This is a genomic window from Mangrovimonas sp. TPBH4 (genome assembly GCF_001280505.1).
Lineage (GTDB): Bacteria > Bacteroidota > Bacteroidia > Flavobacteriales > Flavobacteriaceae > Mangrovimonas_A.
This window is the reverse complement of sequence record NZ_LBIO01000049.1, coordinates 173,015-364,630: the sequence shown is the minus strand read 5'-3', so window position 1 is coordinate 364,630 and position 191,616 is coordinate 173,015. Positions and strand designations below refer to the sequence as shown.

Here is a 191,616-nt window from a genome sequence, read left to right as displayed (position 1 = left end):
TGTGGCAGTATGCAACAAACTGCTCAAACAAGCATTTGCAATCGCAAAATCAGGGGTACGGTATAATGAGAATTTTGTGTCGAAATTGGTCTAAAAGAACTTGTTTTTTAACTCAGTTCTTTGTTGTAGCCAGTTTTTTTATCTGTCCCAACCATCAATTAAATACTTTTTTTCGGCTAATTTCTTTTCAATTCCTGTTTCTTTTAACTTAAACCACATTTCAAATCGAACAGGATAAAATTGTTCAAAAGTTCCTTCGTAAATAAGACTTTCTCCTTCGTAAAGTTTATAGTCATTTGATAAATCAGATATTTTGTTTTTTGAACTGTTGATTTGTTTTGAAAACCCCTTTAAAATGGCTAAAATTGACTATCAATGTTCAAAATTGAACAATTGCAATGGTTCGATTTTTTGTGATACAAAATGAATGAATTATAGTGTATGTAACAAGGTTCTGTGTGACTTAAATTCTTAATCCATGTTATGTCTGTCCTTTTTTTGTGTAAAAGCTGAGCCTATAGTTTCATTAAAATCTTCTGTAATTCATTTGCGGATTCTAAATGGATATTGTAGGCATTTTTAAAAACTATTTCAATGTCTTCAAGATTATTTGTTTTGATTTTATTTTCTATTAAAATTAAAAGATCTTTTAGGTCATTTAGCCCCATAAATTCAGCTTGAGGTTTTAAGGAATGGGCATTTATGCGAAGTTGATTCCAATTGCCTGAGACTAAACTTTCCTTCATTAGCCGAAAGGTATCAGGGGCCATATCTATGTATAATTGGATATAGCCCTTCATTTTGTTGACATCTCCTTTTGTGAATTTTTTTAAAAATGTTAAATCAATCATTTATACATTGGCTTTAAGGAGTTCATAAATTTCATTGTATGCTGCTTGCCCCTTCATAACATAGTGAGTTGCCCCATACATAATGGTTTGCGATGCCGTTCCATAGCTTTTTTGGCTTGAAAGCATAATTACGGGTAAATTTTTGTCCTGTTTTTTGATTTCCCGTAAAATATTAATACCGTTGGCTGCATTTTTTTCTTTTGAATTCAAATAGTAATCCAAAACAATGGCATCGGGATTTTTATGTATGTTTTTTAGGCAAGCTTCTCCCGTTGTGAAAGATTTGATATTAAAGCCGCCATATTGAGCTGCTAAATAATCGGATAACGATTCTGTAATAAAGGGGTTGTCATCCACAATGAAAACTGTTGGATTTTGATTCTTCATGATTGTTTGTTTTTAATGAGTTTAGAAATTTTTTGAATTAATAATTCTGTATTGAATGGTTTTCCTATAAAATCATCCATGCCAACTTCATAACATTTGTCTATTTCTTCTTTAAGAACATTGGCGGTCATAGCTAAAATGGGAGTATTTGATTTACCGTTGTCAAGTCTTCTTATATGTTTAGTAGTTTCGTAACCGTTCATGATAGGCATTTGAACATCCATAAGAATGATGTCGAAACTTTCTGATTTTAATTTCTCTAGGGCTATTACGCCATTTTCTGCTGTATCCACTCGAATGTCTTCAATGGTATCTTCCAACTCTTCCTGAGCTACAACAGCATTAAATTGGTTGTCCTCAACAAGAAGTATTTTGGACCCTTTTAATAGTTCTAAAAGTTTTTCACTGGATGGACTTTCTAATTTTTCGTTTGAAGCTATTTTGGAAATTGAATATGGAATGGTAAAATGAAATTCACTTCCCTGGCCTATTCTGCTTTCTACCCATATTTTACCACCTTGTATCTCTATTAATTTTTTGGAAATGCTCAACCCTAATCCAGTGCCTCCAAATTTTCTGCTGGTATCATTGAAGGCCTGTTGAAATGTTTTGAAGATTTTGTCAATTTGTCCTTTGTCAATGCCAATGCCAGTATCTGATACGGTAAAGTGTGCGTTCAATTTATTGTCAAATTGTCGAAACGTAACTGTAGTAGTAACAATTCCCTTTTCGGTAAATTTTATGGCATTGCCTATTAAATTTATAAGGATTTGATTTAATCTTGAGGAATCCCCTTTTACTGTAATTGGTTCTTGAGGAACATTTCTTTTTAGTTGCAACCCTTTTTCTTCGGCCTTAAACTGCATGATAGTATGTGCATTGTCAATTACCTGGCTTATTGAAAAGGGAAGGTGTTCCAATTCAACCTTTCCTGCTTCAATTTTTGAAATATCCAAAACATCGTTAATAATAGCCAATAAGGAGTCTGAGGACTGCTTAATGGCATTTAAATAATTTGTTTGGTCTTTCCGAGGTTTGCGGCGCAATAATATATCGGTCATTCCTTTTACCGCATTCATAGGGGTGCGTATTTCGTGGCTCATATTGGCCAAAAATTGGTGTTTTGCACGTTCGCTTGCCTGAGCTTTTTGTTTTTCGGACTCTATAATTTCGTTTTTATGTTTTAGTTGGGCTTCTGTTTTTTTTATAAAACGTAAGCGGGAATAAAGTGCAACTACAAATAGTAGGAGACCTAGTCCTAGGGCTATTAGAAGTTTTTTTGCGGATTTCTGTTTGTTGAGCTCTGTTTGGTGGTTTAGTTCGTTTTTCAGGTTTTGTTGAGCGATTTTTAAACTGTCCGTTAACCTTTCCTGGGCAAACTGATTTTCCAGTTCTAAACGTGTTACTTCTTCACTGTTTCTCAAGATGGCTAAGGAATCTTGAAGTTGAACATACTCTTGGTAGTTTTTCAGGGAATTTTTATAATCCCTCTGTTGTTCGGATGCTTGGTATAAAATATTATGGAGCTCTGAACTGTTGCTTAGGCTTTTCATATCCATAGCAAGACCAAGTTTTGCAGTAGCTATAGCTTTGTCATATTGTTTCAGACCTAAATAGGTCTGACTAAGAACTGTAAAAAATGGATTTTTATTAAAATTTTTTTTGTCTTGATAAAAGGGGTTTATCTCCAATAGCTCCTCTAGTGATTCTTTATAGTTTCCTGAAAGATTGTTGAGTTTTGCCCTGGTTCTTCTAGCTATCATATAACAGGGTTCACACTCTTTTTTGTTTTTCATGATTTGGAGTGCTGAATCAAGATGTTCTTTTGCTTTATAGGGTTCTTTGTTTTGGATGTATAGATTGGTTAACTCAATATGGGTGCCACCTATATAATTTGAATCATCAATTCTTTTTGCTCTTTTTAGGGCTTCAAATAAACCCCTTTCTGCTTCCATGTAGTTTCCTATTTCGGTATGGATTTTCCCCTTGTTTTGAAGTGTTTTTATTATGGCATATTCCTCTAATTTTTTGTATTCATTTTTCAATTCAACATATTTAAATACTTGGTTAGCATATCTTAATGCTTGGGGGTACTGATACGAAGTTGTGTAAAATGAACATAGGCTTGAATAGAGCTTCAGGAAATCTTTAGTCGTTTTTAAATTTTGTTCAATTTCAGGGATTATTGTCTCTAATAGCTCTTCGATTTTTTGAATTGAAGTATTCGGGCAGTCTAATTCAATTAAATGATTTAGCGAGTCAAATAAATTGTAACCTCTATTATAGGTGTCGTTAAATCTAAATGTCTCTATAGATTTTAGAAAGTACCCACAGGCCTTTTCATTGTCATTTAACTGGGTTAAATGAAAATAGGCCTTGGCAGAATAAAAAGAGGATACATTTTCTTTTTGAAGTCTACCCTCTAAAACTTTAAAGATATTAGTAATGCGTTCGATTGAGAATTTAGGGCAGTTTAATTCTTTAAGGACTGTTAAGGCCATTATGGTATAGAAGTCGTTATTTTGTTGCGTCAACAATTGGGTAACACTCAAATCCAAATATTCACAGGTCTTATCTTCACTATCCTCATTATTTGCATGAGTAATAGCGGCCACTAAATAAAATAATCCAAGATATTCTGTTGCGTTGTTTTGTTTGGTGATTTGAAGAGCTTCCTCTATTTCTAGTACGGCTTTGTTGACATATTCAGAATGTTCATCAGAATCCTCCATTGTATTTATTAAGGTGTAATAAGCTTTCACGCGTTCTAGGTCATCCATAGTTCTGTCGTTCCAGATGTTATAGAGAGAATCGCTATTTATGTTTTGAGATGTTGCCAATGCAGGCATCATCACAATAAGGATCATAATGGTTCTTGTAATGGAGTAAAGCATAGACTTTTTTTATTTACCTAAGGTAGCACAGGCTGGTGTCTAGATCTAAAAGAGAATTATCTAACGGTCTTTTTAATTATCCAACGGTTAAAATAATATTGTATATTAATGCTGAATTATGGATTCTATAAAGGCATTAATAGTTGAAGATAATAGCTTCATGGCCACAGTGCTAACCGATTTGCTTGAGCAGAGGCATAGGAATGTTGTTATTGCAGGAGTGGCTAATAATGGTTGTAATGCCTTGAAATTTATTACTAAACAGGAACCAGATATTGTTTTTCTTGATATTGAATTGCCCGATATGACTGGATTTGAAATGCTTAGTCAATTACAATCCATTCCTTTTAAAATCATTTTTACCACTGCGCATAGTCAATATGCTATTAAGGCATTTCGGTTTAATGCCTTGGATTATTTGGTCAAACCTATTGATGAAAACGAATTGGATGAAGCTCTAAATAGATTCAAAGCTTCTTCAAAAAAATCAAGTCAAGAGGAGGTAAAGGGGGCTTTACAAAATATTAATTCCAATTCAATCGAGAATCAGCGTTTAATTTTACAAACGCAAAAGGGGTATTTGAAATTCTTTTTAAAGCAGATTGCCTATATAGAGAGCGAGCGTAATTATAGCTGCATATATTTAAATGATGGGTCAAGAGAGTTGTCTTCCAAAACCTTGGCGTATTTTGAAAATGTACTAGATGACAAAGGTTTTTTTAGATCCCATAGATCATTTTTGGTTAACAAATCTAATATCGGCTTTATGAATGAAAATAGTTTTGTTATGAAGAATGGAGTAGAGGTTCCCATTTCCAAAAGAAAGAAAACGGACGCAAAAATTTGGTTTGCATGAGGATGGGGATTATCGATTCCGTTTCTTTAATATTTCAATATCTCTGTGATAATTCCCGTGATAAAAAAAAATATCACAAAAAGAATTTTTGTTTTTTGAACTGTTGATTTGCTCTCAAAAGCCGTGTGAAATGGCGGTTATTGACTGTTTTTGTTCGAAATAGAACTGTTGCAATGGTTCAATGTTTTGTGATACAAAAATGAAATTGTAATTCATTTTATTATGGATCAGGGACTTACATGTTGATTTTAGATGGTTTAATTTCTGGTGAATGATTGATAAGAGGTTTTGAAATTAATAATGTGCTATACATAGACGAAATAATAGTTTCTTTTTGGGGCTAGAACATGGTTGCTGATAGCAATAACGGTAATGAATGTGGTAAACCAACTAAAAATAGTGAGGAATTATTACATCAAACTAGTCTTGAAAAGCGAGTATTTGAATATGGAAAATCAATACCCATCGCGAAAGTAGTGAAAAGACCACCTATAGTTGCGGATAAAATTGTCTGCCATCCAAAATGGGAGGGAATACTTACTATTTCAATGTGAATAAAAGTCATAAAGATACCTACAAGTACTGATAAAATTGCCGTCCATTGATACAGTCTAAGGCCTTTTATAATAGGTGTTTGGACTTCTCCTCTATAGGCTTCTTCTACAAAGCGACCAATTCCAGTTAAAATTAGATAAAGTCCAAAAATGAAGGGTGATGAAAAATCATTAAACCAAAGTGATATTAAAAGGAATCCAACTAAAAAGAGCCAAATCATAGCATAAAGAGGAGTTGGGTGTAGCAATTCACCTTTTAAATGTGAAATTCCACAAACTCTTGAACGATGATGGAAATATTTAATGCCAATATTAGCATCGGGCACTTTACTTCCATGACAACAGCCATTTACTAAGCATCGCAAACGGCCAATTGCCTGTACCCATGGCATGGCTACTGATATAGCTCCTATTATAATCCAAACATTATATCCTAGAAGCCAAACAATAAGGCTCGCAAAAATAATTCCTACTAAAGCTCCATAATATCCATAAGGCCTTTTTAATTTTTCAGATCCTTCAATAATTTGTGCCCATAATGCTGAAAAAACTATAACAACAAACGAAAATATAAGGATGCCCCATGTATATGAATCGCCAATTAATACACCTGCAAGCAAAATGCCAACAAAAGAACCAAAGCCAACATAAAAACCATGATTAATAACTCTTACCTTGCCAAACACCCACTCTTGCCATGAATTAGCAATTTTTTCGGCGCTTTTTCTTAAGAAGTTCCATATTAAATTGTAATTACCGGCGATAAAGAAAATGCCAACGGAACTTGCTGTATAAAGTACTCCAGAACGGGCAAAGGTTATTTGTGAAACAATTATGGCAGAACCTATTACACCACTTATTACACCCATTAGCTTTGATTGCTTAAAAAAGGATTTAATCGAAAGTAATATTATAAAGGCAGGAACAAAGCAAACAATACCTTGTCGTAATGAGACATTTGGCTCTCCGATGCCAAGGCAAAGTAAGCTTGAGTAAGTGGAAATGAATAAAGCAAATGTGCACGTAATCACCCAATAACGTAAAAGTGAATTTCTCTTAATGAAAAAAGGTGTTAGGATGACAAAAAGTAAATATACTATTGGTAAATATCCATTCTTGTTATTCATTGGAGACATTAAAAGCTTGCTTGAAATGGAGTGTTGATTGTCATTAAATAAGTTAATAATGTAATTGCTTAAAAATAAAAGTCCAATTACCCAAAACAGAGAAACAAGGCTTTCTCTAATACCTGCTGGGAGGTCTGTTTTTCCGGGAACGTCTAAAACCGTTTTAATGCGTTCTTTTGGGAATCTATCTTTGAGGTCTATGGTTTCATACCCCATTACAAGAGCAATCATGGATAATATGGTTGTTGGAGCTACTAACCACAAACCACTTGCAGATTTGATCAATATAAAATATCCTATCATTAAAATTCCAAAACCCCAATAAATGGGATGTCTAAATAGTTTATATGGGCCACTTGTTACAAATTTTGACGGAGGGAAGGCATTCATGGGTAGTCCCTTTCCGTGTTTTTTTAAATGATACATGGCCCATAACATCAAAAGGGCACCCAATATAATCATTGCGTAGCCTGTAGCTGTCGAGTTGATTACGGGGGCTTTTATTGCGTCTTCAGTATATTTCGCCCAGACCATAAGCATCACAGGTAATATTATCAGAAATAGGGTAGCATATAAAGTTTTGTTGATTTGTGTGGTTCTCTTGTTCATTTGGTCCTCATTTTATAGAAAAAAATTAGCATGGAAAAAACTAAAAATACCAATCCATATAATATGCCATTAAAAGTAGCTGCTGCTGCAGAATAATCAGTTACGGCGGTAATGATGGCGGTTTGTGAAGGAAAATAAGCGGGCAGGAATTTTATGATCATTTGATTTTGAGCTTCTGCGTAGAACAAGGGGTTTTGCAACCATCCAACATCAATGTTTACAAGCAATACCACCATTAAAATCCCTTCTAATTCAGCTTTTATGAGACTTCCTATTACCAAACCATAACTACCATAAACAAATCCAATCAATATTAGCCCCATAATAAATCTGATAAGATGGTCAATGGAATAAAAAAAATTGGTGAGTAAGCCTACATAAATAGCAATGAGTACAATTATAAATAGTAAAGTGAGTAAAAAAGAAGTCAGCAGTTCAATGGGGTTGTAGCCACAAATAACGAGTCTTCGGTTTACAGCATTATTTTTTTGAATAAGGTTTAACGCCAGAAAAGAGACCAAAAAACCAGTTGATGCGACCGCGAAAAAAATGATAGAAATTCCTTTTTCACTAATATTAATAAACACATCATCTTTCAATGATGCCAATTGGAATGGAAGTAATCTATCGGAAGTGGTTAGCTCAACAATACTTAGAAAAAACGCTGGAATGACTAAAATTAAAACCATAACAATCTTTTGACGAAAAAGCATCTTTAGCGTCATCAATAATCCTGTTATGATTTTATGAGAGTTCATTCCAAAATCCCGTTTTCTAGATTATAGATATGGTCAAGTTTCTCTTTATCACTTAGTAGATGAGAAACAATTAAAATGGCACACCCCTGATTCCTTAGTTTTGCGGAGTAGTTCCAAAATTTTTGATAGGTATCCCAGTCAAATCCATTGTATGGCTCGTCAAGTATCAATAAATCAGGCTTCTTAATAAGCGCTATCGATAGGTTAAGCTTTTGTTGAGTGCCCCCGCTCAAATTCTTGATTTTTTCATGTTCATATTTCTTGAAATTGAAGTGCTTCAACAGCTCTTCAGATAGCTCATAAGCTAGTTCGTTGTTAATACCGTATGCAATAGAAAAGTATCTGAAATGTTCTTGAACAGTTAAATGAGGAAAGAGTAATGCTCTTTGCGGACAATATCCAATTCTACCGTTTCTATTTACATTCCCATTGTTTGGTTTTCGGATGCCAACAATTATTTCCATTAAGATAGATTTTCCAGAGCCATTTTCACCAACAATACCCGTAATTGTACTGGTATCCAGTTGAAAAGAGATATCCTTCAACACTTTGTTGCTACCAAAAGATTTCGAAATATGTTCTGCTTTTAAAATCATTAATCTTGAGTATTAAAATTTACCCATTCATGTATAGCCTTTCCTTTGGCTATAGTGCCATCCTTTTTTTTTAGTTCACCATTGCTCAGCCATTTATAGCTTTTGGCCATTAAAAATTGATGGGGCATTAACGCTTTAAATCCAGGTAGGTATTTCAAAAGCTTTTGAACAAGGTTGAATATTATTTTTTCAGATTCCAATTCTATTTTGCGATCTAATTTGAGTGTGAATGATTTTTCAGTCGATGAAATGCTATCATCTTCAATACAACAATCGGTTATTTTTTCACCATTAAGCCACAGCCATTGCTGTCTGTTTTCTTTTCTGAGTTCAATCCAAACTAAAGTATCTTCAAAAGATTGGAACCTTCCCCAGCGTAGATCATTCATAGGAATATGCCACGGAAGCGTAGTAAGAATCAATTGTTCTACATAACCTTTCCCTTCTAAAATAATGTTATTCATGTTTAGTTTCACCGAAGATGCAGGCTGAAAACAATTCCAGTCAAGATAACCATCTTCATCTTCAAATATTCTGGTATGAAGTGGTTTGCCTATTGGGCTCCAACTTCCAAAAACTTTAAACTTATCGTCTTTCCAAGTAATTAAATGGTCTTTTATTTCAGGTGTTTGTACATTAAAAAAATGTGATTTTACCTTTACGTTATTTTTTGTAGAGTAATGAATACAACTGGCATAATGAGCAGTAAAACCTTTCCAGGACAATATTGCACAATAAAAAATCATAGTTTCATCATTGTTTCCAATAAAATCTAGAAACCATTTATTTAGATGAAAATTAGACATTATCTTGTAAGTTTATATAGTTTCCGTTTCTGAGATAATTTTTTTAAACACCTTTTTAGCAGGTAGTTCATATACGAGCAAAAAGGTCCACCTTTCCAGTAAAGAAAATTCAGTGTCTTGCAATATGCTATGATGCTCTTCAAGTAGTTTCATACCATCAAAAGCACGTTGACGAGTCCATTTTTTTATTTTTAGAGAAGAAGAATCATAAAGGTCCTTCTTCTCGATATCAAATTTCAGGCAATCTTCTTGAGAGATATTCACATATCCAGCAGCTAAATCCGCTTCAATGTCTTCTATGTCATATTGGTACCTACATGCTACACCAAGAGGTTCCAATAATCTGTACTTGTCAGGGTCATCCTTAAATACTTTCAAGGTAGCCCTAATAGTCCCTCTTATGTCTAATATGTGGAAATGATGCATTAATTGCTTGTTAGAAAAAATAATCATTTTATCTCGCCTCTTGGCGTCAAACAGCAATGAATTGAGAATGTCCTCCGTTTCAGAATGGAAATCTTCCCCAAACTTTTCGGCAAGTTCAAAGCAATAGAGCATCAGGTAATCTACTTCATCTTCAGGGTTTGCCATATTTTTCGAAAATTGTATTTTCTCTAAAATATAATCGGTCTCATTTTGATATCCTTTAGGTAGAGGCGCATCTCCATCTACAATATCATCCAAAAAACGCATTAGGACATAATAGGATTCAAGAAATTCACCTCTTGTAGGGGAAAAGGCTGCGTATTTAAAAAAGCGTAGATAACGTAAAAAGACACGGTATTTCCAACCTCTTGTTTGAAGCATATGCTTAAAAACGCGATTACGCATTAATGCATGTGTTTTTTTTTCTACATTTTTCATTAACAATCGGGATAAGCTTTATAGAATAGATTAAATCAATCTTATTTTAGATAAATTAGATTAGACTATAATTTCGAAGCTAAAAATCATGATGTTATACTTTTGAAATAAGTCTTATTTAAAGTTAATCATTTTTTGTAAGGTAATTTTGCAAATGACAGAATTGTAAGGCAAACCTTTCATGTTTTTATTCCAATTAATAGAGTGCCCTGTCCTCTTTAATGGCTACAGATTTAACTTGAATTTAAGTGGTTATTTTTAGTAAATTTAAGTCATGTGTTTCCATATTAGTACATATCAAGAGCCAGAAAATTTAGAAAGAAATTTTAAGGTGAAATTGGCTGATGAAAGCTTACGGCCTTATTTTAAACAACCGCATTACCATCACAATGGCTTTTCCCATCCCAATATGTTGGTCATTCCCCAAGAAAACTCGGCTGTCTTGGCTCCTGGGGTTTGGGGCATCGTTCCAAATGATAGAACAGTAGAGGAAATTAAACCCTATTATAAAGAATCCGTAGCCTATGGGGCTGGCTTAAATGCCCGTTCCGAAAAAGTATTCCAACACTTTCTCTACAGGGAATCCATTATGGGAAAAAGGTGCATTATTCCCGTATCTGGCTTTTTCGAACCTCACGACCACAAAGGCAAAAAATACCCTTTTTACTTTAGGGAAAAAGAAAACAAGCCCTTGGCATTGGCAGGCCTGTATACCCTTATCGGTACCTATATTACCTTCACAATCCTAACTAGGGAAGCCTCTCCCTTGTTTGCCAAAATCCATAATAAGAAAAAACGGCAGCCACTGATACTCGATGCCGATTATGCTCATAACTGGCTGTCCATGGACCTTACTCAATCCGACATCAAGGATATCATTAACTATACCTTCCCTGAAGAACGCCTCGATACCTATTCGGTGAGCAAAGACTTATTTAGTCCAAAAGTGGATAGCGATTTGCCTGTTATTGTTGAGAAGGTCGAATACCAAGAACTGGTAATTTAATTGAAAGGGGTTTTAGCGGTTTTTTGTTGCCCCTCTTTATGCTAGTGCTGTAGCCTTATTTCTGTTGTTTGAAATGATGCTTTCAATCATGGGTTTAAGGGGGTGATCGATGCTTGGGAGTGGTTATTTGCGCTTTTTGCTGGATGTGGCTTCGGGGTTATAATCCAAACATAATTGCACCCAATATTCGAGATCTTTTTCCATATCCAGCCCTTCAGGTTCTACAAATACAAATCCTTTCATGCTGCGGCCTGTGAAATCCATCTCCCGGCATCCCTTCTTGCTTAGGGCCTCGTCATAAATTTCAGGACCAATCCGTGCCATAAGCTTGTCCTTTGAAACACCTAGACACATTTTTCCGTCTACCATATAGCAAAGCCCTCCCATCATTTTCTTTTCCTCAAAGGGCACCTGCTTTTCCATCAATAGAGTTTTGATACGTTCTGCTAAAAAGTCATCATATGCCATGTTGCTTAGGTTTGGTTTGCTTAGGGTAGTAGGCATATAAAATTAAGCATTGTAATTTGCCTACGCAATAAATGGTTACGAAGTAACCTAAGCTAAACAACCAATTGAATGTCATCAAACTGGCAAGGGGTTTAGTTGATGTTGTGCTTAGTTGTTCTGTTTATAAATATTCATGATAAATCATTGTCATGACAATTGAATTATAGACACCATGGCAAATAATTGAATACCACAAATTTCTTTTTAAAAACAGGAATAAAAGAAGGTAAACAGTCCCTATAATTAATGCATTTATAAGTCCCAAAATACCTAGTTGGAAATGATATGCGCCAAAAATACAGGCAGTTAGAACAAAACTAATATACGTGGAATACCTCCCTTGGATCATCTTTTCTAAACGAGTGTAGATGAATCCATGAAAAACAATTTCTTCATAAAACCCACCTATTAACCACCCCATGATTAGTGTGAAGAAATATTGCCATTTATTGTCTCTTATAAAGTCGTAAAGTCCAATATCTGGCTCTTCAAAGGTTACAAAATATTCTAGAATAGGAAAAAAGACTAATTGCATAAAACTTAATGAGACAACTGCAACAAGGCTTCCGATTAAAATTGAGTTTGTTTTAAATCGCTTAAAGCTGAAGCCAATATCAGAAAAAGTCTCATTAGAATATTTCAAAACAATCCAAACAAAAAGTAAAATGGGGATGCTATATCCGAATAATGGAATGAGCCCAGTATGTGGCAAAATGACAATAGCACATATGGCTATAATATTGATTATAAACTCTTTTGTTCTCATAAATACACACAAGCGTTTGGCTAAGATTATTTGCGTGGGGTAGCACTAAACTTTGCAAGTTCACACAGCACTGAAAATTCGTGAGACACGAGCACAAAGGGCGAACTGTGCGTTAGCAAATTTTTAGAACAGGGAGAAAACAAGCAACTACTTATAGCCAATGTAGGTGCCAGGTTTTATTTTGATTCTTTGTCCAGATTTAAGTTTTTCCACTTTATTAGATAAATTAACCCAAACGGTTAGGTTTTCTGTTGGATTATAGATTTCTCCATTGTCAAATTCAATTTTATCTAGGGCTTTCAGATATTCACAATATTCACCTGTTCCCACAGACCAAATATCTTCTTTCTTTCCAATTCTGTTACAGAACTCAGTCATTGAATTCCACCGTTTTTTGTCTTTAAATTCCCAAGAATGTCCCCAAACATAAAAAAGCGATAATTTTTGGTCGTTAAGTTTCAGATATTTATCGGCATATTCAAGAACCTTGCTGTCATGACACGTTGGGTTCCAAATTAGAAACTCATTAGGTAAGTCAAAACTATAAGTGTCTGCTACGGTTCTCGCATTCGTAATGTTAGTGCTTGAAATGAACTTAGCAATTGTATCATTGGTATTTCCAAAAGGATATGCCATGCTTATTATATTTCTTCCGGTCAATTCCTTTAGTACTTTTAGGTCTGTCTGGACTTCCTCAATAATTTCGGCTTTAGATATTTTAATGAAGTCTTTATGATATGCACCATGAACTGCAATTTCATGGTTTGCGTAAATTTGATTTAATGAGTCTCTTGGAACGTATTTCTGAAAAATAGTGTCGCCATTTTGTTGTGGCCAACCACGAATTGCTCCTAAATAAGCAGAATTTAGATTAAATGTTCCTTTCAGATTATTTTTGTTTAATAACTCGACTAATTCAAGGTCCTCAATTGTTCCATCATCATAGCTGAGTATAAGTGCTTTATATTTGCCTTCAGGATAAGTAAATCCATTGAATTCTTTACTATTCTCACAAGATGAAAAAATTAAACTAAGTATGATTACTGCTAAATTATATCTCATTTTTCTTTCAAATTGTTGTCAACTGTTTAAGTTACTCCACCGTAGCGCCGTAGTATGGATTAAAGATAGGAAAAGGAAACTAACATTAGCATGTTCGAGGGATTTTCCGCGAGGAAAATCGGAAGCAATGAATTCTGCACGGTGTTAGCCACTTTTATTGGTCTCAATTTAGGGTTCAAAACTCTAGACTTTAAGTGCAGAGTAGTTTAGTTAGTCCAAAAGTGGATAGTGATGTGCCTGGTATTGTTGAAAAAGTGGAGTATAAAGAGTTGGCTTAAAAATAATATCGCTTGTTGTTGAACAAATGTGGTAAATCATGATAATTATCGTAATGCGTATTTGTGTTTTTTTGATTCAGGGGCTTGAAAAACTAAACCCCGATATTTTATCGGGGCTACACCAGAGAACGTATAATGACATTTCTAAACTAATTCTAATCTCGGTGTGATGTTTTTAGTTTTATAGAGGATGCTTGCAAGCTGTCTGAGGATACTTTTAAATTTATGCTTCCCTCGGTTTTAGTACTTTTTATAACTATCAAAGCCCTTCCGTGAAACGCTTTTCTGGAACTAGAGATGTAAGGATCCGTATCTTTAAAATCGCCATTGGAAACCCCAATAATGGAACCTGGCCCCTCAATTTCAAAGTAAAGACGGTTATTGGCATTTGGAGATTTGATACCTGCGTCATCGGTAATTTCAACAACTACATAGGATAAATCTTCTCCGTTAGCCCTGATATCAGTTCTATCCGCGGATAATGTAATTTTTGATGCTTTTCCAGAGGTTTTTAAGTAAACAGATTCCTTAGCAACATTATTGTCAATTCCAACAGCTTTTAAAGTGCCAGTTTGATAAGGAAGTTTGAATGTTGCCTTAAACTCCGTCTCTTTACCAACGGCTTTTTCTTCAATCAACTTATCGTTAAGATAAAGTTGTACTTTTGGGTATTTTGAATAGACTTCAACCTCAATGTCTTTCCCTTCATGACCTGGCCAAGTCCAGCTTTCCCAAGTAGGCCAAACGCTCCAAAGGGTAACATGGGTTTTTATAGGTAATTGTTCAGGTTCCTTAACAGCCATGTATAGTTTTTCAGTTTCGTTGTACAGCATGCTTCTGTAATGGGAAATAGGCTTTCTCCATCCGGTAAGATCAATATCTCCACAGTAGGCGCCATGCCAAGGAAAGAGGTCACGGTCATAGTGCTCTCCCGGAACATCTCCTGAATAATACCATCTTCCAATGCCAGATTCTCCTAAATAGTCCATGGCGGTCCATACAAAATCCCCAATAATGTAAGGATTGTCTTCAACCAAATTCCAACAGAAAAAGGCATCTTTTGGATAAGATTCTGTTTGAAGAATTATGCGGGACGGTACTCTTTCATGATCGGATGTGGCTTCATGTAATTGATAGTTGTATCCGCATACATCATGTTCTGCCATTAATGGATCAAAGACATCCCATCCTTGTCCCCATGTGGTCATTGCTGAGGTTACTGGTCTTGTCTGGTCTATGTCTTTTATGGCATTGACTAGCATTCTAGCTGTTTCAACAGCTTCTGGTTTGGTTCGTTCAATAATTTCGTTACCAATGCTCCACATAATAATAGACGGATGATTACGGTCTCTAAGAACCATGGCTTCAAGATCTTTTTGCCACCAATCATCAAATAAGGTTGCATAGTCATGTGGCGTTTTACTCTCTCTCCAACCATCAAAGGCTTCGTCTATAACCAAGAGCCCCAATCTATCACAGGCATTTAAAAAGGCTTCCGAAGGAATGTTATGTGCTGCTCGTACAGCATTAAAACCACTTTCTTTCAATAGTTCTACCTTTTTCTCTTCTGCGCGGTCATAGGCTGCGGCTCCAAGACAGCCGTTGTCATGGTGAACACAACCGCCATTTATCAAAACTTCTGTTCCGTTTAGCAAAAAGCCTTTTTCACTACTAAATTCAATGTGTCTGATTCCGAAATCAAGAGTAAATCTGTCGATAGGTTTTCCTCGTTCCAAAAGGGTAAGTTCAGCAGTATAAAGTTTTGGAGATTGTGGACTCCAAAGCTCTGGTCTTTTTATGGAAATCAGTTGTGAGATTTCACTTTTGCTTTCTGCCTCAACTTCTACCCAAGATTCATTGGTGCCTACTTTTTTTGAATTGTCATCAAAAATTGAAGTTTGTACTAGAATCTTTCTTTTTGATTTGGAAGTATTGTTGATAGCAGTTTGTATTTGTGCCTTTGCCTTTTTTGAAGTGATTTCTGGTGTTGTGATATGAACTCCCCAAAGGTCAATGTGGATTGGCTCAGTTACAGTTAGCCATACATTGCGATAAATACCAGATCCTGTATACCAACGACTATTTTTTTGTTGGGAGTTGTCTACTTTAACGGCAATGGTGTTTTCTTGTCCAGCTTTAATATAAGGAGTTAAATTGTAGTGAAAAGGTGTATAGCCGTACGGTTGAATACCAATGGATTTACCATTAATAAACACCTCGGAATTCATATAGACGCCTTCAAAGTAAATTCCTATTTTTTTTCCGTTCCAATTCTCTGGAACTTTAAAACTTTTGCGGTACCATCCTGTTCCGTTAGGGTAGTATCCGCCATCGTTGCCGGCGGGGTTGGAAGAATCGACAGTGCCTTCTATACTCCAATCGTGAGGTACATTTAAGGTTCGCCAATTGGCATCATCAAAATTGATTTTGGATGCCTCTGGTGTGTCTCCTAAATTGAATTTCCAATCAAAATTAAAATTCTGTTTGCGTAAGGAATCGATACTCTGTGCGAAGGCATTAGTAGTAACAACAATTAAAATAAATAGGAATGAGAATAATTTCATTATTTAATTAATGGATTTTGAAATCAAATTTTATGATGGCAATTTCCTTTAAATTAAATAAAAACACGGCCTCATTTTAGGCGAAAAAAGTCACTAATTCGTCTTTAGGATAGCCTAATGATTGTAATGGTTTGGTTTTATGTTGTTGTATATCAGGTGTTTATGTGTCTTAGTTTTCTTTTAGTTTTTGAAGGTAATCACTTGGGTTTACGCCAAATTCTTCTTTGAAACATTGCCTGAAATAACTGCTGCTGTTAATGCCTACTTGGTACATGATTTCAGAAATATTGTATTGACCTGTAATCAAAAGCTGTTCTGCATAATTGATACGGACTTTCCTAATGAATTCATTAGCAGTTAGATTAGTCAAAGCTTTAATTTTTCTGTAAAGGGTAGAGTGGCTCATGTTCAATTGGGCAGCCACATAGGAGATGTTCATTTTCTCATCTTCCAAATTCTCCTCAATGACATCCGTTAGTTTTTTTAAAAATTCTTTATCAAGTTCCCCTATTGATTCATTTAAAAGCTCCTGTTTTTGTTTGAATTCCGATGAATTGGACAGAGAATGTTTTTGTCGTATATCAAGGATGTTTTTAAGTCGACTTTTTAAAAGATTGCTGCTAAAAGGTTTTGTTAAATAGGAATCAATTCCCATATCATACCCTACCTTTTGGTCATGGAGGGAGCCTTTTGCCGTTAAAAGGACAATTGGAATATGGCTGGTCCTTACATCCTGTTTAAGTTGCTTGCACATTTCCAAGCCATTCATAATTGGCATCATGATATCACTGATAATAATGTCTGGAATTTCCTCAGAAGCTATATCAAACCCAACTTTTCCATTTTCGGCAGAGATGATATTGTAAATGTCGCTCAAGGAATCTGAAATATACTCAACAATTTCAGGGTCGTCATCTACTACCAAAATGACATTTTTAGAATTTTCTTCCATTTCTTCGATTTGGTTCTCTTCAGGGTAGTAATGAACAGCTTCAGGGTAGCTATTGTTGGTAAGAAATTTGACTTTAAATTCTGTGCCTTTGTTCAGCTCACTGTCCACCGTAATTTCGGCTTCATGTAACTCCACCATATTTTTAGCAAGAGCCAGACCAATTCCTGTTCCTTTTACAGGGTGGGAGGTGTTTTTTGCTTGGAAATAACGATCGAATATATAAGGTAAATTCTCGTCTGAAATACCATATCCTGTATCGGAAACTACAATTTTGGTATACTCAATATTGTCTTCAAGACATTGTTTCAATTCCAGGGTGATAGAGCCCTCACGTGTATATTTGAAAGCATTAGACAATAGGTTATCGGTGATAATCGTGACAACATCAGGATCGAAAAAGATTTCTGCCTTGGCATCCGGAATTATGATTTTGTAATCAATGCCGTTGCTTTTAGCGCGTTCTTTATATTTATCACCTATTTCATAAACATATTTGGCAAGGTCGTCTTTTATAACACTCAGTTTACGGCTTTTGTTTTCAGATTTTCTAAACTCCAATATTTGATTTACAATGCGTAACAACCTACTCGAAATGCGTTGGATCATGTGTAGTTTCTTGGATTGTTCTGGTGTAAACGATCCTTCGGAAATGAGGTCTTCCAAAGGCCCCAAAATTAAGGTCATAGGGCTACGAAGTTCGTGAGTAATGTTGGTGAAAAACCTCAATTTTTCTTCATTTAAGTCCTGTTCCTGCTGACGACTCTTTTTTTCTAAAAGAAGATCGTTTTCAATCTTAAGTTTCTTTTTGTAAAATTTAAGAGCGAAATAGAACATAGTCAAAATTATGATGAAGTAGATCAATTTCATCCACCAAGTCAGCCAAATTGGAGGTGCAATCCTTATGGTTAAAGGTTTTATGTCTTCGGACCATGCGTTGTTTTGAATTCTCGCTTTTAGATTGAAGGTGTAATTTCCAGGTTTTAGGTTACGGAAGGTCACATCTTTGTCATCATCCAAAAACCAATTGTTATCGAGTCCTTTCATTTGGTAGGCAAATTCAACTTTGTTTGAAAGTGAATAATCCAAAACATTATAGTTGATTTGAATGGAATTTTGATTGTGGTTTAATTCAATACCATTGTAAAAAGGAATATCGGAGAACTCATTCAAATAGTTTTTGTTGCTAGAGACCGAAAATTTGGTAATGGAAGCATTGGCAGATGGCGTGGTTAATTGTTGCATATTCTGGTCAAACCAGGTAATCCCGTCCTGAGATCCAAAATATATTTTCCCGTCAGAGGTCTTAGCTACGGATGCATTTAGATAGTCGCCAGGGACAATTCCATCACTAATATCAAAGTTACTTATATGCATTGTGTTGAGGTCAATCTTGCTAATGCCATTAATGGTGCTCAGCCAAATATCCTGATCAGTAGCCCCTTTTGAAATTGCGCGAATGTTGGATTCTTGCAGACCAGACATTTCTCCAACTCTTAGTACAGAATCCCTAGCCTTGTCTTTAATCAGGAAAAGATCATTTTCACTTCCTATCCATATTCTATTTTTAGGATCTCTATATATGTGGTTGATCCGGTCAAAATTATAGGTTTGGCCATAGTTTTTTATAAGATTGAAATCTGGATCAAAAACCGAAAGTCCGCCTATATAGGTTCCCACCCATAAGTTCCCTTCTTCATCTTCCGTAATAGCTCTAATAATGTCATCGGGTAGGTTTGAGTTGTGAATTGTATAAGCTAGACATTCTTTTGTAACAGGATTGTACATTCGTAGCCCAACATCCGTAGCAATCCATAAATTCCCTTTGGAATCTTCAAATAGATTGTAGATCGCATTGTTTTTGAGATCCGGAAAAGCATCCAAAACGGAAAAGGTTTCTTTTCCTGTATCAAAATAAAAAATATCGCCTTTGGAGGTTCCTATCCAAATACCATTTTGTTTTGAGGTGGAGAGACTTCGGAAACTTTGTTGGTATGGGATATTTGGAATGTTGTCAATTTGTTTGATTTTTGTGCCGTTTTCATAAACGGCAATGCCTCCAACACCGTTGGCCACCCATACTAGGTTATTTTTGTCCACACATATACTATGTGCAGGTTTGTCGTTAAGGCTATTGGTGTTATTTATATAGGGCAGGTACTTAATTTTATTAAAATTGCTTGGAGTGTTTGGAATAAAGTTCACACCGCCACCAAGTCCAGCTGCCCAAATATTTCCAAAGGAGTCTTGGAATACGGCATGCACAGAAGGGCTAGAAAGTCCACTAGGTGTTTCATTTGAGGAAATATGTTGAAAATTGACAGAGGTTAAATCTTTGTTGGTGTTAAAATCAGTTAAGTCCAAAATGTTCAATCCACCTTCTTCAGTACCTATATAGAGCTTATGGTCTGTGGATTCAAACATTTTTTGAATAAAGTTGTTTGATAGGGAATTGGGATCTTTTGGATCATTCCTATAGGTCACCATACGTTCACTAATCGGGTTGAAAAGCGTTAAACCATTATGTGTGCCCAGCCATATTCTTCCTTTGGAATCTTTTAAAATACTGGTTACCGTATTATCCGCTAAGGAAGAAGGATCTCCCATTTTATGCCTGTAATTGACGGCAGTATTGGTTTTTGAATTAATAATACTAAAGCCTTCTCGTACATGTCCTGCATAAATTTTTTCGTCAGTATCATATAAAACACTCCAATTATAATTGGAGCCTAAGCCCGGAGTATTTGAAGTGTTGAAATTTATAAACTTATCGGATGCTCTATCAAAAAGATCAATCCCTGCGTCATAATTTGCAAACCATAAGTTGCCATTTTCATCACCATCAATATCTGTAATTCCATTAGAGCTTAAATCGTTGATATTTGGGTTTAAATAATCATGTTCATAATGAGTGAAAACATGCGTTTTGTAATTGTAGGCATCTACGCCGTTTTTTTCGGAAGCAATCCAAAGTACATCATCAAATTTATCGGCATAGACATAGTTTAGAACATTACTGCAAATGGTATTTGGATCCGTTTCACTCGATTTAAAGACCTTAAAAGAGTTGGCATCAAATCGGTTTAGGCCATCCTTGGTACATATCCATATAAAGCCTTCCTTGTCCTGAGTAATGCCAACGACATTACTGTTTGATAGGCCATCTTCAATTCCAATTTTTTTAATTTCGTTGACTTGGGCAATTGCAATAAATCCTGATAAAGAAAGTATGATTAAGAGTAGTTGCCTTTTGAATAGTGTCATAAAATTTTATGTTGTTTGCTCCCCTGTAAAAATAATTAAAATCTCATAAGCTCCTTCCGCAATTCCTTATAGATTCTCGGGTTGACCGATTTCTGACACTAGAATGACGAGTCTCTATAGCATGTCATCAGGACTATCTGTCTAGCTTTATCCAAGGAATTTTTTCCAATTATTATTGAGTTTCTATGATAACATTTACTATTGGTTTTATTCATTGATTTTTCTTCTCAACATGTTACGTAAAGTAGTTTTTAAAATATCAATTATGCTATTTTTTGTGGTCTGTGTTAACTGTAATAACAGTCATGAAACAGTTGGGAAAAAGCAACTTTTTGATCTCAATTGGAAGTTTAGTTACGGCGAGAGCAAGTTTGCTTCTGAGATTGATTTTAGTGATCATGGGTGGCAAAATATAGACTTGCCTCATGATTGGTCCACCGAAGCTGATTTCTCAATTCAAAAACCTAGTGCTTCTGGTGAGATTGTAGGATGGTATAGAAAACATTTTAATATACCTGAAAATTGGATTGAAAAGGATGTGATTATTGAATTTGAAGGTATCGGTAAAGGTGCCGAGATTTTTATTAATGGGCTCCAGATAACTGAATCCATCGGAAAATCCAATTCATTTCAATTGAATTTAAAATCATATCTGAACTATGAGGAGGAAAATGTGATTGCTATTAAGGTGTCACAATCCAAAGAAGAATTTGAGTCAAGGGATATTAAAAATGGAATTTTTAACCATGTATGGCTTATAGTAAAGTAGCTGTAATAGAGTGGCTTGAAGGGGAGGTGGTGAGAATGAGATGCATTTTGATGAATTATAGATTCTTTGATTGATTCATAAAAAATACATTAGCAAAATGATAAATACACATTTTTTAAGTTGTAAATGTGTTCATATTTAAATAAATAACAATTTACTAATTCTAAGACTTACTAACATTATGAATGAAAAACGTTGTTTTAATGGTTTGAGCCCTTGTTTTGAAACGAAATTAAAAACAAGCAAAACAAAAATGATTTTGGTGTTGATGCTCTTTTGTGGACTATTGGCATCGGCTCAACAAAAAACTATCACGGGTAATGTGGTAGATGAACAAAGTATGCCTTTGCCAGGGGTAAATATTATTGTGAAAGGTACTACCAATGGAGTAACTACTGATTTTAATGGAGATTATACCATTTCCGATATTTCTGATGGAGATATTCTTCAGTTTTCCTATATTGGTATGAAAACTCAGGAGGTTTTGGTAGGTTCCAAAACAAAAATTGACGTGGTCATGCTAACTGATGTCGCGTCTCTTAGCGAAATCGTTGTAGTTGGTTATGGTACTCAGAAAAAGGAAAATTTAACTGGAGCTGTTGGGGTGGTTGATTCGGAAAAATTGGAATCTAGACCAGTTCAAAATGCTACGCAAATGCTTCAAGGAACAGCAGCTGGGTTAAATATTGCCCAAACAGGAGGGGCCTTGAATGAAAGTCCAACTATAAATATTCGTGGTACGGCTACCATTGGGCAAGGTTCTACAGGAGCACCGTTGGTTTTAATAGACGGTATGGAGGGAGATCTTAACGCTTTAAACCCTCAGGATATTGAAAATATTTCAGTGTTGAAGGATGCTGCTGCCTCATCCATTTACGGGTCTAGAGCACCTTTTGGTGTAATTTTGGTAACTACCAAAAAAGGTAAAGAAGGCAAAATAAGAGTGACTTACAATAATAATTTCCGATGGAATACGCCTATCAATGTTCCAGAAATGATGGATTCCTACACATTTGCACTCTATTTTAACGATGCCAATATTAATGGAGGACAGTCCCCATTTTTTTCTGATGAGAGATTACAGGCAATTCTTGATTATCAAAATGGGTTGACCAATGACGAAATTGTTCAAAACCCTAGCAACCCTCAATATTGGGCAGATGGTTATGGTTATGGTCAAGCCAATAATGACTGGTATGATGTGATTTATAAAGATCATTCTTTTTCGGAAGAACACAATTTTAGTGTGAGTGGAGGAACGGATGCTCTTCAATATTACGGTTCTGGAAACTATTTGGGGCAAGATGGTCTTATGGAGTTTAATACAGATACCTTTAAAAGGTATACTACAACGGCCAATATTAAAGCAAAGCTATCAGAATGGGCAGAAGTAAGTGTGAGCAATCGTTTTATTCGTGAAGATTTTAAAAGACCAGCGGCTTTGACTGATGGCTTGTTTGAAACACTTGCAAGACAGGGGTGGCCAATGCTTCCGGTTTATGATCCAAATGGAAATTTATTTTCTTCGCCATCGCCAGCATTAGGTTTAAGAGATGGTGGACAGGATAAAACCCAGAATGATTGGTTGTATCAACAAGGACAATTGATTTTGGAGCCTGTTAAGGATTGGACCATTACAGGAACCTTAAATTACCGTACCAGAAATGAGTTTCGTCATTGGGATACTCAAAAAACGTATAATTATGATGTAGATGGTAATCCTGTCCCTTATGGCAACTTTAGCCAAGTGCACGAACAGGGCTTTAAGGAAAACTACTTAAATACCAGTCTTATTACTGAGTATCAAAGAGAAGTAGGTGAGGGGCATAATTTTAAGGTGTTGTTTGGGTATCAGTCAGAGTTGAACAAAACACGCTTTTTATCAGCTGAAAGAGATGGGATAATAGTTGCTTCTCTACCAACCATCAATACAACTTCAGGAACCGATTTTAATGGGGAAATTGTTCCTCCAGGGGTTGCAGGCGACTATAACCACTGGGCAACCGAAGGTGTCTTTGGTCGTTTAAATTATAACTATAAGGAGCGGTATTTAATAGAGGGGAATCTACGTTATGATGGAACCTCTAGATTTAGATCAGACAAACGTTGGAACTGGTTCCCTTCAGTTTCCGCAGGATGGAATGTGGCAAAAGAACCATTTTGGGAGCCCTTAACAGATGTAGTGGGAACCTTCAAATTTAGAGGGTCCTATGGTGAATTAGGAAATCAAAACACTAGTAATTTGTATCCTACCTACCAAACAATGCCAGTGGGGACATCCAATGGAGGGTGGTTGATAAATGGCGCGCAACCAAATACAAGTTCAGCGCCTGGATTGGTGAGTCAAAGCTTGACTTGGGAGCGTATCAAAAGCTGGAACGTAGGTTTGGATTTGGCCTTGTTTAACAATAGGCTTTCTGCAAATTTCGATTACTATAACCGTTATACTTTGGATATGGTGGGGCCAGCGCCAGAGTTACCAGTTATTTTAGGAGCTTATGTGCCAAGTGTTAATAATACCGATTTAAAGACCTATGGTTTTGAATTAGCCTTAAGTTGGAGAGATCGCCTAGATAATGGCTTAGGTTATAGTGTTAATTTCTTGCTGTCTGATTCTCAAACAAAAATTACTCGCTATCCAAACCCTTCAGGAAATTTAGATACCTATGTAGAAGGTCGTATGTTGGGTGAAATTTGGGGTTATGAAACCGTTGGGATTGCTAGAGATGAGGAAGCAATGGAATCGCACTTAGCTTCTTTGCCAAATGGAGGCCAAGATGCCTTGGGGAACCAATGGGCCGCAGGAGACATCATGTACCGTGACTTAAATGGTGATGGAAGAATTGATTCTGGAGCTTATACAGAAGGAGATCATGGAGATCTTAAGGTTATTGGTAATAATACAGCACGCTTCCCTATGTCTGTAGATATCAATTTGGACTATAAAGGGTTTGATTTTAGAGCCTTTTTCCAAGGAGTACTAAAACGTGACTATTACGTAAACAGCTACTACTTTTGGGGTGCCTGGGACTGGGGTGTTTGGTGGTCTACCGGGTTGGAGCAGCATAAAGATTACTATCGTGCAGATCCAGACCATCCATTAGGTCAAAATTTGGATTCCTATTATCCGCGTCCTCTATTTGGAAATAACAAAAACCATCATGCCCAAACAGGCTATTTACAAGATGCTTCTTATGTGCGCCTAAAAAACCTTCAGTTTGGATATAGTTTGCCAGATGAGGTAATTGACAAGCTTGGATTGCAAAAAATGCGTTTTTACATTTCAGGAGAAAACCTTTTGACTTGGACCAAAATGACCGATATATTCGATCCAGAAACTATTGGCTCGAAATGGACAGGGAACAATTACCCGCTGTATAGAACCATTTCTTATGGTTTAAGCATTAATTTTTAAAATTGAAAAGGAATGAAAACACACTATAAATTAACAGTAGTATTTGCGTTGGTTGGTATGATTTTCTTCACTTCCTGTGAAGACGATTTCTTGGATAGAGAGCCTCTTTCAAGTATTACGCCAGATCAATATTTGTGGGATGAGGCAGAGCTTGCAGCCTATGCAATTGAACGATATGGAACATTGCCTACACATGGACAATGGTCTTTTGGAACCTTCGGTATAGATGCGAATACCGATAATATGGCTTCCATTGGATATGATAATAAATACGCACCAGGACAATGGCGTGTGGGACAATCTGGTGGGGATTGGGATTTTTGGAATATACGTCAATGTAACTATTTCCTAGAGACGGTAATCCCTCGTTGGGAAGCTGGTGAAATTACTGGAAGCCCTCAAAATGTTGACCATTACATAGGAGAGATTTATTTTTTTAGAGCTTATGAATACTTTAAAAGAGTACAGACACTGGGTGATTTTCCTATTGTAGAAACAACCCTTCCGGATGAATGGGAAACCTTGACCGAGGCTAGTAAAAGAGCACCAAGAACAGAAGTGGTAAGATTTATTCTTTCAGATCTTGATGAGGCCATCAATTTGTTGGCTGCCGGCTCACCGGATGGGGCCAAAAACAGAATCAACAAAGCCTGTGCTCAATTGCTGAAATCAAGAGTAGCATTGTATGAGGCAACATGGTTGAAATATTTTAACAATACGGCCTTTGTACCAAACGGACCTGGATGGCCTGGTGCTGATTACAATCCAGGGTACCAATTCCAGGCAGGAAGTCTTGAAGGAGAAATCGACTGGTTGTTTGACCAATCTATGGAAGCCGCGGCAGCCGTGGCAAATACGTATGGTTTGACACCAAATAATGGGGTGCTTCAACAATCGCTTAGCGATGCCAATAATCCATATTTCGACATGTTTAGTTCTGTAGACATGTCTGGATATAATGAGGTGTTGTTATGGAGACGTTACGATGGAGGACTGGGAATAACCCATAATGTGCCTGTATATGCGCAATTAGGGAACCATGGTGTTGGGTTAACCAGAGGAATGGTAGAAAGTTTCGTAATGGAAGATGGGCTGCCTATTTATGCGGCATCCAATTATCAAGGCGATGATTTAATTTCTGATGTAAGACAAAATAGAGATGGTAGACTTTGGTTGTTTTTAAAGGAGCCAGATCAAGTAAATGTTTTGTATGAATCTACAATTGGCACCCATGCCACACCAATAGAGCCAATTCCTAACATTACCAATTCCAATCCAGAACAGGGATATAGTACTGGTTATGCTATCCGAAAAGGTCTGAATTACGATGCGGCACAATGTGCTAATGGTGGTGGATATACTGGAGCTATTGTATTTAGAGCGACAGAGGCTTACCTAAATTACATTGAAGCGTGTTACGAAAAGAACGGTAGCTTAGATGGTACGGCTAGTTCTTATTGGATGGCGATAAGAAATCGAGCAGGTGTTAATACCGATTACCAAGTAACTATTTCAAATACACAGATGAGCTTGGAGGCCCAAAACGATTGGGGAGCCTATTCTGCTGGACAATTTGTGGATCCAACTCTTTATAATATCAGACGTGAAAGACGTTGTGAGTTGATGGCGGAAGGACTTCGTTGGATGGACTTGAAACGTTGGAGAGCCATGGATCAATTGATTGATGAGCCTTATCATATTGAAGGATTTAAGCTTTGGGGTCCAATGCAGGATTGGTACAATGCTTCTAACTTAACTTATGGAACACCTTCAGCAAGTGTGTCTTCTCCATCCTTGAGTGACTACTTGAGACCTTATGAAAAAACAGGAAATGAATTGGTGTTTGATGGGTATAGATGGACCATGGCGCATTATTTAAACCCTATTGCGGCATCACACTTTCTAATAACAGGAGGTTCTAGCTCTCCGATTTATCAAAATCCGGGATGGTCTACCTCAGCCAATACTGCTCCAAGCGATATTTAAGATTAGGTCATTAATAATTAAAATACAAATGATGAAAAATTATATAAAATATGGATTCTTCTTGGCAAGTTTGGCTTTCATGCTTTTTTCTTCATGCGATGAAGATGATACCATGGAACACGTGGTGGATCCAAAAGCCGAATTTACTTATGCAATAAGTGAATTGAATCCTTTTGAAGTGCAATTTACCAGTAATGTAAGGGATCGAAAATCTATCATATGGGATTTTGGAGATGGTACTACAGAAACGGTGTATCATCCAAACCATGTGTATGCAGAGGAAGGCGTTTACACGGTTACTTTAACTGCCTACGGAGAGGAAGGTTCTACGCCTGCCGTGGTGGAACAAATTATTACTATTGAATTATTTGACCCAACGGCCACTTTTACCTATAGTACAAGTACAAGTAATCCTTTGCAGCTGAATTTCACTAGCAATACTACTTATGCAACTTCTTTTGCTTGGGATTTTGGTGATGGTACTATCTCTACCGAAGAAAATCCAACACACGTTTATGAAGCTTCAGGGCAATATGAAGTAACCTTAACTGTGAACGGATTCCCAGATACTACATCAGCCGTGGTTACCCAAACAGTAAATGCCGGTGAAGTTCAGAATTTGCTGCAAGGGACAATCATTGGGCATCCAGGTTCATGGGATGGTGTTAATGGATTGATTGGAGATGCTTTTGATGGGGACTTGTCAACTTTTGTGGATGCTCCAAGTGAATATGCTTCTTCAGGATATGTGGGCTATGATTATGGAGAGGGCAATAAGGTTAGATTGTCCTTGATTAAATATGCGCCAAGAGATGGTTTTGGAAGTAGAATGGTAAACGCGGAAATAAGAGGTTCCAATGATCCTACTTTAACAGATTATGATGTACTGTATACCATTACGGAAGAACCTACATCAGGAAGCTTGACTGAAGCTGGAATTACAGAAACTGGAACTTACAGATATGTATATTACGTAACACCTCCAGACGGTTATTGCAATGTGGCGGAATTGGAATTTTACGGGGAATTGAATCCTTTTGATTCTGGATTGATAGATATGTCCGCTTGGATTGAACACGTGGCTAGCCCTGGCGTAACCGTAGATATTTCATCTAATACCATTAATTTTTCAGGTATTGGTGGTTGGTCAGGATCCCATATTTATCAAGAAGTATCGGTTGAGGCTGGTACTTACCAATTGAGCGGTACAATTACGGTGAATTCTGTAATTGATGAAACTTGGGCGGAGCTAATATTTAGTGACATTGAACCTCAAAATGGTCAAGATTATACACCTGGGGTTCCATATCAGGTAATTTATAGTACTTGGAATGGAAGTCCTACAGATGCTGGAACTTATAGTTTAGGGGATGCCAATGCAGGTGGAGAATATCCTGTAGATGGAATCTATACCTTCGATGCTCCTGAGACCTTTTATATCGTCATTAAGAGTGGTTCCAACCAACCTTATGATTTAACATATAATAATTTGGCTTTTGTACAACTATAATAAGTTGTTGTTGAACAGGAGATGTATAATTGTTAGAAATAGAAATTTTTGAATAACAAAAAAAATGCGCTTACTGAATAATATCTGGTTTGCGCATTTTTTTCAAATTTTAGAACCGTTTTCAAAATGAAAATGAATTACAAGGCTATTGTTGGGAAGCTATTTTCATCCCGTTTAAATAGTTATAAGAGGGTTTATTTGGCAATCCTTGTTTTGGGGTCTTTGAATCCGAAGGTCAATGGGCAGTCAGTTATTATGACAACCAGTACCGAAAATCAAACTTGGAACCAATCCAAGTTGAAATTGGAACGAAACCCCTTGGTGGAGCCTTTGCTCTCGGTGGATAAAACAGATAGTATCACAACTTTTAAAGCATGGGGAACTTGTTTTAACGAACGAGGGTGGGATGCATTGAATTTGTTGACAGAACAAAAACAGAAAACCATTTTGAGCCAATTGTTTGGTCCAAATGATGATTTGCAATTTACCATGGGGCGCTTTTCCATGAATGCCAATGACTATGCCAGGGATTGGTATAGCTGTGATGAGGTGAGTGGAGATTTTCAACTGCAGTATTTCAATATAGATAGGGATAAAACAACTTTGATTCCGTTTATCAAGGCTGCTCAAGAATTCAATCCAGACCTTACATTTTGGATATCTCCTTGGTCACCGCCTTCATGGATGAAAATTAACCATTACTATTCGGTGGTGAGCAATTCAGAATTTAATGAATTGGATCCCAAATTGGACGCATTGCTTTTTGAAGGTCAGGAAACTACCTATGATAACCTGTTTCCAAAGAAATTGGCCGTCAACGATTATTTCATTCAGGATCCAAGGTACCTAAGCACCTACGCCAATTACTTCTGCAAATTTATTTCGGCTTATCAGGGAGAAGGTATTCCAATTAATATGGTCATGTTTCAAAATGAGGCTTGGAGTTACACGCCTTATCCCGGATGTGCTTGGACCCCCGAGGGAATCATTCGCTTTAATACAGAATACTTGGCTCCTGCACTTAAAGAGCAACATCCAGAGATTGAGATTTATTTGGGAACTATTAATACAAACCATTTTGAGGTAATTGATGAGGTGCTTTCAGACCCTCGTATGCCAGAAACTATTAAAGGTTTGGGCTTTCAATGGGAAGGTGGGCAAATAATGCCGAAGCTTAGAGAGAAATACCCAAATTATAAATATGTACAGACAGAAAGTGAATGTGGTTGGGGATCTTTCGATTGGGGGGCTGCTGAACACACCTTTAATTTAATCAATCATTATTTGGGAAATGGATGTGAAGAATACACCTTTTGGAATGCCATTTTAGCCGATGATGGGGTTAGTGGTTGGGGATGGAAGCAAAATGCCTTGATTCGTGTAGATTCAAACACCAGAACGGCTACCTACACACCAGAATATTATGCCGTAAAACATTATTCCCATTATGTAACTCCGGGAAGTAAAATCATTTCGGCTAAAGAAGGTAAGGAGGATAAGTTACCAATAATGATTATTGAAACTCCAGAGCAAGATAAAGTTGTTTTTGCAGGGAACTTTAATGATGAAAGCAAGGAAGTTACTGTAAAAATAGGAAAGCGTTTTTTGAACACGGTATTAGCACCACATTCCTTAAATACTTTTCAGGTAACGAAATAAGATAAAAATATAAAAACTAAAAAGTAGTGAAAAAGAATTATATCATCATATCATTATTGTTTTTGGGGATGATGTTGTCCTGTTCAAAAGAAAACAAGAAAACAGAATTTACCAAGGGGGAATTCAAGATGTGGTCACAAACCCCTCCTATGGGATGGAATAGCTGGGACTGTTATGGGCCAACTGTGGAAGAGCATGAAGTGATAGCCAATGCCGATTATATGGCAGAAAACCTTAAAGATTATGGTTGGGAATATATCGTGGTTGATATCCGTTGGTTTGTGGAAAATGATAAAGCAGGCGGTTACAATCAAACAGATCCAAGATATGTAATTGATGAGTATGGAAGATATCAACCTGCCGAGAACCGATTTCCTTCGGCAAAGGATGGAAAAGGCTTTAAGGATTTAGCAGAATATGTCCATAATAAAGGTTTGAAGTTTGGAATCCATATTATGCGAGGGATTCCAAAAGTAGCTGTAGAGCAAAAGTTGCCAATACTTGGCACAAACGGAATTACTGCAGATCAAATTTATTCTACAGAATTGCAATGTCAATGGTTAAGGGATAATTACACCATTTTGGCAGATAAACCCGGGGCGCAGGAATATTATAATTCCATTTTTGATATGTATGCAGAATGGGGTGTTGATTTTGTGAAGGTAGATGACTTATCGCGTCCATATCATGATGGGGAAATAGAACTTATAAGAAACGCCATAGACCAATGTGGACGCCCCATGGTATTAAGCACATCTCCGGGAGAAACACCTGTAGAGGCTGCTCAACATGTTCAAAACCATGCTAACATGTGGCGTATGGTGGATGATGTTTGGGATACTTGGGGGCATCTTACCCATTTAATGGAGGTAGCTCAAAAGTGGTACCCCTATATAGGGAATGGTACTTGGCCAGATTGTGATATGATACCCCTTGGAAGGATTTCCATTAGAGGAGAACGAGGCGAAGATCGCATGACGCGGCTTAGCAAAGAGGAACAATATTCTCTAATGACCCTGTTTTCTATCTTTAAATCGCCCTTAATGTTTGGTGGTGATTTGCCAAGTAATGACGAGTTCACCTTATCACTATTAACCAATAAAGAGGTGCTGAAAATGCATCGTGAGAGTGTAGATGTAAAAGAGGTTTTTCAGCAAGATGGTACAGTAGCTATTACTTCAAAGAACCCTAAAACGGGAGAGGCTTATTTGGCGCTTTTTAATATCTCTGATGACGAAAACCCAAGGGAACTTAAGGTTGGTTTGGAAGATTTGGGGTTGGTAGATGAATGTGTAGTAACAAATATGTGGACAGGTGAGAATCTTGGAAGTTTCAAAGGCGAATTCAGTCAAAATTTAAAGGCTCATGCCTGTGGGTTGTTCAGTATTAAAAGTAATTAATGATGATTTTAAATGTTATGAAAAGTAAACTTAGCTTTTGGAGATTCATGTCATTGATTTTCTTGGCCAGCGTTTTAGCTTGTAATGAGAAGGCTCCTGAAAATGAAGCTTACCTATTCACCTATTTCACAGGAAATGGTCCGGGAGAAGAGGCCATTCGCTATGCGGTGAGCTTGGATGGATATCATTATCGTGCCTTAAACAATAACGAACCTATTGTAGATTCCAAAAAAATCAGTTCTACAGGTGGTGTTCGGGATCCACACATTTTAAGGGGTGAAGATGGCAAAACCTTTTATATGGTGGTAACCGATTTGTATGTGCCAGAAATGGGGTGGAACAATTATGCTTTGATTTTAATGAAATCAACAGACTTGATTCATTGGGAAAGTTCCATTATTAACATCCCTGAGACATATCCAACTGAATTTGGAAATGTAGATCGCGTATGGGCACCTCAAACGATTTATGACGAAACCAATGGAAAATACATGGTGTATTTCTCCATGAAGGAGAAAGGAAATCATCTAGACATCATTTATTATGCCTATGCCAATCAAGATTTTTCAGGTTTTGAATCGGCTCCAAAACAATTGCTTTTTAACCCAGATGGGAATGCTTGTATCGACGGTGATATCATAAAAAAGGATAATAAATTCTATCTGTTCCATAAGTCGGAAAGCGGTGCCCCTGGTATTAAATTGGCAGTTTCCGATAAGCTAACAGAGGGGTATTCCTATCCAAACATGGATCGTGTAGATAAAGAGACTGACAGGGTAGAAGGTTCTGGAGTTTTTAAGCTTAATGATTCCGATGAATGGATCTTGATGTATGATGTATATGGTTCGGGAAGGTATCAATTTACCAAAAGCAAAGACCTGGAGCATTTTGAGGTGATTGATGAAGATATCACTATGAACTTCCATCCTCGTCATGGTACCGTGATGCCTATTACTATGCATGAGTATCACAGTTTGATAAAAAAAATGGGGAGACAAGATGATCCTTTGATAGATCTGACTTCATCTGACTTAAAACCTCTAAATGTGGATATAAATGGTAAAAAAGCGAGCATTCATTTGCCTGTGAAAAGAGGTGTTAATCTTACTGCTTTTGATCCAGGATTTAAAATGTGGCCAGGATTTTCGGTAAGTCCACAAGGTCCTCAGGATTTTTCAAATGGAGCTGTAGATTATAACATTTCCATTGAGGGGCATGATGATATAACGTATAAAGTGACGGCTTCAGAAGATCATAACCCTGTGTTGGAAGGCTATTATGCCGATCCAGATGTGCTGTATTCAGAAAAAACTGGAAAATATTATATCTATCCAACAACCGATGGGTTTGATGGATGGTCGGGTTGGTATTTCAAAACCTTTTCCTCAGATAATTTGGTGGATTGGAAAGATGAGGGAACCATTCTGGATTTAAAGGAAGATGTGAGCTGGGCGGACCGTAATGCATGGGCACCTTGTATTGTTGAAAAGAAAATAGATGGTGAATACAAATATTTCTACTACTTCACGGCAGCACAAAAAATAGGTGTGGCGGTTGCAGATAATCCTACCGGTCCTTTTGTAGATAGCGGAAAACCATTGATTGATTTCAAGCCAGAGGGTGTGGAGCACGGGCAGGAAATAGATCCTGATGTATTTACAGATCCAAAAACTGGAAAGAGCTATTTGTATTGGGGCAATGGCTATATGGCAGGAGTGGAATTGAATGAGGATATGGTGTCCATTAAAAAAGAGACGCATAAAACCTTTAAAGTCGATAATACTTATAGAGAAGGAACATATGTCATCTATCGAAATGGCACCTATTATTTTATGTGGTCTGAAGATGATACCCGTAGCCCTAATTACAAAGTTCGCTACGGCATAAGTGACTCACCTTTAGGTGAACTTCAAATTCCTGAAAATAACATTGTGATTCAGCGCGATGCTGAAACCAACATTTTTGCGACTGGACATAATTCGGCCATTCAAATTCCAGGAAAAGATGAATGGTACTTGGTGTATCACCGTTTTACCTACCCAAAAGGAGTGGCTATGGGAGGAAAAGGAGGCTTTCATCGTGAAGTATGTATCGACAAAATGGTGTTTGATGAGGACGGACATATTGTTGAAGTGAAGCCAACGTTTAATGGAATTGATCCTATTAATTAATTTGAAATGAACAAGCCTACTGAAATAAGTTTTTATAAAAGCCAATTAGTTATTTTGGTGATGGTATTCTCTGTTTTTAAAAGTTTTGGTCAAGGAACAGAGAGGACTACCCGCCATGATATCCCATTGGATAGTATTCGTTTAAGTGACCCTGCTATTCTAGCCGATCAAAAAGCTCAAACCTATTACATGACTGGAACAGGGGGGGAGTTATGGAAGAGTAAAGATCTGAACATTTGGTCGGGGCCTTATGACCTAGCCGAAACAGATCCGGAGTCTTGGATGGGGCCAAACCCCATGATTTGGGCAGCTGAGTTGCATGAATATAAAAACAAATATTACTACTTCGCCACGTTTACAAACAGAGAAGTGAAGATTGATACTTTTCGGAATAATGTTATTGAACGTCGGGCTTGCCATGTTTTAGTAAGCGACAAACCTGATGGTCCATACAAACCTATGAAGGATGATGTTTACTTGCCAGCCAATATGCCAACTTTGGATGGAACGCTTTGGGTTGATAATGGGAAGCCATATCTAGTGTATTGCCATGAATGGCTTCAGAATTGGGATGGAACCATTGAAAAAAAACAATTGAAATCTGATTTAAGCGGAACCAAAGGGAAGGCTAAAATCTTATTTAAGGCGAGTGATAGTCCTTGGAGTAAAGAGCTCGATGAGAAAGGGAATCTAGTGCCTAATAAAGTAACGGATGGCCCTTGGTTGTTTAGAACACAAACAGGGAAATTAGGCATGTTATGGACTAGTTGGGTTTTTGGTGACTATACCCAAGGAGTGGCCTATTCCGAAAGTGGAACTCTAGATGGCCCATGGGTGCAGGAACCTAAACCAATTACGCCTCCAAACTATGGACACGGTATGTTGTTCAGAACTTTTGAAGGAAAGTTGCTAATGTCTGTACACAGTCACTGGGTAGATAAAGACGGACAATACGTTCGGATTCCTCGCTTGTTTGAAGTAGATGATTCAGGAGATAAGCTAATTGTAGTAAAACCTTTTAAATGAAACGAGAAATGATAGATGAAAGAGTCAATGTAATTGGAAAGAGGTTCCAAGCATTCAAAAATATAATGGTCCTATTAATGGTCTTTTGTCAAGCTGCAGTCATGGTGGCTCAAGTGTCTTTTGGGCAATCGGAAAAATTAAAAGAGGGCTGGAAATTTACTTTAAAGGATGCTACTGAAAATGCCATAAATGATTTTGATGATAGTCATTGGCAAACGATATCTGTACCGCACGACTGGAGTGTAAACGGACAGTTAAGTCCAACGTTGGCCAGTGCAACGGGGTATTTGCCTGGTGGTGTGGGATGGTACAGAAAGCATTTGGAAATTCCATTAGATAAAAAAGGCGAAAAAGTCTATCTATATTTTGAAGGGGTTTATAATCGTAGTGAAGTATTTATAAATGGCCACTCATTGGGGAAACGTCCTAATGGTTATGTGTCTTTTATGTACGATGCCACACCTTTTATTAAATATGGGGGAGATAATGTTATTGCCGTTAGGGTTGATCACAGTCAATCTGCCGATTCCCGCTGGTACACGGGGTCTGGGATTTACAGGGATGCCTGGTTGGTATATGCCAATCCAGTTCATGTTGCACAATGGGGGGTGTATGCCTATCCTGAAAAATTAAATTCAGGCTATCGTTTAAATGTCGAAGTAGACTTGGAAAATGGATTGGGAACATCTCAAAGTTTGATAGTAGAAAATCAACTATTCGATTCTAAGAATAATCTAGTAGCGAAAAGTACTGGAAAATTAAAGGTCCTGCCAAATCAAACCGAAAAGCTTACAACTTCCTTAAAGGTAAAGCGGCCAAATCTTTGGTCGGTAGATACCCCAAATTTATATACCTTAAAAACTATTGTTTACAGTAATGGAAAGGTGGTCGATGAGAGTCTTACAAAAACAGGCTTTCGCGATTTTACCTTTGATTCCAATAAAGGATTTGCTCTAAATGGGAACTGGATGAAGGTGAAAGGTGTTTGTTTACATCATGATGGAGGTGTGCTTGGGGCTGCAGTCCCTAGGGCGGTTTGGAAACGAAGATTGTTGACCCTAAAGGAAATAGGTGTCAATGCCATTAGAACCAGTCATAACCCACAGGCCCCAGACCTGTATAACTTATGTGATGAGTTGGGACTTTTGGTCTTAAACGAAGCATTTGATGAATGGGAATTCCCTAAACGTAAATGGTTAAAGGGGTGGAATAAAGGAGAGCCAGGTTTTCAAGGTTCCTATGATTTTTTCAAGGAATGGGGAGAGCGGGATTTGGCAGATATGGTGAAGCGCGATCGTAATCATGTGTCTGTTTTTGCTTGGAGTATTGGCAACGAGGTAGATTATCCTAACGATCCTTACTCGCACCCTGTTTTGGATGGCGGAAGGGATACAGGTTTTACCCAGCCTATTTTTGGAGGTTATAAAAAGGACGCGCCAGATGCCAAGCGTTTAGGAGCCATAGCCCAACAATTGGTAAAGGTTGTAAAAGAATATGATCCTTCAAGACCAACCACAGCCGGTTTGGCCGGTGTAGCCATGTCCAATCAAACAGAATATCCTTTTGCTTTGGATATTGCAGGGTATAATTATACCGAAAGCTTATATGACCATGACCATGCCGAATACCCAAACAGAGTTTTGTATGGTAGTGAAAACCGTCATGATTTTTTGGCTTGGAAGGAAGTTACTTCAAGGGATTTTGTGTTTGGGCAATTTTTGTGGACGGGAATTGATTATTTAGGGGAATCTGGCGCTTGGCCTTCCCGAGGGTTTTATTCTGGTCTTTTGGATTTTGGAGGTTTCATCAAGCCAAGAGGTTATTTTAGACAGTCGTTGTGGTCTGATAGACCAATGGCTTATTTGGGCACTTATCCTTCTCCAGGGAATAGAGAAAGAAGCCCATCCATGGATGCCTGGTCTGAATGGAATTATGAAGAGGGCCAAATGATACGTGTGGTTTGCTATACCAATGCTGCTCAGGCAGAACTTCATTTGAATGGCAAAATCGTAGGAGAAAGAAAAACATACAACAACGAGACGGGTATTATATTTTGGGATGTTCCTTTTCAAAAAGGAACCCTTGAAGTATTAGGATTGGATAACAATGGAAATCAAGTAAGCCAGTATAGAGTTCAGTCTTCTAGTCGACCTGATGCTATCAAGTTAATTTCTGGTGAAGGAAACTATAAAAAGGGAGAGCTTGCCCAATTGGTAGTGCAGGTAGTGGATAAAAATGGAATTCCTGTAATGTTATCAGACGAGGAACTTACATGTCAAATTACTGGAGATGCTAAGTTGTTAGGACTTGAAGCCAGTAATAATTCCGATATGTCTGATTATACCGATAATAAACATAGGGTTTACCACGGAAGATTGATAGCTTATGTGCAGTTGGGAAATACCAACGGCGATGTAGTAGTGAAATTTTCTTCACCGTGGCTACAATCCGGAGAGGCTAGAATTAGTGTCCAATAAATAAAAGACCGTTTTTTGTAAAACGGTCTTCAAAGCGGAAATAGAATAGAAATAAAGAATTCAATTAATACAGTTATTATACTCAAACTATGACAAGAAAACATTTTATATGGGGTTTATTCTGTTTTGTGCAGTTCGCATTTGCACAGCAGCAAAACGAATGGGAAAACCCTAATGTGATAGACCGAAACAAGGAAGAGGGGAGAGCACATTTTGTGGTTACTGATGCGAAAGATTCCAATAGTTCTTCCTATGTGAAAAGTTTAAATGGGAATTGGAAATTCAATGTGGTTAAAAACCCAGAGCAACGGCCTATTGATTTTTTCGAACCTAATTTAAATGATACTGATTGGGGGGCTATTGAAGTGCCTTCCAATTGGGAATTACAAGGGTATGACATTCCTATTTATACCAATGTTGCTTATCCGTTTCCAAAGAATCCGCCTTTTATTGATGGCGATTACAATCCCGTAGGATCCTACCGAAAGACCTTTACCATTCCAAAGGATTGGAAGGGGAAAGAGATCATGTTGAATTTTGAATCTATTTCGGGGTATGCAAGAATTTACTTGAACGGAGAGGAAGTTGGGATGACCAAAGCTTCAAAAACTTCAGCAGAGTTTAATATTACTCCGTATGTAAAGTCTGGAGATAATTTGCTGGCGGTGCAAGTAATTCGTTGGCATGATGGTAGCTATTTGGAAGATCAGGACTTTTGGCGTTTGAGTGGTATTGAACGAGATGTGTATTTACAGGCATTACCGGAAGTGACGGTTTGGGACTACTTTATCAAGGCAGGTTTAAATGACACTTACACTGATGGGATTTTGGATGCTGAATTAGATTTTAGGGCTTTTGGTGATAAAAAAATAAAGAAGGGAGAGGTCTCCTTCATTTTGATTGACCAAGAAGGACAAGAAGTTTTCAGGCAGACAGAAAACCTAAAGGGTGCTAACAAGGAAATCCACTTTAAAACGGTTTTAAAAGATGTGCATCTGTGGAGTGACGAAACTCCTTATTTGTATAAGTATGATATAGTTTGGAAGCTTGGGAAGAAAGAAGAATATCGTATTTCTGGTAAAACAGGTTTTAGAAGTGTGGAGATAAAAAATGCTCAGCTTTTGGTTAACGGAAATGCCATTACAGTTCATGGAGTCAACCTTCACGAGCACCACGGAACAAAGGGGCATACACCAGATGAAGCTACCATGAGACAGGATTTGGAATTGATGAAGCAACACAATGTCAATGCTATTAGAATGAGCCACTATCCTCATGATACCAGACTTTACGAGTTGTGCGATGAATATGGTTTATACGTAGTTGACGAAGCCAATATTGAAACCCATGGTATGGGGGCCACCTTACAGGGGTATTTTGATAAATCGGTGCATCCCGCTTATTTGCCAGAATGGGCTCCAGCTCATTTGGATAGAATAAAAAGAATGGCCGAGCGTGATAAAAATTATCCGAGTATCATTTTATGGTCATTGGGGAATGAATGTGGCAATGGCCCAGTGTTCCATGAGGGCTATAAGTGGTTGAAGGCATTTGATGATACCCGTTTTGTTCAGTTTGAACAGGCAGGGGAAGAAGACAACACAGATATTGTTTGCCCAATGTATCCGGGGATAGGTTATATGAAATCCTATGCCGCGGATACAACTAAAAAACGTCCATTTATTATGTGTGAGTACAGTCACGCAATGGGGAACAGCAATGGAAATTTCCAAGAGTATTTTGATATTATAGACAATAGTCCGCACATGCAAGGCGGCTTCATTTGGGATTGGGTTGACCAAGGTTTGAAAGCGGAAGAAAACGGACAGGAATATTGGGCTTATGGAGGAGATTTGGGAGGTAAAAATCTTCAGAATGATGAAAATTTCTGTGCTAATGGTTTGGTGTCGGCTGATAGGGTTGTGCATCCAGCCATTTATGAGGTGAAAAAAGTATACCAGCCCATCAAATTTGGTTTTCAGAATGGAAAAGTCACAATCTCAAATGGTTATTTCTACACCAACCTGGATCAATTTGATTTTAAGTGGGAAGTATTGAGAAATGGAGACATTGTAAAGACAGGGACTTTTAAAATAGATGGTAAGCCCCAAGGTAAATTCAACCAAGAAATTCAATTGCCACAGGTAGACAATGTTGCAGAATATTTTCTGAATGTTTATGCTTTAACGAGTAAGGCTTCTAGTTTGGTGCCTTCTAATTTTGAATTGGCAAGAGAGCAATTTCAGTTAGGTGCTAATGATTTCTTTGCGAACCTATCTCAAAAAAATGCACCCAAAAAGGAATTGACTTATGCCAAAAATGGGGATGTATTGACTTTTGAAACGGGAGCAGTAGAAGGTGCTTTTGATCTTAAAAAAGGAACCTTGACTTCCTATCGCGAAAAAGGAGAAAAAGAAGTAATGCTAGCTTTTCCTGAACCTTATTTTTGGAGAGCTCCAACAGATAACGATTTTGGAAATGATATGCCTGAGCATTTGGGAGTCTGGAAGGAAGCGCATAAAATGTCTAAAGTGCTGTCTGTTGAAGTTGGAAAGCAAAACGAATTAGGATTGCCAATAACAGCAACCTATGAATTAGCGGGTGTTGTGGTGCCCTACGTTGTTGCATATGTGATTTTGAATAGTGGAGATATCCAGGTATGGGCTTCCATCGATATGAACGGTAAAGAACTTCCTGAATTACCAAGATTTGGAATGCGTATGCAGCTTCCTGAAGAGTACTCCCAATTGGAGTATTATGGCCGCGGACCATGGGAAAACTATTCCGATAGAAAAACTGCGACATTTTTAGGGAAATACAAAAGTACGCCGGAGGATGAGTTTGTGTGGGAATATATTCGTCCTCAAGAAAATGGATATAAAACTGATGTACGCTGGTTAACATTGGCTAATACCAATGGTGTGGGATTGAAAATTCAAGGGATGCAGCCACTTGGATTTAGTGCTCTGCCAGTGTCTACAGAGTCCTTGGATCCAGGGAAAACCAAAGCGCAGCGTCACACCACGGATGTTCATTTTGAGGACAAGGTATATCTACACGTTGACCTAAACCAAAGAGGAGTTGGAGGCGACAATAGTTGGGGAGCCTTACCTCATGATGTATATAGATTGCTAGGTAAAACATATAGTTATTCTTTTGTGATTTCTTTGAAAACAGAGAAATAAAATAAGAAGAATTAAATGTGGTAAGGGAGGATGAAATTTGTATATTCGAGTATTAAATTTTGTTTAACAAACAACTTCAAACTATATATAAATATGCATAAGATTATGCATATGTTTTTGGAAAATGTAGTTTTTTAAACTGTTGAAAATCAATGGTTGTTAAAATGAGGGTTGGACTCATAACCCGAAGGTCACTGGTTCGAGTCCAGTTCCCGCTACTAATAAAAAGTCAAGTATAATCAACGGTTTGGTGTCCCCAAACCGTTTTTTTATGTTCAAAATTTCAGATATCTTGCGCGGTGAATACGAAAGTGAATACGCTAACGCATACGATTTGTCAAACCAAAAACAATTTTCCAAGCCCAAAATATACACAGCAAATGGCGATCTGAGCAAGCGCTGGTATGTATACTTTTCCTTTAGAGACCCCAAGAACAATAAACTCACCAGGCAGTCTCCAATTTACGCTAGTGCCAACCGTTACAAGACCAAGGAGGAGCGAATGGCAATCCTCACGGTTTATAGCCAGACGTTGCACAAACTTCTCAAACGGGGCTACGATCCGTATGCAGATAATGTGGATCTGTTCAAAAAGGAGCAGAATAAAAAAGCCAAAAAAAAGATAACTTCTGTTGAAGGGGAAGTATCTGAGCAACCATTAAAATTGGATTTGGGGCATCCCGCTATAAAAGAAGAGGATAAAGGGAAGACTTTGACAGAGGCTTTTGACTTTGATATGTCCATAAAACAACGATCATTGCGTGAGAGCAGTATGCGTTCCTATAAAAGCCATATAAAAGTGTTTAGGGAATGGCTCGAAAAATCGCATAAGGAAATCACCCATGTCCAACAGGTGGATAGGCCAGTGGTCATGGAGTTTTTGAAACATATCATGGATAACAGTTCCCCAAGGAACAGGAACAATTACAGGGCAAGTTTGAGCAGTATGTTCCAAACTTTGGAAGATAATGATATTGTTAGCTCCAACTTTGTAAAGAAGATTGTTGTATTAAAGAGCAGTCCCAAACGGAACAAGACCTATACCAAAGGGGAGCAACAGGAAATTTTTGAGTATTTGGAAAAGAACGACCCCATGCTGTTGCTGTTCATCAAGTTTGTATCCTATAATTTTATCCGTCCCATTGAGGTATGTCGCCTAAAAGTTGGGGATATAGATATAGAGCACAAAACCGTTACATTCAGGGCGAAGAACAGTCCATTGAAAACCAAACTGATTCCAGAAATACTTTTGGAGGAACTTCCCGATATGAGCAAAATGAAGAAAGGGGACTTTTTGTTTACTCCTGAAGGCTTGGGCGGAAAATGGGAACTGAGCGATGACAATAAGCGAAACTACTTTTCCAAGCGCTTTAAAAAGGTTGTGAAGGATGAATTTGGACTCGATGAGGATTACGGTCTCTATAGTTTCAGGCATACCTTTATAACGAAGCTTTACAGGGAAATGATTAAAGATTCGTCCCCTCACTCTGTGAAGAGCAAATTGATGCTCATTACGGGGCATACTTCTATGGAAGCCTTGGAGAAATATTTGAGGGACATTGATGCAGAATTGCCAGAAGATTATTCAGAGTTGTTAAAAGCCTAGGGAATGGAAATGAATTTAGACGATTTACAAATGGAGATTATGGGCAACCTGTTTGCTGCAGGGGTGTATTACTTTCCAAGACTTTTGTTGGAAATGAGCGAAGCAGAGGCGCAAAGGGATTTCTCCATGTTTGGCAATAGGGTATTGCTCATTGAGGAAAATGGGAGCAATTATTTTGTGGAGCCAGGTGAGATCCATTTGAAGGTGATGCACAAGCAAAGGTTGCTTGACAAAAATCTGTTGAAACTTTTGGGGCTTTGCGATGACCAGAAAAGGAGGGATGTGGATTTTCTGTTGGAACGGTATAAAACCTATGTAGAGGGCGTTTCGATGCTTTACAATTGGTTTGCGGAAAATATGGAAGTAGAAGTGAAGGGAATCTCCAAAGACCAAAAGCGTGCTTTCATATCCCAACGGGACACTTTGGCCCGACATAAAGAGGAGGTGGAGCAGCGCTTCTTTGATAAACCTGCGCAGATTGAGAAAAGGGATAAAACGGAACAGGATCAAAAAGAGGTCTTGAACAAAACAATAGCCGAACTAAAGAAGATGATAGCCCCAAATGCAGATATTTCATTGCCCGCCTTGGAACTGTATGAACAAGAGTCTACAGAGCCAAAATTGGATGAAAGGAAGCAACATCTTCAGAATTTAAAGGACAGGGCGAAACAGGAAGCTGAACACCTCCTACTGACACAGGTTTTTAATCTTAAATTGAAACCTATTGAAGTCCAAGAATAGGTGTTTTTGGTAGGCTGAAAATTGTAATACAATTTGTAAGACAATTGTAAGGCAAATGTCTTACAAATTTAATTTTTGGTTTTTGAACTGTTGATTTGACCACATTTGTGGTCTAAAACAGCCTATTTTCAGGTTTTTTTGGTGTGCGTGGTTGTAAAAAGCAGTGGAAAGCGTTATTGTTTGTGTGTTATTATTTGTAATACAAATATTAGTTTTTTGGCTTTTATGTTTCGTAGAGAAGTGTACTGATTGTTTAATTTTTAGTCAAGCTTGGTGTGTCTTTTCAGGTTAATAGGGTACCACTTAACTTTATTCCAAACTGGTAGACATTTTGCTGAAGTTTTATAAACAATAAAGGACCATTCAGAAATTTGTTTGGATGATCCTTTACTGTTATTAATTCTACTAGGGTGTTTACTTTTTCCGATTATTTTTTATCCTTCTGTAGATTAGATTAATCAACAAAGGGAATATGAAACAAAATATTGACATAAAAAGAGAGAATTCTGTACTCTTCTTAAGAAGAAGATACAATATCAAGAACATAATTATTGCACTTGCTAAATAAGAATAAATAGTTACTTTGATTGGAATCTTACCCATCATAATTTATTTTTTTATTAATTGTTAGTTTGAGCCTTATTTTTTTTCTAATAATTCGGCCTTAAGCAAACAAGATATTACCTCCTTTGAATCTAGTTTAGTTCCATCGCCTTTTTTAATATTTATATCATACACAGCAAAGGGAACCTTAATAAATACACTGCTATTTAAAGAATCAGTAAAAACTCCATATTTAAAAAATGAATTCAAAGTAGTATTATTTGCGTTAACACCAGATTCACTCCAATCAACACTTGACCTTGTATTTTCAAGCAAAGGTACTTGTCTCCATTCCATCTTTACATTATCAACGACTAATTCCTTAGGTGCTGTATCAATAAATTGTAGGCTAAAAACAACTGTAGCTGCTATAATCCCATTGTATAACATATGTGCCCCAATAGACAGAAGGAGTCCATAATTAAGCATAACCCAGGAAAAAAATAACCCCAATGACAAATGAAGAGATAAAGTAAATACTATTGTATATAATTTGAAATCGCTGAAATTATAATGCATAGTTGCAAACAATAAAGACGTTGCCAGTACATTAAAAGTAATCTTTTTTTCTAAATCCCAATTTACTTTTGCGGTTGCTATCAATACAATACAGCAGGCTAGAACAGCAAATAGTGATACAATATAAAAAGGATAACTCCCAAATCCCATTGCAAATGTTACAGGCACTATCAATATTAAGGATAATATTCTCGGTGTTTTTTTAGTTCCCAATATTCCCCTAAAAGTGATTTCTTCATATATGGGGGCAATACAAATTGAGCTTAGCAAAAACACATAAATGCTAATGTTGTCAAAGTTAGCTCTACTAGTATTCAAAAAAAGGCTATCCCCAAAAAAGATGTAGCCTATTACAAATAGGCAACCCAACAGGGTCGCCCATTTTAAAATCCAATTAAATTTTGTTCTTTTTAAAAACATTCTTTAGAATAAATTAATTTGGTTGAGCACAATTTACACTACAACTGTCCCCAAACCAACCTGATTCTATTGTAGTACTCGGAAACCCTCCTGCGTCAACACATGCGCTTATAGCTGCTTGACAATCATTTTCTTCAAAATAGGCTGTTAATACAGTTACTGCTCCCGCAACTAAAACACCTACACAGGGAGGGCACCATTGCACGGTATAGCCTGGGTTATATTGAACTCCTGGAAAAGTAATACCGTTGGAATCTATAATATCGAATTGACTTCCCGTCTCAGTCGGTCTTATATTCTCAACTCTGTAATATTGATTACTATTATTTGGATTTGAAATAGTATAGGTGCCATCCCCATGGTCTCTAACATCATAGGTTTGTTGAAATGTACTTAAAACTTTGGAATGTAACTTCCCTTTAAAATTAACATCATAACCGTCATCTACGATATTTACTGAATAGTCTCCAAAATCAACAGTCTCAACACCTCTTGCAAAGGATTGATTATTTTGTTCTAATTGTTGCTCTTCAGTATTAATATCATTATCACTGCAAGCAAAAGCTAATAAACCAAAAAAGGTCAGAAATATTTTTTTCATTTTTTGTTTAAATATTATAAGTTTTTTTAACAATAGGAGGCCAACCCGCAAAACTATTAATAGTAAAGACAAAAGTAATTCTTCGTAATGATACTCAATTAAGGATTTCCCTTGAAATTTTAAAGGGAAATCCTTAACCCTCTTAAATTGACATAGGATATATTTCGGCACGGATATTTTTTATGAAATCGTATTGCATTTTAGAAAAGGATGGTGTTGTTGTAAAAGAGTTGGAAGGTGTTATTAGTACTATTCCAGGTCTTTGTGCATTGGGGGTTAGGTCTGACCTAGATAGTGGCTTTAATTTAATACTAAGTAAAAAGCCAGGCTTGGTTTTTATAAATCTTGATAATTTCTCTGATAATCCCTTTCTACTCGTTAATGAACTTCACCAGTATTTAAACGAAATTCCAAAGGTAATTGGGCTTTCAAAAGGAAAGCATTTGGCCTATGAGGCCATTAAGCATGGCTTTATAGATTATTTGATCTTGCCCTTGAGGGAGTTGGATGTTAGGAAGGCTGCACTAAAATATCTTAAACAATTTTCCATGGATAAAGGTCATTCTATTTGTTTGAAATCATATAATGACTATCAGTTTTTAAATACAAGCGATATTCTTTTTCTAAAGGCTGATAACAATACTACAGACTTCTATATGAAGAATGGGGAAGAGATTACCGCTTTTAAAACGTTAAAAACATTCCATAAATCATTACCCAAAAACTTTTTAAGGGTTCATAAAAGTTATATCATAAATCAAGATTTTATTTCGCGAATCAACTTTGGCAAGCAAAGATGTTATTTAAAACATTGTATTGAAGGCATTCCTTTTTCAAAGAGTTATGCTGAAGACTTGAAACTCCTCAATCATCAGTTTGAACAAAAAGCGATATAGTGAAAACTAGGTGTTTCACCATCTAAACTTAAGCGTTCACTCATAGAATTGGCATATTCACTATGCTAAGGGCAAATTGCTCGCAAAATGACATATACGCCACTACTTTTGTCGCCGAAAGAAGCTTCTTCATAAGGATTAATGGGCAGCAAACCCCATTGTTCAGCGTCCAATTTAGGCCAGAATTGGACCCCAAATTATTTGACAATAACCTTAAAATTTCAAAAAATGAAGAATGCTAAATATTTTTTTATAGCCATTTTATTGGCGACTATAACTTTTTCTTGTACTGAACAATCGATTCATGATGATGATCAAACCACACTTGAGCTCTATGCAACTGGAGAGGGGGAAGATGGTACTGGTAAAAATGGAGATTCGGAACCAGTACCTACCATTCCTTAAAATATAGAATTTTTATTCACAATTAAAAAAAAAGCCATTAGTAGTATATATTAATGGCTTTTTTTAATTTCAGCGCAATAATCGCTTCTAAAATTGAAAACAAACATTAGAGTCATTTTAGTACTTTGTTCAATAGTCATACTTACTTGCGCTAAAGAAAAGGGTATAGAAGGAAAAGGAGATCAAATTATTCGTAATGATATTTTGAGTCTTTTCAGTACTTATAAAGCTTCCAAACAGGATAAGGAGCAAAAGCTTGAGCTACTTAATTTAGCCTTTGAAAAAACTAAACAATTGGAGGATGATCTTACCAAGGAATATTACTTTAGAAAACTCTCATACTTCTCACGGAATGAAAATGACTCTTTATTGTTTTATTCAGTCAATAAGGAGGCTGTAAATTTAGCGGAAAAGTTGAAAGATACGGGAAGCCTTGCTTGGGTTCACCTATCAAAAGGTTTGTATTTTGATGATCGGGAAATTTATGATTCTGCTTACTACCATTATTATCAGGCAAAAAAAACGTATAAGCAATTAAATGATAATTTTAACGCTGGATCTATGTTGTATAATATGGCCTATATCCAAGGACGATTAAAGGATTATGCTGGCGCGGAAAACAATTTGTTTCAATCTTTAAATTTAGTTAAAAACAATTCTGATCCATTGCCAGAATTTAGATGCTACAATCTTCTGGGAATAATTTATGAGAATATTGGTGAATATGAACTGGCAGAAGAATATTTAAAAAAAGCCCTTAAAGTATTGGATAATTTGTCTCCAGATGAAGTAATAAATCTCAAAAAAGGAGTATTCAATAATTTTGGAAGTACTTATTTAAAGTCGAAAGATTACCAAAAAGCTCTGCAGTATTTTAATAAATCATTAGAATATTTAGATGATCATGACCTACGGTCATATGCAAGATTGATTGACAATGTTGCGTATACAAGACTTTTGGCAAAAGATACTGTAAATGTTTTTGATGATTTGACAAGAGCTTTATCAATAAGAGATAGTTTGAAAATTAGGTCTGGCATTATTTTAAGCAAGTTACATTTGGGGGAATATTATGCATTAAAAAAAGATACTTTAACAGCTTTTCGATTGGCAGAAGAAGCTTATCTATTGGCAGACGAAATTAAAAATAACAGAGATTTACTTGACGCACTTAAGCAGCTGTCCCAATATAACCCTGCAAGTGCCAATGTATATATGTCGAAATATTTGAAATTAGATAATGAAATTGAGCTTAATGGTAGGAGGTTGCAAAATAAAATTAGCCGTATCCAGTTTGAAACTGATGAATATATTGCAGAAGCGAACACTTTATCTTCTCAACGAACTTTCATAATAGTTGGTAGTACACTTTTATTGTTGTTGCTTTCGGCGTTGTATTACATTCAACTCCAGGATTCAAAGTATAAAAACCTGAAACTAAAATCGAAAAACCTGGAGGCCGAAGAAGAAATATATAAGCTTATGCTGGATCAACACACCAAAATGGAAGAAGGGCGTTTAAATGAACGTGAGAGAATTTCAAGGGAGTTACATGATGGCATATTGGGGAAACTGTATGGAGCCCGTTTAAGCTTAGGATTTCTAGATATAGAAGGGCAAAAGGATACACTCAAAAAATATGATCATTTAATTGGGGAATTACATCAAATAGAGAAGGAGATAAGGGTTGTTTCCCATGAATTGAAAAATGATCTATTTAGTTCAGAAAACAATTTTAGGGCACTAATAGAATCGCTTATAGAGAAGCAAAGTGCAATTGGAAAGTATAGCTATGAATTACAATATGGCCAAAACATTAATTTGGATGAATTGAGCTATGCTACAAAATTTAATTGTTATAGAATTTTGCAGGAAGTGTTATTGAATATAAATAAGCATGCAAATGCAAATCATGTTAATATTATGTTTAATTTGCTTAATGTTAGCAGCTTAAGTGTTGTTGTTGAAGATGATGGCGTAGGTTTTGAGGTTGGAATGAATCCTAAAGGAATAGGGCTGCAAAATATTTCTCAAAGGGTGAGCCAACAGGGAGGTGAATTGATGATTGAATCAAAAGTCAATCAAGGAACTAGAATTGAAATTCATTTACCTAGATAGATGTATTATTATTATTATTATTATGAACCAACTAAATGTTCTTATTGTAGATGATCATCCATTGATTGCAGATGCCTATAAAATGGCTTTTTATAAAGTAGAACAGGCATCCTCGAACTATACATTTAACATAGATTATGCCCAAGATATTGATATAGCCTATCAAAAATTTACAGATAGCCTACAATCAAATAAATTTGACTTGGTGTTTTTGGATATTAATTTGCCGTCATCTTCCGATGGGAAACTGATTTCAGGTGAGGATTTCGGAATTGAAATTAAAGACCTGGACCCAACAGTGAAGATTATTGTATCTACGATGTATAATAATAATTTCAGGATTCAAAATATTATTAAAACTGTTAACCCTGAAGGTTTTTTGATAAAGTCGGATGTGGATCCCAAAACACTTGTTGCGGCTATTGAAACAGTTTTGTCTGGTTCGCCCTATTACGATAAAACAGTTCTTAAGCTTTTTAGGTTGCAAATTTCCAGTGATATAGTGGTTGATTCCGTGGATAGGCAGATATTGCATGAACTTTCAAAAGGCACTAAAATGATAGAGTTGCCAAAAATAATTCCGTTGAGTGCTAGTGCAATTGAATACAGAAAGCGTAGGCTTAAGGAGGCGTTTAATGTTGAGGATAAGGACGATAGGGCACTGATTAACGAAGCAAAGGATAAAGGGTTTATATAAAGAGAAACCATCATGACTAGAAAAATCATGATGGTTTTTTAAATGCAATTAATTGACTTATAATGTGGCCCTAAGCAAACTTTGGGGGTTGGTTTGCTAACAATAATAATTGCTTTGTAACTAACATTGCCAAATGTAGTACAGTTCAATAGATTTCATTAAAGGATTTCCCTTTAAAAGTTAAAGGGAAATCCTTTAATCTTTTTCAGCCTATTTATATAGTTTGGTCCAAAAAATAACATTGGGCTGTTTTTGGGTTGCCCCACCCAAAGTCAAAATATGTGCAACCTGTTGAAGACTTTAAAATACTATCGGGCGAGGCTAGGTGAAAATCGAGAGAGTAGCCAATCAACTAAAAATTAAAACAGAAAAAAGTAAAATGAAAAATTTTAAAAAAATAGCACTTCTTATATTAATTATGGTTTCAATGTTTAATTGTAGTCATGATACGCAAATTGGTAATGAAGACGATAAATTTGAAAACAGTCAGATGTTGAGGGTTACATCATTAGCTTCTGATCAAGATTTTATTTTATATTTGAATAATACTAATATGCATTTAGAAGGTATTAAAGATATTGTGAAAGCAGAAGAACTATTGGAAAAAGGAGAAAATATTAGTGAACAGGAAAAAGAGGAGTTAGCTATTGCATTTGGATATAATTCTTATATTAGTTGGGCAACTTACCATGTAGACCAAAGTAGGTTACTAAAAAAAATGGATGATAAGTATGCTTTAACAGAGATGCCTATTTTGGATTTGGAAGACAACATTGCAGATGCTTTGGGGTATACAACCCAAGGTTCTTTTTGTGAGGATAGGTATAGCAATTGTTTAGCAGGAGCAATGGCCCAAGCAATAATTGCGCATGTTGGTTGTGGTTGGGCTGATCTTACAGTAGCAGCAGGAATTCTTTGTCATGGTGCTGTTTATGCATGGCATACTTCGATGAATAATGACTGTGGTTATGCTTATCATGATTGTTTAGGCTAATTATAAAATGATCCATATTCAATTATGTTAAACAGAGAAACTTTAAGTTTAATAAAAAGTTATAAGGTATTAAGGCTTATGCCTTGGTTATTATTGATATTTTATAACTTGATTGTAGAAAGATTATCTTTCTTAGGAGAGCAATCCAAATTAATTATATTGGTGATTTTCATGGTAACATCAATATGCTGTTATTTGGTTTTTAGAAATGTGTCCAGCAGTAGTAAAAATACAAAGGTTAGAGGGGGGATTTTAATTCTAGCAATTTTGATTAGTTTTCTAACAACATTGTTTATTTATATGAAGTTGTAAATATTTTTAGAGAATATAATTCTGAAACCTAACTTGTGGTAACATAGATGTTTGGCAGTCATTCATACTTTAAGGGTGTGAGTGGCTTCCTTTTTTTTGATTTTCTGAAGATCGTTGACTTCAGTTGCAGTCAATTCAATGGTTCAAACCCAAAATCAACTGTTCAATCAACTGTTCAGTCAACTGTTCAAATGGAAAATCAACTGTTCGATTGGTGATGACAATTGTAGTCAAAAAGTAGTTTTAGCTAAAAATGGTTACAAACGTACCCAAATTTGGGGTCGTTGCAACGGTCGAACAACAATCGTTGCAACGTTTATAGCAATAATCATTGTGTTATAAACTGCTTTCCCGAATTTATATACTTAGGGTGATTGCTACCTTGCCTTAATTTTCTGTTGATTATTGAGTTCAATTGTTGTCAAATCAATGGATCAAATAATTTCAATACACAAAATATGGTAATATTTATTAAGGATTTCCCTTTAACTTTTAAAGGGAAATCCTTAATATGAAGCTTTTGTTTTTGACTATTATTGGAGTTGTAAACCAATAAAATTTTATAATGAAAGCAAATTTTAATTTTTTCACAATGCTCTTTCTTGGAGCTTTGTTTTTTGCTTCTTGTGAGGAAGATAATTTTTCAAAAGAAGAGGAAGGTAAAGTAGATACTTCTGTTGAAACTATGCAGAAAGTAAGTAGTTATTTTGGCAGTATTGAGTCATTGTCAATTAATAATGGTACAAATTGTACCAATAATATTCTAATGTTTCCTAGTTGGGATGTATATTGGCAAACGGTAGATCAGCTTGATGATATGATTGATTCGTATTGTGATGCATTTGATGCAACTGTTCCAAGTGGTATCTCAGATGATCAGTATGATGCACTGGCTGATGCAGCAGGTTTTGATGAAGACGATAAGCTTGTACAATTTGAATCAGATTTGGAATTTTGCTCGCTCCGTGCTAATATTGTCGCCTTGGAGGAGATATGGTTAGATCAACAAGGTGATGGTTTGTGGGATCCTACTACTGATCCAGATAATCATTTTATTGATGATGAAACTGAAAGAGCCTTATTGAGTGTTAATGCAGAAGTTTTGATTGGAGATAAGTCTAATTTTGTTTATTACAAATTTTTGGATGACAATGGTAATTATATAGAAGTTCATAATAATGATCAACAGGCTATGGCCCAGGTGGGTAGTGGTAACGTTCCTTCAGGGAATCCAAATGTAGTAGTTGTTGAAGAGCAAAGAATAGATCCCCCAAGTGGATGTAAATACAAAGTGAAGGAAGTTGGCTATCATTATGATGATGCAAATGGAAAAAGACTTAAACAAATTAGCAAAATTAGAAGAGAATTTGGAAATGTATATGGAACATCCGTAATTTCCAAAAGTAGAATAAAGGCTAAAACCAAGGGGTATAGGAAGAAGAATGGAAAGTGGAAAAATAGAAGAACATGGATTACGGCAGGAATTGATGGAGCGATAGTTGAATCAGATGGTATTGGATATAATGCCTGTCAGTCTATTGTTGACCCAATAAAAAAGATTAAGGAAAAGAGAAGAAGGAGAGTGAAAGCGAAAATGACTATTGAACCCTTTGATGGAACTCTTCCTGACTTACAGTATCTGAGTGTTAAGGATAATAAGTTGTATAGCCTTCATAAACAGGGGCAAATTTTAATAATAAACAAGGATTTTTATGATATGCCAATTGATTAAGGCTAAAGTTGCAAGCATATTGCTTGCAACTTTTTTTTGTGTTTTTACTTATGCACAGGAGGCGGAGTTTCTTTACCAAAGGGACTTTTCTAAAGTAAGTATAGTACTTCAGCCAGCACTCCAAACAGGTAATTTGTCTCAAAACTATGATCATAGCACTTATCCTTCATTGGATTTTAAGGATTCGTTTTCGTTTCAATTTGGGTTTTACTTTAATTTTGCACAAGCAGGCAATTTCAATTTTAAAACAGGAGTAATTGCAAAGCCTTTTAAATCGTATTTTGATATTAATATTAAAAATGAAGATTTAGGTGTGTCTGAGCAAATGGATTTTTCATCGGTTCTTAAAGGCGTAGATCCATTAAATACTTATATGTTTTCTATTCCATTCAAGCCTGAATACTTTTTAAAGCTGAATGAAAAGTTGAATGCCGTGTTTGGCCTTGGAGTTAATTTGAATCTAACATTGGGAGAAGAGGATGTCTATGTGTCATTTGATTTGCCAAATGAAGGAGGAACTGAGGTTAATCGAATTTTTAATTCAGTAATAGAAACAACAAGTATAACCATTTCGGGAGAAATGTCGATAGGGGTTAATTATGACTTTGATTTTGCATTGGTTCAAGTCGCTCTTTTTTACAATGATAATTTATTTAGGACAGCGGAAGGACGGTATGTCATTGGGAATTTGGATGAAGCCGAAAATTTGCAAGGAATAGAAAATAAAGAAGGTTTTTTTGATGTTCAAGGAGATTATTATGGAGTGTCCTTTTTGTTAACTCCTAAAAAAAGTTGGTTTAAAAGAAAGAAGGATGATTAAGCTGTTTTGTAGTTGTCTTTGACAACAGCTGTAGTCAATTCAATGGTTCAAACCCAAAATCAACAGTTCAATCAACAGTTCAAATGGAAAATCAACTGTTCGATTGGTGATGACAATTGCGGTCAAAAAATGCTTTTTGGCTAAAAATGGTTGCAAACGTACCCAAATTTTGGGTCGTTGCAACGGTCGAACAACAATCGTTGCAACGCTTCAGCAACGATCGTTGCAGTGTAAACATGTTCCTGACTATATATTATTGGGTTAGATTTTCTCTAAATTTATAGAGCAAAACTTTACCAAAGTGTAATTCCTGTTGGACTGTATCCCCCAAGGCGATGGCTTTGGTAATTGTTTTGTAATACATTTTTAGGGAAGGCTACAAGATTACTGCCTCAATTTTAGATTTTTCCAATGATTATTGACTTCACTTGTTGTCAATTCTGTTCTTCGGTCAATGTATTGCCCTCTATTTTCAGTGAAGAGGGAATAGTCTTGATTTTATTCTGTTTCCTTAGTTTGGAGATGGTCTATTTAGAAAGTTGGCATTGACCTCTCCAATCTTTTCGGAAATTGAAGCTATCAACTTTAGGATTTTAGTGGTTATTTCGTAAGGAGGCTTCATTTTGATAGTATCATTTGATAGTATGAAAGATATGTTGATTAATTAAGCTGTAGCAGTCTAGTGAGAATTTTTATTGGTGAATGGGAATGAAGCTTAAGTTTGAAACCTACTTTTTTATAGAAGATTTTTTGGCAGGATTGTTTTTTTTGTCTTTCATAGGATATGGTACTAAAAGGATGAATTTTTAGGTAACGTATTTTGTGAAAATTCACTCATCATATGGCGCTACAAATGGCAATTCACACACAGAATGAGGTTCTCTGGTGTGTCCAATGCACAATCTAATAAAGATCAATGCGAAAAAAAACTGATTGTTATTTCAATCAAAAATTATACATTTGTATGAAATAACAATCATTTCATTATGAGTAAAAAGAAGCAAATACTGTTTCCTAAACACAAAGAAGTGCTCAAACAGATGGGGGAGAACATAAAATTGGCACGGAAGCGAAGGAAATTAACTCAGGAGCAAGTTGCTGAAAGAGCAGATATTGTAAGGAGTACTTTGTATCTAATAGAAACGGGAAGCCCAAGTGTAACAATAGGCGCTTATTTCAATGTACTGCGGGTGCTGGGGCTTCAAGACGATTTTTTGAAGATAGCAGCCGACGATGAATTTGGTAGAAAGCTTCAAGATCTCGATTTAATATAAAGTCATTTTCTAACTCTCACCTAGAACTTGGTTTGTGTTGAGCTTGTCCAAACATCGAAGGGTAGTGAAGTAATCTGTTAAAAACAAGAGAAATAAAATATGGCAACTGGTAAACAAGACATATACATTTATGCCCACTGGAAAGGATTGGGGGAACCCCAATTAATAGGGGTGTTATCCGCTCTATTGGCGAAGGGTAAAAAGGCTTTTAGTTTCGAGTATGACAAAGTTTGGTTGAAGTCCAAACAGCAAATGTTATTAGACCCCGATATCCAATTCTTTAGTGGCCCGCAATATCCAAACAATAAAGAAAACTTTGGAGTATTTCTGGACAGTATGCCAGATACTTGGGGTAAAACCTTAATGAAAAGACGAGAAGCCCAACGTGCTAAAGAGGCTAACGAAACACCTAATACGCTTTACGAAATTGATTTTCTTTTAGGCGTGTATGATGAAAGCCGAATGGGAGCTTTACGTTTTAAGACAGATAAAGAAGGTGCTTTTTTGGACAATAGTGAACACAGTCCTACACCGCCTTGGTCTTCCATAAGGGAATTGCAGGAAGCGGCAAGAAATCTGGAGAACGATGATGCTAACGAAGAAATTAAAAAGTGGATTGCCATTTTGATGGCACCAGGGTCTTCTTTAGGGGGAGCAAGACCAAAAGCAAATGTTTTGGACGAAAGTGGAGAGCTCTGGATAGCTAAGTTCCCTGCTAAAAATGATATAATTGATAAAGCAGCGTGGGAGTTCTTGGCTTATCGACTCGCACTAAAAGCAGGCATTGAAATGGCTCCTTCAAAAATTGAAAAAATTATAGGGCCCTACAAAACCTTTTTTACCAAAAGGTTTGATAGAGAGCATGGCCAGCGTATTCATTTTGCTTCGGCTATGACCATGACAGGAAATAATGAAGACACAATCAGGGATAATCCTGCCAGCTACTTGGAGTTGGCAGAATTCATCCAAAATAACGGAGCTATGGTAAGTGACAATTTAGAACAGCTATGGCGAAGGATAGTATTTAACATAGCCATTTCAAACACCGATGACCATTTGCGGAACCATGGTTTTATACTTACCGATCAAGGGTGGATATTATCTCCTGCTTACGACTTAAACCCGTCCATAGACAAATACGGTTTAGCGCTCAACATAGATATGGATAACAATGCTTTGGATTATGATCTAGCGAAAAGCGTAGGGGAATTTTTTCGTTTAGACAACCAAAAAATGGATGAAATTATTAAAGAAGTGCTGTCGGTAGTATCTACTTGGCAAAAGGTTGCTGAAGAAATTGGAATTTCTAATAAAGAACGGGATTTAATGTCAAAAGCGTTTAATCTAAACATTGGTAATTAGAAGATTTGCCAGTTTTAAACAGAATAAAAAAGATGGTGCACTCCATAAATTTTGAGCGCAAAAGGAATGGATAAGATATATTATTGTAGGCATTAATTTTAAGGATATTGAATTTTAAATCTTAAGCAGTGTTGTCATTGCAAAATAAAAGCTGCAATATTCCTGAATTTTGTTGTCAATATTGGGGGCAAGTTTGCAAATCTCTTTAGTTTTTGTCTGTTTTTGGGTACGGTTGAAAAGTCGGCAGACGGATGTTATTGATTTGAACCATAAAAAGGGCATTAAGGTTTCTTGAGAAATTATACGTAAAATAAACGTTTGTTTTACGTATAATTGAGTTGTTTTAATTAGAATGTTGTTATGATGACTACAAAAGAGGTCGTAAACAAGCTAGAATCGATGGGCTAATTCGTTTTATTACAATTACTATAAAAAGGTGGAAAGTAGTAGAAAGAAAATAAAAATACCAAGCGAAACAAACAAGATATAGATAATGTATTTCATGGGTGGATTTGAAGTTGTAAAACATGAATTTCGATGCTGAAATTTTTATTTGTTTCAGTGGGGAGTAGGTATAAAAAATCTTTTATATTTGAGTAAGAAAAATTAAGTCTAATCAGACATCAAACTGAATACGTTTCGAATACGAAAACGAATACGATTTTATAAATTAGGAGGCTTGAAACCCTTGTGAAATGGGGTTTTGAATTTTTGGTTTCGAACTCATAACCCGAAGGTCACTGGTTCGAGTCCAGTTCCCTCTACTAATTGGAAATCATCCAGATAAGCAGTTTAGTTCACTCTAAACTGCTTTTTTTATGTCGAATTTGAATGAATTGGTTACATTAGAACACGAAAGTGAGCACGTTTTAGAACACGATTTGCCTACCGAAAAATTATTTTCCACCCCCAAAATCCACACCGCCAATGGAGATTTGAGCAAGCGCTGGTATGTATACTTTTCCTTTAGAGACCCTAAGACGAATAAACTCACTGGGCAGTCTCCAATTTACGCCAGTGCCAACCGTTACAAGACCAAGGAGGAGCTATATGGCCTTTTGGTATAATTGTTCCTGTAAGGTGCAATAGCCCTAATACAACCGTCTAGAGGGAGTCCGGTGTCAGAAATGATGACTCTTGGGGCAATATCTATCCGTCTTAAGTTATAAGTGTTTATGATTACAATGAATGGAAAGGGTATTTGATGCTTAAACTTCTAGATCAACTGCTATTTCTTCGCCCGAATTGTTTGGGTTGACTTTTATGATGGGATCTTCAGTATCTACGTAGTATAAATTGGAATAGGCTAAATCCTGAGAATAAATCGAGCTTATTGGATTGTTTTCAAATTGGGTGCCGTTTTGGGGTGTTCGTTTTATTTTTCCATGAGTGCTGTAATATAATTCTCCTTTTAAAGGAAATATTCCTAGGGGTCTTACATTGTTTATTTCGAAAGGACAATACCATTTTCAGGATTTAATTTATATATCTTTTCGGGCCTGTAGCCGACAAGCCATAGAGATTATTCGTCAAAATCCCTACCCCTGTCCCTTCGAGCAATACTGATGCAGGAAACATTGTATCCAAAATCACTACTCATTATTAGTGACTTGTTTATAACTTGTTAATAATTTGTAGTATTTTTCTTAAACTGCATAAAGCTGAATAACTAGTTTTAGTCCAACTAAAAACCACTAAATTTTAAATAAAAACCAGATGAAAAAAACAATCAACCTTCTTACTGTAATAGGGATATTACTTATTTCCTCTTGTTCTAATAACGACTCTAATAATGAGGATTTTAATGTTTGTAATTCAGTAATAGAGGACACCTCTCAATCCCAAGAAAGTTTTGCAAATGCAGATTCAGATGACTATACTGAACTATGTGAAGATTACAAAGCTGATTTACAAATTCAAATAGAGTTATGTGGTGATGAGGATGGAACTTTACAAGCTGCTATAGATGCTTTAGGAAGCTGTGAACAAAATAGTAGTGTTGCATTAATGACAGCAAATTTAGATGGCGTACAATATAATGACATGAAACCTAATGGGTTTAATCAATTTGAAGATGCAATTGATATGGCTACTTTTTCGGGTTTTAATGATTATGACTATATCAAATTACAAGGTAATAGCACATACGCACAAATCATACCCGATAATACAAGCAAAGAAATTAATATATATATACCTGAGAATGCTTGGCAAGAAGGTACTTATAATTTAGCACCCTACCCAACCAGTGATGAATACAGTTATGGAATTGTACCTCACATAGATATCATATTCTTTTACGAAAATAATATACAAGGCTATGAAGGTGAGTTAGGAGGAACAATAACTATAACCAATTTCGATCTTGTAAGTAGAATAATTACTGGAACATTTGAATTTCAATACATAAAGGTAAACAATAATACAGAAGAAGTGTCTGGCCCATTCAACTGTATTAATGGTACATTTAATTACTCATTGGATGAAGACTATTTTGATTAAGTCTTGGGGAAGCAAATAAAAGCGCGAACCCATGGAGCTATATGCAAACAGTTAGTTTCTTTGGTGTTTAATTTTTGAGTTTTTATGCATACCTTTTATTAAATTTGATATAAACCAGAGTACACGATGGCGTACATGGTTTAGCAAAAAATAGCATCAATAGTGGTAAAATTCGGGGTAGTTTTCAAACTACTCATAACCCGAAGGTCACTGGTTCGAGTCCAGTTCCCGCTACTAATTGGAAATCATCCAGATAAGCAGTTTAGTTCATACTAAACTGCTTTTTTTATGTCGAATTTGAATGAATTGGTTACATTAGAACACGAAAGTGAGCTCGTTTTAGAACACGATTTGCCTACCAAAAGACTTTTTTTAACCAAAGGTCAATCGCATAAATAGTAAACTTTCTTTAGGCTCCGCAAGTCATAATCAGGAACCATTCTCACCCAAATTTTCAAGCATTTCTAGGAATTTTGTTTTTCCAATCTTACCAACTGCGTAGTTAAGTACGTTTCCTTGAGAATCGGTAAAAATTGTTATTGGTGTACCTCCAATTTTATAATGCTTTACCAGTTCTTTTGCATTGGGGTCATCAATATTGATCATTACTGGTACAACTTGTGAATTAATGGCCTTCATGACTTCCTTATCTGCAAACACTTCACGCTTCATAATTCGGCATGGCACACACCAATCCCCTGTAAAAAATAGCAGCATGTTCTTGTTGGAATCGGTGGCGAGTTTCTTGGCCGAAACCATATTGTCTGCCCAGGCCACATCATTGGATGGTACATAAAATGAATACCATGCATAGCCAAGAGAAACCACAAGAAAGGTGAGCCAAAACCATCTCCAAAATGGATGGGACTTCGTTTTTTTAACTTCAGGGGAACTGCTCGATGACTTGGCGGGATGATTGTCTGTTTTTTTCATAACGCATATAATTGTTTAAAGATAGCTAAGAAAATTGACTTATTCTTTTAGGAATGGTTTTTTGAGAGAGAGTGAATATGGACTGTGAAACAGAATAAGAACAGTTCCTAATTTGGAGCTGTTTTTTGTGGGCGTTCAAATTTGATTAACTTTAATCGATATGTACTCGGTGAATTAGTGAATTGATAGGATGTTTAAATTTTCTATGTCGTTGATGATATAATAGACAAGTGAAACCAACCAAAAGTATCATGAAAAATAACAAGCTATTGTTGCGGGCCTCCGGAATCTACCTTCTTATTGGGTTGCTTTTGGCCTGGTCTCTGATAGGAGTTTATACAGACGTGCCACTAGCACGATCCATATTTCCTGGTGATCCGCAACGAGTATTACAAGGGCATATAGATTTTTTATTAATGACTGCCTTGATATTGGGGGTGTCAGCAGCAAGACTGTCTCTAGCTTGGCACGTGCAATGGGCTATGGTAATTGGAGCCTTTACCAATTCAAGTATTTTTCTTGCATTTGCCATGATGCCAACTATAGACCCTCGTTCTGAGGTGTTTTTGCCAGAATCCACGGCAAACTTAATTTCGCACTATAGCATAAGGCTTAGTTTTATTATAACCACTTATGGCTTTGGTGGTGCAGGAATAGGTTTGATTAGGTCAACGTTTTTGAAAAAGGAACTTTAGTCGTAGCTTGGCCTTTAAAAAGACTCTATTATTTAGTTGGCTTAAATATCATTTCTCTATTTAACTTTCTCATAAAACTATCGAGTTCTGTGTGCTTAAGTGTAACCGAACATGCTCAAAAGCATAGAAATAACCTACCGACAAAATTTTACCTATTTTATATATGTCAGGAGTAGATCAATTGTTTAAAGAAAACTAAAGGATATCTCTTTTTTATTTTGGAATTTTGCAGTCCGATAATTTTGACTTTTAACAACATGAAAATTTTTCAGCTAATAAGCATATTCTTCTTTGTTGTTTCAGGAATTCAAGCCCAACAGATTAAGGTTGTGGGTAGTATACTTGAAGCCAATACACAGCAACCCATTCCATATGCCACTGTTGTTGTAAAGTCCTTGGAGTCGCAAAGCTTAATTTCGGGAACTACAAGTGACGAAAATGGTTTGTTTGAAATGAGAATAGATGCGCCAAATGTAGCATTTGAAGTCTCGTTTATGGGGTATCTTCCGGTTACAATCACCGAATTTAAAGTAATAAAGCATCAAATAGATTTGGGCGTTATTTTAATGGAAGAGGATGCCGAACAATTGGATGAAGTCGTGGTTAAAGGTGAGGTGTCCAAAACCGTTTTTAAATTGGACAAGCGAATTTTCAATGTGGGTTCAGATATAAGCAGCACGGGCGTAAGTGCTCTAGAGGTATTGAACAATGTCCCTTCTGTAAATGTAAATATAGAAGGGGAAGTAAGCCTACGCGGTAGCAGTGGGGTGCAAATATTAATCAATGGAAAACCATCGGTACTTGCAGACCAATCTGGGAACGCCTTGGGAACTATAACTGCAGACATGATAGAGAGCATAGAGGTGATAACCAATCCATCGGCAAAATACGAGGCTTCGGGAACCACCGGTATTTTGAATATTATTCTGAAAAAAGAGGAAAAAAAGGGATGGAATGGCTCTATTTCAGCCAATACAGGCGTGCCGGACAACCATAGTATTGGCGGAAGTATAAACCGCAGGACAGAGAAATTCAACTTGTTTTCTCAGTTTGGAGTTGGCTACCGTTCCTTACCAAGGGATACGGAAGCCGACAATAGAAACCTGGCCACTAATGAAACCATTTATAGCTTTGGTGAGGATTTTAGAAATGAAGCGTTTTTCAATATTACCCTTGGCACAGACTATCATTTAAACGAATTGAACGTACTTACCCTTTCGGGGAATTTTGCCTATGAAATTGAAGACCAGCCCTCCCAAACAAATTATAGTCATTTTATCGAAGATGACTTAATTTCAAAGTGGGTAAGAAATGAAACCACCGACGCAACAAACCCAAAATGGCAGTACGAGTTCAATTGGAAAAAAACCTTCGAAAACAATGAAGACCATACCTTTCAGTTGAGCGCTTTAGGAAGTTTTTTTGGCAAGGATCAATCTTCAAAATTTACGGATACAACCCTTGAAGGCGATAATGTTGATAGCAACCAACGTACTGCCACCAATTTCCAACAGGCAGATTATACTTTTAAAGCAGATTATGTAAATCCTATCACCAAAGTTATTACCATAGAAACCGGAGCTCAATATGTTATTAATGATGTGGGCAATGATTTTGAAGTGCAGGATTTTGTAAATGATGCCTATGTAACAAATGAGGACCTGACCAATAATTTTGAATGGAACCAAAAGGTGTTGGGCGTATATGCTACTGGCGCCTATGAGAATGATACTTGGGGTGTAAAGGCTGGTTTGAGGGTTGAGAATACAGACCTTAATACCTTGTTGACGACTACCAATGAGGGGAATTCCAAAAATTTCACCAATTTATTTCCAACATTCCACAGCTCATACAAATTCAGTGAAGACTTTTCCTTGCAAGGGGGCTATTCAAGACGGATTTTTAGGCCTCGTTTATGGGATTTAAATCCCTTTTTCAACATTAGGAACAACTTTAATATTTTCACAGGAAACCCAGATCTGCAACCAGAATTTACAGGTTCTTACGAGCTTACAAGTATTTATAAAATAGGAAAGGCTTCGTTAAGCTCCAGCCTTTACCACCGCTATACAACAGATGTGGTAGAGCGTGTATCTACTTTTGAGGATAACGTTACCTTCACAACACCACAAAATATAGGTACCAACTCAACTGTTGGCTTTGAAACCAATGGGAAATATAGCCCAGCCAAATGGCTTACCCTTACGGGTGATTTCAATTTTAACTACTTTGAGCGTAAAGGGGATTTCGAAGATCAGGTTTTTGATTTTACAGGCAATCAATGGTCAACCCGTTTGGGGACTAAAATTGGCTTGCCTGCTGATTTTGATCTGGAAATTACGGGAAACTACCAATCGGGGTTTAAAACCGTTCAAGGAGAACAAAGCGGTTTTGCTTTTATGGATTTGGGACTTCGCAAAAAGATATTCAAGGGGAAGATTGTTGCAAATTTAGGAATCCGGGATGTGTTTGCTTCAAGAATCCAGGAGCGGTATGTTTATCAAACCGCATTTGAATCTTACAATTTTGGTTTGCGTGGTCGCTTTGTTACGTTTGGGATCAGTTATGGTTTTGGTAAAGGTGAAGCCATGACCTATTCGGGGAGAAGAAGATAACAAGGAAAAGCATTTTTTTTATTGCTTTTCCTCTCGTAAAATTTTCTCCATTTTACGACCTTTTGCCAATTCATCAACTAACTTATCTAGGTACCTTGCCTGTCTATACAGGTCAAAGTCGATTTCTTCTATGCGGTAACCACAAATCACACCTTTGATGAGGTGGGCATTTGGATGTAATTTTGCTCTTTGAAAAAACGTTTCAAATGTGACCTTTTCTTGGATGAGCTCCTGCAATTTGGCTTCATTGAATCCGGTGAGCCATTCTATTACTTTGTGGAGTTCATCTTTTGTTCTGCCTTTTTTCTCCACCTTGGTGACATAATGGGGGTAGACGGAGGCAAATATCATTTTGGCAACTTTTTCATTTTTCTCGGCGGTAACCTTCATAGTTTATATGGTTTTAGTTTTGAATAACTTGTTGTTGGTTAAAGATAATGTTTTTAGCTTTTTAAGGGACCTAGCTATAGGTTTAGCTCTTGTTGAGGTTAGTTCATTTACCCAATTTCAATATTCTGAAAGCTCCCTGAACAACCAAAACAAAAACTATCGTTCCTATGATCAAATCAGGTTTGCTTGAATTCAACCAATTTACAAGAAGTCCAGCAATGATTACGCCTAAGTTGATAATCACATCATTTGAAGTGAAAATCATGCTCGCTCTCATATGGGCTTCTTCTTTACTTTTTGACTTTTGTAAAATATATAGACAGATCCCGTTTGCGATTAGGGCGAAAAAAGAAACGATGATCATGGTTGAAAACTCTGGAAGTTTTTCTGCTCCAAAGAATCTCCTCAACACCTCTATAAATCCTATAATTGCAAGGGTAATTTGAAAATATCCAGCAAGTTTAGCAATTCGTTTTTTCTTAATTAATGTGCCGCCAACGGCAAATAGGCTTATGCCATACACAAAACTGTCCGCAAGCATATCCAAACTGTCCGCAACCAATCCCATCGACTTGGAGAAGATTCCTGTTGTCATTTCGATTAGAAAAAAAGCAAAGTTTATTCCCAGTACGGTCCAGAGTAGCTTTTTCTGGTTTGCGTGTTCCTTAAATTCTGTTTGGTCGGTTTGTTCAGTTGAAATTTTCTTTCCGCCTAACTTTAAGTCGAGAACCGATTTTTCGATTTGGTCGGTTTCTCCGCTGTGAAAAACTGTCAATTTCCGATTTGGTATGTCAAAGTCCAAATTCGCTATGCTTGAAATTGCGTCTAATTTCATTCGGATTAGATTTTCCTCAGAAGGGCAATCCATTTTTGTAATTTCAAATATTGTTTTAAACATTTAATTGTTTTTCGATCTTAAACATTAAGTACAAAAGCCCTTGTAGGATTTTCTAGTTAAGAAACCAAGATAGTAAAAGTGTTGGATTATTCTTTAGTTAAAATCTGAAGCAGTTGGTTCTACAAGCTATTGCGTTGTGTTTCTAAATCTCATGTTATCTGTATTCGGATTTTATTTTTTAATTTTTATGGAGTCCCATATATTTCAATGACATCACCTGGCTTTGTTTCTATATCGTATTCAAAAGTTGTTTTCAAAGCTTCCTGCTCAAACATCTCATTGGAATGATCCAAATGTTCTTTATTACGTCGTGTAAGAAAATATGGATTGGGATTTTCTCCTTGAGCTATTGTGGCTCCTTCAATTTTTAGGGGAACATAAGAGCGAATGCGACAGGTTCCGCCAAGTGAAGATTTTAATTTGGCAGATTTCAAACTTCCTTTTTCCCAGCTAATGTTTACTTCAAATCCACCTCTTGCTTTTAAGCCGTTTATATCACCATTCAACCAACTATCTGGAAGTGCCGGAAGGAGATGGATGGCTCCATCATGACTTTGCAGCAACATTTCTGTAATTCCAGAGGTGCAGCCAAAATTACCATCTATTTGGAAAGGCGGATGTGCATCAAATAAGTTGGGGTAAGTGCCTCCTTTTTGACTGCCATCTTCTTGGATGGAAGGGGTAAGTTGATCTGTAATTAATTTTAGGGCATGGTTGCCATCAAGTAATCGCGCCCAGAGGTTTACTTTCCATCCCATAGACCATCCCGTAGATTCATCTCCACGTGCTAGTAAGGAAGTTCTTGCCGCAGCAAATAGCTCTGGAGTTCTATATGGGGAAATTTGATTGGAAGGATAGAGTCCATACAGATGTGAAACATGCCTGTGCTTGTCATCTTCTTTGTCCCAATCCTGCATCCACTCTTGTAGCTGTCCCCAATTGCCAATTTGCATTGGAGCTAATCTGTGAACTAAAGTTTGGAGACTATCCGCATAGGGTTTGTCAATATCAAGAATGTTTGAAGCTTCTATAACATTTTGAAAAGCATCAAAGACCAGTTGATTGTCCATTGTGGTGCCACCCGCAATACTTGTACTTGGGTGGTGGGCGTTCTCAGGAGACATGGAGGGGCATACAATCATCCAGTTGGTTTTTGGTTCTTCAACCAGAATGTCCTTATAGAACAAAGAGGCACCTTTTAAAGTCTTATAGTTTTCTTTTAGAAAAGTTTCATCTCCAGTATATAAGTAGTGGTACCAAAGATGTTGGCTAAGCCAAGCGCCACCCATAGGCCAAAGTCCGTAGTAGCCACCGTCTACAACGCCGGAAATTCGCCAAATGTCTGTATTGTGGTGAATGTTCCAGCCTCTGGCTCCGTACATTTTTGAGGCCGATTCCTTTCCGGTATTCGAAATATCACCGATAAGACTGAACAATGGCTGGTGCAATTCAGAAAGGTTGGTGGGTTCTGCCGGCCAGTAATTCATTTCGGTATTAATGTTTACGGTATACTTGCTGTCCCAAGGAGGATCAATTCTGTTGTTCCAAAGGCCTTGTAGGTTTGCAGCTTGGGTGCCTGGCTGTGAGCTTGAGATTAGCAGGTAGCGTCCAAATTGATAATATAGGGCTATCAGCTGTGGGTCATTCCCCGTTTTAAATTCTTTTAAACGTACATCCGTTGGATTATTTATAGAATCGGTGCTTCCTAAGTTGATGGAAACCCTATCAAAATAGTTTTTGTATGCATTGGTATGAGCTTGTTGAAGTAGGGGAAAGTCTTTTGAAAATGCCGATTCCAAAATGCTTTCTGCTTTTTCACTGGCATCAATGGATATATCCTTATAGGTTTTGAAATTGGTGGCAATAGACACATAAATTAGAAGTTTGTCTGCATTGGAAACTTCAAGCGTGCTGTCTGTGGAGGATACTTTGCCACCAGTTACTTTGGGTTTTACAATAGAGGTAAATTTTACTTTGCCTTGTTTGTTTTCAACATCACTTCCTGTGCCGAATAGCCAAAGAGCGTCATTTTCAACTTTTATGAATTGTTTTTCATGAGGACTGTTGATGGCTATGGAACACGAGATAGAAGCGGGGGTATTTGAGGTGATTTCAACGGCTATGATATCGTCTGTGAGCGATGAAATCACCTTTCTTTGATAGGTGACCCCATTGGAGGTATAGCTAACACTGGCAATAGCTTCGGAGATATCTAGGGACCTTTTGTAATTGGAGATATCTTCATGGTCGGGGAATTTGATCTGCAGATTCCCTACTGGCTGGTAGCGCATGCCGTAATTATTGCTTTTGCCTGCACGGCGAGGAAGCTGGGTATTGGCAAGCTCTTGAGCCTCCTTATACTTGCCTTCAAAAATTAGTTGACGAATTTTTGGCAATTGCTCTTTAAATTCAGGTTGGATATTGTTGCCCGGTTCTCCAGACCATAGTGTTTCTTCGTTAAGCTGGATGTTTTCAGTTTCTGTTCCTCCAAATACCATGGCGCCTAATCGGCCATTGCCAATGGGAAGGGCTTCTTCCCAAATTTTGGCAGGTTGATTATACCATAGGGTCATTGGGTTTGAGTTGCTCTTTGTTTTAGGGCTTGTACTTGGGGTACACGCTATTGAAGATATAGCTAGAGAAGCAAGAATCAGTAAATATAAAGGGATGGTATAAAATGAATTTTTCATGGGGATTTTCTATAAATAGTAGGTAACTGTTTGTATATGGTTGCGTTGCATGAGAATCCATTAGGATTTTCGAGTTAAGCAACCAAGATAGCAAAATTGTAAGGATTTTCCGTGAGGAAAATGAGGAGAAATATGTGTTATAAATTCTTTTATATACTGTTTATTGCCAATACTTCATTAGTTCAATAACACCACTTTTTACCCCATCATAAAATTCCCCCTTTTTAAATTTTGGAATTATGATTTCTCTGATAACGGTAGTACAAATTTCATTAGTAAGCACTTTTTCTGTTCCCGTTCCAGTAGCAATTCCAATTTTTCTACAGGGATTACACAAAACAATTGTAAGTCCGTTATCTTTTCCTGCTTCTCCAACTCCCCAATAATTGCTTAAATCTGTGGCATACTTTACGATATCAGAATAAGGTGAGATACTGTCTATTGTTACTACAACAATTTGCCGGGTTGTCTCTATGTTATAATCGTAAATTAATTTGGATAGTTCTTGTCGCTGAGTTGGACTAAATATACTATCGTAATCATTGACAATAAGCCCTCGGAGTTTAGTAGTTCGGAACTTTTCAACAGTGGAAAAGTCAAATTCAGGTTTTGGCTTTTGAGTTCCCGATTCTTGTGCTGAACCTTTGTAAGATAGCAAGTTTAAAGCTAGAAATAAGAATAGTATTTTGGTTCCAATTTTCATAATAGGTATCGTGTCCCGTTGTTTGTATATGGTCTAGTTACATGAAAATCCGCTAGGATTTTCTAGTAAAGAAACCAAGATAATAAAATTGTAAGGATTTTCCGTGAGGAAAATGGGTTGACTATGATGTATGCATAGCATACGTTTTTAAGCTAATGAAAGTAGTGGAATAACTAGAAATATCAAAAGAGAAAGACGAGTATGATTAGACCATATTTTAGTTATTGAGTTTGGTTTCTAATATGTAGTTCTTTTTGGGTTAGTGACCTAGTTCGTTCAAATTACTTTCAACCTTGTTGGAAACTGTAGGTATCCAATTATTAATTGTTGCCAAATAATCAGGATGCAATTTAGACCAGTACGAAAAATCACTCTCTCCAACATAATACATGGAATGTGAGGCGCCGTCTAATAAAAGGGTTTTATAATTTTCATTGTTTGATTTTATAAGTGCTTTTGAAATCATCTCATAGCTGTTTTCTGGTATTATTTCATCCTTTGTTCCTTGTAGAATCAAGACCGGTTGCTTGGTTGTTTCAAAGTAAGGGATTGGACTATATAACAGTTTTTTGTCTGTTTGGATTTCATCGAAATTTGGCACCCAAACATGGGGAAACCACGATTTTGAGTTTTCATTTTTTAAAGCCGCTTCCAAATCGGTACGAGATAGCTCTCCTGCAATAAATTCAAATACTTTTCGCTGCAATTTTGTGGCATCCTGAATTTCATTTCCGATTGCTTCTGTATTTCTGTTTTTCCAATAATTCAAATCGCTTTCTAGCAAGGATACTCCTGGGCAACTCACAACAATTCCATAGTTTAGATTTTGCAATTCACTTAAAATGTAAGGGATTTTTGCAGCTCCTTGGCTACTGCCTTTTATTCCTATAGTTGCAAGAGGAATTCCTGTACTTTTAGAAAAATATTTGATGGCATTGATGTCGTCTTGCAGAAGTTCTTCCATAGTGGCGGTTTGCCAATCTCCTTCAGAATTTCCCGTACCTCTTTTGTCATAATGAAATGTGGTAAATCCTCTTTGCGCAAATAGTATGGACTCTGCACGTGAAGCACTTCGGTCTGAACTGCCTGAGGAAGCTACGATTATAAGGGCTTTTTGGTTATGATCATTATTAGGATACCAAATCGTTCCTTTTAAGTTTAGGCCATCAGATTGAAAACTAATTTCCTCACTTTTGAGGGTATTGTTATTTTTTAAAGGTTCCTTATCCAGTGTGTAGTGCACTGTAACAGTGTCAACCGTGAGTGATCCTTGAAGTTTAGTATTGTTTTCTGTCCAAGAATTTCTGAAGGAGTAGGTGTAAAAATCACTTTGTAATTGAAAATTTATGGAATCGCCGTTTGCTTTTACATTTTGTAATGGAATTCGGTTGGCATTTTGTTCCAAACTTGTGAAAAACACACTGAAACTGGCAGAATCTTGTTCTATTTCAAAACGTATTTCATCGGAAAAGTTACCGTATTTAAATACGCCGACAAAATTCCCTGTTTTTACTCCCTTATCAATTTTCTTATTTGAATTACAAGAAAATATTCCAATTACAATGAGTATTATGATCCTTCTTTTCATATACCAATTTTTAAAACCTTGGAAATGTGGATTGCACAGCATTTTGGAACGTCAATTGCTGCCCAATATTTCCTTAAAAATATGACCGTGAAATTCATTTGAAAGTAACGGTTCTTGATTTGTAAACATATCAAAAGCAAGTCTTAGTTTTACTTTAGTATCCCCTTTAAAAATTCTGCAACCAGTAACTAAAATTTCTTTTGGACCTAAATAATAATGAGGAGATCCAAAGCTGCAAGGGAGAAATTCTTGTCTTTGAATTCTTTTCCATTCACCGTCTTCTTGTTTAGCCTCAAGGTAAAAGGGAAGATTGTCTATTGAGACAAGAGTAGTGTCATTTGAAATATTAGAAACAAAAACAGGGAAGGATTTAAGTTTCTCGGTAGGTTTTGATAGAAAAAAGTTCTCATATGACATTGAAATTGTCTTTGAGGTGTCTACATAAATTTCTATCTGAGAATACAAACTATCATTAAATTTATTAAATCCTGAACTATAAAATCTTTCGTCAGTATCGATTGAATCTGATAAAGTTATCTCCCGTTTTATTTTACCAATATACAGTGGTTTATACTTGGAAATTGTTTTCACTTTATCCTTAGAGTACTTAGCTTCGGTCAAGTCATTATTAATGATTCTAATTTCATCTAATTTAGTCGCTTCTGAACAAGATGTCAAGACCATTAGTGGAAAAATAAAGGAGTATATGTTTAAACTCATTCTTGTTTTTTTATTTCAATCTAAGTTATTCAAGATTTAGAATAAATTACGGGCATTTGCCCTTTCCATGTATTCCAAAGCGTATCGTTATTGATCAATTCGGACATAAAATGCCCTACATTTATTCTACTAACCTTACCTGCATCAAAGAAGGCGCTTCTTATTGGTGAAGGAAAGGCCTCATATGCAGAAACTTCCTCTTCATTTATTAAGCCATCCGGTCTAACAGCAACCCATTCAATGTACTTATTTTTCTGAGCAATTTGTGTCCTTAAATAATCGGCTGCTTTCTCATTGTCCACATGGGGCGGCAATAACAATCTAAGAAGTCCAATAACACATTTTTGAGCAAATGAAATGGGTTCGTCTAAATCGCGATTACTGTTTCCAGAACTGTTCATTAAAACAAACTTAACAGGGCCTTGAGGTTGATTGGAGTTGATAGCATTGCAAAGTCGTTCCGTGGTATCTCTTACAAGTTGTCTCGGTTGGCCATACATCCCTTTGAAAGTCATATTGTGTCCTAGGCAAGATGCAACCGCATTACAATCTTTGGTGTACTCACTCATTTCATGGTCACTTAAATCTAAGATGCTTGCAGTAATCATCTGTAAATTCTCATTATCGTACCATGATTCAGGTAAACCCTCTTTGGAGCGCACAACAACTTTAACTTTATTTCCCTGTAATAAAAGCTGATTTACCAGCTGTCTTCCTGTGGCACCACTTGCACCGACTACCAATACTGTCATTTTATTTCTGTTTCTTTAATATTTTATATATTCTATTATTAATGATTTCTGATAAGTTCCAATTGTACAGTTTGGAGTCGGTTGTATTGTAGAATTCAACAATAACAGCATCAATATCTTTATGGTATTTTGCAAAACTCTGGTAACCTGGGACCCAACCGGAATGTTCAAATTTATAAATGGAAGCATATATTTCCTGTTCTCCCGGTTCAAATAATGATACATCATTCAATGCTCTTAGGAAAGTACCCACGTCTTCTGCGGTGGCTAGCATACCATGTTCGTCTGCCTTTAAATCATGGGGATGGCCCACATGGTAACCACTCATTACGTTGTCCATATCTACTTCACTTAAAGAACCAAAAGTGCTGTTTAGATGCAAGGGGGATAAAATTTCTTCCTGTATGAACTGAAAGTTGCTATAGCCAAGTGCATCATCCATAATCTTATTGATTAAAAGATAATTTGTGTTACAATATTCATAGTCTTCACCAGGTTCAAAATTTGCAGGTTTGTCTAGAATCAGAGCAAGGCTTTCTTCGTAGGATTGAGTAGGAGCTGCCCAGAAGTTTGGGGCGTCTGTAAAATTTGGGATGCCACTTCTATGCTGTATCATTAGTCTAAGAGTAATGTTCTCGGCATTTTCAATTCTTCCTACAAGTTCAGGTAAATAATCAGCGATGGTTTTATCCAAAGAAAGACGTCCATCTTTAACCAGTTTGGTGACTGCCACAGCATCATATAGCTTACTGATGCTGGCAATTTTAAATAAGGCTTGAGGTTTGGCAGGTATCTTGGATTCTCGATTATGCCAGCCTGCAGTATAATATTGGGGTGGTTTGCCTGCTTGGTCAATATACACAATCATTCCGTCAAATCCATGATCGATGGCTTCCTCTGCTTGTTCCTGAATTGTATCGGGTAGCGGCAGTATCCATGCTTTTACTAATAGCCATGGAACAAAATAAAGTGAAATTAAAGTTCCAACTAGCAGCAAAGTGCGCACCGTCCATTTGGCTTTTTTGTTTTTTATCATTTTTCTTATTTAGAAGCTTTAATTACTTTCATTATGGTATTCAATTGGATTTTGAATAGTTTTTTTTTCGATTGAGAGAAAGCCTCAGGGGATACCATAAGAGTTGAAATGAAAATACCAATAATGAATATTGAGTAAGTTTTTATTTTGAACATTTTTATATATTGTTTTTAATGTCCCATTTAACAGTTAGTTGCGGTTATATAGTATTGGCACTTGTTTTATTTCTTCTCACAAATTTAATTCCAAGTATAATTAGCATTGTTATTAGTACAATAAAGAAAACACTTGTCAAACTACTTTTTATTAGAGAGAAGGAACTAGTTGTTTTTACGGCAACCTCTGTTAATTCTGGATAGTTTTTAAGCATTGCAATAATTCCGAAATTTTCAAAATAATCTGCTATTCCAGCAATTATTGGTATAAAGCATATATAAATAAATGGGGTGTTGAGTTTGTTTATTTTTTTTAGGAAAAATGCTAAAAGCAAACAATAGGTAAGCCCGAAAAGTAGAGGGTAAATCATATCCACAGGTATCTGATTAGTTAGATAAAACTTCTGTCCATTTTCCCCGAGCGATTTGAATAATTCATTAACATAATTCAAATCATATCCCATTGGCATCATATCCAATAATTTCATTCCATTTGAGAATTCCATTGTTTTAGGTATCGTAACAGTGAGCATAAAAACGTATACCGCATTGGTTAATATGAAAAGTCCTAAAACTTTTTTGCCCGAATTTTTTCCGTTTATGAATTTAGTTAAGCTGTTCATTTTTTTCTAATACTTAAATCCCCATATAAGCTCTATAAATGTAGTCTATAAAATTTATACAATGTTGGCTTAGTTTTTAATTACTAGCGTATTTGATAGTCTATCATGAAGCCCCTTTTTTGAAAATAGATAGTAAAAAATGTCGATTGGGATTAATCTTGATATTGTTCTTTTAAAGATTGTTAAGCATGTAATCTCGCCTCCATCTCTATCAGTAACTTTGGTTCTCGTTAAAAACTTTCCTAAGGTTCTATGAAAATAAAACTCTAGTGCGCCATAGTAGACCAAATAGAGAATTAAGCCTAAAGAAATACTGTAGATATAATTGACTACATAAGAATTAAACCTAACAAAATAACGGTCAAAAATATAAGCGATCGAAAAATATAGAATTAACCAGACAACGGTATCAACAATATAATTAATTAGTCGAATAATTGAATGCACTGAACTTTTTGATAAATCATTTTCATTCTGTAGATTAGTGATGTGTTTGTTCATTTTATATCATTTTTTTTACAAATTTTCTTTAATTGCTTTTCTCCAAAAGTAAATGCCAAAAGCACAGGTAACCATTGCGAACATAATCCCGTTTTCGCCAAGCCAATGTTCCGTTCCTTCAATTTTCATTGTTAGAGGAGGCAATATCTTTTGAATATACACATTGCTTACTGCGTGAAAAATTACTGCCGGCCATAAACTTTTAGATTTAAAAGTATAGTAGGTCATCATAAATGACATTGATATAATTACAACATAAAATGTTATCAATTCCAGGATTACATTGTTGCCATAATATACTATTACGGGCCAATGCCAAGTTGCCCAGATCATGCCACTAAACAGTGACACTCCAGTGAATGAAAGGACTTTTCTTAATTCATAAATGAAAAAACCTCGCCATCCAATCTCTTCTCCTAAAGTTGTTGCCGCAGACCTGATGACTTCAACAGTTCCCAATAAGATGATAGCTATAAATATTATGGGTGTTGGGCTCAATGTCCCTATGCCAACCAAGCCAAGTTCTTTACCCCATTCTGTTATTGTTTCCTCATTTGCTAAACTTCCAAAACCTAAAACCCAGATGAGTAAATAAGTGATGATGCTATATAAGGCAGGAATAAAATAGGAAAGTCGAATATATTTCCAATCGCCCCAATTCCAGTTTAGGGAAGAAATGGGGCGTTTCTTTATTTTTAATGTAATGATTGCAGCTATAGCAGGACACCACATTATAGCTCCAACATATATCCGTGAAGGATATAAATTTACTATAGCATAATGGAAAGGTGAAGTAAGTGCAACGACAAGAACAAGAAATAGAAAGATTGTTTTCCAAGCTTCTCTGCGTTCCGATAAATTTTTAAGCATTTGGTTTTTGAGGTTGGTCTCTGTTATTAAGACGAAGTGGTATGTGTTTTGTTACATTGCCTTAGGTTGGCGGTACAATTTTTAGGGAATTTAGGAGCTTCTTCGTCTTCAACGTGTAATACTTTTTAATACGGAAACCGAGGCTAAAAGTACTTTGATATAGGTGTTTTATGATTAGTTTATGGGATATGTTCTCTTAAAATGAACATCTTGCTTTTTCTTTAGGGAGTCCAGTAATTGAATGAAGATCTCATTTCCGGGATTATAATCCACGTAATCACAAAAGCCATTTCCGTTTTCAAAGTCCAGACTATCAATTTTTAAAACCTTCATATTGGGTCTTACACCATTTTTATAGGCATTTGATTCTTCTATTACAGACAATATATAAATGCCCTTTTCCTCTGAAGTACCTAATCTAAACCCAAGTAAACCATTTCTTTCTATCTCTTTTTCGGGTTTCGTCAAGTACAGATTTTTATTGGTCCAATCAATGGTGACCTTAAATCTTGATAATAATTGATTCCCAATAGAGGTTGTTTCTCCAGTATTGATCAACACATTTTTAAGCTCCAGTTCATTTATTTTAACAGCATCCGAATAGGTTAGCTCTCTTCTGAGGTCAACAGGGCTTCCAATCATTCCACTTTGTTTGGTGCCTGTTTCCAAAAATTCAGCTTCAAAAACATTTCTGTTTTTCAGTGTTGTAAATATGTCATTGCTTAGAGCGACAGAACCATTAGAGCCGTAATCTACCAAGATATTCTTCACTTTAGATGGGCCAAAATCTATATCAATGAACATATTGTATTGGTAATCAGTTTTAAACGGAAGGGTAATGCACTCTTCAAAATCTTCTTTTTTTATGGAGCTGAACAAGGATAAAGTCCTTTGTTCTTGATCAATTGTCCAGTTACTATGCCTTATTAAATTGGAACCTATAATACCGTCAATATTCAAACATGTAATGATAGGGTTGGCATCAAAGTCGCCAACAAAAGCAGTTTGCCCCTGAAAGGTAACGTTGGCAAAAAGAATGGAATCCACTTGAGCCCAATTAACTTTTGTTCTGTTATGATCGCTATCGACAATATTTCCCTTGCTGATAATTTTGAAATTATGTTCCTTAAGAAGTTTATGGGATATACTGAAGGGTGCCCCCGTATCGAATAAGAAACGATATTCTTTTCCATCTATAGTAACCGGGACGATGATAAGTTTGCTATGAATTTCAATGTCAACAATCTCATTGAATTCTTTAGTAACAACATTTCCATAGCTTATGGCATCGGTCCATTTAATAGAGCAACCAAAGGTGACCGAAATTAAAATGCCAGCAAGAAGTAATAGTTTAAAATTGATTCTCATTTATTTCTTTTAATAACGCCAGAGGTGTTGTTTTGCACTGCATTTAAGGGAAATTGTCCTGGATCTGGTAGTATGGATTGTAGCAGATTAAAGATAATATTTTGAAATAGGGCAGAGTGATGAAATGGACTATAGCTCTTATTTTTTAGTTTTTTTCAATAATTTATTTAATACGTTGTAGTCATATCGCTATCCACACAAATAATGAAATCAGCTTTGCCATAATTTGTTTTAAGTAATTTATCTACTTCATCCTGTGAAACAGTGGAGATGGTAGCATATTTAACATCCTCTTTTTCTTTTTTGAGGTACCACAAAATTCCCTCATAGTAATCAGAATGATAAGCACCGTTGTAATGTAAAAACAAGGAGCCTTTTTTGTAATTGTTCAAAATAAAATGTGCCATTGTTGCATCTTTCATGGCCTGTGCCTTAACCAATTCAGGACTGCCATGAGCTCCCATTTCCTCAAGTATTTTCTTGTAAGTTGGTAATTCACTATCAAAAGAAATTGGCAAAGGAGCTATCCATTCTTTTTCTTTTATAGAAAGAGAGTCCAATGAATTAAAGCCCTTTTTGTAAACCAAGTTGGCATATCTTCTGGGAATATTAGTCGCTATAAATTGAAGTTGATGTTCTTTTGCAAAATCAACCAAAGGGGCGTAATCTGTTTTGTAATTAGACCATAATCTTGCCAATGAATCCAATTCTGGATAGGAAATATTTTTAGTGACGTAATCATTTAAAAATTCTTGATTGTCGGCCTCAATCATTTCAGCTCCCAAAATAAGCTTACGGGTTTTGTGTAAATCTGATGTAACTTCATATTGAAGCCAATGGGAAATAGGGTTATTATGTAATTCGCCAAATAAGATTATGTCTTGCTTTACTAGGGTTTTCTTCATTTTCTCATAACTAACCTTTTTGCCTTTGGAGTTATAAATAACATATGGCTTTTTTTGACTAAAGGCAGCACCAGCAATTAGTAAAAGACTTAAAAGTAAAATTGTTTTTTTCATCAGTTAGTTTTTATTCAGCATAACGGTCATTATAGCCTTCAATTCTCGGATTAAATATACTGTAATTTTGGTTCCGAAATTCTGTTTAATTCCTATTGTTTATTGTGGGTGTTGGCTTTTACTACTAGTGTATTTGACAATCTATCGTGAAGCCCCTTTTTGGAAAATAAATAGTAAAAAACATCTATCGGGATGAATCTTGCTATTGATCTTTTAAAGATCATTGAGAAGGTAATCTCCTCTCCCAAATTACTAACGACTTTAGTTCTGGTTAAAAACTTTCCTAAGGTTCTATGTAAAAAAAACTCCAGGACAGAATAATAGACCAAAAAGAGCATCAAGCCTAAAGATATACTGTATATATAATTGATTAAATAGGAATTAAACCTGACAAAATAAAGATCCAAAATATAAGCGACTGAAAAATATAGGATTAACCAAACAAGGGAGTCCACAATAAAATTAACCAGTCGAATAATTGAATTTGCCGGACTGCCCGAAAAGTCATTTTCATTTTCATTTTTTGAAATATTGATCTGTTTATTCATTTTATATCAATTGATTACTACCCTAATTGAATGGCTTTTAATTGTGGTAATGGTGTGTTATGCTTTCGTTTCATGAAAATCCGAAGCAGTGATTGATACATTGTAATAGTTGGTTATGTATTACGATTCCTCTACCTCCAAGGGGGAAAGATGTTCGTGTGTAATTCTCCAAACGCCGTTATTCTTTACAAATACAAGGGTTCCTTGTCTCCACAATTGTACCACATTTTCTCCAATAGTTGGTCTAAAATTAGCGTTGAAAGTAACAATTGCAACCCTATCAAAAACGTCAATTTTTAGGTTTTCAAGGTCATAGTCAAACGCAGAAATATTTTTGATTAAGCCTCTCTCATATTCCTCGTTTTCCACAGGCCCCGTTCTTTTAAGTTGATCCCGAAATTCTGTAAACTTATCAGAATACATATGATAGGAAAGTAGTTCATCAATATCTCTATTCTGAATGCTCACAAATAAACTATCCAAAACAGCCTTCACTTCCTGTTGAGCCTTTGGAAATGATTCCGCAATTAGGTCAACCTCTTTGATATCAGGAGTTGATTCTTTTTCCTTTTCCTTACAACCTGATAAAAAAAACAGAGCTAAAAGAGTAACTTTTAAAAATACGATTTTGTTCATGATTAATATGGTTTTATGGATTGTTATTAATGTGGTACAATGGTACTTCTGAAGCCATTGTTAATGGTGTTGGTTGGTTTAAATATAAGTAAAGAAAAACTTACTTTTGTGCCTGGGGGTGATTTTTCGATAAAATAATGGGATGAATTGGAGGTTACATGCTGCTGTGAAATGTATAATCTTAGGGCAATTGGACTATTTCTTCATCTATTGTCTTAAGTATATGGTTCAAGTCCTCAATTACCGAATGATAAACGTCACGTTTAATCTTCATAAGGTTGATGAATTCAAAGAACAGATTTTGAATTTCAATGGAATAAAGTTTTTCAGGCTTTACTATTTTAAATGTGGTGTAGTTTAGCACGCCTTTAATTTCGGGTGAGAGTTCTGTGGTAATTAGCTCCCAATGGATGTCTTCTAGCCGGTTTATGAAGTTATATGAGATTTCCAGTTTCTGAAGTTTGTTCACGATGCTGTCATTTCTCATGATCTTAATATCCCCACTATTTACCAATATTTCATAGATATTGGAACTTCGCTGAAAATCTGAAAACTGGGAAAGCGCCATGGTATAGAAAGCCAAGGTGTCTATGGCCCGTCTGTTGTTGGTTAAAATATACCTGTTGGCTTTTTCGAACTTTTCAAGAAAATTAGCGTTGATTTCCTCCACTTTTTCCAGTTCATTCAAATCCTCTTTAACCTGGCTTTTTATATTTTGGTAAATTTTCAACTCCTGTTTTCGGCTTTGCTTGTTGGAGTTCCAGTTGTTGATTTGAAGCGCAATGAGAATTCCAATCACAATTAAAAGGATTTCACCAATAGCATAAACCAAATAGCGGCTTAACTTACTTTTGAAAATTAGTTTATATCTATTTTTTTTGAATAGGGAAATCATTGTTTCGTATCATTCGTATTTCCATGCCGTTGTTGATAAACATAAAACAACCAATAGCTTACAAAGCCAATAAGCGGGACTCCTAAACCCGCAAAAATCCCATTGATGTCAATAATTACAATATGCTGACTTTTAGCTAAGCTTCTTCTTTTCTGTTGTGCAACAGTTGGTCATACTGCTCATTGCGGTGTTTTGTGTATTAAAGATAGCTAAAGAAAAACGGATTTCAGCATCAAGGAGTGATTTTGCGGTGCCGAAATGAAATTCCGAAGCAAAGAAAGTTGTACGGTTTCAGTAAACTTTTTTCTAACTATTTGGGGAAGGGGATGAATGCTTTAACCTAAATAAGGTTCTTTAGTTGTCATTCCAATGGGGATTTCCAAATTCAAACCAATCCGTAGGAGGGATGGAGGTGCCGTCTGTATTCATTGGAGTAAACCTAACCTTATATTTACTGAATCTATCGAACTCGAATGCGCCTCCGCACATGCCATGGCCCACCAGTAGTTTGTTATTTCTGTTTGTAATGTAGTAGGTGTTAGTTCTATGTGTGGTTAGATTGACAACTTCCGTTTTAAACCATATTTCGGAACTTGAATTAAGCTGCAGACTGAAAATTGCATATACCGAAGGGCCGCAACCAAGTTGTTTGACTTCTGTGTTTTCAAATGCAATATTGAGATTTATATCTAAGGGGGCATTTGCTTTAATCTCACTAGTTATCCAATGTACTTTTTCTGTCCTTTCTGTATCGGGATACCATTGTGTGAAAAACTCATCTTCGCCAGTATTGTTGGGTTTTTTTAGGTAGTAAATGGTGTTGGGGCTTAGTTGCTTTTCTGGTATAAAGAGGGCTTGGGTGAGGTCTTTCTGCCCTTCTAGGATTTTTTGAAGTTTTAACTCTACTAAATCTCCGTTTTCACTTAGCAAGAAGACTTTTTGTTCTTTAAACTCAAGAATTTGCTTTTGACTTTTAGCATAGCCTTCTATGATAAACATGGAGCTCATGCTAATTTCCTTTTGCGACGGGAAAAATTGAAATCCTCCACCTTTACATTTTGCAAAAGCCGTTTGTGCCATTAAAAGGGAAAGTAAAATAATTAGGTGCTTTTGCATTGTAGAGGTTTATTTTAATTCAAAAAAAATACTTCTTAAGAGATTAAGTGCTGCTTATTATTGTGATTTCTATAATATAAAAAAGACTAATCATTTTCATCAAACCAAAGGTTTTGTTTGTAAAAGGGGTATGGCAAATCGTCAACTGTCTCGTATTTAAACTCGCTTTTCTCTTTTCCTGTGAGCCAGTCTACCCAACCCCATTTTCCATCTTTTTTTACCGCTAACTTAGGGACTCCATCCGTATTAAACCGTTTATAGTCTTCGTATAAGCATTCAACAGATTGTTTTGTATTATCATCGTAACTCCAATGAGAAAGATAAAAACCTACTTTGCCGTTATTGTAAACTGCAGTGTACTTTCCGTTGAATGGGAAAAAATTAATGCTGTCATATTTCATAGGAATAAGCTCTTGCTCCATATCTTCTATAAATTGATACATACCCCATTTTTTAGTTTTTTTGTTGCGAGCCTTCAATACGCCATCCCCATTATTGGGGTCAAAAATCACTAGATCTGCCTTTAGTTTTTGCTTTGCTTTTTTAAAAGTTTCTACCGCCCAATTTTCCATCCAAACTAAAGGAACTTCGTTTGGTGTTTCAAAAATGGGATCTACAATTACAAATTCGTCAAACCAATCTATAAGACCCCATTTACCGTTTTTTTGAAACAGAACATAATCTCTGTCATCTACTCTTTTATGGAGTAATTTTTCGTATTTACAGTTTACTCTGTTAATTGCATCAGGCACTTCAGAAGGCAGTAATAAAATACCATATTTTTTTTCCTGTTTTACAATTTGAAACCGATCTTCCCAATTAAAGAAACTAAGCGAATCAAATTTAGGGGAGACAATTTCTTCAATTTCCAAGTCCTCAATCTCCATTCCCGAATCAACCCTATAAAGCCCCCACTTTTTGGTAGACTTCATTTTGGCAAGTATGGCATCTTCTCCAAAATAATCGCCCCAAATCAGATCCTTGGCTTTTATCTTCTTTAGAATATCTTTTTTGGGGTAAGGTTGAGCAAATGCTACTTTTGATAAGAGCATTGTAATTGCTATTAAACTTATTTTTTTCAATATAGGGGTGTTAATGGTTGCCATTATTTTTATTTTCTAGATAAATTTTGCAGTTTGGGTTATCCTGCATGTTGTATTATATATTATAGCGCATCTTTGCTAAACGTAAGATCTAAAGTAAATACCTCTTTGGGATGTTCTAAAGCAAACCAAAGGTTTTCAAAGGTATCATCTTTTTGAGCCTTTGCTTGAAGGCTCAAAAAGATCACTACTAAAAAGAACAATGGGGTTTTCATGTTTCGATTTTTAAAAGTTATCATGTAGTCCCTGTTTGCCCAATATGGGAGCTACAGCTGGTAGAATTGGATTCTAGTGTTACGCTGTCTACTTGATTGGTAAATCGTTTTTTAATTACTATAACTTTAAATTTCAGATTTTTCAACTAGATCTCCTTCTACATTAACCAAGAATGGTTTACCATCTAATTCCATTTCTATATAATCAAAACTAAAACCATTTATAAGAATCATTGAAGGCTTAATAATTGTCCTACCATCTTCATCATTTATCCCAAATTTCACACTTTTGATTTGCCAATTCATTTTAGTTTTTACAGAAGCCTCACATTGAAGTTTGGTTATTTTTTTTATATGATTAAAATATCCTTTTATTAAATTATGATCTCCTAAATAGGGGAATGGTACACTATATTCAGTTCCATAAGAGTCATTTACATCATAGTCTTTTACTTCCCAGTCAGTAGCGTATTCAATCTGAGTACCATCTGATTTAATAATTACTTTGTCATTTCCAATATTAACATAAGCTTCTTTATGTGGAGAAAATAAGTTACCCCATCTAATATAATTGGCACTATCATATATAAATGGAGTTAGTTCGTTGTTTTCAGAATCAATAACACCCCATTTGCCATCAACCTTCTTTTGAGCAAAAAATAAACCTTGCGAAAAATTAGGTAATATCTGTGCATATACTGGTGGTATTATTATTTTACCACTATGGTTTATTATACCGAATTTATTGTTTTCTGAACTTTGTACCAGAACGAAATCTTTTGAGAAGGGTTTCATTATTTTAGTAGGATCGTAAACAAAATACTCAAATTCTTCTCCTGCAATCTTTTCTCCTTTGCGATTAGTCAATATATGTTCTCCATTTTTTGTGGTAGATAGTAGGTCTGTGCCCCAGTAAGTTGTATTCAAATACTCTCCAATTTCAGCAATCTTTTCTCCTTTTCTGTTAATAGAGTATGCCTTGTCATTCTCAAGAACCAAAGCTAAATTGTTTTCAAAGGAAAATGCACCCTGGTATTTTATAGGAATAACTACCTCTCCTTTTTTATTAATAAAACCCATGAACTTACCTTTTTTAACTGCTGCCAATCCATTTTTAAATTCCAACATCAAATCATATTTGAAAGGAATCACTATGTTTCCTTTTCTGTCTATACACCCATATTTGTCTTGTTTATTTCTAGCACGAATAAGTACAGGAACCTCTTTTATATCTATGAGGTTTTGTAATATTTCAGTTCTATATTTTTTGGTTCTAGGATTGATTAGATATTCTTTATAGGCATTTGTTGTGTTTTCTTTTGTAGCGAATCTCCATTGTTGTTCATCGTAGATTTCATCAGTCAACTTTTTATTGAAAGGGATTTTAGAGATAAATAATGGATCTATTTCAATTAGGTCTACTAATGTGGTAATGTCATTTTCACTTAAATAAGATTCAATAATTAAATCGGGTATAGATTTGGGATCGTTTTCACCAAGTGATTTTACCAAATGACTATTTTCTAAATAATAATAATGTAGGGTTAAATTGTTTTTTAATTTTACAGATTGTATTAAGTTAAAGTTTTTTATGATTTCTTGACTTTCATCAAGTTGCTTTGTCTTATAGGCTAAAATGATTTCTGAATTTTGATACTCCTGAATTATATTCTCTTTTTTTTCAGATTTTTTAAGGAGATAAGTAAATACGTTTAAAGAGTTTTCATCGACAGATAACTGGATTAGATTTTTATTGTTCCAAGAAATTGTAAAAGGATCAAAGCCAAAGTTAACATACCTTTCTAATGTTTTTTCAGCATCAAAAATAGTAGCCAAAGCCATAAACTCTTTCACTTTATTGAGCTTTTGATCATGCTTTAAAAGTTTGGTTGTTTCATCCAGAAATACTTGAGCTATTTCGGGTTTATCCATAAGTAAGGTATATTCTAATAACGAATATCCCTTTATTTGAATTTTAGTATGAATGCCACTTCGAATAAATTCTTTTAATATTTCAATTTCATTTTCTTCGATTACTTCCTGAGCATAATTTTCCAAACTTTTTTCTACTTCAAAAAATTCTTGGTTTTTAGTCGCATCCCAAAAAGAAGTATTAAGCTCTTTAGAAGTGGTAAAGGCTAAAAATGCTACTAGTGGCTGTTCCGTTCCTGCATAATGACCAAGTTGATAATAAGATGCTGCACTTGGTTTCTCATTGGCAATGGCTCCAGCTATTCTTAAGGCACCTTTTTTGAAAATAGGGTTATTGTATTTATGGTAAAGATTCATTTTTCTTTCAGCAGCATTTTGATATTTATCCAGTTTTGTTTTATAAGGATTATCTATAACTTCAGATACAATCGGTTTGTCACAATAATTGGTAAGCCATGATGTACTATTAAAGGTGTAGTTAGACTTCATATCAATAGCATAGCATTCTAGGTATTCTGCATTTGATAGGTAATTAGTTTCTTCATTTTTATTGATTGCATAAGCCGATAAATTGTAAAAGGAAGATATTTGTTCTTGATTTAGCTCTAATGCTTTTTTATAAAATGCATCCATTTGTTCTTTAGCTTCACGTTTTAATTGAGCTTTATATAGCTCTGCTTTACGTTTCGCGTTTCTTCTTGCTTCGCCTTGATCTATTAATGAAAGTGCACTAAATAAAGCACCTTCATGGTTTCCTGAGTTCAAATCCCTTAATGAGGATTCAATAGTATTTCCAATCTGATTAAGATTATCAGCTTTATTTTGAGCTTGTAGTTCTGCAATAGCATTCATGTTATTGTTAAACTTTTCTAATAAATCTTCTGGTGTTTTAGCTTTATTAAGTTGACTATAGTATTCAACTTCTTTAGCAAAGGCTTTTGCTATGGTTTCACCCTGCTTTTTAAAGTTCATGGCCTTGTTGTAATTGGCAAAGCTCTGCATCAATTTTTGCTGGGTAGAACTTTTTCTTGCCCCAGAGGATGAAGCGCTTGCAGCACCTTTCTTTTTACAATCGGAGATAGAAGTAGATGGCACACTGCCATAGGCTGAATAGTTAGAGGCTATCTGGCTTTTTATTAGGTTTAAGTGCTCAACAAGTCCACTAAGATCATTGTCGGATAAGTTACCACCATTTTCACATTCGCACCTATAGGCATGCCATGACCCCAATTGAGTCCAGGCTTGGATTTTCTTGCCGCTGCTGGCTCTTTCTGTTGGGGTCCAAGAATCGGCAGCCTGCACTTTTTGAACATATGCTTCTGCTTCCGGGCACTGGGCCTTGATGTTTTGGGTGTATGTGAAAATGAAAACTGAAAGGAAAGATAGTTGGTGTAGTTTTTTTAGCATTTTAAAAAATTATATAGGGGGGTTAGAAACAATTTTTTTGGGCCCAAGTTTCTCTCGGTAAATCTCTTCGGAAGAACTCAACTCTAACAATGTTGATATCGCTTCTACTTCTTGAACTCATGGCTATGTGGATGTCTTTTTTACGTTCTTTTACAAAATCACTGGTACAATCAATATACTTTTCATATTGTTTGTCTGCAATGGTATAGCATAGTAATACACCATATACCCCTGAGGTTTTGGTTGTTTCTGAGGCGTAGCCATCAAAGGCATTTGGAATTAAAGTAAGGTTCCAATTGTTGTATTCGTTTTGTCCAAACTCATATTTAATTCCCTTTATTTTTTGAGAATAACTGTATGAACTTAGTAGTAAAGTGATAATAAATATTATTTTTTTCATGGTTTGCTTTTAAAATCATTATCAAAACTTAAAAATCTTTAGGTATTTAGCGTTGAAAGAAGTTCAGATAAAATGCTCCAGGGCTTGAATAAAATTCATATTGAGTAGTGTCTTCCGTGAAGTTGGTTAATTCAAAATCAAGCCAGTACAGGTCGATTGTTAAAGTGTTGTTGATAACTGACCAAGTAGAATAACTTGGAGTTTCACTTGGAATATCTTCGCATCCGTTTGTAGCTCCTACAAATTCTACGGTTCCGTCTGCAAATAATTCAATATAGTCTATACCGTTAGGGTAGTAGTAAAAATACCAAACTTGGCCATCTATCGTTCTAGTTAACAAATCAAAACATCCGGTATCGCCAAGATCTTCTTCAAATCCTTGTGCTGTCCATAGTTTCCAAGATCCCAAGGCCCACTCAGGATGAATATTTGAATTTCCTATGGTAACGCTAAATTCATTCTCTGTTGTAAAATCACCATCATCAAATTTTACAATACCTGTAACTGTTCTTGGTAAAGTTGATTCGTCTGCTGTAAACTTTAAATTTATGGAGTTGTCTGAAGCAACAGAATATTCAACATCTACATCGGAAGGGAAATCTTCAATGTATATAAATTCACTATTGCCTTCTGATGATAGCTCTTCAGACGTCTCAGGTGTATCCTCGAAATCGTATGTAATACCTTCGTAGTTTGCACTTGAATTGCCAAACCAATTGTTAAACCAATTGGAGGTATTGGTAATTAACGAGTTTATGCCATTTTTTAGTGTTTCCCATTTGTACTTTACTAAGTTTAGTTTTTCAATTGTTAACGCTACTGTGGTATTCGAACTTTCAGAGTCAGAGGCAACTATATGCCTTTGTTCAGATGTTATGGTAAAGTTGTAATCAGAATCATTACTTACCTCAAAATCATTTGAGTTCCCAAAACTGTCACTTAACGCATGTTCAAAAGGGAGAAAGCAATCATTAATTAATTTTTCCCGTGCTGCATTGATTATAGTAGCCGCAGCATAAACACCAGCAACAAAACCTACGAGTGCTGTAGCAGAGCCAAAAGGCCCAACTGCAGTTAAATGTGGTAATGCGGTAACAAAACCTAGTACTGTTACTGTTGTTAATACTACTCTTTGGGAATTCACTTTAAAGCAGTCATAATCTGAATTTCCATCCATAGAGTTTCTTGAAGCACTATTTAAAAAATCTGTTGTAAATATTGGGTTGGCATTGTAAAATTTTGCGACTTCCACTTTTTCTTCGTCAGATATTGTATTGAATTTTGCTAAAAAATCAATAATCATCTGTTGTGCAGAACTTAGTTGATTTTTTGTCTCAAGAGAAAAGGAATCATCTAACAAAAGTTCGGATAGGTCACTTTGGAAAGCGTTTAAAGGTGTTACTAGTTCTTCTTCAATTACCATATCGGGATTTTGAACTGTGTTTTCTTCAATAGAAAAAGCGACAGTACCTATTTTGTTTCCAATAATTAATTCTAATTCCCTAGGGCCAGGATTAATTTCTGGAACAGAAAATATGAGATTGCCATCCTCCGTTTTATATAGGTCGATTTCAACGTCTCCAAATGAGGCTATATAGGAATCGTCGTTAAAGTTGATTTCATTAGATTTGATTAATACAAGTTCTAGTTGTTTTGCTGTAGATTGATTGGTTGTAAGTTCAAAAGTTTCTAAGTTGGGTTCTTCGATTATTTCATCTTGTTTTTTTGAGCAGCCAAAAACTAAGAGCACTAATAAAGTAACTAAAGTTGCTTTTTTCATAGAATTATATGGATAGTTAAAAAAGTTGATTACTGTTTGTCAATATAGTTTTTATGTAGGTGCGTCTTTTGAAGGTTATTATTTTTAGGCTTCAAATTAACGAAACAATTCCTACAAAATAATTAATTTTCCGTAAACTTAAGGCGTTATTTTTTAGAACGGTATCCGTGTTTCTACGTATTTACGGAATCCTTAGTTTTACCAGTAATTAGATGAAATCAAGAGAAAACTTATGCAAACACAGGATTATGACAGTTATATACAGGTTGAAGCCCTTAAGGGGTTTAGACAGCTCAATGAGGAGTTTACAGCTGTAATACCCGACCAAGAGACCAACGGTTATACTAATATGTATGCTAACAGCATAGCGGTTAGTTTTTTGCACGATATGGAAGAGGAGCAGTTAAACGCCATTCACTTTTTTGAAGACCACCAGAAAACCATAATGGATACCATAACAGTACACCTTTCAAAAACCTTCGAAGCCCCCAAAAAGGTATTGGGTCTTGATTATATCAACATTCTAAGTGAGCACAAGGATGGAATTTGCTACGTGGCCTACCGCTTTTTGGATGCGGCGGGGAATAGATTGATTGTGAAGCTTCATAGGGATAAAATCATTGAAGGGGGAGGCTTTAGGAGGAAACTATGCAATTGGCTAGCAAAGTTTAAGAATTGATAATCGTTGGTTCAAACCATTATTATGAATAACACGAACAAAAAAATTGCCTACATACTGTTCTCTGCACTTATCTTAAGTGCCTTTTCGTGCAAAAATGCCAACACGAACAATACTTATGCAGTTGAACCTAGTAAAGGGACGAGTGAAATTCAATACACTAAACAACCTAAAAAAACGGTCTTTCGGAATTTAGAAGTGGACACAACAAACGTATTTGGTCTTTGGTCCCAGGATCCAAGCGCTCCCTTTGCGGATTTTCACATATCGGCAACATCCTTTAATGTGGTTGATCCTGATGGAGGAGGTTATAATCCTTATAGTTTGGAAAAAAATAAAATTACGGTATTTCATAAGGGGCTTAAGCATAAAGGCACCATTACTTATTCGGTAAATGATACGCTAAAAATAAAATGGACCGATAGTAATTTTGAAACGCTATATGTTAGAGTTGGAAGTTAGAACATGAGGCTTGAAACCTTGGTTGGCCAATCATTCAGTGAAAATTTTAATCTTTTAAAAATGCAGAGATGTACTGGGATAATTCTTCTGGGTGGGTCAGCCACATTTCGTGCCCTGCAGCTTCCAAATAATGATGGGTTGCATTGGGGAGGCACTCTACAAGTTTTACATTGGTACATTTTAGTAAGGGCAAGGTGTGATTTGAGGTAAAGATCATGATAGGGATGCTTAATTTTTTAAGCGATTGACAGCTAGGTGACCTAAACCCGTTTTCTGAAGTCACAAGGGCTTCTATCTCCCTTAAATTCTCCTTTAGCATGGTTAAAACTTCGGGAGGAACCTGGTCTTGCAGATCTGCTCCCGCAAAGAACTCAAACAATTCCTTCATAACCATTGTGGTGTCTTTAGTCTTGAAGGCCTCTCTGGTTTCCTTGATTAAGTGTTCTTGGACATCCTCGTAACTGGTTTTGCATTCAGGCATTGTTTTTAACCAGTCAATCAAAGCAGGCTCCGATACTATTAGAGTTTTAGTTAATTCGGGATAATTTAGGGCGAAGTTAATGGCTATGAGTCCTCCGTAACTGTGTCCTACCAAGTGCACAGGGCCTCCTAGCTGTTCAATTAAACGCTTTAAATCCTCACTTTCGGTTTCAGCATTATAAGTTCCGGTGAGGTTATTGTTGTTAGGGAAGTTATACCTTCTGCTGTAGGTCACAACTTTGAATTGTTTACTGAGGAGTTCCACCTGCGGTAAAAATACTCTGTAGTCCTCCTGGGCACCATGAATAAAGAGTATGATTTCTCCCTCTCCTTTGGTGAGATAACTCATGGATCCCTTATCAATATCGACTTGGTTTATTGTTTGGGCCGTTAAAATTGTAGAGCCAAGAAACAAAATGGTGTAAATTAAATTGCGCATATCTTTCTAGTTTTGTGTCGGTTAGGTTGTGGTGAATTTTCCTTTGTTGATTTGGTTAGTTTAAAGAGTTGCATTAAATAACAATATCATTTTCTATGCTTCGATGACTTTGCAAAGTTCAGCTTTATAGGATTCATTTTGCATTTCCCTACTTAAAATTTCAGCATTCTTCTTATAGGAATCATTGGTATATAAATCAATGATTTTTGGTTCTAGGGTTTTGGTGTTTATCTTGCTGATATTAATTCCCAAGGGCCCCAAATCTTTTTTATGGATAATTTCATTCCAAACAAACTGGTCAATAATGTGCGGAATAATCATGGAGGCGCACCCGTATTTTATGGCCGTATGTGTACTGCCTGAGCCTCCGTGGTGTATGACCGCGTACAGTTTAGGGAATATCCAATCATAAGGAATGCGGTTTACAAAATGAAAAATGTCCTTATTGTATGTTTTTGGTTGCACAAGGCCTCCCGAAGCTGTATTGATAATTGTTGGGATGCCATGCCGCTCCAAGATATCCATGATGATCTTGGTCTTCTTTTCAGGATTGGTGTTGATCATACTTCCAAAGGTCACCAATATTACTTTGGAATGGTTTTGCAAAAACGATATTAATTCGGCAGACGGCTCCCAGTTTATGGTTTTCTTTCTTTCGTGATATCCCAAAACGTAAAGGTTGTCATTCCAATACTCAGGCCTTTTGAAAAGGGATGGGGAAATCGTGTAAATCACTTTTTCTTCAAACAAAGCCTTTTTAATTTGCCTTGTTTTTATCTGCTTTGGAATTGATAAGCTTTTAAGCGAGCTTGATATGGTTTTTATCAAACCGAAATTGGCCAAATCGTAGGTGAATTTATTGATAGTGGTCCCAAAGTTTTTGTGGAATGCCAGATGGGAATGATTTTTTACGTAGTGCAAATAGGGGACAGGACTAATTAAAATTCGTTTGCCCTTGTGTTCAAGGCCCCAGATGACAGGATACATGACTTTTCCATTATGGACAATCCTATCAGGTTGTGCTTTTTCAATGAGGGATTCTTGCTTCAAAACCATGTTTTGGTTGATGCTTTTTTGCATTGAAGCAAGTTTAAAGAGTGCCTTTAGTTTTTTCAAACCAAGCCTTCCGCCTCCCATAACGGTTTGTCCAACGAGACTGTTAAGCATTTCTATGAACTCACTGCCCAAGGAGGCAAATTCAAAACCCGAATCCTCTGCAAGGTCCCTAAATTGCTCAGGAAACAGACAGATTACCTTATGCCCTCGGTCTTGTAGAATTTCACCAATAGCCAAAAAAGGTTCCATGTCGCCTCTTGTTCCTATGGATGTTAGTATTATTTTCATGTACTCGGGCTACAACCTGTTTAAGTGGTTGAGGTTCTAAAACGAAGATAAATAAAATCGATCACAATGATTTGGGAACTTGATTTTGGCAATTAAGATGTTATTGGGTTAAGGGGGATAGGCTTAATTTTAGCTGAATATAAAAATTAGGCTATTAATTTTTGTTAGGCGGCTAAGGGTTAAAAAGAAGTTTGTTGTGGCTTTTATGCAGTTTTGATCCCGACTTTCAGTTCGTTTCTGACGAAGTATTTTACGTATATCAGTACTATAATTGGAACTATTACCATGCCGCTTATAAAATTTAAAAAGGATGCCCAATTGGTCAATTCGCTTCCGCCTTTTTGAATGAGTACCATAGGTCCAAGAGGTCCTTTTGAGAATATGGTGTTGTACACAGAATTCCATCCTAGGTGAAGTCCAATTGGGAGCATTATGGAGGTTGTTTTCGCAAAAGCCAAAGCCCAAGCGCAGCCCATTAATGCGGTTCCAATAAAAACTAAACTCATTGCCATTACATTTCCAAAAATGCCAAAGGAGAACCAATGATAAATTCCAAATGCTATGGAAGAAATCAGTATTCTTTTTTGGGGACCTATTCTGTGGATCAGTATGTATAACATCGCTCCTCGAAAGATTAGTTCTTCGGTTACGACAGAATTGAAATCCCACAAAAATGATTTTAGTACCACTCCATTCGAGATAGTTTCATTGATAATCCAATCTGATGATCTAAGAAATGACTCTAAAAATTCTGTGAGCGCACAGAGGATGGCCGTGATTAAAAATCCGCTTAAGAATTGTTTGAACCTCTTGGCTAATGGAAGAAATCCTAGGACTAAAATATGTTGCTTTTCAATGAGGTATAGTAGAAGCCAAGAAATTGCAATTATTACGAATATTCCAGTCATTTATTTAGTTCTTTCTTGCAATATAGAATCCGTAACTGTAATACGCCTTATATTTTTTATATAATTCAATTTCAGCTTTATGGTCATCAATCACTTTTGTAGCAAGTTCTGAATTGTTATGGAAGTCTATTATCAACTCTAATTCTGCATCATTTGGTTTCTCAAGGATTTGGAAGGTGTAAATCGAAGTGGCATATTTACAACTAACTTCAGTGTGTAGCTGAACGTTCTTTATAGTGGGGCTTTTGTTCAAGTGTTGACGTTTTTTTTTTTTTGAATACTTTGTTGGCTTAATTGATTTTAAACCATGAATCGCAGATAGTGGCTAAATGCGTTGAATCGGTTCCACAGCACCCGCCAATGATACTTAAATTAGGGAGGAGGGTTTTTAAATCACAATAATCTTTCGCCAGTTCTTCTTTATTTCCAATATCCAAGGTTTCCGATTCATCCAGTTCCGCATGGCTCTTTTTTGAGGCATTTGCTCTAATTCCTTTAATTCGTTTGGTCCAAGATTCCTCGGTGTTTAAAATATTTTTAAAATGCTCCGGATGCGCACAGTTTATCATAAAGTAGGAAGTGTAATTGTTGGTCATTTTATCCAGGGACAAAATAGCATCTTTTAGGGATTGTCCGCTTGGAAGGTTTCCATCTGTTTCAACAGTATATGAAATAACCACAGGGATATTGTGTTTCTTGGAGGCATTAACTATTCCAATGGCCTCATCATTGTAATTTAAAGTAAAGCCGGAAACAAAGTCAGCATTTGTGTTGGAAGCTGCTTTAATTTGGGAAGTATGATATACCTCTGCTTCTTTGATGTTCATGATCTTGCTAGGGACATAACCATCGCCTCGAGGGCCAATACAAATACTGATGGGAATTTTAAAATTATCGGTTTCAAAGTCCTTCCTTAAATCTTCAAGAAGTTCTGTAGCAGTGTGGTGAATTGCTTGTAAATCATTCAATGCATATCCTATTTTGATAATCCAATCTGGATTGGCTCTATACGTGGGGGCTTCGAGCACAAAGCCATTGCATTTATCCTTAGCAATTACCAGATAGTCCTTGTAATAACTTTTTAGGGTTTGTTTGCCATCTTTGTGTTTTAGTAAATCGAAAGCGGCAAATTCCGGTAAATCTTGTCCTTTGTTAAAAATAAGGTCAGTTTCAATGCCACCATCTGTCATAAACAGAGATGTAGAAAGCTGAGGTAGTTTATTTCTGTATGTTGCCATTTCAATTGCCCTGAATTAATTCTTATTGGGTGTTTTTAAATTGGGTATTTGTCCTTTATAGATAAGTGTGTCCCTTCTAACGCTATTTTCTTCCAAATTCATTTGCTCTTCATATGCTTTTGCGTATTCCTCGCGCTCACTTTCGCTTATCCAACCACCTCCTAAGGCTTTATAAAGCGTTATGTATGCCAAAAAGACCTCTTTATAGGTTTGTGAATATTCCAGTTTGGCGGCAAAGGTCTGTCGTTGGTTTTCGATGACTTCCAAATAGCTGGTAACCCCTTTGTCGTATCTCAAACCGGACAGATAACTGGCGCTTTCGGCAGCTTTGTATCTGAACTCTTTTATTTTAAGTTCTTCCTTAAGGGTTTGCACAGCAATCAAGGCATCATCTACTTCCCTAAAGGCATTTAGTACTGTGTTTTCATAGGAGAAGAGTGCCTGCTTGGTACCTTCTCTTTCAATATCAACTCTTCTTTTGTTTTTTCCCCATTGGAAAAGAGGACCTATAAGACTGCCTTGGACTCCCCAACCCAACCCATTGGAAATTATATCAGACAACTCTGGACTCCCATACCCCAAGACACCTGTGAGGCTTATCGTAGGAAAACGCAAGGCTTCTGCAACTCCTATTTTGGCATGTTGCGACCAATAGTCGTATTGGGAAGCAATAATATCGGGACGCCGTAACAGTAGGTCTGAGGGGAGTCCTGCCGGTAGGGAATCAGGTAATTTTTTTTCTATAAGCGTGGCAGGGCTAGGCACTGGTCCAGGATAATCTCCTAGCAGTAATTTTAAACGGTGTTCGGTATAAGCAATTTGCCGCTGATACAGAGGAATGGCCACTTGGGCTGTGGCACTCTGAACTTCCGCTTGATTGACATCGAGTAACGGAATGATGCCTTTTTCGTAGCGCAATTTGATGATGGTCAGGGCGCTATCCCGAACCTGATAGGTGTTTTGGGCAATGACCAATCGGGTGCGGTAATCCAGCAAATCGTAATAACTGGAGGCAACTTCGCTAATCAAACTTAGTTGGGTGGCTCTTTTTGCATAGGCTAACGACAACAAATTTGCCCGAGCAGATTCATTGCTGCGTCTTATACGGCCCCAAACATCAATTTCCCAACTCAGGAAAGCTTGGAAGGAATAGTTGCCTGTCACCTCATCAACCGTTACATATTGAGGGTAATTGGTAGGGGTTAGGTTACCTGAATACCCTATGGCCGGACCAAAATCGGCTTTGCTAACGCCTAGTACGGCACGGGCTTGTTCTATCCTGCTACTGGCTATTAAAACGTCCCTGTTATTGTTTAGAGCTGTCGTGATTAAAGAGTCCAGGACAGGATCCTTAAATAGTTCCCACCAGTTTAGGTTGATTACTGTGTCCTGTTGAATGTTGTATCTGAAATCGACAGGTTCGTTAACTTCTGCAGGTTTGAAATTAGGTCCTACGGCACAGGAATATATGGCTAAAAGTAGCGCGACAAAGAGACTATATGTTATCAGTTTGTGTGTCATTCTTTTGTATGCCCTGCGGTGTCCGTGGATTCTTTTTTCAATCGTTTCTTTTCGTAACCAAAGAGTTTGCCTATAAACACAAATAGCATTGGATATAGAAATACCCCAACGAAGGTGGCCACAAGCATGCCTCCCAATAGGGTCATACCCATTACTTTTCGAGCTTCAGCACCAGACCCAGTGGCAATTACCAAGGGGAATATCCCGAAAATAAAGGCAAAGGCCGTCATTAGAATTGGTCTAAAGCGTTCTTTGGCTGCCATAATGGCGGCATCATATAAGCTCTTTCCATTGTGGAATTCTTCCGTTGCAAACTCAACAATAAGAATGGCATTTTTGGCAGCCATACCAATGAGCATAACGAAAGATACCTGGGCAAATACATTGTTTTCAAAGGAAGGAGATAGGAGCCTGGCAATATACAAACCAAGGAAGGCCCCGAAAATAGCAAATGGAGTTCCTGCCAACACACTGATGGGTAAGGACCAACTTTCATACTGGGCTGCCAGAATTAAAAAGACAAAAATCATAGACAATCCCAATATGGGCAGCAAGCCTCCAGACGCCTTTTTCTCTTGATAGGAAAGTCCGTTCCACGAATAGCCTATATCGCTTGGCAACACTTCATTGGCAACTTCTTCCAAAGCGTCCAACGCTTGTGATGTACTGTAGCCAGAGGCCGCAGCACCTGAGACCTCAATTGACCGGAAAAGGTTGAATCGATTGGTGTAATCTGGTCCCGAAATATGTTCCATATCAATGAGCGTAGACATTGGTACCATATCTCCTTTGTTGTTTTTTAAAAAGAAACTCGATAATCCGGATTCATCCTGGCGGTACTCGGGTTTGGCTTGTATATAGGTCTTGTAAAGTCGCCCAAATCTATTGAAATCATTAACATAGGTACCTCCCATATAGGCGCCAACGGTCGCGTAAATTTCATTTAATGGGACACCTAGTTTAAGGGCCTTTTCCTTGTTGACTTCTAACAAACGTTGCGGTACCGCAGCATTAAATGGTGTATAGGCCCTTCCTATTTCAGGGCGTTCCATGGCTTTTTGCGTAAAGATATTGGTTTGATCAGAAAGGTATTTCGGGGTATTACCGCCTCTATCCTGAATCATAATACTGAATCCAGATCCTTTTCCCAGTCCTGGAATTGGGGGCGGGCCAAAGGCCAAATTGATACTGCCCGGTATTTTTAAGAGTTCTAGATTGATATTCTCAACAAATTCTTTCACGGTAATGCTCCGTTCATCCCAATCTTTCAATTTTACAAACATCACGGCAGAGTTATTCAAAAAAGAGGTGGACAGCAAACTGTAGCCCGTTACATTGGTAACATATTGCACGTCTTCTTTGGCCACCAATAAATCTTCCACTTGTCTAGTGATGTCGTTGGTGCGTTGTATGGATGCTGCAGGAGGCAGCTGAATATTGACAAAAAAGTAGCCCATGTCCTCTTCAGGGATAAAGCCCATTGGGACCAATTTTGATAGGACTCCCATGCCAACAATCAAAATGCCAATAAATATCAATCCGCGTTTGATCTTGCCAGTAACCACATTGGTCACGGACATGTAGCCTCCGGTGGATTTTTTCATAAAAGAATTGAATCCCCCGAAAAGTTTCCCTAAGATTCCTTTATAGGGTTTAGGTTCTTTTAAGAGCAAACTACAGAGTGCCGGCGATAGCGTAAGGGCGTTAACTGATGATACAATCACAGACAATGCAATGGTAATAGCAAACTGTTGGTAGAGCCTTCCCGTAATACCGGACATTCCTGCCACCGGTATGAAAATAGCAATCAGTATCAAGGTGGTGGCAATTACGGGGCCCGTTACTTTTTTCATGGCATCGATAGTAGCCTCTTTCGGGGCCATACCTCTTTCAATATTTACTTGGACAGCTTCTACCACAATAATGGCATCGTCCACAACGATACCAATGGCCAATACCAATCCTAACAGCGATAATACATTGATGGTAAAACCAAGGAAAGGAAAGAACATAAAAGCACCTATGAGAGATACAGGAATTGCCAGACAGGGAATGAGGGTGGCCCGCCAGTCTTGCAGAAATAAAAACACCACAAATATTACCAATATTAAGGCAATTATTAAGGTTTCAATAATGTCATCAATCCCAGCGGTAATGGCCAAGGTGGTGTCTAGGGAAATGTCGTAGGTAATGCCTTCAGGAAATCTTGTGCTCATAGAGGCCATCGCTTCTTTTATGCCATTGGCAACTTCAAGGGCGTTGGATCCTGGCGCTTGGTAGATGGCAATCACCGTACAGACTTCTTTATTTAAGCGGGTAAAGGCATTGTATTTTTCGATGCCTAATTCTACTTCCGCAATGTCCTTTATTTTTATTTCTGAGCCATCAGGTTTTTCGCGAACAATAATATTTCCAAATTCTTCTTCTGAATTAAATCGAGAAGGCATTCTTACGGTATACGTGAATTCGGTGCCTTTAGGGGCGGGTTCTGCCCCCAATTGCCCGCCAGGGACCAATACGTTTTGCTCATTTATGGCCTTCATGATTTCCGGAACCGTAACTCCCAATTGCGACAGTCTATCGGGTTTCACCCAAATGCGCATGGAATAATCAGATCCAAAAACGGTCACGTCCCCAACTCCGGGAAGCCTTAGAAGTTCATCCCTAAGGTTTATTAAAGCATAATTCCCCAAAAATTCTTGGTCAAAACTACCGTTCGACGAAAGTGTGACCACCATCATCACATTAGACATGGCCTTTTTGGTGGTAACCCCCAATTGTTTGACAGATTCCGGCAATCGGGCGGTGGCTGCCGCAGCTCTATTTTGGACCAAAACGGCATTCATATCAGGATCGGTTCCCACATCGAAGGATACCCTAATGGCCATAGTTCCATCGTTGGAGTTTGTGGACAGCATATAGAGCATATTGTCAACCCCATTTATTTGTTGCTCCAGGGGAGTTGCTACCGATTCTTCAATGTCAATGGCATTGGCGCCAGGGTATTTTGCCCTTACCACCACTTGTGGCGGACTTAAACTAGGGTATTGTTCAACGGGAAGACCGGTTAAGGTAATGGCGCCCACCAACGTAATAATGATGGCGATAACCATCGCTAAAACGGGTCGACGTACAAATAAGTTACCCTTGGAGTCGGACATAAAATTTGATATTAGTTTTCTACCTTGCTTTGATACTGAACTAATTTGGGGGCAACTTTCATTTTGGATTTTACTTTTTGAACTTCGTCAACTATCACTTGCTCGCCGGGCTCAAGTCCTTTTTCCACAATGTAATAATCCTTATAATTTTTAAACACTTCTATATTTCGTATTTGCACGACACCATCATTGCCCACCACAAACACCATGTATTGTCCTTGAATTTCCTGGACGGCCTTTTGGGGAACTAAAATGGTATTCTCTCGCTGGTTCACCAAGGCCCTAACTTTGGTGAATTGACCCGGACGGATAAGTCTGTCTGGATTAGGGAATGAGGCTTGGAGTAAAATGGAACCGGTACTTGGGTCTATATTACGGTCTAAAAAGTCTAGATGTCCTTTGTATTGATGAATGGAATTATCGGAAAGAACCAATTCCAAAATTTGCTTGTCTGCAATAGTTTTGAACTTTTCATCCGTGTTTTGATGGGTACCTATCAAGCGTTTCATAAAGGTTAGGTATTCTGCTTCAGAGAGGAAGAACTGCACCCTGACGGTATCAATATCCGATACGGTATTTAAAATGATAGGGTTAGGTTGTTTTCCTACATATTCGCCTTCCGTGGCAAGCGTTTTTCCAATCACGCCATTTATGGGGGCATAAATTTTACAGTGCCCTAAATTTATATTTGCTATTTCAAGGGAGGCCAAGGCAGCTTTGAGCTCGGCATCTGCGGCTTCTTTTCTTGCCGTGGCGCCATCCAAATCACTTTTACTTACGGCATTCAGGTCGGCTAGAGGTTTGATTCTGTTATAATCGCTGTTGGATTTTGCCAATAGGGTTTTGGCAGCCGAAACGTCACTGTTAACCCTGGCAACTTCGGCTTCAAAAGATTGTGAATCGATACTGTAAAGAAGCTCTCCTTTTTCAACCCGATTACCTTCTTCAAAATGCATGCCTTCCAAAAAACCGTCCACACGTGCTCGGATGGGAATGTCTTTTATTCCAAAAACTTGCCCGACAAAATCCTTGTATATAGGGACCGTTTTAGCTTCTAATTTTATCACGTCTACAGAAGTAACCAATACCATTGGCTTTTCTGCTTCATGTTTGCAGCCAAAAAGTAAGAGTACTAAAAGAACAATGGAGTAATTTTGGTTAGGCATGTTTTGTACTTTAGTTCCTATAAAAATATGAAAAATCTAAAGAAAAACATTGTGATTTGAAATGTAAATAATTGTTTTTTAAGTTGTTAGGTTAGTGTTCGGCTTGTAGGATGAGAGCCTTGGTAAAGTCCAAAATGGTGTTTTTAGGGCCCGATTCAATTTCAACCACTCCTAATTACACAAATTATTCATTTATTTTCTGTTTAAGATAGTTTATAATACTGTGGTTTTCATCAAAAAAGTTCAGCGCCACAAGCATGGCTTGTTCATATTTTTCAATTGGAGAAGCGTCACCATTAATTTCATTCTCAATTAAATTGCCTTCAAGCCTTAATATGTCTACATCATAAACAATAATATCATCATTAAAACATTTTTTTTTGGTCAAAATTGCTTCTTGTAAATATTGTTTACAATTAGAGATATCATTTTGAAGTAATTTAGATTCCGCTAAATTTAGCAAAGTGATAATTTGGTTAAAGTTTTGTTTTTCACCATAGAATTTATCCAGTTGCCTTTTGGCTAGGAGGAAAAGAGAATCAGCTTTTTTATAGTTACTCTCGTTTAGTTGATTTAAACCTAGTCCATTGTAGGCAATACCTAATTTTGGAGAGTTTTTGATGTCAAATTTTTGATGACATTCAATAGTGTATTTGAACAAGGAATCTGATAAGGGTACATTATAATTAATATTGATGTTGCCAAGTTCATTGTGTATCCGTGTTATATTGGGGTATGTTGGTTCATATTCTTTGAGGAACTTTAGTACATCGGTATTTATCTTTTCCTTGTTGTAAGGAATATCTAATTCGTCATTTATTTGAGCAATGTTCAATTCAAAAAGTAGTTGTTTGTCACTTTCGTCACTTCTATAATAATCGAGGGCTTTAGTATAGTGTTTTTTTGAATTGTTATATTGACCTTTAAGTTTATTATAATGTCCTAAAAGTTCTTCCAATTTAACTTCATTAGCGGCCTTTGCTGTAGTCTTTGAAATTAAGTCTCTACATAATTGAATTTGCTTCTCAAAATTTGAATAATTTGAGTTCTCTAATTCTATTGATGCCAATAAAAGATTGGATTGGAAAATATTGTCAACATTATCTTTTTTATTGAAACACTCACAAGTCTCAATTCCTGAATTAAGGGATTCTTTAATGTTTTCTCTAAATAAGATTCCTGTTTGATAAAACAGGTATTCGCAATCATCTTTAGAAGAGATATTTTTAAGTTTACTAAGGATTATTTTTGTTTGTTCTAGGCTATCTGTGGATAGATAGTTGTTTAACAAGCGTATATAGGTGTTTTTAAATTCCCTAATATTATTTAGGCTATCTTGCTGTAAAATGATTAAGCAAGATTTATTGATGTCTATAGAACTTTCATACCAGTTTCTATAATAATGATTGGTTGCGGCATTTTCAAGGAGGTGGTAATAATCTATATCAACAGAATCCTTTACTTCAAAATAGTTGTCTAATAAATAATTAAGTTCCGTATCATAACTGTCAAGATAAGATAACTTATTATAGGTCAGTAATAAATTGTATCTGTTCCAATAAATGTCACTTTCAGTTGCCTTAGGGTATTGTGGGATATGCTCGTTATGTGTTAAAACACTGTCAGCTAATTGGTAGTTTCTTAAAGCACTAGAATAGTCCTTGGTATCGTAAAGGGAATCTCCAAGACCGATATAGGCCTCTGCTAAAAATTCATATAAACCTGAAAAATCCTGATAATATTCCCTATCATAATCTCTCCATTCTTTTCCATAAATTATCCCTTGTTTAGCAGAGAGAATGGCATTTTTGTAGTCTTTACTTTCTAAGAAATTTTCATATTCATTTACTTTTTCGAACATTAGGAGGTTTTTAGAAAGACTAGATTCAGGTTCAGTCATTCTTTGCAAAACAATTCTATAAGTATTGTCACTAACGTGGGAAAAAGTGAAAAAAGAAGTTAACAAGGCTATAGCCAAAGACCTATAAAGGATAAATTTTAAATTTTCCTTAAATGCTACTTTTTTATAGAGCCAAAATCCTAATAATGAGAGTGCAAATAAAATATTTATAGAAACAATTACTTTTCTGGAAATAGAAATTGGTATCCATAAACTATAACTTAAAGTGCCTAATGAAGTACCTAAGATAACTCCCGCTAAAATATTCAGTTTCTTATTATCTGATTTTTTTCTTTTAAAAAAATAAACCCCGCCTATGGAATAGCAAATACTAAGTATTATTATGAAAATAAAAAGAAATGTTGTCCATGGATGCCCTAAGAATAAAGTACAGAAAGTTAAAATTAGAATAATTACAAGAAAAATTTTTTCAGCAGTTTTCATGTTAAGAGTTGGGTATATTGGGAGGTAAATATAGTAAGAAAACTTACTTTAGAAGTTGCTCGTGATTTTCCGATAAGGAAATCTAAAGCAATTCCTATTGCATTTTGGAATAGGTTGGTTAATCGATGCTATGAAAATACAATGTTAGTCTGGGGCTATGACTGTAATAATTATTGCTATGAAAGAATAGGATGCCAGAATTGATTATTAAGCCAATGATTTTTTTGTAAGTATTTGATTTTCTGAAAATAATAAGGACTTTGCCCATAGACTGCCTGCAAGTCTTTTGAAGGTTGCCTATCTATAATTCATCTATGTTATTGGAGGTCAATTTTTGAATGTTCTGAGTAATTTTTTCTATGTCCCAATGCCACCACTGCAATTCCAAAAGCTTCTTTATGGTGTTTTCGTCAAATCGTTTTCTTATTTCTTTGGCAGGATTGCCACCTACAATAGCGTAAGGTGCCACGTCTTTAACTACTGTGGAATTTGCTCCTATAATAGCGCCGTCCCCAATGGTAACACCCGCCATAATTGTGGCGTTATGCCCAATCCAAACATCGTTTCCAATGATTACATCGCCTTTATAGGGATATGTTTTTCCTTCCATGGCTTTTTCCCAACCATTTCCGAAAATGGCAAAGGGATACGATGAAATTGAATTAGTGAGATGGTTGGCGCCATTCATGATAAAGGATACCCCAGAAGCAATCATGCAGAACTTGCCAATTATTAATTTATCGCCTTTAAAATCAAAAAGGTATTTGACGTTCCTCTCAAAATTGTCAACATTTTCAAAGTCGTCATAATAGGTGTAATCGCCTACAATGATATTCGGATTTCTGACAATGTTCTTCAAAAAGCAAAGTCTATCATAATTTTCAAGGGGAAATTTTAGGTTTTTGTCAGGGCCGTTCATTTTAGTTTCAGTGTTTTGTGGAATTGATAGTTTTAAAGATAGGGAAAGGAAAGTAACTTTGGAAGATGCCATGGTTTTCCAATGAGTAAAATTTACAGTAATGTCTTTTGCATTTTGGAATAGGCTGGTTATTGTATGCTATCAAAATACATTGTTAGTTTGGCTATGACTGTAATAATCATTACTATGAAAAGAATAGTGATGCCAGAATTGATGATTAACCCTATGATTTTTTTTGGAGTATTAGGTTCTTTAAGTCCTTTCATTGATTTCATAAACCCTATAATGCCAATAATAATTGTTGTTAGTGATAAGACACCAATAATTTCGTCAAAAATTTTAAAATTACTTTCAAGTGAATATTGAATTTTTTGAAATAGAGATGAATAAAGGAATACGTTGATTAATAGCAACAGTCTAATAATACCATATTTAAAGGCACTTTGTGAATATCTATTAAGGTTTTCCATGGTTGGGATTAGGGGCTTTTTTGGTTGTGACACTTCAAAATTCACTTGCTTTAGTTGCTGCAGGAGTAAAGGTAATAAAACTGAGAGGATTTTCTGTCGCGCAATGGGCCCGAAGTTGGAACTTGCGAAAGCAAAATCCAATAGGATTTTCGAGTTAATAAATCAAGAAAGTAAAAGTACGAGAATTTTCAGCTAAAGCATGAACAATGAGATATGCCTTTATAAGCAATAGTTTTTATATCGTTGCTGAGATATCCGATTCCTTTTTTACAAAATACGTTACATATATGAGCACTAAAAGCGGCACTATAATCAAACCAGTTGTAAAATTCAATAGTGAAAACCAATCGGATAATTCCTTGCCTCCTTGAGAAATCAGGACTAAGTCTCCCAAAGGCCCTTTTGAAAATAAGGTGTTGTAAACTAAATTCCATCCCAAATGAAGTCCAAAGGGTAGCATTATAGATTTGGTTTTGGCAAAGGCCCAAGCCCATGCGTAGCCCATTAATCCAGTTCCGATAAACACTAAAATCATTGCCAAGACATTTCCTAACACACCGTATGAGAACCAATGATAAATGCCAAAGGCTATGGCGGAAGCAAAAATACTTTTTACTGAACCTATTTTGTGAATGAGAATATAGAGTAGGGCACCTCTAAACATCAGTTCTTCTGTCAATACCGATTTAAAATCCCACCAAAATGAGTTGAAAACAATTCTGGTAGTAATGGTGTCATTTAAAACCCAAGTCGATGCTTTTAAATAAGCCTCAAAATATTGTACAAGAACACAAAGTATTCCAGTGACTAAAAACCCCATTGAGAATTGTTTCAGCCGTTTTGCCAAGGGCAGAATTCCTAAGGCTAGTATACTCTGCTTCTCAATGAGATATAAAAGCATCCACGAAACGGCAATTGTAACTAAAATTCCTATCATTTGGTTGGTTTTAAATTTTTTTCAATGAGTTGTTTAGTGATTTTGTGATAGGGAAATCTTTTTGGATTTGTGTGTTTAGATGTTAAGATAGCAAAAGTTATAGGATTTTCTGTTAGGTCAGGAACTCGAAGTGATAACTGGCAAAGCAAAACTTAAATTGATGAATTCCCCTTTGTTACCAACCGTTTTTCATTTTTTTGAAAGGGCTGTGTTATGAGGGTTGATGATAAGTTGAACCAAATTTCATAGGAATCCTGTTATAAATTAGGTATGCTATTAACTTAAGGTGGAGACTCCATTGACTAACAAATGGTTATTTGAAATGAGTTTAATTTTAAATAGTTAAAAATCAATATGTTGCATTGTTTGTAGGACTATTGAATTGTATCTTTGTATATAACTTAATTCTTAAGATTATGGCAATTCGATTATCTCATAACTGTGACCATTGCTCCAATATGGAAGCAAGTCATTTATGTGCAGTGCACCACGTTAAGGTAAACCAAGATTATACTTGCGATTCTTTTGATATGAAACTGGCCTTAAAAGATGACACCAGTTGTGCTACTTGCTTGCGTTTTTCGACACCTAGTTGTCCAAACCCTACAAAAGCAGCACCAGACATGTTGTGTTCTCATTGGGGACCAAAAAACATCGCTTAATTTCTTATCAGAATTATCAGTATGAGTGATGCAGTTTAACGGGAAGATCTATAGCGAGTTCTTACTGATAAACTCGTGAAATTTTGTTTTGTATTGCTCCGAAACGGTAATGCGTTGGTTGTTGATAATAATTTGACTGCGTTCGATTGTTTCAATATTGTTGAGCGCTACAATAAATGATCTATGTACTCTCATAAATTCTTCTTGTGGTAACTCCTCTTCTAAAGATTTTAAACTCATCAGGGTGAGGATGGGTTTAGGAGTGTCTTTCAACCAGATTTTTACATAGTCCTTTAGGCCTTCAAAATACAAGACATTTTTAAGCTCAATACGCAACTGCCGGTATTCAGATTTTACAAAAATAAATTCCTTTTGAGGAGGTAAAGTCTCAATTAGACTATTGGGGGAGTCGTGGTTTTTTGAAGGTTGCAACCTTAGTCTAGCCTTATTGGCTGCCGTTAAAAATTCGACATAATCAAAGGGTTTTAGGAGATAGTCAATGGCATTTACTTTAAAACCTTCCAAAGCATACTGGTCGAAAGCAGTGGTGAAAATAATCCCTGTTTCTTTTGGGAGCAATTTGGAAAGTTCCATTCCGGACAGGTCGGGCATTTGGATGTCCAGAAAGATAAGGTCGACTGTCGTTTGGTTTAAAAATTCCAGAGCATCGATGGCATTTCCAAACTTGCCTTGTAATTCCAAAAAGGGTGTTTTTTTAATGTAGTCTTCTACCAATCCCAAGGCCATTGGTTCGTCATCAACGGTAATACAAGTAAGTTTGTTGCTGCTCATTTCCTAGTGGTTTAAATCAATCTCCAAAACTGTGGTGTATGTATTGTCTTTTATTTCTGTGGTTAAGCTATGCTTTCCTGGATAGAGTAGTTCCAGTCGTTTTTTGAGGTTTTCCAAGCCAATACCAGAACCACTTTTGTCACTTTTTTCTTTAGGAAAGTTAGGGTTTTTTGAGACAAACAAAACCTTATTATTGTTAATATCCATGTTAAAAGATATGTCTCCTTCCTTATTGGCGGAAACCCCATGTTTAAAGGCGTTTTCTATTAAAGAAATGAATAATAAGGGAGCTATTTTGATATTTTGGGGAACCTCAGGAAAGGTATAGCTAACCTTGGTAGTTTCTGGAATCCTAATTTTCCCCAATTCAATATAACGTTTAATAAAGTCGATTTCATGCGAGAGGCTTACAGATTCGGTTTTCGTATCATATAGCAGGTATCTCATTAGTTTTGCCAATCCATGGAGGCTGGTTTTTGCCGTTTCGGGAGCGGTATCTACCAAGGCATAAATATTGTTTAGGCTGTTGAAGAAAAAATGGGGCTGCAACTGGTATTGCAAATGTTGAAGTTCGGAATGGAGTTTTACATTGTCGGCTTCGGTTTTTTCAAATTCTATTTTCATCCAACGCTCAGTCGTCTTTATGGCTATTGCGAATGCCAAAGGCAGCAAATAGGTGATGAATTGGAGGTAGAAGAACAAATCTTTTGGAGGAGGATTTTTCATGTTCTCCATTTTCATTGGAGGCATCTCCCGCATGCCATCAAAAACAAAATGGTTCAGTTGAAATTGAAGGGAAATAAGGGCTATGATGCAAATCAGGTTGATCATACTGAATAGCCAAACCTTCTTTTTAAAAAGTAACCTATCGATCAGCCAAATATAATTTAGGTAGAAGATGGAAGCAAAGACCGACAATTGCAGCCAAGTCCTAACCATGATGGCCCTGTCAAATTGATTCTGGCCCGAAGAGTTCGATAGCAGGTACGGGGTGCTGAAGATGAACCCCCATACCAATACATGCGAGATAATGCTTACAGCTTTTCGGTTTTTATATTTTTTAAAGAAATCATTCATATCTCAAAGCTGTTATAGGATCTAAAGCGGCTGCCTTTTTTGCGGGGTACCATCCAAAGAATATTCCGGTAACCGCACATACCACAAATGAAATTACTACGGAATAAGAGGTGATCACCGTTGGCCAACTTAAAATATTTTCAATAAAAAACGAAGCGGCCAAGCCTAAAAGCACTCCCAAAAGGCCTCCTGAAATGCTGATCATAACGGCCTCAATTAAAAATTGGGTGAGGATATCCCTTCCTTGTCCGCCTACGGCCATTCGTAAGCCAATTTCACGGGTGCGTTCTTTTACCGATACGTACATAATATTCATAATGCCGATGCCGCCCACCAAAAGGGATATGCCTGCTATGGCTACCAACAGGATGGTAAGTATGTCGTTTGTTGAACTGAACATGGAAACCAATTCTTCCATAGAAAATACGTTAAAATCATCGTCATCATTAGGGCCAATTTGGTGGGAACTTCTCAAAATGCTTGTAATTTCCTCTACAGCATCTTGAGCCTGTTCTTCACTTAGGGCAGACGCGCTAATGGAATGTAAGTAATCTATGGCTAATATACGTTTTTGTACCGTGGTATAGGGCGCTATGATGACGTTATCCTGATCTTGCCCAAACGTGTTTTCCCCTTTTTGAGTCAATACGCCGATTACTTTCATGGGGATGTTGTTGAACCTAATGACTTTTCCAATGGGGTCTACACCTTCGCTAAATAAATTGTCTACAACGGTTTGTCCCAATACCACCACTTTGGCAGCAGCCTTAACTTCGGCTTCTGTAAAGATGCTTCCTGTTTTTACTTCCCAAGATTTCACGGCTAGGTATTCTGGTAAAACGCCATAGATAGAAGTAGGCCAGTTATTGGTACCGTTTATGGACTGTCCGCTACCTTCTACCATGGGGGTTAGATAGGTGAGGAGTGTGCTGTTGTCCTTTAGATTCTGAAAGTCTTTTAAAGTCAGGGTTTGCATTTGTCCTGGATCCATTCGTACCCCTCCGCGCATTTCTGAGCCTGGTCTGATGGTAATCATGTTTGAGCCCATTTTTGCAATTTGACTTTTAATGCTTTGGCTGGAACCTTCCCCAATTGCCAACATGGCAATTACAGAGGCTACGCCAATAACAATTCCTAGCATGGTTAAAAAGGTTCTAACCTTATTTAGGATGATTGCTTTCCATGCAATTTTTAATAAATTAAATAGCTTCACCTTACAATTTTTTTTGTTTACGAATTGTTTTCATACTCCTGCCTCTAACTGCTTTACACTGTTTCATGGTCTTCTTTTGGCAAAAGCGATAACATTTCTCTGGCGTCCTTCACATTACTGTTTAAGGCGTCCTTTATAATTTTTCCGTCTTTTAAGACGATTGTGCGTTGACTGAACTCTGCAATATCTGGTTCGTGGGTTACAAAAACGATGGTTTTTCCTTGACGGTTCAGGTCTTGAAAAAGGGCCATGATTTCATAGGACGTTCTTGTGTCTAAATTACCGGTAGCTTCGTCTGCCAATATCACCACAGGGTTGTTGACCAACGCTCTTGCAATGGCCACCCGCTGTTGTTGCCCTCCCGACAATTGGGCTGGCGTATGGTACATGCGCTCCTGCAGCCCCACTTTTTTTAAGGCCGAAATGGCGCTTTCTTTTCGTTCGGTACTGGAAACCGAGCTGTTGTACATGAGGGGTAATTCCACATTTTCTAAAGCAGTGGTTCGAGCCAATAAATTATATGATTGAAATATAAATCCAATCTTGTGATTCCTGATTTTGGCCAATTGGTTTTTGCTCATTTCGTTTGTGAGCATACCATCTAGCGCGTAATCGCCCGCAGATGGTTTGTCCAAACAGCCCAATATATTTAACATGGTACTTTTGCCAGATCCACTGGAACCCATAATGGTCACAAATTCCCCTTCCTTAATATCGAAAGAGATGCCTTTTAAGGCATGAACTACCTCGTTACCCATCACAAAACTTCTTTTCAAGTCTTCTATTTCAATGATTCTTTTCTGCATGTTACGGGTATCGGTTTTAACCTTGGTTTCTACAAATGTTTCCATGTCATTGGGTATTTATTTTTTCTTTCCCGGAGGTTTCGGCATAAATGGGCTGCTGTTTTCTTCTGGCATTGGAGCCGCGTCTTCTGTTAACCCTGTGGCTTTTAAACTGTATACCAAATTGTCTCCAGGCTCAAGGCCTTCCAAGATTTGAACATGTATCCCGTCACTGGCTCCCAAGGTTATTGCGGTAGGTACTATATCTCCATTGGGTTTATAGACCCAAACCATGGTGCCTTCGGTGTCAGCTGGTGGTGGTCCCTGAGGCGCTGCCTTCTCAATGTTGTTTTCTTCCTGGAAGCGGTGAAGAATTTCCATATTCGGCTTGAAGTTGATAGCTTTTGCTTCGGCGGTAAGCACATCTTTAAGTTCCAAGGTGTAAATGGAAACCGAAGCCGTTAGACCTGGTTTCAATTTAAAATAAGGGTTATTGGCCCTGATGACCACGGTATAGGTGACCACATTTGAAGTGGTGGTCGGGTTTAAACGTACCTGTGTCACGACGCCCTTAAAGGTGTCATCTTGATAGGCATCGACGGTGAAGGTCACGCTTTGGCCTTCTTTGACTTGTCCTATATCGGCTTCATCTACATTGGCCTCTACCTGCATTTCTTCAAGGTTTTTGGCAATGGTAAATAGGGTTGGGGTACTATAACTGGCCGCTACGGTTTGTCCTTCGTCTACATCGCGGGACAAAACCACGCCATCAATAGGCGAATAGATGTTGGCGAAACCAAGATCGGTTTGGGCACGGTTCAATTCAGATTGACGCTGTGTTACTGTACTGTTTGCCGTATTGAGTTTATAGAGGGCTTCGTCGTAATCGGATTTACTTATCACCTTGCTGTCGTAAAGTAGCTTTTGACGGTCAAAGATGGTCTGTAAATAGTTCTTTTCATTAAGGGCATTGTCGTAAAGTGCTCTGCTCTGCACCACGGCAGCTTTCAGGTTGGTTTTGTCCAATTCGGCGATGAGTTGTCCTTCGGTTACTTCACTGTTATAATCTACATAAATCTTCTCTACAACCCCCGAAACTTGTGTTCCTACTTCTACTTGGGTAATAGGCGCAACCGTTCCGGTGGCAGTGACTGTGGTAATGACATCTCCTTTGGAAATAGCCACCGCTTTAACTTCTACCTTAGAGGTTTTACTGCTGCTTAAAAAACTATAGCCTAGAGCGGAGGCTCCTATAATTCCTATAGTGATTGCGATTATTTTTAAAGTTTTGTTGTTCATCGTTTTAAATTTCAATGGTATTTCCCTGGTAAAATTGCAGGAGTTGGTAATACAAAATGTTCAAATACTTGGCTTTGATATAATCGAGCTGGGCATTGGTATAATTGTTTTGACTAACTACGAGGTCTGAGGTGTTTAGTGCGTTCAATTCAAACTTCTTTTTGGCCAGTTTATAGGATTCCTCCGCGGCATCCTTTGCAGCGCTAGCGGCTAACAATTGTTCCTGTGAGGCTATGGAGTTTTGCCAAGCAGTATCTACTTTTTTGTACAAATCCTTTTTGGCATTTTGCAATTCCAAGTCGGATTGCTCGGCATTGATTTTAGCCAGTTTAATTTCGGCTTTGGTTTGGTTTTTATTGAATATAGGGATGTTAAGTGACAGCCCGATTCTTTGGTTAAAGTTGACATTGATTTGGTCAACGAAATTCAATTCCTGGGTGCTGGTAAATCCAGACCCCAAACTTCCATTTAAATAGAGGGATGGGAGGTTGTCACTTTTGGCAATCTCAATATCCTTTTCGCTTATGGCTTTGCTCAATTCCGTGGCTTTTATTTCAGGAAGGATGCTCAAAGCCTTTTTGTATACTCCTATTTTGTCCAATTGTGTTTCTACCATCTCGTTGATATGGTCTGGTGTCTCTATGGCAAATTCAGTTTCCGGGTCCAGTTCCAAAAGCTGTTTTAGGGTTGTAATTTGCTGGGCATAGTTGTTTTTCGCCGTAATCAAATCGTATTTTTTTGTGGCAGCTTGGGAAGTGGCATCGGTGTAATCTTGCATAGGAATGCTCCCCGCATCAAGTTTGGCCTTGGCCAATGTGGCTTCTTGCTGTGAAGCTTCCAAGTTGTTTTCGGCTATGGTAATGCCTTCCTGCATGTACAGTGCCTGTAAATAAGCCTCCGTAACCTGAAGTGTGATATTGTTTTGGGTCTCTTCCACATACAGGGTATTTTGCTTAAAAATCAATTGTTGTTGCTTTTGCTGTTTATTGAGTTTGCTGCCTTCGTAGACTGTCAGGGAGGAGTTGATTCCAAAACTTGAGGAGTGGATTTGCTGCGTGACATAATCGCTAGTAATGGGGTCAATGCTATTTCCGTTGGATAGGGTTTGGGATGCACTGCCTGTTACATTGGGAAGTTTGTTGTATTTGGACTGGTCGTAGTTCAATTGTGCCTTGTCTTGACTGTATAGTGCATCCTTCACCGTTATATTATGGGTGGTAGCATAAGCGATGCATTCTTCGAGGCTCCATTTTTTAACGATCTCTTGAGCATGTTCCTGTGCCTGACCAATAGTTGTAAGGAGTGCGATTAGTATTGAAAAATATACTTTCATTTTATGAGATGCTTTCTTGAGTGTAAAATTCAATAGAATTATAATGTTTTGAAAGCCAAATAGATATATGCGAAGTTTTACTAGACGTTTCCATGGTATTTAAGGACTAAAATGTTTTGCTGGATGTTACTCAAATTGACCTATTCTGTCCAGTAAAGTGGGTTTAAAACTGTCGCTAACAGGAAGGTAGATATCATTCAGTTTGACCTTCTTTTTCTGTATGGCCGTTATTCTTGTAATGTTTACCAAAAAACTTGGGTGTATCCTGACAAATTTTGCTGCGTCCAGTTTTTCTTCAAGTGCGGTAATTTTCATTAGGGTCCTGACGGGCGGGGTATTTGTTAGGTGAATTCGTAAAGCGCCCTGCATGCCTTGTATATACGTAATATCGTCGATGCTTACCTGGTAGGCCTCATGGCCATATTTCACCATAATAGCCTTGGGAGATGTTATAGAAGTGCCATCGGTGGGGAATATGTTGGTTTCCATTAAGGCACTGAAGTCCAAAATTTTTAAGGCTCTTTTTGTAATGCTTTTTATGGTTTGTGCTGTGATGGAACCTTGTATTGACTCTATGGTTTTTAATCCTTTAATGCGGGTTAGGGACGCATTGGCCTTGGTACGGAACACAAACATTGGATGGCCCTTTAAGTGTTGTGTAAACTTTATTGGTTCTGCTTCCAGAAGCCCTATGTTGCAAAATATCAGTACCGTTTTTAGTGTATTTATGGTATCGATAGCTTCTAAAGGATCTGCAAAACTCCCTATCCAGTTTAAATCCTCATTTTCGTAGCAAAGCCGCTTAAGGATGTTTAAATACTTGGTGTTGTTTTCTATGATGATGCAATTGATTTTCATTTTTCAACGTACTTCTGATTTGTATTAAAATGAATATTTACGGGACCTTCACTAATTGGATATTGTTCTCGTTAAAGTCCTTTGGGCTCAGCGAAGGATTATGGCCTTTGCTCAGCCGTTCCATTACTTTTGAGCCTGCTTTTTCGGCATCCTTTTGGGTAGAAAACTGAAACTTTCCATCTATGGCAGGAACGTATTCCTGTTTGATAAGCAGTTGTTGCGAGTGGTAGATGTTATAGGTCCATCCCCCTTGTTCACTTTTTTGAGTAACTACGCGGTATTCTTCTTTTTCAACGGGAGAATGTTGTTGAAGGTCAATTGCATAAATGGCCAAAAGGCTTAGTGTTGTTGCCAAAACCAAAGCTGTCGCCATATTTTTGAAATTTAGATGCTTCATTTGTTTGCTTTTTGAATCCCAAAGGTTTAAAGCGATAACCTAATCACTTTAACCCTTTGGGAGTTATGTAGTTTTATTAATCATCTGTATCCTTTACCTCGTTAGGGAAGAATTCGTAATTGTCATCCAAATAGAGGCTGCCTGTTTTTCCTAAGGCAACAAAGGCTCTGCTACCATTGCTAAACGCTATGGATCCTTGTCGTGCAACACCTTCAAAGTCTCCTTTTTCTTCCCAGCTGTCACTTAGTGGGTCATATTCCCAAATGGCGTTGTCTACATACGAACTGTACACGCCCAATCCGAAATAGCCTTTGCCATTCATTGAGAACCCAACGCCATTGTTTCTTACGATGCTGTAATCATCATCTTCATCCAAATCCTCCAACTGTGTCCATGTTTCGGTGTCCAAATCGAAGGCCCAAAAGTCTGTTTGGAAAAGTCCGTTGGAAACCCCAGTTCCTAGGTACACCGTATTATCAATTTTAAAGGTAGAAGCTTCGCGACGTTTTTCTCCTCCAAACCCGGTTTGAAGCGTCCAAGTGTCGGCTGAAGGGTCGTATTTCCAAAAGTCTTTTTTGTCATTTTGTCCATCGTATCCTGTACCAACATAGCCTGCAGTTTCAGAGCTGAATGCCACAGCGCCACGTCTGGTACCGCCACCAAAATCGGCAATGGCCGTCCAAGTATTTGCCTGTGGGTCGTAGCTGTAAAAATCGCCTAGTTCGTCATTGGTTTCACCGTCATATCCCAAACCAACATAGCCCTTGTTATTGGCGTCGAAGGCCACGGCATAACTTCTGGCTACTCCAGGAAGGTCTGACAACTGATACCAATAGTTGCCATCAAAATCATAGGCCCAAAAATCGTTCAGGTAATCATCTCCATCGTAACCGGTACCCATGTAACCTTTGTTGTCTATCGTGAAAGCCACGGCATTGCTTCTAGGGACACCGTCAAAAACGGAAACTTCAACCCAGTCTCCATAATCGTCATCATCGTCATCATCTGAACTGCAGCCCATGGTAAGGCAGGCCAGAGAAATGGCTATCATTTTAATAGCTTCATTGCGGAATTTTAATTTGAATAAATCTGTCATTTTTCTTTAGTTTTTATGTTATTGTCCAATTGAAACTTTATCCCAAAATTGATGGAAAAGGAGTTGTCGCTGTTAAGCGGATACAGTAACTTCCCATTTGGGGAGTTTATTTCCAAGCTTGTATTTGTATAATATCCTAGACCTATGTATGCACGGTAGCATTCGTGCAAGGCGGTTGAATAGTTCAGCTCAAATTTTGTACTTCGATATTCCAGTTTGCTGTTCGCTATTGCCTCTTCGTTACTGGAAAAATTGGAGGGTCTTGGATTATTTATATAATCCCCGTCCTGTTGTGCTGAAAAAGACCATTCGTTTTTCCAAGAAGGTTTATACTTGATAAAGCTTTCTGGAAACCCAATTTGATAGTGCCATTTTGTTCCTAAAGCACTGTTGTATGAAATGATTGGGTAGAGGCTAGGCGCACCAAAGAGAGTTCCGTAGCCCAGACCAAATTCGATTTGGCCGCCTGTAGATGTTAGCCTTTTTGAGATGGTACTTTTGGAATTGAAAATTACATCTTCCAATGAAGGGGAATCATTTAAAGTGCTAGAAAACGTTGGGCTAAGAGATAATTGCCAATGCCATTGGTTCCCAAATGATAAGCCGTAACCTGCATGGAGTGAAATCAGGTGGTTTTGTTCAAAGGCATTTACTAGAGATTCGTCTTTCGCAACACTGTTAAAGATGAAGCCGTAATTGTAATATCCCAAACCAAAGTTTAGAGACGATGCGCCAATTCCAATGGTCTGGTCAACTTCACCTCCAATAATTGTAAGTTGTTGGTCGCCTAAACTTGGAATGATTTCATAGCTGAGGTCTCCCGACAATTCATTGTTTTTGGGGGCTTCCGTGATTTGGCTGTGAATAATGTTGGCACAGCAAAAAATGCAAAGCGTAATTAATGTTCTCTTTTTCATCGTCGCAAACGTAGATTGCAACTTTCTTTTCTTTTATATATAATATACAAACAGGGGAATCTCACAGTTAAAGCAGACTGTTTTATCTATAAACCAAGTTTTAAGGAGTCGTAGTGAGAATTTCGGTTTACATAGATAAAAAACCTTGGTGTGTATAGTCTTGACAATTTTGACTTCCAAAATCCTTTTTATTTGCTTCATATCTAAAAAAATGTAGCTATGAAGTCTTTTCTCAGCATACTCATTGTAGTGTTGACCTTGGGAGCGTGTTCATCACCTTATGAAGGGGATTATTTTCTTGTGGATGGTGATTATCTGGAGGTCGGAACCAAAATAATGGCCATTGATACCTTTACCGTCAAGATATCCAATTTCAAGATTGACAGTATTGTTACTTCGGGCACAGATCGGTTGCTGTTGGGCCAGTACGAGGATGAGTATTTTGGAACGGTACGCGCCGAGCCTTTCTTTCAGATGTACCCTACCAGTTACTATATAGAGGATGGTTCTACCTTGGATAGTGTGGCTTTGATTTTAGGCTACGATACCTATTACTATGGTGATACCCTGCAGCCCATTACATTGAATATCCACAAAGTCATGGAAAAGGTGAAACCGGCAAATGACGATTTCTACAATACCAGTTCTATTGCTTACAACCAAATATTAGTCGAACAGGTGACTATTGCACCTAGGCCCATGTCTGCGGATTCTATGCATATAAGCCTGCCAAATAGTTTTGGACTTGCCATTTTTAATGCCATTGAAGCCAACCAAGTAGATGAGTTCTCCGATTTTGAGGAAGTCTTTAAAGGGATTACCCTGCAGCCATCACTCGAAGATGATGCCTGTATCATAGGTATTTCCAAGAGTACAGAGGATACCTATTTGCGATTTTACTATTCCCAAGGCGGAGAGGTTGGGGAGGAGTCGGATACTTTCGATCTTAAATTGAGCCAAAGCGATGTCTCTTCGTATAATAAAATTTCCTCTACCAATAGTAGTGACTGCTTGACGCAAATGACAGATCAAGACCTGAGTATCGCAACCTCCGAATGTGCGTACCAAGGGGTCATGCAATCGGGATCAGGCTATACTTTTAGGATTGATTTTCCAACCCTGAAGGATCTTTACAATTTACCTGTAAAGGGAACTGTTTTGAGTGCAGATTTAATATTTACCCCCGAATGGGGAACGTATCCCGAACCATTCCATCTGCAGGATTCTTTAATCGTGTCAAAAATTAGAGGGAAGAATAACATCACCTCTCAACTGGATAATGGTGAAGACTATATCTATGCCAAACGGGTTGAAGGCGCATCGGAGTTTGAGCTGACTTCCTATAAAGTGCCATTGGATGGCTATATCGATGACATTCTCAATCCTGACATTCAGGATACCAATGAGGGGCTGGCCTTTTATCCTGAGCTGTTCAATGCGATGGTGGACAGGATGATAATTACTGATGATCCCGACTCTGAATACCGTCCCAAATTAAAAATTGTTTATGCCGTTTATGATGTTGAAAATTAAAACCTATAAGTTATACGGGGCATTTTTGCTAGTGTTTTTAGCATCCATGTCTTTATATTCTCAATCCAGTTCCTCCAACGGGTCCCCTTATTCCATATATGGCTTGGGATATTACAACCCCAACAGTATTGGGTTGGCACCAAGTATGTCGCAAAGTGGACTGGCCTGGAACAATCCCTATTTTGTTAACGATTTAAACCCAGCTACGCTTAGTACGCTGTATGATGATATTTTCATTTTGGATGCAGGGATCAATGTGTCTGTCAACAAACTTTCAAATTCCGGGAATAGTAAAACGTTTCTTCAATCTAATTTGTCTCATTTTGCCTTGGCCACCAAGTTGAACAAAAAATCTGGAATCAGTTTGTCGCTGCTTCCTGCAACTTCTGTGGGCTATTCTTTTATCAGCGAACCTTTGGCCGTGGAAGGTGCCAATGCGGAATACCAAAATATTTTTATCGGTTCAGGCGGTATCAATGAACTTAAATTGAGTTACGGTTATCAAATAGGTGCCAAATTTAATTTAGGGCTTACAGCTTCCTACTTGTTTGGAAAGATAGAGCAATCCCAGTATTCGGCGACCACTTTATCGGAATTGGCGATCGAGGAGGACTATTACTATAATGGTGTCAAGTTGGGATTTGGTGGGACAGCGAATATCACTAAGAACTTGACCTTTGGAACTATTGTTAACCTTCCTACGAGGGTAGGTGCAAAGAAAAACATTGATGTTTATAAAACCACGGATGGCATTTCAAGTGTTGTTGAAGATGAAAATGATGTTGGCGCTAGCAATTTTTACATGCCGTGGCATGTAGGGGGAGGATTCACATATGCTTTTAAATCGAACTTTTTGTTTAATCTGGATTTCAACCATAAGTTTTGGGATGCCACCAATCAAAAAGATCAACTTGGAACCTTTGTGGATCAAAGCGTTTATAGTTTTGGGATGCAGTATAAAATTTCCGATCCCAAGAAGTATTGGGAGTACTTTAGTTTTAGGTCCGGTGTGAAATACGATTCGGGGTATTTGATGATCGATGATATGAGAACCGATAATTTTGAGGGGTCTTTAGGTGTTGGCATTCCTTTGGGGCGTAATTTTTCTTCTTTGAACATTTCCTATGCTCGACGTTTTACCTCTGGCGCTGCCAGTAGTTCGGTAATTCAGGAGAACTTAAACACAATCCATATTGGATTGTCCTTATCCGATATTTGGTATCAAAAGAGAAAGTACAAGTAGCGGGGGTTTTAGTTACGTTTAATTTTAACACATCAACAATATTATGAACAAACTTTATCTAGCATCCTTATGTTTTTGCTTGGCCTTGTGTATGCAAGGTTGGGCTCAACATAGTCCAGTAATGAAAAAATCATCTCATCTGCAGCCTAATTCCGTTGTGAGATGTTATTCCGATGAATATAATACCATTCTTCGCAATGAACATCCCAATATGATGGGGAGTAAAAGCTTTGAAAACAAGCTTGAGCAAACATTAAAGGATATAAAATCGCAACGGAACAGTGCCGCTACAGACGATATTATTGTCATCCCGGTGGTCGTTCATGTATTGCATAATGGCGAGACCATTGGAGTCGGTCCAAATATTACGGAGGCTCAGGTGCTATCGCAAATTACGGTGCTTAATGAAGATTACCGCCGTTTGATGGGGACCCCAGGCTATAATACCCACGAAGATGGCGCCGATGTGGAGGTGGAATTTGTCTTAGCACAGCAAACGCCGGAAGGATGCCCAACCAATGGAATAGACAGGGTAAATATTTGTATGGATGGCGTAGGGTATAGCGACATGCAGAGCCAAAAGACACAAACCTATTGGGATCCGGCAAACTACTTAAACATGTGGTCAGCAAAATTTATTGATGATTTGGATGGTATCTTGGGCTATGCCCAATTTCCTGGAGGGACGGCCAGTACAGATGGTGTCGCTTCCAATTACACCACCTTTGGAAGTTCCGATTATGATGATGGTACCTTCGCTCTTATTGCTCCATACGACAAAGGAAGAACAATGACCCATGAGGTTGGGCATTTTTTAGGCCTTTATCATACTTTTCAAGGAGCATGTGACGATGAGGATTATTGTGACGATACTCCGGCGGTAGAAACGGCCAACTACGGCTGTCCAGAGAGTAACTATTCTTGCGATAGTTATGATATGGTTGAAAATTTTATGGATTATACCAACGATGAATGTATGAATGTGTTTACCAATGACCAAAAAGCCAGAATCCTTGCCGTGTTGAGTGCTTCAACCAATAGGGCTTCTTTGGAGGATTCCCCAGCTTTGAGTGCGCCATTGGAGGTAGCATCAGACCCTAGTGTGGCCATTGATGAATTGCAAATTGGTTGTGGCGCGTCCATTACGCCTATAGTAAGGCTTTCCAATTATGGTACTCAAACATTAACGACAGCCACCTTTCAATGCTATATTGATGATACAACCCCAATTACATTTAGTTGGTCTGGAAGTTTGGACCCTCAATCTAGTGTGCAAGTGGCTTTGGAACCTATGGAGACAACCGCAGGAGATCATACCTTTTATGTTTCGGTGGCAAATGAACTGAATGCCCGTACGTGTAACGATAGTGATAGTACTTGTTTTAATGTGAGTGATGCATTGCAGGTAGCCGCTTCCCAAATTAACCTGACTTTGACTTTGGATGTTTTTGGTTCTGAAACGACTTGGTCCCTTCAAGATGGCGAAGGTGTTGTATTGTATTCTGGTGGGCCCTATACCGATGGAAATTCCGGAGCGGTTTTTACCGAAACCTTTGAGTTGGGTAATGAAGACTGCTACTTGTTTTCAATTAACGATACCTATGGTGATGGTATTTGTTGTACCTATGGAGAAGGCTCCTACGTATTAACAGATGAGGAAGGAAGTATTTTGGTAGAGGGAGGAGACTTTGAGGATATGGAATCTGTAACCATTCAATATGAAACGCTTGGGAGTGCCGACTATTTTGTTGAGGCAGGAATGAAAGTTTATCCCAATCCAACCAGCGATATATTGATAGTGAAGCTAGGTGCCCATGAGCTACCAGATTCTTATGAAATATACAATGCACTTGGGCAAAATATACGACATGAGGAGATAAGTTCAGAGGAAGATTTAAGTATCAACGTGAGCTCCTACTCTCAAGGATTATATTTTCTAAAGTTGAATAAAGGGCAGCAAAACGTTTTTGTTCAGTTCCTGAAGAACTAACGTTGGATAGCTTGTCTTTTTGATTTTGTTTTTTTGAATCCAAAAGCACCCTGTTCTTTGCAGGGTGCTTTTTTTTTGTGAAGGAGGTTGAATATTGACTTTGTATTTGTTTAAAGAGTTGGAGTTTATAAATTCAATTTGTGGGTTTCCATGGTGCTGCTGCCCCATAGACCAAAAGAGACTTTTTCACGTTTTAGGTCAAATTCAACCAAAAGGGATATCAATTCCTGATTGTGGCTTCTATAGGTAAAACGATAGCATTTGTAATCATCTGAACTGGTTTCAGGGATATATTCCAAAGTTTCGGTTTCCCGATAGTAAGGAAGTTCAGGAATGAATTTGTTGATTAGATATTGCGCTTCCATATCCACACCGATGGGGCTGGTTAATGTAAATTTAACTTAAAAGAAACAATAAAGCAACATTGAATTTAGGGTTGTATGGACAAAGTCAAAACTAAATTCGGAAGAAGATCCGGGAATTCAATCAAAATAGTCTGGTGTTAATATTACAAGGAGAAGTAAAGAGCGGTTTAAGTTTTAAATCCAGTGGAGGTCATTAGTTGAAATGGGAATGAGTTTACAAGGCCATGTAATGCTAGGGATTTTAAGTTTTTTTGTTGGGTTTTTAATCTTGGATTTTCATTTTAAAAACCTCTTCCCAAAACTGCTTATTTGTTTTGTCAAAAGGCGCTTCAAAATAATCTTGGTAATATTTCATAAAGCCTACAGGGGCCCCAATATCAATAAAATCAATTATTTTTTTCAAGGATTTACCAAGTACTTTCATGTCGATTCCTGCATCCGGGATGGCCTTATCTTTTACCTTGAAATTGGGGGTTAAGTCCGGATACAAATAGCCATGTTCTATGGCAAGATTAGATTCCTCTGTCAAGTTATCTATATTGATCTCAATATCCTCTTCAGAGAAGTGCCTGTACAGCGATGTGTTAATCAACACATTGTCATGCCTTGAATGGTCTCTGATGGTATTGACATGTTTTATAAAACGTAAAAATAATTTAGAGGGTTTTCTTGGCTTATCCAAAACAGGAGGTCTTTAAAGTTTAAACTATAAAGGTACTAAATAATAGACAGGTTATGTGTTAAGGGAAGTATATCCTTATTAAAGTGGTTTTATAGCCCTAGTAGCTATAAACGCAGGAAAAAAATCATCCATTTTGCTTTCTCCGCCCCAATTGCCTTCATACATATTTGTCAAGTTAAATCCCGCCTCCAATTGTCCGTTTATTTGATCGGTTAAGCTATGGCCAAATACCAAGGGGTCCTTATTTGCTTTCAATGCTTCCAGTTTTTCCTTGGGTAAAGAATGTAAGTCGGAGTAAGGCTGCTTGTAAATGAGTTGCAAATTATCTTCGTCCAACTGAAATGACATAGGATTGATGAGTCCCGTCATTAAAACGCCATTAGGTTTTAAAACCCGGAAGCATTCCTTCCAAACGGGTAACACATTGTCTACAAAAAGCACCGAACAGGGATTGAAAATTAAGCCGAATGAATTGTCTTCAAAAATGGAAAGGTCTTTCATATCCCCTTGTACTGTTTTTATACCTAGGCTAAATTTATCGCTCAAGGTTTTGTCTTGTTGCAATTGCTTTTCCGAGTTGTCAAAAATTGTAACATTGGCTCCTAAAGCTGCCAGAATAGGCCCCTGTTGTCCACCTCCTGAGGCCAGTCCCAAAATTTTTAAATCCTTCAGATCGGGAAACCAATTGTGGGGAACCGGCTTTGTAGGCGTCAACACGATATTCCAGTTGCCATTTTTGGCAGCCACCAATGCTTGTTCAGATACGGGAATGGTCCAGCGGTCTTTTTTATCAACGTAATGGTCCCAGGCCGCTTTGTTATAGTTTACTACATCCATTTGTTATGCTAATGGGTTTAGAAAGTTTGAAAAAGTTGCTCCGAGGTGGGGAGTTAATCCTTTAAAGATAGGTAAAGTTATTTTATAGTTTTGGCAGTATAATGTCTGGTTTGTATGGAATTTATGAATCATAATTTTTTACATCCGAAAAACCCCATTTATCTGTAATTGGAATTACACATTAAAACGGAGTTTTGGATGAATAGTTGACATTTATCATTGTTGCTTTTTTAATAACTTCTTATCTTTAAAAGTTTAAAATTAAAATACCTTGGCATTAACTCTTTTAGAAACATAATTGATAAATTGAATGCTAAGTTCAACGAATATCTCTGCTACCCGGGTGATGATAAGGAAACTGTTTTATTAAAAAAAATTTGGTATATTTTCAATTTTTTTGGGTTGCCTGTATTGCTTTTAGCGGCCTATTTAATTGGAAATAATTATGGAGCAGCAGTATTCCTTTTGAATATAATCTTCATAATTTGTCTATTCGTACCACTTTTAATCTTCCATTTTTACAAAAAACATATAGAAAATTATAGCTTCTTTAGTCAAATAATAATAGTCGTTCTTACTTCTTTAAAAGTTTATTTTATGGGAGGAATGTTGTTCACAGGAACTCTAGTGTATGTGGGGTTTTTAGGTCCGATGTTCGCGCTAATTTTCCCAAATAAGAAAAGAGCAACTTTGATTTTCTTAATTTATATCATTGGTATGTTGTTGGCGACTTTATCAAATCCACATACTTTTGAGGATCTTCTTTTTACAGGACATATTTTAGGTTTTCTAATTGGTGCTTCATTTATATTTTTAACCCTTTTGTATTTTGTCAGAGAACTTGAAAAGGCCAAAAAAACAGAAATAATCAGGGTTAGGGAATTAGATGATTTAAAAACAAAATTCTTTAAGCATATCTCACACGAATTTAGAACCCCTTTAAGTATAATCTCCGGGATGATGGATCAAATACTGAAGGATCCTGAAAATTGGCTTTATAAAGGTCATGAAACTATCAGTAGAAATACTAATAATCTTATAAAACTTTCCAATAGGTTGCTCAAGGTATCTAAGTTAGAAGCCAAAGCCATGTCCTTGAACTTAGTTCAAGAGGACATTGTTGTATACCTTCAATATCTTACCTGTTCTTTTCAATCCTTGGCTAAAGCAAAAAATATTTTTCTAAAATTTAAATCTAGTCCCGATGAGATTATAATGGATTTCGATCCTGATAAGATAAAGGGTATTATATCGAACCTTTTGTTCAGCGCAATTAAAGGTACTCCAAGGAATGGTGTAATTAAAATATCAATTACTAGTAAAGAGATTGCGAATGAAAAGTGTTTGGAATTAAAAATACAAGATAACAGTTCGGGGATTCCGCTGGATCAACAAAAAAATATTGTCGACAAATTGTATCAAGTAGACAATGACTTAGAGGACCTGCGGGAAGGTGCTGGGTTGGGACTTGCAGTGGTCAATGAGTTTGTGGATGCTATGGCGGGGAAAATCAATGTGGAGGGGGAAGTAGGTATGGGGACGACTTTTATTGTTCAGCTTCCAATTACCCTTGAGCGTGATAAAATGCATTTTAATGTTGGATATTTAAATAGGAAACACCCAATGCAATTACCTATAGCGAATAGTGTTAAGGGTGATAAAATGAGGACTGTGAATAGTGAATTGCTCAATCTACTGATTATTCAAGATAGCTTGGATTTAGGAAATTATTTAGAGAATTTGCTTTCAAATGATTATCATGTTATTATGGCCAATAGTGGTATTGAAGGTTATAAAAAAGCGCTCAAGGTGATTCCTGATTTAATCATAAGCGATGTGATGCAAGATTTAGATGGATTTAATTTGTGCCATCTATTAAAAGATGATATTAGAACCAGTCACATCCCAATAATATTATTAACAGCGTTGGCCGACCAAAGGTCTAAATTGGAAGGACTAGATGCGGGAGCAGATGTTTACCTAACTAAACCATTTAATAATGAAGAGCTTTTTGTTAGGATTGAAAAACTAATTGCTCTTCGAAAATCTTTACAAAAACACTATAATACCATAGCAACAGAAAATTATTTGAGTGCCCCATTAAATAAGAGCAAATCCAGAGAACATGAGTTTATTAGGAAGGTAAGACACATCCTGGAAGAACATCTTGGAGATGAAAGTTTTGGTGTAAATCAATTGTGCAGTAATATGTCTATGAGCCGTTCCCAGTTATATCGAAAATTTTCTTCGCTCACAAATACAACTGTCCACCAATTTATAATGACCCTTAAACTAAAAAAAGCAAAAGAATTACTTATTTCTAGTGATATGAATGTCTCTGAGGTAGCTTTTAGAACTGGTTTTAAAAACCTTTCCCATTTTAGTAGAGTGTTTACAAAAAAATATGGGTTTAGTCCCAGCACACTTCACTGAGATATTTGGCCAAGCTTCTATTCTAATGGCACAAATAGGCAATAATTTGGTACTATAAGAAAATCTAGATTGCCGAATCTTGATTAATTTAATTCCTGACAATTTACAGAGCTCAATAGACCAGAAAATCTATGTTTAAGGAAAGAGGATAATGCTCTGTTGGATACCAAAATAACAGATTAAATAGTAATGTCATGAAAAAATTAACACCTTTTGCCTTAGTGCTTTTGGTACTAATGGCTTTTTTAAACTGTGAGACAGAACCTGTCAATTCAGATTTTGACAACGTGCAGACTGAGGATTCCTATAGAAAAATTGAGAAGAGTAAACTTCAAAATAGGGTCTTGGAGAGTGAAGCACTGTATGGAAATTTTATAGGAAATTCTTATGTTAGAAAATTGCAGATTTATACTCCACCAGGATATAAAAAAAATGGCACTAAAGAATATCCTGTTGTATATTTATTACATGGGTTCCCTTTTTCTGAAAAATCATTTATAGATGAAAGTGTTTGGGACGAATGGATTAATAATCCATACCTGTTTAGTAATGAATACCCAGATTTTCCAGAAGAAGGATTTAGGCTTTGGATAGATAGCCTAATTAGTAATGGTCTTATCGAGCCCATGATTATTGTTATGCCTAATGCAGCTACAGAACCCTACGGATTTAGTTTTTACACTAATTCCATACTGAATGGCAATTTTGAGGATTTTATTGTCGATGATCTTGTTAGTTATATGGACAAAAATTATAGTACTATAGCTAACCCAACCGGTCGTGCCGTAGTGGGACATTCCCAAGGCGGCTATGCTGCATTTAAATTTGGTATGCTACATCCCGATATTTTTGGAGTTGTTGGCAGCCATAGTGGTTTGTTGTTAGTAGATGCCTTGTTGGAATTTGCTGCTGTTATTGAACAAGAAAATCCAAATGGTTTTACGGGGCCAGATTCAAGTAAATTTTTAACTAGTGCCATGTATGCAATGAGTGCTGCTTGGTCGCCAAATCTTAATAACCCACCTTATTATGTAGATTTGCCTTTTGAGTTTGATGAATACGGATCTGTTCATCCAGTCATGGAAGTAATGGATCGTTGGCACCAACAGGATGTTTTTTCTATGTTGGATATATATTATGACAATTTCAATTCTTTAAACGGAATCTATTTTGATGTGGGGATCTATGATGAACTTGGCACTAATCTAACACATCCCTATATCGTAGAAAAGTTAAATTTCTATAACATTGATTATACTTTCGAAACCTACGAAGGAGGACATCATACAAATATGTTTGAACGTTTAGCTATTGCTTTGGAATTTTGTTCAAATAAGTTCTGATAATTTAAAATACTAAATCAGTAAAAGAAACCTGCAGATTTCTGTAGGTTTTTTAATTTCAATACAGTCATAGAGTCATTGCAACAAAAGTTGTATATCATTAATAATAGCATAACATTGTTCAATGATTAATTGACTAATTTTTTAATTAAATAACTTTTGGTTGCTTGGGCAGTTTGTTGGGCTGTACCAAATTGCTTTTAACTTCTGTTATTTTACATTAAGTAATTGAGTGTGTTAGTTGGTACTGGAAATGGAGTACTAGGCACTTTTGTCTTCACATTATTTAATTGGTCTGTCTTTCGTTTAATAAGATGCCTAAAAGTTTGTTGTAAAGGGGGCATTCAAAGATTACCAAACTTGCATTTACAATGTGCTTGGGTACACTGGTTTGGGATTTTAAAAAACCTTTTTCCATTAATTCTTGGCCTTTTAGGGGTAATTGTTCCAAGTGCAATGGTGTTATCATTGCATACTAATAGGTAGCGATACTTAAAAACCGACGAACCAAACCCTATGAATTGTATCAAGCAAATATTTGGCGTAGCACCCTATGAAGAATTGGAGAATACATATTCGCCTTCTAAACTTGCATTGAAACTGGCCGTTGATAAAAAGACGGATTATACACCCTATAATTTTGAAAATAGAAATCAGGATTCCTCAAAGAAGATTTTGATAGTTGGAACAGAAACCGAATTGCTCAAAATGGCAAACGGAACATTGTTTCAAACGGGCAACCATCCTTTTGAGTTATTTATACCCATGTTACACTGGGAGGCAGCTGGCTTTGCCATCGATATTGCAACACCCACTGGTGATGCTATGGCGTTGGAACATTGGGCCATGCCTACAGAAGATGAGGCGGTGATGGCGCTTTATGGTACATACAAATCGAAGCTTGAAAAGCCATTAAATCTTTGGGAATTGGTTGGTCAGTTGAATGACCGTAGTCCTTACTGCGCTGTTTATTTTCCGGGAGGCCATGGTGTTATTGCAGATCTGCCATTCAGTGGGGCTGTTGAAAAGCTCATTAATTGGACGGCCAAACACAACAAACACTTCATTACCATTTGTCACGGGCCCTCGGCTTTGTTATCAACCGGGGATAGCTCTCCCTACAGTGGCTATACTATTGCTGCTTGTCCGGATGGTATGGACAAACTGCTGCCGGCTACGGGGTATTTGCCAGGAGGCATGCCTTGGTTCTATGGGGAGAAATTAAACAGTCTAGGCATTAAGATTGTCAACAAGACTATGAATGGCAAAGTAATTGTTGATAGAAAATTGATTTCAGGAGATGGACCTAAAGCGGCCAATGAGCTGGGCATTGTGAGCTCCAAAGCGTTACTGAACGAAGCATAATTTAAAATTCATTACACATAACTATAAAACCAAAAGCAAATATCATGGAAACCTATTTTATCATCAGTTACGATATCGTAGATTTTGAAACCTTTCAAAAATATCCACCCGCAGTATTGGAAATTTTGCAACAATACGGAGGTGAGTTGTTGGTGTCCGATACCGAAGCACTAGCCATAGAGGGTGAAAAGAAAATGATGCATGCCATTATTAAGTTCCCTTCACAAGAGATGGCCATGGAATGTTTCAACAGTGAGGAATACCAAGCGGTTCGTCCATTTAGAATCAATTCTACCAAAGACAATACCGTAATTATGGCAAAGGCATTCAATCCAAACGCCTAATTTTTTTTGAAAAAATGTTATCAAAAGGCCCATTCAATTAGTGTTTGGGCCAATTTTAAATTTGGGTATCAGGAGTCTTTTTGTACGTTGCTAGGTAGAAAACCGTAATGCTTTTTAAATGCTTTTGAAAAATGGCTGAGGTTGTTATAGCCCAATAGAAAAGCAACTTCCGAAACGGAGTAGTTTTGATGCAGTCGATCCAAACCAACCGCCAATTTGTTCTGCAGGTGATATTGGTAAGGACTAAGCCCATAGACCTGTTTAAAATAACGCTTGAATTTGGACAGGCTCATCCCAGACTGTTGCGCAAGTTCATCCAAACTAATTGGTTGCAAGGGGTTTTCATCCATTAAAGTGCGCACCTGTAATAAACTTTCCAAATCATTATGGTGAATATTGGAATGTTGGGAGCTGTTCAACTGCCGGTTCTCGAATTTCGTAAATAAGGTATTGAGAAGCTGTAGAGACCCGGAAAACAGCAACAAGCGATTGGAACTGAGCAAGTCCATTTCTTTTACCAAATATTTAAACTGGTAATCCAAATTTTCGGCCATGTATATAGGGTCGTCACTCACAAATAAACGTTTCAAATTTGGATTGCTGTCCTCGAAGGCATTGGCCAGCAGCCAATCTCTAGTAAATCCTATCTGAAATATCTTTACCTCTTCATTGGCAGGAATGTGGTATAGGCTAATGGAGGCCGACGAACTTAGCATTATACTGATACTGTCGAAATTAAATTCGAACTTTTTTTCATCTATCTGTTGGCTGATGGGGGCTTTGGTAAGATAAAAGCTAACAATAAAAAGGTCGTTGGTTGTGCCGGCAGTTTGTGTAATGTCAAAAGGATCCTTTAGCGTAAAATTCATCTGTTGTGCCCAAAACCCTTTTTGGAATTCCATATACTGCAAATGCCCTTGCCCAATGCTTGGATCGAAGACAAATGTTTCCTGATCAATGCTGCCTAGATGTTGGTGTTCCAAAAACTGATACCATTCAGTTGGTACCATAAGTGGGTATGAAATTGTACTAGGTGCTTTTGTCTTCATGTTAAATAAATGGCTGGTCTTGGTTCAACAAGATGCAATGGTTCGTTGTAGGGGAATTTGGTCCAAAGATAATTAAAGAAAACCGACTTACGTCTTTGCTAATGATGTTCCAAGTGGGAAGGAGGCAAGCTTAGTGGTGCTGAGTAGGTGTCTTATTCTTTACAAAACACTGATAATCTGGAGCCTTTCCAGAAAGTCCATATGCATAAATGGAAGCATATATTTCCTATTCACCTAGTTTAAAATTTGCAGGTTTGTCGAGAATCAATGCAAGACTTTTGTCCTAGCTTATAGGAGCTGGCCAAAAATTCGGAACGTCCATGTTTTGAACTCATTTTCAGAAATCTATAAATTTAGATTTGTTGCGTTAAGGTATTGAATAGACCCGAACAGTGCTGGTTTAATTGCTAACGGTTTTACACATGGCTTGCGGCAGATCCGTACTGCGTAATTTTCTGCTGAAAACTACGCCGAGCAAAATGTTTATCCCTTGGATTAAGGATGTCCACCTGCCACAGGCCATATGCAATGTTGATAACCGTTTACTCTATATCTATTTTAACATAATTTATCTTTCCAGTGAAACGATTTTCATTTACATTAACGCTATAATTATCACTCACATTGGTTCCTTCATCAAAGCCAACATCGGCACCTTCATCCAAAGAGAACATGTTACCGTTCGTATTCTTTATGCGACCTTCCGCTACTTTACCACCATCTACATAAATAGTCATTAAACCACCTTTACCAATACCACCACCATCATAGGCAAAATCATACTTGATGGTATGTTTTCCAGGTTGGAGTGCTTTCGAGCTCACAACATGATATTGCTCTTTTCCTACCCAGTTATATGTAAAGGCAGGTTTTCCATCCATCATATATAAACTATAGCCACCAAATCGTCCTGCCATGGCAAAAATGACTCCGTTAGCGCCTTTTTTTACTTCTACCTCTGTAGTATAGGTGCTGCTGGTATTTTTTACATTTATAAATGCGTTTTCCATCATACGGTACATACCATCGTAAACGGTAAGTGATTTTCGAGATCCCATTAAATCTGGCCTTCCAGCTCTTTTGGCATCAAGTCTTTCTGTACTTCTGTCATCAATTGGTAACACACTGTATTTTGTAGCTTCAGTTAAAAATACCTCCTGTAATTCTTTTACTTTTTCAGGCATTTCTTTGGAAAGATCATTACTTTCACTAAAGTCCTCCTCTACATTATAAAGTTCCCAAGTGTCGTTTTCAAGTGTTGCTCTTGGTTCATTTGCCCAAGGTTCAATATGTATCGTTGCGGCAACCCAACCATCTTTATAAATGGCACGATTTCCTACCATTTCGAAATACTGAGTGGTGTGAAACTCTGGTGTTTTAGGGTCTGTAAATGTTTTCAGCATACTAACACCTTCAATTGGTTTTTGTTTAACCCCATTTACACTAGTGGGTTCTGGCACATTGGCCGCTTCTAATATAGTTGGTACAATGTCTATGACATGACTAAACTGGTCACGAACCACATCAACTTGGTTCAACTTACCAGGCCAAACAACGATCATTCCGTTACGCGTACCTCCAAAGTTACTAGCAACCCTTTTGGTCCATTGAAATGGTGTATTACCGGCAACTGCCCAACCCGCTGCGAAATGGCTAAATGCCTGTCTGGTTCCTAATTTTTCAAGATTTGAAGCAACAAAATCCAAAGATTCTTCCACACCATTGAAATACGTATTCTCATTTAGAAGTCCATTAGCAACACCTTCAGGACTTGCTCCATTATCTCCTAGCATATATATGAAGAGCGTGTTTTCAGCAATTCCCTGTTCTTTAATGGCGTCGTAAAGTCTTCCTACTTGGTCATCTGTGTGTTCAGCAAAAGCCGCAAAGATTTCCATTTGTCTGGAGAATATTTTCTTCTCTACATCACTTAAGGTGTTCCATGGTTTGATGTATTCTGGCATCGGAGCTAGTTTTGTGCCTTTAGGTACAACGCCCATTTCTATTTGACGAGCGAGGGTTTTTTCACGATACGCATCCCATCCTTCATCGAATTGTCCTTTGTATTTGTCAATGTATGAAGCTGGCGGATGGTGAGGTGCATGTGTAGCTCCGGGAGCATAGTACATGAAAAATGGTTTATCAGGCGTTAATGATTTTTGAGCTCTCATCCAGCCAATGGCCTGATCCGTCATATCTTCGGTAAAATGGTAGTCCGGGTCTTCCGAATCGACTTCTATCTTAGTAGTACCGTCATAAACGGCTGGATAAAATTGATTGGTTTCCCCTCCCATAAAGCCCCAAAATTTTTCAAAGCCTTTGTATACAGGCCAACGGGTAAAAGGACCAGAAGTACTAACTTCCCAAGAAGCTGTTTCATGATTTTTACCAAACTGGGCAGTGTTATAGCCATTTAGCATCAGGATTTCTGCAACTGTTGCGCAACTTTGAGGAATGATACCTGTATTTCCTGGAAAGGATGTGGCTGTTTCCGTAATACTACCCATATTATTGCTGTGGTGATTGCGGCCGCTTAACAGGGCAGCTCGCGTAGCTGAACATATGGCAGTTGTATGAAACCGATTGAATTGTATGCCTTCTTCAGCCAAGGTGTTAGCCGTTGGCATATTGATAAGGCCACCAAAAGCACTGCTATGACCAAAACCCATATCATCAATGAGTACGATTACTACATTTGGAGCACCTTCAGGGGCTTTTAAAGACCAAGGTTCGGGTGCCGTGGCATTTCTAGCATCTAGTACGGTGGATTTTTCATATTCGGGTGGTGTTAAAGGTAAGATGGTACGATCCAATGGCCCATTTGCTTTTACAGCTTCTTTATTAGTCGCTTTGTTGGAATCTGTTTGGCTTTGGCAAGAGGTGAATGCCAAAAAGCTGATCAGGATTAAGAAGATTTTTGATTTCATTATGTGGTGTTTTAATGGTTGCTAATACAGGACTAGGCATATTATGTTTAGGTCGATTTTTAGCTAGGTAGTTATTATGAATAAATATACGTATTTATCTGAATATCAGCTATGAAAATGCTTTCTTTTGTAAGTTTTACCGTATTGTAGCGTTTGTATGTAGTATTAAATGGTATTGTTTAAAAGGCTTAGTTCTCTTTCCGTTACATTATTGGCGACGCTTTTGTAGGGGTATTCTTTGATTTGTTTGGAGGGAAGGACTATTGATCTTGTATGTGTATGTAAATTAGGAAGAGATATTTTGTTAAAAAGGAGCGGTTTTTTGTCTATCCAAAAAAATGAATTACTTTTACCGACCAAACGGTCGGTTTATTTATGAGTGATTCAAAAGATTTAATAGTCAAAACTGCCTTTAACCTCTTTATCAGCAAAAGTTATAATGAGGTAACCATGCAGGATATTGTCAAGGCTACAGGCCTCTCGAAAGGGGGATTCTATCATTATTTCAGTAGTAAGGAAAAGGTCTTCGAAGAGGTAGTGAATGTCTTTATTCAACGCACAAAAGTTGAAGAATTGGCTGCCTTTTCAGAAGGAACGCTTAAAGAATTCTACAGCGCTTATATAGACGTATTGGAAAAGCGGATCATGAAATACAGGGAAGAGAGTGGAGCCTCTAAAGAGGTGTTAAAGGCCAACCATTATGCCTTGGTGTTTGATGCCATAAAGCTTTTGGACGGTTTTAAGGAACGGCAAACTCAAATTCATGAAGAAGAATTGGAGCTTTGGAAAACGGTTATTGCCAAGGCCAAGGCCAGCGGAGAAATAGCCACACCGCTCACCGACGAACAAATGGCCAAACTGTTCCTGTTTCAAAACTATGGCATTGGCGTCTATTATTTTTCGAGATCGCAGGCCGATGAAGCTTTAGAGCAGATGAAAGAACAATTTCAAGCTATTTATAAAAGTATCAGTAAGGATTAAATTTCTTTTGAACCAGAAGGATACCAACCGTTCGGTTTTATATCAATTCAATTTTTAAAAACTATACAATTTACACCCATATGGACGTTACCATCTATAAAACGAATGTGAACAATGAACATGTAGCGCAACAGGTCATTACACACTTACAGGCCATTATTCCTGATTTTATGATCAATTTTGACTTGGAAGACTGTGATAACATCTTGCGCTTGAGCGGTAACCGCATGGTTTCGGACCTTGTGATTCAATGTCTGACCTCCAACGGTTTTGAATGTTCCGAAATAGCCTAATCCTATCACCATTTTAAATAAAATGACTCATGGCAACATACCTGAGCCAGCAAGCTGCAGCTATGTTTAAATTGTAATACCTACGAAACAGAGAATGACATTCACCCCACAACACCTCAATCTACACCTTACCTTATGTTTGTTAGTGCTATTCACGCTAACTGTTACGGCCCAAGAAAGTACACAGGATTCTACCGTATATAAGCAATTCCATAAGTTTCCATTGTTAACCTTGGACCATTTCAACTACCCCAAAACAAGTTTTAATACCGATACCGATAGGGGCGAAATGGAAATAAACGAGCAACGCTTGACCATGCAAATCGCCTTTCCCTTAAAGGAAAAAAAGACCTATTTGTTCAACAGTATCAACTATACCTTATTCAATTATCATACAACGTTCGACCAAAGTGCCTTGGATATCCAAGAGAGCTATCATTCTATTCAATTGTCTATAGGGCTTATTAGTGTGCTGCCCAAACGTTGGAGGCTTGTGTTTAATGCCATGCCTACCATAGCTTCCGATTTTCATAGACGTTTGAATTCCGACGATTTTATCTTCCAGGTGTCGGCCATGGCTACCAAAAGGGCAAGCCAAAATTTTCAGTATGGTTTTGGATTGGCCTATACCAGCCGTTTTGGAAATTTAACCATCATTCCGCTTGTGAGTCTTACTTATAAAAAAGAGAAGTGGTTAACCTCGGTGATTTTGCCTGCCTATGCAAGTCAATACTATGTGTTCAATGACAAGTACCGATTGGGGTTTAAGGCTGCGGTGTATGGTAATTTGTACAATGTGCATTTTGATGACATAATCTCTGCTTTGGATTTAAACAGGCTGTCCTATTCCAGAATCACCTTGGGGCCAGAGTTTCAATTCAAGCTTATAGGCGATCTTTACGTGAATACAGGAGGGGGTATTGCCGTTAGGAATGTATTTCAGGTGCAAGATGACGACCTTAATACCGAACTGGATTTGGACGTAAAAAGCAGGGCATATTTGAATGTGGGTCTACGTATTTTGAAATAAGCAATTAGGCGAGAACAAGCAATTACTTGTAGCCATTGTTGAGTTTCTTTTTTTATTTTGGTTTTGAATATTCGATCAATTCCTCCACATAGTGAAAATCACCTTGATTTTGAGTGAGTTTTATGAAGTTTTTTACAGCAGGTGCATATAACCAAACTTCTGTTTCATTTGCGCTATATCCTCTAGAATTGGTAGTTTTCCCCGCGTATTGTATTGTGTAGGCCATAAATGTTCCCGCTTCTACTGTTTCTTCTTGGTATGATAGTACTTCGGCATTCTGACTTTGGTTTCCAGTAGTTCCATCTTGACTTGTCCAACTGTTTTCATATTTCCATTTTTTACCCACTTCGAGAGGCCAGTCGTATTTCGGTGTTTCGCTTACATCTGGTTTAACGATTTCGGTAACGGGAATAGTATCTTTTCCAATAGTCATACCTAGGGCTCCGTCAAAACTTATGATTTCTCTTGTATCTGTTCCATCTGAGCGAACTTCTCCTTCAGTAGTCACACCTTTATATTTCCATACCCATTTCTCACCAACCTGATAATCAGTTAACGTTGGTTGGTTGGTAGTGCTGGATTTAGTTGAGTCATTACAGGCACTAAGTAATACTAATGCAAATAATATTAGAATTGGATTTTTCATTTTTTGGTCTTTAGTACAATATGACGTGCTAGACATAAATTCGTTACAATTACTATGGGTTAGTAATAGGCATAGAAGAATATACGTCTTAAGTTAGTCTTGCGTTACTCTATTCTAAAGAATTGTATTCGTTTTCTATTTGCTCGATTAATTTTGTAATACTTTTTTTTAAAAGGACTGATTGCCTTGTATAATAATTAAGTTGTCTAGATGAAATATAAATATCAGCTAATATTCGTTTATCTGTAATTGTAATCGGAGAACCAAAATCACCATATTTTATTTCATATGCATATTTATTTCTTAACTCTGTAGAACGATCCAACACATCTTCACCAATAGCTATGATATTTTGGACCTCTAATTCATAGATATTTTGAATATTATTAAATAGCTCACGATTGCTTATTATGTTTGATTTCCCTTCAGATATCATTGAATTATAAGTTCCAATTTTTGGTCGAAATTTTCTGTCTGTAAAGAAAATATATTCTAATTCAGATACTCCTTCTACTTTGGGTAGCTTACCAATAATTTCCTCGAATATAAAGTCAATAGTTGTGTCTTGAGACATTAATTGAGCAATTCGCCATTTGTGGTCTTTAATTACTTGAGACAACAATAATGTATCTTGAATTAAATCACTCTTTATTTCTTTTAGATAGACTTTCTCTGCTTCTCGTGTTTTTTTTAATTCGTTCGAATTATTTATACTTAGGGCAATTAAAATTCCAATAACTACTAGTATAATTTCTCCAATAGCATAAAGAAGATATTTGATGACCTTATTATCCCGAATCATATTTTGTCTTATTCTTCTAAAGATTTTTGCCATTGGTTAATGTTTGAATTTAATGAATGCCAACGGTTTGGCTATACGCAGTGTCCTGAAGGGCATTGCGTATAGGTTTTGTTGGCAGCTGGCTTTTTATATTTCATTGTTATCATCTTTCTCAATTGCAAGTTCTTTCTGCTTAATTGCGACTTCTTCTACCCAATCTTTTTTGTTTATATCATTAATCGCCTTTTCATAATATGTCACAGCATCTTGAAAATGTTTTGTTCTTCTGCACATTTCGCCAATCAGATAATTAATTGTAGCAATTGTCGAAGAGTCTTCATATTCATTTTGCTCTAATGCCTGTATCAAATATTTTTTCGTTTTATTTTGGAAGTCAATTCTTAAGTCAATACTTGTCGAGTCCAATCTTAGAAGGTAACTTCCGATTAGGTAGCAATTAGAAATTTCGTCATTTGTTTCTTCCAAGAACTCCTTAAGTTCACCCGCTATCAAGCACTCTTTGGAATCGTCTATGAGCATATCATCATATTGAGATAAAAAGCCTTTAATTTCTTCCTGTCTTTCTTTAGAAAAAGTTGTGTCAAAATCCGAAACATATCCTGAATAATGACATTTAGGACAAGCATTGATTAACTCTTCGTAATGATTACCAATTGCTCCTTGCTTTTGAAAGTCATACAATGTCCCAAAAGTCGTCATACTCATCGTAACACAGAATTCAACCTTTTCTTTGTCAATTGGGCATTTCACTTCTTTAGTTGAACAAGTATGTCCATAAATTGAATTGGCCAATAATATTGTTCCAATAAATGTTAGTATTGTTTTCATATCTCGTTTTTTAAATTGCTGCCAACAAAGGGCTAAACACCATGGTTTTATACCCATGATATCAGCAAGGTTGGTTATTTTGCTTAAAAATAGGGGTTTTCTTTAAAATTAGTATGAAAAAACTGTCTTTTGTAGGCTGAGGTATATTTCAAGGTTTGCCGTGGTTGTTCTTGATGTTGTTTAAAATACTTAGTCTTTTAGTTCCGTGACATTATAGGTAACGCTTTTGTAGGTTAATATTCCATAGGTAAAATCGCCCTCGGGCTGGTGGTATATCATGCTTCCTTGGCTTGGCAGCAAATAGCCATTTAGCATTTTATAGTCTTTTTATTGAGTAGACCGAGGATGGCTGTTATGAGATTTCTGTCAGTTTTATACTAGGTTGCAACTTAGCAAAAGTTAGCTCTTTGTAAATCATCAAATCGGTTGGTTTGGCGTGTGTGATTCAAGCTACTGAGGTTCGTAAACCCACCAAAAACAGCTATTGCTTAAACCTATTGTTAGCGGTAGTTAACCTGTCATCAAGTACTTTTTGTTTCTCCAAATTACTTTTATATCCACTAATTTGTTGGTTGAGTAACACTTCATATCCTAAAACAATATTTTCAAAATGAGGGTCTTTACTAAAGTCGGCGTTAATCGATTCAAAATCCCTAAATCGAACATTTTCGAAAAAAAATGGGGTTACATATTCGTTGACATAGTCGGCTATTAAACCTTCAAGTTTCGTACTTGTTTTATAGGATTTATAGGTGCTTATGATATCTTTTCTAAGGTCGATATCCGTTATCATATCAAACTCCCCCGATGCTGTAATGTTCTCCATGGTTGTTGTTGAAGGATTGAAATCGGCCAATGTCATCATGCTTGCACTTAGCGATTTGATCCGTGTATCTGAGTAGGTTCCAGATAACAACATATTTTTTAGGGTGTCTATGTCCCTTTTATTAGAATTTGCAAAATCTATGGCAGAAACAAGACTTTCATAATTGGTTTTGTTTTCTTCATAAAAACTCTCAATGTAGCCCTTTGCTTCCAATTCTGTTTTAAAGGAATCATTCCAATTGTTCAGTTTAAAAGCTATAGTTATACCAATAATAACAATCAATAAATCGATAAGTTTTGATTTCCAATCAATTTTAAAATCAATCTTAAATTTTGCCATAGCGTTTTTTTAGATTAGAAACCCTATTTAAATTAGTTGTTCAGGTGTGTCTAGCGGTTTGTATATGGTTTCGGTAGGTGAATATCCAAAGCAATGTCTGTTATATGGTTGCATGTTACCATATTATTTTAAATAATTGATTCTCCTTTTACCAAATAGTACAGTAGAAATCCGTATATAATGTCAAGCCAAAAGTAATGCAGTATTCTGGCTATATATATGATTATTACTAAGGGGATTCCTATTAAGGCTATATAATTTCCTTTTTTTACTTCCTTTAAGCTATTGCTCCACAAAAGGTCTCCCATAGTAGTATTGGGAAACGAATGGGCAGCAATCGAAACACCCAGCCATACAAATAGAAAATCTGAGTTTGGAAATAATTCTAAACCCACATAAAATAATAGCAAAGAAATTAATGACATGATTGTAAAGGGGAGCACTGCAATTCCGAATGTTTTTGAATATTCTTCTGGGATTTCATGGACTACGGGGAGTTCTTCTCCGGTTATAGTAAAATAGTTAACCTGAAGTAATTCTATCTTTAAATAATTGCAAGTTATTTTATTGAAATACGCGTCTAAAATTACGCCTGGAAAAGTTAGTAATCTAATAAGTAAACCAATAATCATATGTTTTTATTTTAAATTTTTATCAATAAACCGGTATCCTAAATTTTCGGGAACACCAAGGTTTGTTCTACCTTTTATAAAGTCATTTTCATTGCCAAATTTATGTAGTTCGTAGTTGTTGTTCCCTTCCATAATTTTTATAATGTAGTAGTTAGTAACTGTTTTATTTGGTTTGAGGCTGTCAAAGTCAATTAGGTGGGGCAAGGTGTTTGCACAGGGGTGTTGTTTGGCTATTATAAAGTCCTTGTTGTTCCCGATAGCAAATACATCGTGCTGAACAATTATTTTCTCTGGTTCATATATTTTGTCATTCAAGCTATATACAATGTGCCAATCCCTTTGATCCCAACCAATCAAATAGAAGTCATCAGTTATTTTTCCTCCAGATTCATTTGCGCCGAAATAGCAACTTGTTAAAGTTATTAAAATTAGAAACAGAGATACTATTTTTCTCATTTTTTTAAATTGGTCTCCAAATGTTTGACTATTAGTAGTTCCTTTGTTTAGCGTTTAAATTTGAAATTACACATAAAACTGATACAAGCAAAATCCATACGTATGTTCAGAAATAGGTGATGAAAAGCAATTATTTATAGCCATTTTTGAGCACTATGTTATTTTTACTTCTTCACATAGACCTTGTATTCCCAGGGCTTTAGCACTAACTTAAAATCTTCATCCAAGTGAACCTCTTCATTCGTTGAGAAATCTATGTACTTGCCATGGTAGAGCTGTTCCTTAAAAGAGGCATTTTGTTCTTTATCGGAGAAGTTGAACAATGCAAAAACTTTATCCTTATCATTCTGTCTAACAAAACTTAATAGTTCACTCTCCGACGAATTTGGAACTTTTACCATTGTAGCTCCCAATGCTCCATGCCATAGAGCAGTGTTCTCTTTCAATAAAGCAAAAAGAGATTTGTATAAGTCGCTGATGTAGTGTTCTTTCCAAACGATAGGGTCTTTTTCAAAAAACTCCAATCTTTTTGTATTCCCTGCTTCTTGTCCGTTGTAAATTAATGGCATGCCTTCCCCAACGACTGATAAAACGATAGCGGCATCAAGACCTTCTCCAAATTGTTCCCACATGGTTCCTTCCCAGGCATTTTTATCGTGATTGCTCACAAATGTCATACGGTAAGAATTTTTAGGAAAGGCACTTTCATTCCAAGAATAATATATATACAACCCGTTTATGTTTGCCTGTCCTTTACAGATTTTATGTACTGTTTCGTTCCAACTCCAAGCGTAGGTCATATCAAAGGCCTCAGCATGTAAGTCTCGTGATTCCCATTCAGCGAGCATGAAAACAGGTTTAATGGCATCAAGCTCTGTACGAACATTGTTCCAAAAATCAACCGGAACAAAACCTGCCACATCACATCTGTATCCATCAATATTTGCTTCCTTAACCCAGTATTTCATTGCCTCCGTCATATATTCCCGAACACCGGGATTATTAAAATCCAAGTCGATGATATCGGACCAATCCCACCATGGCGTTGGCCTAAAATCCCCCTTGTAATCTTTGTCGTACCAATCAGGATGCTTTTCCACCAGAATATTGTCCCATGCGGTATGATTGGCCACCCAATCCAAAATTATATACATGCCCTGGTCATGAGCAGCTTCAACGAAATGTTTTAGGTCGTCCAAAGAGCCAAATTCGGGATTCACACTATAATAGTCTTTCACGGAATAAGGACTGCCCAATGTGCCCTTGCGGTTTTTTCGGCCAATTTCATGAATGGGCATAAGCCAAATGATATCTATGCCCAGTTCTTTTAAGCGTGGTAACTCTTTTTCGGCTGCTCTAAAAGTTCCCTCTTGAGAGAACTGACGAGTATTTAGTTGGTAAATGGCCGCATTTTTACTCCAATCTGGATGCGAGATTTTTACATATTGCTCTGGACTGTATTTATCCATCTCAGATGAAATATCCTTTTGATGGTCAGTATTATTCTGACATCCGAGAATGAATAAGGCTGCTACAAGCATTAAGTGATAGCTAGTTTTTAGCATTCGATTATTTTTTATGGTACGTCACATAGACCAAGCATCATGGTGTATATACCCATTATATCTACACGGTTTGTTATTTTCTTAAAGATAGGTATTTACCAGTATAATTAATATGAAAATACTGTCTTTTGTACGTTGAGGTGTATTGTATGCGTCCTGTGGTTGCCTTTGGTTGTGTCTAGAAAACCCAGTCCTGCATTTCTGTGACATTATAGGTGACGCTTTTATAGGTTAGTTCCCCATAGGTGAACTCGCCCTCGGACTTGTGGTATATCATGCTTCCTTGGCTTGGCAGCAAATAACCATTCAGCATTTTATAGTCCTTTACAGGGGTAGACCAAGGAAAGTTATGATAGGTGTTACCATTGGTTTCGTAGCGGTCATAACTGATGAAATTTACCAGTTCATGGTTTTTGTTGAAGTATAACTCTGCACTTATGGTGATGGTTCCGTTGGTGAAGGTTGCTTTGGCTATATGCAAAGGAAGCCTAATTATAGACTATAGGATACGGCTAAGTTTTAGTATTACTACTTATGAGAATTGTTTTGTGTTATTTTATTCGTCCTAATCATTAAATCAACCCTAACATTATTTTTTTCAAAAGATTTTAGGACCGAATAATTCTTATGTAGTATGTCTAATTCATAATCACTCAAATTGTACACATTCGAATAGAAAACATACATTTCATTTCCAGAAAAGCCCTTAAAATAGCGATTATCTCCATTTAAGTCAACATTGTCGATGGAAGTATTATTTGGAAAAAAAGACGCCGTTTGGTTAATATCAATTTTGGTTTCATCCATATAGTTAATGGCGCTTTTTCTAAGGTTCCAATAGGGTAAATGAGCCAAAGAAGAGTCCCATCCTTGTGCGAAGGAATCTGAATAAACAATAAAGTTGCCTAAAAATAGGTTCGTTAGTAAAACTGCGAAAATAATTTTTTTGTGTTTATATGCTTTGATGAGTATAAATGCTAAAAGGGATAAAGAAAGGTAGGAAACCAAATAGTATCTATGCCCCATGGTGTTTTTAATAGCTAAACTAGCGCCATAGATAATAAAAGTAGAGAAAATGGAAATGATCAATAAAGAACTATAATTCTTCCACTGTATTTGTTTTCTTTTTAGATAGAGCGTGAACATTATAAATAATAATAACCCAATCCTACCGAAATCAGAAAACTGAAATCCTAATACAAGGATATTTTTCCCCAAATTTTTTAAAAAATCTTTAAGGGAGGAAAATTCCAAGGCGCTTCCCCATATTTCCAACGGGTGAGATATCAACCATCCTTTTACAGTCAATCTCCAAATTAAATAGATGAAAGCTGGTAGTGCTGAAATTAAATAGGATAAAACAGTTTTTTTTGAGATGAAATTTCTAAGCTTTTGTTTCTTTACTATTGTAAAAATTAATAAGTCAACAATAAATAATCCGGCACAAAGCATCATCCCTCTAAAGGTAACTATTCCCAAAAATGATAAACCGATTATTTTAAAAAGGACATTGTCCCTTAATATGGAATTTAAAGCTAGAAAAAAGAAGAACGTTTGAATAACTTCAGGGTTTACCAATACCAGTTGAGATAATAAGGTTGGATCTGCAAGCAATAATAAAAAAGCAGCTATTTTGAATTGTTTTTCTTTGATGAAAAAATCAATAAAAAAATATATTTGACATAATAAACCTAAAATAAAGGGGTACATCATCCAATGAGAAGTCGCCAAGGACCTTCCAAATATTGTCCAGCCGCTAGCTAATAAAGTTCCTAAAAAAGGAGGGTGTCCATTATCGATTTCAAGTGGAATAGTAGCCCATTGGAATATACCGTTTTGATATAAATAAGTACCTATTTTAGAGCCACAAAGAACATTGTCCCAAAATAGGCCAATATTTTGACTAGATAATACGATAAGAAAACTGAGTACTGAAAAGATTAGTAATTCTTTAAATTTCATTGTCCTTGAATTGCTTACAACATAAGGCTAATTACTATTCTGTTTAGGCCCATTCTATAGTTGTTGATTTTTATTTTTGGGTAAAGTTACATATTTGCTTTTGTGGTTAAATTAAAAATACTGTTTTTTCTAAGGTGTTGTGGATTGCAAGGTTCGCTGTGGTTGTTTTTAGTCTTGTTTAAAGAGTTCAGTCCTGCATTTCTGTGACATTATAGGTAACGCTTTTATAGCTTAGTTTCCCATAGGTGAACTCTCCCTCGGGCTTATGGTATATCATACTTCCTTGGCTTGGCAGCAAATAGCCATTGATCATTTTATAGTCTTTTACAGGGGTAGACCACGGATAGTTATGATAGGTTTTACCATCTGTTTCGTAGCGGTCATAACTGATGAAATTTACCAGTTCATGGTTTTTGTTGAAGTATAATTTGGCACTTATAGAGATGGTCCCATTGGTGAAGGTTGCTTTGGCTACCGTATCGCTAATAGCTTCCCAACGTATTCCGGGGTCAATAAGCGTTGCAGGTGCAATCAAGCACATGTCGTTAAATAAGGTAACCGTTTCCCCTTGATTCATTTGCTCGCCTTTGGCATCCACCATAGTAATCCAGTTGAGCAACTTTACTTGAAAAGTAGCGGTTTCATTTTGGTACAAATGCAGGGCAGTGGCCGGTAAGCCCATCTTCGTAGCGGAAATGTAAAAATAGCGGGAGGGGTTTTCGTAAAAATTATACTGCACGGATTGCACTTTCATGCCCTCGTCATTTGGTTTGGAATGCAGCATGCCCACAAACTCGGCCCTAAAGTTCTTTACTTTTTCCTGCCCAACAGATTTGGTGTGTCGCAAATAGTCCTGCACAGGATTGGGGAGGTGTGCGATGTCTTTTTCAGTCAAGATATCGGTTGGAAAGCTATTGTTCTCTGAAAAATCATGTTGCACCTTGGAAGTAAATTGACCTTTTAGCAAAACCGACCCCAAACTCACAAAAGCCACCACTAAGATGATAGCATTGGGGATGCTGCCAAACTTGGCGTCTTTCCAAAAGTAGACAATCAATCCTTGGGAAATAATTATTGCGATGATTCCAAAAATCCAATGGTACTTGGTATTTGTGAAGTACAGGATACCGTAAATGAATAACAGAACTGCTGCCAGTAACCAAACAATGCCCGCAGTTTTTGAAATGGGCAACGTGAGCTCTTTTAATTCAGCCAATCCAAAAGCTTTGACAAATCCGAATAAATGGATAAGTGCGTGGAGTAGAATGAAGATGACAAAGGCAATTCTCATAAGGTATTTGTTTTGTTCTCTTTTGTAATTCTTTGGATAAACCGGGGAATTTGCAGAATGTCAAATCCAATAATATACAGCTCCGAAGTTGCTTCAAGAAGTTGATTGAGGTCTTCATACGGGACCTTTTCACGGTAAATAAGTGGCTTTTGGATGTGGTAGGAGCTGTATTCGTTTGTAATATCTGCCATCGACTTCCAGTTGCCAGTGGAAAGGGTTGAGGTTTCTGTCCATTGAATGATGTTGGGGACAAGTTCTGTAATGTCCAAAACCTTGGTGTTGGTTGGATAATACACCACAGAAACATGGTTATAAAGCTTTTTGAAATCGGGTTGGCTGCAATAAATCCGCCAAGAGTTGATGTCTGGGATGTTTGAAATCTCCTCAAGGTCATTTTCTGCCAAAGTGTCCACCGTGAGGGGTTCCAATGCTTTGGCATTTGCTTCCGCAGCACCCCAATAGCGTTTTTGTCGCGCATAGGAAAGGGCGCCTATTCTTTTCAAGATCATGTTGTTCATGCCATCTACTGTGGCATGTGCAGAGTTGGGATAGTAACTAAAGGCACCTTCATCAGCCACATAATATTTGTCGAAGCTCACCTTGATGAAGTTGGCAATGATGTCTTTTGCAGCTTTTCGGTCTTCATCAGAGGCATCTTTCCATAAACAGGCCAGGAGCATTTTAATCCCTTTGGCCTGGTTCAAATTCCACTCGTGCACCCATTCCAATTCATCATCCGCCGGCATGGGGACTTTCAGCCCTTCAAGGGTCGCCCTAAACAGTTTGTCACCGTATCGCAGGGGAAATTCCTCGTAGATATCCTCTCCATTGGTGTCCCGAAATTTCTTTACAATGGAATAGCTGTTGTTGATATCAAATTTCAATAATTCCTTGGTTTTTGTGTGTTTTGGGCCCCATAGGCCGGTTTCTGCATCCTGAAAATTGTACATCCATTGTAAAATGGTTTGTTTCCATTCGGGAGTAAAGTGGTACAAGTTGTTTCTTTCAATAACATTATCGGGCTCTATATTACTGAACATGTCCCGAGCAAAATGAAACGAGGTTTGGGGGAATTTGGATCCCAATCGGTTCATATAGGAAATGTCGTTGAGGTAAGCTTCCAGTTTTTGGGGCGTGTTGATGTTATCGAGAAAGGAGAGGGGATATTTCAGTTGTAACGGTTTGCTTGTGGAATCTTGCAAGGCTTCCAAATGCATTACCATATTTTCGGTGTTGGAAAAGTAGGTGCAAAACGGCGCGGAACTGTCCATAAAGGCCCCGGTTTCTGGATTTTGAAGGTTGAGATAAAAGTCAATTTCGTCCTGCTTGCTCTTAAAGTTGGGTATTTTTATAAGGTTCTCTTTATTGCTCAAGAAGGCATGGTATTTCGAAACACCTTTAAGGGCTTCCAAATAATGGCCTTTGCCAATCAAATAGCCAAAACCAACCATATGAAACTCAAATTCGCCCATATAATAGCCCTCTTCCTGTAAATGCTTATTCATTTTGAAGAGTTCCTTGACCTGCGACTTGACTCTTAACGACACAAAGGTGCCTGCAATGATGGTGATCAAGAGCAGGCTTAGCAGGCCCCATGATGCATATTTTTTCAGTTTCATTTTAAAGCTGCATATTTATAAGTGTTTAAGGTGTAAGTGGGGCTGTAAGTATTGTGGTGATTACTTATGTTAAAGGTAGTGAAGAAAACTAACTTTTTTTGAGAATCAGAGATTTTCTGAGAAGATGTAAAGGGACAGATTGTTTGGAGTCCATATCTCTTACTTTAAAAGATTATTAATGATAAAAGCCTCAATTCTAGTAACTATGCAAATGATAAATTCGATGGAGTTAAAAAGCAATTTCTGTCTTTTTACGATATTTTATTTTTTGTTGAGAGTTTGTTAAATGACCTTTAGTTTTTGCGAAAGTTGGTTTGCTATGAAATTTGACTGAGGTAAAAGAGCGATCTGGTGTTTCCGGTTTTAATTATGTTGGTACTCCTAGGGTGTAATATCAAAAAAAAAGCCACTTTCTGAAGAAAGCGGCTTTTATATTTAATTGTTGATTTTGTTATTGGTTTATAGATCAAAACGATCGGCATTCATAACTTTTACCCAGGCATTCACAAAGTCTTTTACAAACTTTTCTTTGCTATCATCCTGAGCATACACTTCGGCATAGGCTCTTAAAATGGAATTGGAACCAAATACCAAGTCGATTCTCGTTGCTGTCCATTTGGTCACTCCAGATTTGCGATCACATATGTCGTAAACATTATTGCCAATAGGCTTCCATGTGTAGGCCATATCGGTTAGGTTTACAAAGAAATCGTTGGTCAGAGCACCTACATTATCGGTGAATACCCCATGTTTGGTGCCTCCGTAGTTGGTTCCCATAACACGCATACCACCTAATAATACGGTCATTTCAGGTGCGGTTAGTCCCATCAGTTGGGCTCGGTCCAACAACATTTCTTCTGAACTGACCACATAGTCCTTTTTCTGCCAGTTTCTAAATCCGTCAGCTAAAGGTTCGAGTGGCTCAAAGGAATCCACATCGGTCATCTCCTGCGAGGCATCCCCGCGGCCTGGAGCAAACGGTATTGTGATGTCCATACCGGCATTTTTAATCGCTTTTTCAACCCCAACATTACCTGCCAATACAATGGTATCGGCAATGCTAATTCCAAATTCAGTCGCAATTGGTTCCAATATCGATAAAACCTTGGCCAATCTTTCAGGTTCGTTTCCTTGCCAATCCTTTTGAGGAGCTAAACGAATACGTGCTCCATTGGCACCACCTCTAAAATCAGACCCTCTATAGGTTCTTGCACTGTCCCAAGCGGTTGAAACCATTTCAGGAATGCTCAATCCCGAAGCGGCAATTTTAGCTTTTACAGCAGCTACATCATAATCGGTTTTTCCTTTTGGAACAGGATCCTGCCAAATTAAATCCTCGGAAGGGACGTCTGGTCCAAACCAACGATCTTTTGGTCCCATGTCACGGTGTGTCAACTTGAACCAAGCTCTGGCAAAAGCATCGGAAAAGCCTTCAAAATCGTCTTTAAATTTTAACGAAATTTCTCTGTAGATAGGATCCATTTTCATGGACATGTCGGCATCAGTCATCATTGGGTTATGTCTGGTGGTCATGTCTTCTACATCCACAGGCATATCTTCTTCTTTGATACTTACCGGTTCCCATTGCCAAGCACCGGCAGGACTTTTGCGCAGTTCCCATTCGTGGTTAAACAGCATTTCAAAGAAACCATTGTCCCATTTTGTAGGGTAGGTCGTCCAAGCGCCTTCCAATCCACTGGTTACAGAATCTTTTCCTACGCCAGTTCGTGTTGGGTTGGCCCATCCAAAACCTTGGGCTTCAACAGGAGCTGTTTCTGGATCTGGTCCCAAAATACTGGCATCTCCATTCCCGTGGGTTTTCCCAACGGTATGTCCACCTGCTGTAAGCGCTACGGTTTCCTCATCATTCATGGCCATACGCTTGAAGGTTTCACGTACTTGAGCTCCTGTTTTTATAGGGTCGGGCTTACCGTTAACACCTTCAGGGTTCACGTAGATCAATCCCATTTGTACAGCTGCCAATGGATTTTCCATGGTTTCTGGTTGACCAACATCACCATAACGTTCGTCACTAGGTGCCAGCCATTCCTTTTCTGCCCCCCAATAGGTGTCTTTCTCGGGGGCCCAAATATCTTCGCGACCAAATGCAAACCCATAGGTTTTTAATCCCATGCTTTCATAAGCGATGGTTCCTGCCAAAATGATTAGATCGGCCCAGCTTACTTTGTTGCCATATTTTTTCTTGATAGGCCAAAGCAAACGTCTCGCCTTATCCAAGCTTACATTGTCGGGCCAAGAATTAAGCGGTGCGAAACGCTGATTTCCGGTTCCTCCACCGCCTCTACCATCGGCTATTCTGTAAGATCCCGCGGCATGCCATGCCATACGGATCATCAAGCCTCCATAGTGCCCCCAGTCGGCAGGCCACCAATCTTGGGAATCGGTCATTAAATCGGTTACATCTTTCTTTAGAGCTTCTACATCGAGTGATTTTAAAGCTTCCTGATAATTAAAATCTTCTCCAAGTGGATTCACCTTTGTGTCATGCTGACTTAGAATGTCTAAGTTTAATGAGTTAGGCCACCATTCCATAACTGAATCTTTCACTCCGGTGTTGGCGCCGTGTACAAACGGGCATTTACCACCTGATGAATTTGAATTTTCTTTCATATTATTGAATTTAGAATGTTATAATTTTATGATATTTTGTAACATCCTTAAAGTTAATGAATTTACTTCGGAAATTTAGGCTTGATCATTTCATTTAATTATTTGGTAATAACAAAAATCTATCTCCCATTAAGTCATTCCATTATTTTGGGGAATACCAAATTGGACTGCTCCAAGCGCGTTCCTGAATGCTTGCAGGAAGGTCTTTTCGTGGGGCGATCCCTAATGTTTTGGCATCATAGGTGCTCCATCTGGGCGTTGGAATTTCCAATACCCGTACATAATAAAAAGCGTATTGCTGAGCATTAAAATCGGGGTCCGTCCAAACGGTTTTCAATTCCGTGGCCCCAATGTCGTTGGTATAGGAAGCATTTTTGATATCTACTGTATTGCCAACTGCTGCCACCTTACCATTGGCATCAACTTTTCGATCACCCGACATAGCAACATTGTAGATTTTTTCATGGGTTTTACCACTGGCGTCAACCCAACCTTTGATAATCTGAATTCGGTCTAGGTTAGCTCCATTGACTTCTTTTACTGCCTGTATGACAAAAGATGGCGCTTTTCCAGTTGAGGGCTCTAATTCGCTTCCCATTGGGATCCCGCTTCCATAGGCGGTTTGGAGCCAATTATTTTGGCCTAATAGGTCTTCAGCATAATTGTAGCCTCCAAAAAACCTCACTTTCATACGTGGCCCTGAAGTTCCAAAAGTCTCTTTTCTTTTCAGGGCTTCAAAAATGGAAGCTCTGGTATTCGATTCGGCCCAGACACCTGCCAATCCGCCTGAGCTAAATTCGCGTATTTGCTGGTTGCTGGCTTCCTTATTTCCTGGAATCCCTTCAAGGCGGTGTTCCGGATTGTTTTCCATACCAAACTTTCCTGTATAATTATCTTCTTCGACACTAGATGCCGAGTTATGGGTGTCGGAATCTCCAATAACACCATATTTGAAAGGATTTCCGGCGCCTTCACTGTCCAGTTTCAATCCATCTTTGTAGGCTTCTCTTAGGTAGCTCCCTTTTCTGTTTTTTGGACGCTCCGTAATGGCAGAAAGGGTGTAGTCCCATAGTTCGAAATTGGCAAATTCATCATTGGGGCTCAGGTCTGGGTGCGCTTCAGAGGTCCCCTTGATCTGCGTAATTTCGTATAATGGCTCATTTCTCATTCGGCTTTCACTGTAGGCCTTGGTAATGGCATTGTCTTCGGAATCTACCAGCTCAAACATCATACCGTCACTGGCATTGCCATTATGGGGTACGGCCAATAGGGTCGCGCCATTTTTTCTTGCATTTTCCATGTAGGTCCAAAGGTCTTCAGGTTTTGGGGAGTCGAATACAGAGTAGGGCAGGTTTGGGATGTTGGTGTTATTGCCAAAAAGGACCACCCTGTGCAGATTCCGGTTGTTTGGTGCAGAGGTCCATTCAAAGGCTGAAAATGTTGTGAACTTTCCCGGGTCATTGTGCTTGTCGCCAATAGTAATGATTTCTTTCCATAGGGACTTGGCTAATGTGGGATCGTTCAATTCGTCTTGGGGAACTCCCTTATTCATGCCATCCAGCACCTCTGCGAAAGCTGCGAAAGCTACCGATGCATCATCGGAGGTTACCTTTTCTGCGATTGGGAGTTTACTGAATGGGCTTTCTGGGTCTTCCATTTTTTTAAAGACCCCCATGTATTCGGCGTGATCGGAAACAGCGTACCAGTCCAAAGGTACTTTTATCTGTAAATCCCCACCGCCGCCACCGCCGGGAATGGCTTCGCCTTTAGCCCAACGATAGGCATCGTCCGGACTGGTTACAGACCCATTGGTGTATCCATCGAAGGACCAGCTTGTATGAACGTGGAGGTTACCAAAATAGGCGTCCTTGTTGGGATTTATTTTTATCTCCGAAACTTCCGAAGCCATGACTGTAGTTTCCTTAGGGGTGTCCATACTTTCCTTTTTCTCATTTTGCTTGCAGTTGTAAAGTGCTATAAAAAACAGCAGACCGAGAACTAATGACATTTTTTTCATAGTAATAGATTTAAAATTGTTAAGAGGAGGTCAAGGAAAATGAGATGGGTGAATGTGCCTGATAAAGTTAATGAAAAAACTGTAATTCTCTGTTTTTTAATTCTTTACGTTGTTTGTTCGGTGTGCGGTGCAGTAGCTATGCCAATTGGGCCCTGCTTGGGCGTATAATACAACTCGGGACCCAAGTTTATTAGACTTGTTCTAACTGGGGAATGAAGTAACTATGGAAGGTTTACAAAAGTATGTTTGAGAGCTGTATCGAAGATGTTATGTGGATTTTGTTAATGGCAATTGCTTAGGGTTCCACAATATTGGTTTTAATATTTGGATTTATTTCGGTTAAATCCTTTACAAAATTCATTTGGTCTTTTGGTGAAATAATGACTTCCTCAAACTGACCATATTTTATTTCTATGCGATCAAAAGAGGGGGCAGGTGAGGATAGTTTACTAGTAGTCTTGGAGATTTCCTTGATGTTTCTGATATCAATTGGTTGATATGAAAACATTCCGAATTTTATATCGAGTTGTTTATTGCGAATAATATATTTCGTTTTAAGAAAAGGGTGAACAATAAAGGCAAAGACCAGGGATAACAATCCGACGACGACAAGGGTTTTTCCATTTATTGGATTCTCAATCAGGTTGGGAATCAATGGTCCATAGAAGATCAAGAAAATGAACAACAGTAATCCATAGGATACCTTTGAAGGGTATTTTTTAGTCATTGGCTTTAATGGTTTCGTACTATATGTCTATAGGTTAAATATGATGAAATTTAATCCCATGATACTAATATAGTAAAAAGGAAAGTTTTTTCCTACTGAAAAATTTCAGTGCAAATAGATGGTTATTGGTTTTTAATTCGCCAAGGCGGGTTCAGTCTGTTTTCTCCAGCATAAAATAATATGAGTTGGTTGCCGTCTACATCTTTTAATTTGGCTTCCCTCCAAAGCCAAGTTTGATCTGTTGGTTCTTGGTCAAATGTAATTCCTTTATGTTTCAAAGCTTTTACTCGTTTGTCCAGATCCTTGCATTCAAAATATACATAAATACCTTCTCCTTTTGGGAGTGAATCGGTTTGGTGAATTGAGAAGGTTGAATTTCCGTTGGGACATTCAAATCTGGCATAATGTGGTAAGGATTTTACGATCAGTTTCAAGCCTAATTTTTCATAAAATGGAATTGATTGGCTTATATCTAATGAAGGAACAGTAATTTGGTTTAAATCCATCGTCTTAATGCTTTTAAAGAAATTAAACAAACTCAGACAGGAATACAGTTTGGTAATGATGTTGAGTTCGCAGAATTGATAAACAAACAAAACTAAGTAGTGTCCAGTATTTTGTATTTATTTATATGTTTCATTTTGCATGTTTTTCAAATCTAACTTGGTAACACATAGATTAGCAATAGTTGTAACAAACACCATGACCTTTATTTCCAAAAGATTGGTTCTCTCAAATTTAAAAATTATTCCTACAAGAGGTGTGGTTTCATGTTGGATTTCACGGATTTGTCAAAATTGGAGGGTTAAGCAATTGAAAATTAGAGGTGTGAAATTCGATTGAAATACAAAAAATGTTGCCGATTGCAACACGATAGGTGTAAATTATGAGAGAATCTGACAGAAAAACTCTTAAATTTTCTTAAATGAAAAAGCGCATTTTTTCAAAAAAATTAATCAGAGCTTGAACGGATTGACAAAGTTGAGGCAAGAACCGATTTTTTGTGCAGGAATGGTATTTTTTAGGGGGTAAAATTGCATTCTTGTGAATTATTCAAAAACTGCTTTTTATCATATTTTAAGCTTCCCTATGTCCCGAAATTTGCCTCATAACAAACCAGTTAAGGCAAAAACAACATAAATAGATATAATATGAACGTAGCAGAGTTAAAAAAAGAAGACCAAGGAACTAAACAATTCCAAAATGGAGCTTGGACCAAGGCAATTAACGTACGTGATTTCGTAATTAAAAATCTTACACCTTATTATGGTACCAGCGAATTTTTGGTGGGACCAAGCGAGCGCACCCAAAAACTTTGGGAAGTTTGTAAGGAAGCTACTAAAATTGAAAGACAAAAAAATGGGTTGCACTCCGTAGATGTGGATACCATTTCTGGTATTGCAAACTTTGGAGCGGGATATATAGACAAAGACAATGAAGTAATCGTTGGATTGCAAACAGATGCCCTATTGAAACGTGCCATGAAGCCTTTTGGTGGCTATAAAGTGGTGCAAAAAGCCTTGGAAGAGCATGGCTTAAAACCTGCAAATCAAATTGACGAATTGTTTTCTAAGTATGTAAAAACCCATAACGATGGTGTTTTTGATGCCTATAACGATGAAATTAGAAAATACAGATCTTTAGGGCTTTTAACAGGATTGCCAGACAACTATGCCCGCGGTCGAATTATCGGGGATTACCGTAGAGTGGCCTTATATGGAATTGATGCTTTAATTGCAGCTAAAAAAGAGGATTTGGCCAAGATTGGAGGGCCAATGACCGATGCGGTAATTCGTTTGAGAGAAGAAGTTTCTGAGCAAATCAAGGCTTTAAAGGATATGATCGCCATGGGGCAGGCCTATGGTTTGGATTTAAGTCGTCCTGCTGAAAATGCAAGGGAAGCGGTGCAATGGACGTATATGGCTTACTTGGCTGCTGTAAAAGAGCAGGATGGAGCTGCCATGTCTTTGGGGAACGTTTCTACTTTCTTGGATATTTATATTGAAAGAGATTTGAATGCAGGGCTTATTACTGAAACCGAAGCGCAGGAGTATATCGACCAGTTCGTAATGAAATTGCGTATGGTACGTCACTTAAGAATGTCGGCTTACGATGAAATCTTTGCGGGAGATCCAACTTGGGTAACTGAAGCCATTGGAGGAATGTTGCAGGACGGACGTACTAAAGTAACCAAAACAGCTTTCCGTTTCTTACATACCCTATACAACTTAGGCCCATCGCCAGAACCTAATATTACTGTGTTATGGTCGCCAGCATTGCCAGAGAACTTTAGAAAATTCTGTGCTAAGGTGGCTATCGATACCTCTTCAATTCAATTTGAAAATGACGACTTAATGCGTGATTTACGTGGGTCTGACGATTACGGTATCGCTTGTTGTGTGTCTTACCAGGAATTAGGAAAACAAATCCAATTCTTTGGTGCACGTACCAACTTGGCAAAAACTTTATTGTTGGCCTTAAATGGTGGTCGTTGTGAGGAAACCGGAACCTTAATGGTGGATGGCATCGAGCAAGATACAGATGAGTATTTGAACATTGATAAAGTCATGGCAAACTTTAAAGTAGCCATGAAAGAAGTAGCACGTGTGTACAATGATTCTATGAACATTATCCACTACATGCACGACAAATACTATTATGAAAAAGCGCAAATGGCCTTAATTGATACCAATCCAGATATCAATATCGCTTATGGTATTGCAGGGCTTTCAATTGTAGCAGATTCATTATCGGCTATTAAATATGCCAAAGTAAAACCAATTAGAAACGAAGAAGGTTTGACCGTTGATTTCGAAATTGAAGGGGAGTTCCCTAAATATGGAAACGACGATGATAGAGTGGATGTGTTTGCTCACGATGCGGTGCAAGATTTCAACGATGAATTGAAACAGTTGAAAGTGTACAAAAATGCAGAATCCACAATGTCTGTATTGACCATTACTTCTAATGTGGTGTACGGTAAGAAAACGGGAGCAACCCCCGATGGTAGAGCAAAAGGTGTAGCATTTGCACCAGGGGCCAACCCAATGCACGGACGTGATACCAATGGAGCCATTGCATCCTTGAATTCCGTAGCGAAAATAGATTATAAAGATTCACAGGACGGTGTGTCCAATACCTTCTCTATCGTTCCTAAATCTCTTGGAGCAACTGAAGAGGAGCGTATCAACAACTTGGCAGCAACCTTAACGGGATATTTTGCCAACGGAGCGCAGCACTTAAATGTGAATGTATTAGATAAAGATACGTTGCTAGACGCAATGGAGCATCCAGAAAATCACCCACAATTAACCATACGTGTTTCTGGATACGCGGTAAACTTTATTAGATTGACAAGAGAGCAACAGATGGAAGTCATTTCCCGTTCTTTCCACCAATCTATGTAACAATAACTCTGCTGGTTAAGTTCTGAGGTGTTCAAAAAATGGTACGAACATTCTAAAAGGTGTGATACATTTTTTGGATGCCTCTTTTTTTTTAATTCTTAAATCCTATCAATTATGAAAACTCCAGATGCTACCTTAAGCGTACATTCTATAGAGTCTTTTGGAACTCATGATGGACCAGGAATACGATTGGTAATATTCTTGCAGGGTTGTAAACTAAAATGCCAGTATTGCCACAATCCAGATACCATAGATACCCAAGGCGGTTCTGAATACCAGATTGAAGATTTAGTGCAACGGGCCATTCGTATGAAACCTTATTTTGGGGATCTGGGCGGTGTGACCGTTTCTGGTGGCGAACCACTGTTACAGGCCAAAGCTTTAATTCCGTTTTTTAAACGCTTAAAAGAAGAGGGGATCCATACCAATGTGGATACCAATGGGCGATTATTGAATCACCCTACCATGGAACTTCTGGATGATTATGCCGATTTGGTAATGCTCGATATCAAGCACATGACCGAAGAAGGCTTTCGAACCTTGGCGGGAGCAAAAAACAAGGAAACCACTTTTAACTTTGCGAAACACCGAGAGCAATCAGGCAAAGCTATGTGGTTGCGCTATGTATTGATTCCTGGAATTACCAATACTCCTGAATTACTTCACGCTTTGGGAGACTATTTTAAAGCGTATAAAACCATCGAGAAAATAGAACTGCAGCCTTACCATAAATTGGGAATCCACAAATGGGAAGCTTTAGGTTGGGTGTATGAGCTTAAAGATGCCAGAGAGAATACCCAAGAAGAGATTGACGCAGCTGTAGCTATTCTGAAGGACTACTTTAAAGAAGTTAAAGTGAACTAAACTAAAACGAACTGATTAACTAACCATTATTGAATATGTTTTATGAATTCACCTAAAGAAGGGATAAAAATCATAAATGAAATAGCCTTGAACAAAGAAGGCTATACGGTAAGCAAAACATTGATTCTGGCATTTTTGGCGGGAGCCTATGTGGCTTTTGGAGGACTATTGTCAATTATTGTTTCTGGAGGTTCTCCCGGAATAGCAGCTAGCAATCCTGGATTGGCGAGGTTCCTGTTTGGGGCGGCATTCCCAATTGGCCTCATTTTAGTGGTTATTGTAGGCGCCGAACTTTTTACGGGTAACAATGCCTATTTTATTCCGAATATTTTAACTAAACGCCAACGGGTTTATGCCATGTTGAAGAATTGGGGCTTGGTCTACATTGGTAATTTTGTTGGGGCACTTTTTTTAGCGTATGTTATTACCCATGTAACGCATTTGGTAAGCAACGGTCCATATATAGATATGGTTCATAAAATTGCAGAGGGTAAAACCAGCCACTCTTTTTTGGTCACCTTTATTAAAGGCATAGGGGCGAATTGGTTGGTGTGTCTGGCCATTTGGCAAGGGATTGCGGCCAAACATACCATAGGGAAAATCGTGGCCATCTGGATTCCTGTTATGGCCTTTGTCACTATGGGCTTTGAGCACAGTATTGCCAATATGTATTTCATTCCATTGGCTATTTTTGAAGGTGCCGATATTACTTGGAGCACTTTTTTTACGTCCAATTTAATTCCGGCCACCTTGGGTAATATTGTTGGCGGTGCTTTATTTGTAGGGACGCCTTACGGATATCTTTTCGGAAAAGCGGAAGATTGAAAAGTATAGAAATAGTGTTGTTGTAACTTTTGGAAAGCTCCTTGAATCTCAAGATTTAGGGAGCTTTTTTATTGGGACTTCTTCGGTTTCTTAAATTTTACGTAACAATCATATAACCTTTAAAAGTTTACTAATAGTAAATATTTAGATACTATTGCTGAGTAATATTTACTAATAGTAATTTTTGTTGTGAGGTTATCCAAAACAGATTTTCGGTTTTTATTAAATGGTTCCTTTGCTTCGTTCGGGGCCTATTTTTGTATGTATGCGTTTAGGAAGCCTTTTACAGTGGCTACTTTTGAGGGCCTTTCGTTGTGGGGTGTGGATTATAAAATTATTTTGATCATCGCTCAGGTGTTGGGGTATATGATTGCTAAGTTTTTGGGGATCAAATTAATCTCTGAACTCAAAACCGATAAGCGTATTTTATATCTGTTGGGGATGATCTTGTTTGCCGAAGCCTCTTTGCTTTGTTTTGGATTGGTAGCAGCGCCTTATAATTTCATTTTTATGTTTTTAAACGGCCTCTCCTTGGGGATGGTTTGGGGTGTTGTCTTTTCATATTTGGAAGGTCGAAAGTTGTCTGAACTGCTTGGCGTTATTCTGTGTTCCAGTTTTATTGTGTCCAGTGGGGCGGTGAAGTCTATTGGGTTGTTGGTGATGGATCATCTTCAAGTGTCTCAATTTTGGATGCCGGCCATAACCGGGGCAATTTTTGTGGTGCCGTTTAGCTTGTTTGCTGTGTTGTTGAATGGGTTGCCAAGTCCAATTCAGGAAGATAAAGAGTTGAGGTCGGAGCGCTTTATCATGACGTCCGATGACCGAAAAAGGGTATTCAGGACGTTTTTACTGCCTATCATTCTATTGGTGCTGTTTTATGTGTTTCTAACAGCTTTTAGGGATTTTAGAGACAATTTTTCAAGGGAAATTTGGGATGCCTTAGGGTTTGAAAACAATACTTCGGTGTATACCATCACTGAAATTCCCATTGCCATATTGGTATTGGTAATTATGGGAAGGATAGGTGTCATGAAACATAATTTTACGGCATTTGTGTCCTATCATTATGCATTGATTTTTGGGGCCATTTCCATTGGGCTTGCCACCTTTTTATTTCAAATGAACTTGCTTTCTCCTGTCTTTTGGATGGTGGCCGTTGGGTTTGGACTTTACATATGTTATGTGCCCTTTAACTGCATTTTCTTTGATAGGATGATTGCTACCTTTCGCATTAAGGGAAATGCGGGCTTTTTAATTTATATCGCTGATGCCTTTGGGTATTTGGGAAGTATGAGCGTTTTGCTGTATAAGAATTTTGGACAGAGCTCCATTTCTTGGCTCAGCTTTTTTATTAAAGGGACCTATTTCATAGCTGTTTTGGGAGGTGTCATTTCTATTGCTTCCCTGGTGTACTTCAGAAAAAAATATAAAAGAAACGAAAGTAGTTCTCAAGCAGAATTACAAGCTGTACTATAAATCATGAATACAAAATACGATGTAATTATTGTTGGCGGTGGTGTGTTGGGGACATTCCATGCTTACCATGCAAAACGAAAAGGATTGAAGGTTGCCATACTGGAAAAAGATCAATTTCCACAAGGGGCAACGGTTAGAAATTTTGGCCAGGTGGTGCCCTCTGGAATGAATACAAAATGGCAAAACTTTGGAAGGGAAAGTCTAGAGATTTACAAGGATATCCAATCGAAGTTTGATATTTCCATACGCCAAAACGGTTCGGTATATCTGGCATCAAATGATGAAGAGGTAGCTTTAATTGAAGAGCTGTCGGAAATTAATAAAGCCAATCAATACAGCTCAAAACTTTTGACAAAGGGGCAATGCTTGACCAATTACAGTGGACTTAGAAGCGATTATGTGCAAGCAGGATTGTTCTTTCCGGAAGAAGTTACCGTAGAGCCATTAACAATGATCAATAGACTTCATGCCTTTTTGAAATCTGAGGGCATGGACATTTTCTTTAAGTCGAAGGTTGTTACCTGTGAAGAAGTCAATGGGGAAGTTAAGTTGAGGACGTCTACAAATGAAATTTTTACTGCTTCCAAAGTGATTATTTGTAACGGGAGCGATTTTCAAACCTTATATCCTAAAATGTTTGCTGAAAGTGATTTGGTAGTATCTAAATTGCAAATGATGTCAACCAAGCCGCAAGCCAATTACACATTGAAAGGTTCGGTGTTAACAGGGCTTTCCATTAGGCGTTATGAAGGCTTTGAGGAATGTAAATCTTATAAAGAAATAAAGGCCAAAGAGGATAAAGATGCTTTAGAAAAGAAATGGGGCGTTCATGTTTTGTTCAAGCAGGCTATGGATGGATCGGTGATTATTGGGGATTCCCATGAATATGCCGATGCTGCCAATATGGATGATCTTGGGTTTGATTTGAACATGGATATAGACAACTTCATTATCCAGGAAGCAAAGAAAATTATAGACCTGCCAAATTATGAAATTCAGCACCGTTGGTTTGGGATGTACTCCCAATGCAAAACCTCAGATATCTATCAAAATACCATTGGAGAAAACATTCATGTTGTTACAGGTATTGGTGGTAAGGGAATGACAGGTAGTGCTGGGTTTTCAAAACATAATATTAATACAATTTTTAATTTTTAAATATGCAGAATATAGAATTGGTCATTTTTGATATGGCTGGAACTGTGGTAGATGAGGGTAATGTGGTGTACAAAACATTGCAGCAAGTTATCAACAATGAAGGGTTTGATGTGACTTTGGATTTTGTTTTAGAATTTGGAGCCGGGAAAGAGAAGCATCAAGCTATTAAAGATATTTTGGAAGAAATCGGGATAGAGGATTTTGAGGTGAAGTCTAATGGAATCTTTGAGAAATTCAAAGTGTTGTTGGCGGAAGCCTATAAAGCTTTAGAAGTGGCAAGTTATGATGGTGTGGAGGAATTAATCCAGGATTTAAAACATGCCAATGTAAAGGTGGTCTTGAATACAGGGTATGATAAGGCAACAGCTCAGTTGTTGTTGGGTAAAATGAAATGGGATTTGGGGGTGCATTACGATACCTTGGTTACGGCCGATGATGTGGAAAATGGTAGGCCAAACCCAGATATGATTTTTGAAGCCATGAAGCAAACCAATATCACTGAACCTTCAAAAGTATTGAAAGCTGGAGATTCCATTATCGATATTGAAGAGGGCAAAAATGCAGATTGTGGTTTAACGGTTGGAGTGACCACTGGAGCGCATACGGCAAAACAATTGGCATCGGCCAATCCTGATTTTGTGCTGGAATCTTTATCGGAACTAAGAGGAATTCTTCTAAAATAGTAATCGATGTTGGTTATTTGCTATTATACAAAAAAGTAAATAACCAACATTTTTGATGTTTCAGCTCCTCTGTTGATGGGTACGTGCGGAATTCTTCCGTCAAAAAATAAAGAATCCCCTTCTTTAAGCAACACTTCTTCTTCACCTATTATATAGGAACACTCTCCAGAGAGAATATATTTAAACTCAAAAGCATCTGTAGTTACTTTTTCCCGTTTTGAATTGGGAGCTACTTCCAGGAGAACGGTTTCAAAACCTAAAGAGGAAATCTGTTTACTGAAAATATGTTTATAGGTGAAGCCAACAGCCTCATCTTCTTTTTCAATAACCGTATTGTCTTCCTTTCTGGAAATTATAAAATTAGAATTGCTCGTTTGGGGGATGCCCTTGAAAAATTCGGCAACTTCCACGTTGAGAGCATTGATGATATTCAATAAAACGGGCAGGGAAGGGATGGTTCTTCCGTTTTCAATTCTGGAAATAAGTCCGTTGCTCACCTCTGCCAGTTGCGCTATGTCGCTAATATTCTGTTTGTTGGATTTCCTTACTTCTTTAATATGCTTCCCAATACCAACTAAATAATCTGTCATTTCGTTCTTTTTGGTTAAAAATACATTTTTATTTAATAGAATAGGGTTCTTATCTTTTTTACTATTTGTAAAATTTAGCCCTTAACAATTGTTTAACAAAATTAAGGTTTTATAAATGTTTTCTTCATTTTGAAAAGAGGTTAAGTTTACTTGGCAGTTTAATATTTGTAAACAAATAAATTCAAACTATCTAAAATGAACAAAACACAGCTAGTATTAATCTTTACGCTTTTTATGAGTGTATTAGGTTTTGCACAAACATCATTTAATGGTGTGGTGCAGGACGAAAATCAAATGCCATTGCCCGGAGCTACCGTGCAGGTTAAAGGAACTAATATAGGAAGTTCTACCAATTTTGATGGGGAATTTTCTATTGTATTGCCAGAGGGACACAAGGTGATGGTGATTTCCTATATGGGGTACAAAAAAATGGAGGTAAATGTTGAGGATACAACTGAAACCATTTTTGTGTTAGAGCCGGATGCGGCTATGTTGGATGAAGTTGTAGTAACAGCTTTAGGGATTGAAAGAGAGAAAAAATCTTTGGGATATGCCTCTCAGGAAGTAGATTCCGAAGAGCTCACCCAATCAAAAGAACCTAACTTTTTAAACAGCATGTCTGGTAAGGTTGCCGGTATGACCGTTACCAACGGGTCTTCTGGCATTGGTGGTTCTGCCAATATTACCATTAGAGGGAATGCCTCTTTAAATATGAATGCCAACTCGCCATTGTTCGTTATAGATGGTACACCAATTAGTAACCAAATAGTGGGATCTACGGGTTCTGGTACTCAGGATGTGGATTACGGTAATGGGGCTGCCGAGATCAACCCAGATAACATCGAATCTATCAATGTCTTAAAAGGACCTGCGGCAGCTGCTTTGTATGGATCTAGAGCAGCCAATGGGGCTATCATTATTACGACCAAAAAAGGAAAAAGAGGAAAGCTACAGGTAAATGTAAACAGTGCGGTAAGTATTGATAACATTTTTACGTTGCCAGATTTTCAAAATGAATATGGGCAAGGTAATAACATGATGTTTGAGTTTGTTGATGGAAGTGGTGGCGGAATCGCCGATGGTGTAGATGAAAGCTGGGGGCCAAGATTGGATTCTGGTTTAATGATAGCTCAGTTTGATTCTCCGAGAGAGGATGGGACTCGCGGAGGTGACTTGAATAGTTCTGCAGCTATCATTCCTACGGCATGGGTGTCCCAGCCTGACAATGTGAAGGATTTCTTCGAAACAGGATATACCTACACCAACAGCTTGTCTGTGTCAAAATCAGGTGAGATGGGAAGCGTACGTTTTTCTTATCAAAACTTCGATCAAACAGGGGTTGTGCCTAACACCGATTTAAAAAGACATACAGTGAACATGGCAGCCTCTATCAACTTGACAGATCAAGTTACATTGAATTCCAATGTAAACTATGTGAAAAGTGACAGTGGTAACCGTCCTTCTTTAAGTTATGGTACAGAAAACGTAATGTATTTATGGACATGGTACGGACGTCAGATCAATACTGCCAGTTTAAGAGATTATTGGATGGATGGATTGGAAGGAATCCAACAATTCAATTACAACTATAATTACCATGACAACCCATATTTCAATGTATACGAAAACACCAATGCTCAAGACAAGGACAGAGTATATGGTAACATCAATTTGAACTACCAAATCACCGATGAGTTGAGCTTAATGGTACGTACAGGTAGAGATTTTTACCGTGATCTTCGTATGAAGAAAAGAGCGTTCAGTACACAGCGTTTCCCATTGGGGTATTACAGAGAGGACAATGTGTTTTTTGAAGAAATCAACTCCGATTTCTTGTTGAGCTACAACAAAACTTTTAATGATAAATGGGATTTCAGCCTTTCTGCAGGTGGAAACCAAATGAAACAAAAGCAGGATTACCAACAAACTGTAGCCGATCAATTGATCAACCCTGGGGTGTATTCATTCAATAATGCAAGATCGCCTTTGGCCGTTACGGTTTCTGATTATGAGAAGCGAATCAACAGTTTGTATGGGTTTGCACGTTTTGCATACGATGACAAGTTGTTCTTGGATATTACTGGTAGAAATGACTGGTCAAGTACGCTACCAACAAGCAACAATTCTTATTTCTACCCGTCGGCTACTTTAAGTGCGATTCTTAGCGAAATGGTAACCATGCCTAAGTTTGTAACTTTTGCAAAAGTACGTGCCGCTTATGCTGAGGTTGGTAACGATACCAATCCATATAAATTGAGCAGTTACTTCAATAATGAATCTGCTTTTGGATCATATCCTGTGTTAACGGAATCTTCTGCACTTCCAAATGCCAACTTAAAGCCGGAGTTGACTTCCTCTTATGAATTTGGTGCCGATTTGCGTTTCTTCGGTGGTAGATTGAATCTTGATGCCACTTACTACAGCAGTACGACCAAAAACCAGATTATTGGAATTGATACCGATATCGCTAGTGGATATACAAGCAAGCTGATTAATGCTGGTGAGGTGAAAAATTATGGTATCGAGGCTATGTTGAACATCAAGCCAGTAGTGACGGATGATTTCACTTGGAATGCCATGTTCAATTTTGCGAAAAACAAAAGTGAGGTTACCGATTTGGGTGGTGTAAACTACACCTTGACCAGCAGAAACGGTGCTTATATCCAAGCGCGTGAAGGAGGTTCTGTAAGTGCTATTTATGGTATCGGATTCCAAAGAGTTGAAGATAAAAACAGCCCTTATTACGGAGAAATCATTTACGGTTCAGATGGATTGCCATTAAAAACGGGTGATTTGGAATACCAAGGGGATTATGCTCCAGACTTTACGTTGGGTATCCAAAACTCTTTCAAATACAAAAACTTCGATTTTGGATTCTTGTTTGACATTAGAGAAGGTGGTATTGTAGTGTCTAGAACAAAAACCATTGCAAGTACTGCAGGTCAGTTGAAAGAAACCTTGGTGGGTAGAGAAACTGGTATTGTAGGTGATGGTGTGGTAGAAGTGTCTCCTGGAGTATACGAGCCAAATACTGTTAACGTAAACGCGAGAACTTGGAACTACAGCTACTATGACCGTAGTAACGTAGAGGCTGCAAAATATGATGCGTCTTACACGAAGTTAAGAGAGGTAACTTTGGGCTACAGCTTGCCAAACTCTTTCACTGATAGAATCTTCGCAGAAAACGTACGCTTCTCATTAACTGGTCGCAATTTGGTGTTGTGGACAGATAACCCACACTTTGATCCAGAAACTGTTGCGGTTTCAGGAGGAACTTTACAGCCTGGTATTGAGAACATGTCTTTGCCAAGTACCAGAACATTCACATTCAACATAAATATCGATTTTTAAAAATTGTCACTCATGAAATTAAATTTATATAAAACCAAAAAACTAGTGCTGTTAGGAGGCGTGTTGGCTACAACACTGTCTTGCACAAAAGATTTTGAAGAAGTAAACACCAATCCAAATTATCCAGGATCGGCTTCACCGGAATACTTGATTCCTGGGATTATGCGCGAATTGGGGTATAACTGGGGAGGTAAGGCTTGGGAAGAAGGTTTTACAACCGTACAGTACGCCGCTCGTTTACAGTTTACGGATCAGGACCGCTACATCTGGAATGCAACTTCCAATCCTTACAACTTTGTATACGACAGTATGAGGGATGTGATGAACGTGATCAATGTGTCTCAGGATAATGAAAACATGCAAGGGTATTATGGTGTTGGTTTGGTGTTGAAATCCTTCATCTATTCCTATGCCACAGATGCTTATGGAGATGTACCTTACGCCAATGCCATCATGGGGCTTAGAGACAATAACATCACGCCTGATTTTTCTTATCAAAGTGAAATCTATGACGGCATGCTAAACGACTTGTTACTCGCCAATGAAGCTTTGGCCAACGCTACAAATATTTCCGGGGATATTATCTATGGTGGAAACGTTGGAATGTGGCGGAAGTTTGCCAACTCCTTGCGTTTACGTTTGTTAATGCGCATTAGTGATGTGGATCAAGCAAGAGCACAGCAGGAAATGCAGCAGATTGTTTCTAACCCTTCCCAATATCCTATTTTCGGAGGGAATGAAGACATGGCGGTTATCCAATGGAATACCGATAACCCACAGCCAAAATACACCACGCGTTCAGGAAGTTTTGATGAGGTGCGCTTAAGTGAAACTTTGGAAACTCGTTTAAAAGCATTTAACGATACCCGTTTAAAAGTGTTTGCTCAGCCAACCTCGGCTTCTGGTGCAGGGATTTACTCTGATAACTGGGATGATTATGTAGGGATGCCAAATGGATTGGACGACGAGGCAGCCTTGTCTTATAGCCCATCAGGAAACCCTGAAGAGTCTGGTTCTAACTATATTTCAAGAATGGGAATCCTATTGGCATGTAGAGCTTGTAATACAGAAATGGCTTCCGCAACTGCTGCTCAAACTATTTTGATGAGCTATTCTGAATTGGCTTTCATTTTAGCAGAAGCTAAAGAAAGAGGCTTGATTTCTGCGGGTGATACTGCACAAAACTACTACGAAAATGGAATTGTGGCATCTTTCGAATATTATACGGAGAGAGTGGCAGAGTGGACCGAAATTGCAAACGCGATGGCCAACACAGATCTTGACGCTTACCTAGGGCAGACTGGTGTTCTTTATACAGGATCTACAGAAGAGAAATTGGAGTTGATCGCTTTACAAAAGTGGTTTGGGTTGTTCTACACCGGTATTGAAGGTTGGTCGGACTGGAGACGTACAGCGATGCCAGAAGTAGTTCCTGGTCCTAGTGCTACCAATGGAGGTAAAGTTCCGGTGCGCTTTATGTATCCAAATGATGTGAAATCTACCAATAATGCCAATTATCAAAACGCAGTGAACCACATGGGAGGCGATGATATCAATGTGCGTCTTTGGTGGGATGTAGTAGATAATAATTAGGTTTTAAGAATAGCATGAAGTTTACTAAAATTTTAAGCATGACCATAGGGATTTGTTCCCTGTGGTCTTGTGTTTCAGAAAAGACACAGGAGTTTGTTCCTGTAAAGCATGTAGTGGTAATTGGTTTTGATGGCTTAAGCCCAGATGGGATTGAAAAAGCACAAACCCCAAATTTTGATAAAATTATAAGCGAAGGAGCGTCTTCAATGCAGGCAAGATCGGTGCTGCCTTCCAGTTCCAGTACCAATTGGGCATCTATGATAATGGCGGCCGGTCCGGAGCAACACGGTATAACATCCAACAATTGGGAAAAGAACAATTTTGTAATGCCTACGGTTGTTAAAAGTGAAGACTTCCTTTTTCCAACCATATTTCATGACATTGACAAGCAAATACCTAATGCCGAAATCGGTGCCATTTACGATTGGGGAGGTTTCGGGCGTTTGTTTGAAAAAGATGCCGTTGACTTTGACGTCAATCCTAAAGGTGAAGATGAGACCGCTAAGGCGGCAATACAATATATTTCAGAACAACAGCCCACATTTACTTTTGTTCATTTTGACCACGTAGACCATGCTGGGCATGAATATGGACATGGTGCCACAGAGTATTACAAATCTGTAGAGAAAGCAGATGCCTTGTTGGGAGAGGTTATGGAGGCTATCAAATCGTCTCCAATGGCAGACGATACAATAGTTATAATTAGTTCGGACCATGGTGGTTTGGGGAATGGCCATGGAGGAGAAACGCTGCAGGAAATGGAAATCCCATTTATCGTTTGGGGAAAATCTGTTAAAAAGGGTGTAACCCTTGAATACCCTGTGTACCAATATGACAATGCAGCTACGGTGGCCTTTGCTCTGGGCGTAAAATTGCCAATGGCTTGTATTGGGCGTCCTGTAAAAAATGCCTTTGTTGGTTTTGATGAGGTAGATGCCTATCCTATTGCAAAGCGATTTGTAGCACCAGTTATTTTCCCAAATTTCGACACTTATAAAAGAGCAGGGGGTATGTTCAAGGATGAAGCAGAAGTTGTCATCAATGGAAGCGGAGAAATGCGTTACACATTGGATGGCAGCATGCCAAATGCATCTTCAGAGCTTTACAAAGAACCTTTTAAAGTTACTGAAAATACCGTGGTGAAAAGTGCGGTTTTTAATGAAGGTGCCGTGGCCAGTACAGTAACCGAAGCATTTTTTAGAATCATTCCTGCCAATGCCAAGCCTACGGTTTCCTATGACATATTTTATATGAATGACTTGACGAGCATTCCATTCTTAGGGAATCAAAAAGCCAATGAAACTGGGCTTTGTTTTGAAATTACTTCGGATGAAATAGAGGCTAAAATCAAGGAAAACACCGTAGTAAGGTTCTCTACTCAAATGGTTGTTGAAAAGGAAGATGAATACAGTTTTTATACAAGATCTGATGACGGAAGTTATTTAAAGGTGAACAATGAAATGGTGGTTGATAATGATGGCGACCATGGTGTCAAAGAAAAAGGCGGAAAAATAACCCTGAAACCTGGAGTATATCCTTTAGAGGTGGTTTGGTTTAACGGCGGTGGCGGAAGTTGGTTGGATGTGTCCTATCAAACCAAAACCATGACCAAACAAATCATTCCTGCTACAATTTTAAAATAAACATGATTTTTAAAAAGAAATACAAGCTTTTATTGTGTGGTTTTTTGTCTAGTTTACTTCTTTTCTCCCAGGAAGGCTATCCTTCTTGGGAAGAAGGAGTAATGGAAATTCACCACATCAACACGGGGCGTGGTGATGCTTGCTTCGTCATAATGCCGGATGGTACAACTCTGCTGATCGATGCTGGGGATACATCCGAAACCCATCCAAGGACCTTGTCTGCAAGGAATGAAGTACTGAAACCTAACAATACCAAATCAGCTCCGGAATGGATTGTGGATTACATCCGTCAATTTGCTCCGAAAAGCAAATCCCAGCATTTGGATTATGCCCTAATTACTCATTATCACGATGACCATTTTGGGGAAGCCGATTCATTGAGAACACTGGCTCCTGGGGGCTATCAGCTTACGGGGATTATGGAAGTGGGAACCTTGATGTCCATAAAAACACTCATTGATCGAGGGAGTGAGTTTCCTATCAATCTAAGGGATAAAAAGGTGCAGTCGCAGGAGCGTTTCATCAATGATTCCTATAAAATGATGGCGACCTTAAAGGAATATTGGAAGTTTATAGACTTTCAGAATAAAACCAACGGATTGGTTCACGAAACCCTAAAAGCGGGAGAGAAGCATCAAATTCAATTGTTATATGCGCCTGAGAATTATCCTGAATTTCATGTCCGGAATGTGGCCGTAAATGGTCAAATCTGGACGGGAGAGAATAATTTTACTTTTGATTTATTCAAGGAAGGTGACTATCCAGGTGAAAATCCGTTAAGCACCTGTATTAAAATTACCTATGGAAAATTTGACTATTTCACAGGAGGCGATGTGAATGGAATTGATGAATTGGGCGGCACTAATTTCAATAGTTTGGAATCTAACATTGCGCCTGTGGTTGGAGCTGTAGATGTAGCTACCTTAAACCATCACGGGAATAGGGATTCGCAAAATGCCTATTATGTAAGAACGATTCGTCCAAGAGTTTGGGTACAGCAAAATTGGTCCTCAGATCATCCTGGGGATGGTGTACTACGAAGAATTCTATCGGAAAAAATATATCCTGGTAAAAGAGATGTGTTTTCTACCACTATGCTCCAGGCCAATAGAGATGTTATTGGAGGGAAGTTGGATCAATACAAAAGTCAAAACGGACATGTGGTAGTGCGAGTGGAAAAGGGTGGAGATGCTTATAAAGTTTTTGTGTTGAATGATGCTACCCAAACACGTGAGTTGCTAAAACAATTTGGACCATATGAATCAAGATAGTACTTCCCTGAACAAAAGAACCGAGGGGGATATCAACATGACTCCCGCTCGAGAATCTTGGTTGAAAACAGAAGTAGATGAAAGGACTGCCGAGTTGTTGGAAAAGGATGCGCGTTATTTTTTGCATCAGTCCATGTCTACGCCATGTTTAGACGTTTTAAAAGCCTGTGAAGGACCTTCATTTGAAAATATTTCAGGGAAAACCTATTTGGATTTTCACGGTAATAACGTGCATCAAATAGGATATGGAAATCCGCAGCTTGTTGAAAATTTGATCAAACAGCTGCAAACATTGTCATTTTCGCCTAGACGATTTACCAACGAGCCCGCCATCAATTTCGCTGAAAAGTTAGCTTTCTTGACACCTTCCAATTTAAACAGAGTGCTCTTAACCCCTAATGGAAGTTCTGCTGTTGGGATTGCCCTAAAGTTGGGACGCGCCATAACTAAAAAGTTTAAAGTGGTCTCGTTTTGGGATTCCTTTCATGGTGCTTCCTTGGATGCCATTAGTGTAGGGGGAGAATCCGTTTTTAGGGAATATATGGGGCCTTTAATGCCGGGCGTGGAACGTATTCCTCCACCGGTGACCTATCGGGGTATTTTTGAAAACAACGAAGACAAATGCTTGGAGTATTTGGAATATGTGTTTTCAAAAGAGAATGACATAGGAGTGTTTATTGCCGAGACCATCAGAAATACCGATGTGCAAATCCCATCAAAGCATTTTTGGCAAGAAGCCCGAAAACTTTGCGATACCTATGGCGTACTGCTGGTCTTGGATGAAATTCCAATTGCCTTAGGTAGAACAGGGAAGATGTTTGCCTTCGAGCATTTTGGCATTGAGCCAGATATTTTGTGCATTGGCAAAGGATTGGGTGGGGGCATTGTCCCTCAGGCGGCCATTATTACTAGAGACGATTACAATGTCTTTGGAGATATTTCCTTAGGCCATTATACTCATGAAAAAAGTCCTTTGGGCTCTGTAGCAGGTTTGACCACTATTGAGCTTTTACAAAATGGAGGCCTTTTGGAAAAAGTTCATCAAGACGAAACATATTTAGAAACTGCTCTGTCATCACTCAAAAAGAAACATGATATCATTGGTGATGTGAGAGGCTTGGGAATGCTTTGGGGAATTGAGTTGGTAAAAGATAGAATCACCAAAGAAAAAGCTGTTGAACAAGCTGAGCAAGTCATGTACGAATGCTTAAAACAAGGACTGAGTTTTAAAGTGTCCTCGGGTAACGTCTTGCAGTTGTCGCCAGCTTTGACCATCTCAAGAGAAGATTTGGATAAAGCATTGCACATATTAGATACAAGTTTAACCATTGTAAATGGAAATCAATAACATGAAAAAAATAGGATTAGCGGTAATCGCATTTATAAGTTTACATTCAGTTTTCTCACAAAGTGAAAAGACGACGTTTTTGGTTCAGCCATATCTTCAGGATGCAGAACCAAGTTCCATCAAGATTATGTGGGAAACCAGTCAAGGTGAAGAAAGTATTGTAGAATACGGGCCAACACCTAAACTGGGCAAGAAATCAATAGGTAATGCTGAAAATGTAGACTTCGGAAAGTCAAGGTTACATACCGTGAAATTGGAAGGATTGAAACGTTTCACAGAGTATTATTACCGCGTGAGAACGGGGAAATTGGTCTCGGATATTTATCAATTTAAAACGCCTCCTTTTGCCTCAGATCAAGAGTCTTTCAATATTGTGGCCATGAGCGATATGCAAAAGGACCACAATCATCCCGATAAGTTTTTGGAAGTGGTTAATGAGGGAATTTTACAATATTTGGATAAGGCTTTTGAAGGTGAATTGCCAGAAAATTTGGCAATGGTCTTAATCCCGGGTGATTTGGTGCAGGACGGTACGAAATATGGCCAATGGCAAAACGATTTCTTCAAACCGGGAGAAAAGTTGTTTTCCGAAGTGCCTGTATATCCTGCTATAGGAAACCATGAAAACAACTCGGTGTTTTACTTTAAATATTTCAGCCTTCCGGAAAATGGAACGCCTGCCTATTCCGAGCATTGGTGGTATAAAGACTATGGAAATACACGCGTTATCGGTTTAAATTCCAACGATGGTTACAGGGATAGCAAACACCAATACGAGTGGTTGAGACAACTGTTGGAAGACACTGCAAACAATGAAGATATCGATTTTGTTTTTGCTCAAATGCACCATCCCCATAAATCGGAATTATGGATTCCCGGGGAAACTGATTTCAGTGGGAAGGTGGTGAAAATGCTGGAAGATTTCTCAACCAAAACAGGAAAGCCAAGTATTCATTTTTTTGGGCATACACACGGATATTCCAGAGGACAATCCAAAGAGCACAAGCATTTGTGGATCAATGTTGCATCGGCTGGAGGCGCCATTGATAACTGGGGAGAGTACGAAGGTCGCGATTACAATGAATTCACTGTAACCCAGGATGAATATGGGTTTGTTATGGTAGAGGTAGATGGAGATCATCATAACCCAAAATTCACCATAAAGAGAATCAGTCGAGGAAACAATATTGTAGGAACCAAAGACAATGCGCTAACGGATAGCATTACGGTTTGGCGAAAGGAAAGAAAGCCAAAAGCTCCGGTAGCGATTTCTCCTAATGCACAGGAATCTATTCAAGGGGTTGTGTTGAAAGCAGGCCCTTTTGAAAGCGAGTTTAAGGATGCGTTTCATGCGGCATCGCATTGGCAGGTATCAGAATATGAGAGTTTTGAAAAGCCTGTTTTTGATAGCTGGAAGCAGTTTGAAAACTGGTATTATTTAGAAGATCGCCAGAAAGGAGATGATTTAACCGATGAGAAAACCAATAGACTAAAACCTAACACGACCTATTATTGGCGGGCAAGGGATAGGGATCAAAAATTGAACTGGAGTGAATGGTCGCAAGTATTATCATTTGAAACAAAACAATAAATATTAAATTGATGAAAAGAATACTATTATCAGTAGGGGTGTTGCTACTGTCAATGAACGCAATAAAGGCCCAAACAAAAGCCGAAACTTCAAAAGTTGTTGCCATTACTGTAGACGGATTACGTTGGCAGGAGTTGTTTTCTGGTGCCGATGCCAAATTGGTGGAGAACAAAAAATATGTAGATAATCCCAAAAGATTAAAAACTGAATTTTGGAGAGAAAACCCTCAGGAAAGAAGAGCAATCTTAATGCCTTTTGTTTGGGGAGAAGTTATTAAAATGGGACAAATCCACGGCAATAGAAACTTGGGGAGTTATGTGAATTTAACCAATAATATGTGGTTTTCGTATCCGGGATACAATGAAATCTTAACAGGAAAAGCCGATGATGAGCGCATCACAAGTAACGAGAAAATAAACAATCCAAACGTGACGTTCTTGGAAAGACTTCAAAATACGTCGGACTATAAAGGCAAAATTGCGGCGTTCGGTAGCTGGGATGTATTTCCTTATATCATTAATGAAGAGCGTTCGGGGATTCCTGTAAATGCCGGTTTTAAAACTGCAAAAGGCGATAGTTTATCGCAAAAAGAATTGTTTTTGAATGAACTTCAGCCAGAGGTGCCATCGCCATGGAATTCGGTACGATTAGATGCCTTTACGGCAGGCTATGCCATAGAGTATATGAAACGGAAGCATCCAGAAGTGGTGTATGTAGCATTTGGGGAAACCGATGATTTTGCCCATGATGGGGAATATGACTCTTATTTAAAGGCTGCTAGAAATACCGATGGATTGATCAAGAAATTGTATGATTTTACCCAGCAAGATGACTTTTATAAAGACAATACGGTGTTTATTATTTCTACCGATCACGGTCGTGGTGAGAAGCCTATTGATGATTGGAGAAATCACGGTAGAAAGATAAATGGAGCCGATCAAGTTTGGATGATTGTTTTTGGTCAGGGAGTAGAAGTTTTGGGAGAAGTATCTTCGGAAGAGCGTTTATTCAGTAACCAAATTGCTCCTACTGTGTTGGAGATTTTAAACAAACCAGAACTAGGAGAAAATATGGAAGGTAAGTCTTTAAAGTTACAGATAAAGAGTTAGTTGATTTTTATGTTATATTGTTGAATTAGTTTAAACCGGTAATTGCTTCATGTGATTGCCGGTTTTTTGTTGACTTAGATTTAACATTGCTATAATTATGCTCGTGTACCTCTTGGTAGTGTTTAGGTAACTTAATTAAAAAGTAGGGTTTTTGGGATTTCTTTAACTATGCTTTACATTTTCTTAAAATACAAGGCCTTTGGTTTTTCTTACTTTTGCAACTTGTGCTTCAGTCAAAGTAAAAATAAAAGTTAACTCCAATATTTAATGGGCTCTTTTGAGATTGGATTACAAATCAGAAACATTAAACCTAAATAGAAAAACATAGAATGAAATTAATTTTAAGTGTGATGGCTTTCTTGACAATTGGTTTTGGATATAGCCAGAAGTCAGAAACAAAAACAGTAAAGGAAACCAACAAGCCTTTAAATGTTATTTTGCTGATAGGAGACGGTATGGGATTGTCCCAAATGTCATCAGTGTTTTATTTCAAAAAGGATAGCATAAACCTTCCAAATTTTGAACATGTTGGCTTGTTAAAGACCTCGTCGAGTTCGCATTTAATTACGGACTCTGCTGCTGGGGCGACAGCTTATGCATGTGGGGTGAAAACCTATAATGGTGCTATTGGCGTATTACAGGATACCACGGCGGTCGAAAATATGACTGAAGTACTTTCTAAAATGGGCTATAAAAATGGTTTGGTAGCCACGTCTTCAATTACCCATGCTACGCCAGCCTCTTTCTTTGCCCATGTATCAAGCCGAAAATTTGATGAAGCCATTGCAGCGCAATTGCCAACTTCCAATATTGACTTTTTTGCAGCTGGAGGTTTGAAATTCTTTAATAAGAGAAAAGATGGGGCGGATTATGTAGCTGCGTTGGAAAAGAAGGGTTTTGAAATGGATACCGTGCAATTAGGAGACAAAAAACTTAAAAAGAACCGCAAATATGGGTATTTGTTGGCTGAAGATGGAATGCCTACCATGACCGAAGGAAGAGGTGACTTTTTACAGGATGGAACAGAAAGGGCCTTGAGTTATTTGTCGCAAACCACCGGAGGATTCTTTTTAATGGTGGAAGGCTCACAAATTGATTGGGGAGGACATAGCAATAATGCAGAATACCTGATTGAAGAAATGAATGATTTTGACAATGTGATAGGAGCAGTGCTTGATTTTGCCAAGAAAGATGGAAATACCTTAGTTTTGATGACTGCCGACCATGAAACGGGAGGATTTACATTGTCATCCAATGATGGTGATTATAATTCAGTAACGCCTACCTTTTCTACGGGGGGGCATTCTGGAACTATGGTGCCCGTATTGGCCTACGGAAAAGGTGCTGAAAATTTTGGAGGTATTTATGAAAACAATGAGTTGTACCATAAAATTTTGAACTTGATCCAACAGGACAGAATTGTGGAGTAAATAATCAATAGAGATAAAATAAAAGCAGGTGCTTAGAAGTCTAATTTAGGATTTTTAAGCACCTTTTTTAGTGCGAAATTTTATACGTTTTGTATTGCTTAATAGCTTGATTCTGTAGTTTTAAGTAAGGGGTTTCTTCAGAACTTTTTAGATAAAAAAAGATTGATATATTTGCTCGAATTTTTTGTTCAAATAGCAATTTTCTAATCATTTATTGGAGTTCGAAATGACGCTAAAAGTTGTAGGAATTCAATCTGAATTTTGAGCTTCAAGCTGGTTTTTTGAGCCCCTGTTTTACTACTGCTTCAAAAATACCTACAAAGTGGTTTGGCGGGTTTAGTCATTAGATAGTTGTGTTTGAATAAAAGCGACATAACTAAACGAAAGTGAATACGATTTGCCCCAAATTAAACCGTTTTCAAATTCAAAAAATTTTGTTGTCAAAGTTGAGAACTGCTTTGGCTTGTGCAAAGGAATTTGGAATAATTGTGCTGTTGTTGATGGTTTTTGGATGTACAACCACCGAAGAACAGTCTTACTCAATTGAAAATACGAATATCTTCTACGTATCTCCAAATGGTAACGATGCCAATGATGGACTTTCGCCGGATACAGCCTGGCAGACTAGTACTAAGGTGAATAGTGAGGATTTCCTTCCGGGATATACAATTCTGTTTGACGGCGGACATACCTATCAAAGTATTGCTTTCGATGCTAACGATGGAGGGGATTCCAATAATAGAATAACGATTTCATCCTATGGAGAAGGTGTGGCTGTTTTTGAAGGGATGGATTTTGTGAACACATCTGGTTTTAACGTTACTGATGTTGATGTCGTCATTCCACAAGTGTCAGAAGGAGAGTTTCCTCGGAATGGTGTAAATCTATATAGTACTTTGGATGGAGCTACCAAACTGCAGGGATTTCAATTTTCCAATTTAAATGTCAGTGGGGCTTATGGCGGAATTGCAATAGAAGGTGTTAACGATACTTCAGGCTTCTCGGATGTGAGTATTCTTAATTGTACGATTTTTGACTGTATGGATAGCGGTATACTATCCAAAGGGTATTTCAATCAAAATAAAGCAGGGTATTCGCATGAACATATTTATGTTCAGGGGTGTACGGTTTACAATATCAGTGGCTGGGATAATCAGTGGAGTCATTCAGGGAATGGTATTGTATTATCAGACGTGCAATTTTCATCCATAAGCAACTGTGTGGTTTACGATAGTGGTTACAATAATACACATTGTGGTGGGAATTGCGGTATTTGGTATTGGGATGCTAAAGATGTGGCTATTGAATACTGCGAGGCTTATAATATCCAAACACAGGGTTGTGATGCTGCAGGCTTTGATTTGGATGGAGGCGTGGTGAATGGCATCATGCAGTATAATTACTCTCATGATAACCATGGAGCTGGATTTCAGGTGGGGCAGTTCAGCGGGGCGCGACCATTGTCCAACATCACTGTGCGCTATAATATATCGGATAACGATGCCAATGGTTATAGCGGAAGTTTGTTTTTGTTTAATATGAGTAGTAAAAACTCGGTGTCAGATATATTCTTTTATAACAACACCGTCGTTCAGGATAATAAATTGGCTTTTAAAACTATAAATAGTTGGGATCCAGATGTGGTTTATGTGAAAAATAACATCCTGAGTGGAGGAGTCAATTGTGATGATAATATATCCTTTCAAGGGAATTATTACGAGAATCCTAACTTGGTCAATTATAAATTAGAATCGAGTTCACCGCTTATCGATGCTGGTGTCAATCTAGACTACAATATAGGGGATTATGATTATTTTGGAAACACTTCCTTGTCTGGAGAATCACAAGATATAGGCGCCCATGAATTTAATAATACGCTTAGTATTGATTAACTCAATTTGAAAATTTACAGGTTTTGGTGCTGCCATCTTTCATTTTGATAATGATCTGGTCATTTTTCAATTTTAGATTTTTAACAGGAACTAAATCCTCTTTACTCCAAGATTCATCGGATGCTTTCCAAAGCATCAAAGTGGCAAAAACGCTGTCTTTTTTTGGCGAGTATTGAGCAATGGCATTTAAAACACTACTTTCTATGGAAACAGGATGCAATCCTGTGGTTTCAACAAATTCTAAGTTGTCCCAACCACTCAGTATGACCATGGCAAGTTGGTAGGCGCCATTATCCATAATCAAAATGTCGTGGCCATCAATGCGTTTCCTTGAGTATTTGATTTCCTGTTCCAATTTAGGAAGGGCGTAATGTCCCAAACGCATTTCCAATGGTTTGCTGGTTGTGTTAAGGTCTACACGCAGTATGCCATTTGGTAAAGGAATGTCGGCCAATTGCATGGTAACGGTATCATCGGTTTCCAAAACTGCATCTCGATAGTAAATGCCGTTTTCAAACTTTTTGAAATCGTAAAGTCTAAATACTTCCCATTCATTTTTTTGGTTTTTGATGGCGTAGTTCATGGAGATTTCTCCATTTTTTCCATCCGCTTGCCAAGGAAAGGCACTGTTGTAGGAGAGTTTATTGTAATTTTCCGAAGAGCGGAATTTTTGCCAATCATCCGCTACCTTTTCATGGCACCAAGCACGTATTTCTGAAGCACCAATATTGGGGTAATCTGTAATTAAGAGGTTCGACTTTTCTTGAAATTTATTGTAAACCGTATCTTTTTTGAAATCGGTTTCCCAAGGGCCGTTGTTTTCTATGGCAGTCCAAAATGGATTGTTATCAGGAATGAGCAGCCCAAGAAAGGCCTTGCCCATCCAATACACACTGCCGCGACAGCTGTAATTTTGAACGGCAGGTTCAAAATGTCCATAAAAGCCTAAAGTAGGAACTTCGTCTTCCAGAAATTCTGGGTTGAACAAAAACTGCATTAGCACGCCTGAGGAGATTCTGCGCATCCAACCATAATTAATGTCTTCATTTTCCAAGGTTCCGAAAAAGGGTAGCGGGCTAATAGACGCAAACCGGTAGCTGATGCTTCTGCCATACATGATCATTTCACCATTTTCTGAAAACAGATAAGGATAATTATCGGTCATGTCTGAAAAATTGCTGGTGAACTTTGCTGCAATCTCTGGAAGGTACTTCTGTCCGTAAAATTCAGACCATAAAATACCGTAAAGCTGAAAGGCCCACATACTGTAATAATCATAGGCAGGAGCGTCATTATACCAACCATCCGCACGGTATTGATCTAGGGATAGATTTAAATATTCGGTTAATAATTCCTCGTTTATGGGGTATCCTTGATCTTTGAAAAAACTCATTACAAAAATGTTGAAAAACCTCCAGTTGGAAGGTACAGTTGGTCCATTCCCATAGCTAAGCATGGTATAGGCTAAGGTGTTTTTTTGCTCTTGGGACAATGGTTCCCAAATGGCCTCCGGTGCTACAAAAAGTGAAATGGCCAGCGCTCCAAATTCAACGAGAATTTGAGAGGGGCCCTGATCTTGGGTTCTAGGTGGAATATAGGAGGCCTTAGAAGGATCCAGTAAATTTAAAATTTGAAGGCGGTAGTATTTTGCTACATCAAGGCCATTAACCTGTAAGGAGGGATTTTCCTTTAAAAGTGGTGCTGCTACAAACAACGTACGGCATAAGCCTTCTAGCTTTTCCGTTGGTACCTGGTCTTCGTTATGCGGGTAGCTTTTACCTGGTAATTTGGGGAACTTCATCGGGTCTTCATAGGAATTGATGTATGAAAAGGCGCCTTCCAATATGTATAATGCGGCATCTCTCCAGTGTTGTTTGGTCATTCCGGTATAGGGACTCTGACTGTAATCAGGTTGGTCAATTTGAAAAACAGCCGCTGTCTTTTGGTTGCTTTGGGCATTTAGTCTAGTGAAATTCGCTGTTAAAAGGAGTGCTATTAGTGTAAATATGATTCTCACCGTTTTATTTTTTAAGGTTGCCAGTCTAAAACCTCAACATCACTTTCCTGAATGTTGGATAAGCCTTCTCCGTCTACTTGATAGGTTTTTTGTAAAAACAAACTCAGTGTTTTTGAACTTTTCCAAAGTTCCGTGTCTAAAGTTGGTTCCCAAGCTTCGTAAGAGTCCTCTGTTACATCCAAAATTTTCCAGGTGGTATCAAATGGAAATGTGTTATAGGCAATGGATACTTTGCTACCGCGCTCTTCATCCCTGAATACAACAATGATGTCTTTAGAGTCGGTTGCTACTATTTGAGGTCTGGAAATAGGGATGGATTTCGTGCCTAGTCCGCTTAAACTAAAAGGTGTTTTTCTGAAACCTAAATCGACAGTTTGCCATTGGTCTGTTTTGTAGATGAGATGGAATTGCGGAATCTCGCTATCTGCTTCACGCCAATAACTAACAATGAAAGGATTGCCATGCTTGTCTGAGGTCATGGAAGTTTGGTTGATAAGCTCGCTGTTTTGAGGAATGTTTTCGATCACTTCAGCAGAACTTTCTGTAATAGGAAGTTGGTAAATTTCTCCTGTCGATTTTTGCCAGGTTTTGCCACCATCTTTGGAAGTTGCGTAAGCCAAATCGTGATTGCTAGCGACATCGGGACTTTCTCTCCAAACCCAGGAAATATGAATTTGGTCATTTTTGTCTACATAGGCCTGCCAATAGGCATTTCTTAAACCTTCTCCATCTATCAGATTATCCTGTACCCTGTGCCAAGTTTGAGTTTGGGTGTTGTAATAGTTGATGACAAGATTGCCGTTCCCTGAACCTCCATCTCTATAGAAAAAAAGGAGGTTGCCATCTTGTAAGGCGTAGAATTCAGGGTAACTGACCTGTTGCTCTTTATCTCTTAACATTGGTTTTTTCTTGCCAAGTTCCAAAGAATTGGGATGTAGGCTTTTCGCATAGTTAAGCTGATTGTTGTGGTTGCCCCAAGCCACATGTAAAAAGCCATCACCATCCACCATAATGCTGATGGAGTTATGGGCATCTTCTACATGGGCAGTGTAAGGAGTGACGAAGGTTTCCCATTGGCTGGATTTTAGGAGTCTTTTTCCCAATACCACATGGCCTTCTGGATTATAGTAAGCAATGTACTGGTGTTTGTTGTGCGTTACTAAAGAATTTTTTCTAAAAATAACCGTGTTGATAGAATTTTTGGCCCATCCTTCACCAACCTTCGAGATGTTGGTTTCTAAAGGTTTTTGGAACGAAGTTTTGTGGCAAGAAGCCGCTAGAAGAAAAAGTAAAAGATAGGAAAACGTATGTTTTAACATGATTACCTGATGTCTAATTGATGGGTTCTATTTTGTTTAAATATCTTAAAAGAGCTTCCACGTAATAATAGTCGGAATAGGAGAGGGGAACGTCAACTTCGGTATTATCAGGCATATTCCCAACACAATGTTTGATGATAAAGCCGCCTTGTTCACCTTGAGATGCAAAATATTCAGGAGAAGAAAGGCTTTTGAGCATTTGTTCGCCAGTGTTGAAGTAGATTTTGGCTTTGTCTTGCGAAGCGTAGTTTTTGAGTTCTAAAAAGGCAGAAGCCATGATAGCCGCAGCCGAGGCGTCTCTTTTGGCATTTGGAATATTGGGAGCGTCAAAATCCCAATACGGAATTTTATCTTCAGGAAGGTTGGGGTGGTTCACAATAAAGTCAGCAATACCCATGGCATGTTCTAAATACTTTTGGTCTTTGGTATATCGGTACATGGTGGTGTAGCCATACAATCCCCAGGCTTGTCCTCGTGCCCAAGAAGATTCATCGGCATAGCCTTGATCGGTATTTTTCATTTCAACATTTCCTGAAATGGTATCGTAGGAGACAACATGGTAACTGCTAAAATCTTTACGGAAATGGTTTTTTAGGGTAGTATCGGCATGTGTTAAGGCTACTTCGGTAAATTGATCGTTGGTGAAATGTTTCCCTGCCCAAAGAAGCATTTCCAAGTTCATCATATTGTCAATGATTACAGGGTATTCCCATTTGTCATTCCACGGTGCGGGATCCCAAGAGCGGATAGTTCCCGTTTTTGGATTGAAACGAGAGCTTATGGATTGTGATGCATTTTTGAGGATTTCGGCATATTCAGGATTGTGCGTTACTTGATAAGCATTGCCAAAACTGCAGAACATCATAAATCCTAAATCGTGGGTGGTGATATTGTATTGTTCTTTTTCAAGTTCTGTCAATTTTGTTTCGGCTGTTTTAAGAAACATGGAATCTTGAGTACCTTCAAATAAATACACCAAAGTACCTGGGTAAAAACCACTGCACCACCAACCGGAGTCACTAAATCTAAGAGTATCGTTGGTATAAGTAGTGGGAAATTGGTTGACAGGAACGTTTTTGGAAAGGGTTTTGTAATTGTTGGCTGCCATTTCCAAATGCTGCTCAGCCCAGTTAGTTTCTGATTGCTGAGGTTTTTTGTTTTCCGTTTTGCAGGAGATAAGGCTAACTATTAAGCTGAAACTTATCAGGTGGTATGGGGCTAATCGATTTTTGATTTTCATTTAATTTCGGGTGAGAGGTTTATTTTGCAACTTGGCTATATCTCTTTTAAGCCCTGTTGTCCTACAAAACTACGGGTTTTTTATGGTATCAGTAGACTTACTATTTGTATAAAAAGACACCCACGTATTGCTAGTTGTTGCTATGTGGGTGCCAAGGTGCTATTGGGATAAATTTTTAATAAATTGTATTGGGTCATAAATGCTGTCTTATTCTATGATTTCTATAAGTTGTGCAATTTCTACCAATACCCCACCTTCGTACTTTTCCTCTTTGATTAAACCAATCCCTGGAGCATAATATTTTAGTTCGTATTCATTGCCCTCGAAGGGATTGATGTCTTTGGTCATTAGGCAGTTTTGGTAGGTTCCCAAATCGATGGTTACGGTTTCATCAGTACTGATGACCTCCGCGTAATCTTCGGCCTCGTCTTCCCAATATTCCTGGAGATAGGTTTGTCCAATACTAGGTTCGAAAGGGAGCCAATAGCCGGGTAGTGCATCGTCAATTCCCGCTTCCCAGGAGCCATCATTGTCTTCAAAATTTCCTTCTTCGTCATAGTTTTCTACAAATTCCCCAAAATACCACAGGTTGCCTTCATCATCCTGGGCTATCCAATCATCTGTATCTTCAATAAGAACATCATCTATATAAACTACATCATGTTGGATAAAGCAAGGTACTCCCATCACGGTTTTGGTGGAGGCTCTTATTTCTATTCTAATTTCCTCTTCGGGATCCTCGCCAATATCACCGGCTTCATAAACATAGATGGTTCCAACGTCTTGCGGTCCAAAATAATTGTTTGTAATAGTTGTTGGAGAGGTGAAAGTTACCTGAGAAACATCTGGCAGATCATCCGGAATAGTGTTGGATGGGATAGAAGCATCGTCGTCGTCACTACAAGCTATAAAGCTAGCGAGGAGTGCAATTAATAGCAGTACTTTTTTCATGGCCTTAAATTTTATATTAGATTCTATTAAAGTTCTAAGTTGAAAAACATAATCGTTGAAGATATAGCTAGAGAGGTTGGAGGGGAATCAACAATAGAAATGATTCTATTGTTGAAAAGCTAATGGGCACTTCAATTATGATTGTGTTTTACATGAGCCTTTTGGAGTTAGATCTATTTTAAGGGTTTAGCAATGTAAACAACTTTTTGTAAGGTCTTTAAGGGCTTCTAGCGGAATAGAAAACAGGAGTAGGTAATTAGTATGTTTTTAACGTAAATATTTGGTATATATTGTGTTGGTGGTTTTTGTGAGACGTGGGATGGGATAAAAAAAAAGGAGGCTGTAAGCCTCCTTTTTTTGTTTTAGATCTTAAAAATGAAACCCTCATGAGTTTTCTTGTCGTATTTTTCTTTGTCGAACCTATGGAGGTAAGAGCCTTTTCTGGAGGACTCCATGTCCTTTTCATCCAATTTGATCAAGATATCCAAGGCGTTGATTTTACTGATGAAATTTCGCTTGTCCAAATCTGTGTCCAAAATAGATTCATAGAGTTTTTGCAGTTGTCTCATGGTAAACTTTTCCGGTAGGAGTTCAAATCCGATAGGTTTGGTAGAGGCTCTGTATTGTAGACGCTTAATGGCTTGGTCCACCATTTCGTTGTGGTCAAAAATTAGGTTTGGGATTTTATCAATGCTAAACCATTTTGCTGAATATTGTTCTATGAGTTCTTCATCATGGTCTTCAATATTGATCAAGGCATAATAAGCTACCGAAATGGTGCGTTCCTCGGGGTCACGATCCACTTCACTATAGGTGAAAAATTGTTCCAGATAGACTTCGTCAAGCCCGGTAAGGTGTTCCAAGACTCTGTTGGCGGCGTCATCCAAGTTTTCTTCCTTTTTTAAGAACCCTCCAATAAGCGACCATTTTCCTTTTTCGGGCTCAAAATCCCTCTTAATGAGCAAGATCTTTAGCTTGTCTTTATCAAATCCAAAAATGATGCAGTCGACTGCTAAAAGAACTTTGTCTTCTTTACTATAGTTATTGAGCATTTAAAATTATTTGAGCATTGCCAAGGCAACTTTATTAAAAAAATATCAATTAATCAATTTAAACTGAAATTAATAAATGTAAAAAACACAATTATTAATTCGGTAATAAATATAAGAGTAAAATATGTAATTCTTAAAAAAATCATAAAAAAACTTGCTTATGTGAAAAAACTTTAATTCCTTTGGAAGTGTATAATTGACACTTATAGCTAAATTTTAAAACTAATTCTAAATTATTCTAATATGATAGCGACCAAATTTTCACTTGGTAATCATTTGACACTTAAGGTTCCAAAGTGTTTTTATGTAATGATTATGGTGCTGTTGTCGGCAACTGGTTTTGCCCAACAAAAAACCATTACAGGAACAGTGACTTCTGCCGGAGACGGAATGACGCTTCCCGGGGTTAATATTGTTGTGAAGGGAACTTCCAACGGTACTGCGGCAGATTTTGACGGAAATTATTCTATTACGGCATCTACGGGTGACGTTTTGGTATTTACTTTCGTAGGATACAAACAAAAGGAGGTAACGGTAGCTGACCAGTCCGTTATTAATGTGTCCATGGAAGAAGATGTTGCAGCCCTAGACGAAATCGTTGTAGTAGGGTATGGTGCTAAAAAGAAAGAAAACTTAACAGGATCGGTGAGTGTGGTTGACGTAGAGGATGCTAAAAAGACCATTACTTATGATGTTGCCAAAATGATCCAAGGGCAAGCGCCTGGGGTGACTGTGCAATCTTCAGGAGAGCCTGGTGGGTTTGTAAACATCAAGATTAGGGGGATTACTTCCTTTAGGAATAACAACCCTTTGTTCGTTATCGATGGAGTAATTGTTGATAATCCTTATGATTTCGCCACTGGAGATATAGAATCTATCCAGATTTTGAAAGATGCCTCTTCTGCAGCTATCTACGGTGCTCGTGGGGCTAACGGGGTTGTGATCATCACCACCAAAAAAGGTAAGGAAGGAAAATTGGATATTAGCTATAAAACAACCTTAGGTTTCCAAAATGTAGCCAAAAACAGATGGTATGACCTCGCTAATAGAGAGCAGTATCAAGAGCTTGTGAGAGTTGCTGAGACCAATGCCAATGCGCAAGGATTGGGTGTTGCTACTTCTCCAGGGGTGTATCCAGACAACGATTTGTTCATTGACGACGTGGATACCGATTGGCAGGATGAGGCTTTTAGAACTGGGGTTTTGGAAAACCACACTTTAGCCTTTAATGGTGGAGCTGAAGCTTTGAGCTATAATGTAAACTTAGACTACTTTAAAAATACGAGTTACTTCGAAACACCTCAAGCTTATGAGCGTTACTCAACCAATATCAATTTAAATGGTGAAAAAGGACGTTTTAAATACGGCGCGAAAGTAGCTTACTCTTTATCGGATAAGGAAAACTTCAACGAGTATTTAGCGGGAACAAGCTCCATTATTAATTTATTGACAGCTGTCCCAACCATGCCGGTTTACGATGAAAACAGATTGGGTGGATACGGCGGAACCGATGGTATCGCACAACGTGCCATCTCTCTAAACGTAATTGGATACAATAATTTAATTACCAATGAAAACAAACGTAACCGTTTTGTAGGAAACATTTGGGGAGAGTACGAAATCTTGAAAGGCTTAAAATACAGATTGAATGTTAGTGGTGACCGTACCAATTGGGATACTAGATATTTCAATCCACCAAGTGACTTGGGATGGTATTATGTAACTACAAATGAAGAATCTGCATTAGACGTAACTAGTGGACATACAACTAGGACGATTATCAATAATTTGTTAACTTATGAGTTCACTTTAGCTGAGAAGCACAATTTCAATGTGTTGGGAGGTATGATTCAAGAGCGTAACGATTTATATAATCTAATTGCAAGAGGGGTTGGTTTTGAGCCTGGTGAAATTGCACATTTAGAATATGCCGACAATAGAAATGCCTCTGAATATGAGTCCGCTGAGACATATAAGTCATATATTGGACGTTTTGATTACTCATTCGACGATAGATATTTATTGGAGGCGAATTTCCGTCAAGATAAATCTTCAAAATTTGCACCTCAAAACAATACTGGTAACTACTTCTCTGTGTCTGGAGCTTGGAAGGTTCACAATGATATTAACTTGCCAGAATGGTGGAATACTCTTAAAATCCGTGGAGGTTACGGACAGTTAGGAAATAACACTATTGGTTTATATGAATTTGCATTAAACATCAATCCGTTTGCTAGCTATTTATTTGGAAGTGAATTAGCTCCTGGGTCAATAGTAATAGATATCGTAGATCCAGACATTAAGTGGGAGGATACCGAGTCTACGAACGTAGCGGCAGAATTCGGAATGTTTAATAACAGATTACAGTTTACTGCAGAGTACTTTAAAAAGCAATCAACCGATTTGTTAGCTGATGTGCCAATTCCTTATTCTTCAGGATCATTCCCAATTGTATTGACAACCAATGCAGGAACGGTACAAAATACCGGTATGGAATTTACGTTAAGCTGGGCTGATAGCAAAGAAGATTTTAGCTATAACATTTCTGCTAACCTTGGTACTTTGAAAAATGAGGTTAAGAAAATTGGAACGGATGATACTCCTATTACCGTTGGTGTAGGAAGAACGGAAGTAGGACGTTCTGCCGGTGAAATTTACGTGTATGAGGCGGAAGGAATTTTTCAATCTCAAGAGGAAATCGATAACCATGCCTACCAAACAGGAAATACTGCCCCTGGGGATGTGAAGTTTAGAGATATTAATGGAGATGGCTTTATTACAGATGATGATAGAACCTTCAAAGGAACTGTAATTCCAAAAGTTAACTTTGGTTTGAATTTGAGTGCTCGTTATAAAAACATAGACCTTTCTTGTTTCTTCACAGGAGCGGCTGGACACAAAATTTATAACGCCACTTACCAAGCATTAATGGCTGGAGATTTAGGAAATAGCCATACTGATATGCTAAATTATTGGTCACCAGACAATACTAATACCAACATCCCTAGACCTGTAATTGGGGATCCAAATGCCAACAACAGAGCCTCTGATAGATTTATTGAAGATGGAGACTTTGTAAGACTACAAAGTTTGGAGCTAGGATTTAATATCCCTTTGGAAACTAATGTGTTTACAAGAGCGAGAGTGTTTGCTTCTGGGCAGAACCTATTTGTAATTACTGGGTATAATGGTTATGACCCTGATTTTATCAGTGATGGTTTGTTTAATAGAGGAACGGAATTTGGATCTTTCCCTAACCCAAGAACCTTGGCTTTAGGAGTGCAGGTAGACTTTTAATTAGAAAACAATTGAAATTATGAAAACCAGAAATATATTTTATTCAATAGCAGTAGCAACCTCAGTGTTGGCTACCAGTTGTGTAAGCGACGAGGATCTTAATCAGGTAGATCCAAATTTTGAAACTGCCGATTCCTTTTGGGAAAATGGCGATGACGCCCTAAAAGGAGTAAATGCTGTTTACGGTGCCTTATTGAACGATGGAACCTATATGAGAAGTACTCCTTTATTATTGGATTTGAAGGGTGACGGAACAAGAAGTAACTCTCCATGGGCAGCTATGGCAAATGTTGGGAAATTTAATAGTAGTGTCGCGGATCCAGCTATTTATGGTTGGGCCTTTGAAATGTATTACCAAGGTATCTACAGGGCTAATCAAGTTTTGGAGAATGTACCTGGAATTGAAATGGAAGATACAGCTTTAAAAGATAGAATTTTAGGGCAAGCCTATTTTATGAGAGGTCTATATTTTTTCCATGCCGTGAACATGTTTAAAAATGTACCACTACCTTTAACAAGTACTCAAGTTTACCATGAGCAAAAATCACAAGAAGAAGGTTGGGCACAGGTGAAGTCCGATTTGGAAATGGCGGCCAGTTTGTTACCAGTGTCTTATGATGATGTATCTGGGCCAGATCAAGGTCAAAAAGGGCGTGCCACTAAAGGGGCTGCTTTGGCCTACTTAGGAAAAGCACACTTGTTTAACCAAGAATTTGCAGAAGCAAAAACAGCCTTTGAACAAGTTATTGGATTTGGTGTTTATGATTTAGTACCGGATTATAGTGATAACTTCACAGAGGTGAATGAAAACAATGTGGAATCCATTTTTGAAGTACAATTCAACAGAGATGTTGGAGGTGTAGATCTTTCATGGGGAGGTGCACCAGCATCTGGTTGGGGGAAAACTTCTGCAAGAGCCATTACTTATGGACCGCCTACCTTTGGATTTACAGATGCACAGCCAACCTGGACTTTATTTAATGAGTACCAAGAGGAATTGACAGTAGATGGTGAGGTTGATCCAAGATTGGATGCAACGATGTTCTACAACAAACCAGGAATGATGTTGTATGGTGTGGAATTTGCAGTGCACTATGCAGGAAATGAATCTTTCTTAAATGAAATTTACTGTGCCAAATATCAAAATTCAGATGGAAGCAGACCTGATGAATACGATTGGAGATCAGGAATCAACGAGCGTATCATGCGTTATGCCGATGTGTTGTTGATGTATGCCGAGTGTTTGAATGAATTGGGACAAACCGATGCAGCGTATCCTTATATCCAACAAGTAAGAGACCGTGTAAATTTGCCTGATTTGGCAACTGTAAGTCCAGGCATGAGCCAACAGCAAATGCGCGACCAAATTGCACACGAACGTTTCTTGGAGTTTCCTTTGGAAGGGCACCGTTTCGACGATATCCGTCGTTGGGGATGGCTTGAGGATTCAGCGAAATTGGAATGGTTGAAATCTAGAGATCCAGAATTTAATAGTTATGTGTCTGGAAGAGAATATTTCCCAATTCCACAATCTGAAATGGATAATAACCCGTTAATGACCATAGGTCAAAATGCAGGATATTAATATTTGTTAATTTTGAATTAGTCTTCAGTTACGAAAGGTCGCGCTGGTCGCGCGGCCTTTCTTTAAAAAATAAATGATATGAAAAAGAACAGCATTACAACTTTGTTAATCGCTGTATTTTTGTGTTTAGGGCAATCCCTTAGTGCACAAAATACGGTAGAAGTAAAACTTACAAAACAAGAGGACGCTCCTCAAATCAGTAAACATATTTATGGGCATTTTGCAGAGCATTTAGGGCGTTGTATCTATGATGGTTTTTATGTGGGAGAAGACAGCTCCATCCCAAATACCAATGGGGTAAGAAATGATATTATCGAAGCCCTTAAGGAGTTGCAAGTGCCTAACCTTAGATGGCCTGGAGGCTGTTTTGCAGATACCTATCACTGGAAAGATGGAATTGGACCTAAAGAAGATAGACCTACGATTGTGAACCAATGGTGGGGAGGGTCTACCGAAGATAACAGTTTTGGAACTCACGACTTTCTTAATTTATGTGAAGCTTTAAACGCTGAACCATATTTGGCTGCCAATGTAGGTAGTGGAACGGTTCAAGAATTTGCTGAGTGGTTACAATATGTAAACCATGACGGTATCAGCCCTATGGCTAAATTAAGACGTGAAAATGGTCGTGAAAAACCATGGAATGTTAGAATTTGGGGTGTAGGAAATGAAATGTGGGGTTGTGGTGGTAACATGCGCCCAGAATACTATGCAGATGTGTATAGAAAGTATGCAACCTTCATGACCGATTGGACCAATAGCAACGCGTTGTTTAGAGTGGCTTCTGGAGCTAACAGCGAAGATTACCATTGGACTGAAGTGTTGATGAGAGATATTCCAAAGAACTTAATTGATGGTGTGGCATTGCACCACTATTGTGTGTTGGATTGGGGAGATAAAGGGCCGGACAAATCCTTTACAGATGCACAATACTTCAAAATTATGCAAGAGGCCATAAAAATGGACGAGCTAATAACGAAGCATACTGCTATCATGGATAAGTATGATGCCGAACATGAAATTGCCTTGGTCGTTGACGAATGGGGAGGCTGGTATGATGGTGAAGCCAAAGATAAAGGTGTATTGTACCAACAAAATACGATGCGTGACGCCATGATTGCTGGGGTAACCTTGAATATCTTCAATAACTGGGCCGATAGAGTAAAGGTGGCCAACCTTGCACAGACTGTAAATGTATTGCAAGCAGTTATCTTAACGGAAGGTAACAAGATGCTATTGACTCCAACCTACCACGTTATGAAAATGTACAATGTACACCAAGATGCTACGTTGATTCCTGTATCATTTACATCGCCGCAATATACTTTGGATGGACAATCATTGCCAGCTGTTTCTATTTCAGCATCGTATAATGAAGCAAATGAAAAGCACATTTCTTTGGTGAACATTGATCCTACAAAAGAACATACGATCAGTATTGATGTTGATGCATTGAAGATTAAAAATGTATCCGGTATGGTATTGACCTCTTCCGATGTACACGATTATAACTCTTTTGACAATCCTAATAAAATTGCTCCAGTAGCATTTAAGGATTTCAAATTGAAGAAAGGGAAGCTTCAGATAACGGTTCCTGCTTTATCTGTAGTAGTATTGGAAGCAAAATAATATAGAGTCATGATAACTATTAAAAGAATATTTATGATACTGTTGATCTTAGGAACGGCCTATGGCTGTTCCAAAGATGACAGCACCACAGAAGATCCCGGAGGAGGGGTAGATCCTACAGATGATGACCCAATAGGCAATACCTTTGATGGTCCAACTTACTCTGATAATTACACGCCTATTTCCTCGTGGTCCAATAGAAGCAATTGGAACTTGGCCAATGTGCATGATCCAACAGTAGTAAAGCAAGACAATTATTTTTACATGTACCAAACCGACGCGTCCTACGGAAATGCCCATGATGGACATGGCCATTTTCATGGTCGACGTTCTACCGATTTGGTGAATTGGGAATATTTGGGAAGCACTATGGATAATGCGCCTGCGTGGGTGAAGGATTCCATGAATACCAAAAGAGTTCAAATGGGATTGCCTGAAATTGATAATCCCAACTATGGCTATTGGGCACCATGTGTGAAAAATGTGAATGGCGTTTACAGAATGTACTATAGCATAGTAGTAGATGAATTAATTGAGGGAACCGATCCATGTGCCTCATGGGGTGAGCGTCCTTATATTGGGTTGATGGAAACTACCGATTTAGCCTCAAACCAATGGGAAGATAAAGGTATGGTAGTAACTGCCATTCCTGATGGAATTGAAGATCGTTATAGAACGAGTTGCAACGATTGGAGTTCTTATTACAAGTTTAATGGTATCGACCCTAGTTATATTGTAACTCCAGGAGGGGAACATTGGTTGGTCTATGGTTCTTGGATGACTGGAATTGCAGCTGTGCAATTAGATCCTGCTACGGGGAAACCATTTCAGTTGGACACCGTTGAGGATCATGGCATGAGAATAGCAGGGCGTGGAAATTTAAATACCAATAGATGGCAAGGAACCGAAGGAGCTGAAATCATTTACAATCCAGATACGGGATATTATTACCTGTTTTTGGCTTACGACGAACTGTCTAAAGCATACAACACAAGAGTCGCTAGAGCTACCAGTATCACGGGGCCTTATTTCGGTATCGATAATCAGAATGTATCCGAGGGTGCTGAGTGTTGGCCAATGTTAACACATCCTTATCAGTTCAACAATCATACCGGATGGGTTGGAATTTCACACTGTACCGTATTTCAGGACGAAGCTACTCAAAAGTGGTATTTCTCCTCTCAAGGGAGATTGCCAGAAGGGGTTCCTGGAATCAATGTATCCAATGCTGTGATGATGGGGCATGTTAGGGAGCTAAAGTGGACTTCAGATGGATGGCCAGTGGTAGCTCCTGAAAGATATGCCGCCGTTCCTGAAACCGAAATTACTGCCGAGGACATTTCTGGAATTTGGGAACAAATAACAATGGACTATCAATATCAGGTAATGCAAACGTCAGAAACCATCGTGTTTAACAGCAATGGAACTTTGTCTGGCGCTGTTTCAGGAACATGGAGCTTGGATACAGATACTAATACACTTACTATAAATGATAATGAGTGTAAGTTATTCGATGCGTGGGATTGGGAGGCCTCTCCAAGAGGGGTGACCATTTCATATTCCGGTTTAACCGTTGATGGAAAGCCTATTTGGGCAAAAAAAATAAATTAAATAATGATGAAACGACTATGAATTTTTAGATGCTTAACCAACTGATGAAGTATCAAAAATCATATAAAGTTCCATCTGACAATTGAAATAAAATCGAACAGATGAAATATAGTATAGCATTGACCTTGGGAGTGGCCTTGTTCATGTCATGCAAAGAACAGAATAATACTGTGGAAATTGCTGAGGTGACACCTTCTGAAAAAGAGGTTGCAAAAGCACCATTACAAATCAATAACCCAATTATTAAAGATAAGTTTACAGCAGATCCTGCTGCTTTGGTGCACGATGGAACGGTGTATTTATATGCTGGCCATGATGAAGCGCCAAACGATTTTCATTTCTATAGAATGAATGAATGGTTGGTGTATTCATCTACGAATATGGTAGATTGGCAGGAGCATCCGGTACCATTAAAACCTTCAGATTTTAAATGGGCCAAAGGCGATGCTTGGGCTGCTCAGGTAATCGAACGTAACGGAAAATTCTATTGGTATGTTACTGTAGAACATGATGATACCCATCCAGGAAAAGCGGTTGGAGTGGCAGTGGCCGATTCTCCTATAGGACCTTTTAAGGATGCCCTAGGAAAAGCTTTGGTGACCAACGATATGACAAGGCATTCAGATATTTCTTGGGATGATATTGATCCGTCGGTAATTATCGATGATGACGGTCAGGCTTATTTATTTTGGGGAAATACCGTTTGTAAGTATGCCAAATTAAAGGAGAATATGGTGGAACTTGACGGGCCAATCCACGTGATTGATGTGCCTAAGTTTACCGAAGCACCTTGGATTCATAAAAAAGGCGATTGGTATTATTTATCGTACGCCTCTGAATTCCCGGAAAAAATTGTGTATGCAATGAGTAAGTCAGTTACTGGACCATGGGAATACAAAGGAATCTTAAATGAGTTGGCAGGTAATAGCAATACCAACCACCAAGCGATTATAGAGTATAAAGGAAAGGATTATTTCATCTACCATACGGGAGGAATCAATCCTAACGGAGGAAGCTTTAGAAGATCGGTGTGTATCGATGAGCTAAACTATAATCAAGATGGCACGCTGCAACGTGTAATAATGACTTCCGAAGGAATTCAAAAATAGAGTTATGAAATTTATAAAGCAATCTGTAGCAGTCTTTGCTTTGTTGACAGGGATGGCGGTATTGGCCCAAACAGATAAGCCCATTACCCATGATCCTGTCATAGCCAAGCAAGGAGATACCTATTATCTGTTCTGTACCGGGCCTGGTATTACCAGTTTTACGTCCAAGGATTTAAAAATATGGACGCAGGCCGATCCTGTATTTGCTGTAAATCCAAAATGGGCTAAAGAGGTAGCGCCTGGATTCAATGGACATATTTGGGCGCCAGATATTACATTGCACAAGGGTACCTACTATTTGTATTATTCCATTTCTGCTTTTGGAAAAAATACGTCCGCAATAGGTTTGGTAACAAATACGACCTTAAATCCTAAGGATAAAAATTACAAATGGGAAGATCAAGGAATTGTCATTCAGTCTGTACCAAATAGGGATTATTGGAATGCCATTGACCCTAATTTAATCTTTGACGAACAAGGAACGCCTTGGATGGCTTTTGGGTCGTTTTGGGGAGGGCTCAAAATGGTGAAAATGGCACAAGATTTAAAATCACTTGCAGAACCTGAAGAATGGTATACCATTGCGCGTCGCGAGCGTTCATTTGAAAAAGAAGATGCTGATGCAGGCGATGCCGCTTTGGAAGGTCCGTTCATTTTCAAAAAAGGGGATTATTACTATCAGTTCCTGTCTTGGGACTATTGCTGTCGCGGAGAAAACAGCACCTATAAAGTGGTGGTTGGACGCTCCAAAACAGTGACGGGGCCTTATGTAGATAGAGACGGTAAGTCCTTAAATGAAGGAGGCGGAACTTTGGTGCTTGAAGGCAATGAGAAGTGGTATGGCGCCGGGCATAATAGTGTGTATGCCTTCAATGGCAAGGATTATATTTTCTTCCATGGTTATGATGCCTCTGATAAAGGTTTGCCTAAACTTCGAGTTTCTGAATTGCAATGGGATGCCAATTTATGGCCAAGTCTAAAAGACAATGTACTAGATTAACATGAAATCATTAATAGCAAGTTTGGGAATTATTTGCACGCTTACTGCTACGGCACAAGAAGCGGTAAACCTATTCCCCTTAAATCAAGTTTCTGTGACTTCCGGTGTATTTAAGGAAGCCGCAGAAACTGATTTTAATTATATACAACAGTTAAACCCAGATAGATTGCTGTCGCCATTTCTTAGGGAAGCAGGTTTGGAGCCTAAAGCGCCATCTTATACCAATTGGGAAAATACAGGATTGGATGGCCATACCTTCGGGCATTATTTGTCGGCTTTGTCCATGTATTACGCCTCCACAAATGACGCAAAAGCCAACGAATTGATAGATTATGTGCTGTTCGAATTGCACAATGTACAACAGGCAAACGGCAATGGGTACATTGGTGGAATCCCAGGCAGTAAAGCCCTATGGTCCGAAATTGAAAATGGACACATCAATGCAGGAAGTTTCAGTTTGAACGATAAATGGGTCCCACTTTATAACATCCATAAAACCTTTGCAGGCTTAAAGGATGCTTGGGTATATGCCCAAAAACCTCAAGCCAAAACCATGTTGATAGATTTGACCGATTGGTTTATTGGAGTTACCAAAAACCTATCTGAGGCGCAGGTACAAGATGTGTTGCGTTCCGAACATGGGGGATTGAATGAAGTTTTCGCAGAGCTGTACCACATTACAGGGGAAACAAAATATTTGCAGTTGGCAAAGCGCTTTTCAGAAAAAGCCTTGTTAGAGCCACTGGCAGAAAACAAAGATATTTTAACAGGCATGCATGCCAATACGCAGATTCCAAAATTTATAGGGTTCGAGCGTATTTCACAGTTAGATCATGACGCTACTTACCATGATGCAGCTTTCAACTTTTACAACAATGTTACTAAGGAGCGCACTCTAAGCATAGGCGGGAACAGTGTTCGGGAACATTTTAACCCAATCGATGATTTTAGCGATGTGCTAAGTAGTCAAGAGGGACCTGAGACCTGTAACACCTACAATATGCTAAAGTTGAGCAAGCTTTTGTTTGAGGATACCGCCAACGAAGCGTATATCGATTTTTACGAACGAGGTCTTTACAATCATATTTTGTCCTCTCAAAATCCTAAGGGAGGTTTTGTGTATTTCACACCAATGCGTCCGGGGCATTACCGCGTGTACTCGCAACCGGAAACCAGTTTTTGGTGTTGTGTGGGCTCTGGAATGGAAAATCATACTAAATACAATGAACTGATTTATGCCAAAACCGAAGATACACTTTACGTGAATCTTTTCATGCCTTCCAAAGTAAATTGGGAAGCGCAACAGGCTAACATTACACAAGAAACCAACTTTCCGGAGGAAGGTTCTACAACTTTGCTTTGGGAGAGTAAAAAAGCAAGAAAAGCTACCTTGATGTTGCGATATCCGCAATGGGTGGCAGCTGGAGCTTTAAAGATTTCGGTGAATGGAAAATCTATGGAGGTTGAAGGAACTCCTGGTTCTTATATTCCAATTTATAGAAAATGGAAATCAGGTGACCGCATCACCATGGAATTGCCGATGCATTTAAGTTTGGAGCAAATCCCTGATCAGTCAGGTTATGTGTCTGTAAAATATGGGCCTATTGTATTGGCTGCGGTAACGGGAGAGGACCATCAAGATGGTTTGTTTGCCGATGATAGTCGTGGAGGCCATATTGCCCATGGCCCGTTTTTACCAATGACGGAAGCCCCAATGTTTTTAGCAAAAAAAGGAGAGAATATCCTATCGAAAATAAATCCGGTTCAAGGAAAGCCGCTTCAATTTACAGTGGAAGGCCTTGTTTATCCTGAAGCCTATAAGGATTTGGTTCTTCAGCCATTTTATAAAATCCATGAAAAGCGCTATGCTATTTATTTAAAAAATGAAACACCTGAAGGCCTAGAGCAAATGCAACAGGAGTTGGCTGAAAAGGAGAAAGCCGAAGCCTATTTGCGTTCCATCACTTTGGACTATGTCGCACCTGGAGAACAGCAACCGGAGTCAGATCATGGTTTTAAATCAGAGCGTTCCAATTCTGGAGTGAACCAAAACCGTCACTGGCGCGATGCATCAGGTTGGTTTAGTTACGAGCTGAAAAATAAGGAGGCTGAAGCCAAAGCCTTACGCATCACCTATTTTGGGTTGGACGCTAATAGGAATTTTAAGATTAGTGTGAATGGACAGACTATTGCCAATACTAAACTAACAGGAAATAAAGGCAATACGTTTTTTGAAGTGGATTATGAGCTTCCAGAAAGTCTTGTGAAAGACAACGAACTTTTGGAGGTGCGTTTTCAAGCCGATGAAAATTCGACCACCGCAGGGATTTATGGGGTACGTTTAATGCGTATTTCGGCTTCACAATCAGAGAAGTAAAAAGAAAAATAAAAAATAATTGCTAATAGAGTTCAATGAAAATTGTCCCTCACTGCTAGAAATAGCATTTTGAAAAAGACCATATGAAATCAGAAAATCAAAAATTAAGCCTACTAGAAAAAATTGGATATGGCTCTGGAGACGCAGCGGTAAACGTTGTGATATCTTCCATGTTCCTTATCATTACCTTCTTTTATACCGATGTGTTTGGGTTGAAGCCTAAGGACATGGCCTTATTGTTTTTATTGGTACGATTAATTGATGCCGTTACCGACCCTTTAATGGGATTGATCACCGATAAGTTTACGACTAAATGGGGACGCTACAGGCATTACTTTTTGTTCTTGGCGGTACCTTTTGGGATTTCGGTGTTTCTAACCTTTACAACACCTGATTTTGATTATGCTGGTAAAATGATCTATGCCTACATCACGTACATATTTGTGACGATTATGTTTACTTCGGTAACAATTCCGTATATCTCTTTAATTGGGGTATTGACCAGTGACCCTCAGGAACGTTTGTCGGCTAATGGTTACCGATTGTTCTTTGCAAAGGTTGCGGCCTTCTTGGTGTCTATCGTCGTGCCTATTTTGGCGGAGAAGTTTGGAAAAGACGATTTGGGTAGAGGCTATCAATTGGCCATGGGGTTAATGGCGCTGTTGGGAACCCTTTTGTTCTTGTTTAGCTTCTTTACCACTAGAGAACGTGTAGAACATGTGGTAGAAGACAAACCTTTGAAAGAGCAGTTTCAGATACTGTTGAAAAATGGTCAGTGGACGCTTTTATTTGGAGTATGTTTCTTCGGTACTGTGGGGTATGTAATCCGTAATTCAGTAGCCATTTTTTATGCTAAATATTTCCTGGGTGGTGATGCTAGTGTGCAATCGTCATTTATGGCAACAGGTGTCGCGGCGGCGATTTTGGCAATGCCAGCTTCTACGTTTATCACAAAAAAATACTGTAAAGTAAAATTATTTAAATGGTCCCAAATTGCGGTGGGGGTGATTAGTCTTATTATGCTATTGGTAGTACAGCCAGGGAACCTTGTAATGGCTTATGTACTGTATTTCATCTTGTCTTTTGTAGTCGATTTACATGCACCTGTATTTTGGTCGGCTATTGCAGAAGCAGTGGATTATGGGCATGCCGAATCTGGTAAACGTGTATCTGGTTTGGCCTTTGGAGGAATTTCCTTCGCTCAAAAATTAGGAATGGGAATCGCCGGAGCTGCGGTAGGGTATATGTTGGATTTCTTCGAATATGTACCAAAAGCAGAATCTCAAACGGAATTCGCCCTTTGGGGAATCGCCTTGATGCTGACGGTAATTCCAGGAATCTTCCATGTCATTATGGGAGGTATGATGTTCCGCTATAAAATCACCGATTCATATTACGAAACAATTAAAAAGAAATTAAATATATAACAATGAAGATGGAGAGTTCTGAAAAAAATGCT

Annotated in this window: 150 protein-coding genes and 1 pseudogene (1 of these 151 running past the window's edge); 64 read left to right on the top strand and 87 right to left on the bottom strand. The window is 37.7% G+C overall.

What is annotated here, in order from left to right; genetic code table 11:
- Nucleotides 1-515: 515 nt before the first annotated feature.
- Genes ZA05_RS10585 through ZA05_RS10575 form a run of 3 tightly spaced genes read right to left on the bottom strand, consistent with a single transcriptional unit; the run spans nucleotide 516 to nucleotide 4,132 of the window.
- The gene (locus tag ZA05_RS10585; protein ID WP_053991652.1) at nucleotides 516-851 is read right to left on the bottom strand and encodes an Hpt domain-containing protein; all 336 of its coding nucleotides are present in this window, start codon (nucleotides 849-851) and stop codon (nucleotides 516-518) included.
- Complete coding sequence (locus ZA05_RS10580) at nucleotides 852-1,238, bottom strand: response regulator (RefSeq protein ID WP_053991651.1); 387 nt, start codon at nucleotides 1,236-1,238, stop codon at nucleotides 852-854.
- Nucleotides 1,235-4,132, bottom strand: coding sequence for an ATP-binding protein (locus ZA05_RS10575; RefSeq protein WP_082333746.1), 2,898 nt, complete (start codon nucleotides 4,130-4,132; stop codon nucleotides 1,235-1,237). Before ZA05_RS10575 ends, ZA05_RS10580 begins: the two co-directional genes overlap by 4 nt.
- A 118-nt stretch (nucleotides 4,133-4,250) precedes the next feature.
- Here ZA05_RS10575 and ZA05_RS10570 point away from each other — a divergent pair, with 118 nt between their 5' ends.
- Nucleotides 4,251-4,988 carry a LytTR family DNA-binding domain-containing protein gene (locus ZA05_RS10570; protein WP_053991649.1) on the top strand — a complete coding sequence of 246 codons (738 nt, stop codon included), beginning with the start codon at nucleotides 4,251-4,253 and terminating at the stop codon, nucleotides 4,986-4,988.
- A gap of 415 nt (nucleotides 4,989-5,403) precedes the next feature.
- Here ZA05_RS10570 and ZA05_RS10565 read toward each other — a convergent pair whose 3' ends face one another.
- From ZA05_RS10565 to ZA05_RS10545, 5 genes are read right to left on the bottom strand one after another with little or no spacing between them, the layout of a single operon-like run.
- A complete protein-coding gene (locus ZA05_RS10565) occupies nucleotides 5,404-7,278 on the bottom strand; it encodes a prolipoprotein diacylglyceryl transferase family protein (RefSeq protein ID WP_053991648.1) in 1,875 nt (624 codons plus the stop codon).
- A complete protein-coding gene (locus ZA05_RS10560) occupies nucleotides 7,275-8,036 on the bottom strand; it encodes a hypothetical protein (RefSeq protein WP_053991647.1) in 762 nt (253 codons plus the stop codon). The genes ZA05_RS10565 and ZA05_RS10560 overlap by 4 nt, the downstream gene beginning before the upstream one ends.
- Nucleotides 8,033-8,632, bottom strand: a complete 600-nt coding sequence (locus ZA05_RS10555) for an ABC transporter ATP-binding protein (RefSeq protein WP_082333745.1) — start codon at nucleotides 8,630-8,632, stop codon at nucleotides 8,033-8,035. The genes ZA05_RS10560 and ZA05_RS10555 overlap by 4 nt, the downstream gene beginning before the upstream one ends.
- On the bottom strand, nucleotides 8,632-9,438 hold the full coding sequence (locus ZA05_RS10550) for a hypothetical protein (protein WP_053991646.1): 807 nt from the start codon (nucleotides 9,436-9,438) through the stop codon (nucleotides 8,632-8,634). Before ZA05_RS10550 ends, ZA05_RS10555 begins: the two co-directional genes overlap by 1 nt.
- A gap of 12 nt (nucleotides 9,439-9,450) precedes the next feature.
- Entirely contained in the window at nucleotides 9,451-10,269 is an 819-nt protein-coding gene (locus ZA05_RS10545) for a hypothetical protein (RefSeq protein ID WP_157514668.1), read from the bottom strand.
- Nucleotides 10,270-10,576: 307 nt separating this feature from the next.
- On the opposite strand from ZA05_RS10545, the gene ZA05_RS10540 reads away from it, so the two are divergent.
- Entirely contained in the window at nucleotides 10,577-11,308 is a 732-nt protein-coding gene (locus ZA05_RS10540) for an SOS response-associated peptidase (RefSeq protein WP_053991644.1), read from the top strand.
- Between the two features lie 123 nt (nucleotides 11,309-11,431).
- Here the strand turns inward: ZA05_RS10540 and ZA05_RS10535 are convergent, their stop codons facing one another.
- From ZA05_RS10535 to ZA05_RS10515, 5 genes are all read right to left on the bottom strand, one after another.
- Complete coding sequence (locus tag ZA05_RS10535; protein WP_053991673.1) at nucleotides 11,432-11,776, bottom strand: TfoX/Sxy family protein; 345 nt, start codon at nucleotides 11,774-11,776, stop codon at nucleotides 11,432-11,434.
- A gap of 160 nt (nucleotides 11,777-11,936) precedes the next feature.
- A complete protein-coding gene (locus tag ZA05_RS10530) occupies nucleotides 11,937-12,581 on the bottom strand; it encodes a CPBP family intramembrane glutamic endopeptidase (RefSeq protein WP_053991643.1) in 645 nt (214 codons plus the stop codon).
- A 147-nt stretch (nucleotides 12,582-12,728) separates the two neighbouring features.
- Nucleotides 12,729-13,643 (bottom strand): polysaccharide deacetylase family protein, encoded by a 915-nt coding sequence (locus tag ZA05_RS10525; RefSeq protein WP_053991642.1) that lies wholly within the window; start codon nucleotides 13,641-13,643, stop codon nucleotides 12,729-12,731.
- A 433-nt stretch (nucleotides 13,644-14,076) separates the two neighbouring features.
- On the bottom strand, nucleotides 14,077-16,485 hold the full coding sequence (locus tag ZA05_RS10520; RefSeq protein WP_053991641.1) for a sugar-binding domain-containing protein: 2,409 nt from the start codon (nucleotides 16,483-16,485) through the stop codon (nucleotides 14,077-14,079).
- Nucleotides 16,486-16,654: 169 nt separating this feature from the next.
- Nucleotides 16,655-20,698 carry a two-component regulator propeller domain-containing protein gene (locus ZA05_RS10515; RefSeq protein WP_053991640.1) on the bottom strand — a complete coding sequence of 1,348 codons (4,044 nt, stop codon included), beginning with the start codon at nucleotides 20,696-20,698 and terminating at the stop codon, nucleotides 16,655-16,657.
- Between the two features lie 265 nt (nucleotides 20,699-20,963).
- On the opposite strand from ZA05_RS10515, the gene ZA05_RS10510 reads away from it, so the two are divergent.
- The 12 genes from ZA05_RS10510 (at nucleotide 20,964) to ZA05_RS10455 (ending at nucleotide 42,643) form a co-directional block, all read left to right on the top strand.
- On the top strand, nucleotides 20,964-21,467 hold the full coding sequence (locus ZA05_RS10510; protein WP_053991639.1) for a sugar-binding domain-containing protein: 504 nt from the start codon (nucleotides 20,964-20,966) through the stop codon (nucleotides 21,465-21,467).
- A gap of 181 nt (nucleotides 21,468-21,648) precedes the next feature.
- Entirely contained in the window at nucleotides 21,649-24,882 is a 3,234-nt protein-coding gene (locus ZA05_RS10505; protein ID WP_082333743.1) for a TonB-dependent receptor, read from the top strand.
- 12 nt (nucleotides 24,883-24,894) lie between these two features.
- Nucleotides 24,895-26,868 carry a RagB/SusD family nutrient uptake outer membrane protein gene (locus ZA05_RS10500; RefSeq protein WP_053991638.1) on the top strand — a complete coding sequence of 658 codons (1,974 nt, stop codon included), beginning with the start codon at nucleotides 24,895-24,897 and terminating at the stop codon, nucleotides 26,866-26,868.
- Nucleotides 26,869-26,899: 31 nt separating this feature from the next.
- The gene (locus tag ZA05_RS18545; RefSeq protein ID WP_053991637.1) at nucleotides 26,900-28,378 is read left to right on the top strand and encodes a PKD domain-containing protein; all 1,479 of its coding nucleotides are present in this window, start codon (nucleotides 26,900-26,902) and stop codon (nucleotides 28,376-28,378) included.
- A gap of 126 nt (nucleotides 28,379-28,504) precedes the next feature.
- Nucleotides 28,505-30,037, top strand: coding sequence for a hypothetical protein (locus ZA05_RS10490; RefSeq protein WP_197276081.1), 1,533 nt, complete (start codon nucleotides 28,505-28,507; stop codon nucleotides 30,035-30,037).
- A gap of 26 nt (nucleotides 30,038-30,063) precedes the next feature.
- Entirely contained in the window at nucleotides 30,064-31,437 is a 1,374-nt protein-coding gene (locus ZA05_RS10485) for a glycoside hydrolase family 27 protein (RefSeq protein WP_231632480.1), read from the top strand.
- Nucleotides 31,438-31,454: 17 nt separating this feature from the next.
- The gene (locus tag ZA05_RS10480; protein ID WP_053991669.1) at nucleotides 31,455-33,608 is read left to right on the top strand and encodes a family 43 glycosylhydrolase; all 2,154 of its coding nucleotides are present in this window, start codon (nucleotides 31,455-31,457) and stop codon (nucleotides 33,606-33,608) included.
- A gap of 6 nt (nucleotides 33,609-33,614) precedes the next feature.
- A complete protein-coding gene (locus tag ZA05_RS10475; RefSeq protein WP_231632479.1) occupies nucleotides 33,615-34,634 on the top strand; it encodes a glycoside hydrolase family 43 protein in 1,020 nt (339 codons plus the stop codon).
- Nucleotides 34,631-37,111, top strand: coding sequence for a sugar-binding domain-containing protein (locus ZA05_RS10470; protein ID WP_231632478.1), 2,481 nt, complete (start codon nucleotides 34,631-34,633; stop codon nucleotides 37,109-37,111). The genes ZA05_RS10475 and ZA05_RS10470 overlap by 4 nt, the downstream gene beginning before the upstream one ends.
- An 89-nt stretch (nucleotides 37,112-37,200) precedes the next feature.
- Entirely contained in the window at nucleotides 37,201-40,296 is a 3,096-nt protein-coding gene (locus tag ZA05_RS10465) for a glycoside hydrolase family 2 TIM barrel-domain containing protein (protein WP_053991636.1), read from the top strand.
- Nucleotides 40,297-40,567: 271 nt separating this feature from the next.
- Complete coding sequence (locus ZA05_RS10460; RefSeq protein ID WP_053991635.1) at nucleotides 40,568-41,902, top strand: site-specific integrase; 1,335 nt, start codon at nucleotides 40,568-40,570, stop codon at nucleotides 41,900-41,902.
- A 3-nt stretch (nucleotides 41,903-41,905) separates the two neighbouring features.
- The gene (locus ZA05_RS10455) at nucleotides 41,906-42,643 is read left to right on the top strand and encodes a hypothetical protein (RefSeq protein ID WP_053991634.1); all 738 of its coding nucleotides are present in this window, start codon (nucleotides 41,906-41,908) and stop codon (nucleotides 42,641-42,643) included.
- A gap of 639 nt (nucleotides 42,644-43,282) precedes the next feature.
- Here ZA05_RS10455 and ZA05_RS10450 read toward each other — a convergent pair.
- Entirely contained in the window at nucleotides 43,283-44,185 is a 903-nt protein-coding gene (locus ZA05_RS10450; protein WP_053991633.1) for a type II CAAX prenyl endopeptidase Rce1 family protein, read from the bottom strand.
- Between the two features lie 13 nt (nucleotides 44,186-44,198).
- Nucleotides 44,199-44,957: a hypothetical protein gene (locus tag ZA05_RS10445; protein WP_053991632.1), complete on the bottom strand. Its 759-nt coding sequence runs from the start codon at nucleotides 44,955-44,957 to the stop codon at nucleotides 44,199-44,201.
- A 59-nt stretch (nucleotides 44,958-45,016) separates the two neighbouring features.
- Between ZA05_RS10445 and ZA05_RS10440 the strand changes: the two genes are divergently transcribed.
- The 7 genes from ZA05_RS10440 to ZA05_RS10400 all read left to right on the top strand — a co-directional run bounded on the left by ZA05_RS10440 (nucleotide 45,017) and on the right by ZA05_RS10400 (nucleotide 52,760).
- Nucleotides 45,017-45,682 (top strand): LytTR family DNA-binding domain-containing protein, encoded by a 666-nt coding sequence (locus ZA05_RS10440; protein WP_197276080.1) that lies wholly within the window; start codon nucleotides 45,017-45,019, stop codon nucleotides 45,680-45,682.
- 228 nt (nucleotides 45,683-45,910) lie between these two features.
- Nucleotides 45,911-46,087 (top strand): hypothetical protein, encoded by a 177-nt coding sequence (locus tag ZA05_RS10435; RefSeq protein WP_157514666.1) that lies wholly within the window; start codon nucleotides 45,911-45,913, stop codon nucleotides 46,085-46,087.
- Between the two features lie 93 nt (nucleotides 46,088-46,180).
- Nucleotides 46,181-48,205, top strand: a complete 2,025-nt coding sequence (locus tag ZA05_RS10430; protein WP_053991629.1) for a tetratricopeptide repeat protein — start codon at nucleotides 46,181-46,183, stop codon at nucleotides 48,203-48,205.
- A gap of 22 nt (nucleotides 48,206-48,227) precedes the next feature.
- Nucleotides 48,228-48,902 (top strand): response regulator, encoded by a 675-nt coding sequence (locus tag ZA05_RS10425; protein ID WP_053991666.1) that lies wholly within the window; start codon nucleotides 48,228-48,230, stop codon nucleotides 48,900-48,902.
- A 379-nt stretch (nucleotides 48,903-49,281) separates the two neighbouring features.
- On the top strand, nucleotides 49,282-49,896 hold the full coding sequence (locus ZA05_RS10420; RefSeq protein WP_157514664.1) for a hypothetical protein: 615 nt from the start codon (nucleotides 49,282-49,284) through the stop codon (nucleotides 49,894-49,896).
- A gap of 877 nt (nucleotides 49,897-50,773) precedes the next feature.
- The gene (locus ZA05_RS10405) at nucleotides 50,774-51,940 is read left to right on the top strand and encodes a hypothetical protein (protein ID WP_053991625.1); all 1,167 of its coding nucleotides are present in this window, start codon (nucleotides 50,774-50,776) and stop codon (nucleotides 51,938-51,940) included.
- Complete coding sequence (locus ZA05_RS10400; RefSeq protein WP_053991624.1) at nucleotides 51,921-52,760, top strand: hypothetical protein; 840 nt, start codon at nucleotides 51,921-51,923, stop codon at nucleotides 52,758-52,760. Before ZA05_RS10405 ends, ZA05_RS10400 begins: the two co-directional genes overlap by 20 nt.
- 440 nt (nucleotides 52,761-53,200) lie before the next feature.
- On the opposite strand, the pseudogene ZA05_RS18470 reads toward ZA05_RS10400, so the two are convergent.
- Nucleotides 53,201-53,382, bottom strand: a pseudogene (locus ZA05_RS18470) (Fic family protein); the annotation flags it as partial.
- Nucleotides 53,383-53,746: 364 nt separating this feature from the next.
- Here ZA05_RS18470 and ZA05_RS10395 point away from each other — a divergent pair.
- The 4 genes from ZA05_RS10395 (at nucleotide 53,747) to ZA05_RS10380 (ending at nucleotide 57,898) form a co-directional block, all read left to right on the top strand.
- Nucleotides 53,747-54,034, top strand: a complete 288-nt coding sequence (locus ZA05_RS10395; protein WP_053991623.1) for a helix-turn-helix domain-containing protein — start codon at nucleotides 53,747-53,749, stop codon at nucleotides 54,032-54,034.
- Between the two features lie 99 nt (nucleotides 54,035-54,133).
- Nucleotides 54,134-55,396 (top strand): type II toxin-antitoxin system HipA family toxin, encoded by a 1,263-nt coding sequence (locus ZA05_RS10390; protein ID WP_053991622.1) that lies wholly within the window; start codon nucleotides 54,134-54,136, stop codon nucleotides 55,394-55,396.
- 818 nt (nucleotides 55,397-56,214) lie between these two features.
- A complete protein-coding gene (locus ZA05_RS10385; protein ID WP_053991621.1) occupies nucleotides 56,215-56,463 on the top strand; it encodes a hypothetical protein in 249 nt (82 codons plus the stop codon).
- A 649-nt stretch (nucleotides 56,464-57,112) separates the two neighbouring features.
- Nucleotides 57,113-57,898, top strand: coding sequence for a hypothetical protein (locus ZA05_RS10380; RefSeq protein ID WP_053991620.1), 786 nt, complete (start codon nucleotides 57,113-57,115; stop codon nucleotides 57,896-57,898).
- A gap of 429 nt (nucleotides 57,899-58,327) precedes the next feature.
- Here the strand turns inward: ZA05_RS10380 and ZA05_RS10375 are convergent, their stop codons facing one another.
- Nucleotides 58,328-58,831: a thioredoxin fold domain-containing protein gene (locus tag ZA05_RS10375; RefSeq protein WP_053991619.1), complete on the bottom strand. Its 504-nt coding sequence runs from the start codon at nucleotides 58,829-58,831 to the stop codon at nucleotides 58,328-58,330.
- Nucleotides 58,832-59,082: 251 nt separating this feature from the next.
- Between ZA05_RS10375 and ZA05_RS10370 the strand changes: the two genes are divergently transcribed.
- Nucleotides 59,083-59,526 (top strand): hypothetical protein, encoded by a 444-nt coding sequence (locus ZA05_RS10370; protein WP_053991665.1) that lies wholly within the window; start codon nucleotides 59,083-59,085, stop codon nucleotides 59,524-59,526.
- Nucleotides 59,527-59,783: 257 nt separating this feature from the next.
- A complete protein-coding gene (locus tag ZA05_RS10365; protein WP_053991618.1) occupies nucleotides 59,784-62,141 on the top strand; it encodes an outer membrane beta-barrel family protein in 2,358 nt (785 codons plus the stop codon).
- Between the two features lie 18 nt (nucleotides 62,142-62,159).
- On the opposite strand, the gene ZA05_RS10360 is transcribed toward ZA05_RS10365, so the two are convergent.
- From ZA05_RS10360 to ZA05_RS10260, 22 genes are all read right to left on the bottom strand, one after another.
- Nucleotides 62,160-62,531, bottom strand: a complete 372-nt coding sequence (locus ZA05_RS10360) for a DUF2200 domain-containing protein (protein ID WP_053991617.1) — start codon at nucleotides 62,529-62,531, stop codon at nucleotides 62,160-62,162.
- 103 nt (nucleotides 62,532-62,634) lie between these two features.
- On the bottom strand, nucleotides 62,635-63,429 hold the full coding sequence (locus ZA05_RS10355) for a cation transporter (protein WP_053991616.1): 795 nt from the start codon (nucleotides 63,427-63,429) through the stop codon (nucleotides 62,635-62,637).
- A gap of 185 nt (nucleotides 63,430-63,614) precedes the next feature.
- Nucleotides 63,615-66,002 (bottom strand): glycoside hydrolase N-terminal domain-containing protein, encoded by a 2,388-nt coding sequence (locus ZA05_RS10350; RefSeq protein ID WP_157514660.1) that lies wholly within the window; start codon nucleotides 66,000-66,002, stop codon nucleotides 63,615-63,617.
- Nucleotides 66,003-66,279: 277 nt separating this feature from the next.
- Nucleotides 66,280-66,822, bottom strand: a complete 543-nt coding sequence (locus ZA05_RS10345; RefSeq protein WP_053991614.1) for a YgcG family protein — start codon at nucleotides 66,820-66,822, stop codon at nucleotides 66,280-66,282.
- 259 nt (nucleotides 66,823-67,081) lie between these two features.
- Nucleotides 67,082-68,410, bottom strand: a complete 1,329-nt coding sequence (locus ZA05_RS10340; protein ID WP_053991664.1) for a S9 family peptidase — start codon at nucleotides 68,408-68,410, stop codon at nucleotides 67,082-67,084.
- 51 nt (nucleotides 68,411-68,461) lie between these two features.
- The gene (locus tag ZA05_RS10335) at nucleotides 68,462-69,130 is read right to left on the bottom strand and encodes a hypothetical protein (RefSeq protein ID WP_157514658.1); all 669 of its coding nucleotides are present in this window, start codon (nucleotides 69,128-69,130) and stop codon (nucleotides 68,462-68,464) included.
- A gap of 29 nt (nucleotides 69,131-69,159) precedes the next feature.
- Nucleotides 69,160-69,882 carry an NAD(P)-dependent oxidoreductase gene (locus ZA05_RS10330; RefSeq protein ID WP_053991612.1) on the bottom strand — a complete coding sequence of 241 codons (723 nt, stop codon included), beginning with the start codon at nucleotides 69,880-69,882 and terminating at the stop codon, nucleotides 69,160-69,162.
- A gap of 1 nt (nucleotide 69,883) precedes the next feature.
- Nucleotides 69,884-70,918 (bottom strand): serine hydrolase, encoded by a 1,035-nt coding sequence (locus ZA05_RS10325; RefSeq protein ID WP_053991611.1) that lies wholly within the window; start codon nucleotides 70,916-70,918, stop codon nucleotides 69,884-69,886.
- A gap of 199 nt (nucleotides 70,919-71,117) precedes the next feature.
- Nucleotides 71,118-71,696 carry a hypothetical protein gene (locus ZA05_RS10320; protein ID WP_053991610.1) on the bottom strand — a complete coding sequence of 193 codons (579 nt, stop codon included), beginning with the start codon at nucleotides 71,694-71,696 and terminating at the stop codon, nucleotides 71,118-71,120.
- Between the two features lie 69 nt (nucleotides 71,697-71,765).
- Nucleotides 71,766-72,197, bottom strand: coding sequence for an RDD family protein (locus ZA05_RS18590; RefSeq protein WP_053991609.1), 432 nt, complete (start codon nucleotides 72,195-72,197; stop codon nucleotides 71,766-71,768).
- A gap of 15 nt (nucleotides 72,198-72,212) precedes the next feature.
- Nucleotides 72,213-73,067 (bottom strand): CPBP family intramembrane glutamic endopeptidase, encoded by an 855-nt coding sequence (locus tag ZA05_RS10310; RefSeq protein ID WP_053991608.1) that lies wholly within the window; start codon nucleotides 73,065-73,067, stop codon nucleotides 72,213-72,215.
- A 174-nt stretch (nucleotides 73,068-73,241) separates the two neighbouring features.
- The gene (locus tag ZA05_RS10305) at nucleotides 73,242-74,435 is read right to left on the bottom strand and encodes an aspartyl protease family protein (RefSeq protein ID WP_053991607.1); all 1,194 of its coding nucleotides are present in this window, start codon (nucleotides 74,433-74,435) and stop codon (nucleotides 73,242-73,244) included.
- Nucleotides 74,436-74,602: 167 nt separating this feature from the next.
- Complete coding sequence (locus ZA05_RS10300; RefSeq protein ID WP_053991606.1) at nucleotides 74,603-75,454, bottom strand: ChaN family lipoprotein; 852 nt, start codon at nucleotides 75,452-75,454, stop codon at nucleotides 74,603-74,605.
- A gap of 92 nt (nucleotides 75,455-75,546) precedes the next feature.
- Complete coding sequence (locus tag ZA05_RS18585) at nucleotides 75,547-76,002, bottom strand: RDD family protein (protein WP_053991605.1); 456 nt, start codon at nucleotides 76,000-76,002, stop codon at nucleotides 75,547-75,549.
- A 120-nt stretch (nucleotides 76,003-76,122) separates the two neighbouring features.
- Nucleotides 76,123-76,638: a nuclear transport factor 2 family protein gene (locus ZA05_RS10290; RefSeq protein WP_053991604.1), complete on the bottom strand. Its 516-nt coding sequence runs from the start codon at nucleotides 76,636-76,638 to the stop codon at nucleotides 76,123-76,125.
- Nucleotides 76,639-76,819: 181 nt separating this feature from the next.
- Entirely contained in the window at nucleotides 76,820-77,533 is a 714-nt protein-coding gene (locus ZA05_RS10285) for a DUF6090 family protein (protein WP_053991603.1), read from the bottom strand.
- Between the two features lie 354 nt (nucleotides 77,534-77,887).
- Nucleotides 77,888-78,649: a hypothetical protein gene (locus ZA05_RS10280; protein WP_053991602.1), complete on the bottom strand. Its 762-nt coding sequence runs from the start codon at nucleotides 78,647-78,649 to the stop codon at nucleotides 77,888-77,890.
- A gap of 86 nt (nucleotides 78,650-78,735) precedes the next feature.
- A complete protein-coding gene (locus tag ZA05_RS10275; protein ID WP_231632477.1) occupies nucleotides 78,736-79,701 on the bottom strand; it encodes a WG repeat-containing protein in 966 nt (321 codons plus the stop codon).
- Nucleotides 79,702-79,814: 113 nt separating this feature from the next.
- Nucleotides 79,815-79,967, bottom strand: coding sequence for a hypothetical protein (locus tag ZA05_RS18220; protein ID WP_157514654.1), 153 nt, complete (start codon nucleotides 79,965-79,967; stop codon nucleotides 79,815-79,817).
- Nucleotides 79,968-80,093: 126 nt separating this feature from the next.
- Nucleotides 80,094-83,306: a WG repeat-containing protein gene (locus tag ZA05_RS10270; RefSeq protein WP_053991601.1), complete on the bottom strand. Its 3,213-nt coding sequence runs from the start codon at nucleotides 83,304-83,306 to the stop codon at nucleotides 80,094-80,096.
- A 22-nt stretch (nucleotides 83,307-83,328) separates the two neighbouring features.
- The gene (locus ZA05_RS10265; RefSeq protein WP_053991600.1) at nucleotides 83,329-83,706 is read right to left on the bottom strand and encodes a hypothetical protein; all 378 of its coding nucleotides are present in this window, start codon (nucleotides 83,704-83,706) and stop codon (nucleotides 83,329-83,331) included.
- A gap of 46 nt (nucleotides 83,707-83,752) precedes the next feature.
- A complete protein-coding gene (locus tag ZA05_RS10260; protein WP_053991599.1) occupies nucleotides 83,753-85,486 on the bottom strand; it encodes a hypothetical protein in 1,734 nt (577 codons plus the stop codon).
- Nucleotides 85,487-85,718: 232 nt separating this feature from the next.
- Here ZA05_RS10260 and ZA05_RS10255 point away from each other — a divergent pair, with 232 nt between their 5' ends.
- Nucleotides 85,719-86,165, top strand: a complete 447-nt coding sequence (locus ZA05_RS10255; RefSeq protein ID WP_053991598.1) for a hypothetical protein — start codon at nucleotides 85,719-85,721, stop codon at nucleotides 86,163-86,165.
- 24 nt (nucleotides 86,166-86,189) lie between these two features.
- Nucleotides 86,190-86,627, top strand: a complete 438-nt coding sequence (locus tag ZA05_RS10250; protein ID WP_053991597.1) for a hypothetical protein — start codon at nucleotides 86,190-86,192, stop codon at nucleotides 86,625-86,627.
- A gap of 46 nt (nucleotides 86,628-86,673) precedes the next feature.
- On the opposite strand, the gene ZA05_RS10245 is transcribed toward ZA05_RS10250, so the two are convergent.
- From ZA05_RS10245 to ZA05_RS10195, 12 genes are all read right to left on the bottom strand, one after another.
- Nucleotides 86,674-87,546 carry an alpha/beta fold hydrolase gene (locus ZA05_RS10245; protein WP_053991596.1) on the bottom strand — a complete coding sequence of 291 codons (873 nt, stop codon included), beginning with the start codon at nucleotides 87,544-87,546 and terminating at the stop codon, nucleotides 86,674-86,676.
- A 93-nt stretch (nucleotides 87,547-87,639) separates the two neighbouring features.
- On the bottom strand, nucleotides 87,640-88,890 hold the full coding sequence (locus tag ZA05_RS10240) for a glycosyltransferase (protein WP_053991595.1): 1,251 nt from the start codon (nucleotides 88,888-88,890) through the stop codon (nucleotides 87,640-87,642).
- Nucleotides 88,891-89,093: 203 nt separating this feature from the next.
- On the bottom strand, nucleotides 89,094-89,798 hold the full coding sequence (locus ZA05_RS10235) for a CPBP family intramembrane glutamic endopeptidase (RefSeq protein ID WP_053991594.1): 705 nt from the start codon (nucleotides 89,796-89,798) through the stop codon (nucleotides 89,094-89,096).
- Between the two features lie 4 nt (nucleotides 89,799-89,802).
- Complete coding sequence (locus ZA05_RS18215; protein ID WP_157514652.1) at nucleotides 89,803-90,051, bottom strand: hypothetical protein; 249 nt, start codon at nucleotides 90,049-90,051, stop codon at nucleotides 89,803-89,805.
- Between the two features lie 37 nt (nucleotides 90,052-90,088).
- Nucleotides 90,089-91,036, bottom strand: a complete 948-nt coding sequence (locus ZA05_RS10230; RefSeq protein WP_053991593.1) for a homocysteine S-methyltransferase family protein — start codon at nucleotides 91,034-91,036, stop codon at nucleotides 90,089-90,091.
- A gap of 15 nt (nucleotides 91,037-91,051) precedes the next feature.
- The gene (locus tag ZA05_RS10225) at nucleotides 91,052-92,557 is read right to left on the bottom strand and encodes an efflux transporter outer membrane subunit (RefSeq protein ID WP_053991592.1); all 1,506 of its coding nucleotides are present in this window, start codon (nucleotides 92,555-92,557) and stop codon (nucleotides 91,052-91,054) included.
- On the bottom strand, nucleotides 92,554-95,718 hold the full coding sequence (locus ZA05_RS10220) for an efflux RND transporter permease subunit (RefSeq protein WP_053991591.1): 3,165 nt from the start codon (nucleotides 95,716-95,718) through the stop codon (nucleotides 92,554-92,556). Before ZA05_RS10220 ends, ZA05_RS10225 begins: the two co-directional genes overlap by 4 nt.
- A gap of 11 nt (nucleotides 95,719-95,729) precedes the next feature.
- On the bottom strand, nucleotides 95,730-96,884 hold the full coding sequence (locus tag ZA05_RS10215; protein ID WP_053991590.1) for an efflux RND transporter periplasmic adaptor subunit: 1,155 nt from the start codon (nucleotides 96,882-96,884) through the stop codon (nucleotides 95,730-95,732).
- 184 nt (nucleotides 96,885-97,068) lie between these two features.
- Entirely contained in the window at nucleotides 97,069-99,228 is a 2,160-nt protein-coding gene (locus ZA05_RS10210) for a hypothetical protein (protein ID WP_053991589.1), read from the bottom strand.
- Nucleotides 99,229-99,529: 301 nt separating this feature from the next.
- Nucleotides 99,530-100,147: a CatB-related O-acetyltransferase gene (locus ZA05_RS10205; protein WP_053991662.1), complete on the bottom strand. Its 618-nt coding sequence runs from the start codon at nucleotides 100,145-100,147 to the stop codon at nucleotides 99,530-99,532.
- 128 nt (nucleotides 100,148-100,275) lie between these two features.
- A complete protein-coding gene (locus tag ZA05_RS10200) occupies nucleotides 100,276-100,617 on the bottom strand; it encodes a hypothetical protein (protein WP_157514650.1) in 342 nt (113 codons plus the stop codon).
- Between the two features lie 235 nt (nucleotides 100,618-100,852).
- A complete protein-coding gene (locus ZA05_RS10195) occupies nucleotides 100,853-101,554 on the bottom strand; it encodes a CPBP family intramembrane glutamic endopeptidase (RefSeq protein WP_053991587.1) in 702 nt (233 codons plus the stop codon).
- Nucleotides 101,555-101,970: 416 nt separating this feature from the next.
- Here ZA05_RS10195 and ZA05_RS18045 point away from each other — a divergent pair, with 416 nt between their 5' ends.
- Entirely contained in the window at nucleotides 101,971-102,216 is a 246-nt protein-coding gene (locus ZA05_RS18045) for a hypothetical protein (RefSeq protein WP_082333740.1), read from the top strand.
- A 48-nt stretch (nucleotides 102,217-102,264) separates the two neighbouring features.
- Here the strand turns inward: ZA05_RS18045 and ZA05_RS10190 are convergent, their stop codons facing one another.
- From ZA05_RS10190 to ZA05_RS10145, 10 genes are all read right to left on the bottom strand, one after another.
- The gene (locus ZA05_RS10190) at nucleotides 102,265-103,008 is read right to left on the bottom strand and encodes a LytTR family DNA-binding domain-containing protein (protein WP_053991586.1); all 744 of its coding nucleotides are present in this window, start codon (nucleotides 103,006-103,008) and stop codon (nucleotides 102,265-102,267) included.
- A 3-nt stretch (nucleotides 103,009-103,011) separates the two neighbouring features.
- Nucleotides 103,012-104,085, bottom strand: coding sequence for a sensor histidine kinase (locus ZA05_RS10185; protein WP_053991585.1), 1,074 nt, complete (start codon nucleotides 104,083-104,085; stop codon nucleotides 103,012-103,014).
- Nucleotides 104,078-105,298 carry an ABC transporter permease gene (locus tag ZA05_RS10180; RefSeq protein ID WP_053991584.1) on the bottom strand — a complete coding sequence of 407 codons (1,221 nt, stop codon included), beginning with the start codon at nucleotides 105,296-105,298 and terminating at the stop codon, nucleotides 104,078-104,080. Before ZA05_RS10180 ends, ZA05_RS10185 begins: the two co-directional genes overlap by 8 nt.
- A 53-nt stretch (nucleotides 105,299-105,351) precedes the next feature.
- Nucleotides 105,352-106,104, bottom strand: a complete 753-nt coding sequence (locus tag ZA05_RS10175; RefSeq protein ID WP_053991583.1) for an ABC transporter ATP-binding protein — start codon at nucleotides 106,102-106,104, stop codon at nucleotides 105,352-105,354.
- 57 nt (nucleotides 106,105-106,161) lie between these two features.
- The gene (locus tag ZA05_RS10170; RefSeq protein WP_053991582.1) at nucleotides 106,162-107,382 is read right to left on the bottom strand and encodes an efflux RND transporter periplasmic adaptor subunit; all 1,221 of its coding nucleotides are present in this window, start codon (nucleotides 107,380-107,382) and stop codon (nucleotides 106,162-106,164) included.
- A 4-nt stretch (nucleotides 107,383-107,386) separates the two neighbouring features.
- Nucleotides 107,387-108,715, bottom strand: coding sequence for a TolC family protein (locus ZA05_RS10165; protein WP_053991581.1), 1,329 nt, complete (start codon nucleotides 108,713-108,715; stop codon nucleotides 107,387-107,389).
- Nucleotides 108,716-108,841: 126 nt separating this feature from the next.
- On the bottom strand, nucleotides 108,842-109,573 hold the full coding sequence (locus ZA05_RS10160; RefSeq protein ID WP_053991580.1) for a LytTR family DNA-binding domain-containing protein: 732 nt from the start codon (nucleotides 109,571-109,573) through the stop codon (nucleotides 108,842-108,844).
- Nucleotides 109,574-109,610: 37 nt separating this feature from the next.
- On the bottom strand, nucleotides 109,611-109,970 hold the full coding sequence (locus tag ZA05_RS10155; protein ID WP_053991579.1) for a DUF4907 domain-containing protein: 360 nt from the start codon (nucleotides 109,968-109,970) through the stop codon (nucleotides 109,611-109,613).
- Nucleotides 109,971-110,046: 76 nt separating this feature from the next.
- Nucleotides 110,047-111,066, bottom strand: a complete 1,020-nt coding sequence (locus ZA05_RS10150) for a kelch repeat-containing protein (RefSeq protein WP_053991578.1) — start codon at nucleotides 111,064-111,066, stop codon at nucleotides 110,047-110,049.
- Nucleotides 111,063-111,983 carry a hypothetical protein gene (locus tag ZA05_RS10145; RefSeq protein ID WP_053991577.1) on the bottom strand — a complete coding sequence of 307 codons (921 nt, stop codon included), beginning with the start codon at nucleotides 111,981-111,983 and terminating at the stop codon, nucleotides 111,063-111,065. Before ZA05_RS10145 ends, ZA05_RS10150 begins: the two co-directional genes overlap by 4 nt.
- 219 nt (nucleotides 111,984-112,202) lie before the next feature.
- On the opposite strand from ZA05_RS10145, the gene ZA05_RS10140 reads away from it, so the two are divergent.
- The 3 genes from ZA05_RS10140 (at nucleotide 112,203) to ZA05_RS10130 (ending at nucleotide 116,749) form a co-directional block, all read left to right on the top strand.
- Nucleotides 112,203-113,516: a DUF4270 family protein gene (locus tag ZA05_RS10140; RefSeq protein WP_053991576.1), complete on the top strand. Its 1,314-nt coding sequence runs from the start codon at nucleotides 112,203-112,205 to the stop codon at nucleotides 113,514-113,516.
- Nucleotides 113,500-114,759, top strand: coding sequence for a hypothetical protein (locus tag ZA05_RS10135; protein ID WP_157514648.1), 1,260 nt, complete (start codon nucleotides 113,500-113,502; stop codon nucleotides 114,757-114,759). Before ZA05_RS10140 ends, ZA05_RS10135 begins: the two co-directional genes overlap by 17 nt.
- A gap of 121 nt (nucleotides 114,760-114,880) precedes the next feature.
- Complete coding sequence (locus ZA05_RS10130) at nucleotides 114,881-116,749, top strand: M43 family zinc metalloprotease (RefSeq protein WP_197276079.1); 1,869 nt, start codon at nucleotides 114,881-114,883, stop codon at nucleotides 116,747-116,749.
- A 125-nt stretch (nucleotides 116,750-116,874) separates the two neighbouring features.
- Here the strand turns inward: ZA05_RS10130 and ZA05_RS10125 are convergent, their stop codons facing one another.
- The 3 genes from ZA05_RS10125 to ZA05_RS10115 form a co-directional block, all read right to left on the bottom strand.
- On the bottom strand, nucleotides 116,875-117,114 hold the full coding sequence (locus tag ZA05_RS10125; protein ID WP_053991573.1) for a hypothetical protein: 240 nt from the start codon (nucleotides 117,112-117,114) through the stop codon (nucleotides 116,875-116,877).
- 262 nt (nucleotides 117,115-117,376) lie between these two features.
- Nucleotides 117,377-117,796, bottom strand: coding sequence for a hypothetical protein (locus ZA05_RS10120; RefSeq protein ID WP_053991572.1), 420 nt, complete (start codon nucleotides 117,794-117,796; stop codon nucleotides 117,377-117,379).
- 78 nt (nucleotides 117,797-117,874) lie between these two features.
- On the bottom strand, nucleotides 117,875-118,633 hold the full coding sequence (locus ZA05_RS10115) for a class I SAM-dependent methyltransferase (RefSeq protein WP_053991571.1): 759 nt from the start codon (nucleotides 118,631-118,633) through the stop codon (nucleotides 117,875-117,877).
- A 306-nt stretch (nucleotides 118,634-118,939) separates the two neighbouring features.
- Here ZA05_RS10115 and ZA05_RS10110 point away from each other — a divergent pair, with 306 nt between their 5' ends.
- From ZA05_RS10110 to ZA05_RS10090, 4 genes are all read left to right on the top strand, one after another.
- Nucleotides 118,940-121,066 (top strand): helix-turn-helix domain-containing protein, encoded by a 2,127-nt coding sequence (locus ZA05_RS10110; RefSeq protein WP_053991570.1) that lies wholly within the window; start codon nucleotides 118,940-118,942, stop codon nucleotides 121,064-121,066.
- Between the two features lie 194 nt (nucleotides 121,067-121,260).
- Nucleotides 121,261-122,409, top strand: a complete 1,149-nt coding sequence (locus ZA05_RS10105) for an esterase family protein (RefSeq protein WP_053991569.1) — start codon at nucleotides 121,261-121,263, stop codon at nucleotides 122,407-122,409.
- Between the two features lie 516 nt (nucleotides 122,410-122,925).
- The gene (locus tag ZA05_RS10095) at nucleotides 122,926-123,774 is read left to right on the top strand and encodes a DJ-1/PfpI family protein (protein ID WP_053991567.1); all 849 of its coding nucleotides are present in this window, start codon (nucleotides 122,926-122,928) and stop codon (nucleotides 123,772-123,774) included.
- Between the two features lie 44 nt (nucleotides 123,775-123,818).
- The gene (locus ZA05_RS10090; protein WP_053991566.1) at nucleotides 123,819-124,118 is read left to right on the top strand and encodes a DUF1330 domain-containing protein; all 300 of its coding nucleotides are present in this window, start codon (nucleotides 123,819-123,821) and stop codon (nucleotides 124,116-124,118) included.
- A gap of 68 nt (nucleotides 124,119-124,186) precedes the next feature.
- On the opposite strand, the gene ZA05_RS10085 is transcribed toward ZA05_RS10090, so the two are convergent.
- Both ZA05_RS10085 and ZA05_RS10080 read right to left on the bottom strand, forming a co-directional pair.
- Nucleotides 124,187-125,167 carry an AraC family transcriptional regulator gene (locus tag ZA05_RS10085; protein WP_053991565.1) on the bottom strand — a complete coding sequence of 327 codons (981 nt, stop codon included), beginning with the start codon at nucleotides 125,165-125,167 and terminating at the stop codon, nucleotides 124,187-124,189.
- Nucleotides 125,168-125,709: 542 nt separating this feature from the next.
- Nucleotides 125,710-128,094 carry an arylsulfatase gene (locus tag ZA05_RS10080; protein WP_082333738.1) on the bottom strand — a complete coding sequence of 795 codons (2,385 nt, stop codon included), beginning with the start codon at nucleotides 128,092-128,094 and terminating at the stop codon, nucleotides 125,710-125,712.
- A 375-nt stretch (nucleotides 128,095-128,469) separates the two neighbouring features.
- Between ZA05_RS10080 and ZA05_RS10075 the strand changes: the two genes are divergently transcribed.
- The 3 genes from ZA05_RS10075 to ZA05_RS10065 all read left to right on the top strand — a co-directional run bounded on the left by ZA05_RS10075 (nucleotide 128,470) and on the right by ZA05_RS10065 (nucleotide 130,398).
- Nucleotides 128,470-129,075, top strand: a complete 606-nt coding sequence (locus ZA05_RS10075; protein WP_053991564.1) for a TetR/AcrR family transcriptional regulator — start codon at nucleotides 128,470-128,472, stop codon at nucleotides 129,073-129,075.
- A gap of 80 nt (nucleotides 129,076-129,155) precedes the next feature.
- Nucleotides 129,156-129,368, top strand: coding sequence for a hypothetical protein (locus tag ZA05_RS10070; RefSeq protein ID WP_053991563.1), 213 nt, complete (start codon nucleotides 129,156-129,158; stop codon nucleotides 129,366-129,368).
- A 94-nt stretch (nucleotides 129,369-129,462) separates the two neighbouring features.
- Entirely contained in the window at nucleotides 129,463-130,398 is a 936-nt protein-coding gene (locus tag ZA05_RS10065; RefSeq protein WP_053991562.1) for a DUF6268 family outer membrane beta-barrel protein, read from the top strand.
- Between the two features lie 52 nt (nucleotides 130,399-130,450).
- Here the strand turns inward: ZA05_RS10065 and ZA05_RS10060 are convergent, their stop codons facing one another.
- The 15 genes from ZA05_RS10060 to ZA05_RS09990 form a co-directional block, all read right to left on the bottom strand.
- Nucleotides 130,451-131,080, bottom strand: coding sequence for a hypothetical protein (locus ZA05_RS10060; protein ID WP_231632476.1), 630 nt, complete (start codon nucleotides 131,078-131,080; stop codon nucleotides 130,451-130,453).
- Between the two features lie 73 nt (nucleotides 131,081-131,153).
- Nucleotides 131,154-131,879 (bottom strand): DUF6090 family protein, encoded by a 726-nt coding sequence (locus tag ZA05_RS10055; protein ID WP_053991560.1) that lies wholly within the window; start codon nucleotides 131,877-131,879, stop codon nucleotides 131,154-131,156.
- Nucleotides 131,880-131,972: 93 nt separating this feature from the next.
- Entirely contained in the window at nucleotides 131,973-132,674 is a 702-nt protein-coding gene (locus ZA05_RS10050) for a DUF2225 domain-containing protein (protein WP_197276078.1), read from the bottom strand.
- A gap of 481 nt (nucleotides 132,675-133,155) precedes the next feature.
- Entirely contained in the window at nucleotides 133,156-133,839 is a 684-nt protein-coding gene (locus tag ZA05_RS10045; RefSeq protein ID WP_053991558.1) for a DUF6090 family protein, read from the bottom strand.
- 128 nt (nucleotides 133,840-133,967) lie between these two features.
- Nucleotides 133,968-134,471: a hypothetical protein gene (locus ZA05_RS10040; RefSeq protein WP_053991557.1), complete on the bottom strand. Its 504-nt coding sequence runs from the start codon at nucleotides 134,469-134,471 to the stop codon at nucleotides 133,968-133,970.
- 6 nt (nucleotides 134,472-134,477) lie between these two features.
- Complete coding sequence (locus tag ZA05_RS10035) at nucleotides 134,478-134,927, bottom strand: DUF3997 domain-containing protein (protein WP_053991556.1); 450 nt, start codon at nucleotides 134,925-134,927, stop codon at nucleotides 134,478-134,480.
- Nucleotides 134,928-135,091: 164 nt separating this feature from the next.
- The gene (locus tag ZA05_RS10030) at nucleotides 135,092-136,492 is read right to left on the bottom strand and encodes an alpha-amylase family glycosyl hydrolase (protein WP_053991555.1); all 1,401 of its coding nucleotides are present in this window, start codon (nucleotides 136,490-136,492) and stop codon (nucleotides 135,092-135,094) included.
- Between the two features lie 178 nt (nucleotides 136,493-136,670).
- Entirely contained in the window at nucleotides 136,671-136,973 is a 303-nt protein-coding gene (locus tag ZA05_RS10025; RefSeq protein ID WP_053991554.1) for a DUF6544 family protein, read from the bottom strand.
- A gap of 47 nt (nucleotides 136,974-137,020) precedes the next feature.
- Nucleotides 137,021-138,454: a hypothetical protein gene (locus ZA05_RS10020; RefSeq protein ID WP_053991553.1), complete on the bottom strand. Its 1,434-nt coding sequence runs from the start codon at nucleotides 138,452-138,454 to the stop codon at nucleotides 137,021-137,023.
- Nucleotides 138,455-138,641: 187 nt separating this feature from the next.
- Nucleotides 138,642-139,745, bottom strand: coding sequence for a DUF6544 family protein (locus tag ZA05_RS10015; protein ID WP_053991552.1), 1,104 nt, complete (start codon nucleotides 139,743-139,745; stop codon nucleotides 138,642-138,644).
- Complete coding sequence (locus tag ZA05_RS10010) at nucleotides 139,742-141,364, bottom strand: hypothetical protein (RefSeq protein ID WP_053991551.1); 1,623 nt, start codon at nucleotides 141,362-141,364, stop codon at nucleotides 139,742-139,744. Before ZA05_RS10010 ends, ZA05_RS10015 begins: the two co-directional genes overlap by 4 nt.
- Before the next feature lie 459 nt (nucleotides 141,365-141,823).
- Nucleotides 141,824-143,995 (bottom strand): catalase/peroxidase HPI, encoded by a 2,172-nt coding sequence (katG, locus tag ZA05_RS10005; RefSeq protein WP_053991550.1) that lies wholly within the window; start codon nucleotides 143,993-143,995, stop codon nucleotides 141,824-141,826.
- 142 nt (nucleotides 143,996-144,137) lie between these two features.
- Nucleotides 144,138-146,012 (bottom strand): DUF3604 domain-containing protein, encoded by a 1,875-nt coding sequence (locus ZA05_RS10000; protein WP_053991549.1) that lies wholly within the window; start codon nucleotides 146,010-146,012, stop codon nucleotides 144,138-144,140.
- Nucleotides 146,013-146,307: 295 nt separating this feature from the next.
- Complete coding sequence (locus tag ZA05_RS09995) at nucleotides 146,308-146,739, bottom strand: PH domain-containing protein (protein WP_053991548.1); 432 nt, start codon at nucleotides 146,737-146,739, stop codon at nucleotides 146,308-146,310.
- Nucleotides 146,740-146,861: 122 nt separating this feature from the next.
- The gene (locus tag ZA05_RS09990) at nucleotides 146,862-147,245 is read right to left on the bottom strand and encodes a VOC family protein (RefSeq protein WP_053991547.1); all 384 of its coding nucleotides are present in this window, start codon (nucleotides 147,243-147,245) and stop codon (nucleotides 146,862-146,864) included.
- 645 nt (nucleotides 147,246-147,890) lie between these two features.
- Between ZA05_RS09990 and pflB the strand changes: the two genes are divergently transcribed.
- From pflB to ZA05_RS09955, 6 genes are all read left to right on the top strand, one after another.
- A complete protein-coding gene (pflB, locus tag ZA05_RS09980; protein ID WP_053991545.1) occupies nucleotides 147,891-150,146 on the top strand; it encodes a formate C-acetyltransferase in 2,256 nt (751 codons plus the stop codon).
- Nucleotides 150,147-150,260: 114 nt separating this feature from the next.
- A complete protein-coding gene (pflA, locus tag ZA05_RS09975) occupies nucleotides 150,261-151,010 on the top strand; it encodes a pyruvate formate-lyase-activating protein (RefSeq protein ID WP_053991544.1) in 750 nt (249 codons plus the stop codon).
- Between the two features lie 42 nt (nucleotides 151,011-151,052).
- On the top strand, nucleotides 151,053-151,835 hold the full coding sequence (locus tag ZA05_RS09970) for a formate/nitrite transporter family protein (protein ID WP_053991543.1): 783 nt from the start codon (nucleotides 151,053-151,055) through the stop codon (nucleotides 151,833-151,835).
- A 189-nt stretch (nucleotides 151,836-152,024) separates the two neighbouring features.
- The gene (locus tag ZA05_RS09965; protein ID WP_053991542.1) at nucleotides 152,025-153,311 is read left to right on the top strand and encodes a DUF5690 family protein; all 1,287 of its coding nucleotides are present in this window, start codon (nucleotides 152,025-152,027) and stop codon (nucleotides 153,309-153,311) included.
- A gap of 3 nt (nucleotides 153,312-153,314) precedes the next feature.
- Nucleotides 153,315-154,469 (top strand): TIGR03364 family FAD-dependent oxidoreductase, encoded by a 1,155-nt coding sequence (locus ZA05_RS09960; protein ID WP_053991541.1) that lies wholly within the window; start codon nucleotides 153,315-153,317, stop codon nucleotides 154,467-154,469.
- 2 nt (nucleotides 154,470-154,471) lie between these two features.
- Complete coding sequence (locus ZA05_RS09955; protein ID WP_053991540.1) at nucleotides 154,472-155,152, top strand: phosphonatase-like hydrolase; 681 nt, start codon at nucleotides 154,472-154,474, stop codon at nucleotides 155,150-155,152.
- 23 nt (nucleotides 155,153-155,175) lie between these two features.
- Here ZA05_RS09955 and ZA05_RS09950 read toward each other — a convergent pair whose 3' ends face one another.
- On the bottom strand, nucleotides 155,176-155,742 hold the full coding sequence (locus ZA05_RS09950; protein ID WP_082333737.1) for an XRE family transcriptional regulator: 567 nt from the start codon (nucleotides 155,740-155,742) through the stop codon (nucleotides 155,176-155,178).
- Nucleotides 155,743-155,937: 195 nt separating this feature from the next.
- On the opposite strand from ZA05_RS09950, the gene ZA05_RS09945 reads away from it, so the two are divergent.
- The 9 genes from ZA05_RS09945 to ZA05_RS09905 all read left to right on the top strand — a co-directional run bounded on the left by ZA05_RS09945 (nucleotide 155,938) and on the right by ZA05_RS09905 (nucleotide 170,970).
- Entirely contained in the window at nucleotides 155,938-159,093 is a 3,156-nt protein-coding gene (locus ZA05_RS09945; protein ID WP_053991538.1) for a SusC/RagA family TonB-linked outer membrane protein, read from the top strand.
- Between the two features lie 12 nt (nucleotides 159,094-159,105).
- Nucleotides 159,106-160,686, top strand: a complete 1,581-nt coding sequence (locus ZA05_RS09940) for a SusD/RagB family nutrient-binding outer membrane lipoprotein (RefSeq protein WP_053991537.1) — start codon at nucleotides 159,106-159,108, stop codon at nucleotides 160,684-160,686.
- A 38-nt stretch (nucleotides 160,687-160,724) separates the two neighbouring features.
- On the top strand, nucleotides 160,725-162,329 hold the full coding sequence (locus ZA05_RS09935; RefSeq protein WP_197276077.1) for an alkaline phosphatase family protein: 1,605 nt from the start codon (nucleotides 160,725-160,727) through the stop codon (nucleotides 162,327-162,329).
- A 2-nt stretch (nucleotides 162,330-162,331) separates the two neighbouring features.
- Complete coding sequence (locus tag ZA05_RS09930) at nucleotides 162,332-163,600, top strand: MBL fold metallo-hydrolase (RefSeq protein ID WP_053991535.1); 1,269 nt, start codon at nucleotides 162,332-162,334, stop codon at nucleotides 163,598-163,600.
- The gene (locus tag ZA05_RS09925) at nucleotides 163,587-164,948 is read left to right on the top strand and encodes an aspartate aminotransferase family protein (RefSeq protein WP_053991534.1); all 1,362 of its coding nucleotides are present in this window, start codon (nucleotides 163,587-163,589) and stop codon (nucleotides 164,946-164,948) included. Before ZA05_RS09930 ends, ZA05_RS09925 begins: the two co-directional genes overlap by 14 nt.
- 1 nt (nucleotide 164,949) lies before the next feature.
- On the top strand, nucleotides 164,950-166,539 hold the full coding sequence (locus ZA05_RS09920; RefSeq protein ID WP_053991660.1) for a metallophosphoesterase family protein: 1,590 nt from the start codon (nucleotides 164,950-164,952) through the stop codon (nucleotides 166,537-166,539).
- A gap of 11 nt (nucleotides 166,540-166,550) precedes the next feature.
- Complete coding sequence (locus ZA05_RS09915; RefSeq protein ID WP_053991533.1) at nucleotides 166,551-167,648, top strand: alkaline phosphatase family protein; 1,098 nt, start codon at nucleotides 166,551-166,553, stop codon at nucleotides 167,646-167,648.
- Between the two features lie 329 nt (nucleotides 167,649-167,977).
- A complete protein-coding gene (locus ZA05_RS09910; protein WP_053991532.1) occupies nucleotides 167,978-169,078 on the top strand; it encodes an alkaline phosphatase in 1,101 nt (366 codons plus the stop codon).
- Between the two features lie 434 nt (nucleotides 169,079-169,512).
- Nucleotides 169,513-170,970 carry a hypothetical protein gene (locus ZA05_RS09905; RefSeq protein WP_231632475.1) on the top strand — a complete coding sequence of 486 codons (1,458 nt, stop codon included), beginning with the start codon at nucleotides 169,513-169,515 and terminating at the stop codon, nucleotides 170,968-170,970.
- Nucleotide 170,971: 1 nt separating this feature from the next.
- Here ZA05_RS09905 and ZA05_RS09900 read toward each other — a convergent pair whose 3' ends face one another.
- From ZA05_RS09900 to ZA05_RS09880, 5 genes are all read right to left on the bottom strand, one after another.
- Complete coding sequence (locus ZA05_RS09900; RefSeq protein ID WP_053991530.1) at nucleotides 170,972-172,987, bottom strand: DUF2264 domain-containing protein; 2,016 nt, start codon at nucleotides 172,985-172,987, stop codon at nucleotides 170,972-170,974.
- A gap of 11 nt (nucleotides 172,988-172,998) precedes the next feature.
- On the bottom strand, nucleotides 172,999-174,306 hold the full coding sequence (locus tag ZA05_RS09895; protein ID WP_053991529.1) for a BNR repeat-containing protein: 1,308 nt from the start codon (nucleotides 174,304-174,306) through the stop codon (nucleotides 172,999-173,001).
- A 13-nt stretch (nucleotides 174,307-174,319) separates the two neighbouring features.
- Nucleotides 174,320-175,546: a glycoside hydrolase family 88 protein gene (locus ZA05_RS09890; RefSeq protein ID WP_053991528.1), complete on the bottom strand. Its 1,227-nt coding sequence runs from the start codon at nucleotides 175,544-175,546 to the stop codon at nucleotides 174,320-174,322.
- 207 nt (nucleotides 175,547-175,753) lie between these two features.
- Entirely contained in the window at nucleotides 175,754-176,497 is a 744-nt protein-coding gene (locus tag ZA05_RS09885) for a hypothetical protein (protein ID WP_053991527.1), read from the bottom strand.
- A gap of 362 nt (nucleotides 176,498-176,859) precedes the next feature.
- Nucleotides 176,860-177,549, bottom strand: a complete 690-nt coding sequence (locus ZA05_RS09880; RefSeq protein ID WP_053991526.1) for an NUDIX domain-containing protein — start codon at nucleotides 177,547-177,549, stop codon at nucleotides 176,860-176,862.
- Nucleotides 177,550-177,792: 243 nt separating this feature from the next.
- Here ZA05_RS09880 and ZA05_RS09875 point away from each other — a divergent pair, with 243 nt between their 5' ends.
- The 9 genes from ZA05_RS09875 to ZA05_RS09835 form a co-directional block, all read left to right on the top strand.
- A complete protein-coding gene (locus ZA05_RS09875; protein WP_082333736.1) occupies nucleotides 177,793-180,846 on the top strand; it encodes a TonB-dependent receptor in 3,054 nt (1,017 codons plus the stop codon).
- A gap of 19 nt (nucleotides 180,847-180,865) precedes the next feature.
- Nucleotides 180,866-182,431: a RagB/SusD family nutrient uptake outer membrane protein gene (locus ZA05_RS09870; protein ID WP_053991524.1), complete on the top strand. Its 1,566-nt coding sequence runs from the start codon at nucleotides 180,866-180,868 to the stop codon at nucleotides 182,429-182,431.
- 78 nt (nucleotides 182,432-182,509) lie between these two features.
- Complete coding sequence (locus tag ZA05_RS09865) at nucleotides 182,510-184,060, top strand: alpha-N-arabinofuranosidase (protein WP_053991523.1); 1,551 nt, start codon at nucleotides 182,510-182,512, stop codon at nucleotides 184,058-184,060.
- A 33-nt stretch (nucleotides 184,061-184,093) separates the two neighbouring features.
- Nucleotides 184,094-185,671, top strand: coding sequence for an arabinan endo-1,5-alpha-L-arabinosidase (locus tag ZA05_RS09860; RefSeq protein WP_231632474.1), 1,578 nt, complete (start codon nucleotides 184,094-184,096; stop codon nucleotides 185,669-185,671).
- Between the two features lie 101 nt (nucleotides 185,672-185,772).
- Nucleotides 185,773-186,780, top strand: coding sequence for a glycoside hydrolase family 43 protein (locus tag ZA05_RS09855; RefSeq protein ID WP_082333735.1), 1,008 nt, complete (start codon nucleotides 185,773-185,775; stop codon nucleotides 186,778-186,780).
- 4 nt (nucleotides 186,781-186,784) lie between these two features.
- Nucleotides 186,785-187,780, top strand: a complete 996-nt coding sequence (locus ZA05_RS09850) for an arabinan endo-1,5-alpha-L-arabinosidase (protein WP_053991521.1) — start codon at nucleotides 186,785-186,787, stop codon at nucleotides 187,778-187,780.
- 1 nt (nucleotide 187,781) lies between these two features.
- Entirely contained in the window at nucleotides 187,782-190,157 is a 2,376-nt protein-coding gene (locus tag ZA05_RS09845; protein ID WP_053991520.1) for a glycoside hydrolase family 127 protein, read from the top strand.
- 83 nt (nucleotides 190,158-190,240) lie between these two features.
- Nucleotides 190,241-191,584, top strand: a complete 1,344-nt coding sequence (locus tag ZA05_RS09840) for an MFS transporter (protein ID WP_053991519.1) — start codon at nucleotides 190,241-190,243, stop codon at nucleotides 191,582-191,584.
- Between the two features lie 2 nt (nucleotides 191,585-191,586).
- Nucleotides 191,587-191,616, top strand: the 5' portion of a protein-coding gene (locus tag ZA05_RS09835; protein WP_053991518.1) for a glycoside hydrolase family 43 protein. Its footprint extends 981 nt past the window's final position; only the first 30 of its 1,011 coding nucleotides appear in the window; the start codon lies at nucleotides 191,587-191,589; the stop codon falls past the right edge of the window.

Excerpts from the sequence above, each read along its gene's own strand:
- ZA05_RS10150 (WP_053991578.1), bottom strand. The coding sequence starts at position 111,066 with ATGACAGATTTATTCAAATTAAAATTCCGCAATGAAGCTATTAAAATG.
- ZA05_RS10230 (WP_053991593.1), bottom strand. The coding sequence starts at position 91,036 with ATGGCAACATACAGAAATAAACTACCTCAGCTTTCTACATCTCTGTTT.
- ZA05_RS10225 (WP_053991592.1), bottom strand. The coding sequence starts at position 92,557 with ATGACACACAAACTGATAACATATAGTCTCTTTGTCGCGCTACTTTTA.
- ZA05_RS09840 (WP_053991519.1), top strand. The coding sequence starts at position 190,241 with ATGAAATCAGAAAATCAAAAATTAAGCCTACTAGAAAAAATTGGATAT.
- ZA05_RS10435 (WP_157514666.1), top strand. The coding sequence starts at position 45,911 with ATGAAGAATGCTAAATATTTTTTTATAGCCATTTTATTGGCGACTATA.
- ZA05_RS09895 (WP_053991529.1), bottom strand. The coding sequence starts at position 174,306 with ATGTTAAAACATACGTTTTCCTATCTTTTACTTTTTCTTCTAGCGGCT.
- ZA05_RS18220 (WP_157514654.1), bottom strand. The coding sequence starts at position 79,967 with ATGAAAACCCCATTGTTCTTTTTAGTAGTGATCTTTTTGAGCCTTCAA.
- ZA05_RS10170 (WP_053991582.1), bottom strand. The coding sequence starts at position 107,382 with ATGAACAACAAAACTTTAAAAATAATCGCAATCACTATAGGAATTATA.
- ZA05_RS10240 (WP_053991595.1), bottom strand. The coding sequence starts at position 88,890 with ATGAAAATAATACTAACATCCATAGGAACAAGAGGCGACATGGAACCT.
- ZA05_RS10280 (WP_053991602.1), bottom strand. The coding sequence starts at position 78,649 with ATGCAAAAGCACCTAATTATTTTACTTTCCCTTTTAATGGCACAAACG.
- ZA05_RS09850 (WP_053991521.1), top strand. The coding sequence starts at position 186,785 with ATGAAATTTATAAAGCAATCTGTAGCAGTCTTTGCTTTGTTGACAGGG.
- ZA05_RS10330 (WP_053991612.1), bottom strand. The coding sequence starts at position 69,882 with ATGACAGTATTGGTAGTCGGTGCAAGTGGTGCCACAGGAAGACAGCTG.
- ZA05_RS09855 (WP_082333735.1), top strand. The coding sequence starts at position 185,773 with ATGAAATATAGTATAGCATTGACCTTGGGAGTGGCCTTGTTCATGTCA.
- ZA05_RS09930 (WP_053991535.1), top strand. The coding sequence starts at position 162,332 with ATGATTTTTAAAAAGAAATACAAGCTTTTATTGTGTGGTTTTTTGTCT.
- ZA05_RS10320 (WP_053991610.1), bottom strand. The coding sequence starts at position 71,696 with ATGAACAGCTTAACTAAATTCATAAACGGAAAAAATTCGGGCAAAAAA.
- ZA05_RS09870 (WP_053991524.1), top strand. The coding sequence starts at position 180,866 with ATGAAAACCAGAAATATATTTTATTCAATAGCAGTAGCAACCTCAGTG.
- ZA05_RS10340 (WP_053991664.1), bottom strand. The coding sequence starts at position 68,410 with ATGAAAAGAAGGATCATAATACTCATTGTAATTGGAATATTTTCTTGT.
- ZA05_RS10245 (WP_053991596.1), bottom strand. The coding sequence starts at position 87,546 with ATGCGCAATTTAATTTACACCATTTTGTTTCTTGGCTCTACAATTTTA.
- ZA05_RS09945 (WP_053991538.1), top strand. The coding sequence starts at position 155,938 with ATGAACAAAACACAGCTAGTATTAATCTTTACGCTTTTTATGAGTGTA.
- ZA05_RS10470 (WP_231632478.1), top strand. The coding sequence starts at position 34,631 with ATGAAACGAGAAATGATAGATGAAAGAGTCAATGTAATTGGAAAGAGG.
- ZA05_RS10345 (WP_053991614.1), bottom strand. The coding sequence starts at position 66,822 with ATGAAAATTGGAACCAAAATACTATTCTTATTTCTAGCTTTAAACTTG.
- ZA05_RS10390 (WP_053991622.1), top strand. The coding sequence starts at position 54,134 with ATGGCAACTGGTAAACAAGACATATACATTTATGCCCACTGGAAAGGA.
- ZA05_RS10185 (WP_053991585.1), bottom strand. The coding sequence starts at position 104,085 with ATGAATGATTTCTTTAAAAAATATAAAAACCGAAAAGCTGTAAGCATT.
- ZA05_RS10040 (WP_053991557.1), bottom strand. The coding sequence starts at position 134,471 with ATGATTATTGGTTTACTTATTAGATTACTAACTTTTCCAGGCGTAATT.
- ZA05_RS10200 (WP_157514650.1), bottom strand. The coding sequence starts at position 100,617 with ATGGAAAACCTTAATAGATATTCACAAAGTGCCTTTAAATATGGTATT.
- ZA05_RS10175 (WP_053991583.1), bottom strand. The coding sequence starts at position 106,104 with ATGCAGAAAAGAATCATTGAAATAGAAGACTTGAAAAGAAGTTTTGTG.
- ZA05_RS10265 (WP_053991600.1), bottom strand. The coding sequence starts at position 83,706 with ATGAAAAAAATAATATTTATTATCACTTTACTACTAAGTTCATACAGT.
- ZA05_RS10000 (WP_053991549.1), bottom strand. The coding sequence starts at position 146,012 with ATGAAAAAAATGTCATTAGTTCTCGGTCTGCTGTTTTTTATAGCACTT.
- ZA05_RS10525 (WP_053991642.1), bottom strand. The coding sequence starts at position 13,643 with ATGAGATATAATTTAGCAGTAATCATACTTAGTTTAATTTTTTCATCT.
- ZA05_RS10045 (WP_053991558.1), bottom strand. The coding sequence starts at position 133,839 with ATGGCAAAATTTAAGATTGATTTTAAAATTGATTGGAAATCAAAACTT.
- ZA05_RS18545 (WP_053991637.1), top strand. The coding sequence starts at position 26,900 with ATGAAAAATTATATAAAATATGGATTCTTCTTGGCAAGTTTGGCTTTC.
- ZA05_RS10350 (WP_157514660.1), bottom strand. The coding sequence starts at position 66,002 with ATGACCCTATGGTATAATCAACCTGCCAAAATTTGGGAAGAAGCCCTT.
- ZA05_RS10395 (WP_053991623.1), top strand. The coding sequence starts at position 53,747 with ATGAGTAAAAAGAAGCAAATACTGTTTCCTAAACACAAAGAAGTGCTC.
- ZA05_RS10135 (WP_157514648.1), top strand. The coding sequence starts at position 113,500 with ATGATGTTGAAAATTAAAACCTATAAGTTATACGGGGCATTTTTGCTA.
- ZA05_RS10090 (WP_053991566.1), top strand. The coding sequence starts at position 123,819 with ATGGAAACCTATTTTATCATCAGTTACGATATCGTAGATTTTGAAACC.
- ZA05_RS10360 (WP_053991617.1), bottom strand. The coding sequence starts at position 62,531 with ATGAAGGTTACCGCCGAGAAAAATGAAAAAGTTGCCAAAATGATATTT.
- ZA05_RS10475 (WP_231632479.1), top strand. The coding sequence starts at position 33,615 with ATGAACAAGCCTACTGAAATAAGTTTTTATAAAAGCCAATTAGTTATT.
- ZA05_RS10325 (WP_053991611.1), bottom strand. The coding sequence starts at position 70,918 with ATGATAAAAAACAAAAAAGCCAAATGGACGGTGCGCACTTTGCTGCTA.
- ZA05_RS10010 (WP_053991551.1), bottom strand. The coding sequence starts at position 141,364 with ATGAAACTGAAAAAATATGCATCATGGGGCCTGCTAAGCCTGCTCTTG.
- pflA (WP_053991544.1), top strand. The coding sequence starts at position 150,261 with ATGAAAACTCCAGATGCTACCTTAAGCGTACATTCTATAGAGTCTTTT.
- ZA05_RS10095 (WP_053991567.1), top strand. The coding sequence starts at position 122,926 with ATGAATTGTATCAAGCAAATATTTGGCGTAGCACCCTATGAAGAATTG.
- ZA05_RS09880 (WP_053991526.1), bottom strand. The coding sequence starts at position 177,549 with ATGCTCAATAACTATAGTAAAGAAGACAAAGTTCTTTTAGCAGTCGAC.
- ZA05_RS10375 (WP_053991619.1), bottom strand. The coding sequence starts at position 58,831 with ATGAAAAAAACAGACAATCATCCCGCCAAGTCATCGAGCAGTTCCCCT.
- ZA05_RS10585 (WP_053991652.1), bottom strand. The coding sequence starts at position 851 with ATGATTGATTTAACATTTTTAAAAAAATTCACAAAAGGAGATGTCAAC.
- ZA05_RS10235 (WP_053991594.1), bottom strand. The coding sequence starts at position 89,798 with ATGACTGGAATATTCGTAATAATTGCAATTTCTTGGCTTCTACTATAC.
- ZA05_RS10080 (WP_082333738.1), bottom strand. The coding sequence starts at position 128,094 with ATGAAATCAAAAATCTTCTTAATCCTGATCAGCTTTTTGGCATTCACC.
- ZA05_RS10515 (WP_053991640.1), bottom strand. The coding sequence starts at position 20,698 with ATGACACTATTCAAAAGGCAACTACTCTTAATCATACTTTCTTTATCA.
- ZA05_RS09845 (WP_053991520.1), top strand. The coding sequence starts at position 187,782 with ATGAAATCATTAATAGCAAGTTTGGGAATTATTTGCACGCTTACTGCT.
- ZA05_RS10575 (WP_082333746.1), bottom strand. The coding sequence starts at position 4,132 with ATGCTTTACTCCATTACAAGAACCATTATGATCCTTATTGTGATGATG.
- ZA05_RS10365 (WP_053991618.1), top strand. The coding sequence starts at position 59,784 with ATGAAAATTTTTCAGCTAATAAGCATATTCTTCTTTGTTGTTTCAGGA.
- ZA05_RS09885 (WP_053991527.1), bottom strand. The coding sequence starts at position 176,497 with ATGAAAAAAGTACTGCTATTAATTGCACTCCTCGCTAGCTTTATAGCT.
- ZA05_RS10520 (WP_053991641.1), bottom strand. The coding sequence starts at position 16,485 with ATGAAATTATTCTCATTCCTATTTATTTTAATTGTTGTTACTACTAAT.
- ZA05_RS10035 (WP_053991556.1), bottom strand. The coding sequence starts at position 134,927 with ATGAGAAAAATAGTATCTCTGTTTCTAATTTTAATAACTTTAACAAGT.
- ZA05_RS10210 (WP_053991589.1), bottom strand. The coding sequence starts at position 99,228 with ATGAAAACTGCTGAAAAAATTTTTCTTGTAATTATTCTAATTTTAACT.
- ZA05_RS10535 (WP_053991673.1), bottom strand. The coding sequence starts at position 11,776 with ATGGCATATGATGACTTTTTAGCAGAACGTATCAAAACTCTATTGATG.
- ZA05_RS10075 (WP_053991564.1), top strand. The coding sequence starts at position 128,470 with ATGAGTGATTCAAAAGATTTAATAGTCAAAACTGCCTTTAACCTCTTT.
- ZA05_RS10545 (WP_157514668.1), bottom strand. The coding sequence starts at position 10,269 with ATGCGTAATCGCGTTTTTAAGCATATGCTTCAAACAAGAGGTTGGAAA.
- ZA05_RS10405 (WP_053991625.1), top strand. The coding sequence starts at position 50,774 with ATGAAAGCAAATTTTAATTTTTTCACAATGCTCTTTCTTGGAGCTTTG.
- ZA05_RS10570 (WP_053991649.1), top strand. The coding sequence starts at position 4,251 with ATGGATTCTATAAAGGCATTAATAGTTGAAGATAATAGCTTCATGGCC.
- ZA05_RS10145 (WP_053991577.1), bottom strand. The coding sequence starts at position 111,983 with ATGAAAAAGAGAACATTAATTACGCTTTGCATTTTTTGCTGTGCCAAC.
- ZA05_RS10490 (WP_197276081.1), top strand. The coding sequence starts at position 28,505 with ATGAAAATGAATTACAAGGCTATTGTTGGGAAGCTATTTTCATCCCGT.
- ZA05_RS10530 (WP_053991643.1), bottom strand. The coding sequence starts at position 12,581 with ATGAGAACAAAAGAGTTTATAATCAATATTATAGCCATATGTGCTATT.
- ZA05_RS09935 (WP_197276077.1), top strand. The coding sequence starts at position 160,725 with ATGACCATAGGGATTTGTTCCCTGTGGTCTTGTGTTTCAGAAAAGACA.
- ZA05_RS10300 (WP_053991606.1), bottom strand. The coding sequence starts at position 75,454 with ATGAAAAAAACAATTTTACTTTTAAGTCTTTTACTAATTGCTGGTGCT.
- ZA05_RS09910 (WP_053991532.1), top strand. The coding sequence starts at position 167,978 with ATGAAATTAATTTTAAGTGTGATGGCTTTCTTGACAATTGGTTTTGGA.
- ZA05_RS10015 (WP_053991552.1), bottom strand. The coding sequence starts at position 139,745 with ATGAGAATTGCCTTTGTCATCTTCATTCTACTCCACGCACTTATCCAT.
- ZA05_RS10155 (WP_053991579.1), bottom strand. The coding sequence starts at position 109,970 with ATGAAGCATCTAAATTTCAAAAATATGGCGACAGCTTTGGTTTTGGCA.
- ZA05_RS10540 (WP_053991644.1), top strand. The coding sequence starts at position 10,577 with ATGTGTTTCCATATTAGTACATATCAAGAGCCAGAAAATTTAGAAAGA.
- ZA05_RS10355 (WP_053991616.1), bottom strand. The coding sequence starts at position 63,429 with ATGTTTAAAACAATATTTGAAATTACAAAAATGGATTGCCCTTCTGAG.
- ZA05_RS10255 (WP_053991598.1), top strand. The coding sequence starts at position 85,719 with ATGCAAACACAGGATTATGACAGTTATATACAGGTTGAAGCCCTTAAG.
- ZA05_RS10070 (WP_053991563.1), top strand. The coding sequence starts at position 129,156 with ATGGACGTTACCATCTATAAAACGAATGTGAACAATGAACATGTAGCG.
- ZA05_RS10510 (WP_053991639.1), top strand. The coding sequence starts at position 20,964 with ATGCTATTTTTTGTGGTCTGTGTTAACTGTAATAACAGTCATGAAACA.
- ZA05_RS09940 (WP_053991537.1), top strand. The coding sequence starts at position 159,106 with ATGAAATTAAATTTATATAAAACCAAAAAACTAGTGCTGTTAGGAGGC.
- ZA05_RS10560 (WP_053991647.1), bottom strand. The coding sequence starts at position 8,036 with ATGAACTCTCATAAAATCATAACAGGATTATTGATGACGCTAAAGATG.
- ZA05_RS09925 (WP_053991534.1), top strand. The coding sequence starts at position 163,587 with ATGAATCAAGATAGTACTTCCCTGAACAAAAGAACCGAGGGGGATATC.
- ZA05_RS10550 (WP_053991646.1), bottom strand. The coding sequence starts at position 9,438 with ATGTCTAATTTTCATCTAAATAAATGGTTTCTAGATTTTATTGGAAAC.
- ZA05_RS10455 (WP_053991634.1), top strand. The coding sequence starts at position 41,906 with ATGGAAATGAATTTAGACGATTTACAAATGGAGATTATGGGCAACCTG.
- ZA05_RS10425 (WP_053991666.1), top strand. The coding sequence starts at position 48,228 with ATGAACCAACTAAATGTTCTTATTGTAGATGATCATCCATTGATTGCA.
- ZA05_RS18590 (WP_053991609.1), bottom strand. The coding sequence starts at position 72,197 with ATGAACAAACACATCACTAATCTACAGAATGAAAATGATTTATCAAAA.
- ZA05_RS10380 (WP_053991620.1), top strand. The coding sequence starts at position 57,113 with ATGAAAAAAACAATCAACCTTCTTACTGTAATAGGGATATTACTTATT.
- ZA05_RS10165 (WP_053991581.1), bottom strand. The coding sequence starts at position 108,715 with ATGAAAGTATATTTTTCAATACTAATCGCACTCCTTACAACTATTGGT.
- ZA05_RS09890 (WP_053991528.1), bottom strand. The coding sequence starts at position 175,546 with ATGAAAATCAAAAATCGATTAGCCCCATACCACCTGATAAGTTTCAGC.
- ZA05_RS09920 (WP_053991660.1), top strand. The coding sequence starts at position 164,950 with ATGAAAAAAATAGGATTAGCGGTAATCGCATTTATAAGTTTACATTCA.
- ZA05_RS10335 (WP_157514658.1), bottom strand. The coding sequence starts at position 69,130 with ATGAGTTTAAACATATACTCCTTTATTTTTCCACTAATGGTCTTGACA.
- ZA05_RS10460 (WP_053991635.1), top strand. The coding sequence starts at position 40,568 with ATGTTCAAAATTTCAGATATCTTGCGCGGTGAATACGAAAGTGAATAC.
- ZA05_RS10450 (WP_053991633.1), bottom strand. The coding sequence starts at position 44,185 with ATGTTTTTAAAAAGAACAAAATTTAATTGGATTTTAAAATGGGCGACC.
- ZA05_RS09950 (WP_082333737.1), bottom strand. The coding sequence starts at position 155,742 with ATGACAGATTATTTAGTTGGTATTGGGAAGCATATTAAAGAAGTAAGG.
- ZA05_RS09990 (WP_053991547.1), bottom strand. The coding sequence starts at position 147,245 with ATGGATTTAAACCAAATTACTGTTCCTTCATTAGATATAAGCCAATCA.
- ZA05_RS10275 (WP_231632477.1), bottom strand. The coding sequence starts at position 79,701 with ATGCTCTTATCAAAAGTAGCATTTGCTCAACCTTACCCCAAAAAAGAT.
- ZA05_RS09970 (WP_053991543.1), top strand. The coding sequence starts at position 151,053 with ATGAATTCACCTAAAGAAGGGATAAAAATCATAAATGAAATAGCCTTG.
- ZA05_RS10085 (WP_053991565.1), bottom strand. The coding sequence starts at position 125,167 with ATGAAGACAAAAGCACCTAGTACAATTTCATACCCACTTATGGTACCA.
- ZA05_RS10270 (WP_053991601.1), bottom strand. The coding sequence starts at position 83,306 with ATGCTAAAAAAACTACACCAACTATCTTTCCTTTCAGTTTTCATTTTC.
- ZA05_RS10205 (WP_053991662.1), bottom strand. The coding sequence starts at position 100,147 with ATGAACGGCCCTGACAAAAACCTAAAATTTCCCCTTGAAAATTATGAT.
- ZA05_RS10305 (WP_053991607.1), bottom strand. The coding sequence starts at position 74,435 with ATGAGAATCAATTTTAAACTATTACTTCTTGCTGGCATTTTAATTTCG.
- ZA05_RS18585 (WP_053991605.1), bottom strand. The coding sequence starts at position 76,002 with ATGAATAAACAGATCAATATTTCAAAAAATGAAAATGAAAATGACTTT.
- ZA05_RS10385 (WP_053991621.1), top strand. The coding sequence starts at position 56,215 with ATGTCGAATTTGAATGAATTGGTTACATTAGAACACGAAAGTGAGCAC.
- ZA05_RS10260 (WP_053991599.1), bottom strand. The coding sequence starts at position 85,486 with ATGAAAAAAGCAACTTTAGTTACTTTATTAGTGCTCTTAGTTTTTGGC.
- ZA05_RS10140 (WP_053991576.1), top strand. The coding sequence starts at position 112,203 with ATGAAGTCTTTTCTCAGCATACTCATTGTAGTGTTGACCTTGGGAGCG.
- ZA05_RS10190 (WP_053991586.1), bottom strand. The coding sequence starts at position 103,008 with ATGAGCAGCAACAAACTTACTTGTATTACCGTTGATGACGAACCAATG.
- ZA05_RS10115 (WP_053991571.1), bottom strand. The coding sequence starts at position 118,633 with ATGGATGTAGTAAACTATAACAAAGCGGCCTGGGACCATTACGTTGAT.
- katG (WP_053991550.1), bottom strand. The coding sequence starts at position 143,995 with ATGAAAGAAAATTCAAATTCATCAGGTGGTAAATGCCCGTTTGTACAC.
- ZA05_RS10370 (WP_053991665.1), top strand. The coding sequence starts at position 59,083 with ATGAAAAATAACAAGCTATTGTTGCGGGCCTCCGGAATCTACCTTCTT.
- ZA05_RS10555 (WP_082333745.1), bottom strand. The coding sequence starts at position 8,632 with ATGATTTTAAAAGCAGAACATATTTCGAAATCTTTTGGTAGCAACAAA.
- ZA05_RS10065 (WP_053991562.1), top strand. The coding sequence starts at position 129,463 with ATGACATTCACCCCACAACACCTCAATCTACACCTTACCTTATGTTTG.
- ZA05_RS09995 (WP_053991548.1), bottom strand. The coding sequence starts at position 146,739 with ATGACTAAAAAATACCCTTCAAAGGTATCCTATGGATTACTGTTGTTC.
- ZA05_RS10465 (WP_053991636.1), top strand. The coding sequence starts at position 37,201 with ATGACAAGAAAACATTTTATATGGGGTTTATTCTGTTTTGTGCAGTTC.
- pflB (WP_053991545.1), top strand. The coding sequence starts at position 147,891 with ATGAACGTAGCAGAGTTAAAAAAAGAAGACCAAGGAACTAAACAATTC.
- ZA05_RS10420 (WP_157514664.1), top strand. The coding sequence starts at position 49,282 with ATGAAAAATTTTAAAAAAATAGCACTTCTTATATTAATTATGGTTTCA.
- ZA05_RS10195 (WP_053991587.1), bottom strand. The coding sequence starts at position 101,554 with ATGATAGGAATTTTAGTTACAATTGCCGTTTCGTGGATGCTTTTATAT.
- ZA05_RS10060 (WP_231632476.1), bottom strand. The coding sequence starts at position 131,080 with ATGTCTAGCACGTCATATTGTACTAAAGACCAAAAAATGAAAAATCCA.
- ZA05_RS10050 (WP_197276078.1), bottom strand. The coding sequence starts at position 132,674 with ATGAAAACAATACTAACATTTATTGGAACAATATTATTGGCCAATTCA.
- ZA05_RS10130 (WP_197276079.1), top strand. The coding sequence starts at position 114,881 with ATGAAAAAATCATCTCATCTGCAGCCTAATTCCGTTGTGAGATGTTAT.
- ZA05_RS09955 (WP_053991540.1), top strand. The coding sequence starts at position 154,472 with ATGCAGAATATAGAATTGGTCATTTTTGATATGGCTGGAACTGTGGTA.
- ZA05_RS09915 (WP_053991533.1), top strand. The coding sequence starts at position 166,551 with ATGAAAAGAATACTATTATCAGTAGGGGTGTTGCTACTGTCAATGAAC.
- ZA05_RS09865 (WP_053991523.1), top strand. The coding sequence starts at position 182,510 with ATGAAAAAGAACAGCATTACAACTTTGTTAATCGCTGTATTTTTGTGT.
- ZA05_RS10565 (WP_053991648.1), bottom strand. The coding sequence starts at position 7,278 with ATGAACAAGAGAACCACACAAATCAACAAAACTTTATATGCTACCCTA.
- ZA05_RS10020 (WP_053991553.1), bottom strand. The coding sequence starts at position 138,454 with ATGAAATTTAAAGAATTACTAATCTTTTCAGTACTCAGTTTTCTTATC.
- ZA05_RS09875 (WP_082333736.1), top strand. The coding sequence starts at position 177,793 with ATGATAGCGACCAAATTTTCACTTGGTAATCATTTGACACTTAAGGTT.
- ZA05_RS09960 (WP_053991541.1), top strand. The coding sequence starts at position 153,315 with ATGAATACAAAATACGATGTAATTATTGTTGGCGGTGGTGTGTTGGGG.
- ZA05_RS10480 (WP_053991669.1), top strand. The coding sequence starts at position 31,455 with ATGAAAAGTAAACTTAGCTTTTGGAGATTCATGTCATTGATTTTCTTG.
- ZA05_RS10250 (WP_053991597.1), top strand. The coding sequence starts at position 86,190 with ATGAATAACACGAACAAAAAAATTGCCTACATACTGTTCTCTGCACTT.
- ZA05_RS10030 (WP_053991555.1), bottom strand. The coding sequence starts at position 136,492 with ATGCTAAAAACTAGCTATCACTTAATGCTTGTAGCAGCCTTATTCATT.
- ZA05_RS09860 (WP_231632474.1), top strand. The coding sequence starts at position 184,094 with ATGATACTGTTGATCTTAGGAACGGCCTATGGCTGTTCCAAAGATGAC.
- ZA05_RS18045 (WP_082333740.1), top strand. The coding sequence starts at position 101,971 with ATGGCAATTCGATTATCTCATAACTGTGACCATTGCTCCAATATGGAA.
- ZA05_RS10400 (WP_053991624.1), top strand. The coding sequence starts at position 51,921 with ATGATATGCCAATTGATTAAGGCTAAAGTTGCAAGCATATTGCTTGCA.
- ZA05_RS10500 (WP_053991638.1), top strand. The coding sequence starts at position 24,895 with ATGAAAACACACTATAAATTAACAGTAGTATTTGCGTTGGTTGGTATG.
- ZA05_RS10285 (WP_053991603.1), bottom strand. The coding sequence starts at position 77,533 with ATGATTTCCCTATTCAAAAAAAATAGATATAAACTAATTTTCAAAAGT.
- ZA05_RS10125 (WP_053991573.1), bottom strand. The coding sequence starts at position 117,114 with ATGGAAGCGCAATATCTAATCAACAAATTCATTCCTGAACTTCCTTAC.
- ZA05_RS10290 (WP_053991604.1), bottom strand. The coding sequence starts at position 76,638 with ATGAACAAAATCGTATTTTTAAAAGTTACTCTTTTAGCTCTGTTTTTT.
- ZA05_RS10505 (WP_082333743.1), top strand. The coding sequence starts at position 21,649 with ATGAATGAAAAACGTTGTTTTAATGGTTTGAGCCCTTGTTTTGAAACG.
- ZA05_RS10220 (WP_053991591.1), bottom strand. The coding sequence starts at position 95,718 with ATGTCCGACTCCAAGGGTAACTTATTTGTACGTCGACCCGTTTTAGCG.
- ZA05_RS10160 (WP_053991580.1), bottom strand. The coding sequence starts at position 109,573 with ATGAAAATCAATTGCATCATCATAGAAAACAACACCAAGTATTTAAAC.
- ZA05_RS10105 (WP_053991569.1), top strand. The coding sequence starts at position 121,261 with ATGAAAAAATTAACACCTTTTGCCTTAGTGCTTTTGGTACTAATGGCT.
- ZA05_RS10215 (WP_053991590.1), bottom strand. The coding sequence starts at position 96,884 with ATGCCTAACCAAAATTACTCCATTGTTCTTTTAGTACTCTTACTTTTT.
- ZA05_RS10310 (WP_053991608.1), bottom strand. The coding sequence starts at position 73,067 with ATGCTTAAAAATTTATCGGAACGCAGAGAAGCTTGGAAAACAATCTTT.
- ZA05_RS10580 (WP_053991651.1), bottom strand. The coding sequence starts at position 1,238 with ATGAAGAATCAAAATCCAACAGTTTTCATTGTGGATGACAACCCCTTT.
- ZA05_RS10055 (WP_053991560.1), bottom strand. The coding sequence starts at position 131,879 with ATGGCAAAAATCTTTAGAAGAATAAGACAAAATATGATTCGGGATAAT.